Source organism: Chitinophaga oryziterrae (assembly GCF_009758125.1).
GTDB classification, from domain to species: Bacteria; Bacteroidota; Bacteroidia; order Chitinophagales; family Chitinophagaceae; genus Chitinophaga; species Chitinophaga oryziterrae.
The window spans coordinates 1-230,686 of the sequence record NZ_WRXO01000011.1 but is presented as its reverse complement, the minus strand read 5'-3'; the positions used below and the strand labels follow the sequence as shown (position 1 = coordinate 230,686).

Below are 230,686 nucleotides of genomic sequence, written 5' to 3'. Positions count from 1 at the left end.
TTCTTATACACATATCACGGAAGTAGGCAAGCCTATAGGGCTGTTCTATGGCTATAAAGTACTGGGTGTATATAAAGATCAGGCCGACTTTGACAAATCGCCCAGGAATGTAACATCAGTAGTGGGTTCTATCAAGTATAAGGATGTTGATGGAAATGGTGTAATAGAACCAGTGAACGATTTCGAGATCATCGGTGATCCTACTCCTAAATTCATCTGGGGATTAACCAACCATTTTAATTATAAGAGTTTTGATCTGGGAGTAGTGCTGGTTGGTTCACAGGGCGGACAGATCATGAAAACATCCAAACAATACTTACAGAACATAGACGGCATCTTTAACGTAGACCGTAGTGTCTTAAACCGCTGGCGCTCTCCTGAGCATCCGGGAGACGGACAAACGCCTACTACAAATGGTGCCAGGGTGATATACCGCGATGTGAATTCCTCCTGGATAGAGAGTGGCTCTTTCATGCGGATACAGAATATTGCACTGGGGTATAACTTCGCCAAACGCCTGCTGGAGCATACTAAATTTATCAGTACTGCCCGCTTGTATGCGAGTGTACAGAACCTGGCTACGTTCACAAAGTACAGTGGCGCCAATCCTGAAGTAAGTCGTAAATCTCCTTCAGGAAATGCGTCCAATGTAGGATTGACACCGGGAGAGGACTTTACCAACTATCCGCTGGCACGTACATATACACTGGGCATTAATCTGTCATTCTAAAATTTAAGACTCATGAAAATCAAATATATTCTTATTCCCGTACTGGCAGGTTTGCTTGCCGGCGGTTGTAAAAAAAGTTTCCTGGACCTGAACCCGGAAACCAGCATTAACGGAAGTACTTTTTATAAAACAGAAACAGAGATACAACAGGCGGTGAATGGCGCTTACAGCATACTGCAACCACTGGCTAATGAAAGCTACTGGATCTTCGGAGAGATGCGGTCTGATAATACCTGGTTCCAGTATAATACTGCAGACAGGGGGCGAGAGCAGTGGGAATTCGTAGATGAGTTCCTGGTGCCTGCTACTGCTGAATGTATCAGTAATTTCTGGAAGAACAGTTATATCGGCATCTCCCGCAGTAATGATGTGCTGGATAATATTCCCAATGTAACCGGATGGACAGATGCTGCGCGTGATCAGTACAAGGGAGAAGCGGAATTCTTACGCGCTTTTCATTACTTTAATCTGGTAAGACAGTTTGGTGGTGTACCATTAAGGCTCACATCCACCCAGTCTCCTGATGCTGCATTATCTAAAGGTCGGGCAACAGTGGATGAGGTGTATGCTGCTATTATTGCCGACCTCAAAGATGCGGCGGACAAACTGCCTGCTTCTTATTCCGGGACGAATGTAGGCAGGGCTACCAAAGGGGCTGCCAGCACTTTACTGGCTAAAGTGTATATGACACAAAAGAATTTTACGGATGCACTTACAGCGTTGCGTAAGGTACAGGGACTGGGTTATTCCCTGTTACCAAATTATGCAGATATTTTTGATCCAAATAAGAAAAATGGTGCAGAATCTATCTTCGAGATTCAGTATCTTGGTTCTCAGACAGGTCTCTATAGTACTTTCATGTACATCTTCGCGCCCTATACATCGGGCAGTTATGTTACAGGTGATAGTAAAACATCTATTCACGGAAGTGGCTCCGGCTGGAATATTCCTACGCAGGATATGATTGATTCCTATGAAGCAGGGGACAAGCGTAAAGATATTTCTATGGGTACAGGGTATAAAGATGCTGATAGCAATTTCGTGGCCATACCCTACGTCAAAAAGTATAACCACGGCTTTACAGATGTAGGACGTACCAATGATAACTTCCCGGTAATGCGTTATGCAGATGTAATGCTGATGATTGCAGAATGCCTCAATGAGCAGGCTTTTGCAGCTGGTGGCGAAGCCTTCACCTTGCTGAATGACGTAAGGGCAAGAGCCGGACTGGGACCTAAAACAGGAGTTACCAGTCAGGATGCTTTCCGCGACGCCATATTCCAGGAAAGGAAAGTGGAGCTGGCGTTTGAAAGCCATCGCTGGTACGATCTTGTAAGGTCAGGTAAAGCGGTAGAGGTAATGAATGCACATGGAGTAAAGCAAAAGGCTTTAAGTACACTGATCCCTGCCAACGGATACCAGATAACGCCTAATAAGTTGCTGCTGCCCATTCCACAAACCGATGTAAACCTTGATAATCTGACTCAGAACCCGCAATAAAATCCAATATCATGATTAAACGAATTATTCTCTTTTCCTTGTCGGTGGCATTACTCAGTGCCTGTACGCAAACCGGAAGGAATTCTCTCAGTAATTTGAAATGCGAATACCGCACGGATCCGATGGGTATTGATGTACCTGCAACCAGACTTAGCTGGGAAATTGAAAGTAACAGCAGAGGCGTTATACAACAAGCCTACCAGATCATCGCTTCTTCTTCAGAAGAAAAACTGGGGAAAGATGAAGGCGATTTATGGAGCACTGGAAAAGTAAGTTCTGATAAATCCATTGATGTGAAGTATGGCGGTACGCCATTGGCAAGTGGCGCAACCTGTTACTGGAAAGTAAAAGTATGGACCAGCGATGGTAAGGAAACCAAGTGGAGTGCTCCTGCCAAATGGAGCGCAGGATTGTTACAGAAAAGCGACTGGCAGGCTAAATGGATAGGATTTGATTCTGCTTTTGCATGGGAGAAAGCAAAAGCAACAGATACGTTCACCAGTCTTTCTGCACGCTATTTACGCAAGGATTTCAGTGTGGTTAAGAAGATCAAAAAAGCGACTGCTTATATCAGTGGATTAGGATTGTATGAGTTGTACATTAACGGTGAGAAAGTAGGCAATGATGTACTGGCTCCTGGTCCTTCGGAATATAACAAACGGGTGTTTTATAATACGTTTGACGTTACGTCCCAACTGAAAGAAGGTGCAAATACAGTAGGTGTGATACTGGGTAATGGCCGTTATTTTTATATGCGCGGTAATGCTCCCGGATTATCACAGTATACGCATTATGGATATCCGAAGTTAATCAGTCAGATCAATATTACTTATGAGGATGGTACTGAAGATAAAGTGGTTTCAGATGGCAGCTGGAAGTTGACCGGAGACGGGCCTATTGTTGCCAACAGCGAATATGACGGAGAGGATTATGATGCCCGTAAAGAGCTGACAGGATGGAATAAACCCGGTTATGACGCCGGTAAATGGATACCCGCACAACTGGTGACGCAAACCTCGCAACTGGTGACACAGCCTGACAATGGTATTAAAGTGATGGATACCGTAAAGGCGATGCATATTACGGAGATCAAGCCTGGTGTGTTTATTTATGATATGGGGCAGAACTTTGTAGGATGGGTACATCTGAAAGTAAAGGGTACTAAGGGCAATAAAGTATCGATGCGTTTTGCGGAACGCCTGAAGGATGACAGTACCTTGTATATCGCTAATCTGCGTAGCGCCAGAGTAACGGATAACTATATACTGAAAGGTGAAGGAGAAGAGAACTGGGAGCCACGTTTTACCTATCATGGTTTCCGTTATGTAGAAGTAACAGGTTACCCTGGTAAGCCATCTCTGGCTGATATTGAGGGCCGTGTAGTGTATGATGATATGGAAACCAGCGGTCAATTCGAAAGCTCTAATGCTGTGCTGAACCAGATTTACAGGAATGCATACTGGGGCATCCGTAGTAATTACCGGGGTATGCCCACTGACTGTCCTCAGCGTGATGAACGTATGGGATGGCTGGGAGACCGTGCAGCAGGAGCAAGAGGGGAGAGCTTCATCTTCAACAACCATAGCATGTATGCCAAGTGGTTGCAGGATATTGAGGATGCACAATCACCGGAAGGAAGTATACCCGACGTAGCACCTACTTACTGGAAAATATACTCCGATAATATGACCTGGCCAGCGGCCTATCTCACCATTGCCAATTTACTGTATGAGCAGTATGGGGATGATCAGCCTATCCGTCAGCATTATGCTTCTATGCAGAAATGGATGAACTATATGAAAGGGAAGTATATGAAGGATGATATCCTGACCAAGGATACTTATGGCGACTGGTGCGTACCTCCTGAATCTCCTGAGCTGATCCACTCAAAGGACTCTACGAGAAGAACTGCCGGAGATTTTCTGGGTACTGCATTTTATTACCATATGCTGACGCTGATGGACCGTTTTGCGACTATCGTAGGAGATAATACGGCTGATTATAAAGCACAGGAAGAGCGTATCAGAACGGCGTTCAATAACAAGTTCCTGCATGACGGATATTATGCGAATAATACGCCTACGGCGAATATCTTTTCTTTAGCGTATAAACTGGCGCCTGCCGAAGTAAAGGATTCCGTGTTCCAGCATATTGTACGTAAGACACTTGGCGTTTATAACGGGCATATCAGCACTGGCCTTGTAGGCGCTGAATGGCTGATGCGAACCTTGTCTGATAATGGAAGAGGGGATATTGCTTACCAGCTGGCGACCAATACCACCTATCCAAGCTGGGGTTATATGGCGCAACATGGCGCTACTACTATCTGGGAATTATGGAACGGGAATACGGCAGATCCGTCAATGAATTCCGGTAATCACGTGATGCTGCTGGGGGACCTTGTGGTATGGTATTATGAGTATCTGGGCGGGATTAAACCGGATGCGCCGGCGTATAAGAAGATTATCATGAAGCCTTTGGTAGTGGGTGATTTAACGAAGGTGGATGCAGCGTATCATTCTCCTTATGGATGGATCAACAGTGATTGGAAAGTAGAGGGAAAAACGTTTACGTGGAAGATCAGTATTCCTGTGAATACGCAGGCAGAAGTGTATATTCCTGCTACTTCTGATAAGCAGGTGAAAGAAGGTAATCGTGCTATCAGTGGAGATGATGGTGTAAAGCTACTGAAGACTGAAGGTGGTTTTGCCGTGTATACGGTAGGATCAGGAGATTATGTTTTCTCTTCCCAACAGTAATTAATATTCTCTTTTTGAAAAGGGCTGTCTGTATAAGACGGCCCTTTTCCATTTAACAAATTCTGCTGGCACAAACGATCTTCATTTATTACATTCATGTAGTCTTTTCACGTTTAAAGAAATACCCATGAAAAATGCATGTCTCGTCTCAATTTTCTTATTGTTTTTCAGCACCGTTTTTGCCTCGCCGCCACCAGACAGCATATTGCCTGTAAGAGGGTTCTGTATCGGCGCTCCGCATGCTGCCAGTCTGGATGAATTTATCAAATTCATCAAAGAAGAACTCGCTCCCCGGCAGGTGAATACGCTGATACTGAGAATAGATTATAATTATCAGTATGCCAGTCATCCCGAACTCAGTGAGCAAGGTGCATTATCCAAACAGGATGTTAAGAAGCTGGTGCAGGTTTGTAAGCAGTTTCATATCAACCTGATTCCGCAGGTGAATTTGTTAGGGCATCAGTCCTGGGCATTTCAGACAAATAAATTGTTATCTGTATATCCTCAGTTTGATGAAACTCCCTGGGTAAAGATGCAGGATACGGGAAAATATGTATGGCCTAACGCAGATGGATTGTATTGCAAAAGTTATTGCCCTTTACATCCTGAAGTACATAAAGTGGTATTTGATCTCATAGACGAGATCTGTGATGTGTTTGAGTCAAAAGCGTTTCATGCAGGGATGGATGAAGTGTTTTATATAGGAGAGGATAAATGCCCGCGTTGCGGCGGCCGTGACAAGGCGGAATTGTTTGCCGGAGAGCTGACCCTCCTGCGTAATCATCTGGCTGATAAAGGGCGTAATTTGTGGATCTGGGGAGATAGATTGCTGGATGGTAAATCTACCGGCCTGGGTAGGTGGGAAGCCAGCTTTAATAACACTTACCGGGCTATTGACCTGATACCTAAAGATGTGGTGGTGTGCGACTGGCACTATGATCGTCCTGATAAGACGCCTGTGTATTTTGCTATGAAGGGATTACAGGTGATTACCTGTCCGTGGCGCAAGCCATTGTTTGCACAGCAGCAGCTGAAGGATATGATTTCATTCAGGGAAACGGCTACTCCGGAGATGAAAGACAGGTATCTGGGGATGATGCAAACGGTGTGGTCTGGTCCGGAAGCATTCCTGGATGAGTACTATGGCAGGAAGAAACCGGTAAAGGATACGCTGGAGACTTCTACCAGGTGTTTTAAGGCGTTGTTTGATGATATTAATAAGCTGTAAGTAACTAAAAAGGGCGGTCTCATTCACTGAGACCGCCCTTTTTAAATAAGTTTGATGGCTTAAGCAGATACCGCCAGGGAAGCTGGTTTAGATTCCGGTTTTCTACCTAACTGACGCATGAAGCGGAAGTGAGATCTTACAGCTGCCTGCATAGTAGGCATGCTGTTGTACTGTACACCAAACTCCTTACATTTCGCAGCAACGATCTTGCTGAGAGCAGGGTAGTGTACGTGACTGATACGTGGGAACAGGTGATGTTCCACCTGGTAGTTCAGACCACCAACGAACCATGAAATCATCTTATTATCAGGTGCAAAGTTTGCAGTTGTGTTGATCTGGTGAATAGCCCATTCGTTTTCGATGATGACTGTTTCTTCACCAACTACTTCGAAAGTAGTTTCTTCAACTACGTGAGCCAGCTGGAACACGATCGCCAGGGTAAAGCCTAATACTACGTGCATAGCGGCAAAACCAATTGCCCATGCCTGCCAGCCTACTGCCATTACCGGAATAGCGATATAAAACAGTGCATACAACACTTTACTTGCCCAGAATACAAGATGATCACCTTTGCTCATTGTCTGTAAAGGTGTTCTGTAAATCTTACGGGTCAGGTATTTAGTGAAGTCCATGATGAATACCCATGCAAAAGAAGAGATGGCATATACCAGTACTACATAAATATGCTGAATACGGTGCATTGGCGTCCATGTCTGCGTACTGCACTGGCGCATTAAAGGGCTTTTTGCAATATCTTCGTCCATACCATCTACATTGGTGTAGGTATGGTGAATAACGTTATGTTTCTGTTTCCAGATGAAGGCATTACCACCTAACGCATTCAGTGATAATCCCAGCAGGTTGTTTACTTTGTTATTAGTGGAGTAACTACCATGGCAGGCATCATGCATGACGTTAAATCCGATGGACGCAAGCGTAAAACCCAGGAAAGCACTCAATCCGATACCCAGCAGCGGGGTCATCGGGAATACTAATAAAGCAACGTATGTCAGCGCAGCAGCAGGAAACAATATTAATGTTTTCGAATAGAGTTTCCAGTTACCTGTCTTTTTTATGTTATTTTTAACAAAATAGGACTCCACATCGGCCTTAAGAGATTGAAAGAATAAGGCTTTCTTGTTGTTGAAAATTACTTTCGCCATGATAGATTGAATTGAATTTAGAACGCGAAACAGTTGTTAGGTAGCATAAAAAGTGGCATTAGAAGCTTATTTGAAAGGACACTAGTTATTATACGAATCAAAAAAAATTGCATTCCACTTTGTTATATAGCACAATGTACGTATTACTGCTTATATATACAAATGTTATAAATGTGTTAATGTTAAATTAAATGACAATAACCATTAAAGATTATTTTTATTTGGCGCAGGAATATATAACCCTTACCTTTGACCTTTACAAATTTATAATTTTACACAAATGAACACAAAATTTCAAGGAACTGTAAAGTTCTTTAACGAGACAAAAGGATTTGGTTTTATCAAGCATGATGAATCCAATAAAGAAACTTTTGTACACGTAAACGGTCTTGTACACGAGATCCAGGCAGATGACAAAGTTGAGTTTGAACTGCAGGAAGGTAGGAAAGGTATGAATGCCGTTAACGTTAGACGTATCGACTAAGCTCGCTTTTTCATACACTTAATTAGAAAGGTCCCGGCAAATGCCGGGATCTTTTTTTTGCCTAAATTCGAGATACAAAAAATGGATTTATGGCGGCATTGTTTACTCCCTTACAGATAGGAGCAGTTACACTTAAAAACAGGATTGTTGTATCGCCGATGTGCGAATACAGCGCTGAGAACGGATTTGCCAATAACTGGCATATGGTACACCTGGGCAGCAGAGCGGTAGGTGGGGCCGGATTGATCATCACAGAAGCGGCGGCAGTATCTCCGGAAGGACGCATATCTCCTTCAGACCTTGGGATATGGGATGATGCGCATATCACCAATCTCCGCAACATCACACAATTTATAAAAGAACAGGGCTGCGCAGCAGGTATACAACTGGCACATGCCGGACGTAAATCGAGTACGACCGTACCCTGGAAAGGAAGTAAAGTAATTCCACCTGAAGAAGGCGGCTGGAAAGAAATCTATGCCCCCAGCGCTATTCCTTTCTCAGAACACTATGGTATGCCTGTCGCATTAACCACTGAAGGTATTCACCAGGTAGTGGCCGATTTTAAAGCAGCGGCGAAACGTTCTTTAGAAGCAGGTTTCCAGGTCATAGAGATCCATGCAGCGCATGGCTATCTCATTCATGAGTTTTTATCTCCCTTAAGTAATCATCGTACAGATGAATATGGCGGTAGTTTTGAGAACAGGATCAAAGTATTGCTATCTGTAGTAGCAGCTGTGCGTGAAGTCTGGCCGGCAGATCATCCTTTGTTCGTACGCATTTCAGCTACCGACTGGGCTGATGGCGGATGGAACCTGGAAGAATCTACCAAACTGGCTGCTATCCTGAAAGATAAGGGCGTAGATCTGATTGACTGCTCTTCCGGCGGACTGGCTATTCATCAGAAAATAACAGTAGGTCCTTTGTACCAGACGCCCTTTGCGGAACATATACGTAAGGAAACAGGTATTAAAACCGGTGCTGTAGGTTTGATCACTACTGCCGCAGAGGCCGAGTCTATTATCAGTGAAGGCAAAGCTGACCTGGTAATTATGGCAAGAGAAATGCTGAGGGACCCTTATTTCCCTATACATGCTGCACATGCATTGAAAGATGAGAGTCTAAAGTGGCCGATACAGTACGAAAGAGCTAAACCAAGACATTGATCTGACAGGGCTTCTTCATACCTGAAGCATGGATGAGGCATATTAACCGCGCACTTTTACTATAAGCTAATTGTAATTGTATAGAAAAAGGCTCCAATGGAGCCTTTTTCTATTATTAAAACCAGGTAGTGGTTTTCTCGTCTTCATCAGTAGCGGGAGCAGGATTATTATCTGCTTCGCTTTCAGGATCAAGGGGAATAATCGTTTCAGGATCAGCCACGTTTTTGCGGATGGCGCCTTCAATAACCGCTTCCTCTTCTACCTCAAGGATTAATGCCGTGATATCTCCTTTTATATAAGCTTTGTTACTGATCACAGCTTTATTACTTACAAAAATATCCCCGAACACTCTTCCATAGGCAATCAAATCTGTAGCGTGGATATTACCACGGATGTTCCCGGTTTTACCGATAATAAGCATACCAGTGGTATTTACATCACCGCGCACATTTCCGTCTACACGCCCGGGAAGGGGAGATTCAATAGTACCCTGTACTGATACCTGTTCTGGTATCAGGAACATGCCTTTGCGGAAGGCCTTTCTAAATATTTCAATTATAGCAGACACGTCATAGATTTGGGCCAACAGATGGGGTTCCTTCTTCAAAAACAGAGATAATAGAGGAGGCATTGCCTAGATCAAGCCCTACACTGCGCAGGTGCTTATCATCAGAAATCCTGAGCGAGTTATACAGGTAACCTGCACTCACCAGGTTTTCCGGTTCCGGCGCCACTTCTACGGGGATAAAGTCCCTGAATTCTTCGATGAAACAATCTGTAAGTTCCTTATAATGAGCGCCACCACCCATCAGGTAGATTTTGCTGCAATTTTCATAATCCTGATCACTGAAATAATTGCGCATCAATGGAGACACTACTTCTTTATAGTAATGCGTTAATAAAGCCTTACGTATATCCTTGAGGTCTATCCGCTTACGGTTCGTGAATATAGATCCTTTCATGAAGGCTTCATCCAGCTGATGTTCATTCTTCATATCCAGGTAATACTGTTTGTTCAGTTCACGCGCCAGGTTATTAATCGCATACTTGATACCATGAGAGCTGAAGCAGGTACGGTTAATTAACCCGTCTGCCGTAGCCATACCACCTTCGATGGTACCAAAACCAAAGCTCACAGCGATGAAATTCTCCAGTTTAGGATCATTGACTGTTTTCTTTAAGCCAATAATACCACCTACTATTTCAGGGATTACTTCAAAACGTTCTATATCCAGCATCCCTTTTTTAACGGTGCCTTTATTATTAAAAGTATGAGTATCGTATTCTATGAGGAAGTGACGCTTGGTGAGGAATTGTTCTGCCGCGCTTTTGTAAATATTATAAGTGGAAAAAGGGAATCCCATAGTGATCGACAGTGGTTGCTGTACTTTGTCTAATACATTTACCAGGGCCGCTTTGAAGAGGATTTCATAATCGTCTTCCTGTGGGGTAGCATTCGTGATTCTTCCGGGATTTATACCACCTCTTCTGGCCAGGTTTCCAACAATATACCAGTTCTCATCTTTCTTTATTTTCAAACCATTCAGCAGGTCTTTGGCTGAATTCTCAGTGTTGCCATACGCCGTTTCAAAAACGCTGGGAAAGCTGATGGGTAATACTTTCATGATAGCAGGATTATATGATTAAAATTTATTCTTATTTATCAAGTTAACACTCCAAACCAATCTGATGCTACGAAGGGATCTCCAATCTAATGTCCGGGAGGGTTTCTGCTATTCCCGCACAACAATACCATTAAATATATAAAATAATTTTAAACATAACCAAGCAGAAAATTTATATATTTTTTAAATGTATTGATAATCAATTATATCCTGCATTAATAAATTATTACTAACGATTTCTTGACAACTTTAATTCTCACTACTACCGGCCGCTACAGCGGATTATGCCATGAAAAAAGGGACTGGCATCATTTGCCAGTCCCTCTAACTATATAATGTACTTACTTTAATTATTTAAACTCTTCATCACTAAGACCGCTATTCACTTTGAGGTCTGTCACTTTGAAGTTCAGTTCCTGACCGCTGATGAAGTTCTTAAGAGAATAAGGGAATTTGATACCCGCTACATCTCTGTAATCGCTTGATTCCACAACAGAAGCAACCTGGTCGCCTACATGGGTTTCAGTTTTTACACGGTAACCGGTTTTTACATCATAATACAATACAATGGTTTGTCCGTCGGGAGCTGTAACAGTTACCACGTAACTATCATTACCCGTATCATCTGTAGCAATATCAGGAGATAATGTAAAAGTAGAACCATCAGTCAGGTAGCTGAGTTCAGGTACTATCTGCTGGTTAGCTTTCATTTTCTGCCTTGTCGCAGCGTCTACCGGTACAGCGTTGCCCATCTGAATCATTTTCACGCTATCGCCGCTGATGAGTATTTTGCTGGCATGTGTATCCATCGCAGGGATGAAAACGTCCAGCAGGTATTTATCCGGTGCTTTGAATTTCCTTGTCATCTGGATATCTGTACCCTGTACACTACCGGTAGCAGACATGGACATATCTTTTATCGCTTTCAACTTATCCGCACCGCCAATAGCATTGAGGTAATTGTTGATGACATCTTTAGCAGTCAGGCCCGCTGGTGCTTTCTTGGATTCTCCTGCCCAGGTGTTGTTGGAAGGATCTGCATCGGGGAAAGCTTTCTCAGGGTCTATTACTACTTTAGTGAGCCTGGATGTAGAGTTATGTCTGAAAGTCCAGGTACCGCCACGCTGCCAGATTTCTGCCGGCAGTTTCACTGTATCTGTATTCCCTTTGCTGTCTGTGATAGCCACTACAACAGGTAATGCCAGTTGTTCCAGGTTTTCAATAGTGATCAGAGCACCTTTAGATGCGTCATTGTCTACGTATTTCACCCCTTTCACCGCCTGGTCCAGTTTCCAGTTGTTGAGGAACCAGCCACGCCAGAACCAGCTGAGGTCTTCACCACCTACGTTTTCCATAGTACGGAAGAAGTCCCACGGAGTAGGGTGTTTGAATGCCCAGCGTTTGATATAAGTGCGGAAAGCCAGTTCAAAACGTTCTTTACCAAGGATTTGATCGCGCAGGATCTCCAGCCCCATAGCAGGTTTGTAGTAGGCTGCGATACCAAGGTAGCTGCTCTGGATGACATCCGGAGTAGACATGATCGGGTCTGTACCATAAACAGCGCGGCCCATGTTCTGGTTGATCATCTTCTGGTTAAACTCTCCTTTATTGAAGACTTTACCAGAGCCATGGTTGATGAAAGTATTGAAACCTTCATCCATCCAGGCATATTTCCTTTCGTTGGAACCCACTATCATCGGGAACCAGTTATGACCAAATTCGTGGTCGGTCACGTTCCATAAACCGCCACCTGTGCTTCTGTAAGAACAGAATACGATGCCGGGATATTCCATACCGCCTACGATACCACCTACGTTGGTAGCAACCGGATAGGTATATTCAAACCATTGGTTAGAGTAGATTTCGATACAACCTTTTACGAATTCGGTAGAACGCTGCCAGCCATTGGAAGACATCATGCTTTCTACAGGATATACAGACTGTGCCAGGGCTTTTTTACCACTTGGCAGGTTGATGCGTGCAGCGTCCCAGATGAATGCTTTGGAAGCAGCCCAGGAAACGTCGCGGGCATTCTTACAGGCAAAGTGCCAGGTAAGGTTCCCCTTTTGTTTGGTACCCAGTGCAGCTTCGCTGCTATCGCGGATGTTCACGGTAGTTTCGCTTGTACGCGCTTTCGCCAGGCTTTGTAATTGTTTAGGCGTCAGTACCTGTGCTTCATTCTGCAGCAGGCCGGAACCTACTACGATCAGACCGGCAGGAGCGGTAATGGTGTAGTCAAAGTCGCCATATTCAAGGTAGAACTCTGCAGCGCCCTGGTAAGGGATAGAGTTCCAGCCCAGGATATCGTCGTATACTTCCATACGGGGATACCATTGCGCCACTTCATATACCCAGCCATTGCGGGTCAGCAGGCGGCCCATACGGTCGGTACCTTCCTGCGGAATACTGAAAGCGTATTCTATTTTGATATCCAATGCACCGCCATTAGCTTTTAAAGCCTGTGGCAACTGAATCTGCATACGGGTATCGTTGATGATGTATTTAACTGTTAATGGTTTTCCGTTGCTGATAACACTTACGGACCTGATTTCACTGCCATCAGTGAATTTGCTGGTAGCAAAACGGCCACCATTCACAAAGGAAGTAGCGGTACCGCGGGAATCAGATTTGTATATGTTCTGATCCAGTTGCAGCCAGAGAAAAGGAAGCTCGTCGGGGCTGTTGTTTTTATATTTTATCAAAGCGGAACCGCTTACACGATGTTTAGCGGTATCCAGGGTAACGTTCAGTACGTAATCGGCGTGGTTCTGCCAGTATTTATTTCCTGGCGCTCCGCCGGCACTGCGATATTCGTTACCGTTGGTGGGATAAAAAAGGGGGGCAAATGCTTCATGCTGGTCATATTTTGAGGTAGTTTGCGCTACACCCGCTCCGATGCAGCAGACCCAGAATAAGCAGGATAAAAAGACAATTTTGTTAATATTCATTGCACGTTTGTTTGGAAATGGCCATAAATATAAGAAAAGGCTTAAAACCAAAAAGGAAAAAGGGACGAGAGGGGTGTAAATGAGGCCCAATTGCACACATTTTGAAAAATATTTATACATTTGCGGCCTGAATGACAAGAATCCCTATGAAATACTTCTGTCTGTTTGTTTTGCTGATTTCCACCCACTTATTTGCCCAGGTACCTAAAGTACAGCTTAGTCAGCCGTTTCCCGAGCCAGGAGAAGGCTTCGAAAAGATAGTTTTACTGGATAACGGAAACACCTGCTATCTGCATTTCGACAAGAAACTGGGGATACAGGTAACGATGTATAATCAAAAGCGCGAAGTATCCGCTACTGAAACGGTGACTGGTACCTTATGGGATGCCGGTAATATCAACGATACCGAAGTAGACGGGATTTATGCAATTAACGGGCAGGTGGTGATCTTCCTGCAGCAACTGGTGAAATACAAACCATGTATGTTCAGACTGGTGCTGGATGGGACGAACGGTAAGTTGCTCAGGGAAGATAAACTCGGAGAACTCTCTACTGTATTACACAGGGACGTCTTTATACAGAATAACTTTGCTTCTCACGATTTCTATACCGCCAAAGACCCTCATAGCGGGTATTATGCGGTAGCCATGTTTGGAGGGGGAGAATTACAGCGGAATGAAAATGGCCATGAGAGAATACAGATCTCTCTTTTCTCACCTGATCATCAACTTGTTCAGCAGGCGGCTTATTACCTGCCGGAGTTTCCTTACTACTCCTTTCTGGACATGACGGTACAGGGCGGAGAACGGGTGTTCATCACCACGGCAGCCTTACGTAAAAACAACAGGGATACTGCCAGTTGTGTAGTGGTCTCTTCTCTGAAAACCGGTGACAGCACCTTTACGCATCAGCTGTTACCTTATACGGCTAACTTCTCCGATGTACATGCATCTTTACAATACGTACCAGCTATAAAACGCCTGCAGCTATTGCTGATCAGCAGTAATAAGAATGGTAGATCAACCTTTATGAATTCCCTGGATGCAGGGACTTTACAAGTGTTACATACACAGCCAATGCTGACGCCTGGTCAGCCGCAGTTGTTACTGCCGGCCAGGGATGGCAGCGCCACTTTATTGCTGGAAAGTATGACTGAATTTTCTCAGGGGAATAACCCGAATGCATGGAACAGGATGCATACGAACATGAATGATATCGGCGTGCGTCATATAGATACCGCAGGAGTGGATCAATCCGGTTATTCGCTGGTAAAAATGCAGATAGCTAATGGTGTGTACGAACCTATGTATCTGCAACGCAAACTGAAAGGACAGTGGATATTCCGCAACCGCATCCAGGCATTGAATACTACGCCATATTTATCGTATGAATATTTACCAACCGCTCATGGTACTTATATTCTTTTCAATGATTATCTGCAATATCTTGATCCCGGTGGTTCTTACACAGATAAGAAACCAATGAGGTATCTGACAGAAGCAAATATTGTATGTTACCGTTGTACGGATACAACACAGGAAAGGCTTTTCCTGTTTGGTAATCCTGAAACCTTCAAGGGTTATTATTGCATGCTGGGAGCCTCTGATTATCAGAATGATAAATCCATTTATACAACCATTATGATTACACGGAAAGGGGAGGAGAAAAAGGCATGTATCGCATGGGTAGAGTTTTGATTTTTCCTGTTTAAAGATGTATATTCAGCAAGTCTGATGAAATGCAATGAGTAATGATATCCCGGTGAAATCCTATTCTGAGATTTACCACTTCCCTCTATTTCATTACCTCAAAATCATAATGCATGTACACTCAGCAATTGCCTGGCTTGTATAGCCCGTTTCCGTCCACTATTAATCCATTTGTAGAAAAAGCAGACAAACACACTTCGCTTTGGGTGAATAAACATCAGTTAGTACCCTCCGAAGCTGCCTGGGACCATTATCACCAACAGAAATTCACCTGGATGGTAGCGAGAATGTTCCCTAATGCAGATCTGAATGCATTGAGTATTGCAGCAGATCTCAACACCTTATTATTTATACTGGATGATCAGTTTGATGAGCATGATGAAGCCTCCTCGATGATTAAACAACGCGACCAGTTTGAACAACTCGTGACTGCCCTGATCGGCATCATGAAACACAACAAACAGATTTCTTTAGAGAAAGGAGGCCCTGTACTGAGCGCTGTAAGCGATTTCTGGAAGAGAATCCGGAAGCTGGGCACACTGGGATGGCAGGTACGGTTTATTGAAAGTTTGCAGGAAGCATTTGCTGCTAACCTATGGAGGATCGAACATGTTAATCATTTACATCTGCCTTCACTGGAAGAGTACATGAAATGGCGGCCCATTTTCAGCGGGGCGAGTTTCTTTGCTTACTTACTGGAAGCTATTGAGGGTTTCAGGTTACCTGATTACGTATTCCTGGACGCTACGGTGCAGCAACTCATACAACTGTGCAGCAATACTATCTGCTGGGCAAACGATCTCTTCTCTTTCAATAAAGAGTTAGAACAGGGAGATGAAATGAATATTGTGATGCTGATTAAAAACAAGAGGGACTGCAGCTTTGCAGAAGCGATACAGGAAGCGGTAAATATCCATGATAAACAGGTAAGGCAGTTCCGGGAACTGGCAAAACGCCTACCTTCTTTTGGCCCGGAATTGCAACGGTACGTTCATTCGTTATCGGTGATGATGCGGGGGAATATTGACTGGAGTACCAAAGATACGGCAAGATACCATTTTACATTACTTGAAGAAATTGTGTAAGAAATGGTCGCTCACCCCTGGTCCTCAGGGGTGAGTAATTCGTTGTTTTATATATTTGGTGAGTGTGGAATGCAATGCTTTGAATTCTATTGGTTTGATCATATATTCATTAGCACCGGCTTTTAACAGTTCATCACTAGCCTCTTTAAACGGATCTCCGCTGGCAACGATTACAGGGATATCCTTCAACAGGGCATCTTCACGAATGCAGGCAAGGGTTTCTTTTCCACTCATGCCCGGAATGTGGGAATCCAGTATAATGACATCCGGTCTGGAGGCTTTAGCCAGTAATAATCCTTCCAATCCGTCTTCTGCCAGCATTACCTTGCTTCCCAGTCCGCAGAGGAACCTGGACAATACCAACTGGCTCATCTTATCATCTTCTATAATTAATATGGTTGTATCACAGAGATTGACAAATTGTTCCGCCCTGATATCAGGATCGCTTTCTGTTGATTTGCCTGCTTTAATTAATGGAAGGATGACGGTGAATGTGCTGCCTTTTCCGATGATGCTGGATACTTCAATTTGGCCCTGTAAAGATTCTACCAGTTTCTGAGTGATATGTAGTCCCAGGCCGGTACCTTCCAGGAAGATATTTCTTTCTGTTACGAATGCATCGAAAATGGTACGGAGTTTATCTTCGGGGATACCTGCTCCCTGGTCTGTGACCTGTATATACCATTTTTTATTGCTGGAGAAAATCCTTAAAGTAACATGGCTGTCCTGTGTAGTAAATTTTATTGCATTAGAGAGTAAATTATTGAGTGTTTTGGAGAGTAGTACTTTATCGGCATTCAGTTGTTCAGGCATCTCATCATCAACAGAGAATTTTATTCTTACATTTTTTACGATAGCAACATACTGGTGCATGTTGACGGTTTCTTCTATCCAGTCCCTTATATTAAAAACAGATGGTTGTGGTTTATCCTGTTTTCCTGCTTCTATTTTTGAAAATTCCAGGATATTATTGATAATTTCTTTTGTGTTATAGCTGGCAGCGTATAAATGATCTGCGAGAAAACGGATAGAGGCGAGGGACTTATTTTGTTCCACCTTTAGTTGCAGTAACTGACTGATACCAAAGATTGCGTTCAAGGGAGTGCGGATTTCATGACTGGTTTCACGAACGAAAATGCTTTTGGCATCTGTTGCTTTTTCCAGTTGTGCTGTGAGGTTTAATAGTTCTGTGTTATATTCTTTTGCCAGGCGTAATTTATTCTCTACGTGTTCCAGCTCGTTTTTCCTTAGCCTGTCAATGTTTTTTACATAGTAATAAATAACCATCAGGTCCAGGCCAAGAATGCTTGGAATGGTGACCCATCTTATTACAAACTGTGCAGTTGAATGATCGTCCGCAGATACGAGCAGGCGGGGCACATAACCGTTGTAAATGTTTATTTCGCCAGCCAGGAAACAGGCAACAGTAATACCGATGCTGATAATCCTAAGGCGTTTATTATCAAAGATCAGCATAGATAATCCGACAAGGAATATGAACAGCAGATGCACTTCTGTTACTCTTCCCAGGACGGCGCTATAATACTGAATGGTGAGATTATTGATTAAGATAGTGCCGATACTGGCAGCGGAAAACCAACCTTCTTTATTAACATAGATCATCGACAACAACAGAATGGCCTCTACAATTGCCGGTAAATAAATCAATACTCCTCCCATCAGAAAATAGCAACCCAGGCCAAATGCAATTGACATAAGCGCAGTAGTGAGGCAGACTAGGTTCACTGTGCGTATCGTACGCTGTTTGTTCTCATCCAACACATTACTGCAGCCAGAAGTAATGATAAGTTGTAGTAGGTTCATGCCCGGATAATTTACATATATGGAACATATAATCAGAGCAAGTTCCCAGTTTGCCAAGTATAGTTCCTTTTGTGTTCCCTTATTTCAGATAATGCTATGCAAGCAACGCTTCCTGGATCAGATGATGGGGTCTTGATTATACTTGCAATTTAAAATATTGTATAGTTCTGTATTAATTAAGCTCGTTTCTTATCAAATGTAATGTACATATCCTGAAATCCTGCCACAATTGTGCTAACATTCGGAACAGGAGGCATACCAGCGCTAAACCTGATATTTTCCATGTGTCCGAAGATGACCTCAAAAGCGATCCTTGCTTCTGTTCTGGCCAGCATTGCTCCAATACAATAGTGCGCACCGTGTCCGAAGCTAAGGGCCCTGCCACTATCCCGTTTCATGTTGAACATTTCCGGATCTCTGAATATTTCCGGGTCTCTGTTGGCTGCGGACAGCCATACATTTACCATATCACCTTTCTTAATGTGTTGTCCTCCCAGTTCTACATCTTTACGTACGATACGGCACATGGTCTTTACGGGTGGCTGAAAGCGCAGTACTTCATTCAATGCATCCGGGATATCGTTTATATTACTGTTTAAATGCGATTGAACGTCAGGCATACCTGCGAAGGTATACATGGCGTTGGCAAGGAAACCATTTGTTGTTTCATTTCCGGCAATCAGCAGTGCGATGCAAAATGCAAGGGTATCTTCAGTACTGAGTCTTTCCCCGTCAATTTCAGCTTGTAACAGGTGTGTAATGAGGTCGTCCTGAGGCGTCTGCCTTCTTTCTTCCAGCAATGTCATAAAAAGTCGCCCCATTTCCTGTTGTGCCTGAAAAAATGCATCCATTTCTATTTCTGCCGGATCGCTGGCGATAGCATTGATCCATGCGTTTACCTGGTCGTGGTCCTGGTTAGGCACACCCAGTAAATGAGCGGTGACTTTGCCAGGAAGCGGTATGGAAAAGTCCTTTACAAAATTCATTTCTCCGGCATCTAGCCAGGGATCTATCAGTTCATAACAAAGCCTGTAGATCCAGGCTTCGAGCCTGGCCACCATGGAAGGGGCGAAGGCTTTTGTCACCAAAGCGCGTAATTGTTTATGGCGTGGCGGATCCGTTTGATTTAAATTACTTCCCAGCAGGTTGTCTGCTGATTTTGGCATGTACTCGTTGGAAAATACTTCATAGTCACTCAGTACACGTTGTGCATCTCTATAACGAAATATCTGCCAGGCTCCCTTCGCTCCAAAATAAAATCTGAAATCAGGATCATAATGTACAGGGTTGTCCATTTGCAATTTCTGATACCAGGTTGAGGGTGATAATAACGTAGAAGGAATCATAAACAGTTGTATAGTTATCTTGCATCTTAGTAATAACACACGCTGATGCAAAATAGTTCAATCGGCGAAGGATTTTGTTAATACCCGGTTAATGATTAAATTTTCTCTATTTGAAAAATAGTTAATAGATTGGTCGTGATAAAAACACGGTATGCAATTCCAATTAGTCGCCTTTTCGTTATTCCTTGCCAGTCTGTATGCATGTAACAGTTCTGCACATCATAATAAAGATCCTTATTCATTAGAGGACACTGTTAACTATAAACTCACCCAGACACAGCAGGGGGGAGGCGGTGTTTTCTTTAAAACGGAAACATATGTGAACACAGATGATACCGCATATTCATATGTTAAGGTATATAGTTATACGAAAAAAGTTGCTGCTGTACAGTTTTATAAAGGCGGGAAAAAACATGGGCCGACGATTACCTATAATGAAAACGGAACTCCGCAACTGGGGACTTACTACAGGAATGACACGGTGATTGATATGCATCCTTTTAAGTAAGGCTTTTTCTATAGGCAGAAGGACTGGTACCTTTATATTTTTTAAAGATCCGGTTTAAATGGCTTTCGTCTGTAAATCCCAGTTCTGAAGCAATTTCACCTATACGTAATTCACTGTATTGCAAACGGGCTTCTACCAGCTTCAGTTTGTAATTGGTGATGTATTGCTGTAATCCTTCTCCATTATTTCTTTTAAAATATTCACTCAGATAATTGGGCGCGATGTTGAAATGAGCAGCGATTTGCTCTGCTCTTATCATATCGGGGGCATAAATATTCTCATGGATATAGTGCAGGATACTCATGTCATTTTTGACAGGTAATCCTGTTTGTGTAAGGATGTTCCTGGCCACTACTGTAATAATGGTATTTACGATCTGTTGTACCAGTTCTTTGTTATATACCTGCTGGTTTACCTGCTCTCTGATAATTGCTTCTACCAAAGATTTTACAAGGGGTTTATCGTTCTTATTTTTTAATATACAACCGGGCAGGTGGTTATTATGCTGAAAAATAAACTCCATTTTCTTTATCCATTCTTTGCTTTGGTTTTTCAGATAGATATTATTAAACCGGATAAAGAAAAATTTCGTGACTGTTTTTACTTCAAAGGAGTGGCAGTCCTGCGGCATTAGCAGGAAAAGTTTTTCTGCAGCATAAGGCAGCTTGTTATCATTTACACATTGTATTCCGTCTCCTTCAATAATGTACACCATCTCGAAGAAGTTGTGCTTATGTGGCTCTATAGGGCACTCTGTTAGCTCTCTGTATTCTACCTCAAAAGGCTGGTATAAGTTCTCCAGTAACATCCCGTAAATGTACTGAATAATCCAAAGATTGTACAAGAACCGGCAGGCTAAAAAGTCTGAAATTTGATGCATTATGATAAACAACATTACAACATTTCTGATACTGCGCCTGGCTATTGGCGCCAGCATGTTTGGTCATGGCCTGGTACGTTTACCTAAGCTGGCTAAGTTCAGCGCCTGGATGACCGGAAGCTTTGAGAAGTCTATGATCCCAACGGCGCTGGTGGAGCCCTTTAGTTATGCATTGCCCGTGGCGGAGTTCCTGATAGGCCTGCTGCTTATTCTGGGTTTGTTTACCCGCGTTTCTCTTATTGGAGGAGGCGTGGTGATGATCCTTCTGATCTTTGGAACGGCTATGATCGAGAATTGGGATGCGATCCCTTCCCAACTGATTCACGCCGCATTTTTTGCGGTATTACTTAACTATGTGGGTACTTATAATGGGTATTCACTTGATAAACTGATTGGTAAATGACAACAAGAAAAGAGTTTCTTAAAACGGCGGGATTACTGGGAATGGCAGGGATCGTAAGCCCCGTGATTGCAGGAACGGTTAAAGAGCGTCCATCTGCTGCGTCTACTTCATGGGCAGATGGATCCAGGCTGGTGGTCAGCGTTTCTATGCAGTTTGAAGCCGGAGGACAGCCACAGAATGCAGAGAGCCCTTTCCCTCAGAATATGGTGAAAGGGTTTAAAGATTTTCCGGCAGAAACCTGGTATCAATACGGGTATAAGGAAGGTATTCCACGTATGCTTGATAACTGGGATAAACTGGGAATTAAAGTGACTTCCCATATGGTGGGTTCTGCGGTCCTTAAAAATCCTGCGCTGGCGAAAGAGATTGTTCAACGGGGGCATGAGGCAGCGGCGCATGGGAGAGACTGGGCCACCCAGTATACGATGAGTTATGAGGAGGAGAGAAAGTTTATTAAAGATGGGGTAGATGCCGTGAAAGATATAACCGGGGTTACGCCGGTCGGTTTTAACGCCAACTGGTTGAGACGTGGTGAGAATACACTAAAGATTTTACAGGAGCTGGGGTTTATTTATCATATTGATGACCTTAGCAGGGATGAGCCGTTTATCATACAGGTGAATGAAAAAGATTTTGCCGTAGTACCATATACGTTACGATGTAATGATATTCAACTGGTGGCCGGGCAATGGTTTTCTACAGATCAGTTCCTGAACCAGGTGAAGATGGAGTTTGATCAGTTGTATGAGGAGTCTGCGCATAAGCGCAGAATGATGTCTGTGAGTTTCCATGATCGTATTGGAGGTTCACCTCAGATGGTAAAGGCGACCAATGAATTGTTCCGTTATATCAAACAACATCCCGGAGTTGTGTTTAGAAGGAAAGATGAAATTGCAAGGATGGCGTTAAGTGATAAAAATACTATCCGGGAATAATTTAAAAGCATCTGATACATCTTCGATATGTTTGCGGTAAAACATAACAGGCTTCATCAGGCCCCCGTGTTTGTAGCAACAATCTATCTTCTACATAACAGACTCCGTCAGGAGTCTCCTGAAATTACTAATGTCAGGGGACTCCGGACGGAGTCTGTTAGCATATACTAATATTTTTGACAACCTGCCTGAATCATACAGACAGTTTCCTATAGCCAAACCATCCGCCGGCCAGCAGCAGCAGGAATGGCCACAGCTGAAGGATGAATAGTAAAACGTTTTTAAAGATATCTACACCGTTACGCAGGGCGGTGAGTAATTCTGTACCAAATCCGGCACGGATGGCACGGTCAGGGTTTACGATTACCTGTACGTCTGCTAATTGCGACTGGAATAATTGTACGGAGAATGTAGCGTAATTCACGTCATCCAGGATAGCCATGTTAACGATCTTACGGTCGATTATATTCTCTTTTTTCCTGTCTTCATAAGCGATAATGTCCAGTGGTTTTTTCTTGGTAACAACCGGTGGTGTGGTTTCTTCCACATTTCCCTGCTCGTTGTTCTTTAATGCATTTGAGAGATAGTCCAGGGTTTTATCCTGGCTTTTTAGCGTACGGTAGTCTATGAATGAAGCCATAGCAGTGAGGGATTCCACGACGGAATCCAGTTTGGCCGCAGGTACGCGTAAGGTAAGGTTGGCGGTGGGTGAGTAGAGCTGAATACGTTTTAAGGAATCTGCGGAGTAAGGGATTTCTTTGCTTACGCCAAAATCGTTTTGCATAGTACTCTCTACTATAACGCCGTCTATGCTGGTTACGATGTGTTCCAGGGTCGATGCAGCGCGGAACACGTTGTTCACACGGCAACGTACGTCCGCAGTTCGTACGCGTTTCCTGGAGGGGGAATTCAGCGTGGTGATTTCATTTGAAAATGTAGTGGAATCAGCTGTTGCCGTTTGTTCATGAAAGGTGGATGATGGTGAACAGGCAAAGAGAGTCAGGGCCGGTATTATTACCAGCAAACATGGTGAAGGGCGCATTGTGTGTTGTTTATATTTTATACTGGGAATATGGGAAAGGTAACCCGGTAGTGAATGTTAAAAAAAATACAACGAGGGAGTGTGGTCATATTAAAAAGGATCTTAGTTATTGGTTAGTTATTCCCCGAATATCCTATCTAACATAAGGTCATCGAAGTGGTAAGGTTGTGCTAAAGGAGTACTTGGTTATTGGGTAGTTAACGTAAAGATATTCCCCGAATACTCTATCTAACATAAGGTCATCGAAGTGGTAAGGTTGTGCTAAAGGAGTACTTGGTTATTGGGTAGTTAATTGGGTAGTTAATTGGGTAGTTAATGCAAGGATATTCCCCGAATATTCTATTTAACATAATATAAATTATAAGAAGAAAAGGAAAGGGGAAAGACAGGCTGGTGGAAGGTTTAGATTAGGAGTATTTGAAGCTGCGTGGGTTTATACCTTTGATCTTTAAGGTACGAATATGTGATTGAAATGACACAGCAGTTAGTCAATTTTCTATACAGTATAAACCCGGGCTCCTATAAAATCTTTAGTGTAATTCTCACCACGTTTCAACCAGTTGGCGTTAAAACCGAAAGGCATTCTGTCCTGCAATCAAAATGAATAAAATGAACAGCACATTATTAGGTATAAAAAAATAATTTGGCGGTGTTTAAGAAAAAAAAATTGTTCTCTATTTGAGAACTCAAAAAGTTAACCTATCTTTGTATGAGAATTCATTTGGTAAAAAAACAGAGCATAGAATTGTTTGTAAATTTACACCCGGGCAGCCGTAGTTCTTTCACAGAATGGCTGGAGAAAATTAAATTCGCAAACTGGGAAAATACGACAGACATCAGGCATACATTCAGAAGCGCCGATTTATTAGGGAATGGCTCAAACAGAGTAATTTTTGATGTGGGCGGTAATCATTACAGGATGATATGTAAATATGCGTTTGGAGAAACAGAGGTCCATTTATTTGTGTGCTGGATTGGTACGCATGCAGCGTACGATGAATTATGTAAGAGTAAACGACAATATTCTATAAGTATTTATTAATGGCAAAAAATAATTTATTGGTTATGGAAGGCTTAAAATATAAGGTTATCAAAAGTAAAAGTCAGTATAAATTATACTGCAAAGTTCTCGAAGAGCTTGTGGATACTACGCCTAAAAGCAGTGGCATAAAAGATGAAATTGATCTGCTCACTTTACTCATAGAAAAATGGGATGAGGAACATAATACTTTTATGGAGCTTGATCCTATAGAACTCCTGCAATCCTTAATGCACGAACATGGTTTAAATGCTACGGCGGTGGCGGGTATTCTCGACGTCAGCAAGGGTTATCTTTCTGATATCCTTCACTACAAAAAAGGATTATCCAAAGATGTGATCCGTGTATTGGCCGGTCATTTCAAAGTTTCCCAGGAAGCTTTTAACCGGCCGTACGAGTTGGATCAACCGGTTGCTGCCAATAAAAAAAAAGTAAATAATCTGGCGGCATGATCAAACATATACTGGCAATTTCAGGAAGCCTCAGGAATACGTCTTCTAATACCAATATTTTAAAAGCCTGTGCAGCGCTGGCGCCGGATGGTGTGAAAATTACGCTGTATGAAGGCTTGGACAAACTGCCGTATTTTAGTCCCGAGCTGGATGGTGAAGGCGCTGTACCTGTAGTGGCAGTGCAGGATCTCAGGGAGCAATTGAAGAAAGCGGATGCCGTTATTTTTTGCACGCCGGAATATGCTTTTGGGGTGCCGGGCGTTTTGAAGAATGCACTGGATTGGATTGTTTCTTCAGGGGAGTTTTATGATAAGCCAACGGCCGTTATCAGCGCCTCTCCCCTTGCGACTGGCGGTGATAAAGCGAATGCCTCGCTTGTGCAAACACTGACTGTCATGTCTGCCATTATTAAAGAAGAAAATAAACTGCCGATTCCTGTTGTTCGTACGAAGATGGATGCAGCAGGGAATATCATTGATAAAGAACTGGAAACTGCCCTGGTACAGGTGATCCGTTCATTAGTATAAAATTGATATACACATAACAGGCTCCGTCAGCCTCGTGTTTGTAGCAAACAGATAGAACAACAAAACACGGACTCCGTCAGGAGTCCCCCTATAGCTGCTAATATCAGGGGACTTCTGACGGAGTCTATTATGTAGAAGATAAATTGTTGCTACAAAAACGGGGCTCCTGACGGAGCTTATTATGTTTTGCTGCAAACATATCAAAAATGTATTAGCTATTTTTGAGACAGTCTTTTCTTACGCGCAGCGATATTAAAAGTGCCAGCGTAAACCTGCGTTTGCTCCTAAACCACCAATATTGATATAAGATTTAAGATCGTTGGATGGCTGATCGTCGTGTTTGTAGGTAACTTTCGCACCGGTTTGACTAACAGGTGTATTGGAACTCTGATCCAAAGTGGTTACGTATTTCGTGTGGCTTTCAGCAGTGGAAAGATCTCCCAGGCCACGGTGTTGCGTAGCAACTACAGCGCCTGTAGAAGGATTGATCACTTTGGTGTTTTCATCGTAAGCCTTTACTTCTTTTTCCTTACTCTTTACAGGAATGTTACGGTACTCTGCTTCAACAAAAATGTCAAGCTTATGAGAGACCGGGAAAGCTACGCCCACGGCACCCTGAAATCCAATTGTAATGTTTGGTTTCACCTGTTCTTCACGATGGATGGTTGTTTGAGTAAGCAGTGTTTGTCCGCCTAAAACAGTAGAACCACTCTGGCTGGCGTCTGTTTCGATGTTCAGCCGGCCCCATAATGGAACAACTAAACCAATGCGTACATACGGGTTTACTTTTTCAAAGCCGGGAGAAATAATGAAACCTGGTGCAAAGTCTACAGCATTTACGTAACCATGAGATTCGATTTTTCCCAGTACTGTGCTGCTGCCAGCCAATGTAGTCACTTCCCTTGTCATCAGGTTTTTCTTACTGTGATAGTAGTTGAAAGTAGCTTCTACGGCCATGTACTTGTTGAGATTCCATCCAAAGGAGAGTCCTCCCCTGCCGCCGGCCCCATAAGAACCTGTGAGTACTTTCTCGGAAATTACAGTAGTGGTACCGTCTGTCGAACTGTATTGTTTTTGTTCGTCATGCGGTTCGTAAGGGCCTACTTTGGGAAACTGACCAGGAAATACACTGAAGTAATATCCGCCCGCTACTTTGAGATAAAATTTAGAGTTTTTTTTCTGGGCTGTAGCAGTGTGTATAGCCACTGCGAAAAACAACGTACATAAGAGGGTTATGCGTTTCATACTTGGAATTTATCGGGTTAAAACTAAGCTGTGATTGAAGTTAACAAATACTGACGATACGGTCAAAAAGATTAAAATGCCTCAGCAAGCGATAGATAAAGCCCTGATTGTCTTTGTTCTCCGGCTCGTTTTTCACCCCAGCCATAGTCTATACGAATAGTCAGCCGGGCACTTTCATCGTAGAACCAGCGGATACCCAAACCATAATCCGGTTTAAAGTGGGATAAGCCGATATCGTGGTTGTTGAATACAGCTCCGGTGCCACCAAATGCAGCCAGTGCAAATTTGGGTTGCATGTGAACGAACCAGATATTGATGGGGATATGAGGATCAAGGAAATAGCGGTATTCTGCCTGTAAAGCCAGGTAATTCTGATCGCGGTAACGACCTGTGTAATAGCCACGCATCATCAGATCGTTGCCCATTTCGGGTAAAAGGTAGAAAGGTAATGTTTTGCCCTGCAGGGAGTTAAAAACTCCGTTTAAGCCCAGGGTGCTGTTGCGGGATAAGGGGATGAAATGCCGCGCCTGTGCATCCAGCTTCCAGAGTTGCTGTTTGCTGAGGAATGAAGGAGCATACGCGATATTTAAACGCATCCAGGTGCCACGGGTAGTGTAATTCTGATTATCCCTGTTATCGAAGATACCGGTGGCTCCTATGAAGGTTACATAGCCGCCGTCCTTATCGGTGAGTGGTAATCCGGGGTAAATACCCTTGATCTCTCTGGCCCTGTAGTCGTCTTTTTGGTACTGAAGCAGCAGTCCGGCGTAGAAGTGACCGTCAATACGGTGCTCCGCCTCCAGTTGTACTTTGTAGCGGATATTATCGACTAATGTTCCATTCGATTTATGTGTAGTATCTCCGATTCCGTAAAAATAGATCGGGAAATCGTGGTAACGCAGGTTGCTTTTGAAGTGCCAGTTGTTACCGTCTGTCCAGATATCAGTTTTAAGATCGATCTTATACTGGTTTTTTGTGGTGATACTGGGTATAAGATTGATCGTAGAGTTGCGTAATTCAGAATTTTTGCCTGTGTAGAAAGAATAGAGCATAGCTGCACCCACTTCCAGTCCTTTCTCCTGAGAATAGCCTAATACCGGTAACGGGAAAAAACTGCGCTTATGTATGGGCGTATCTATTGTTACCGGAATCCCTTTAACAGTACAAATAAACATTGCAGGAAATATATCTGTGTCGGCGTTCTGAAAGACAACTGTCTTTTCCGGGGATGAATAGCCCGCTGTTTTTAGTGTTTGCACCGGTCCTTTAGGAAAGGCGATAGTCGTATCCTGGGCTTTCAGCCCAGAGCTAATGATTACTAATATAACCGTAACAGATATAATTCTTTGCATTCTCATCGGGATGCAAAGAAACAACTTTTATGCCTTTAAAATTATTTTCTGTCAGAATGTCCCAGGCTTTTCCCAGGATTTACTTTGTCCCTTACCAGCTGTTTCAATTCCTTTATCTCCGGAAAATGACCGGCATCTTTGCGGTTAAACAGGATTTCTCCGTCTACATAAATAATATAACTCCCTCCAATTTCACTTGGTTGTAAAGATACACTCCGGATATCATCTGCAAAAGTTGTCAGTAGCTCCTGTGCCATCCATGCTGCGCGCATCAGCCAACCGCATTTGGGGCAATATTCTATGGTAACTGTAGGTTTCATAATGTAATAGTACAAAATTTTGGAAGACCAGCTTATTTTAAGGCTTAACACACAAGAATGTTTTCTCTATGTAACTTACTGTGGTACAATGTTTGAATAGATATGTTCAAATTTCAAAAAATTGCATCTGTTTTTTTCATATTTTTATCGCTGCATTCAGGTAGCCCTAAATGAACGCTTCGTCAACAACTTGACTTTCTATGCAGATAGTCCGATTTAGAGTACACCCCTTTTTTTACATGGTCATCCTGTGTGGATTACCATCCATGCTCCTTGCGCAGTCAGGTAGCACGGATAGTTTGCTGCATGCCATAGACAGGCATCCGCAAAGAGATACAGACCTTGTAATACTGCTGAACAAGGTGGGGAGACTGTATTTTACAAAGGACCCTGTGCTCACAGAAAAGTATGGGAGAGAAGCCATTCATATCAGCGATAGCCTCGGATATACATCCGGTGCTATGTGGGGTAAACGCAATATGGCACTAGCAGAAAACAGTCGCGGTAACCTGGACAAACAGATGGATTTTACCACCGATGCACTGAAACTGGCAGAACAACTAAATGATATTCACGCAACTAGTGTGCTGAACGCAGACATTGGCAATATATTCATAGAACAGAGCAAGCCCGAACTCGCACTACCTTATCAGAAAAAAGCATTATACCTTAAACAATCTCTACGCGATCAGGCGGAAGTGGCCCGCTCATTGAACAGTATCGGCTCTTGTTACCTGCTGCTGCATAAACCGGATTCTGCCTTGTTTTTCCTGTATGAATCTGAAAAAATAAAGCTATCGCTCAATGATCATAAAGGACTGGCCTTTACTTATGAGAATATTGGTCATATTTTATATGACAAGGGACAATACCGGGAAGCACTCCGGTATTATGAAATTTCTGAGAAATATTACCGGGAATCTGATAATCTGCCAGGGCTTACCAAAGCGTACCTGAATCTGGGCAGGGTAAATACCGCCTTAAGAAAATATACGGATGCTGCCCGGAATCTCAGCGATGCTGCCAAACTGAATGAGCATTTACAGAATGCCAAGAACACCATGATCTATTATAAATACCAGGCGTCCTTAGACTCTGCGCGAGGTAATTATATTGCGGCCATGTCCAGCTACAAAGAGTTCTCCAGGCTGAGTGAGCAGTATTTTAATGTGGAGAAGACGAAGTTCATCGCCAGTACAAAAGAGAAGTATGAATCTGAGAAGAAACAACGTGAAAATGAGATGTTAAAGAAAGAACAGCTTTTACATCTTTCTACCATCAAAATACAGCAGAAGTTTGTGATCTTCAGTATCATGTTATTCTTTGTACTGTCTGTGATTACAAGTATTCTTTTTCGTATGTACAGACGTCAGCAGGACTTATATCTTCAGTTAAATAACCGTAATAAAAGAGTACAGCAGCAGAACCTGATTATCCTGGAACAGAATGTAGCACTGGAAAGTGCGAGTCAGGTGAAGGATAAAATATTTTCTGTTATTTCACATGATCTCCGTTCCCCGCTGGCGATATTGGAAGGCATGTTGTTTTTACTGAGAGATGATAAAATGTCTTCTCAGCAATTCAGGTTCTTCGTAGATGAATTATGGAGGGACATGAAGAATACTTCGTCCATGATGGATAACCTGTTACAATGGGCCAGCAGTCAGATGAAAGGCATGAGGGTGAATGCAGATGATTTTGATATTACCGCTGTTTTAAACAGGGAATTTGAACTGTTGTTATCACTGGCAAAACAAAAGAACATTTCACTTACGCATCAGCTGTCTCATGCTATTATGGTGTATGGAGATCCTGATATGATAAGGCTTGTATTGCGTAATCTGATCAGTAATGCTATCAAGTTTACACCAGCTCTTGGTAATATCAATATCCGTTACCTGATGTTATCTGAAAAGATAGAACTGATCGTAGAAGATAATGGCATAGGCATTGCAGAAGCGGACCAACCTAAAGTATTATCTAACATTTATTATTCTACAGGAGGGACACAGAATGAGAAGGGTTGCGGATTAGGACTGCCTTTATCCAAAGATTTCATAGAGCGGAATGAAGGTGAGATCTGGTTCGATAGCCAGGTAGGCAAAGGAACGAGTTTCCATTTTACCTTACCATTATCCGAAGAAGAAAATAATACGAGAAGAGGATATATGTTTACAATTACGACTGATCAACTTAAAAATATAACGCAGGAATCTGTGGTAAATGAAAAAAGCTGACCCGAATGAGTCAGCTTTTTTTTATTCATAATTCTGATGAGTTGAATGTATCTCCGTCTTTAATATCTCCACTTTCAAATCCTTTCTTGAACCAGTGCATACGTTGTGCAGAAGTTCCATGTGTAAAGGCATCCGGTACAACATATCCCTGGGCAGCTTTCTGCAGTTTATCGTCCCCTACTGCACTGGCAGCGTTTAGTGCTTCTTCGATATCTCCCTCTTCCAGGATGTTCTGCATTTTTTGTGCGTGATGTGCCCACACTCCTGCCAGAAAATCGGCCTGTAATTCCAGTTTCACGGACAGCTTGTTATATTCTTCTTCGCTCAGACGCGAACGCATGGCATCCATCTTTTTGGTAATGCCCAGGAGGTTCTGCACATGATGCCCCACTTCGTGAGCGATTACATATGCCATCGCAAAATCGCCTACCACCTGGAACCGTTGTTCCATTTCGTTAAAGAAGGAAAGATCAAGGTATATTTTTTCGTCTGCAGGGCAATAGAATGGTCCCATTGCTGCCTGGGCAGAGCCACAACCGGATTGGTCCACATCGCTGTAGATCACCATCCCGGGGTCCTGATAATGCTTATGCATGTCGTTAAAGAGCTTTGTCCAGACATCTTCTGTATCGGCGAGTACTGTGGAAGCAAAACGCGCATTTTCATCACTACTGGCTGTTACTTTCTCAGATTGGGTAGTGCCGCCACTCCCCTGCTGTACCTGTTGCAGTACCTGCTGGGGATTCCGGTTAAACAACAGGGCCAGTACGACGATGATAATACCGCCTATACCTCCCCCCACACCTAAAGTTCGCATACCACCGCCACCACGGCGGTCTTCTACATTATCGCTTAATCTACGGTCATTCCAGCGCATATATGAGGTTTTTTATTTGTGCCTAATGTACTGAAAATTTGATGCCATTCTTTACGTAACTTTAACTATGCTAAATCCGGCCATTTCCTACACACGTATAACAAGAGTACAGGATACACTTGTTACTGATACAGAAGATGCCCTTGCCGCGGAAGAACCGCTGGAAATCAGACTGGTACATGGGGGGCAGCAACAAAGCATTACTGTGACCATGCGTACTCCCGGACAGGATCAGGAACTGGCTGCCGGGTTCCTTTTTACAGAAGGAGTTATTTCGTCTGTGGATGATATTGCGGAGATCAATTATGCGGATAATATTGCAACAGTTACGCTACAGAAAAACGTAATGCCTGTTCTACAGCCTGCCCAACGGAATTTCTTTGCGAATTCAGGTTGCGGGGTGTGCGGGAAAACGGAGATCACAGCTATTTATGCACCAGTACAGGTAGCGGCAACAACTATACAGTGCCGGGCATCCTTGCTGGTGAAGTTACCCGGGCTCCTGCGCAAGCAACAGGCCGTGTTTGAAGATACCGGCGGATTACATGCGTCTGCCCTGTTTGATAATGAGGGGAATTTATTGATTATGCGCGAAGATATTGGCAGGCATAATGCGGTGGATAAATTAGTGGGAACTGCCATGCAGGAAAAACTTTTCCCATTGCATAACTATATATTATTACTGAGTGGCCGTGCAGGATTTGAGCTGATACAAAAGGCTGCTATGGCCGGGATAAAAATAATTGCAGCGGTGGGCGCACCATCCAGTATGGCGGTGAAAATGGCCCATGAATGGGATATTACACTGATAGGATTTTTACGCCTGCAACGATTTAATATTTATACAGGAGAAGAAAGAATAACCGTTTAATCATGGCAACTGCATCAATTGTTCCCAACGCGGAGAACCCGGAAAAATTTACAGGAGATGTAAAGATCGGAAAACCTAAAACTACGGCTGCCGGGATACCGGCAGTGATATTCAGTGCCAGACATATCCTGGAAGAAATGAACGCTGCGCGTGGATTAAAGGCACTCCTTAAACTAAATCAAAAAGACGGATTTGATTGCCCGGGTTGTGCATGGCCTGATCCTGACGATGAACGCTCTTCTATTGCGGAATACTGTGAGAACGGCGCCAAGGCGGTGGCCGAAGAGGCTACCAGTAAAAAGCTGACGGCTTCTTTCTTTGCGGAAAATAGTGTGGCTGATCTGGCCGGATTAACAGATTATGAAATAGGGAAAAAAGGAAGAGTGGCAGAACCGGTTTATCTGCCGGAAGGCGCTACTCATTATCAGCCTATCAGTTGGGATAAAGCTTTTAAAAAGATCGCGCGTCATCTGAATGCATTGTCTTCTCCTAATGAAGCTATTTTCTATACTTCGGGAAGGACCAGCAACGAGGCTGCTTATCTGTACCAGTTGTTTGTACGGGAATATGGTACGAATAACATGCCCGATTGCTCCAATATGTGCCATGAATCCAGTGGTGTGGCCCTGGGAGAATCCCTGGGGATCGGGAAAGGTTCCGTGACGCTAGACGATTTTTATATGGCAGAGGTGATCATTATCCTGGGACAAAACCCCGGTACCAATCACCCCCGTATGCTGACCGCCTTACAGAAAGCAAAAGCTAAAGGCGCTACTATCATTGCGGTTAATCCATTACATGAAACGGGATTGCTCAATTTCCTGAACCCGCAAACAGTAAAAGGATTCCTCAATATTAAAACTCATCTTACCGATATTTTCCTGCAGGTAAAGATCAATGGTGATCTTGCACTGATAAAGGCGTTGACGTTACTGTTGTTACAGGAAGAAGATAAACATCCCGGGACTGTCTTCGATGCGGAATTTATCGCTGCTGATACATTGGGGTATGCTGAATATATTACGCATTTAAGACAACAGGACCTTTCACAATTAGCCATTGATTGTGGTGTTCCGCTGGAACAAATAGAACTGGCGGCAAAGGCCATCATACATAAAAAGAAGATCATTGCCTGCTGGGCGATGGGCCTTACCCAGCATAAAAATGCAGTGGACACTATTAAAGAAGTGGTGAACCTGCTGCTGCTGAAAGGCAGTATCGGTAAACCCGGAGCAGGTACCTGCCCGGTACGCGGGCATAGTAATGTACAGGGCGACCGTACCGTGGGGATCTTCGAGAAGCCTTCCGAACAATTATTGAATGCTATTCAGAAAGTATATGGATTTGATCCGCCAAGGGAGCATGGGTTTGATACAGTATCTGCAATCAAAGCTATGCGGGATGGAAAGGGTAAAGTGTTCTTTGCGATGGGCGGAAATTTCCTTTCTGCCACTCCGGATACGGAAGTGACCGCACAGGCCCTGCGTAACTGTGATCTGACGATACATGTGTCTACTAAACTGAACCGCAGTCATTTAGTGCATGGTAAAGAGGCGATTATCCTGCCCTGTTTCGGGCGTAGTGATGAGGATATAATTAATGGAGAAAAACAGTTTGTTACCTGCGAGAATTCCATGGGTGTGATACAGATGTCCAGGGGTAATCTGAAACCGGTGTCCGGACACTTGTTAAGTGAGCCAACCATTGTATGCAGGCTGGCGCAGGCAACTCTGGGAAGTAAATCCCGCGTGAACTGGGAAAGGTATAGTCAGCATTATGATCATATCCGGGAAGATATAGAAAAGGTGATTCCGGGATTTAACAATTATAACGAAAGAGTAAGGCGTCCAGGTGGTTTTTACCTGCCGAATGGCGCCAGGGAAGGACGCTTTGAGACCCAAACCAGGAAGGCACATTTTAATGTGGCGGATGTAACAACACAACAACTGGCCCCAGATGAGTGTATGATGATGACGATCAGAAGCCATGATCAGTTTAATACCACTATCTATGGGCTGGATGACCGTTACCGGGGGATTTACCAGGAAAGAAGGGTTATCCTCATGAATATAAAAGATATTCTTGCTGCTGGTTTACAACCGGGTGATATCGTGGATTTGTACAATGAGTTTGGCGGAACCGAACGGGTAGTCCATAAATTCATCGTGGTGGAATATAATATCCCTGAAAAATGTACGGCTACCTATTTCCCGGAAACAAATGCACTGGTGCCTTTGAATAGTGTAGCAGATAAAAGTAATACGCCCACGTCCAAACTTGTGATCCTGAAGATTAAGAAATCTACCTGAAATTGAGGAACGCGGGAGCTCTTAAGGCGTAGATATCAAAACGGAAATCGACTATGGTAGTGATTTCCAGGAAGAACGGTTTCATCGGAACGGGTGGGTTCGGGTAATAGTTACCGGAAACCTTGATGGTATTAATGGCCAGGTTCTCATTCTTTACCCTGAAACCAAACCCGATACCGGTATAGATCGGGTTCTTTAAGATATTATTACTCTTGGAGGTGAGCTGAGAAGCCTGCACCGAAGTAAAGAAGTTGAATTTAAAGCCCAGTATTTTCAGCGGACTGTAGTACACTGTTTCTGATCTCACGTTCAGGCGTTGGTAACCGTTCATCAGGGTCCCGCGGTATCCCCATACACCATTTTCATTATTCGCATCCAGTGGACGATAGAGGTATGGATTGACGTTGCCCAGATAATCTATAGAGGTAAACTGGCGGAACATATTTTTCCTGATCCTGAACAGGCGGCTGTAATATTCCACTTTTGCATGGATCACAGGGTCTTCTGCCACATTATCCAGCCAGAAAGTACCTACGCCAACACTCCCATTGATGATCCCCTGTAAGCGGGTAGTCCAGAATTTTTGCGCTTCAATACCAGTATAAGCCCTTCGCCGGTGGTTCCAGGCCTGCCATCCCGCTGAAATGGACGCGGAATACCCCAACGGAATATCCTCTGTTCTGCCAAAACCAAAGAAATGATGTGTTTTGAAGAAGTCCTGTTTGAAAACGATGGCTTCCGCCAGGTAAAAACGACGGTCGTTGTACACCGGGTTTAACTTAAACATTTCCTGTTTCGGTGGTTCGGTAAAGAACAGGTTATTATGCCGGACAAGGAATGCGAGGTTTGGCCTGCGGGAACCATTCCTGTCATCCTGTTTCAGGAAGTTATAACCACCCCATACATCGATGACCTGGTAGCGGTAATCGCGGTAAAAGGTATCCGTTCTGCCGAAGTTATTGATGGAATAATGCTGGGATAAATCTATTCCCCCAACCCAGTTGGCTTCAGTCCTGTATAAAGGACGGTTCAGGCTGATGTAATAGGCCCCCTCATATACACCGGAGTCCAGAGGGTTATAATTATTAAGGGCCGTATACCCTGCGCTGAAATCTATAAAGGTCCCAAGTGCATTGTATTTTGTATACCTGATCTCTGTTCCCCAGGGAGGGTTGTAGGAATCATGCCAGGCGGCCCCTATCCTTAGCCCCTGCCCCGCACCGAACAGGTTATTATTGGTAACGGATGTCCTTAAGGCTGTAGGTGTTGCCTCTGAAAGGTCAAAACCGTATTCGAATATATCCTTGGTCACCACCAGCAGGTCTACCGAATCCGGAGAAACGGCAGCATTGATGATATACAAACGGGCATCTGACAGGAAAGGCCGGTTACGCAGGTAACGCTCGTTATCCGACATTTCAAAAGGATTGATGGTGTCGTTCTGCCGGAAGAACAGGGATTGCCGGATTACCCACTCTTCCGAGTTGTAATGCAGGCGATTGGCGAAATGCACCAGTTTCATGGTGGTGGTAAAGGTGGTATCGCGGATGTTATCCGGACCGAACACATTTACTTTGCGGTAATATATATCACGGATCACCCTTCCGGAGAAAGGTGTAAAGTATTTTTCACTTTTATTGATGACGCTGTCGCTGAGTTCCGGTTCGGGAACGTTCTGACGGGTTACTTTACGGATAACAGAATCGCGGTATTGCTTGTTCCGCATGGAGTTGCGATATTCTCCCATACGTTTTAACCAGCTTTTTGAAACTTGTTTAGAGGGCACACTATCAGGGTATTGTATATCCTGCCGGAAACAGCTGTATATAGACAAACCTTCCCCCATTGCAGTATGGGACAGCATTATCAGGCAACAGTAAACTACAAAACCAGGTAATATTTTAAAACACGTTCCCACTCTTTCCGGTAGCTAATAAGATGGCTGTATGCTTACATACGTAAAGCATACATAACAGTTGTAACAGTTCGTATGTAATCTAAAAAAAATTAATGAATCATCACTGGCAATTTCCCCTCTATAATGTTAAACAACTCATAAAACAGTTTAATTATTGTGCTACAATTACGGTTTCCCATCCATCATAACGTGCGTTCATTTCACGGGCCAGCTCCCACAAGTACATGACTGTTATATCGATACTATCTTCGTCTGTTTTATCATTCCTCGAAATCTGCAATCCGAAGGGCAGTTCACTATCCTTTTCCAGCGGCCAGCCTTCTACTGTAAATCTCTGGGACCGGATCGTTTTCCAATACTGCTCCCTGTCGGCTTCTGTGCTGAAGAAGATCCAGTGATCGATATGCCGTTCTTTTTCAGGGATATCCCCGTGTTGTTTCAGCGTACGCAACACTTTACGGTTCTGTATGCGCTGGAATTCCTGGATATCCGGAAAGAGGAAGTCGAAGTACAGTTCCCAGTTTTTATCTTCTTTTACGCCATAATCATATTTATACCCCGGAAAGCGGGTCATGGCATCCGTGATAAATTTATCGTGGAGTAAGGGATCGGCGGTATAAAAGTAGAAATCGCGTACACCGGCGGAGATGGTCCGGCCGGCAAAGTGGGCGTGTAAGGTTAATTCCAGCTGTTGTACCAGGTGGTCCTCTATCTCCCCTAATATTTCAAACTCTGTTCCTTTGGGAAAACCGTCAGGCCGCGGATCATTCAGGTATACAGAAATGTGTACCGCAAATGGCTTATTATTCAGAGGAGCGAAACGCCGTAAGTCAAGATCCAGCCCAATAATAGCCGGGTTGTCCTCTATGTGACAGGTATAAATGTCCCAGTCCGGTCGGTAGTCGTTTGGCATAAAGCATTGATTCGGAAAATAACAGAGCTTGCAAAGATACAGAACCCGTGCCGCCATTCATCCAAAAGTCGTGTTTTCTTTTTCCAATTACTATTACTTTTAATACCGTTACAGGCTCACTTTAGAAAAGTATTTTGAATCATGCAGAAAGTTGTCACTTTATGTTTGGGAATGACATTATCATTCTTTTTTCACTCCTATGCCCAGCAATCAGGGTCTAAACCGGCGGAGACCGGCGTCCTATACGGAAAACTGGTGGATGCACAAACCAATACTCCGGTAGAATATGCGTCCGTATCTATATTACGTTCCGCTGACTCAACTACACTTACAGGGATGTTATCTAAAACAAACGGGGATTTTAACTTCCCTGAGATCGCCTTTGGAAAGTACCTGGTGAAAGTAAACTTCATAGGATATGAAACCGTTTATAAAACAGTTAGCCTCAATGCTAAAGCGAACAGTATTGATGTTGGTAATATCAAACTGAAGGCAAATGTAAGGTCGCTGGCCGGAGTGGAAATTGTGGGAGAGAAACCTGCTTATACCATGGCTATTGACAAACGTGTCTTTAATGTAGAGAAGAGCCTGTCGAGTATTGGCGGTACTGCTACTGATGTACTGAAACAGGTGCCATCTGTGAGTGTGGACATAGACGGGAATGTGAGTGTACGGAATGGTACACCTACTATATTTGTAGATGGCCGTCCTACCACGCTTACACTGGATCAGATCCCTGCAGATGCTATTGCCAATATAGAGGTGGTGACCAATCCTTCTGCGAAATATGATGCGGAAGGTGTGAGCGGTATCCTTAATATCGTACTGAAAAAGAACAGGAAAGCGGGGATTAACGGACAGGTAACTGCAGGTGTTTCTACCCTGGGTGGAGTAAATGGCGGTCTGGACCTGAACGTTCGTCGCGAGAAATATGCCGTTTCCCTGAGCTGGAATATGAGGAACCGCAAGGGCGCTACCAATTCACATTTGTTCCGTAAGAATATTGGTACGGATACGACCACCTACCTGGACCAGTATAATAATGGAGATAATACGAGGAAGTTCCAGTTTGGACGTGTGGGGTTTGACTGGTTTGCTGACAACCGGAATACCATCAGTATTTCCCAGGGGATCATGGGCGGAGATTTTAATGATTACAGTGATCTCACCTTATATAATTTAAACGAGCAACAGCAGCAGGTACGTTTTGGTACGGGTATAGATAATGGTACACATAGCTGGCGCAACTATACTACCCAGATGGGTTACAAACATACTTTTGCCAAACAGGGGCATGAGCTGACCGCTGATTTCACTTATAACTATGCTACCAGTAAAGATGGTTCTAACTATGATCTTCAGTATTATACGATGGACCATGTGGCCATTGATACACCTAATCAACCGGAGAACCGTTATGGTGCTGGTAAGGGAAATACGACTTACCTGACCGGCCAGATTGATTATGTGAACCCTCTTTCAGAGACGTCTAAACTGGAAGCGGGCTTACGTACTACCAGCCGTATTTTCAATAATAAGCTGAATACGATGGGGAAAGATTTCTCTTCCGGTAATTATGTTTTAGACTCCTCTCTTTCCAATGATTATCATTATCGTGAAACGATCAATGCAGCTTATGTAAGTTATACCGGTAGTGCGGGTAGCTTTGGGTACATGGCGGGTTTACGTGCGGAACAGTCTAACTATAACGGAGAGATGAAAAGTATCGGTAAAAACAATTACGAAATAAAATACCCTATCAGCTTGTTTCCCAGCTTATTCCTTTCTCAGAAGTTTAAAGGAGATCATGAGGTGCAGTTGAATTATAGCCGTCGTGTAAGACGTCCGTGGTTCAGAGATCTGCTGCCAGATCTGCAATATAGTGCGCAGAGCGCGAGCCGTGGTAATCCGGCACTTCGTCCGGAGTATACAAACTCTTTTGAGATGAGTTATCTGAAGGATTTTAATAAGAAGCATAATGTTTTAGTATCTCTTTATTACAGGAATACGAATAATGCGATTACTGATTTCTCTACGGATACAGTACTGACGATTAATGGGCAGTCTCAGAAAGTGGTGCTGACTTACCCTGTAAATGCGGATACACGGAATGCTTATGGGGCCGAGTTTACCGTGCGTGATCAGATCACAAGTTACTGGGATGTAACGACTAACCTCAACCTGTTTCAAACTAAGATCAATGCGGGAAATTTACAGACTAATTTATCTAACCAGGGATTTGCCTGGTTTGGTAAGATCAACAGTAATACTAAACTGCCGTATAATTTAAGTTTGCAGGTGACAGGGAATTATGAATCGAAGCAGATATTGCCACAGGGAGAAAGAGCTTCCAAGTATACGGTGGATATGGCGGTGAGGAAGGAATTTTTAAAGAAACGTACGTTGGCTGTATCCCTGGGATTGAATGATATATTTAATACAGACAGGACCCTTTCTTATACCACTACGGATTTGTCTGATCAGGAGTATTACAGGAAAAGAGCGAGTCGTGAGCTGAGATTGAATATGTCATGGAGGTTCGGGAAGATGGATGCAGCGAAGAAGAATAAGAAGAAAGAGGATCAGCCAGAGAATAACAATGATATCTAGGGATATTACGGGAAATAAAAAAACACTATATAATAAATGCAAGTTATTAACTTGCATTTATTATTTTAGGACTGATGATAGATACAACCACCAACACCGTTACGCTGCGTTTTCTGGCAGAACCATCTGATGTAAACTTTGGAGGCAAAGTGCATGGAGGAGCTGTAATGAAATGGATCGACCAGGCGGGTTATGCCTGTGCCGCCAACTGGAGCGGGCAATATTGCGTGACCGTTTATGTCGGGGGTATCCGTTTCTTTAAACCGATCGCTATCGGGGATATCGTAGAGATTACAGCTACTATCATCCTTACAGGGAATAGCAGTATGCATATTGCTATCAATGTACAGGCAGGTAATCCGCGTCATCAGACGAGGATTAAGACTACGCACTGTGTAATGGTATTTGCCGCAGTGGACGATCAGGGTAAAACGGTCCCTGTACCAAAGTGGACCCCGCAAACACCTGCTGCCAGGGAAATGGAAGCCTATGCAAGAAAGTTAATGCACCTGAGACAAAATATTGAGGATGAGATGAAACCGTATATGTAGAGCCCATGCGCTATAGGTACCGGTATCATGAGTACTTAATGAGTGAATTGCATTTCGCTTAAATTTTTATAGAGTCCCCCTTCCATACGCACCAGTTCCTGGTGGGAACCTTGCTCTACAATGTGCCCTTTATCCAGTACGATAATTTTATCTGCCTGACGGACAGTGCTCAGGCGATGAGCAATGACAATAGAGGTTCGTCCTTCCATCAGTTTTTCCAGTGCGTCCTGCACCAGTCTTTCCGATTCAGCATCCAAAGCAGAAGTAGCTTCATCCAGTATCAGGATACGTGGATTTTTCAGTACGGCCCTGGCAATAGCGATTCGCTGACGCTGGCCACCGGAAAGTTGTACACCCCGTTCACCGACAATGGTATCCAGTCCGTCCGGGAAGCGTTGTATGAATTCCCAGGCATTGGCCTTTTCAGCAGCCGCTATTAATTCTTCGACAGGAGCATCCGGGCGTCCATAAGCAATGTTTTCACGGATAGTACCGCCAAAAAGGAATACGTCCTGTGGTACGATGGCCATCTGACTGCGGATAGCAGATAAGGGGAATGAGCTGATATCTTTCCCATTGAATAATATATTTCCTGCAACAGGATCATACAGGCGTAACAGTAAGGAAACGATGGTACTCTTACCAGCGCCACTTGGTCCCACTAATGCAATCTGCTGATCTGCAGCAATATCAAAAGAGATATCTTCCAATACCTGTAAATCATCTCTTGAAGGGTAACGGAACGTGAGGCGATTGAAAGAGATCTGGCCGGTGAGCTGATGTTCAGGAGCGATTTTAGCGCTGTCTGTAATAGGTTCTGCCGGTTCATCGAGGATCTCCAGTAAGTTTTCCGTAGCGCCGATGCTTTTTTGAATGCTGGCGTATACTTCTGCCAGACCCGCGACAGAGGCTCCTATGAAACTTGAATAGAGAATGAAGGAAAAGAGCATTCCGGCAGCCAGTTTACCTGCAGCGATCATCAATGCACCCTGCCAGATAACGGCTATCATAGCGCCGAAAATACCGAGGATCATACTGGCTGCGAACACCCCTCTGAAGGTACCGGCCTTGATACCTGTATGGGCTACTTCGGTCGTTTTCTTCTTATAGCGTTTCATCTCGAAGAACTCATTGGCAAAGGCTTTTACGTTGAGGATCCCCTGTAAGGTTTCCTCCACAATCGTATTAGCTTCAGCGACTTGCGTCTGAGCCTTTTTCGAATAACGGCGAAAAATACGTCCAAAAAAAAAGGCGATGACCATGATGACGGGAAGAGAAGACAGCATCAGCAGGGTCAGATACAGGGAAGTATTCAGCAACAGGATGATCCCTCCTACAATGATGATCAACTGACGGATGAATTCCGCGACGGTGGTCGTAAATGTTTCCTGTAACAGGGAGATATCTGAAGAAATACGGCTACCCAGTTCTCCCACTCTCCTGCCGGAAAAGAAACGCATCGGTAACTGTATCAGGTGGTTGTAAATGTGTTGTCGTAATGAGGCAAGTGATTTCTCGGTCACATTTACGAAGAGAATGATCCGCAGGTAACCGAAAATACCCTGCGCTACCAGTATCCCTACCAGCAGCAGACCGGTATGATTGATGGCTTCTGCCATTTTCTTACCGGTACCGGCATCAACCAGTTGCCCCAACAGCTTTGGGAAGGCCAGGTTAGCGATGCTTGACAGGAAAAGGAATAGTAAGCCCAGGCTAAACGCTGGCCAGTAAGGCTTTACGTATTTGTATAAGCGAAACGTTTTCTTAAATGAACTGATTTTAACCTTAGTATTTTGTTCCATTAGCTGTTATTAGGGATAACTTCTCAAAAGAGTACTACAGGTTATGACGGGCTGGAAAGGTAAATATTTTAACCTTTACAAAAAAAGAAAGGAAGCCATATAGGCTTCCTTTCTTTTTCCTTTCTCTACATATAGTGTGCACCGCACACAAATTATCTTAATGTCTGCGTCTTTTAGAAGTATCGTCAGCACCTGTACCATAGCGGGCGGAATCCTCGCCCGGGTTTACGGCACCTGCGGGCATCTCTGCACCAGGTACGGTATCACTTAAGGAAGTATCAGGTATTGCTGCGGAAGAATCCATTGTGCTGACGGATGTTGAATCGGTGCTGCTCTTGTTACCACTACCGCAGGCGGCTAAACTGGTTGTACCTGCTATAATCAGCGCCAATAAAATATTTGTCCCTTTCATAGAAAATATTTTTTACAGTTAACAAAGCCTTGTGGACATCAACAAATTGATGACATTAAATTCCACAATTAGTAGAAGTTAGCGCACAATTAATGAATAGGCGTGGAATCCGGTTTCATGCCTGTTGTGTCCGAATGCATAGTCGCAGTATCTACCGGCGCAATGGATGATGTATCACTTTGCATGGAAGCAGTCGTATCGGAATTACCTGCGCTGTTATTCGCGCTGCCACAGGCGAAAAGGAATATGCTGATAATGATTGCCAGACAGGCCGTGATACCTACTTTATATAAAGCGAGACGTATTGTTATTGATTTGCTGCCGAGATCCTTGGTTTGCATTTTCATGAGTTCTTATTATCAGGTTAAACAATAAATTCAATGATTCCCCCCAATGATGGAAAGAATTGTGCCAATGCGTATTTTTGTAACCTATGTCACGTGCTTACGCAGATCTCCCCCTTCATTATGGTCATGTTCCCCTCTGGCTGGCAAAACGAATGAGCCTGTTGGGTGGCGCCATTGTGGAAACCATTCTCGCGGATTATGGTAAGGCGGAGGTATTGCGCCGCCTGAGTGATCCCTGCTGGTTCCAGGCGCTGGGTTGTGTGATGGGAATGGACTGGCACTCTTCCGGGATTACAACGAGTGTAATGGGTGCATTGAAGAAAGCCGTGAACCCGCATGCGAAGGAGTTCGGGATTTACATTTGTGGTGGCAAAGGGAAACATTCCAAACAAACGCCGGAAGAACTGCTGGTGGTGGCTGAAAAAACGGGGTTGAATGCGCAGATGCTGGTGCGTAGCAGCAAACTGGCGGCTAAAGTAGATAATACGGCGGTACAGGATGGTTTTCAGTTGTATCTCCACTCCTTTATTGTTTCTGATGAAGGCGACTGGTCCGTGGTACAACAGGGAATGAATGATGCCAGCGGTATGGCCAGGCGGTATCACTGGCATTCTGCTGCTTTTCAGCACTTTACGGAGGCGCCACATACGTTTATATATGGACAGAACCAGGGGCTGATCCTTAACCTGACGGATAAGGATGCAATGTCTACCAAAGCGGGATTACTGCAACTGGTGAAGGAGGATCCCCGGAAACTGCTGCCTGAAATACGGAGTATCGTGATGCCCTCACATCATGATGTACGGGCGAAAGATGTGGACCTGAAGAGACTGGGGAGTGTGCTGGCGCTGGCGCATGAGAGAGAACTGCTTGATTTTGAGTCTTTGTTGTTGTTAGAGGGGCTGGGCCCCCGCACTTTACAGTCGTTGACGCTGGTGAGTGAGGTGATTCATGGTACGCCTTCCCGGTTTACAGATCCTGCAAGGTTTTCCTTTGCACATGGCGGGAAGGACGGGCATCCTTTCCCGGTCCCCGTGAATGTCTATGATGAAACGATTAATACATTGCGGGATGCGGTGAACAAGGCGAAGATTGGCCAGACTGATAAACAGGACGCTATCCGGAAATTATCTGTTTTGTCACAGCAACTGGAAAAGGACTTTATTCCGAATGAGAATTTTGACCAGGTGATAGCCAGGGAAAGGAATGATTCCTGGCGGCATGGCGGCAGGACGGTGATGGGAAAATCCAAACCCCCAGACCCGCAACTGAGTTTATTTGATTGATCCTTCTGCCAGGTATTTCCAGTATCTTCTGGGCATATGCTGCATCTGCAAGCGCTGGTTGTTACTGTTACCAACGGGCAGGTCCCGGTCACATGCTTTCCATATCTGCTGATAAAACACTTCTTCCGGACCCCATATGTTACCTGAATGATGATAACGGGCATCGAAGTTCTCATTGAACTGTAATCTCACCGTTTCTACATTTTGTAAGTTATAATAGATGCCAAAGCGGCGGCGCTTATCATAAATCAGCCAGTACTGGTCGGTGTAATGTTCTTTAAAATGCCTTGCGATCAGGGGTAATACATTATAATCCGGAGAGATAATGTCATAATAGATGTTGTCTTTGGTCAGCTGAAAGCTCACAAGGCTTTCCATACGGTGTTTTTCCCGGTATACCTTTTTAGATAGCTGGGCCATATGCGTGCTATGTAAGTTACTTTCATCTGATAGTACAACATCTTTATTACCAAGTACATAACGGATATACCCTACCATGTTATCTTCTTCAGCAGGCAGCTCTGAGAGGTAACAGCAGAAGAACTGCTGCAGGTTATCCGGGGATACTTTTTTATTTAAACCGGCCCATACACGCTCTGCATTTGCGATAATGGTAGGCATAAAAATCACATCTTCATAAGCGCCACGGATATGTTCCTGTTCCTTGCGGATACGGATATCCATTCTCCGCTGCCAGTACATATCAAATACACAAGATAGGAAACCGTCAAAGGTGCCATCGTACAGCCACGTAGTCATTGTTACAGGTATTAAATTAATCTAATAAATTAATAGACAATCTTTTGTGCGAATTAATGGATATTGAAGTTTATTATCAGGTTGCTGTTAAATAAGGGGTTGGTTTTTCAATAAAGCGTATTAACGTTGCACTGCGAAAATACTAATTATTTTAGTATTACTAATTAATTTAGTAAATAAGTTATTCACAGGAAGCAGATGATCAGGATATGAAGAGCTTCTGATAAGCATTAAAACAGGTCTGTCTTACGCTTATCCTACGTTTTTCAACGTAAGATAAACGTAAGACAGACCTGTTTTGAACCTGTTCAGGTGCTTATCGCACATAGACTTCAATAGTAGCATTGGTTGGACGACGGGGAGCCAGGAAGGTATCTATCCTGTGATAATTATCCCTCAGCTCCTGCTGAATCGCAAAAGGGTAAAAGTTATTATTGGCGGGAGCATATTCGTATAATACGATATCGTAATGATGTGCCCTGATCTTTTGCGCATAAGTATGTAACTGCTGGTTGAACATTCCCACACCCAGATGATACCATAAAGGGATATCTGAGCCTGTTTCCAGCTGGTAAGGCATGGCTTTAGCCAATGGTGTTAATTCGGTCATATTCAGCATCTTAAGACTATCCTTCTTTTCCTTTACAATAGGTAAGGCCATTATCCTTTCCATACCATGTACCGTAGATGCCGGCATATAGATTTTCTTAAAAGGCTCCAGGTTTGAGAAGATCCATTCGGAAACAGGCACGTCATTCGGATCTCCTTCATTCATATAGTTATTCCGGGAAACCACGTTTTCACCTGTTTTGCTTACCTGGGGATTATACTTTGCATATGTGGTATCAGCATCCGCATTTTCCTTTACCTGGACTTTTGGAGGTAATACGCGGGACACTACTTTATCCAGGTATTTCCAGAAAGTGCCTGACCACCAGAACATCACCAACAGCGTCATTATAGCAAAGGGTTTCCAGGAAGAAAGGTTGATTTTCAATTGTTCCTGTAAACGGGAAGCGATGAATGCAAAGGCAAAGGCATGAAAGAAGATGTTATTATCAGGAGGCGTATAACTCGTTACCTGGAAAATGGACGCTTCTGCCAGGATGCCCAGGGTAAGCAGTGCAAATAACACTTCTTTCTTATTACTCCAGAAAGATTTCCATTCACGGAACGCCGGAATGAGGCATAATACCACCAGCAATACATATAATTTGATCCACTGGGACTGGGCCAGTATTTCGGATATAATATCGTATAAAGACAAACGGGAATTATGTGGCGGCTGTCCGTGGTTGAACCAGTAGCCGAAACCATAAGGGACTAAAGGCAGAATAATGGTAGCCGCCACTAATCCGTAGAAAGCCAGGAACATAGGGATGTCCCACCATCTCTTTTCCTGGAGGCTGTTACAGGCCAGTAAAGCAAGAGACAGCAGGAGTGCGAGTCCACCCCCGTCCTGTTTCGTAAAGAAAGACAGGAAGGTGAAAAATGCGGAGAGGAATAAAAAGAGGAACTGTATACGGCCTTTGGGACCTGTAAGGAAACGGAACAGGAATGCCAGTCCGATAAGTTCATACACGATCACCGTTTGGTTGTACCAGGGCCAGAAGTTGAAGAAGGAGTAAGATAATACGAAGAGTAATACTGAAACGATACGCAATACGGGCTTAACATCCAGGCTTTTAAGAATAGACCGGAAAGCTAATCCGGCCAGAATGTTCATCAGCACCTGGGCTTTTACCAGTGAAATGAGCTGTGCGCCAAAGAGTTTGAAGAATAAGGCCGGCATTAACCAAAAGCCATATCCTAATGGTAATCCGAAATCCTTGTAGGGAACCTGTCCCTGAGAAAGCCGGTAAGCACCTTCCCAGGATAGAAAAATGTTTACGCGATAAGGGAATGTAACAAAAAGGGGAACAAGCGCCAATCCTATAATGATGATCAGTTCAGTGATGAAAGCGCTTTTTTTACTGAATGGAGTATAAACTGACGACATAACCAAAGGGGGGAATATTGATGAATAATTTATCAGAATGGGCTCAAAAATAGTAGAATTAACGGAAGTTTGATGTTTTTAGTTGCCATTTGTTCCATAATCCATCGTATCTTGGCGCCAAGATATAAAGATTAATCCCCGTGCAATATTTTAAATTACTTAGACCTTCCCATTGGGTAAAGAACCTTTTCCTGTATATACCGCTGTTCTTTGCCGGAGAAATCTTCGATCTGTCAAAAATAGTCGGGATACTGATCGGGTTTTTCGCATTTAGTCTGGTTGCAAGCAGCATCTACATTATAAATGATTACAAGGATATAGAGGCCGACCGAAACCATCCTGTTAAATGTAAACGTCCGCTGGCATCAGGGGCGGTATCAAAACCTGCGGCTTTGGTGGTCTTTGTGTTATGCCTGGTGATAGGTGGAGCGCTGGCCTGGTATGTGAAACCAAAATTCGCATTCGTTGTAGGTATTTATTTCATCATCAATGTGTTATATACTTTTGGACTGAAGAATATTTCCATCCTGGATATACTTATTTTATCAACTGGTTTTGTGCTGAGGATCAAAGCAGGTGGTGTGGCTGCGAATGTTGCCGTGTCTGAATGGCTGATGATCATGGTCTTTCTGCTGGCGTTGTTTATGGCGATTGCCAAACGCCGGGATGATGTGCTGATCAAGACCCAGTTGGGAAAAGATATGCGGAAAGCGTCCAAGGGGTATAATATGGATTTCATGAATGTGATGCTGGCCCTGGTATCTGCTGTGATCATTGTAGCCTACCTCATGTATACCATGGCCCCTGAGACCATGGAGCGTTTCCATACCTATCGCCTTTACTATACCTGCCTTTTTGTAATTGGCGGATTATTACGATATTTGCAAATAACATACGTAGAGAACAATACAGGTTCTCCTACCAAAATCCTATATAAAGATCGTTTTATTCAATTAACCATACTCCTGTGGGTGCTTAGCTTTTATGTACTTATTTATTTACCCACTAACAAAAGTTTTTTTGAGTAATGGAAAAACGGTTGGCAAACTGGGGCAACTACCCAGCTCTCTCCTGCGATGAATCAACATTTTCGCAGGATGAACAGATACAGGATTTTATATCCTCCCACAATTCAATAATAGCGCGTGGCAATGGCCGCTGCTATGGAGATGCTTCACTGGCAACTTTCAGCGTATCTACCCTCAAGTACGATAAGGTGCTGGCTTTTGATACCGTTAATGGTATTTTTGAGTGCCAGTCCGGTATTACTTTAGACCAGATCCTGGAGATTATCGTTCCTGAAGGCTGGTTCCTCCCTGTTACCCCCGGTACAAAATTCATTACGGTAGGTGGCGCGGTCGCCTCTGATGTACATGGTAAAAACCATCATGTGGATGGCTCTTTTTCCAATCATATCATCAGCATGGACGTAATTACCGGTAACAAGGATACCATTACCTGTTCTGCGCTGGTGGAACCAGACCTGTTCTGGGCTACCTGTGGCGGTATGGGATTGACCGGTATCATTACCAGGGTGAGGTTTTATTTAAAGAAGATCGAAACTGCCTATATCAAACAAAAGCAGATCAAGGCCCGTAATCTGGAAGACCTGATCCGTTTATTTGAAGAATATAACAAGTACACTTACTCCATGGCCTGGATTGATTGCCTGAAGAAAGGCGATTCTTTTGGCCGGGGTATCCTGATAGTAGGCGAACATGCTACTGCAGATCAATTGAGCGACAGCCAGCGGAAAGACATTTTAAAAGTTCCGGGTAAGGGCAAGCTCACCGTTCCATTTAATCTCCCCTCCTTTATACTTAATACGTTTACCGTTAAGGCATTCAACTGGTTATATTATAACAAGAACACCAAACGTGAGATCAACAATGTAGTGTCGTACGAACCATTCTTCTATCCGCTGGACGCGATCCTGCACTGGAACCGTGGTTATGGTAAAGCAGGCTTTGTACAATACCAGTTTGTATTACCACTGGAAAAGAAAGACGGTCTGGTTAAGATCCTGCAAAGGATCAGTGACAAAGGCCTGGGATCTTTTCTGGCTGTACTAAAGGTATTCGGTAAACAGGAAAGCCTGATCTCATTCCCGATGGAGGGTTATACCCTTGCCCTGGATTTCCCGGTGCGGAAAGGTCTGTTTGAGTTCCTGGATGAACTGGATGCCATTGTACTGCAATATGGTGGCCGGTTATATCTCTCAAAAGATGCGCGAATGAAACAGGAAGTGTTCTGGAACAGTTACCCCAACGCACAGAAATTCGCTGCTATTGTTAAAACGTATAATGGGGATCAGGTATTCCGCTCCGTACAATCTGACAGGCTGTTATTAACCGAAAAATAGCCTGATTTTAAACTTTTTATATGCCTACTGTTCTTATTTTAGGAGCTGGCTCCGATATGGCCATAGCTATCGCCCGTCAGTTTGCCGGTGAAAAATACGATATACAATTAGCTGCCCGCAATGCAGGTTCGCTGAATGCCCTGCAACAGGACCTTCAGATCCGTTGTCATGTGAAGGCAAGTGTTTTTAGCTTTGACGCGACTGACTTTAACAGTCATGCTGCTTTTTATGCGGGTCTGCCGGTGAAGCCGGATATCACCGTCTGTGTGTTCGGATACCTCGGCGACCAGGAAAAGGCACAATCCGACTGGACCGAGGCTGCCCGCATTATCAATACTAATTATACAGGCGCAGTTTCCATACTCAATATCGTGGCTGATGATTATGCAGCCCGTGGTACCGGTACTATTATCGGCATCAGTTCTGTAGCCGGTGAGCGTGGACGACAGAGTAATTACATATATGGAAGCGCCAAAGCAGGTTTTACCGCTTATCTCAGTGGCTTGCGTAACCGCCTGTTTCACAAAGGCGTGCATGTGCTGAGTGTACAACCAGGTTTCGTATATACCCGTATGACGGAAAATCTCACCTTACCTCCGTTATTAACAGCACAGCCACAGCAGGTAGCTACAGCTGTGTACAAAGCGGCGAAGGCAAAAAAGAATACGGTGTATACCAAATGGTTCTGGCGTTATATCATGCTCATTATCAAATCTATACCCGAAAGTATTTTCAAAAAATTAAAGCTCTGATATGAAACCATCTATTGCTTTTTTTGATTTTGATGGTACTATTACGCGGAAGGATACATTGTTCGAGATCATCCGCTATCATAAAGGTGAAGCGTCTCTTTATATGGGGCTGCTGGTCCTTTCCCCTGCGCTGATATTATTTAAGATGAAGCTGGTTTCCAACCAGGCTATCAAGCAGTTAGTGCTGCAATACTTTTTCCGGAATATGCCGGAAGATGTTTTTCGTGAGCGCTGTGCGGAGTTTTGCCGCGATCGTTTGCCTTCTCTCGTACGGGACAGCGCGTTGAATGCGATCAGGCAACATCTGGCCAAAGGTCACCAGGTGAGTGTGGTGACAGCTTCCGGTCAGGAGTGGGTAGCGCCCTGGTGTGAGAGTTTGGGGATCGGGTGTATCGGCACCCGGTTGGAGATCAGGAATGCAAAGATTACCGGCAGGATACATGGTGTGAATTGTAACGGAGAAGAAAAGGTGAACCGCATCCGGCAGCAGTTTGATCTCTCCGGTTACGATGATATTTACGCTTACGGAGATACTGTTGGAGATAAGCCGATGTTGCAGATGGCAACTTATGGGTACTTCAGGAGATTTTAAAAGTATACGGTTAATACGGGTGAAACCAATAGGCCCCATGCCTGTAATAAACGTCAAAAACAACATAAAACGCTATATAACCGTAAACAGATTGGTATATAACAGGTATATAAGCCCTATCTATATAAGTACGGCTTATATACCTGTTATATACGGGTTATATAGGGCTTATATACGGGTTATATATGCTAATGCACAGATTCTCAGCATATTATCAGTATACACTAATATTTCAATGCTTTTTTACTACTGATTATCAATAGATTAAAATATATAATAAAAAAGAAAGGCTCCGTTCTTATGAACGGAGCCTTTCTTTTTTATCTTTAGAAGCATCAGGCAGCTGCCTTCATCTTCACTACTTTCACTTTTGCAGTTTTCAGTTTAATGATACCTATGAAGTTGAACACCTTCATTACCTGATAGCTTGGATCGAACTCAAACCATTTCTTTGCGAAGTTAGGACTGTCTTTGAATTTGTGGTGGTTGTTCTGGAACAGTTCACCCATTAACAGGATACCCCAGGGACTGGTGTTTTTAGACTGATCATGGTTATCAAAGCTGCTATAACCGTATTTGTGACCGCACCAGTTTACTACTGCACCCTGGATTGGGCCCATCAGGAAGTGGATTGGCAACAGCAGGAACCAGATCCAGCTTGGAGCAAATACGATATAGAAACCGATATATATTGCTGCCCATACGATACGGGTAGCGAAGTGATCACCAAATTTGTCCATTGCGTCCCATTCTGGTAATGGGTCTTCAGTGAATTTAGGATCGGGTGTGTTTTTACGTGTAACAAAGTCGTTGTACATAGCGCGTGTCTGCACCATCATATGCCACACATCTTTGAAGAAGTGCGGAGAATGCGGGTCTTTTTCAGTATCACTGTACTCGTGGTGCATACGGTGCATTACAGCATAAGCGCGTGGCACTAAATAAGAGGTACCCTGGAAAAACCATGTACTAAAATAAAACACTCTCTCCCAACCTTTAGTTGCTGTATACATCTGGTGTGATCCATACCTGTGCAGGAAAAAGGTGTGAAAAAACAAGGACATGAACCAGTGTACAAAAAAGAATATTAAAATCGCAGTCATTTCAAATTTATAAAATGTAAATAATTAGGCGCAAAGGTAGCCCAAAAATGATTGTAAATCATATTGATAATTGCGTATCAGGGATAGATATGGTTTATATAATACCCCAAATAGCCGCAGTAGCCATGTTGGTAAAATGTTAAATTTAGCGGGAGATGTAAACCTTTCTTAACTCTAATGAGTTGAGTCCGTTATTACCCAATCCATGTACATTGGGCTGGATGAGGTGGATGACCTCGTCGTAAAACAGCGGTACAACGGGAGCATCGGCCACTATGATGCGGTCCATCTGCTGGTAGAGGCTGTAGCGGATGGAGTCATTATTCTCCTGAAGCGACTGTTCATATAGCTGGTCAAAAGCCGGATTTGCATAGCGGGTATAGTTGGGTGGAGCCGGGTTTTTACTATAGAATACGGCCAGGTAGTTCTCCGCATCTGCATAATCTCCCATCCAGCTGCCCCGGAAGCAAAGGGCTTCTGATTTAGCGGTCTGCTCCATTAACAATGCCTTTTGCATTACTTCTACCTGTATTCTAATGCCTAGCTGCTGTAACTGGTTGGCCACGTAATTGGCAAAGTCTTCGTAGATGGGGATGGATAACAGTTTTATTACGGGCAAACCTTTGCCTTCCGGATAACCAGCTTCCTTTAAGAGACGCGCCGAAAGTGCGGGATTATAGGTATAGCCTTTTACTTTCACGGTGTCGAAGGAAGGTAAGCCTGCCGGGACAAAGCCGGCATTGGCAGGTATGCCGATCCCGTTACGGAGATAGGTGATCATTTTTACACGGTCTATGCCGTAGTTAATGGCCAGTCGTATCTTTTTCAGGCGTGTGGGTGACCCTTTTACCACCTCCTTCGTACTATCCAGCAGGAAGCCGAAGTACTCCACATTTAAGTAAGGCCCTTTCTCCAGTACCATTTTACCTACCCATTCCTTTTTCAATAATCCTCTTTTTGTGAAGACTTCATCCTTGAAGGAAGCGTCTATATCATTCATGAAGTCCAGCTGTCCCTGGCGGAACAAGAGGAACTCTGTAGCCTTATTATCCAGGAAACCCACCTTCACCGCATCCAGATAAGGCAGGCGATTACCAGCACTGTCCTTTTCGAAGTAGCGGGGGTATTTATGCAGGATGAGGCTTTGTCCTTCTTCCCATTGGTGGAATTGGAAAGGTCCGGTACCGCAGGGATGTTTACGGAAGTCTTTACCATACTTTTCAACTACTTCATGCGGTATGATGGAGCAATATTGCATACTGAGAATTCCCAGGATGGGATGAAAAGGTTGTAGCAGGGTGAGCTGGAAAGTTGAATCATTGATAGCGGTAAATCCTTTACCGATATCTACTTTTCCATTGAAAATCCAGGCGCCGGGTGAGGCAGTAGCCGGGTCCATGATGCGTTTTAAGCTGTATACCACGTCATGAGCGTTCATTTTACGCCCCTTCCCTCCTATAAACGATTCATTATCATGAAAATAGACATCTGTTCTTAAATGAAATACAAAGGTTTTATGGTCTGCCGCCACTTCCCAGCCCTTCGCCAGGCATGGACGGATATTTAACTGATTATCAGGCTCTACGAGGGTGTTATATACTTGCTTTACTGCCCATATAACGGATTGACTTTTAGCAAAAGCAGGGTCCATAGTAGCGATCCCTTCCGTTACATTGTACCTGAACACTTGTTTATCAGTATGTTGCGTGTGTTTGCAGGCAACTAAAGTGCTAATTAATATGATAATGAGTGTTCTTACCTGCATATTCTGTTTAGCTTCATGTAAAATGTGAAGTACGGCTTAAATCTAATATTTAGCATTATGTTGTGCATTTATTATTAACCGTTTAGCATTCAAATGAAAATTAATTATCTTTCCGTTATAAAATACCATTTTTTATGCGTGGCATTCCTATGCTTTTTATGGTTTTGATGATAGCGCTGACAGCTAATGCCCAGCAGGAAACATTCACCCATGCGGATACGTTAAGAGGCAGTATCACACCGGCACGTGCCTGGTGGGACGTACAGAATTACGACCTGCATGTAAATGTATTTACCGGGGACAGTACCATTACCGGTTACAACATAATTACCTACAAGATATTAAAAACCGACAGCATCATGCAGATTGATCTGCAGCCGCCCATGGAAGTTGACAGTATCACCCAGGACGGTCAAAAGCTGGCTTACGAACGGGAAGGCAGCGCCATCTTTGTACGTACCCTGGCCAAACAACTGAAAGCTACTTCTAAAAAGATTGGTATTTACTACCGGGGCAAACCTAAAATTGCGGTGAACCCTCCCTGGGACGGTGGTTTTATGTGGAGAAAGGACGAACAGAACAGGCCATGGATCTCGACTGCCTGTCAGGGTTTAGGCGCCAGTGCCTGGTGGCCTAATAAAGACCATCAGAGTGATGAACCGGATGATATGACCATCTCCATCACGGTACCGCCTTTAATGACGGCAGTGTCTAATGGCCGGTTAAAGAAGCAATTTGATAATAAAGACTATACTACCACTTTCGTCTGGTACGTGAGTAACCCGATCAATAATTATGACGTGGCGCTGAATGTAGGCAGTTATGTAGAGATCAAAGATTCTTACCAGGGAGAAGGCGGTAATCTCGATCTTTCTTATTGGGTAATAGATTATAACAAGGATACGGCCATCAAACACTTTGCTGTGGTAAAACCGATGCTTCGCTGTTTTGAGTACTGGTTCGGGAAGTACCCTTTTTACCAGGATAGTTATAAACTCGTGGAAGCGCCTTACCTGGGTATGGAGCATCAGAGCGCAGTTGCATACGGCAATAAGTTCCAGATGGGGTATTCCGGAAGAGACCTTTCGGCCAGTGGCTGGGGATTAAAATGGGATTTCATCATCATACATGAAAGCGGTCATGAGTGGTTCGGGAACAACATTACCAGTAAAGACATCGCCGATATGTGGATCCATGAGAGCTTTACCAACTATTCGGAAACACTGTTTACGGAATGTGAGTATGGCCCTAAAGCAGCTTTTGAATACGTAACGGGGATCCGTAAGAATATCAAGAATGATATCCCGATCGTAGGACCTTATGATGTGAACAGGGAAGGCAGCGGGGATATGTATTATAAGGGGTCTAACATGATACATACCATCCGGCAGATCGTCAACAATGACAATGTTTTCCGGGATATTTTACGGGGAATGAACCAGACATTCTACCATCAGACGGTGACTGCCAGGCAGATAACGGATTACTTTAACCAGATGACGGGTATGAACTTCGACAAGGTATTTGAGCAATACCTGTTGCATACGACTATCCCTACACTGGAATATCACTTTAACGGAACGCAGTTACAGTTCCGCTGGGTGACGGATGTCATTGACTTTAATATGCCGGTGAAGGTGACGCTGAGTGATGATGGTTACCGGTTCATTTATCCCGGAAAGAAATGGCAGACAACGACTTTCACAATGACTGATAAAAAGCAGTTTAAGGTAGATCCTAATTTTTATATCAATATAAAAGAGAGATAGTCGTCACTTTAAGACGAGCTTAAAGGCGTGCGTCCAGGTGCCTGTTCTGAAGCCGTAGGCATACCAGAGGATACTAAGCGGTTCAATGTTCCGGCTCATTTCAATGCTGCCCATGTCTACTACATCATGCCAGCCCATCTCGGCCAGTAGTGTGGTAACGGTTGTTTTAGCAGCGCGTTTGTTTCCACAGATGAACATCGTAGGTGCGTTCTGTTCTTCCTTTGGACGGAACATGGATTCATGACCAATGCAACTGAGCGCCTTTACGACATAGGCATCAGGAGGTAACCAGGCCTGTAGCTGTTCGCCGGCAGAATTAGTATGCCCTATCGAAAATGACAATCGCCCCTGTTGATCAGGGCCTTTACCATCGAGGGGATTGGTAACATCTACAATGACTTTATTCTTGAAATTCCATAAACCGGCAGCTTCAATTGCTTTTTGGGTACCTGCCCAACTGGTGCAGATGACAAGTAGTTCTCCCTGGGCAGCAGCTTCACGGAAAGTGGTGATCGTTACCTTTGGCCCCAATTTCTTTACCCACTGCTGTAATGAATCTTTAGAGGGATTGCGGGTTCCCAGCACAACTTCATGACCTGCCATTACAAGACCTTCACCTAACGTAAGTCCTACCGGACCACTGCCGAGGATGCCAATTTTCATTTGTCAGGTATTTGAGTGAACAGAAAGGACGTCTAATATAAATAAAAAAGCTGAATGTATATCAGAGTATACATTCAGCTTTTTCAGTTCTTTTTCTTCTATCGTAAAAAACTCAGGAACTTCTGCATACCCTGTCTTTTGGCGGGGGTAAGCGGGAAACTGATGTTTTGAGTATAGTAAGTACTAAGGTCGTACACATCGTAAGGGTTTTCTGCTACCACAGCGGGTATATTGTTGATACCTATAGCGTTCGCATTACTGAACTGCTGAATGAATTCAACAGGCAGGGCCTTGTTGCTGATCCAGGCAGCGAAGACAAAGGGAAGGCTGGTAAAGCGCATCCAGTGTTCTGCAAGGTCATAGATGTATGGGGAGATGTGGCGTTGGGCCAGTGCGCGGTCGCCGATAACCAATCCGGCGTCGGTGCCTTTGATCCTGTCTTCATAACCGCCGGTTGTTTCTACCAGTTCCACCTGTAACTTCCAGTGGTCGCGGACCAGCACCTTTAGTAATGCCACTGAAGAGCGGCTTTGATAATCGAGGTAGATACGTTTGATATCATGCAGGGGTACTTCGCTGAAAAGGCAAACAGATGCTACTGGTCCCTCTGCTCCTATGCAATAATCAGAAATAATATGATACTCTTTTAATTTTGGAATAATTGCCACCGGTACAAGCGCTACATCTACCTCTCCGTCAATCAGTTGCTGCGCTATCTTTGCCGGGTAATCCATGCTTAAATCGATCATTTTCATCACCTGGTGATCCCTGAATCCGTATAATAATGGCTTGGTATTCAAATAACTTACTGCCGCTACTTTTACTTTCCGTTCCAATTTCAGTAATTTTGCGGGCTAAATTAGGCAAATTTTAGCTACCGGTGGTTAGTCTCCCTGAAAGAGATCATCCCGCAGGTTGGAAATTAATAGATAAAATAACATTATGCAATTACAATCTTTAACTGCTATTTCCCCACTGGACGGGCGTTACCGTAAACAACTGGAAGAACTGGCCCCTTATTTTTCAGAATTTGCACTCATCCGTTACCGTGTGCTGGTAGAAGTTGAATACTTCATTGCATTGTCTGAACAGAAGCTGTTCACACTTCCCAAACCACAGGCAGCGGCGTTGCGCAGGATCTACCAGGAGTTTACCATTGAGAATGCCCAGCAGATCAAGGACAGGGAAAAGGTCACTAATCATGATGTGAAGGCAGTTGAATACTTTGTAAAAGATGAACTTACAAAACTGGGACTGGAAGACAAACTGGAATGGGTGCATTTCGGGCTTACTTCCCAGGATATCAATAATACAGCTACGCCTTTATTCTGGAAAGAAGCAGTGGAGCATGTGTATATGCCGGCTATTTCCAACCTGGTACTGGCATTGAAGAAGATGGGAAAATCGTGGATGAAGGTGCCTATGCTGGCGCGTACGCATGGCCAGCCTGCGTCTCCTACCATACTTGGCAAGGAAATACTGGTGTTCGTGGAAAGACTGGAAGGACAGATACAATTGTTTGGGGCGATCCCATTTGCAGCGAAGTTTGGCGGAGCTACCGGTAACTTCAATGCGCACTATGTAGCTTTCCCTAAGACGAACTGGGAACGTTTCGGTGATAAGTTCGTGAATAACACACTGGGATTACAGCGTATGAAATTCACCACACAGATAGAACATTATGATAACCTGGCAGCGCAGTTTGATACGTTGAAACGTATCAATACCATCCTGTTGGATTTTTGCCGCGATATCTGGCAATATATCTCTATGGATTATTTCAAGCAGAAGATTAAGGCCAATGAAGTAGGTTCTTCTGCGATGCCGCATAAAGTGAACCCTATTGATTTTGAAAATGCAGAAGGTAATCTTGGACTGGCGAATGCCCTGTTTGAGCACCTGAGCGCTAAGTTACCTGTTTCCCGTTTACAGCGCGATCTTACCGATTCCACCGTACTGAGGAATGTGGGGGTGCCATTCGGGCATACAGTGCTGGCGATGAAGTCTGTACAGAAAGGGATGGATAAGCTGATCCTGAATGAAGCGAAGCTGCATGATGACCTGGAAAATAACTGGGCGGTAGTAGCAGAAGCTATCCAAACGGTGTTGCGCAGGGAGAATTACCCGCAGCCTTACGAAGCGTTGAAAGCGCTGACACGTGGCGGAGAGCAGATCACACAGAAGACGATGCATAAATTTATAGAGGGATTGAAGATCAGTGCAACGTTGAAGAAAGAATTAAAGGCGATTACGCCACATAATTATACAGGCATCTGGTAAAATCAACTAAAAAGCATCTTCCATATGTAACAACTCATGGGTCCCATCCGGCTGGAATGTGATGGCTATTACATCAAAACGGATGGCGGGTGGTGGCTGAGGCATACGCTCAATATAAGCTTCAGCTGCCGCCTGTAAATAACGCCTTTTACCCGCATTCACTTTTTGTTCAGGCCAGCCGTACAGGTTATTTGACAGGGTCTTGACTTCTATGAATACCAGGCAGCCAGGCTGACTGGCTATAATATCGATCTCCCGGCGGCCATGCCGCCAGTTGATGTCTAATAAATGGTAATGCTGCTGAAGAAGATAATCCTGTGCCAGGAGCTCTCCTTTTTTGCCTAAATCGAGGTGGGATGCCATTTAAATTTGACTAATTTTGAGCCGCTGTGGTTAACAATCATCGAAATTACAAACAATATTATATGAGTGAGAAGAAATTATTCAGACTGGAAGGTAAGGTTCAACATTATGCCTGGGGTGGCTTTCATTACATTCCCGCCCTGCTGGGAATTCCTGAGACTAAAGAGCCAAGCGCTGAATACTGGATGGGCGCACACCAGAGCGCTCCCTCCGTTGTACGTGCTAACGGTGATACGACCACGCTTGATAAACAGGTGAGAGCAAATCCGGAGAAAGTACTGGGCGCTAAAGTATGGGAACGTTTCGGCGAACTGCCTTACCTGCTGAAGATCCTGGATGTAAAGGATATGTTATCCATACAGGTGCATCCTACCAAGGTGGAAGCTGAGAAGGGCTTTGCCCGTGAAAATGCAGCAGGTATCGCGCTCAATGCGGCTAACCGTAATTATAAAGATGATAATCATAAACCGGAGATCATGGTGGCGCTCAGCGAGTTCTGGCTGTTGCATGGTTTTTTACCGGAAGATAAACTGAAGCAGGTTTTACAGACTATATCCGAGTTTTCTTTCCTGTTACCTGTGTTTGAAAAAGAGGGTTATTACGGCTTGTACAAAGTGGTGATGGAAATGCCACAGGATGAAGTAAACAAGCTGTTACGTCCATTAGCAGAAAGGGTACTGCCAGCCTATCAGGCGGGTAAGTTAGCGAAATCAGATCCGGCATTCTGGACAGGCAGGGCAATTGCCAATGATCCAAAGGGACTGGACAATCTGGACAGAGGTATCTTCTCTATCTACTTCTTCAATATTATGGAAGTACATCCGGGGGATGCTGTTTTCCAGGATGCAGGTATTCCTCATGCTTATCTGGAAGGTCAGAATGTGGAGTTGATGGCTAATTCTGATAACGTATTACGTGGAGGTTTAACACCTAAGCATATTGATGTTCCTGAGTTGCTGAAACACACGCGTTTCGAAGCGGTACATCCTGCGATCCTTCAGGGCGATACGGTGAAAGGCGGACTGGAAATCATCTACAACTCTCCTGCTCCTGATTTTGTGGTAAGTAAGATTACGCTTAATCCAGGACAGCAATATGAGCATACCAGTGAAGCCACTGAGATTATGCTGGTACTGGAAGGCGATGCGGTGATTACCGGAGATGATGGTGAAGCGATTGACCTGAAGAAAGGACAATCAGTTGTTACTTATTATAATGCCGGGTATAAGATTCAGAGTCAGGCAGGTACCATTATTTATAAGGCGAGTGTACCTGTGAAATAAGTATATTTGTTCAAATAATCAACACCATGAAGAAAGATTCCATACAGGAAAACCTGGTTATCGCCTCGTTAATATTCCTGGCAATTATCTGCCGGCTTGCTACTAACAAACTGGAATTGTGGAACTTTAACGCTATAGGGGCCAGTGCATTATTTGGCGGGATCGTTATCAAAAACAAACGTCTTGCTTATTTACTGCCTTTACTGACGCTGTTTATTACAGACGTATTCTTTCAGCTGTTCACCAATATTCAAGGATTTTATGGTGGCCAGATGTTCTTTGTATATGGCGCGTTCCTGCTGATCACTTTTATTGGTACCCATATCAAAAAGGCGAATACGGTGAATGTATTCCTGGCAGCTATTGGTACTGGAGTATTGTTCTTCCTCATTTCCAACCTGGGAGTATGGATATTGTCTACACTGTACCCTCATACAGTGCAGGGATTAGTCGCCTGTTATGCAGCAGCTATTCCTTTCTACAGAAATGACCTGTTTGGAAGTTTTGCCCTGAACACGGTTTTAGGCAATGTATTTTTCACAGGCGTTTTGTTTGGAGCATGGGCTTTGATCAAACAAACTACTCTTCAGTCAAATAAACAACTGGCTTAGCATAAGTCATTGATAGATAATTAATAAGGGGCCAGCTTAAAGTAATACTTTAAGCCGGCTTTTTTGTATTAAGTTGTGACAGTAGATTCCCGGATGTTGTTGATAAATACACTGGATCTGACCGTTTAGTTCTCTGATTTAGCTTTGGAATATGGGTTCAGGATGTGTTTTCAATTCAACTTCCCCTAATATTCAACCCTATCTCTCTAATACTAAAAAGGGAGCGCTTATTACAAGCGCTCCCTTTTACTTTATCCAAATTTGATGTAAGACATTAATCATCCAGTTTCAGTACTGCCAGGAACGCTTCCTGTGGTACTTCCACATTACCTATCTGACGCATACGTTTTTTACCTTCTTTCTGTTTTTCCAGCAATTTACGTTTACGGGAGATATCACCACCATAACACTTGGCCGTCACATCTTTACGCATTGCGCTGATGTTTTCACGGGCAAGGATCTTAGCACCTACCGCTGCCTGTATGGCAATCAGGAACTGCTGGCGGGGTAATAGTTCTTTCAGTTTTTCGCAGAGCTTACGGCCAAATTCAGCCGCACGACCGCGGTGAATCAACGCACTCAAAGCATCCACTTTCTCCTGATTCAGGAGTATATCCATTTTTACGATGTCACTGTCGCGGTAACCGATAGGCGCATAGTCGAACGATGCATAACCACGGGTCTGGCTTTTCAGTTTATCATAGAAATCAAATACTATCTCAGTTAATGGTATTTCAAAGATCAGCTCTACACGGGAAGGTGTGAGATAGCTCTGATTGAGGAGATTTCCTCTTTTACCTAAACAGAGGGTCATGATATTACCGATATAATCAGGTTTGGTAATGATCTGAGCCCTGATGAAGGGTTCTTCGATACGTTCCAGGTTGGTAGGTTCCGGCATTTCAGAAGGGTTGTTCACTGTGAAAGTCTCCTTCCGGGTAGTATGCGCAATGAAGCTAACGTTTGGAACGGTAGTGATTACGGTCTGGTTAAACTCTCTTTCCAGGCGTTCCTGTACGATTTCCATGTGCAGCATGCCCAGGAATCCGCAACGGAACCCGAAACCGAGTGCCTGGGATGTTTCCAGTTCAAATGTAAGGGAAGCATCGTTCAGCTGGAGTTTCTCCATACAGTCGCGCAGTTCCTCGAAATCCTCTGTATTAACCGGGTAGATACCGGCGAATACCATTGGTTTTACCTCTTCAAAACCATTAATGGCATCAATACTGGCGTTGTTGGCGAGGGTGATGGTATCACCCACTTTCACTTCCTTCGCATTTTTGATACCGGTAATAATATAACCCACATCACCGGCTTTCACTTCCTTTTGTGGCATGAGACCCATTTTCAGGGTTCCCACCTCATCAGCAAAGTAATCCTGTCCTGTATTGATAAAACGGATCTTATCCCCTTTTTTGATAACCCCGTTAAAAATGCGGTAATAAGCGATGATCCCACGGAAGGAGTTGAATACGCTATCGAAGATCAGTGCCTGTAATGGTGCTTCGTAATCTCCTTTTGGAGCAGGGATACGTTCGATGATGGCTTCCAGGATGGCTTCGATACCGATACCCGTTTTACCGGATGCCAGCAGGATATCTTCCACTTTACAGCCTATGAGTTCTATGATCTGGTCCTGCACTTCAGGGATCATAGCACCGTCCATATCTATTTTATTGATAACCGGGATGATTTCCAGGTCATTTTCCAGCGCGAGGTACAGGTTAGAGATTGTCTGGGCCTGTATACCCTGGGCAGCATCTACCAGCAGCAGGGCTCCTTCACAGGCAGCCAGGGCGCGGGATACTTCGTATGAAAAGTCTACGTGGCCGGGAGTATCGATCAGGTTAAATACATATTGCTGACCTTTCACGATATAGTTCATCTGGATGGCATGACTCTTAATCGTAATACCTTTCTCACGTTCCAGGTCCATATCGTCCAGTACCTGAGCCTGCATATCTCTGTCGGATATAGTCTTTGTATGCTCTAACAGCCTGTCAGCCAATGTACTTTTACCATGGTCAATGTGCGCAATGATGCAAAAATTCCGGATATTCTTCATATATGCTTTTAAAACCAGGCGTTTAAGCGCCTTACGTCAGGGCGCAAAGGTATTCAAATTTTTGCGATTCCAGTACACGTGAACTTAGGGTATTTAGGAGTATTTCCCCTACATTAGTATAAAAAATATCATGGATCTCCGGCAAGAATTTGAAGCCGCAGCAGCGGCCAGTAAAACCCTCCCCTCAAAACCCGATAACGAAACACTGCTCCAACTGTATTCCCTCTACAAACAAGGCAATGAAGGTGACGTAAACGGAGAAGCGCCTTCCAATCCTTTCGACTTTGTAGCCAAAGCAAAATACAATGCCTGGGAAGAACTGAAAGGAAAATCCAAAGAGGCAGCTATGCAGGAATATATTCAGCTGGTGAATAAATTACAGGGTAAATAACAATTGACTAACTTTGGGGGGTATGTTACACACATTTAAGATCAGTGAGAAAACGCAGCACTACCTTGACCTCGAAGAGCGGTATGGTGCGCATAATTATCATCCGCTGCCAGTAGTACTGGACCGTGGAGAAGGTGTATTCCTCTATGATGTGGATGGGAAACGTTATTACGATTTCCTTTCCGGTTATTCTGCCGTAAACCAGGGGCATTGCCATCCTGCTATTATTAAAGCGCTGGTAGAACAGGCGCAGAAGCTGACGCTGACTTCCCGGGCTTTTCACAATGACCTGCTGGGAGAATATGCCGCCTTCATTACTACCTATTTCGGTTATGATAAGGTATTACCCATGAATACCGGTGTGGAAGCGGTGGAAACGGCGCTGAAGCTATGTCGTCGCTGGGGCTATGTGGTAAAGGGGATTCCTGAGAATAAAGCTAAGATCGTCGTATGCGCCAATAACTTCCACGGCCGCACGCTGAACGTAATATCCTTTAGTACTGATCCTTCTTCCCGTACGGACTTTGGTCCGTTTATGCCGGGATATGAAGTGATTCCTTATAACGACCTGCCGGCGCTGGAAAAAGTGTTACAGGACAAAAATGTAGCGGGATTCCTGGTAGAACCTATACAGGGGGAAGCCGGTGTGGTAGTACCTGATGATGGTTATCTGAAAAAGGCCCGTCAGTATTGTGAAGATGCACAGGTGCTGTTCATCGCTGATGAAATTCAGACAGGACTGGCCCGCACAGGTAAGATGCTGTGCTGTGATCATGAAAAAGTACATCCTGATATACTGATACTGGGTAAAGCTCTTTCCGGTGGTGTTTTACCGGTGGCCGCCGTATTGGCGAACGATGAGATTATGCTCACCATTAAGCCGGGAGAACATGGCAGTACCTATGGAGGTAATCCACTGGCCTGTAAGGTGGCGATTGCGGCGCTGACCGTGCTGAAGGAAGAAAAGATGAGCGAAAACGCCGAAGCCATGGGGATTTTACTGCGGGGAGAACTGGCTAAGTTATCCTCTCCTTCTATTAAAACCATCAGGGGCCGGGGTTTATTGAATGCGATCGTTATTCAGCATAATAATCCGGAAGCTGCCTGGGACCTTTGCCTTGAATTAAAAGATAATGGTCTGCTGGCCAAACCTACCCATGGTGATAAAATAAGATTTGCACCTCCACTGATCATCACTGCCACCCAGGTGAAAGAATGTGTGGAGATCATTGCCAAAAGTCTTGAAATATTATAGATGTCCAAGGAGTACAAAGCTATCCGTAGTAGTGGATGGATCACCGATTTCCTGATTGGATTTCCGGAAGGTTTATTGCTGCTGTTTTTTACTACGTTCCTTTCTCATACCCTTAATATTACTGTACAGCGGTTTTATACAGTGAATACCTGTATATGGCTGATAGGCAGTATAGTGGTGATGTTCACCGCTTACCAGGCTAATAAAGGGGATTCCCAGCATGATGAAAGTACCTTGTCCCCGAAAGAAAGACAGAAGCTGGAAAACCTGGATATCAGTGAGAATATGATTGCCGATATTGCAGAAGAAATGGCTAAGGATGCGAGCGAATGGGAGCATACTTTGCAGGAGGAAAATGTGCAGGTAAGCTATTATCATTTAGGCCGGGCGTTGCTCAATGCGCTGATTACAGGGGTGTTCTTTTTATTAGGTGGGTTGCTGCCTTTCTGGCCTTATTTATCAAATGAGAATTTTCCTGAGGCTGGTAATAAGAGCGTATTACTGGCTTTTGGCGTGATGGTGTTGTTTAGTTTTGTAAAGTCTAAAATGACAAATCAGGCGGCAATACCTTTGATACTAAGAAATGTAGCTTATACGGGAGCTGTTTGGTCAGGCGCATTTATTTTACAGTTAATATTCAGATAATTACAAAGGCTACTTACTAAAACATAATAGGCTTCCTAGCCTTTCGAAGTAGATTATTTACTGAACAATATCTGAAGGTTTTTGCAAGGCGAAACCCTGCAAAAACCAAAAATTTTAATCCTTCTTTTCTCCGCTGCAGAATAATACGCAGATGAAAGCTGCGATGGCTGCTATTAAAGATAAATACAGACCTATCCCTCTGTCCGGGCACTCTCCCATCTCACAACGGCTGAATAATAAGAAGTTACGGAAAGCCCATACCGCCATGAAGGCGGCAGTGAAGAGGTTGAACCTTGGCGCTACTTTACCTGGTACCAGGAATAAGATACCTGTTAATATTGCCATTATAATATTCAGTTTACCGGGCTCTCCGAAACGCGAACCGGCAGTACTGAGCCCCGTAAACATAACATGCTTGCTTTCTACTGTTAACCAGGGAAGAAAAGCGCTGATGATAACTATCACTACGGATACTAATCCGAAAATCCTTGCTTTTGACATAGCTGTTTTATCTGGCTCCCGGAGGGCAATGTTGTTTTAAATAAGTAGTGTATAAAGTAGAGAGATGTCTGAAAGTACCTTCTCCTTCACGGATACTGTGCGTACGGTTAGGGTAAGACATAAACTGGAATTGCTTGTTATAGCGTACCAGCTCATTCACCAGCATTTCCGCATTCTGGTAATGTACATTATCATCACCGGTACCATGAATATACAGAAGATTCCCCTGTAAGTTCTTTGCGTAAGTGATGGGAGACCCCGCTACAAAATCCGCCCTGTTTTCCTGTGGTAATCCCATATAACGTTCCTGGTAGATGTTATCGTAAGTAAGCTGATTGCCTACTGCCGCAATAGCAATACCTGTCTTATAGATGGCAGGATACTGGAACATCAGGTTCAGCGTCATGGAACCTCCGCCGCTCCAGCCCCATACGGCTACGCGGGAAGTATCTATGTATTTATGGCGGTTAAACAGCGCCTGAGCGCCCTGTGCCTGATCACGTGCATTGATGATACCAACTTTGCGGTAGATGCATTTACGCCACTCACGGCCCTTAGGAACAGGTGTGCCGCGGTTATCCATCGTCACATAGATGTATCCGTCCTCTGCCATGTTACCATCGTAAAGGAAGTTACGGCCTGCCCCATATTGATCTGTTGCAGTAGCACCGGCAGGTTCACCGTATACATAAAATACAATCGGGTATTTTTTAGTAGAATCGAAGTTGTTGGGCCTGGCCATCCAGCCATCCATGGTAACACCATCAGCCGTTGTTACCTGGAAGAATTCCTGCTGCTGTGCATAACGGGCGGATAGCAGGTTCCTGAAAACAGGATTGCCTTCCCCGCTTTTATGCGTTGGCAGGTATACTATTTCGCTTTGTGGCGGGAAGAAATGATTGGAGAATTTATGCAATGCATACTGGGCATCCGGAGAGATCTCGTATTCATGCGTACCTTCTTCTGTTATGGGAGAAACTCGCTCCGGTGCACTTTTACCATCCAGGGTCACTTTGTACAGGAACTGCTGGGTCGCATTATCCGGAGAGGCCAGGATATATGCCTGGTTATGTGTTTCGTCTATACTAAGCAGGTTGATCACATCATATTTACCAGGTGTGAGCAGCGTTTCTTTACCATTCATATCGATACGGTAGAGGTGACGCCATCCATCCTTTTCACTTACCCATACAAAAGAGTTTGCTTCTTTATTCCAGTCCCAGCCGGCGATATCATGTTCATTCCAGCGGGATTTTACATCCAGCCAGGCAGGGTCACTTTCGGTATACAGCTTCTTTGCCTTTCCGGTAACTGCATTACATATATATAAGATGCTTTCGTTCTGTTTACGGTTTAACTGCTGAATGATCAGGTCGTTTTTACCGGGTTGCCATTCCATACGGGGAATGTAGTGCTGTTGTGCATCGCCCGGCACCTGTAACCAGGTGGTTTTAGCGGTAGCAAGGTCCACTACCCCAACACGGCAGGCAGAAGGACTTTCACCTGCTTTGGGGTATTCTACCGGTACGGTAAAAGAGTAGATGGAATCTGTGTTATCTATCATCAGAAAATCCCTGATCTTATTGGCATTTATCTGCCAGTAAGCAATGGATTTACTATCCGGGCTCCAGCGGAAACCATCACGGCAACTGAACTCTTCTTCATAGGCCCAGTCGAAAGTACCATTGATCAGATGGCTGGTGCCATCCTGTGTTAAAGCCTTTCTTTTATTAGTAGCGAGATCTTCCACATAGATATTATGCCCGCTTACATACGCCACCTGTAAGCCATCCGGAGATAACTTAGCGAACATCATAGAAGAGGCTGGTAAGCCTTTTCCCAGCTGCTTCAGGCTATTGGTAGCCAGGTCCAGTATCCAGTAATCGCCACGGGTATCATAGCGCCAAACCTTCTTAGCATTGGTATATATCAATAGTTTCTTTTCATCAGCAGAAAAAGCGAAATCTCTGACATCCAGCGGACTTCCACCGGCGGGGGTTAACTGGGCAGCAGTGATTTTATCAGTCTTTTTGCTGTCTTTTAGCTGGTAGGCTACAATGGCAGCCCCATTTTGCATATACATGGCTTGTCCATCACGGCTCCACTTGGTGGACTCGCCCGGTTGAGCCTGTGCGTAACCTGCCAGCAAACAAAGAATAAGGGAAATAAATCCCCTCAAATAACGAAGTGATCCCATTTGACGAATTTGAAGCGGCAATATAAATCATTTTAATAAGCCATGGGTAAGCCTGACCTGTGGAAAACCCATTGTGGAAAAGTTTTATACGAGTGAATAACAACAAGTTATTAATATAATTTATATATTTATACCGGCAAAACAAATTAGCACAGTAATTGTACTTTAATCTGTGTGAAGAGCCGGGACATATACATAGCCATATTTGATCAATTCAATTAATTACTAATATCCTTTGAAAATCGTTTAACATGATTCAAGTAACTTATTCCTACAAGAACCGAGAATTTTTTCAGTTGGAAGACTCTTTTATGAATCAACTTGCACAGATGGGTGTAAGACAGATGCATGCATTACTGGAGCCTTTATCCGACTCTTTATTAAATGAAAACGGGAAGATCAGGATCAACCTGGACCAGCATCCTAAGATTGAACTGGAAGGATTCAGCAGCCAGATCAAGAATGAAATTGAGAGTATTATGCGGGGGGAGTAATCAGATTATTCCACATCAGCCAGTTCGTAAAAGGTAGCTTTCCGTAACGGTTGCATTGGCCGCTTCTTGTATTCGCTCCACGTTTTTGTAAAAGCAGCCCCATAGTAAAATATGATAGCGCTGTAAAAGATGAAGAGCATTAACAGTACGGCCGAAGCAGAAGCTCCGTAAAGCAATCCAAGGTTGCCCCCAGATAACAACCTTCTCAGGAGTAATTTCCCTATATTAAATAATACACCGGTTAAAAGTGCGCCTGCAAACGCCACTTTCCAGTCGGGCCGTGCATCTGGTAAATAACGGAACAGTACCGCGAACCAGGCTGTAACAATGATGAGTGATACCAATTGGGTAAACACACCGTTGAATACAAAGGCTACACCCGGATAGAGGTCCTGTATATAGTTGCCTAAGAACGCGTGTGCGCTCTCTGCCATTAGTCCTGCCAGGAACAGGATACCGGCGGCCCCTATCACTATCAGTGAACGGAGCCTGCCCAGGATGGATTGCAGAAAGTTTTCCTTTTCGGTAATGCGGATCATCCAGAGCTGGTTGAGGGAGCTTTTTATGACTTTAAGTAAGGTAGTGGAAACGAATAAGAGGAATATAAACAGGACAATGGCTACGGGCCATGTCTGGGCTAATCCTCTGAAACCTCTTAGGGTAATGATTACCTGTTGGGCACTCTCCTTCCCTACAATATCTCCCAGTCGCAGGAATAGTTGTTTACCGATGCTTTTACGGTCGAAGAGCAATCCCATTACCTGGATGAGGATCAGTAATATGGGGGGTAACGCGAAACTCGCAAAAAAAGCAGTGGCTCCTGCCAAACGCAGGGGATCATTGATCTGCAGCAGTCGAAAGGCTGCCTTTAATGTGTATACTATTCCTTTCAGATATGTGCCGGACATATAATTCTACATGGTCGTCCTTATAACAATAAAAAACCATGCCTTGTTATTTCGATAATGTGAAAAAATCCTGTTTCACCTGAATCTTATCAGGTATGGCGGTATTATCGAAGATCAATGTGTTAAAAAGGAAAGCCGAATCTGAAAAAGCCGTGATTTCACAAAGTGTGGAATCCAGGTTGAAATAAGATTGGGTGATGGGTTCGTACTTCATGGAGTCCAGGCTGTAGTTGATATACATCAGTGCATACTTAGACTGGAAGTTAATCCAGGCAGCACCTGCCCCATAATCCGTTACTTCGTTCTTTGTATAAATAGTATCTCCGTTCTCCAGTGTATATTCCTTGCTGATGGATTGAGAGATATTCCATTTGCCTGTATAGTTGTACTGTTGTACAGTATTGTTATCTTTTTTACAGGAAATGAAAGTCAGCAGAGATAAAGCCAGTATTTTCCTCATGGATGTAATTCGTTGAAAGGCTGCAAAATTAGATCATTTCTGTCAAATGATTGATAAACAATCATTAAACGCCGTTTCTCCGAAAATGTTACTTTAGTTCTTTATCTTTTTCTTCTGCCGGATTGCCTTTCCCTCCCAGCTTGATCTTCACCTTCCCATTACTATCATCAGTAGCATGCAGGTGCAATATAATACCCCTACGGCTACGTTTTTTCCTTTCTTTCACATCTGTGATGCCTTCATCCTTACTGGGGTTACGTAGCGGAACATCTATATATAAATCAGTACCGGCGGGCATTCCATACACTCCGCTTACATTCATGTACAGCGCACTTGAATTGATCTGCATGGGGGGAATCAGGATCTTGTTTCCCTGTAGTGTCAATGTATTTTTAAGATTATCGAACGTAATATTTCCCAGGTTGCGTTTGCGGAACACGACGTCGCCTATGTCTTCAATGGGCGTAAAATGAATCAATGCGCCCTGACGGAGATCGAAGCTGAGTGTGCCATACATCGATTGTGGCGCCATCTGACCGTTGTCTCTTACATTGCCGCTGAGATCCGCTTTGGCGGAGATGATACCCTGCAGGTTTTTAGCACTCAGGGACTTCATCCCAAAATTATCAAATGCATAAAACAACTGGTCTATGTGTACATTACTGATATCAGTATTGATTTTAAAACGGTTATTGGTGCCATCCTGTTTTACATTACCTGTTAACTGGATACTGCCGCCTGCATGTGATAAAGCAATTTTCCTCAACAGGACCTCTGTCTGTGAAAGCGCTATATCAGCGGTTACTTTCTGGGCGATGAAATGACTATAGGTGAGTTTATCTACCAGGACTTTCAAATTCACATTACAGGAATTGAGCATTACGTTCAACTGGCTGGCTACCCGGTTGACTTTCCTTCTGTTGGCCGCTTTGGAGACAGCCACACCGGATTTACGTTTACCCAGGAATGAGCGGAATTCATCCAGACTGATAGCAGGACTGCGAACGTTCCAGTCGAGTTGCAGTTTTTCCGGCGCGGTGAAATACAGGTTGGCGATATTACGTACACTTCCGTCCATCAGCAGGCTGCTGTTCTGTGTCTGAATGCTGATATCTTTCAGGTAGAGGTCCTGCCCGGTGAAATCCAGCGTAGCATTACAGTTTTTGAATTGCAGATTACGTGGAGTGTATTCCAGTACGCCTTGCTTTATCTGTACAGTTCCCTTCAGATAAGGAGTGATGGTATCGCCGGTGGCAATCCCGCCTTTATAATACAGGGCGGCTTTAGCAGTGCCGGAAGTGAAGCTGAACACCGCATCGCCATTAGTCGCATTATTCAGATCGGTAAGCGGGAATTCAGACCTGAAATAACCGGTGAGCACCGGATGCCGCAGGTTGGTGATATGTACGGTATCAGCCATTACGGGAATACCATAACAACGGGCTTTCAGGCTGTATAAACTGATGGTTGAATTATCATCAGTGCGGGGTTGTCCTTTAACCCATTCATTGGTAAATCCTCCGCCAAAGCTGCATTCACTCAGTTCCAGGCCTTTGGTGACAGCGACGTTGTCCGTTGTTTTCCATGTCACATTCACCAGCGGTAAATCGTGTGGCACCATATGTCCGGTAAGAGCAAACTCTGCATCCAGTGGTTTTTGCAGGTCAATGCTGTCCAGTCTTTCCGATATTTTAGGTGTGAGCCAGGAGGATGCCTGACTGAGCAATACTTTCTCTGCTACAATATGTATGTTGAACTGGCGTACGCTATCTCCAAAAGAGAAATTTGCTCCTGCTGAGATAGGTTGTCCATCTATTTCAAATCCCTGCTGAGGAATAAAAAGTATTTTCTTTTTCCTGTTGAACTGAACATCCAGTGATGTTTCCACGCGTTTGTTCTTAATAAAACTACCGCGGACTGTATTGAATGAGAAGCTTTTTACCAGTACGGACGTACTCATGGAGAATACCCAGCCGGTATCATTATTCTTTAGTGTACCCTTCAGTTTATCAATATCAAAATCAAACAGTTTTTTCTTTTCCTGGTTATCCATCACAAAGCGCATGTCTATGAGCTGCAGCCTGGTAATATCCGGCCCCATACTACGGCCACCTGCCGTAGCGCTGTCTCCCTGCGCTTTACGTTTTAACACACTGGTATTGGAGTAACCGGTACTGTCTGTATACAAATAGATAGTACCCCTTTCCAGGGTTACCTGTTTTATGTCCAGTTTCTTATGTAACAGTGCAAGGGTGTTTACTTTTATGAAAACGCGGGAGACTTCCAGCAGGTTATGATGATGTTGTGCCCACAGGCTGTCTTTCACGGAGAGGTTTTGCAGAGAAACGGAGATATCAGGAAAACTGCGCACCAGCGAGGGTTCTATGTCTCTGATCATCAGCTGGCCACCATGCAGGCGGTCGTTGAGAATATCACTGATCTGATGTAAAAGTTCTGCTTTATGTTGTCGTATGTACCACGCCAATCCCAGCCAAAGGATTATCAGCACTCCCAGGAAGCTACCAAAAACAATGAAGGCTATACGAATCCATTTCCGCATATTGAAATTTACGAAAAAAGAAGCATTTGATTTATAAGATGTTAAAACAATTGAAAACAAAGTTAGTTGGAATGGCTTTTGCGTAAAGATTGAACGATTGCAGCGGACAAATGTATTAAACGGAACTACTCAGTTATGGAAAGACATACCTATCAGACGGGTCTCATTGGGAATTGTGCCTACCTGGCGCACGTTAATATGAATACGAATATCGACTGGCTTTGCTGGCCCCGCATGGATAGCAGCTTTGTTTTCGGCGGTATGCTGGATAAGAACAAGGGCGGGGAATTTTCCATACTGCCGGCGGATACGTATACATCGAAACAGTATTACCTGGAAAATACGAATGTATTGTGTACGGAGATCACCAGTACGACTGGTAAATACAGGATCATAGATTATGCACCACGCTTTTATCAGTATGAGCGCTATTTTAAGCCTTTGATGCTGATCCGTAAGATAGAGATGCTGGAAGGCACTCCCCGTGTAAGAGTGAAGTGTGAACCGGTATGTGACTATGGAGGCCGTAAGCTGAGGGCACAACGGGGCAGCAATCATATAGAATTCCTGGGCTGTGAGGAAAATATCCGGCTTACTACCAACATCCCCATGAGTTATCTTTTTGAAGGAGAATACTTTGTACTCAATGAGGATAAGTACCTGTTGTTAAGTTATGGGAATCCCCTGGAAGCCCCGTTAAACAGTACCGCAGAGACTTTTCTGCGGGAAACTACCCAATACTGGCGTACCTGGATCAAACACTCCAATATTGCCAACTTTTACCAGCCGGCCGTGATCCGTTCAGCCCTGGCGCTGAAGATCCACCAGTACGAAGATACCGGGGCCATTATTGCAGCCAGTACTACCAGTCTGCCGGAATCTCCGGGCAGCGGCCGTAACTGGGATTACCGTTATTGCTGGTTGCGGGATACTTACTATGTAATTATGGCGTTGAACCATATTGGTCATTTTGAAGAAATGGAGAAGTATTTTAGCTATGTAGCGGATATTTCTTTTTCAGGAGATAACAGGTATCAGCCCCTTTATGGTATAACAGGCCAAAAGAACCTCACAGAGCAGATTTTACCTCATCTGGATGGATATATGGGCAACCAGCCTGTAAGGGTCGGAAATCAGGCTTATGAGCATATACAAAACGACATTTACGGGCAGGTGTTAATTTCCATGCTGCCATTGTATACAGATCACCGTTTTATATTCTCCGAAAGGAAGGATTCTACCTGGTGGATAGAATATCTGTTGAATAAGATCGAGAATACTATAGATGAAAAAGATGCGGGCATATGGGAGTTCCGCAATTTTGCCAATATTCATTGTTACAGTAACCTGTTCCAGTGGGCCGGTTGTTCTGCCGCGGAGAAAATGGCCCATACTATCGGCAATAAAGAACTGGAAGAAAGGGCTGTTTCGTTGAAAAACCGTGCGGCAGCGCATATAGAAAGCTGTTATGATCCTGTACGTAAAGTGTATACCAACGCAACTGGCAGTCAGCATCTGGATGCCAGTACTTTACAGCTGATCATGATGAATTACCTGGACCCAACTTCAGAAAGAGCAAAAGATCATCTGATTGCGCTGGAGCAGGAGCTGAAAACGCCGAATGGATTGTTTTACAGATATCTTCATTCTGATGATTTCGGAAAGCCAAAAACAACGTTCCTCGTATGTGCGTTCTGGTATGTGGAAGCGCTGGCTTGTGTCGGGCGTTTGGATGATGCGGTGAAAGAGTTTGAGAACCTGATGAAATATTCCAATCACCTGTTATTATTCAGTGAAGATGTGGATGAGGAGAATGGCAGTCAGTGGGGGAATTTCCCGCAGGCGTACAGTCATGTGGGATTGATGAATGCAGCTTACAGGATCGCCATGAAACTGGACCTCCCGATATTTACGTTGAACAGGAAGTAAGAAGAAGCCCCCGGGATTCCGGGGGCTTCTTCTGTTAAGCGATCAGCGATCTCAAAAATGATCTCACTTCCAGGTAATTCCTTAAATAATATTTAGCAGCAGATACCTGGCTGCCTACTTTAATAGTAACGGCATCCTGCGGTAATGCTTTAAAGATATCTTCATCCGTATAATCATCACCGATAGCCAGTTTAAATCCAAACTCCCTGTCCTGGATCCAGGACAGGGTTGCTTTCCCTTTGTTGATCTCTACGTTCTTTATCTCTATTACTTTATCTCCGGGTAGTAATTGTAATCCGATATCACTGGTGAAGTAGCGTAATGTATTCATTAATTCATTGGCACGTAATTCACCTAATCCGGATTCTACTTTACGATAATGCCATACCAGAGAGAAACTCTTTTCTTCTATGAAAGAACCAGGAGTACGGTCTGTAAATGTTTCGAGTATAGGTAGTATATCCTGTTTCCATTGGTCTGTGAGTCCGGGTAACTTCTGCCATTCTTCACCCTGTTTCTTTTGCCAGGCACCATGTTCAGCAATCAGGTCCAGATTCAGATGTCCCATCCATTGCTCCAGTGTTTCATGGTTACGTCCGCTGATCATGACCACCTGATTGGCCGGATCATCGGACAGATCTTTTAATAACTGGTATAGATCCTTATCCGGCGAGGCCGCATCCATATCTGCATTGAAGCCCACCAATGTGCCATCGTAATCCAGGAAAATAGCACGTTTGCCACCTGCTTTATAATCTCTCGATACATGTTTCTGCATGTCGAGGCTCATACGGCGGGCCAGCATGGACTGCTGCATGAGTTTTACTTCCTGCAGGCGGGCCATGAACAGTTTTACCCAGTGAGCGATGTTGAATTTGGAGACTACCTGCCGCATGGGCTTCATACGACGGGCCTGTTCTTCTTCCGGCATGTTCAGCGCTTCGTACAATGCGCGTGCGATGGCCCCGATGTTGTTGGGGTTCACTATTAATGCATCTATGAGTTCTTTGGAAGCGCCTGCCATTTCACTGAGGATCAACACACCTGTATTATTGATACGACTGGCAATATATTCCTTACTGACGAGGTTCATACCATCGCGCATAGGTGTTACCAGTCCTACATCGGCAAAGTTGTATAATGCAGATAATGTTTCTACCGGGAATGAACGGTAGAAATAATTTATCGGGTGCCAGTTCATGGTACGGAAACGCGCATTGATACCACCAACGATCCTGTCTATTGTTTCCTTTAGTTCTTTATATTTTGGAACAGTGTCCCTGGAAGGAACAACGATCATATACAATACTACTTTCTCAATATATTCCGGGTATAATTGCAGGAACAATTCGAATGCGTCCAGGCGTTGAATGATACCTTTGCTGTAATCCAGCCGGTCTATCGACAGCACCATATGTGTATGCTGGAAATTTTCGCGTAAGCTTTCCAATTGTTTTAATACTTCAGGATCGCTGGACAGTAATTCAAATTTATTATTGTCTATCCCCATCGGGAATGTTTCAGCTACTACTGCCCTGTCGTTTACGAGTACCACGTTAGACGAAGCATTCACCGGTAACAAACGGGTAACTGCATTCAGGAAATGGTGACTGTCATCAAAGGTATGAAAGCCCAATAAATCGGCGCCTAACATACCTTCCAGTATTTCTGCACGCCAGGGTATTAAGCGGAATAATTCAAAAGAAGGGAACGGGATATGCTGGAAATAACCGATCGCTACATCGGGTAAAGAAGTACGGACCATACCCGGTAACAGTAATAACTGGTAGTCGTGAATCCAGATCACATCTCCTGGTTCTGCCACCTCCAGTATTGCGTCTCTGAACTTGCTGTTTACCTGGTAATAAAAATCCCAGTAAACCTGGTCATATCGGGCATAAACGGCCATATAGTGGAAAACAGGCCACAATACCTCATTAGAAAATCCCTCATAATAGTTATTGATTTCTTCCTGTGTCAGATAAACCGGCATCAGGTTCATCTCTCCTAACTGTTCTCTGATACCGGGTTGAGCATCTTCGTGAACTTCTATTCCGGGCCATCCTATCCAGATATTGTACCCCTGCCTGTAAATGGAGCCCAGCCCCGTGGCCAAACCACCCTCACTCGGATTTAACAGGTACTCACCCTCTTTTTCTGTAATCTTTACTGGCAGCCTGTTAGATACAATAATGGTTTTACTCATAATACAGTTGTCTTTAAATCAAAAAATCAAAGCTATCAGCGATGCCTGTTCTATATAATAGAATGCACTTACAAAAAACGCTCCTTAAATTAGTACGGGAAAGAATACTGCCCCCGGGTTATGCTGGTACAGATAATAGGGATGTGATAGGAGCCACAAAGTTACGGTATTTTTTTTACGTCATATCTGGTATCCCTTTTGCGGCAATAAAGCAATTAAATCATTTATAATGGAACAAAGACAGTTAGGTAAATCTCAATTAAAGGTAGCTCCATTGGCATTTGGCGGGAATGTTTTTGGATGGACAGCAGATGAAGCAACATCATTTAAATTATTAGATGCATTTGTGGCAGCAGGTTTTAATCTGATAGATACGGCAGACGTGTATTCCAGATGGGTACCGGGTAATAAGGGTGGAGAATCTGAAACGATCATTGGTAAATGGCTGAAGAAAAGCGGGCAACGGGATAAGGTGGTGATTGCATCTAAAGTGGGTGCTGAAATGGCGCCTGATAAAAAAGGATTATCTCCGCAATATATTGAGAAAGCGATCGAGGATTCTTTGCGTCGTTTACAGACCGATTATATAGATCTTTATCAGACACATTATGATGATCTTTCTACTCCTGTTGAAGTTACGCTGGAGGCATATTCGAAGCTGATCAAAGCGGGGAAGGTCCGCGTTATCGGCACTTCCAATATGAGCCCTGAAAGGCTATTGTTATCACTGGATGCCAGCGAGCAGCATGGATATCCAAGGTATGAGACATTACAGCCTGAATATAATCTCTACAAGCGTCAGAAATTTGAGAAAGAGTATGAGCCTATTACACAACAATACGGATTGGGGGTGATCAGTTATTATTCGCTGGCCAGTGGTTTTCTGAGTGGGAAATACCGGAATAAAGAAGATGCGGCCAAGAGTCCGCGCGGACAACATGCGCTGAGCTATTTAGATGAACGCGGGCAGAATATTTTAGATACCCTGGATGAGGTAGCGAAGAGTTATCATACAACACCGGCCAGTGTGGCCATTGCATGGTTAGTGCAGCGGGCAGGGATTACAGCGCCTATTGTAAGCGCGACTAAAACAGAACAGCTGGATGAGTTGATGAAAGCAACGCAGTTGAATTTAGATGCAGGAGCATTGGAGAAATTGAATATAGCAAGTGATTATACGGAAGATTGAATCATAAAATAAAGCGGGTGTATGATACACCCGCTTTATTTTTAATTGATTTTTATCACTGTTTTCCCTTTGCCTTTTGCCTGACGGCTCAACGCAATTGCCGCCGGTACTTCATCCAGGCTAATTACCTGTTCTACCGGCACATGTAGCAGGCCACTATCCACAGCATCTGTTAAAGCGTCCAGGGAAGCAACAGTACCTTTCATTTCAAAGTTACCGCCGGTAAGACCTTTTTCTTTCAGGTCATTATCATCAGCCACAAAAGTAGTGGTTAATGCAACACCGCCTTTTTTCACTAAGCCGCTCATGGTTTTAAATGCATCAGGGTTACTGGCCACATCTATCAATCCATCTACTCCATCAGGATATTTTGTTTTTATCTGTTGTTCTACTGATAATTTTTTGTAATTGATAGTTTCTTTTGCACCCAGTTTAGTCACCCGTTCAACATCTTTTTCATCGCCTACAGTAGCAATGACATAAATGCCCTGCATGGTTGCCAGTTGCGTTACAAAAGAACCTACTCCACCGGTAGCACCTATCAGTAAAAGGATCTGTTCATGTTTCAATCCTGATTTTTCTATCAGTTGCTGCGCCGTCATACCAGCAGTAGGTATTGCAGCAGCTTCCAGCATGGATGCTTTTTCAGGGGTACCTGAGATCAATGCCTTTTCCGGTACGATGGCATATTCTGCATAGGCACCTTCACCAATAGGAGAATGGATAAACTGACCATAGACATTATCACCTGCTTTGAAACGGGTTACTCCCTCTCCCACTGCTTCCACAGTACCGGCGGCATCATTGCCCATAATAAGCGGGAACTGGTGCTTCATATGTCCATCCATGATACCGTCAATCAATTTCCAGTCGTACGGATTGATACCTGCTGCGGCTACACGTATTAACAGTGTACCTGGTCTCAGTGTGGGGGTAGGCAGCTCCATTACTTCAGGAGCATCTTTAAATTTAGAAACTGCAATAGCTTTCATGAGTTTTAACAAATTAATATGAAGATGAAATTATTTCTTTGAAACTTCTATGCGCTGTGCACTGTAAATACCTGCATGTCCGCTGAAATAGTAAGCCGTAAAACAGGCAACGGCAAAATACAGTGCATGCTCCGTGCCAAAAAGTTCTACTCCCATTAATGTACAGGCTATAGGCGTATTAGTGGCCCCTGCAAATACTGCAATAAAACCAAGGCCGGCGAACAGGTCTGTGGGAGCGCCCAGTACTACCGCCAATGTATATCCCAAAGTGGCACCGATGAAGAACAGGGGCGTTACCTCTCCTCCTTTAAATCCCATCCCCAGTGTGACAGCCGTGAAAAGTAATTTCCAAAACCATGCCCAGGCGGGGATATATCCGCCTTTAAAAGTATTGATAATACTGATACCGGCAGGATCGGCAGAAGTGACACCTAATCCTGTGTAATCATATGTTCCCAGTATCCGGCAGAGTACAATGATAATAACACCTCCTGCAACAGGAATGAGCCAGGCGGGCCGGATATACTGTTTAGCATATTTTTTAATATTATGTATGCAGGTGGAGAAGGCGAAACTGGCCAGTCCGAAAGCCACACCACAGATGATCACCTTTGCCAGTAACAAGGGGTCAAAATGTTGGGGATCGCGAAATAAGATCTGGTAATGGGTATGATGGATGCCCCAGGCGCTGCATACATAATCGGCGAAGACGGCAGCGATCAGGCAGGGAATAAGGGCATCGTAGCGGATAACGCCAATAGCCAGCACTTCCAGGGCAAATACCGCCCCTGTAAGCGGGGTACCGAATACAGCCCCGAAACCCGCGGCTATCCCGGTCATGAGCAGGATGCGTACATCGGCGGGCTTTAAGCGCATCCAGCGGGCCAGGAGCTGGGCCATACTGCCGCCTATCTGTACAGCAGTACCTTCCCGGCCGGCAGAGCCCCCGAAAAGATGGGTAACGACAGTGGTAAGCAATACTAAAGGCGCCATACGGGCAGGTACTCCTCCTCCCGGTTGATGGATTTCATCCATGATGAGGTTATTACCCGCTTCGGAGTTTTTACCGAATAGCTTGTAAATGAGATAGATACCTATACCGGCTATGGGCAGGATATATAATAACCACAGATGATGATAGCGGTATTGGGTCACGAATTCCAGTAGCCAGAGGAAAAGGGCTACCAGTGAACCTACAATAATTGATACGGGGATGATGATGATGGTCCAGCGGATAAGCTGATAAGCGATCGTGAATTGTTCTAATGACTGTCTGATTGATCTCATAACCTACAAATAAAAAATATGATGCTCCTTTACAGCAGCATCCGTTACTATTTGTAGGCGCCATCAGACCGGCTTTTGAGCGCCCGGACGGTTCTTGTGCAGGAAGACACCATTTCCTGGTATAGGGACAAATATAGCATGTTAGTGCTAAAGATTAACATTTTCTTATGTGTATCTTCAGAAAGTCTTTAGAATGTTATTGCAATTTTGCCTTTAATCAAGCTGTACTAAATGAAAATACTATCATATACACTTTGCTTACAACTGTTTATACTGAATTCCGCCATTGCCTCATCCCTACCTGCAGATACCACATTACCACCTACAATTGATACCAGTTATATTCATGCAGGGCCGGTTATTGACACGAACCTTTTTCGTACAAGACCTGCGGCAGTGAAAGATTATCGCCCTACAGTGGCGGGTATGACCGTACCCATTCTGTTTATCAGTTATGGATTCTGGGCGCTGAAGAACCCTACCCTTCAGTCACTGAACCATAGTACCAAAGCAGAGCTAAGGGAAGATCATCCGAATTTCTCTACTCATATAGACAATTACCTGGAGTATGCTCCGGCTCTGGGTGTATATGCATTGAACCTGGCTGGTATTCATGGAGAACATAATTTCCGCGACCGTACCATGATCCTGGGTATTTCTACCCTGCTGATGTCCGGCACAGTAGGAATTCTGAAGAACAGTACACACGTTTTAAGGCCTGATGGCAGTTCCTATAATTCCTTCCCTTCCGGCCATACTGCCACTGCCTTTATGGGAGCGGAATTTATGCGGATGGAATATAAAGATGTAAGTCCGTGGTATGGTGTTGCCGGTTATGCGGCAGCCGCTACTACCGGTGCATTGCGCATGTATAATAACCGTCACTGGCTGAGTGATGTGGTAACAGGTGCCGGTATTGGTATCCTTAGCACCAAAGCAGCTTATTTCCTTTATCCTAAACTGCAAAAGGTATTTGCCCCTAAATCATCTATGAATGTAATGGTGATGCCTAATTATAATGCTGAGTGGAAAACATTCGGTCTGGGGCTGGTATTACTTCCTAAGAAATAAGGGTTATCCCTTTTTCCTTTTTGCATCAGCTTTATCCTTACTATCATATTCATTTTCATCATACCCTTCCAGGGTATTGTTATTGTCGTCATTAAACTCCTTTTTGGGAGCAGCTTTGGCGGCAGGAACATTAGCCGCATTTTCACGCTTTACAGCTTTGATAGTACGTTTTGCACCTGTTGTTTTCTTCATGATCATGTTTTAAACAACAGGTGCAAAAATACTGCCTATTCTATACTGACCCCATCCTTGATCTCATCTGTCCCCTGTAAGATCACCTTGTCACCAGGTACTAAATTACCGAACACTTCTGTGGAATCCGTATGTCTGTTCCCTTCCTGTACATCTACCCAATGTGTATGGCCATTCCTTACGGCTATCACGTATTTCTTTTCGGTAGAAGTGACGATAGCACTGCCTGGAACCACCAACGCCTGTACAGAACCGGTTACCGGAATGATCACTTCCGCATACATGCCCGGTTTAAGCCGGTGTTGTGGATTTTGTACATCAACTTCCACAGCTTCGGAACGGAAGCGGTCGCTCAGAGATCCTGCCTGGCGACTGATACCTCCTTTAAAATTTTCTCCCGGTAGTGCATTTACATGAAAATCTACCTGCCTGCTATCAGATAACTGTGCGCTGTACATTTCCGGGACCTGCATAACGAGACGCAGTCTGTCTTCCTGTTCCAGCATCAGCATAGGCCCTCCGCTTACACTGGTAGAAGGGCCCACCAATGCACCCGGGTGTATATTACGTTCAGTGATCACACCATCAAATGGGGCAGTCACCGTTAAGTAACTACGGGTAGCTTCCAGCGCACGGAAATTGGCTAGTTCACTGTTCATAATGGCGCTGTCTGCCAGCATGCGCGCACTGGCGACTTCTACATCATGCGGAGAAATAGTACCCGGTGTTTCACTCACGGCAACGGTACGTTCGTAATTATCTTTGGAACCCGCATAGATAGCTTTAGCCTGTAAATATTTAGACTGAGCTGCATAATATTGCTGAATTATTTCAGGTGCATCGAGTTCCAGTAGTAATTGTCCTTTCTTTACAATACTTCCTCTATCTACCATTACCGATCTCACGAAACCATTTACCCGCGGGTAGATGCTTACTTTCTGATAAGCTTCCAGTACGGCAGGTAATTGTAAACTGGAAGAAAGCGGTTCTTTCACTACTTCTGTAAGTGTGTATTTTCCGGCAGCACTTTTTCTCTCTTTTATCTTTTTCGAAGAAGCGGAATTACAGGCGGCCAGTATTACCACTGTGCTACCTATTATCAGGATCATTTTATACATGAGTAATGGATATTTTATTGTCTGCAATGTTGTTTTCTGGCATTAATGATGGAGAGTTGTAGGTCGTTTTGCGCTGGATTGCGGCATACACCAATGGTAGTATAAACAAAGCCGCCAGCGTTGATGCGATCAGTCCTCCTATTACAGCACGGCCCAGGGGAGCTGTCTGGTCCCCCGATTCACCCATACCGGAAGCCATTGGTACCATACCCGCGATCATGGCAAGGCTGGTCATGAGAATAGGCCGTAAACGGATACCCGCACTAACAATACCTGCTTTGTAAGCATCGCGGTATTCCAGCCGCAGTTTCTCAGCATTCGTCACAATAAGGATCGCATTGGCCACCGACACGCCCGTGGACATGATCATTCCCATATAGGATTGCAGGTTAAGTGTAGACCCCGTGAGCAATAACATGATCAGTGACCCTGCTATTACGGCCGGAATGGTAACGAGTACTACAAAACTCAGTTTGAAAGATTCATAATTAGCCGCTAATAAAAGGAAGATCACAACTATTGCCAGCATCAGCCCGTTTTGCAATCCGCCCAGCGTTTCCAGCAACAGACTGGAGCTGCCTTTTACTTCTGTTTTTAAACCTCTGGGAGGTGGGCCCAGTTCATCAATTTCCTTTTGTACCGCTGTAGTAGCAGTACCCAGATCTTTACCATTAATGTTCGCACTTACCGTCAGGAAACGGCGGGGACCGGCACGGTCGTATTCTCCCGGCATCTCGCTGTCGGAGAATGTGGCTACATCTCCCAGCACAGGCCTTGGCTGCCCTTTCACCAGGGGGATTTCTTTCAGATCATTTACGGTTTGCATGCTATATTCCGGGATCTGTACCTGCACCTGGTAAGTGTAGGCGCCTTTCTCATCCAGCCACTGGTTCTTTTCGGAGAAACGGCTGGAGGATGTAGAAGCAGTAACAGAACGGGCCACCTGGTAAATATTCAACCCCATCTGTGCTATTTTAAAGCGGTCTACATTGATATTGATAACCGGGTAATGTAAAGGCTGCGCGATCTGTACATCTCTCAGGAAATCGATCTGTTTTAATCTGTCTACCAATTGCGTAGCATACTTTTCGATTTGCTGCATGTCTTTACCGGCTACACGTACTTCTATGGGAGTGGCAGCACCCTGGCTCATGATCTTTTCAGTCATATCTATTGGCTCAAAAGAGACACGTAATTCAGGGTAATGCGCAGCGATCGTATTCCTCAGTTTATCTTTTAATTCATCGATGTTCACCTTGTAATGTTCGTCGAGATTTACCTGTAATACCGCTTCATGTGTACCTGCATTGAACACGTACAGATTACTGGAACCAAAGCTGCTGGGGATCAATCCCACGTAAGCAGAACTGATAGCAACATTTCCATCGGTGGTACTGTCTATCAGTTGTAATACCTGGTGTACTTTTTCTTCTGTACGTTCCAGTCTTGTACCATCCGGTTCACGCAGGCGTAGCTGGAATTGTCCGGTATTGATGTGCGGCATCAGGTCTTTACCTATCACTATGTAACAGGTAGCTGCTGCGCCGAATGCAACGATCACGTACATTGTAATGACTAAAGCAGAACGTTTGCCTAACATTTCCAGTGTGCGGATGAACCATGATTTGAAGCGTTCGAAACCACTGTTTTTTTCAGGGTGTTGCTGCTGATCTTTCAAATGAGTATTTACCTCGTCGATTTCTTCCTGGTCAAGGGCAAGGCCTGCATGTGCATGCGGCTGTCCGTGGTGGTACTGGAATTTCTCTTCTTTCAGCCACCAGTTGGCAATTACCGGCACCAGTGTTTGTGCAGCAAAGAAGGAAGCGATCATCGCAAACCCTATCGAAAGAGACAAGGGTAAGAACATTGCTTTCGGCACGCCCGTCATAATGATCGAAGGGGCAAACACCGCCAGGATACAAAGCAGGATAAGTAACAGCGGGAAAGAGATCTCTTCGCAGGCATCATAGATTGCCTGTCGTTTGGATTTACCCATTTCCAGGTGCTGATGGATATTTTCTATCGTTACTGTAGCCTGATCAACTAATACCCCTATGGCTAAAGCAAGACCGCTCAGGGTCATAAGGTTGATGGTTTGTCCGGCGAGTTGTAACCCAAGTACAGCGCATAATATAGCGATCGGTATAGTAATTACGACCACCAGGCAACTCCTTAAATCGCCCAGAAAAAGCAACACCATGAGACCCGTTAAAATAGCGCCCAGTATACCTTCTGTCATCAGTCCTTTCACGGCATTCATCACCGCTACGGACTGGTCAAACTCGTAAGTGATCTTTGTGTCTTCGGGCAGCAGGCTTTGCATTTCCGGCAGTTTCGCCTTCAATTGTTTCACTACTTCCCAGGTAGATGCATCTGCTGTTTTCACAACAGGCATATACACAGAGCGTTTCCCGTTAACCAGCGCATAATCCACTGTCACATCAGCAGCATCAGCCACATTCGCCACATCCTTTACGAATACGGTAGAATTGCCATCCGTCGTGATCGGAATATCCCCGAAATCCTTCACTTCCTTTTCCAGTGAATTGATGGTAGTGAGATACATTTTATTGTTGATGCGGATATTGCCGGAGGGTGTCATCGCATTATTCTTTGCGATAGCTTCCACTACCTGGTCTGCACTCAGATTATAACTACGGAGACGGTCCGGAGTGATGTTCACCACCACAGAACGGGCATTGGCGCCAAATGCAGGAGGCGCTGAAAGGCCGGGCACAGATGCGAACATAGGCCGGATACGCGTATTAGCCAGGTCATAAATGTCTTTCAGCGATCGTGAAGGAGAACTGAATACCAGTTGTCCGACGGGCAGTGAAGAGGCATCAAAACGTACTACCTGCGGCGGTGCGGCCCCTGGAGGAAAGAAGTTCATTGCACGGCTTACCTGTAGGGCTACCTGAGCAGAAGCTTCAGCCATATTGGTACTTTCATAGAAAGTAAGCTTGATCATGGTGAGGCCCTGGATATTTTTACTGCTGATATTTTTGATACCATTTACATACAGGAACTGATCCTGTAAGCGGGTAGCAAAAAAGCCTTCCATTTGCTGGGGAGACATCCCCCCGTAAGGTTCTATCACGTAGATGGTCGGCAGGTTAAGTTTTGGGAAAATATCTATGGGTATACTGATAACTGCCAGTATTGAAAAAAGGAACAGGCCCAGGGTCAGTACGACCACGGACAAGGGCTTTTTCAGAGCAGTAGATACTAATGACATAATTTACTTTTTAGCGGATTCTAAGTTTTGTACTAACTGCTGAATATGATTGCTGGCAAATGCCTGCATGAAAAGCGCCTGCCAGGCTGCGTTGTGTGTCTGTACCAGGTCTGTCTCTGCACGGTTCAGTACATAGAGGGCGTTGGTCACTTCTATGATGTTGGTAAGCCCACCCTTGTACAGCGCCATTTTCTGCATCGCAGCAGCCCTGGCAGCGTTCAGTTGCGCAGGCATTTCCAGCAGCTTATCCATAGAAGTACGGATATCTATCTGTGCCTGCATCAGTTGGTTGTCCAGCAGGGTATGCGACGCTTCCAGCTGATTTTCCGCCGCCTGTGTACGGATGCGTTGCTCCCTCATTTTATCGCGGGTATGACCGATATCGGTGAAGTTGTAAGCAACGCTTACACCTGCGAGGTAGTTGTAACGGCTGTAGCCGATACCGCTTAAGAAAGGCTTATTGATATCATTGTATTGCGTACTGGAACCCCGCATCCATCCGGCGGCCATTAATGAGACTTTCGGCAGGGCATCCTTACGGATCACGTCCTCATGTTTCTTCTGCTGATTGAATAGTGCATTATAGTATTGCAGGGCCGGATGTTCCGGCTGTACGGCCGCCGTATCAGAAGCGCTTTCTAATAGTTGCAGCAAGCCTCTGTTATAAAGGGTGTCCGGTTGTATCGCGGTACTGTCCAACCCGGTCAGAACACCCAGGTGCATACGTACCTGGTTGTACCCGTTCTGCATATCCAGGTAATTCAATCTTGCTTTAGATAATTCAGCGGCGGCGATGGAACTGTCTACGCCGGGTTTAAGACCATGTAATACGATTACGGTAACCGCCTGCTGTACTGATTTTGTACGGGCAATATTATCGGCCTGTATACGCATCAGCGCATAGTATTGCAGCATTCTTATATAATCCTGGATAACGGAAACCGTGAGGTCATTAGCGGTAATATCTGCATCCGCGCTATATACCTTTTGTTGTTGCAGCGCTTCTTCGCGTTTACTCCGGTAAGCCCCGAAATTGTATACTTCCCATTGCATCTGTGCCAGGGCGATATTGCCACTCATTACCGCTGAACGGTTGTCCTCTCTTATACCACCAGAGGTGGAAGGAATGGTACTCATGGGAAAATAAGACCCGTATATACCGTTATCCGTACCGGCATTCACTTCATCTAAAACTTTCATAGAAGGCCACCACTGGTGCTTTACATCTGTGGTATGCGCCCCTGCCGCTTCAGACAATGACTTTTTAACTTTTAAAGATGGATAGTGTTGCAGCGTAAGCGTGATAGCCTGCTGCAACGGTAATTGTGCAAAAGAACAGGGGACAAAACCTATGACAAGGCATAGCAATATCACCCACGTTCCTGCAGTAATGTTACATCGCATACTGACGGAATATGTTTAAGAAAATAAAATTGATAAAGAGATATGAGATCAGGCTGTGGGTGGCCCTCTCCAGTGATTGAGAGATACGGCTACGCTGATATAGGACTGGGTGTAGCCTTTATAATGAGAACGGATAAATACGTAATGGGACCTGATCCTGATACTTGAAACAAAGAAGCATTGTTCGTGGAAGTCATTCAGGGCTTTTGTGCGGTAAAAGAACCGTTGCTGTTTCTCGCCGAAAGAAAGGTCTTTTATACCGGGATAAGTACTTTTAACAAGACGCTCCTGTGCTGAAGAAACAGTACCATGTTTCTCCCCCTGCACTATCTGCAGCAGGAATAAACAAGAAATTAACAGTACTAGCCGCTTAAGCTGTTTCAATTGAGACCTTTTTTAGAAGTTGCAAGATATTTATTATGTGTTACATTTTATAGTGGGAACAATCTTTTTAAGCAAATTATAATCTGCCGGTACCGCAATCTTAGGGACGATGTTTCGTTATATTTGCACGTATGAACTGCCTGATTGTTGATGACAATAAAATGGCCCGCACTGCAATGAAGCAACTGGCCAGCCACGTAGAACAGCTGCATGTACTGGGCGAATGTGCCAGTGCTATAGAAGCCTACAACCTGTTACAGAAAGAAAAGATAGACCTCCTCCTGCTGGACATTGAAATGCCGGGCATGAGTGGCATAGAGCTGACCCGCAACCTGGGTAAAAAAGCACCTGTCATTATCTTCACTACTGTAAAAAAAGACTATGCAGTAGAAGCCTTCGAGCTGAACGTGGCAGATTACCTGATAAAGCCGGTAAGTCCGGCCCGCTTCATCCAGGCTATTCAAAGGGCCAGGGAAATCTGTGAGGGGCAGTCGCAGGACCTGCAGGTATCCGACAATGAATTTGTCTTTATACGGGATAACGGGGTGCTGAAACGTGTTAAAATAGACGAGATCCTGTTCCTGGAAGCTATGGGCGACTATGTAAAGCTCCATACTCCGCAAAAATATTATGCTATTCATACCACTCTTAAAGCGGTGGAAGAGAAACTGCCTCCCGGCCGTTTTATGCGTGTTCACCGTTCCTACATAGTGGCACTGGACAAAATAGAGGCCATTGAGGATGGTACTATAGTGATCCTGAAAAACGCAGTTCCGGTTGCAGATGCTTACAGATCAGTGCTTAACAGCAGGTTAAACCTGTTATGATCGTCCCAAAACGACAGTTTTTCCTTTTCTAACGATCGCTAATGCCTTTTAAACAACTTGTGACTGTTTCAGGTGTTATGTAGATGTACCTTTAGGTCATCATACTAATCAATCACAAAACAAAAAAAAACTACAATGAAAAAGTTAGGAATAATGATGGCTGCTGCCATGCTGTTAGTTGGTACCGCTACTTTCGCTTCTGCTGCTAAACCAGTTGCTAAAGCTAAACAGGCTACTAAAACTGAACAAACTGCAAAACCTAAGGCGCATCACAAACATCACCACAAAGGTCACAAGAAAGCAGCAACTACAGCTCCGAAAGCTAAATAAGGTTTAATTACCTCTGCGAATGATCAATCGCGAATTACCCTGGGGATATAACCCATCGTAATCCGCTATTGATCATTCGTTATTATCTTAACCTGCTTTCCAGCGAACCATTATCGAATCTCTATGCAGCCTAAACAGATTAAATATTACTTGTTAGGCCTGTTCATAACAGGCATGGTATTATTTATTGTGCTGCAGTTTAACTCCTCCCAGAATATACGTAAACTGATCACCGGTAATGAACAGTTACTGAATGAGCTGAACGTAAAGAACGAACTTCAGAAGCTGCAAACCAGCATCGCTAAAACAGACAGTAAAGTAAGAGGTACTGTCATCTCCCAGGATACTCTTAACATCACCGGCATTGAAGCCGAAGTTGCCGTTATCAAGGCCGATCTTAAAGAGATCAATAAACTTATTCTCAACGATAGTACGGAGAAGCTGCTCACTCAGCTGAACTACCTGGTAGAAGAGAAAAACCGGTTCAATATTGCCGTGCTTGACTCTTTTTACAGCCATGGAAAATGGTCTGCAGAAAGACTGATCAATGCGCAAAAAGGTAAACGATTGGGGGAAGCCATTAACGGCATCCTTCACCAGCTCGACACTACCCGGCAAACCGAAGTAAACCGTACTACCCATCTTATAGACACCAGCGGTCAGAAAGCGCAGAACTGGGGCACCATCATGATGGTGTTTGCCTGCATTTCAAGCATACTGGCCTTCCTGTATATTATCGGCAGGATCCATAAACAGGAACAACTGATAGATGCACTGGACCAGTCGCAGCAACAGGAGAAAAAACTGACTGCCATCAAAGACCAGTTCCTGGCTAATATGAGTCATGAGATACGTACGCCCATGAATGCAGTGCTGGGCTTTACCAACCTGCTGCAACAACAACCCATGAACGAGAAATCGAGGGAGTACGTAACTGCTATTCATAGTGCCAGCGAGAACCTGCTGGACATCATCAATGATATACTTGATATTTCTAAAATAGAATCAGGCATGATGCGGCTGGAACCTGTATCATTCAGCCTGCGGGGTATGTTACATTCCCTCCAAACGATGTTCCAGCCCAAGGCGACAGAGAAACAGCTGTCTTTGAGCGTGGAGATTGAAGATACAGTACCGGATATTCTTTTCGGAGATGTCATGCGTCTGACGCAGGTGCTGGTGAACCTTACCAATAATGCTATCAAATTCACCCACCAGGGGAAAGTGAGTATAGCGGTAAGCAAACTGGGAGCAATAGATCAGACAGTGCGGCTGTTGTTTACAGTCACCGATACCGGTATAGGTATTGCGGCCAATAAACTCTCTGCTATCTTCGATCGCTTTAACCAGGCGGAAGCTGATACTACCCGTAAATATGGTGGTACCGGGCTTGGACTTACCATCGTAAAACAGCTGGTAGAACTACAGCACGGGGCTTTGATCGTTGAAAGCGAACCTGGTAAAGGCAGTTGTTTTAAAGTAGAATTACCTTATACATTAGGGGAAATGTTACCTGAAAACGGTGACGGCTATTCGCAGGAGAATTTTATCCTGCCGCAACAACCGGATATACGCCTGCTGGTAGCAGAAGATAACAAGATGAACCAGGACCTGCTACGTCATTTACTGGGTAACAGGCAACTGCATTATCAACTGGTAACGAACGGGCAGGATGCCATTAATGCGCTCTCTAAAAATCATTTCGACCTTGTGCTGATGGATATACAGATGCCGGAAATGGATGGTTATACTGCTGCCAGGAAGATCCGTAGTGAACTCCACTCCAATATTCCTATCATCGCCATGACGGCACATGCCATGGCCGGTGAAAGGGAGAAATGCCTGCAGGCAGGCATGAATGAATATCTGGCTAAACCCATACGGGAAGATGAATTATACAGGATGATACAGGTATTTACCGGTAAAAACAGTTCACCCGAGTTATATATTTACCATAACGGGCATCATGCTGACGGGGATAGTAATATTTTACAGTTACAATATTTACAACAGTTGTCTAAAGGTGATAAAGATTTTGAGAACGGGATGTTGCAACAGTTTATTACACAGCTTCCGGAAGATCTTGCGCTATTGAAAAAAGCTATTTCGGAAGAGAATATTGCTGATATCCGTAGTGCTGCTCATAACCTGAAAACAACGATCTCTTTTATTGGTCTGGAATCAAGATTATACCCTTTACTGGAGCCTATGGAAACATTGGACGCAGCCAGCTATAATGTGGCAGATATTGCTGATAAATTCAACACACTCAAGCAGTTGTGTATGCAGGCTATGCAGGAAACACTCAACATCCTGTTATAATATAGCTTTAATTATCTATTCATAATTTCTCATTAATCAAGCCCTGACTTTGCTTTTTCCTTTTTCAACGACAGTTATTCCCTGTTCACCGAAACCGGTTCAAAAACAGTAATCAGCAGACGTACATTTACATCAGAAATTATAAACAAAATAATAACTCTTAAAATTTACAATCATGAACATCAAGAAAAGTCTTATTGCAGCAACTTTATTATTGAGTGTTAGCGCTTTCACTTTTGCTCAGACTCCAGCAGCTCCTGCTAAGCCAGCAAAGAAAGCTAAAATGGAAAAACCAGCTTCTGACACTGCTAAGCCAGCTAAGAAAGCTCACCACACTCCAAAGAAAGCTGCTTAATCAGCAATGCTTCAACGGTAATAGAAAAGGCAGACCATGCGGTCTGCCTTTTTGTTTTTTATGCATGTCTTTGCTACAAATACGGGATTGCGGGGCCAATTATGTTTGTACAAACGAAATATCACAGGGGCATTTGTTTTTAGCTCCGTAGGAGCTACGTGTTTGTAGAGAATAAGATTTAATAAGAATCTTTTAATACAAAGTCTTATCCCCTTTCTTCTGCCAGTCTTTAAACACGTCTATCGCTTCTTTCACCGGCAATGCTATTAACGGGATCTTCTTATCCGCATGTGGAACCTGTAACTCCTCATAAATAAAAGAGTCATCAAAGTCAATGGCCGCTGCATCGTCCTTTGTATTGGCAAAATAGACCCGTTGCGGCCTTGCCCAGTAGATAGCACCCAGGCACATCGGACAAGGTTCACAGGACGTATATATCTCGCAATCCGCCAGCTGAAAAGTACCCAGATGGGTACAGGCTTCCCGTATAGCCATCACCTCTGCATGGGCAGTAGGATCATTATTACTTAATACCTGGTTCCAGCCCCTGCCTACAATCTCATCACCCCGTACCACAATAGCTCCGAAAGGACCTCCGTCACCGCTTTCCATCCCTTTACGGGACAGTTCCACGGCTATTCGCATAAAGTGATTTTCTCTTTCGCCCACCATATCTTTTTTTGTTTCAAATGTAAGGAATTAAGATGCGACAACAGCATACATAAAAAAACCCGGACAAAGAATTGTCCGGGTATTCTGTAACTGTATATCGTCGTATTTAAAACTATTTCAATTGCATTAAGCGGCATGATTATTCCTGATCACCACTACTCCGTCAAATACATCTATCAATACCGGTTTAGACTTATCAATATCGCCCGCCAGTATCTTTTTACTTAACAGGTTTACTATTTCTTTCTGTATGAGACGTTTCAGCGGTCTTGCTCCAAAGGAAGGATCATACCCCTGTATCGCCAGGTACTCTAATGCATAATCTGAGAAATCCAATATTATGCCATTTTGTGCGAGCAGGTTTTTCAATTGTTGTAATTGAATGTTAATTATTCCCTTAATCTCGTCGCGTAATAATGGCTGGAACATAATCACTTCATCCACACGGTTCAGGAACTCCGGTCTGATGGTCTTTCTCAGTAATTCCATTATCTCGGCCTTGGTGGCATCAACTATCTTTTCGCGGTTCTCTTCGTCTATCTTCTCAAAATTATCCTGGATAATCTGGCTACCCAGGTTGCTGGTCATAATGATAATGGTGTTCTTGAAGTTCACCACACGGCCTTTGTTATCAGTCAGGCGACCATCATCCAGTACCTGTAACAGGATGTTGAAGACGTCCGGATGCGCTTTTTCGATCTCATCCAGCAGTACTACGGAGTAAGGTTTACGCCTTACGGCTTCTGTGAGCTGCCCGCCTTCATCATAACCCACATATCCCGGAGGAGCACCCACCAGGCGGCTTACCGCATGCTTTTCCTGGTACTCACTCATATCTATACGGGTCATCATACCGTCATCGTCGAACAGGTATTCTGCCAGGGCTTTTGCCAGCTCCGTTTTACCTACACCGGTCGTACCCAGGAAGATAAATGAACCGATGGGCTTTTTAGGGTCCTGCAAGCCTGCACGGCTGCGCCGGATAGCATCAGAAACGGCTATAATAGCCTCTTCCTGCCCTACTACACGCTTGTGCAGCTCATCTTCCAGTCTTAACAGTTTATCCCTTTCACTCTGCATCATACGGTGCACCGGTATACCGGTAGCCTTGGCCACATTTTCTGCTATATCTTCTGCATCTACCTCTTCTTTTAAGAGGCGTTTATGGTCTGTTGAGATCTCAGCCAGTTCGGCGGTGTATTTCACCACCAGTTCTTCCTGTTCTTTCACTTTACCATAGCGTATTTCCGCTACCCTGCCATAGTCTCCGTTACGTTCTGCCTGTTCAGCTTCCTGTTTCAGGTTTTCTATAGCAGCCTTTGCATTCTGTAATTTGTCTACAATCTCTTTTTCTGCCTGCCATTTTGCTTTAAAGGTGTTGCGTTGTTCTCCCAGCCTGGCTATTTCTTCATTCAGCTCACGCAGTTTCACTTCATCATTCTCACGTTTGATGGCTTCCCTTTCAATTTCCAATTGACGGATCCTGCGTTCCAGTTCATCCAGTTCTTCCGGCATAGAGTTCATTTCCAGGCGGAGTTTAGCCGCACTTTCATCAATCAGGTCTATGGCCTTATCGGGCAGGAAACGGTCTGTAATATAGCGGTGAGATAATTCTACCGCGGCAATGATCGCATCATCTTTTATCAGTACATGGTGGTGACTTTCATAACGCTCTTTCAATCCGCGAAGGATAGAAATCGCATCTTCCACACTGGGTTCATCTACCATCACCTTCTGGAAACGGCGTTCCAGGGCCTTGTCTTTTTCAAAGTATTTCTGGTATTCGTTCAGGGTGGTAGCACCGATAGCTCTTAACTCTCCGCGTGCCAGCGCCGGCTTCAGGATGTTTGCGGCATCCATAGCGCCTTCCATTGCTCCTGCACCTATCAGTGTATGGATTTCATCAATGAACATAATGATCTGTCCATCACTTTCAGTGACTTCTTTAATCACGGCTTTCAGTCTTTCTTCGAACTCACCGCGGTATTTGGCGCCTGCCATCAATGACCCCATATCCAGGGCATAGATGATCTTGGTCCGCAGGTTCTCCGGAACGTCACCGTTAATAATACGGTGTGCCAGTCCTTCTACGATAGCAGTCTTACCCACCCCTGGTTCTCCCACGAGTATAGGATTGTTCTTGGAACGGCGGGAAAGAATGTGTAAAGTCCGGCGGATCTCTTCATCACGACCAATTACCGGATCAAGTTTACCCTCGCGGGCCAGTTCATTGAGGTTCTTGGCGTATTTCTGTAAGGAGTTGTACTGGTTTTCCGCAGTCTGGGAGTTAACGGTACTGCCTTTACGTAATTCCTTAATGGCAGCTTTCAGTCCCTTTTCGGTAAGCCCTACGTCCTTCAGCAGTTTGGCGGTATCATCACTGCCTTCTAGTAAGCCTAACAGTAAATGTTCTACGCTTACAAATTCGTCTTTAAATTCTTTTATACTGGCGCCAGCTCTCAGCATCGCTGTGTTGGCATCGCGACTCAGTACCTGTCCTCCTTCTCCACTTACACGGGCATATTTGCCTATTTGATCATCCAGCCTGGATGACAGAAAATTTACGTTTACGTTGTTCTTTTTAAGCAGGTAATCAATAGAGCTGTCCTGATCATTCAGTAGACTCCTGAGCAGGTGCCCTGTTTCTATAGCCTGATGCTGACTGTTAAATGCCAGCTGTTGTGCCTGTTGCAGGATCTCCTGCGATTTAATGGTGAAATTATTAAGATTCATAAGTGTTTATTTTGTTTCACGTTAATGAACACGCTTAATAACAACAAAACATGCTCCAAGGTTATCCATGAAGCAAATTTGGCAGAAAATAAAATAACCGACTGCTTTTTTAACAGATTTAGCGCGGTGTACCTGCAATTATTTCAGGTTAGTTCCTGACCAACACCAGCTTTGCCCTGTCAGCTTTATACATAGCACCATAAAATGAAGCCAGTTCGGGAAAAGAAGTTGCAGGATACAGTCCCTCTTTAATCGATACGTTACGGATATAGGTGATGACGTTACCTGTTACAGTAGCCTGACAGGAATAATTACCGAAAGTGCTTTTCAAACTTACTGACTGAGGAACAGATTCCGGCATGTATCCCTCTGGTACGGTGATCAGAACGGTGTCTGCATCCCGGTAAGAGGAACGCAACAGGATGTCGGATAACCGGGGAACATCTGCGTCCGGACGGATAGTTGTTTTATTCAGCAGGTTAGGCACTATGAACATACGCTTACCTGAAATACTTGCATAATTGTGGGCAGAGATTTCCAGTTGCTCGTCTATAGCCGGCAATTGTTCTGCCAGTTCTTTGCATTCATATTTATTTACATCATAGCTGGGCAGGGATAAATCCTTCTTCAGTATCTCCAGTTGTTTTTCCCTGGATAACTGATGCAACCTTCCCTGGAGATCATCCTGCTGCATGCCTGTATAGTGGGTAACGGCATTCAGCAGCATATCTCCATTATCATTTATATTGGCAGTAATACGTCTTAACTGCAGGTTTTGCTCCATGCTGTAAGCAGGCGTATGCACCAGTTTACTTCCCTTTTCACTGGCTATCAGTACCGGCCTGTTAGCAGTAAAACTACTCAGGTAACCTGCGGGCAAAGTAGTACTGGTACATTCAAGCCAGGTAGTATCCTTTGTACCTGGTACACATGCAATTACATGATTGAACTGATTTGAAGGGAAGCCTTCTTCAAATGTAATCTCATTATCTCCTCCGTACACGAGTACACAAAATGCAGGTAAGCCCGCTTCTTTCAGCAGGGAACACATATAATTAGACAATGCTTTGCAATCACCATATCCGTTAGCAGCAACATAATTGGCATCAAAGGTCTGCCATCCTCCTATTCCCAGCTGTACACTCACATAACGTGTATGCTGCTGTAAATAATGATAGAGCTTTGTGATCTTTTCCTCCCGGCTAAGGCCATCGGTTAACTGGTGTACCGTTTGTTTTACGGCCTCGGGTAACTGGTCCCGTCCCTGATTAAGCGTATACATAAAGCGGCTCATTTCTTCCCAGGTATTCATACTTCCTTTGTAACGCTGTATCTCAAAATCTGCAGGTGCCAGTAATACAGCAGCGGTGCGTCTGTGCCAGTCAGTAACAAATCTTTCATCAGGTAATACCGTGAGATCTTTGACCTCCCAGCTATAGGTACGTGTATCCTTATCTGTTGTAATGACAGGTTCTCCTTTATAATGAAAACTTTGGTAACGCAGCGTAAAGTCCAGCGGCACATTCACAACCAGTTTACTTTTTTCTACGCTGAATGGTTCATCCTCTTGCGGAATCCATTCGGGAAATGTAAAGGTATTATTCTCCTTTACCTCTATCTCATATTCTACGGTATAAGGATACACAGTATAATAAAAGGAATGCCTTTTAATACGGTCGTCCGACATCAGGGAGCTACCTACACCACTGAGGTCTTCAACATCACTTTGTTTCAATCGCTTTAACTGTTTCCCGGCAGCATCGTATAATGTACCACTGATAGAACGGATGCTTCTCAGTTTATCATAGTAATCAATAACCTTTGCATATTTGTCTCCACTTGCATCCAGGACTGTTATAGCATAACGGTGTACTATTTTTTTCTCTGAAAGAGACGAGACATTTACGACCAGTTCCTCCATACGTTTTATGGCATGTGCTTTTTCTTTTAAAGCAGCAGGAATAGCAGCGACTGAATAATCAGGATCACCGGCAAAAGCAGGTTGCAAATAAAGGATGCAGATAAGGATACCTGACAGCTTGTTATTAAAGAGGGACATTATTTAGTTTTTTTCAGTACTATTTGTTCAGCCTGTTTTTTCACGACCATATCAAAGAAATCGCGTAGCAAATTGTACTCGGCAGGAGCAAAAGTTGCCCTTTCCAGTTTTACCCTGGAGCGTAACTGAATCTGGTTTTCATTTTTCTGGATCAGGTATTGGAATACGCCATCCGTTTCATTTAATTTTACAATGGCCGGTTTAGGCAGTTCTTCCACTTCATATCCTTCCGGTATAGTCAGACTCATGGTATACACATCATCTACCGTAAAAGGCATTTCTACCGGGTACAAACGTTCCTGCGACTTGAAAGGATTCTCTCGCCGGGCTTCTGAAAACATAGGGTTGATATACAACATTCCGTCAGCCTCCGGCTTCATCTCAAAATCATACTTTACTTTCACCGGCACTTCATAATCATCCAGATCTTCTATAGCCGTATTACTGATAACTGTTTCTGAAGTGAAATCCCTGGAGATGGACTTGAAATATTCCTCTTTACCCTTATCTTTTATCTGAGCACGCATCTTGCATGATTCAAAATATGTGGGCATTTGCTGAAAGCTACCCTTAATTGCACCATTTTCTCCCATCAGCATTACATAGGTAGATTTTTTTTCTACCAGTGAATCAGGCTCAAAGCTGATAGCGGGAATTTCAGGGGTCATTATACGCGCATGTCCGTTATAACAACTGCCATCCAGGCGGCCGAAACCGAGGTAAAAATACGAAGCATCCATAAAATAGGTCCCGGTAGTAGTATTCACGCTTGCAATCGTATAATTAAACCTGTTGACGAGCGGGTACATTTCAAGGGTAACACCGTGCTGACGGGTACTTAATATAACCGGCGCTGCATCCAGTTTAGCCCTGCGCAACATAGCGACCAACAGCAGATTTATATCTGTTTCATTACCGTTATGCGATGAAAAAACGGTCTTCAGCGACTTCGTAAGGTAAAGACCGGAATGGCTTGTACAGGCGAAATTCTGTCTTACATAATTGTAAATACGCCTGGCCTTTGCGGTATCAGAAGTAAGACCGGCTGTTAACCCGTCTACCACATCCCCCAGATAACCATTGTTTTTATCCAGCGTCAGGCCGAAGTCTTCGTCTTTGTCCAGCTCTTCGAATAACTTTGGCCAGGTGCTCAATACGGGTTTAAGAGGCGAATCAGGATATCTGATCGTAGCAAGCTGGAACTCGATCTTTGAGATGTGATTACGCAGTGTAGTCGTGAATTCCTGCTCTTTCAGGGCAGGGACATCTTTAGTGATCCAATGAGAAGTAGTGACACTGGCTGATGCACTGCCATGTTCTGTAGGACCAGCGCCACCATTATTTGTATAACTGATATTATATGTTTTTCTGTCGTAAGACTTCTCTCCGTTCATTGTAAACTGCTGATAGCCCTGACGCAGGAAAATAAAATCAAAGTACTCCGGTATAGTTACGGAATATTCACTCCATAAACACGGATATTCTCCCTGAAAAGCCCATGGTTGCAGGTTAAAATAGAAGGGGGAACTAACCAGGTAGCTATACTCTATGATGGTTCCTTCTTTTACCGCTGGTAGTGTAAATTTCTTCTCGAGATAATCCTTTTTTAACTGATCTGTAAATACGCTTTTGCTTTCCATTCTGGTTTCCACTACTTTCCCGTTTTCCAGGTTGTAGGAAGATGCTTTGAGGTTAAGCAGCCTTTCTTCCGACTGTCCGCTTTTAAACAGTGGAATTTCCACAGTAGCAGCATCATAACCGTTTTTATCAACGATCTTCACCCGGCAGGTGCGTTTGAAACGGATCTCAAAATGGTCTCTCTCCATTTCAAATTCTGAGGTCCCGACGTCTGCAATGACCACAGCATGTGCACTGGTGTCTAATTCAAACTTTGTCTTTTCAAAATCTTTAGGGTCTATTCTTCCAAATTTCACTTTATCCTTGTCCTGAGAAAAAGCCGTAAAAGTTATAAGGCACCCAAATAGAAGGTGCATGGGGAACGCTACAGATTTGATGTGGTGCATATAGGTAAATAGTATAAGGTATATGTTGTGTATATGAAGATATGTAAAAAGTTAGAATCCGGGTATTTCATTTTAGTAACTTTACACCCGCATGAACATAACGGCAAATTATACGGCATTCATTAAGAAACAGGCGGCTGATCTGGGATTTGACCAGTGTGGCATTGCCCGTGCCGTACAGCTGGATGATGATGCCCGCAGGCTGGAAACCTGGCTGAATAAGGGAATGCATGGCACGATGCACTATATGGAGAATAACTTTGATAAGCGTATTGATCCCCGCAAACTCGTGGACAATGCGCAATCGGTGATTACACTGTTATTAAATTATTACCCTGAAGAGCAACAAAATCCTGAGGCTCCGAAAATCTCCAAGTATGCTTATGGGAATGATTACCATGAGGTAATAAAAGCCAAGTTAAAGGTCCTGTTGCTGAGAATGCAGGAAACATTCGGGGAAGTGAACGGGCGTGGTTTTGTTGACTCTGCGCCTGTGCTGGAAAGAAGCTGGGCACAGCGAAGTGGCCTGGGATGGCTGGGTAAAAACGGAAATCTTATCCATAAGCAGTCCGGTTCATTCTTTTTTATTGCCACGCTTATTACAGATCTGGCCCTGGAATATGATAGTCCGGTCGGGGATCATTGCGGTACCTGTACCCGCTGCCTGGATGCCTGTCCTACGGATGCCCTGGTAGAACCTGGCGTAGTAGATGGCAGCCGTTGTATTTCCTATTTCACGATAGAACTGAAAGAATTGCTGATTCCTGAAAACATGCAGGACCGTTTTGAGAACTGGATGTTCGGATGTGATATTTGTCAGGATGTATGTCCCTGGAACAAGTTTTCCAGGCCTAATAAAACAATTGAATTTACCCCCATACCTGCTATACTTAATTTCAGTACGAAAGACTGGGAAGCGCTGACAGAAGAGGAGTTCAAAAAGATCTTCCGCCACTCCCCCCTTAAGCGGTCCAAATACGACGGGATCCGAAGGAATCTACGTTTGAAGGGCATATAACGTTTGTGTCATTTTTATTTCTTTTCTTTTTTGCGTAAATTTAGATAAGCCAACTATCTCCGATAAAAGTATGCCTTAAAGTTTTTCTTCTTATGGAAATTAATGTTCTGACCGCTCCCGGCCTATATGGTTCCGGGCCGCAACACTGGCAAAGTGTATGGGAAAAGATGCCAGGTTACAAACGTATCGAGCAACAAAACTGGAATGAACCGGTGATGAGTGACTGGGTACACACAATTGAAACAGCAGTGGCTGAAGCCGGGCCCGATGTAGTAATCGTTGCCCATAGCTTAGGTTGTATCGCGCTGGCCCAATGGGCACAACAAACGAAACTAAAGATTAGAGGGGCCTTACTGGTGGCTCCTGCCGACACAGAGAAACAGACTTTTCCAAAAGCAGCCTCGGGTTTTGCGCCTATTCCGCTGGCTCCGCTGCCTTTTAAAAGCATTGTTGTTTCCAGTACCAACGACGAATTTGCCAGCCCGCAAAGGGCGATCGACTTTGCCAACGCATGGGGCAGCCGTTTTGTAAATGCAGGGAACAAGGGTCATATTAATGCAGATTCCAATCTGGGAGAATGGTCTGCCGGGCAATCCCTGGTAGATGAACTGGTGCGGAACTGGCACACATTATAAGTAAAAAGGCCGGAATCATTCCGGCCTTTTTTATTATTTCAATCCTTTTAACAGGTAAAAAGCTTCATTCCAGCGCAGCTCATTGCGGAACTGATATAACTCAGTGTCCTTAGCGATCCGCACGTATTCAATGCCTGCCATGTCAGCGAAGTCCTGCATATGCGCAGTAGATAAATTCTGACTGTAACAGGTATGATGTGCACCACCTGCCTGTATCCAGGCTGCACAACCGGTACGCATGTCAGGCATAGGTTTCCATAACACACGTGCTACGGGTAACTTAGGCAATTCATGTTCAGGCTCTACAGCTTCTACTTCATTTACCAGTAAACGGAAGCGGTTACCCATATCAATTACAGAGGCATTTATAGCCGGTCCTGCGGCCACGTTGAACACCAGGCGCACAGGGTCTGCTTTTCCCCCTATACCCAGCGGATGGATCTCGCAGGTAGGTTTACCGGCAGCGATGGAAGAACAGATCTCCAGCATATGCGCCCCCAATACTAAACGGTTGGAAGGATCGAAGTGATAGGTGTAGTCTTCCATGAAGGAGTTACCACCTGGTAAACCGCTGCCCATCACTTTCATGGCCCGCACCAGCGCCGCTGTTTTCCAGTCGCCTTCTCCACCGAAGCCGTACCCGTCTGCCATCAGGCGTTGCACCGCAATACCCGGCAGTTGTTCCAGGCCGTGCAGGTCTTCAAAGGTATCCGTAAACCCTTTGAAACTACCTGCTTCCAGGAATGCACGCAGCCCCAGTTCTATACGGGCAGCTTCTCTTAATGAAGCATGTTGTGCAGCCCCTTTACGAAGCGATGCCCCTACGGAATAACTTTGTTCATATTCCTGTACCAGTGTGCCTACGGAGGCATCACTTACTTCTTTGATGTATTTTACGAGGTCGCCTATGCCGTAACCATTTACAGAATAGCCGAACTGCAATTCTGCTTCTACCTTATCACCTTCAGTAACGGCTACCTGACGCATATTATCTCCCAGGCGGGCGAATTTACCACCTTGCCAGTCGTGCCAGCCACAGGCCGCACGCAGCCAGGTGTTCAGTTCACTCACTACATCGGGGTCCTGCCAGTGACCTGCCACCACTTTCCTGTTCATGCGCATCCGCGACATCATAAAACCGAATTCACGGTCGCCATGGGCCGACTGGTTCAGGTTCATGAAGTCCATATCAATCTCGCCCCATGGAATATCCCGGTTAAACTGTGTGTGCAGGTGAAGCAGCGGGCGCTGTAATACTTTCAGTCCGCCGATCCACATTTTGGCAGGAGAAAAAGTATGCATCCATGCAATGATCCCAATACAATCAGGAGCGTTATTAGCCTCCTGACAAATGCGGTAGATCTCGTCCGGTGTTTTCACAACAGGCTTGAATACGATGCGCACGGGAATATCCGGAGATGCATCCAGCCATTTGGCTATAGCCGCTGAATGTGCATCCACCTGCTGTAAAGTTTCTTCTCCGTAAAGATGCTGGCTACCTGTAACGAACCAGGCTTCGAATTGCTTCAACTGTATCATGCTATTGAATTTTTCAGATTACTGGCCGTAATAGGAATCAGGGCCATGTTTGCGTTCAAAATGTTTGCGTATCAGAGAGTCTTTCAACCGGGGACAATCCGCCCGGATGCTTTCCGTGAGGTAGGCCATCCTTGCCACTTCTTCCACTACGGCTGCATTATACACTGCTTTATCGGCTGTTTTACCCCAGGTAAAAGGTGCATGGTTGCCAACGAGGATCATTTCAACGTCCTCGTATGACAATGATCTTTCTTTCAGGCAGTTCATGATCTGAAATCCTGTTTCATGCTCATAATTCCCTTTGATCATTTCATCGTTCATGGGAGCTGCACAGGGCACATCTACGGTGAGATGGTCTGCATGTGTAGTGCCATAGATGGGAATGTCGCGCTGGGCCTGTGCCCAGGCCGTAGCATAGGTAGAGTGCGTATGCACGATACCCCCGATATGTTCCCAGTGCTTGTATAACACTGCATGTGTTTTGGTATCTGAAGAAGGGCGTAAAGCACCTTCCACTGTCTGTCCGTCGAAATCAACGATCACCATTTTATCCGGTGATAGTTGCGTGTAGGGCACGCCGCTTGGTTTGATGGCAAATACGCCTGCCTGGCGGTCTACCACGCTGACATTGCCAAAAGTGAACAATACCAGCCCCAGTGCAGGCAACTGCATATTGGCTTCGTACGCTGCTTCTTTTATGGATTGATAGCTCATGCGTTAAATTTTTCTGTGAAGGCGCCCAGTTCCTGGAATTTACGGTAGCGTTCTGCGTAGTAAGGAACGTGTTGCGCTCTTGGTTCCCATACGGTTTCAAAGCCGGAAGACATGGCTTCCTGCGCGGCACCAATGGTTGGGTATAATCCGGCGGCAACCGCAGCAAACATGGCAGCACCGAGTGCGCAGGCGTTTTCGCTGTTCACTATCTTAATAGGACGGTTCATTACATCTGCCAGCACCTGCATCGCATAACCTGATTTCTTGGCTACGCCGCCCAGTGCGATCACTTCATGGATAGGTACTCCTTCCTGTACAAAACGTTCCGCGATGCTTTGCGCACCGAAAGCGGTGGCTTCAACCAGCGCTTTGAACAACTGGGCAGCATCTACGCCCAGGTGTAAGCCTGTGACAGTGCTTTTCAGGGTATGGTTTGCATCGGGTGTACGGCGACCGTTAAACCAGTCCAGGGCCAGTGGATCATCTTTCTTTAAAGGCAGTTGCTGTGCCTGTTCAGATAAATGGGTCAGCAGTCTGCTCTCCATTTTCTGTGCATCTGCTTCATTTAATAATGCGTAAACAGGGCCCATGATGAGGCGGCGTAACCAGGCGAATACATCGCCATAAGCGGATTGTCCGGCTTCCATACCCAGCGTATCGGGTACCACGGAACCATCTACCTGTCCGCAGATACCTTTCACCAGCAGGTGTCCGGCTTCTTCCATTGGCGCAATCAGGATATCGCAGGTACTGGTACCTATCACCTTGCACAAGGAGTAAGGTTTGATACCACCGCCAACGGCTCCCATATGTGCGTCGAAAGCGCCTGTGCCTATCACTACATCAGTTGGGAGGCCCAGTTTCCCGGCCCATTCTGCGGTGATAACACCAGCAGGAACGGTAGCATCTACGGTGTCTGTGTACATATTAACGTACCGGGACAGAAAAGGATGCAACTGTTGTAAAAATTCTGCGGGAGGAAGTCCGCCCCAGGAAGCATGCCACATGGCTTTATGTCCTGCAGCGCAGCGGCTGCGCAATAATGTATTCAAGCTGTTGTTGCCGGTGAGGACAGCCGGTATCCAGTCGCAATGTTCTACCCAGGCAGCAGCTTTAGCCCTTACGGATGCATCTTCTTTGATCACATGCAGTATCTTGGCCCAGAACCATTCACTGCTGTAAATACCTCCGCAATACTGGGTGTAGTCTGTGCCTTTACTATGGGCTATTTCATTGATGAGTGCAGCTTCTTCGTTTGCGGTATGGTCTTTCCACAATACGAACATGGCATTGGGATTATGCTCAAATTCGGGCAATAATGCCAATGGCATCCCTTCTTCATTTACGGGGCCGGGTGTAGAGCCGGTCGTATCTACCGAAATCCCTTTTACCCTGTCGGTCGTTCCTGCGGGGCATTGTTTCAAAGCCTCGCGGATACTGTGTTCCAGGCCTTCCAGATAATCCAGGGGATGTTGCCTGTATTGCTGTGAAGATGGATCGCAATACTTTCCTTTCTGCCAGCGCGGGTAGTAATGTACTGCGCTACCAACTTCTTCTCCTGTAGTCACATTCACTACCAGCGAGCGTACTGAATCGGTGCCAAAGTCGACACCTAATACAAATGAATTCTCCATAACGTACGACCTCTTTGCAGACTTCCTGCCAGGCGGCAGGGATCATCTCAAAGGTATTTAGTGGTTAATAATTACATGTCAAATCGACAATTATAAAAGCCGGGTAAAAAAAACGTCCGGTAAAGGACGTTTCTGATCTAACACTTTTTGTAATATCAGAATATTTTAAATTCCCGAATCAGCAACAAAGTATGAAACTTTCTTTTATCCGGCTCTATAAAATCAGAATATTTTAAATTCCCGGATCAAAATTCTTATCCGGCTTACAGACTATCTCAAATTCCCCGGATCAGAAACAAAGTTCAGGAAAGCATGAAACTTCGCGCTGTACTTTCTTTTATCCAGTTTATAATAAAATGCTCCTCTTTTAGAAGACGCTCTTTCTTTCTCTTTCTGTTTCACCAGTAAACCGGTAGATAATACCTTTCTGCTGAAATTCCGTTTATCAAATCCTGCATCATATACTGCTTCGAACAGGATCTGTAACTGGGGAATCGTAAACTTGGGTGGTAACAGCTCGAACAGCAGCGGGTGAATAGCTGCCTTATAACGTAACCGCGCCTGCGCTTCATGTACCATATCAGCATGATCAAATATCAGCTTAGGGATATCTCTCAGGGAGAACCATTCCGCTTTGTATTCGTCTGTCAGTTGCTGTTTGTACAAATTGATATCTATCAGTGCAAAGTAAGCTACGGATAAGGTCCTTTCCATCGGGTCGCGCTGAGGGGTGCCAAAGGCAGCTAACTGCTCCATATATACCCCGTCCAGCCCTGTCAGCTTATTCAGTGTACGGACAGCAGCTGCATCCAGTGCTTCTTCCGGCTGAACAAAACCGCCCATCAGGCTCCATTTACCTTTTTCAGGATCAAAGCCACGCTTTATCAATAATAACTTAAGATCCTGTCCGTCGAAACCGAAAATAATACAGTCTACAGCTACCAGCATCCGGGTTTGCCGGGAATAACGTGTCATACTTTCCTGGTGTTTAATTCTGCTAATATAAAACTCCCCGGTGATATTGCCAGTATTTACCCGGACTGTTTATTTCCACACAATATAGAAAAATAAATGTCGCTACAACAATTATGTACAAAAATGGTAATATCCGGTGGGCAGTGGCTAAAATCTGCTATCGGAATAACTGCCCAGGGGTGATGGCCGTGTAATCAGCAATAAAAGCGATGATATTATCATACCCCGCAAACTCCTCACGGGTATGCATGGTAGTGAGGACGACCACTTTCATGCCTGCATTGGCAGCCGCTTCCACGCCTTTGGGCGCATCTTCGAACACGATACAATCCGCAGGAACAGCTCCCAGTTCGGCAGCAGCTTTGAGGAATACTTCAGGGTCCGGCTTGCTGGTCACCACATCATCAGCAGTAATGATAGTCTGGAAATAATCCCGCACATGCAGGTTATCCAGTGCAAAATCCACATTGAAAGGTATAGCGGCAGTGCCTATGCCCATCGCGATCCCCTGCTCTGCGGCCATATCCAGGAACTCTTTCAGTCCGGCTATCAGCTCCAGGTGCGGACGGTAAGCCTCCTGGTAACGCCTTTCCTTTTCCAGTGCCAGGGTATCCATTTCTTTATCTGTAAACCTGTCCTTTCCAAAGATCCTTACCAATACTTCCTGGTTCTTGCCATACATCTCCTTTTTCACCGCTTCCCGGCTCAGTCCGGCCTTCAGATCGTCGTTCAGGATGTTGTACCAGCCATGTACATGATATTCCATATCATCTATCATGGTGCCGTTCATATCGAAAATAAAAGCCTTTTTCATATACTGCAAAGCTAATATGGAATTTCGGGAATTTCTGCATCCTGCTACAAAACCTATCATATGGAAACATACATTCACATTCCTACCCCCTGTCATGAAAACTGGAATAACATGTTACCGGCAGACCAGGGACGCCATTGCCTTACATGCTGTAAAACGGTGGTAGACTTTACAGACTGGGATACCCCGGCTATTGCGGCTTATTTATATGCAAATGCAACACAGAAAGTATGCGGGCGTTTTAATGCCAGTCAACTGGACGTGCCCGTAGAAGATACAATTTTACAGGTGTTTTATTCCAACCTGCCCCTGTTTAAAAAGATAGCAGCAGTGATTGTGATCGTATTCGGAATGGCATCCTGCAATCCGAAATCAACACCTCAGCAATCACCACCAATGTTGGGTAAGATAGCGCTGGTAGATACGACACCTGTTGTTCAAATACCAGAAAAAATCGTCGTTGCCGGACAAGTACAAATGAAGAAGGTCGAATGAATTCGACCTCCGCTGATTTATAGTTCACGTTATTGAATTAGCCACATGCGGCAAAAATTACCAGGATTGCATGCAGCCATACAAAAAGTTATAAAAATGTTAAGATGATTTTATTCATGTAAGTGGAATAATCGATCCGCAATACGATTGCGCTGTTTCTCATAACGTTACGACAAATATAGCCTTTCCTGTTGCTCGCAATATAATGATAAATGTCAATTCTACAATTAAATTACAGGTAAAAAAAATGGTCAGACGGAGGAATTCCGTCTGACCATTACAATGAGGTACTACTCTCCTATCTGGAAACAGCGCATACTGATGCTGCCATTCTGTATTTCCTCGTATGTGAAATTGATCTGCTCATCTTTTTCTGCTAATCCCAGACTATAAAAAAGCGGCAGGTAATGATCGTTCGTTGGTACAGCCATCATCGCTGCCTTTCCCAATTGCTGGTAATGCATCAGGTCTTCGAACTTGCGCTGCTCTATTTTTGTTTTTACCGTTTCATCAAATTCTACGGCCCAGTCGAACGGTTTTGCCGTATCCGAGAAACTAATATTGCGCAGGTTATGCACGATATTGCCGCTCCCTAAAATCAATACCCCTTTCTTACGCAATGCTTTTAACTCCCGGGCCAGGTTATAGTGATATTCAGGCGGTTTGCTGTAATCAATACTCAGCTGGTATACCGGTATGTTTGCTTCCGGATACATATGGCGTAACACAGACCATGTACCATGGTCCAATCCCCACTGATCATCTTCAGCCACATGGGTACTGGTTATCAGTCTGGCCGTTTCCCTGGCAATATCCGGTGCACCCGGTGCAGGGTATTGTACATCATGCAATGCCTGCGGAAAACCGCCAAAGTCATGTATGGTCACCGGTTTGGATGACACCAGTACATGCGTCCCCTTAGTAAGCCAGTGTGCCGACACGGCCAATATAGCGCGTGGCTGCTCTTTCACGGATTTCCCCATGGCTGTCAACCGGCGGGTAAATGCGTTGTCCGCTAATGCATTCATAGGGTTACCATGCCCTATGAACATAGCCGGCATGGTAGCCGTACTTTTAAAATCACGGGTAATATTCCCCAGTTCTTGTAGTTGCATAACTTTTCCTCCTACAGGTAAAATGGCCAATGCAGCCAGAAAATCTTTCCTGTTCATGATACAAATATACTATTACATGGTGCAACAAGTAAATGGACAGATATAGGTATCACGTGTACTTTTTCATGTATATTACAGTATAATGCGAACACTATTTAAAAACTACAGCGGCATACTGCTTTTATTAGGTGGTATTACAACCGGAAGCATACTGGGACTGATATTCGGGAAAAGCATTGAGGTGATCAAGCCCATAGGAGATATCTTCCTGAACATCCTTTTTACGGCAATTATCCCCCTGGTATTCTTTAGTATTGCCTCGGCTATCGCCAATGTAGATCCCGGGCAGAAACTGGGAAAGATACTCTCGGTAATGGGAGCTGTTTTCCTGGGTACAGTACTCATCTCCTCCTTTTTAACGATTGTCACTATCCGCATCTTTCCCTTACAGGCTGTGACCACAGATGCGGCTAACTTTATTGCGGATACAAACACAGGGAATTTCGGGGACCAGGTAACCAAACTGCTTACTACAGGGGAATTCTTCGAGTTATTATCCAGGAAGAACATGCTGCCCTTTATCATATTCTCTACCCTGATAGGTTTTGCGACTTTAAAAGCCGGTAACACAGGCGAGCCATTCCGCCGTTTCCTGATGTCGGGGAACGAAGTGATGAAACACCTGCTGATACTTATTATGTACCTGGCCCCCATCGGGTTAGGCGCCTATTTTGCTTACCAGGTTGGCACACTGGGGCCACAGCTCTTTGGCACCTACGCCAGTTCCATGGCTGTTTATTATGGTTTTGGGATCTTCTATTTTATAGTGATGTTCAGCGTATATGCCTTTGTGGCGGGCGGTGTAAAAGGCATTAAGACCTATTGGAAATATAACGTGATACCCACTTTTACAGCGCTGGGTTCCTGTAGCAGCATTGCTACTATTCCTGCTAACCTGGATGCTGCGGCCAAAATGGGTGTCCCCGATCATATCAACAGCGTAGTAGTGCCGCTGGGGGCCACTTTACATAAAGACGGTTCCAGCATTTCTTCTGTTGTTAAAATAGGGGTCGTATTCGCCATGTTCGGACGTGATTTCAGCGGCATAGATACTATCCTGCTGGCCATGGGCATTACAGTATTAGTGAGTATAGTGGAAGGAGGTATTCCCAATGGCGGTTATATTGGAGAATTACTGGTGATATCTGTATATGGTTTTCCGGTAGCTGCCTTACCGGCAGTGATGATCATAGGCACCCTGGTAGACCCGCTGGCTACTATATTAAACGCTACCGGTGATACCGTGGCGGCGATGCTGGTGACAAAATTTACAGGTGCCAGACTTAAGGATCCAGCGGCTCTTCAGGATTCTGCTGCCACGCTTTAGGCGACGGGACAAAAGCATTCTCAGTAGCGCTCACCCTTTCCAGGCTCTGGTAAGGAATGTATCCCAGCTCATTCATAAAACGGATAGCCATCTTTTCTATAGCAAGCGACTGAAAAGCATCCGATATTATGAGCCCCGGTTTCGTTGCCGGCATATTGAACAAATACATCAGTCTTTCTGCATTCCTGATATTGGTAGTGGTATGTCTGGCATGTGGTTCTATAATCACCGCACTATCGGGTAATCCCAGTTTGCCGGTGATGTACTTCTTCATTTCTATCGCCTCACAGAAGGGTGTTTTATAAGGATGTACATGCCCGCCGGAAACAATAATAAAAGGAGCTACCCCCTTTTTGTAAGCATCCACTGCCAGCCTGCAACGATACATACCCACACTGTCTATAGAACGCCCATCCACACCCGGACCAGCACCCGGTACCAGTATCGTACTGTAACGAAAAGCATTCCAGTTCACTCTTCTCGATTTGGCGAAAGGAGCTGCATTTTTATCTTTATATAAAGGTTCATAACGGGTAGCCTCATCACGTCCGTTAATCGTCAGTGCTTTTAATGCTGCGGCCAAAGGCTGTTTGTAAAAAGCATTCCCCTTGCCTGCTGTTACTACCGTCTTTAAATTGGTTTTTACCAACTGAAAAAAAGCAGGATCTGAAGGACGGAAAGAGATGGAATCTATCCTTGGATAACGGGGTGGTACACCCTTTAAATAGACGCTGCAAATAAGATTGATACCCTCCGTAACATCCTGCCATGCTTTTCTGATAAAAGCCGTATCAGCGTCACCGCTATATACAGGATAACGGTCCTCTGCTTTCAAGCGTTCTATCAAAGCTTTGAAATCTCTGTCGGATACAGATAAGCGTTGAAATTCCGCACTTGTTCCTTTTATTTCTTCAGGCGTCCATAATAAAGCTTCTGTTAAACAGGATACATTAGAACATGTGCTGTAAGCCTTACTGATCCTGGCCTGCCGTTCACGGGCCACATTATTGAAAACTGTATTTTTTACTACGATATTATGTACATCACTTTTTCTTTCCAGCACATACAGCAGGTAAAAGGATTTCCTGATCTGTACCTGTTCATCAGGCGTAAAAGATTGCGCCTGCAAAGAAGCAGTGCATAGCAGCAGGCATAGCGTCAATAGGTTTCTAATCATTTTGCTCAACTTTTTTCCCGTTTTTCCAAATTTCTACGATCGTCCTTGTATTATTAATATCCTGGGAAGGATCTCCTTCCAGGATCATAAAATCTGCTTTTTTACCTGCTGTTAAAGTACCCACCTGTTTATTAATTCCCAGTAATTCAGCACCATTCTGCGTTGCGCAACTAATCACTTTCAAAGGACTCAAACCTGCTTCTACCATCAGTTGCAGCTCCAGGTGCTCAGAGAATCCCTGCGCTCTTACTGGCTGGGCACCGGCATCTGTACCCATGGCAATTTTCACACCGGCACTATCCAGTTTACGCAGGTTCACTACGGCTGTCATGAAGGCACGCATTTTCTTTTCCCGGGTTTTATCCTGCTGCTGTTGCTGGCGGTAGGCATCACTGGTAAGCATCTCCAGTACACCCGGTTCCAATGAACGGATAAAGAAAGGATCATTCATCCATTCAGGTTGCCCTGCATAGATAAAACCATATTCATCCAATGATAATGTGGGAATATAAAATGTGCCCTTTTCTTTCATTGCTGTGATCAGCGACGCATCCACTTCTTTATCACGGATGCTGTGCGCCAGCAGGTCTACGCCTGCATTCACCAGCCTTCGGGCATCTTCGAGGTAATAGACATGTGCCGCAACTTTCAATCCCTGCCGATGTGCTTCTTTTATCAGCGCTTCATAAACAGCGGGTTCTATTTCAGGCATGGTACCTCCGCCATCGTCCACCCATAACTTCAGGAAGTCCGGTTTTAATAAAGCCAGTTTGCGTACATCCGCTATTGCTTCTGCGGGAGTGGCCGGGCGTTGCACCTGCGTACCAAAAGCTGCCGGTGGCAGCCCGTTCTTCGCGCCAAAACCATAACCGGCTGTGAGCAAAGTGGCTCCCGGTATCAGCCCCAGACGGGAAGAATCGCGCAGGGGAAATACCAATGGCTGATCCGTACCCAGACTCAACACTGTACCTACCCCGTAGTTAAGGTAACGCTGCAACTGACGGACTACATTCTCCCGTGTATAGTTGCCGGCAGAAGCCGTATTGCCTTTCAGTAATCCCAGGTGTTCATGCCCGCTTATCAGCAGTGGCATCACCGTTTTACCGGTCATGCTGATCACTTTTGTATGTGGCGGGATCTGGGTAGTACCGATAGATACAATGCTGTCTCCTGCGATCAGCAGGTTAGCATGCAGCTGTACAGCATCCCCGCTGCCATCTATGAGTGTGACGTCTCTTATAAGTGTTTGAGCAAAAGTTTGATAACAGGTAACGGAAATGATTATACTAAGTAATAACCGTCTATACATAGTTAACAATTTATAGTTATGGCATGCAGTTCCCTGAAACTGCAAACTACGAACTATAAACCAGAAACTGCGGGCTGTAATTGATCTATTTTGTTAAATGTTTGTTGCAGGTCTTCCAGGAGATCGGCCGGTTCTTCCAGCCCTACAGACAGGCGTATCAGGCTGTCTGCCACCCCTGCGGCCCTGCGTTTCTCATCAGGAATGGATTTGTGGGTCATGCTGGCAGGATGGCAAAGCAGGCTTTTAATACCACCCAGACTTTCAGCCAGCTTAAAATAGCGTGTATTGGTTACGAAGGATTTAGCTGCTTCTTCTGTATCGTCCTTAAGGGTAAAGGAAACAATGCCGCCAAAACCTTTAGCCTGTTGCCCGGCCAGTAAATGATTGGGGTGGGATGAAAGACCGGGATAATATACTTTATCTACAAGCGGATGGTTTTCAAGATATTCTGCAACCTGCTGTGCATTGGCACAATGCTGCCTCACGCGCAGGTGTAATGTTTCAATACCACGTATCAGCAGGAAGCTGTCGAACGGCGACAGGATAGCCCCGCAGGCATTCTGGTAAAAGCGGACCTCGGCCCCCAGTTCTGCTGTTTTGGTCACTACTACACCGGCAATCAGATCACTATGACCGCCCAGGTATTTGGTAGCGCTGTGAACAACGATATCTGCGCCCAGTTTCAGTGGTTGTTGTAACACCGGAGAAGCAAAAGTATTGTCTACACAAAACAGGCATTTACCTGCCTTCGCTATTTTAGCTATCGCAGCAATATCTGAGATCTTCAAAGTAGGATTGGTAGGTGTTTCCAGCCATATCAAACGGGTAGCCGGTGTGATAGCATTAAACACTGCCTGTGTATCCGAAGTATCTACATATGTTACTTTGATACCAAACTTTTCATACACCTTCGTGAACAAGCGAAATGCCCCTCCGTAGATATCATCCACAGCCACTATTTCATCCCCTGATTTCAGGAGTTTTAATACCGCATCAATAGCTGCCAGCCCACTTGAAAAAGCAATACCAGTCGCTCCTTCTTCCAGTTGTGCCACTATCTTTTCCAGTATTTCACGTGTGGGATTATTAGTGCGTGCGTAGTCGTAACCTTTGTTAACACCGGGGGCTTCCTGCACGAAAGTAGAGGTCTGATAAATAGGAACTGCTATAGCGCCTGTCTGTTCGTCTACCGGAATGGAATGGATTAATTGCGTAATTGTACTCATCTCTTTTTTGTTTTTTAGTTTGATGAAGGATTGTTGTTAAACAGCTTATCAGAGAGACTAAGAGAGAGAGAGAGATGATTTGTCTATAAAACAAAAAAACTCACCTGGGAGCCAGGTGAGTTTTCGTATATCGGAAATAATATAGATCAAACTAACTGACTTATCTTTCCCGGATTTTATACCGGGTGGATGTAGCACCTTTCCTGTTTGTTAAAGCAGGATGGTTGCTAAGACTTCGCAGGGCCATTTCCCTCCGTCTTTCTTGATAAGAATCTTAAAGAACTGGTGCAAATATAAAACAGGAATATTTATACTTCCAAATATTTTTTATTATTTCCCGATGGTTTGCCTCAATCCATCTTCATAAGATGTTGGTTTAAAATTGAAATGCTTTTCAAATTTTGTACTGTCAAAAATATAAGGATGATTACTCTGGTAAAGCATTTCGTGCAGTTCACCGATAGTGGTATCGAAAAGACCCGCAAGGCGGACCATCCATCCTGTCAGTCGCATATAACGGGGTTTTACATTTAATATCCCTGCCACCATTTCTATATACTCCTTCCCGTTAGGCGCCGGATTGGTTGTTGGCAAATGCCATATCTGGTTAAAAGTACTGTTGTCCTGAGACAGTAAATACAATGCCTTCCCCGCATCCGGCGTGAAGGTATAACTATGCGTATACTGATCACTACCCAGCCAGTTAGCCATTTTGCCTTTTGAGAGGTTACCAATCACCAGCAGGTTCATAATACCGGTAGTATCAGCTCCGGGGCCGTAAAAATCGGCTGCACGCGCAATGGTGGCCGTCAGGCGGCCTTCTTTTACCCTGTCCATGATTTTATTAGCAATCATTGCCCGGATCTCCCCTTTCTTACTACAAGGGTTATAAGGAGTTTCTTCTGTCATAGGGCCGTCTACCAGCCCATACATATACACATTATCAAAGAAAATGAGGGGAACGCCCGCCTCACTGCAGGCATGAATGACATTCTGTATGATCTTAGGCCAGGCCACTTCCCATATTTTATGATTGTATGCCAGTCCTGCACACAGGAATACCATAGAAGAACCGCTTACCGCCCTGCGGGTTTGTAACGGGTCAGTAATATCCGCGGCCATGGTTTCAGCTTCGCCAATGGCCTTGGGCTGACGGCTCACTAATCTTACTTTCTTTCCGTTTGCCTGTAATTCTTTAGTTAACTCGTTCGCTATCACTCCTCCTGCTCCTAATATTGTATATAACTCCATAGGGTGTTTTTTTTATGTTGACGTAAAAATAGAAAATATATTTTAAATTATGAACACCGTTCAGTAAGTTTGCATTGTAAATAAAATAACAATGGGCATCACTGATAGAAAAGAACGCGAAAAACTTGAGATGCGCCGTCTGATTATGGACGCTGCCATGGATATGTTTGTGAAAGATGGTTATGAAAAAACTTCCATCCGTAATATAGCTGATAAAATAGAATATAGCCCTGCTACCATTTATCTATATTATAAAGATAAAGATGAATTATTATGGGGATTACAGACAGAAGCTTTTGAGAAATTGGCCAATGTATTCAGAGAAGGTATCACTGCTATCGAACCAATACAGCAATTAAGGCAAATGGCTAAATTATATGTTGAATTTGGGATGGGTAATCCGGATCTGTATGATCTCATGTTCATCATCCGTTCTCCTATGAATGCAGAGAAAAATGAAGAATGGAAAAGCGGCTCCAGTGCTTTCCAGTTCCTGATGAATATAATCCAGGCCGCAATAGATAAGCTGAAATATGAGAATGTAATGATAGGCGCTTTATCCTGCTGGTCAATGGTACATGGCCTGGTTTCTTTAAATGTACGGGGACGCTGCAAAGTACTGGAAGTCCCAGAGGATAAAGTACAGGATATGCTGCAGATAGCTGTAGATCAATATATCGATAACATAACGCGATAAACGATTGATACTGTTGATAGTAACCCCAATTAGTTGACGCTATCAACAGTATCATCATACTTAATTGACTTCATCAACTATACATTTAAACAACTGACACTCAATGTGTCTTTTTTTTAACGCTATTAATAAACAGTGTTCATTATGTCAACAAACATCATCAACAAATTATCGTTCATAATGCTACTGCTAATTAGCTCTGCCATAGGGGCTTTTGGGCAGGAAAATGTACTCGACAGGTACATAAAAGAAGCTTTTGAACACAATCAGGGCTTACAACAGCGCAACTTTCAGCTGGATAAGTCACTTTTAGCGCTGAAGGAAGCAAAGGCGCTCTTTTATCCGCAGGTGGGTGTGACAGGGTCCTATACCAAAGCCGGCGGTGGCCGTACGATCGATATCCCTGTCGGGGACATGCTGAACCCGGTGTACAATACGTTGAACACGCTTACTAACAGTCAGAAGTTCCCTCAGTTGCCCAACCAGTCGGTGCTACTGAACCCTGATAACTATTACGATCTGCATGTACGCACGTCCCTGCCGCTGATCAACACGGAAATATGGTATGCACAGAAGATCCGTAAAGAAAGTATTACCCTGCAACAGGCTACCGTCAATGTTTACAAACGCGCTCTTGTAAAGGATATTAAAACTGCATATTATCAGTATTACCAGGCAGTTAAAGCGGTGGAGATTTACAATACCGCACTGGCTCAGGTACAGGAAAATATCAGGGTGAATAAGAGTTTCCTTGATAACGGTGTCCGTAACAATACCTCTCTGACACGTGCACAGGCAGAACAGCAAAAGATAGAAACCTCTATTACTGAGGCTCAGAACAAACAGCAGAATGCACAGGCCTATTTTAATTTCCTGCTCAACCAGCCTTTTACTACTCCCATTACCCTGGATAGTACTGTTTTTACACCGGCATTGACCAGTATCCCGGAAGCCAGCGGCTCCCGGGAAGAACTGATTCAGCTGGACCAGCAGAAAAAGATCGCTGATCTGCAATACAAATTATCCTCTTCCTATCTCATCCCTAAACTCAGCACATTCTTAGACCTGGGCTCCCAGGCATACAACTGGAATGTTGATAATAAATCGCGCTATTACATGTGGGGTGTAAACCTGCAATGGGACCTCTTCGCCGGCGGACAACGCAAATACAAGGCACAACAGGCGGCATCAGATATACAGGTGATACAGGCGTCCTACAATGAAACCAACAACGCATTACAACTGGAAGTCAATACTGCACAGAACAATTATCATACGGCTGTTGCCAGTTTCTCCAACGCACAAACGCAGTTACAGTTCTCCGAAAAATATTACAACGACCAACTGAAAGTATATAAAGCAGGACAACTCCTCTACATCGAATTACTCGATGCACAGAACCAGCTGACCAGCGCCAGATTACAGCTCTCCGTTGCTTTTGCACAGGTGCAGACTGCCCTGGCAGAAATTGAAAGAACACAGGCTACCTATAAACTATAACTCTTTAAAATACTGAAACATGAAAACACTACATGTTATTGCCTTACTGGCGCTCCTCTCCTCTTTTGCAGTTTCATGCGGAGAAAAAACATCAGCAGAACAGAAAAAAGAAACAGATAAAATACCGGTAAAACTATTGCCGCTGAATGGCCAGATAGCTGCTATCAACCTGATCAATGTATCCGGACAATTTACTACTGATGATGAAGTGATGCTTTCTTTTAAAACCGGGGGTATCATACAAAGCCTGCTTGTAAAAGAAGGTGATGCCATTAAACAGGGACAGCTGCTGGCGACCCTCAATCCTACAGAAATTGATGCACAGGTACAACAGGCACAGCTTTCCTACGATAAATCAGTACGCGACCATCAGCGTATACAGAACCTTTACAAAGACAGTGTTGCTACACTGGAACAGTTACAGAACACACAAACAGCGGTAGATATTGCACAGGAACAATTGAAAAGCGCACAGTTCAACCGCAGTCATTCTCAGATCAGGGCACAGGCAAATGGTTTCGTGTTACGCAAACTGGCCAGCGAAGGACAAATGGTACAACCCGGCACTGCCGTGTTTGAAACCAATGGTGCACAATCCGGCGACTGGTTACTGCGTGTACCCGTGAGTAATAAAGAATGGGCGGCCATCAGGATACAGGATAAGGCACAGGTAGAAGTAGAATCTATTCCCGGTAAAACATTCAATGGCGTTATCTCCCGCAAATCAGAAGGTATCAATGCCGCTAACAACTCCTTCACAGCAGATATTAAACTGATGGGCGAAAAGCCTGCTGCTATTGCCTTTGGCATGTTCGGCAAGGCAAAGATCACTCCTGTCGTTCCTGCTGCTACAGAAGGTGACGGCCCATGGGATATTCCCTATGATGCCCTGCTGGAAGGAGACGGCAACACAGGATATGTATTCGTTACCAGTGATAATAAAACAGCGCATAAGGTAACGGTTACTATCGCTGGTATGGAAAAAGATCACGTGATCATCAGCAAAGGATTGCAGAATGCAGGTTCACTGATCATCTCCGGCAGCGCTTATTTAACAGAGGGAAGTCCCATCACTATTACGAATAATTAATATCCTGGAACATGAAAATATCTTCATACGCAGTAAAGAACTACCAGTTCACGCTGGTGATCTTTATTATGATCGTTGTGTTGGGCATCACCACCATCCTTAATATGCCCCGTTCGGAAGATCCGGAAATGCATGCTCCTACCTATTCTGTAGCCATCGTATACCCCGGTACCAGTCCTAAAGACATGGAGAACCTTATCGTTGATCCGCTGGAAAAAGAATTCTCTGCACAGGAGAATATCAAACGTGTACGCACGAACATTGGGGACGGTCTTGCCGTGATAAGAATAGAATACAAATACGGCAGTAATGTTGATGACAAATACCAGGAAGTACTGCGCGTCATGAACGGCAAACGCAGTGAATTACCGGAGAACATCAATGTAACAGTGATGCGTTTTCAGCCCAGTGATGTAAATATTCTACAGATAGCACTGGTATCTGAAAATGCACCTCGCGACAAGCTACAGTACTATGCAGAGAAACTACAGGATGAACTGGAACGTATCCGGTCGTTAAAAAATGTAGAGATCCACGGATTACCCAACAGACAGGTGCGCATAGAACTGGCAACAGATAAAATAGCACAGATGGGCATCACTACGGATAATGTGACAACCAGTCTGCAGAACGAAATGGTGAATACACCGGGTGGTAGTTTGGATGCCGGCAACCGTACCTTCAACATCAAAAGCAGTGGCAGTTATCAGCAACTGGACCAGATAAAGAATACCGTTGTATACAACAGCGCAGGAAAGAATGTTTTCCTGAAAGATATTGCCAATGTGTACTATGGTTATGACGATGCAACATATGAAACCCGTCTTAACGGACACCGTAGTGTATTTGTTGTTGCGGCGCAGAAAGAGGGAGAGAACATCAGCCAAACCCAAAAGCAATATCAACCTGTTATCGCTCAGTTTAAAAAGACCTTGCCTTCAAATATAGACCTGGTACAGAGTTTTGACCAGGCAGAAAATGTGAACCACCGCCTGGGCGGATTAGGCGAAGACTTCCTCATCGCCATCCTGCTGGTAGCCGTTACACTGCTTCCTTTAGGATTCCGCCCTGCATTGATCGTAATGATCTCTATCCCATTATCTTTAGCTATCGGCGTTATCCTGCTACAATTATTCGGATATAACCTCAACCAGTTAAGTATCGTAGGATTAGTAGTAGCATTGGGATTACTGGTGGATGACAGCATTGTAGTAGTAGAGAATATAGAAAGATGGATACTGGAAGGACATACCCGTATGGAGGCTACCTTAAAAGCTACGGGGCAGATAGGTAAAGCGGTAATAGGTTGTACGGCAGCACTGATGATTGCCTTTATGCCACTGGTATTCCTGCCGGAAGGCGCCGGGGATTTTATCCGTGGATTACCGCTGGCGGTGATCATGAGCGTATTTGCCTCTATGCTGGTTTCCTTAACGATCATCCCTTTCCTTTCCAGTAAATTATTATCCGAACATACCGGACATCCCGATGGTAATATCTTCATGCGTGCCCTTAAACGCCTCATTCACGGCAGTTATTCCAAACTGCTGGACAAAGCACTGAACAGGCCCGTATTGACCATCCTGGCTACCCTGGTGATCTTTGGTACCTCTCTGATCCTTTTCAAGGTGGTTGGCTTCAGTCTCTTCCCGGCTTCTGAGAAACCCCAGTTCCTGATCAATATCACCGCCCCCCCTCAATCCAGCCTGGCGTATACCAACAGTATTACAAAAGACATTGAGAAGGTATTGAAGAATGAACATGGTATTAAATACTATTCTTCCAATATCGGCAAGGGCAATCCGCGGATCTATTACAACATTGTACCGGAGCATGAAAGGACCGACTATGCACAGATCTTTGTGCAACTCAATGAACATACCTCTCCGGACGTAAAGCTGGCGCTCATTGAAAAACTGCGTAAGTTATGGACACCTTATCCCGGCGCTAAAGTAGAAGTAACCAACTTCGAACAGGGACCTGCCGTTCCTGCCCCTGTAGAGATCCGCCTGTTCGGTGACAACCTGGATACCCTGCGTAACCTGGCAGCCCGTGCGGAAGTGCTTTTACAGCATACACAGGGCGCTATCTATGTCAACAACCCGGTGTATCTCCTGAAAAGCGATGTGCGTGTGGCGATTAATAATGAAAAGGCACAGCTGCTCGATGTTTCCAGTGTGTCGATAGACCGTACGGTAAGACTGGCGGTAACCGGGCTGAACCTTGGTCATTATTCTGATAACAATGACAACGACTACGATATCCTGCTTACCCGCAATAAGGAAGGACATCCCACATTGGACGTGTTCAATAACCTGTATGTGAACAGTCGTAGCGGTAAAGCCTACCCTCTTAATCAGGTGGCAGACCTGCGGCTGGAAACCTCTCCGCTCAGTATTCATCACCAGGAAAAAAGACGTGTGGTATCTGTTACGGCTTTTGTACAGAAAGGTTTCCTGGTAGACCGTGTGATCAATGATGTGGTCCGGAAGATGGATGGGATGAAATTGCCTGCGGGATATAGCTATGAGATGGGTGGAGAAGTGGAATCAAGACAGGATTCTTTTGGTGGATTTATGAGCATTATCATCGTTACCATCTTCCTGTTTATCGCTGTACTGGTACTGGAGTTTGGTACTTTTAAAAGTACACTGATCGTATTATCTGTCATTCCCCTGGGTATTGTAGGCGCAGCCATTGCATTATGGGCCACGGGGAATTCACTGTCTTTCATTGCTATTGTGGGGATGATTGCCCTGGCAGGTATTGAAGTAAAGAATACGATCCTGCTGGTAGACTTTACCAACCAGTTGAGGGAACAGGGTAAACCGCTGGAAACGGCTATCCGGGAAGCCGGCGAAGTACGTTTCTTACCGATTGTACTGACCTCCCTCACGGCGATTGGTGGATTATTCCCTATTGCCATCTCTACCAATCCATTAATAGCACCGCTTGCTATTGTCCTGATCGGCGGGTTGATCAGTTCTACATTGTTGTCCAGAATAGTGACACCGGTAGTCTATAAACTGATGCCTCCGAAGGTAAAGACTGAATCCTTGTAAAAGAGGAATAAAACAAGAATAAAACGGCTCTTGAAGAGGTTCATCCTACGTTTATCCTACGTTAAAAGACGTAGGATAAACGTAGGATGAACCTGTTTTGTTCCTGTTCAATTCCTGTTTTAGACATTATATAATACTGGAAAGGCACCGTTAAGGAGCCTTTCCAGTATCGTTTATTTCTTTACGGTCTCTAACCAGGAAGCAGCCATTAACTCCGCCCCTGCCAGACTTGGATGTACGCCATCTCCTGTCCAGTAAGAACCCGGCGCCACTTTCTGCGCCTTGTCAAAAATTGACTGGTAAGGTATATATGCCGCCCCGTATTTATCTGCTATTTCTTTCGCCGCAGCGCGGTAGTCGTTAAAAGCAGGATACCACTTTTCATCTACGGCTCTTATACCAATCACGGCAAAGGGTTCCCCTATCACCAGCTGTATGGCAGGTAGTTTCTGTTTGGTACGGTCCAGCAATGCGGTTAAATCATCAGTATAAGTTTTTATAGTGCCTTTGTAACCACTGGTCAGTGTATGCCAGAAGTCATTCACCCCTATCAGGATACTCAGCACATCAGGCTGCAATTGCAGGCAGTCTTCTTCCCAGCGTTCTGCCAGCTGGTATACTTTGTTACCGCTTATGCCTTTATTAAAGATTTTCAGGTTCTTACCGGGGAACTCTTTCAGCAGCTGTGCAGCTGCCAGGAAAGCATATCCATCCCCCAGGGCACCCGGATTATTGGCCTCGCTTTTATCCCTTTTACGACCTGCATCTGTAATGGAATCTCCCTGAAAGAGGACTACCGCATCCTTTTTCAATGTTATTTTTTTGGTCTGACTTTCTTTGGCATTGCCGGAGACCAGGGATGGAAGGCTTATTGCGGCCAGGCTTCCAAGGGATACGTTCCGGATGAAATTCCTCCGGTTGGAATGAGTTTTCTGTTGCATGGAATTATAGGATTAAGTGTATACATTGCGGTTATAAAGACCTGCATGAAGAACTAAAACTAATACATTTAACTAATAAAATAAAGATGCCGCCCAGGATTAGGCGGCAATTTAGTTATCTATCCTATGAAAACCTGTGTATAAATCACTTTAAGGAAGCTAGTCCCAAATCTTTCGCAGTTGCCTGGTACACATTCACTTATGCATACCAGGCTTAACGAGAGTTTGGCTTTATTATGGATATGGCTCTCCAAATATTGTTCCCAGACAACTTTCTGATTATCCCATATATAAGAACAAATGCTTATTGGTATAATTCTTTATGATGAATATGCCTGGTGATAAATGCTTTATACATTTTCTACTGTAAAGATGTAAAATAGATGCGTTAGATTTTGTAAATTTCATCTACCCTTTTGGAAAATGAGTAAGGACACACATATTCCTAGGTGCTAACACTTATTTTAAGCGTAGCCGAAAGCCAAACATTCTGAAACCGCCGTTATTTAACGCATATTTACGTGTACACAGAGCACCTTTAGACATACCCCATATCTTCTCTTGAAAGACTTCACAATAAATTATCCTTAAAAAGTTAGTTACTATAATAAGGGATGGAAGTAATTACCTATCATTAAAAAACATACTTTGAAAATTCTTATACTCATGCTTCATTTTGCTATAACCGCTATCTGCACAGAGAAAAGCTATTCAGGAAATTATCCCACATCTTTCTATTGACAATCAAATGTTCGTATTCACAGTAATTTCTATGCGGATGAAAAATTATACCACATCCAGTTGTTATGCGTTCTATAAAAGTAATAATAAGAAAATCCGTTCTTCCTATGCGATCGGGCAATGTATAACAGGTACGTATAAACTACCTCAAATCTATTAACAAATGAAAGATCCTATCTACAAAATATTATTGCTCGAAGAAGATATCACTTTGATAAAAAAGATTCAGCAGTTACTGACCTTACACAACTACGACATCATCACCTGCACTTCTGCAGAAGAAGGGATTTTCATGAGCCGGCAATACAGACCCGACCTGATAGTATCTGGCGTAAGACTGCGTGGTGGCAGTGGTTTTCACTTCCTCATGGAGTTGCGTAATGACCCTACGCTTCAGCACATTCCTTTCATTTTCATCAGTGGGAAAGAGGGTAAAGAAGATATGCGCATGGGCATGAACCTGGGCGCGGACGACTTCCTGACCAAGCCATTTAAAAGCAAAGAATTGATTATGAGCATTAAATCAAGGCTCATCCGGTTCACTATTTTTAACATTCAGAACAGGGATAGAAAACATACAACGATCGTGTCAATGCCGGTCATTGCTCCTGAAATCCATAATAAACTTAGTAAGACAGAATTCAGGATCATGCAGATGATTGCAGAAGGTCTGAGTACAAAAGAGATTGCCCAGACATTAAACATCAGTATCAAAACGGTAGAGAATCACCGGCATAATATTTCCAAAAAGCTGAACCTCACCGGTCATAATTCCCTGATTAAATATGCTATTAAAAACCTTACCCAGCAATACCGGATTTTATCATAATATGTAAAGTGAGATAATCCAAAGCCCGGTTAATACAAATTCAAAGCTCCTTCAGGAGCTTTGAATTTGCTACAGATACAGAATCGGGTTAAACAGTTTTTGTCCCCCGTTCTATTAATGGTATCCGTTATTTTGTTGTAATGTATTGGTCCCGCCATTGGTGGTAAGGTCGATCTGCCGTTGTGGGATCGCAAAATATTCATTGGTGCCCTTCGTAAAGTCCGCACCCTGTACATCCAGCGTGAGATTCCCTTCAAAAGCAAAATAGGCATTCAGCGTTTCACTCGCTATTCCCCAGCGCACCAGGTCAAAGAAGCGGTGTCCTTCCATGGCCAGCTCCAGTTTACGTTCGAAATAGATGGCTTTCAGCGCAAAGTCTTTGCCTTTGGTGCTGAAGGTACCTGCGGGATAGCGGGCTATGTTATAATTTGCTGCCGGTACATCCTGGAATCCACCCATAGGGGCCGAATCATCCTTATACAGGTATACTTCGCTTTCCGGTCTGGCGGCTCTGCCACGCACGCTATCTACTAATGCCTGCGCCTTATCGGGGTTGTCCAGTTGGGCGGCACATTCTGCGGCCAGTAACAGGATATCGGCATAGCGGATCAGGTTGTAGTTGATGGCGTTACCTGGCGCCCATCCTCTGGGATCATAATATTTGTCCTGGGTAGCCTGCCAGTATACATTCTTCTTGGGAGAATAATGGCCAGCTGTGGAGGCTTCCCTGATCCAGGCATCGCCGGGATGCACGCCCCAGTCGAGGTAAGGAATGCCCTGCCGTCCTACCGTCCAGTCCAGGCGAGGGTCCAGTGTCTCAGTAGTAATGCTGTGGTTATTGTAATCGTCCAGGTAAGGTAACCCCTGGGCATCTGTAATATAAGAGTTTACAAGGTCCTGTGTGGGCTGGAAAAAGCCGCAACAGCTAAAAGGCCCGTTGTAGGGATAGTTCAGCATTTCGCCCTGGTTGGCGTTGGCAGAGGTCCCGGAATTATCATTGGCATCGAATTGTATGGCAAAAACGCATTCCGATGTATTCTCTGTGGCAGCATCAAAGTTATCTTCAAAACGGTTCCTTAACTGGTAATGCTCTCCTTTTGAAGTTACACCGGAGACCAGGATCTGGTCGAACAGCGCCTCGGCCTCAGGGTATTTATGCTCGTACATGTATGTTTTTGCCAGGTAACAGGCGGCTGCCCATTTATTAGGACGGCCAACTTCCGACTGTGTAAGCGGTAATTTTTCCCAGGCAAACTGAAAATCAGCTTCTATATTGGGCCATATATCCTTGTTATTGGGTGTTTTCATGTCCGTGGTCGTTTCATCGATCCATGGCACCATGTTAAACATCTTTTTCAGATCGCTGTAGTAATGAGCACGCAGGAAATGCGTTTCTGCCTCTACCTCCGTTTTCTCTTCATCAGTCATATCTGTTACCTGGGGCAACAGGCGGAGGACCGTATTACAACGGGTCACGCCTTCGTAGTCTACTCTCCATTTATCATTGAGAAAACTATTGGTAGCGCCTGCGGTATAACGGGCAAGGTCCAGTATAGGCGGCGCATCAAAATGATCACTACCCTTATGGGCATCTCCTCCACATACACTGCCATAGATCCAGTTATCCGGAGATACCGCAAAACCTGCTCCACCGGAGAGGTTGGTCATGTCCCCATCTGTAAAATCCTGTCCGTCCAGTGCACCATACACACCTATCAGCAGGGCATTGATCCCCTTCTTATTGGCAACAAGGTTTTCTTTTAAGGAAGATGGCGGCACACGGTCCAGGAAGTTTTTACAGGCAGGGCTGCAAAGTCCTATTCCTGCCAGGATTGCTATACTTATATTTTTATTGAGTTTCATGGTTGTAAGATTTAACATCAGAACGTAAGATTTAAACCTGCCAGGAACTGGCGCTGACTGGGATAAGTACCTTCATCAATCCCAAAACTCCTTACATCACTTCCCCCTATTTCAGGATCTATCCCGCTGTATTTGGTAATAGTGAAAAGGTTGGCCGCCTGTACATAAATTCTCAGTCTTTCTATATGTATCCTGTTGCCAAACTGCTGAGGGAAAGTATATCCCAACTGCACATTCTTACAACGCAGGTAAGCACCGCTTTCTACATAATAAGAGTTGGGTACGCTGTTGGTACTGAAAGAACCTTCTCCTTCCTGTATGGGCGCTTTAGCGTTGGTACGGTCCGGCAGCCAGGAATCATAGAGCGCTGTTTTGCTTTTAGCTCCGTCGAAAGAAGAGGCGAAGTCTGTCCACCATCTTACCTGGTTCCAGATCTGGTTACCATGTACCCCAAAAAGGAACATGCTGAAGTCGAATTGTTTGTAGGTAAGTCCCAGGTTGATACCATAAGATACCTTGGGATTTGGATTACCCAGGAAGGTACGGTCGTCTGAATTGATAACACCATCATGGTTCAGGTCTGCGTATCTGAAACGCCCCGGAGCGGCAGCTTCCTGGAAGGTAGCACCGGGATCATTGGTTTTCGTCTGAGCTTCCTGGTCTGCTTTGTCCACTTCATCCTGGCTATTCCAGAAACCGGTGATCTTATAACCGTAAAAGCTGGAAATAGGCTGTCCGACAGCATTACGGATAATACTTTCACTGAAGTTACGTGCCTGGCTATCGAAATAATCCACTCCTTTTGCTATTTTAACGATCCTGTTTTTGAAGGTGGTGAGTGTTACCGTTGCATCAAATTTCAGGTCTTTGGTGATGTCTGTATGCGAGGTAATGGTAAGGTCAACACCCTGGTTCTTCATGTTAGCCACATTGGAATAAGGCGCGGGCGCTGTACCATAGGTGCCGGGTAATTCACTGTTATATAACAGGTCTTTGATGTTCTTCTGGAAATAATCCGCAGATACTTCCAGTTTACCACCAAACAGGGTTGCGTCCACACCAATGTTGGTATTGATATCGCTCTCCCATTTAGCATCAGGATTACCGATCTGTACCTGCTGGAAGCCCAGTAAAACGCTGTTATTGGTGCCCTGTAAATCATAATAGGAAGTATTCTTATTACCGCCATATAATGTGAAGGCGTTACCCGGAGTAAGGCTCAACTGGTTCCCCATGATGCCCCAGCCTCCACGGATTTTCAAGTCTGTCAGCCAGCGTACATCTTTCAGGAATGCTTCCTGTGAAATACGCCATCCTGCGCTTGCTGCGGGGAATAATCCATAACGGTTATTAGCGCCGAACTTGGATGAACCATCGCGGCGTAGTGTACCACTGATCAGGTATTTATCATTAAAGCTGTAATCTACTCTTGCTATCAGGGATAACAGACCGGCAGAATAACGTGTAGACCTGATCGTTTGTCCGCCTGCACCTGTGCCGTTATCTACGTAATCAGGATCGAAGGAGAAAAAATCCTGGGTAGTACCTATCTGTTCACGGGTACGTTCATCATACGCTTCTGTTCCTACCAGCACATTCAGGTTATGTACTTTACTAAAGGTATTATGATAATTCAGGGTATTGGTCCATGTCCAGTTGTGCGCAAAATCGGTCGTCTCTGTATAAGAGTTTACGCCGGCATTTTCTTTATTCTCGTATTGAGGATAGGTGAAATTATGCCGCCAGCCTGAGTTTACTTCACCACCAAAACTGGAATGCAGGGTAAAGTGTTCCAGCAGGTCTACATCCGCATAGATATTACCGAATACGCGGTTTACCTGTCCCCTGTCATTACGGGTACGGTACTGCATAGCCACCGGGTTCATTGCATCTCCCAGTCCTATCCCGTTTGAACCACCAAAGTTGCCTTTGATATCATATACGGGGATAATGGGTTGTTCTCTGATAGCCATACCCACCGCCCCGCTGGCGGTGAGTAAGTCTACCACTGGGTTATCTGTAACAGAGAAAGACAGGTTCTCGCCTACTCTAATGTTCTTAGAGAGATTGAACTGACTGTTAGAGCGGATAATATATCTTTTCAGATAGGTATTCGTTAAAGTTCCCTGCTGGTTGTAATAGTTCAGAGAGAAGAGATAATTGCCCCTGTCACTACCGCCACTTACAGACAGGTTATGACTGGTCATGTTCGCAGGCTTAAAGATTTCATGGAACCAGTCGGTCCCTGTCTTATTAGCCCTGGTGATATAATAAAAACTGTTATAATCGTTCTGGTCTGTATAATTCGGATTTACATAATAGAGATCGGGATTCACGCGGGGATCACCTTCCATCAACCCTACAGGTTGCAGGTAATCCGGTAATCTTGGTGTAGCGCCATTGCCATACAGGGTATCGCTCAATGGAGTACCGGTGTTTTTATAAGACAGCCAGCGCAGGTTCGCCATTTCCTGGGAGTTCAATGTATGAAAGGCATTGCCGCCTTTAGGATACTGACGGCCATAAAATGCATCGTATTTTACTTTTACTTTGCCGGTCCCTCTTTTGGTGGTGATGATGATCACCCCGTTGGAAGCGCGGGAACCATATATAGACGCCGCGCCGGCATCTTTCAATACCTGCATGGACGCCACATCATTCGGGTTCAGGTCGTTGATACTCTGGGTAGGTACGCCGTCCACTACGTACAGGGGTGTATTATTATCAAAGGTATTTACACCGCGGATACGTACTACTGGTTCCTGTCCGGGCTGACCGGAGCCTATAACGGTAACGCCTGATGCCTGTCCCTGTAACTGGCTGGTTACTTGTCCGGATGGCTGTTTCACCATTTCCCCTATGTCGATGACAGTTACTGCACCAGTGAGGTCTTTTTTGCGCTGAGTGGTGTAACCGGTAACGATCACTTCATTCAGAGTACTGGTATTCTCTGTCAGTGTGATATTTATTTCAGACTGACTACCGACTGTTACCGACTTGGTTTCATATCCTACAAAGGAGATTTCCAGCACATCATTACCAGTACCCGGGATGTTGAGTGTATAGGTACCGTCCGGCGCTGTAACAGCGCCTGTAGCAGTACCTTTTACACGAACCGTAACACCTGGCAGGGCAGCGCCTTTAGCGTCTGTCACCTTCCCGTGTACAGGCCGTTGTACAGCGTCTGAAGCGGAAGTATGTGTGACTTCTTTTGCGATGATGAGATAAAAATGTTCCCGCACTTTCTGATAAGAAAGGTTGAAGGGGGCTAATACTTTATCCAGCACTTCTTCCGGTGATTTACAGGCAGCAAGATCTACTTTTGCCTTCTGGTCTTTCACCAGTTCACTTTTATATGCAATAGAAACACCGAATTTCACTTCCGTTTGCCGGAATAACTGTTTTAATAATACTTCTTCCTGCTGTTCCTGTGGATGTAGTACAGATGCAGGTATAGCAATAGCACAAGGCGACAGGCCACTTAATGCAATAGCATGCAACAGCAGCACACGTAAATGTTTATTCATGTGCAATTCAGATTTTGGTTAATAAAAATTTAGGGTATCCGTTTCCCTACGTGGTTCAGATTAATGTTTATAAAAATGCACGCCAAAGGCCTTTTCAAACTGGATCAGCATGGTATCTGCATTATATACGATGGGCATTGAACCGGAAACCCGGTAGCGCAGCATCTTGGTATCTTTTACAGACACCTGTTTATCAAACACCTGTTGCATAAATTGAATGGCATCGGCTACAGTATATTCGTCCATCATCAGTTGCCCGTGTGTCCATGCTACTATTTTCGTTACGTCTGTTCTGCTTTTAGTATATTCTCCATCCTGTTTATTATAGCGGAGCATTTCACCGGGTTGCAGGTATAGTTGTGTTTCATGCTGGCTTTGCTGTTCTGTAATATGTAGTCTGATACTTCCCTGCTGCAGTGTCACAGCTATTTTATTTCCAAAGTTGCTGACATTGAATTGTGTGCCCAATACTTCCACAGATAGCCGGTCGTACGTATGTACAATGAATTTTGTATTTCCTTTCGTATGATGGACATGGAACCAGGCTTCACCGTCCAGCCATACTTCTCTTAGCAGTGCATTTTTTTGTGCGTATACCAGTCTCGACCCTGCATTCAGAACGACCTCTGAACTATCTGGCAGCAGCAGTCTTTTCGTTTCTCCGGGAGCTGCCGAGGTGCTTAGTGTAAGCGCCTGGAATTGCTTGTTTTCGTGCGTTATCCAGAGCGTTCCCAGTAATATGGCCAGTAATGCTGCCGCAGCGTATTTCCACGAAAACAGCCTGTGTAAACGGCTTTTCTGAGGCATAGTCTGTACAGGCAGTTCATCTGTAGCGATATCATCCCAGATGGCATCCCAGAGCTGGTCTTTTTGCTCACCAGATAGCTGGTAATCTCTGAATCTGACGGATTTCACCAGTATGATGGCATCATCCACCACTTTTTGTTTCTCAGGATGTTGTTTGAGCCAGGTTTCCCATTGGTAGTTGTTCTTTACATCCGGTTTAAGTACCCATTGCTGGAAGTCTTCATCCAGTGCAAAATCGCGTGCTGTATATATATGGTACTGCTGCAAACTGTCTCTTTTATATAAAGAGACCGGAAATAAGGAAATCTCATCGTTTTTTTGAAAAATTATTTTCCGGGACTGAAAAGCAGTAATAATACGGTGACAGGGAGCATCTTTTTAAGAACACCAATGGCTTTGGAGATAATATTATATACGGAGTCTACTTTCATGGACATCAGGTCGGCTACTTCCTGGTAAGAGAGTTCATGGAAGAACCTCAGATAGATAGCTTCTCTCTGGCGGCGGGGTAATGCGGCCAGGGCGGCATAGAGTTGCTGTTGTTGTTCCTGTTGTTTTTCGTCCTGTATGATGAAATGTTCCCTGGGGGGGATCAGTTCAAAGTCGAAGGGTATTTCGGAAGTCTGAGCGCGGTGGCGGCGGTCTTTCTCCAGGGCACGGAGTAAGCGCCTTCTAAGGCTGCTAAGCAGGTAATAACGGATATTCTGGAGCTGGTCTGCCAGGTGTTCCCGGGTCTGCCACAGATCGTGGAAAAGTTCCTGTAAGCAGTCTCTTACCTGTTCTCCATCTCCACAGAAATGCACACCATAATGGTACAGGTCATCTACATGCTCCTGATAGATCATGGCAAATGCGTCCCGGTTTCCATTCCGGAAGTTATTCCATAGCTCTTCCTGTGGTGGTGCTTTATATAAAGCAGTCATTGATGGCTTTACTGCTTCCATATTTCCTTTTTGGTTGATGTGAACCCTCCTGTTGTTATAAAAATAATCGTTTTCGGGAATTATTTCTCAAAAATAAAAGCCCCGGTGTCTTCCCGGCCCAAAAACCTAATGGTATAGTATTTGATTTGAGTTAAGAGATAATGCGGATAACTTCAGATAATCACCTGCCAGATTGCATGCTAAAAATCATATTCACACTTTTATTATTGTTCCCATGCATATTGTTTGCGCAGGATGCGTCTAACTTAATCCCCAAAAAGGATATAATACCGGATACATCAGGGCAAAAAGACCTGGTAGACGTTGCTAAAAGCCTCTTTAAAATCAAACCAGCAAAAAAAAGAAGACTGGAAGATAAAAGAGTGTATTTCTCTATCCTGCCTATCAGCGGTAGTGTACCAGGTGGAAGCGGATATGCATTAGTCACCAGTACTACTGCAGGTATCTACTTAGGTCCACACAACACTACTAATATTTCCAGCGTTACATTTACGCCTTACCTCAATTTTAAAGGACGATTTGGCCTGCCATTGCGAACAAGCATATGGATGCCTGACAATTCATGGATCATACAGGGAGACACAAGGCTGCTGGTATATCCGCAATATACCTGGGGACTGGGTACCAGTCATGATTACAACGACCGGACCTTAGTAGATTACAGGTATATGCGTCTATACCAGAGCGCCCTTAAACGTATCAGGTCCTACCTGTATGCCGGTGGTGGTTATAACATGGATTACTACTCCAATGTAAAAAGTATCGATACTGCCGTGAATCTGAAAGCCTTCACAAATTATCCTTATGGAACAGACGGAAGATCTTTTTCATCCGGCTTAACCATCAACCTATTATACGATACCCGTAATAATTCCATCAATCCATTACCTGGCGCTTATGCTAACGTTGTGTACCGTTTTAACCCCAGGTTCCTTGGAAGCAACAGTAACTGGCAGTCATTATACCTCGATGCCAGGAAATATGTCTCTTTAGATGCCATAAGGACAAGCAGGCAGAATAGTTTGGCATTCTGGGGTTACTACTGGACCTCATTACGCAGCAATGCACCTTATCTTAATTTACCAAGTATAGGCTGGGACCCGGGTAACAGATCGGGAAGGGGGATAGATCAGAACCGTTACCGTGGCACAAGATTACTTTACCTGGAAAGTGAATACAGGAAAGACATTACGGATAACGGACTATTCGGTTTTGTTTTGTTTGCAAATATAAATACGGTAAGTGGCTCAGGATCTATGTTCACAACATGGAATCCTGCTATTGGAACGGGTCTTAGGATTAAATTTAATAAAGGGTCGAATACCAATATCTGTATTGATTATGGCATGAGTAAGGGGTATAGTGCGATAAAGCTCAACCTGGGAGAAGCGTTCTAATGAAAAAGGCTCCTTATGGAGCCTTCAGAACTATTTAAAATGCAATACGCCTTGTTTATCATAAGAATGCTGCACATTTCCCACTATCTGTAATGTTTCCAGGAAGTAATCAAGATTCTGCAGTTTCTCTAATCCACCGGTGAATTTCTTACCTGCGATTTCCGGATTATCAAACACTACTTTCACACCATACCAGCGACCTATCACTCCACCTATATCCTGCAGGGAAGTATTATGGAAGATATAGATCCCACGCATCCAGGCCAGTACTTCGTCCTCATCAAACTTACGCACATCAAACTTTTCGCCTGCCAGTACAGCTTCCTCTCCCGGTTTTAAAATAACTTCTGTTTTGCCGGTCTTTGAAACCACCGCTCCGCTTACCAGCGAAGTGCTCATCACAGCATCTTTATAGGCACTAACGTTAAAGGTTGTACCGAGTACCTGTATATCCGATTTCTCTGTGTGTACGATGAATGTCTGAGTAGCATTTTTAGCTACTGTAAAGAAGGCTTCTCCTTCCAGGTATACTTCTCTCTTGTCTCCACTGAAAGTAAAGGGGAAACGGAGCCTGGAAGTAGCGTTCAGCCATACTTCAGTTCCGTCGGACAACACTAGTTTATAATCCATCTTTGGCGGGACTACCAACGTATTAAATCCTTCTCCTGTTCCTGTGTATTGTAATTTCTTAGATCCTGCGCTCAATTTTACATTTCCGGCAGAAAGTTGCTGATTAGTCTGATTATAAGGCAGCATGACCGTTTGCCCGTTTGCCAGTTTCAATTGTAATCCTGGTTTCTCTGTTGTTTCCGCTACTGCCAGTTCTTTTGGCCGTGGGTTCTCCGTATGAATTGCCTGCCATACAAAGATAAGTCCTGTGCCAACAACACCAGTCACAAGGGCCGCTATTAACCACCCGCCGGACCACCACATCCTTCTGGGGCGTGGCTGCAGCTTCTCCTCTACCAGTTGCCAGGCAGCGTCCGTATTCATCTCATGCCAGAACCTTTCTTCACCCTGGATAGATGGACTGTGTTTAATCGCTTTCCACATCAGTTCTATATCTTCATGAACATTAATAAGCCCGGTAACATATTCATCGTCTGGTCCACTGATAGTTCCGTTGCGCTTTTGTAATAACAACTGGTAAATACGCTCGTGATTCATTTTATTGCTGAATTTTGGAGGTTTCCGTTTTCCATATAACAGGATAACGTTGGAATCTCTGCAATCTATTGCATGAAGCTACATACATCCGTTCATTCAAACTGTTAATTACCAGTTAATGATTCTGCTAACAATTTGTTATTTATATTATTATTTTGCAATAACTAATATTAATTACACGCAATATAATACTATTTTATCATACCCAAACAGGGCGCGAGGCTTACTCGTTTTAGCAATTGTTTGAATTTCATAATTCTATGGTTGAATTTTGCAACATAAAGCCGATAGAGGAATTGTATTTTTGCACCCGAAAATAAATTTAGAATCTGATCAAAAATAAAAAGTGTCCTAAAGACCTTTATAAAAAACCCGGGGGGCAGGATTGCTGTAATTTCTTTATCTTACTACTTCTGGCCTTATTAATCAAAATCTTGCATGCTCGCTATCTTTATTCAATACATCATACTCATCATTATCATTTTGTTCCTGGTAATGGTAGCTGATAAACTTAAAATTGCATACCCTATTGTACTTGTAGTTGGTGGATTGGTACTAAGCATTACCCATGCAATACCTGCCATTAATATCAACCCGGAAATGATCCTTGTGATGTTCCTGCCACCCCTTCTTTATGAAGCGGCATGGTACACCTCGTGGAAAGAGTTCTGGAAGTGGCGGCGGGTCATCTCCAGTTTCGCCTTTCTGATTGTGATCCTCACTTCTTTTGTAATTGCTTTTATATCCAGCAGGATCATTCCCGGTTTTACACTGGCCCTGGGCTTTTTACTGGGGGCTATCGTTTCTCCTCCTGATGCAGTATCCGCTACTTCTATCCTGAAATATGTGAAAGTACCCAGAAGGCTCTCTGCTATCATTGAAGGAGAAAGCCTGTTAAATGATGCATCCAGTTTAATCGTCTTTCGTTTCGCGCTGATAGCGGTAAGTACCGGTCAGTTCATTTTCCACGAAGCAGCTATTAGTTTTGTAGAGGTGATTGTGATGGGTATTGGGACCGGCCTCATTGTAGGGCTGATTTATTATGCAGTACTGCGCTGGTTACCTACCAGTCCTAATATGGATATCGTATTAACCCTTACCGCTCCTTACGTGATGTATATTGCGGCAGAAAACTTCCATTTCTCCGGTGTACTGTCTGTTGTAAGCGGGGCATTGTTCCTTTCCAGCCGCAGTCAGACCATCTTCAATTTCCGTAGCCGTCTGCGGGGATCGAATGTATGGTCTATGATAGGCTTTGTGCTGAACGGACTGGTATTTATGCTGATAGGGTTGCAGTTGCCTATGATTGTTGATCAGTTAGGGCCTGTGAGCTTACAGAAAGCGATTGGTTATGGTTTGTTTATCACATTTGTGCTGATCGTTACCAGGATACTCTGCACACTCGGCGCCTCTGTATTCACGGTATTTATCAGCCGTTACATTACTACGGCCGACAGCAGACCGGGATGGAAAGGTCCGCTTATACTCGGATGGGCTGGCATGCGGGGAGTGGTATCCCTGGCCGCAGCCTTGTCTATACCTGACTTTATAAGCAATGGAACGGCATTCCCGCAGCGTAATCTCATCCTCTTCATCACTTTCATGGTCATCCTCCTTACCCTGCTGGTGCAGGGGCTTACTTTGCCCTGGGTGATCAAATGGATTAATATGGAAGACCTGGACCAATATACACCTGCCGATGAACAGTATTTACTTGTAAAAAAGAAACTGGCCAAGCATAGCCTGGCATATCTGCGGGAACAATATCATGATAAATTACTGACCAACCCTTCCCTGCAAATGCTGCAAACCCGTTTTGAAAGGGAGATGTCTATACTGGACCCTGAGGTAAAATCTGATCAGGATGATTTTTCAGAGATCTATTTAACGCTGCTTGAACATCAGCGTACATTTTTGAGTGAACTGAATAAAAAAGAAGGAACAGATGAAGATGTGATAAGAAGATATGAAGAACTGCTGGACCTGGAAGAAGAAAAGATCAGGCATAAATCTGAGAACTGATAAATAAAGGATGTTTTTATCTTTTATTTATTATCTTTGTGTCGTAAGGCCCTGGTAACAGGGTTTTCTTTTGAAATAATAGAAGATAAAAAGGTCTTAATATAATATTATTACAATGAAAGACATAGAAGGGATAGAAGATATCAAATGGATGGTAGATACATTTTACGGTAAAGTCCGTGAAGATAATCTGCTGGGACCTATCTTCCTTTCGCAACTGGGAGACGACTGGGCCCACCACCTCGGCAACATGTACAGCTTCTGGAACATGGCCATTTTCGGTGTACGTGAATATACAGGGCAACCTTTACCCAAACATCTTCCCCTGCCTATTGACTCGCTCCATTTCAATGCCTGGTTACGCCACTTTAATGATACGTTGAATGAACGTTTTGAAGGCCCTGTAACGGAACAAACAAAGAAGAGAGCAGAAACCATTGCTGCTACATTCTTACACAAAATAACCGCGTTCAGATCATGAGAAAAGCGCTATGCATCGCCATCCGATGGAACGTTCCGTTCACACCGGGCAGGTATGCTGTGAAATAAACAAATTCCTTCTGCTGGCAAAAGCCGGCATCTCTCTTTCGAAATCCTGCATACAATCATTGAATATTTTTAACTGAACTACATGACACCGAGAAAACTTTGGATCAGCCTTGCTATTGTAATGATAGCATCCTTTGCTGTATTGCTATTTTATGGAAATGATATTTACCATAACCTTCCTCCTATACCGGAAAAGGTAGTCTCCGATAAAGGAGAAGTACTTTTTACCGGGCAGGATATTAAAGACGGACAAAATGTATGGCAGTCTATCGGCGGACAAACAGTTGGCAGTATCTGGGGCCATGGCAGCTACATTGCGCCCGACTGGACAGCCGATTACCTGCATAGGGAAGCGAACATCATGCTCTCTGAACTGGCGGCTATGGACGGAAAAACATACAGCCAGCTTCCCGCAGACCAACAGGCTATGTATGGAGAACGTCTGAAAACCTCCATCCGGACAAACACCTTTGACACATTGCGAAACCAGATTGTCTTTTCCGCACCACGTGTCAAAGCATTCCAACAGCTTTCTGTTTATTACGAAGGTCTGTTTATGACAGATACCGCATTCAATACATTACGTAATCAGTACGCTATTCCTTTTAACACTGTAAAAGATACAGAGCGTATGCGTAAAATGAATGCATTCCTGGCATGGACCACCTGGGTATGTATCACAGAACGTCCGGGCAGTAAAGCCACTTACACCAACAACTGGCCGGGAGATGCAATAGTAGGTAACATCCCTCCTGCTGCCCTGCACTTATGGTCTGGCTTCAGCATATTATTGTTGCTTGCTTGCGTAGGCTTACTTATCCTGCACCATGCACATAACAAAGATGAAGTACCGGTAGTATTACCATTGGAAGATCCTTTGCGCAACGAAAAAGCGACTCCATCCATGAAGGCTACACTGAAATACTTCTGGATCGTGAGCGCGCTTATTATCGTACAGATGCTGGCAGGCGTCATTACCGCACACTATGGTGTGGAAGGCAATGCCTTTTACGGATTCCCGCTGGATAAATTCCTGCCAGCATCCGTTTCACGCAGCTGGCATGTACAACTGGCCATCTTCTGGATTGCCACGTCATGGCTGGCTACGGGATTATATATTGCGCCCGCAGTTTCCGGTTACGAACCTAAGTTTCAGAAAGCAGGTGTGAATATATTATTCATTGCACTGGTGATAGTGGTAGTTGGTTCGTTGATAGGGCAATGGTTAGGGGTGATGCAGAAATTAGGATTAGTAGATAATTTCCTGTGGGGGCATCAGGGTTATGAATATATAGAATTAGGCAGGGTATGGCAGATATTGTTACTTGCCGGATTAGTGATATGGCTGATACTGATGTTACGCGCCTTACTACCGGCATTGCGTAAACGCGATGAAAGCCGTCACCTGCTCACCTTGTTTGTGATAGCATCTATTGCCATTGCCGTATTCTATGCTGCGGGGTTGATGTATGGCAGACAGACACACCTGGTAATTGCAGAATACTGGCGCTGGTGGGTAGTGCATCTGTGGGTAGAAGGGTTCTTTGAAGTATTTGCGACCGTAGTAGCTGCTTTCCTGTTCTGCCGCCTGGGATTGCTGCATATCCGTCATGCAACAGTAGCGGTATTGTTCTCTACTATCATATTCCTGGCAGGGGGTATTTTAGGTACCTTCCATCATATCTATTTCAGCGCTACGCCTATTGCCGTACTGGCCCTGGGCGCCACCTTCAGCGCACTTGAAATTGTACCGCTGGTACTGATAGGGTACGAAGCTTACCATAACTATACTCTCAGCAGATCTACGCTGTGGATCAAAGCATATAAATGGCCTATCTATTGTTTCATTGCCATGTGTTTCTGGAATTTCTTAGGCGCAGGTATCTTTGGATTTGCTATCAATCCGCCTATTGCGCTGTATTATATACAGGGATTAAATACAACGGCGGTACACGGCCATACGGCTTTATTCGGGGTATATGGTATCCTGGGCATAGGACTGATGTTGTTTGTATTACACGGATTATATCCGGAAAGACACTGGAACGACAAACTGATAGGTACTGCTTTCTGGCTAATTAATATAGGGCTGCTGGTAATGGTCACTATCAGTATGTTACCGATGGGAATTTTACAGGCGATTGCCTCTATACAACATGGCTACTGGTATGCAAGGTCTGCAGAATTCATGCATACAGACACTATGCAGACACTACGCTGGCTGCGTGTTCCGGGAGATATCATACTGGCAACCGGAGAGTTTCTGCTTGTGGTGTTTATAATAGGATTGAAAACCGGGTGGTCGCTGAAAGAGAAGAGATAATGTGATCAATGAAAAAAAGCCGGTTCCTTCAATTGGGACCGGCTTTTTTATACCGTACTATTATCACTCTAAACTTATATGCTATCGTTTGAGAAACACAAGCGACGCTTCCAGTTGCTCGTTAAACTCTCCCAGTTTAGTAGATTCAAGCATTACAGAAATGCTGTTCCTTATTTTCAGAAATTCGTGATGTAATGGGCAGGGCATGGATTCGGAACATTGTTTCAATCCAAGTCCGCAGCCTGTAAAGATCTTATCTCCATCTACCACTTTTACCACATCTGCCAGTGAAAAATTAAGTGATCTTTTATCAAGATAAAACCCACCTGATGGGCCTTTTTGAGATAATACCAGTCCTTCACGACCCAGGTCCTGCAGGATCTTGGCAATAAAGTGTTCCGGCGAATCTATTCCTTTCGCTATTTCCTTTATTCCCACCCTGGCCCCGTCCCTTGATTTCTGAGCAATGAAGATGACTGCCCTGATGGCATATTCGCAGGTTTTTGAGAACATGAAATATAATATTTGAAGACAAAGGTAAAGCATAAATAAATAAATAAAAGAGTTTTCCATCTTTATTTATCCGGATACTTATGATCAATGCTTTAACTATGAATTAAGGCGGTTAACTGCTCTATAAAATCAACCTGGCGCTCATTGATCTTTTGCCGGGCTACAGGCAGTTCAAACCAGGAAGCCCTGTCTACCTCAGGAAATGATTTCATTTTACCGGAACGTATAGGCCATTCCATTTCAAAAGTGTTACTAACAATCGCTGAGGCATCCAGGTCCCCTTCCACAGCCCAGCACTGTACGATCTTCCCTCCTTTCTGTTTAACGGCATTGAGGGGGATAAAATCTCCCGCAGGCTTATACCCTGTTTCTTCTTCAAACTCCCTGACAGCAGCCTGCAAAGGGTCTTCATTTTCCATTAATTCCCCTTTGGGGATCGTCCAGCTGCCTTCATCCTTACGGGCAAAGAATGGTCCGCCGGGATGTACTAAAAGTACTTCCAATGCTGATTGCTTTTTCCTGTATAATAGAATACCACTGCTGATCCTTGCCATAGTTCAGGATTTTGGAAATAAAAAAAAAGGGGCCGAAGCCCCTCTTTAATATCAGTATTTTGAATCCGGTCTGTTCTCTGTCAGTTTACCAAAGTTATGATTGGGTGTGCTACCCATCGTCAATCTCAGTACGCCGCCTTTCAGTATATCTTCATGTTTGATATAACTGTAGTTATAAGGTTTGCCATTGAGCGTAACACTCTGGATATAGATGTTACTGGCGCTGTTGCTGACTGTTTCCACGGTGAATGTTTTACCACCCTGTACTTTCATACTGGCTTTATCAAACAGCGGACTACCAAATACATAAATGCCTTTGGCAGGATTCACCGGATAAAAGCCCAGAGAAGAGAATACAAACCAGGAAGACATAGCGCCACAGTCTTCATTACCAGCCAGTCCTTCCGGTGTAGCAGTATAGAACTCCTTCATGACCTGTCTTACTTTTTCAGCCGTTTTCCACTGGTTACCGGAGTAAGCGTACATATAAGTAACGTGATGACTTGGTTCATTACCATGTGCATACATACCTATCAGACCAGAGATATCATTAGATGCCTGTGCACCCATGCTACCTGTAGCCACAAAGAGGCTGTCCAGCTTTTTGGTGAAAGCATCATCCCCGCCCATCAGGTTGATCAGTCCTTCTACGTCCTGTGGCACCAGCCAGGTGTATTGCCATCCATTACCTTCTGTAAAGTCACCTTTCTCGTGAATAGAGTTGAAAGGATCATAAGGTATTTTCCAGCTACCATCATCTAATTTCGGACGAACAAATTTGATGTTGCTGTCGAAATAGTTCTTGTAGTAACCGGCGCGTTTTGAGAAATACTTAAAGTCTTCGTTACGGCCCAGTTTCTTTGCCATAGCAGCAATGCACCAGTCGTCCACCGCATATTCCATTGCTTTGGAAACGGATTCGTATTCTTTATCAGCAGGAATGTATCCTTTCGCTTTAATGTCTTTCATGCCCAGATCATCGCGCATGGCAGAAGTCTTCATGGCCTCAAAAGCAGCATTGGCGTTGAATCCTTTAAAGCCTTTCAGGTAAGCATCCGCAATTACAGGAGCTGCGCTGTAGCCCACCATACAGTTGGTTTCGCTGCCCATTAACGGCCATATAGGCAGTTTGCCCTGTTGTTTGAAGATGGTCACCATAGAGTTTACAAAACTGTTTACTCTTTCGGGCTGTGTAAGTGTATATAAAGGAGCATCGGAACGATAGATATCCCATAAAGAGAATACGGAGTAGTTATCGAAGCTGGGGTTTGGATATACTTTTTTGTCTGTGCCGCGGTAAGCGCCGTTATGATCATTAAATAGTACAGGCGCTATCATTGTGTGGTAAAAAGCGGAGTAGAAGATCTTCTTCGTGTTCTCGTCTTTTGTTTCCACTTTTATTTTAGATAACTCTGTATTCCATTTATTAGCAGCAGTAGCAGCAGTAGCGGCAAAATCCCATCCCGGTATTTCCGCATTGATGTTAGCCAGTGCATTTTCACTGCTTACCGGAGAGATACCTACCTTCAGTAATACCTGTGCAGGGGCTTTATCAAAGGAGATCACTCCTTTTACTTTTACGCCTTTTAATTCTTTACCCTGTTGCCGGGCGTCGCCTTCAAATACTGCAAATTCCTTCAGGGGAACATTGCTTTTGATAGCGAACCACAGGCGCTGGTCAACTGCCCATCCTTTGGAATAGCGATAGCCTACCAGTGTAAACGCATCTTTTTTAGTGATATAGGTTTCCACCGGAGCATCCCAGCCGATACCTTCTTTCAGGTCGATGATGATATGCCCTTCCTGACCTTGTGGGAAAGTGTATTTATGGAATCCAACACGCTCAGAAGCAGTGAGTTCCACTTTAATCTTATAATCATCCAGCATGACGGAGTAATAACCTGGAGCAGCCTTCTCATGTGCATGGGAATAGTGTGAACCATAACCGGAGGTAGGATCTTCCTGGGTACCGTGGTTAGTCCTGATCTTACCTGTGTAAGGCATGATCAATACATCCCCCAGGTCGCCGATACCGGTACCACTCAGGTGAGTTTGAGGGAAGCCGATCACTACGCTGTCCGAGTAGTGGTAACCGGAACACCAGTCCCATCCCTTCACAATGTTGACAGGCCCTGCCTGTACGGCGCCAAAAGGGACACTGGCTCCTACAAAGACGTGTCCGTGTCCACCTGATCCTATATAAGGATCTACATATTCTACTGGTTTGTGTTCCGCAGTTATTTTCTTCTGCGAATCTAGTGCAGCTATTTTCTTCTGCTGTGCGTGTACATGATAACCCGTGCAAAGCAGTGCTAATGCCAGCAAACGGTATTGCTTAAGACCCAATTGCATATCTCTGAAACCTTTAGGCTGGCAATATACGGCATGGAAGGCAGAAAGGAAAGTAATCGAAGCATACTAATGAAAACAGGGATGCAATTGTCATAGTTTTGTAAATATCAACAAGTTTCCATGATAACGTAAAAGAAAGTAAGAAAGCAACATTTAAAGTTCAAAAAAAGTTCGTTATCAATCACAATGAGAGGCGCTGATACACTCTGATAACCAGTTCATAGGTCGGTTTGAACTGACATTTTAAATTATTATATATCGTAACAAAATGAGGTTCACTACCCTGCATAACTAAGACATTTTATCATACTACGTATGTGTGAGGTCTGCAAATAAGACATTAAACAAGTTTAGAATAGAATTAAATTCTTATCTTTACTATATTTATAATATAAGATATAATATAATTTTATATTATACAATCACAAAATATCCTATGAGATGAAAGTTATTCTACTCATTTTAATTGTTCCCCTGCTAATGTGTTGGAGCGGTAGTGCTAAAGCTCAGCAAACCGGACTGCAGGGTATTAACTATCAGGCAATAGCCAGAGATGGAAAAGGTCTGGCAATGGCCTTACAACCCCTTCAGGTTAAGCTCAGTATTCTGGACGGTTCTGAAACAGGGTCTCCCGTTTATATTGAACTTCACAGTAAAACAACAACAGCTCAAGGCCTGTTTACGCTGGTAATTGGTCAGGGAACTCCCCAGTTTGGTTCTTTCTCAAGTATCCCATGGAGCAAAGGTAATCAGTATCTCCAGGTAGATATAGATGTAAATGGGACGGGCACCTTCACAACTATAGGTGTAATGCCTTTCATGAGCGTTCCTTATGCGCTGTATGCGGCTAATGGCGGTTCCGGTGGTTCCGGTGGCAGTAATGCCGTTTCCATCACCTGGCTCGGTACCTATACAGCTCCTCCTGCTGCGCCGCTTCAAAACCAGGCATATTACAACAGTACAGACAGGAAATCATATATATATGACAGCACAGGTACCTGGACGATCATCACAGAAGATGGTAATCCCGGTGTATCTGTTTATTGGTTAGGCGCTTTTGCCACTGAACCTGTAGGACCAACACTTAACCAGGCTTATTACAGTACTACCGATAAAAAAGCGTACATATATGATGGCACTGCCTGGCAGATTTTAAGTCAGGATGGTGTTCCGGGTGTCTCTCTCAGTTGGTTAGGCGCTTTTGCCACCGCTCCCGCTACTCCTTCTTTAAATCAGGGTTATTATAATACTACAGACAGGGCTTCTTATATATATGATGGTACCGCCTGGCAGTTACTGGCCGAAGGCGGTAGTGGGTTTGTAATCAAAAAGATCTATTATCAGCCTACCGGAGAAACCGTGCTGACTACCTCGCTGGGAGACAGTGTGGTTACTGATGGCAGGTCATGGTTAGTAGGTGGGAATAAAGGTACTGATGGTGGGAATGCGGACTTTATAGGTACGCTGGATGCACAGTCTTTCATTATTAAAACAAATGGTAACGGTACGTCCAATGAGAGGATTCGCTTCACAAGCGGACCGGGTGTTATTGTGAATGGCACTACGGATACGTCTGCGGTAAATGGTCTGGCGATGTTCACCGTCTTCTCCGGGAATACAGATCAGGGTATTAACGCGGACGCAACATTAAAGAACGGTATTAATGCATATGCTGCAGGTAACTCGGCCGCTATCCAGGGCCGTAATGCCAGTACAGGATATGGTTTGAAAGGGGTTTCGTCTGCAGGTATAGGCGTATATGGATACGCCTCTAACAGGGCCAGTGTGCCCATCAAAGGAGAAACCTCTTCTCTGAACGGTGGTTATGGAATTATAGGCGCTACCGGTTCTCCGGGAGTGTTCAACAATACGTCCAACTATGGAAGCGGTGTACTGGGACTTGGAGGGAATGCGGATGGTATAGGTGTACTGGGTATAGGTAACAACATAGACTATAAAACATCTATCCCGTTATCATCCGGTCTGGCATCATATCCTATGGGTGCAGGATTAGCGGGTATTGGTAATCCGTTCGGGACTTATAGCGTAGGTATGTCTACAGTGGGTGTAGGTGTGCTGGGTGGCGGTACTTCTACAAAACCAATTGTACCAGCTGGTGGTGCGGGTGTATCAGGAAGCAGTTTAAATGTAGGTGTGGCCGGATTCGCGGTAGCCTCTACTCTCGCCAATCCTGAACTCAGCCGCTGGGGTGGTTATTTCGAATATAAAAGCTCTAACTCATTTGCTGCTACTACACTGGTGTACAGTTACCTGGCAGGACGTTTATTCGACAGCGGTTCCGGTTCCAATATTTATGTAGGTATCGCATCATCAGGTGTTAAATCTACCATCGTAAAAGATGATGAAGGTAAGCGCCGCCTGTTGTTCTGTACAGAAGCACCGGAAGTTTTATTCCAGGATTTCGGAGCAGGACAATTGAAAGGTGGTACTACACATATTGACCTTGAAAAATTATTGACAAGAAGTATCCGTGTGGATGAAAAACATCCCCTGAAAGTATTTATACAACTGGAAGGTGAATGTAATGGTGTATTTGTCACCAATAAATCAGCCAAAGGATTTGATGTAAAGGAATTACAGGGTGGTAAATCCGATGTGCCTTTCACCTGGCAGATCGTAGCTTCCCGTGCCGATGAAACAGATGCAAACGGTTCAACGATCAGTTATTCAGACGCCCGTTTTGCAGTGGCGCCGGATCCTATGAAAACGATCATGCCTGATACTGCTGCCACTGCTCCTGTAAAGGCTGTATTGAAAACAGAAGAAGCCGCAGTAGTGAGCAAAGCATTCTCTAACCTGCAATTCTCTACAGGTAAAGCAGTAATCGCCGGTTCTTCCTTCTCTTCACTGGATACAATGGCAACACTGTTAAAGTCGCACCCTGAATGGACACTCAAACTGAGCGGTCATACAGATAACGAAGGAACACCAGCCTTTAACCAGACATTATCGGAGAAAAGAAGTGAGGCCGTAAAACAATATCTCGAAACGAAAGGCGTAGATGCGAAACGTATTACGACTATCGGTTACGGACAAACAAAACCACTGACAACGAATCAGACAAAAGCAGAAAGAGAAAAGAACAGGCGTGTGGAAATGGAGATCTTTACTGAACAACAATAACAATGGAATTATTCTTCCGATCTAAAAAATTCATCACGGTATGTCTGCTGCTATTGGCAGCAGCAAAGGTGATGGCACAATCAAAGCCTTCGTTTGACAGAGATGTAAAGTCCAGTACCGGGTTTAGTCAGGTTTTGCCGGGAATACAACTGGATTTTACTATCGGTGAAGCGGTGGTTGTTCCCCTGGTTTATACAGACCTCGCACTTACCCAGGGCTTCCAGCAACCACCCGCCGGGCCTGTTGTTAAACCACCGGGCGCAGATGACCTGGTACTTTATCCCAACCCGGCAGAAGATCAGGCGTCCATCAAATTTTCGCTGGATACTGGTACGACTAAAGTGGATATCCGTGTACTGAACAGGATAGGACAACTGATCTTTACAGACACCGTGCTTCCTGAAGGGAATTACGCCTTACTGTATACCCTTAATACGTCTGCATGGATACCTGGCATTTATGTAGTGAATATTAAAATGGATACTGGTTTATCAGTAGCAAAATTGTTAGTAAAGATGTAGTATATTGGAATCATGAAAACACTGATTCCACTATGTCTGGCTTTGATAGGCTTTGCCATGCCATCATCAGCCCAAAAGAAAGGCCCGATCCTCAATCACATTGCCGTTTATGTGTTTAACCTGGAAAAAAGTACCGCTTTTTACAGGGATATTGTTCAGATCGATACCATCCCCGAACCCTTTCACGATGGCCGTCATACCTGGTTTAAGATAGGTACCCACAGCCAGCTGCACCTGATACAGGGCGCAAAGGAAATTACCACACACGATAAGAATTCACACCTCTGCTTCAGCGTTACATCTATGGATGAGTTTATCGCCCGGCTGAATGCGCATCACATTCCTTTTGAGAACTGGGCCGGTAAAGCCGGTACGCCAACCAAACGGGTAGATGGCGTACAACAGATCTATTTTACGGATCCTGAAGGATACTGGATAGAAGTGAACGACGACAAATATTAAAGTAGCTGGTCTGAAGGCTTCTTATCAAACTCCGCTCTTGTTTTAGGCAGACAGTACGGGTGTTTTTCCTGTATAAACAGCATCATTTTTTCCCGCAGGAAACAACGCAGGTCAAATGCCTTACCGGAGCTTCTGGCGCTGATGAGAAGCCTGATTTCCATCACACTGTCGGTAATGTTCGTTACATGCACCACTTTCACTCTTTTATCCCATAAGGGATGATCTTCCAGTAAGCGTTCGAACTCAGTGCGTATAGCATCTACAGGAGCGTTATAATCCAGGTAAAGGAATGCGGTGCCCAGTATATTGGAGCCGGTGCGTGTCCAGTTCTGGAAAGGCTTTTCGATGAAATAATTGATGGGCAGTATCAGCTTACGTTCGTCCCAAATGGCCAGTACCACATAAGTGAGGGTAATCTCTTCCACCCTGCCCCATTCTCCTTCCACCACCAGCACATCATCTATTCTTATTGGCTGAGTGAAAGCGATTTGCATGCCTGCGAGGAAATTAGACAGGGAGCGTTGTGCCGCGAAACCGACTATGATCCCACCGACTCCCACACCTGTGAGCAGCCCTGCCCCTATTTTACGCAGGTTGTCGAAACTGAGCAGTACAGCACAAAAAGTTAATACCATGATCATGCTGATGGCAAGTTTACGGACAAACTGCAATTGCGTGCGCAGCTTACGTTCTCTTAAATTATCTTCTTTTTTAAGGTCGTAGGTGTGGTATACATAATCTTCAAAGACCTTTACCAATCCTGTTAACATAAAACCAAAAGAGATGATCAGGCAGATCTCGACGATCTTGCTGAGGACTGCTGATGGGTTGGGAGCCAGCTCCATAAAAGGCATAACCATATTGAACACCAGTATGGGCAGAAAATAGTTTATAGGTTTTCCCAGCCGGTTGAGGACAGATCTTACGAGGGAATAATCGGTGATGTTCCTGGCGGTGTACTTCAGGAATACGGTCAGGAGCAGTTTGATAATGAATCCGGTAAGTACCGCAGCACATCCCAGCATTATGTTCCATAGAAAGGGAGGAAAATGTAAACTTTTTTGTAAGTCTTCCAGCATAATGAGTCATATTTATGGTAATCATGCTCTTATCCGCAAAGAACATACCGTGTCCAGTCATTTCAATTACGTATCTTTAGACTATATTCAATTATTTAAAACATATACTTATTTTGTATTTTGATGAATTTGACCTGGATGACCGGGTACTGGATGGCATAGACGCCATGGGCTATACAACAGCTACACCTGTTCAGCAAGAAGTAATACCCCCTATTATAGCAGGTAGAGATATCTTAGCCTGCGCCCAGACAGGCACTGGTAAAACAGCGGCCTTCCTGTTGCCAATTATACACCGGTTAATTACTGAGCCTCATGAAGCGCATAAGATCAACTCACTGATTATTGTGCCTACCCGTGAACTGGCAGTACAGATAGCGCAAACGCTTGAAGGAATGTCTTATTTCACGAACGTGAGTTCTATTGCCGTTTACGGTGGTAGCAACGGCGCTCTTTTCTCCGCAGAAAAGAAAGCCCTCTCTTCTGGTGTAGACATGGTTATTTGTACGCCTGGCCGTATGATAGCCCATCTCAACATGGGATACGTAAAGCTGGATTCCGTAAAGTACCTGGTACTGGATGAGGCAGACCGTATGCTGGATATGGGTTTCAACGATGATATCATAAAGATCACTTCCTTTTTGCCCAAGCAAAGGCAAAACCTGCTGTTCTCTGCTACCATGCCGAATAAGATCCGCGCATTGGCAATGAAGATCCTGCATAACCCGGAAGAGATCAATATCGCTATTTCCAAGCCGCCCGAGAAGATTGTACAGGAAGCCTTTGTTGTGTTCGAAGAACAGAAGATCCCCCTGATCAAACATATCCTGCAGCAAAAGGAATTTGGCAGTATTATCGTTTTCTGCTCCCGTAAGCAGAATGTGAAGCAACTGGCCCATGAACTGCAGCGTGCAAAGTTTTCTGTAGAAGAGATCCATTCTGATCTTGAGCAGGAAAAGCGCGAACAGGTGCTGATGGACTTTAAGAACAAGAAACTGAAAATGCTGGTGGCGACGGATATCCTGAGCCGTGGTATAGATATAGAAGATATAGACCTGGTGATCAACTACGATGTACCGAATGATGCGGAAGATTATATTCACCGTATCGGGCGTACAGCGAGAGCGGCTACAGATGGTACTGCTTATACTATCATCAGCGAGAAGGAACAGCGCAAATTTGCCCGCATTGAAGAGGTACTGGGACAACCGGTTACCAAAGCAGTAGTACCGGCACAATTAGGCCCTGTACCGGAATATACGCCTAAGTCCCAGCGTGGTGGTGGTGGTGGCGGTGGTGGAAACCGTGGAGGATATGGCAAGAAACGTCCTTCCGGTGGACAAGGACATGGCGGCGGTAACCGGAATGGCGGTGGTGGAAACCGGAATAGCAGCCCCAGAAGAAGCGGGAAGCCCCAGCAATAATTATAACTTACATCGTATTATATCATAGTAAGCCGGAGGATAACCGATCTCTTCCGGCATCGTTTTTTATATACATCCCGTAACCGGTCTCTTCCTGTCTTATTTTCCTCTACTAAATCGTATTACCACCCTAATCCTTTCCATTTTCTGGAATTATTTCCTGAATATAGACCCTTTTCCAACTATGCCAAAACAGAAACCCTTTACCAGCAAGGGTTTAACGCGTTCCCACAATGTGGCACTTAAATGGATTCTATACTATCAAACCGCAGCATATGGCTAACAAGTTTGAAAGCAAAGTATACGTGGTGGATGATGATCCATTTTGCCTGGCAACATACGACAAGCACCTGAGAGCGCAGGGATATAATAACATCACCAGCTTTTCATCAGGACAGGATTTTCTACAAAAGCTTTCAGACGAACCGGACATTGTACTGCTGGACCACGACCTGGGAGATATGACGGGATTGGAACTATTAACAGAGATAAAGAATTTCAACAGCAACATATTTGTCATTTTCGCCAGCGCAAGGCAACAGCATGATATTGCAGCCGCATCCCTCAAAAACGGAGCCTTTGACTATATCATAAAAGATGATAATGTTTTAGAACACATAACGCTCACATTAAACAAATTATTTGTGGTACAAGATTATCTAAAGAAGAAAAAACGTAATAACCGCTTCTTCTTTTTCTTTAGCCTGGCGGTAGCGGTTTCCATGATTATCAGTTTCTTTTACGAGACATTCCGAAAGTAATAACGGCTTTACTAATACCTACAACGATCAGTTAGTTCTATTTATCCCTGTACCTGTTTTACTTTAAATACGCATTTTATGAAGATCATTGCCATTCATTTACATAACGACAGGAGCGGCAGTACCATGGTATTCCGCCAGTCACTGGAAGCATTATCTGATAAAAGTATTAAGATCCACCTTATCACTAACAATACGAAAGATAATACACAGGGGTTTCTTACAGATATACCCGGAGTAGAATATCATTATATAAATTACACAGAACGGGGGGACAAATGGCGCACACTCTTCAGTTTCCTGCTGGCACAGCTGCTGATTTTTGTTAAGATCGTGAAGCTGTATGAACCGGAAGACAAGGTGTATATCAATACACTGCAGCCTTTTGGAGCAGCACTTGCCGGCAGGCTGAAGCAGGCGCCGATTATTTATCACATTCACGAAACAGCTGTACAACCAGCGATGTTACGTGGATTCATGACCAAAACCGCACAGCGGTATGCCACACACGTAGTATTTGCATCGCGCTTTGTACAGTCGCAGTTTGCATTCCCGATGTCGGAAAAACATGTAGTACATAGTTGTCTTCCGGAATCGTTTTTACATGACGCCATAATCAATGCCAACAGAGGAGTACGTAAGACAGCTTTAATGGTCGCAGACCTGGACAAAGAGAACGGTGTTCCCGAATTGCTGGAGCTGGCAGCAACAATGCCCAGGATGAAGTTTGAACTGGTGCTGAATGCGACCAACACGGAGATAAAACGGTACATGAGTCCGTTCTATATTCCGGACAACGTAACAGTGTTTGATGCACAGATTGATATGCATCCTTTTTACCAGCGTGCCGTAGTAGTATTAAATCTTTCACAGAGTCATTTAGAACAGGAAACTTTCGACATCAGCATCTTACAGGCCATGAGCTACGGCAGGCCGGTAATAGTACCGCTGGCTGGCGGCGCCAATGAACTGGTAGCACACGGATGGAATGGTTACCGCATCAGCGGGCATTACATAGAACAGGTACGCAAACATGTAGAACAGTTATTAAGCAACAAACCTTTATATGCAGATATGAGTTGTGCTGCCCAGCTTGTTGCTTCTCAATTCAAACCACAACTTTTCAGACAGCAGGTAGAAGATATTTTTCTGGAAGGCACCTTATTCACCGCCACTAAGAGACCGGAATTTCATTCTGAGGTATTATTATACCCCGCTGCCCTGCAGGAATATATTAACAGTGCAATGAACTAAGATATTAATGTGATTGTCCAACTCGTGAGTGCATCATCCCGGCCCCTGGTGAAATTGAAAGAAACGTTTGAACAGGGGTCCGGTGATGAAAAATTAAAAAGATTGTCTATTCAACTTATTGTGGATTAAGAGAGCATCATCCCGGCCCCCGGTGAAATTGAGGGAGACACTTTGGAAGGGGGTTCGGTGATGTATGGAACAGTGAACAAATGAAATTATTAAGTCAACCGAGGAGCTATCAACCCACCCCCTGTGACGCAGTAAATGAAGATATTGGATAGGGGGTCAGGGTATGATTGGAAAATTTCCTAATTTAACGGAAAATTCCATGAATGCTCGATTTTAAGATATTCATTGTTGAAGACGATAAATGGTACGGAGGATTACTTCATCACTACCTCAGCCAGAATCCTGATTACGAAGTAACACTTATAGAATCGGGTAAGGAATGCCTCGCACAACTCCATCGCAAACCAGACTTAGTCACTATAGATTTCGGACTGCCAGACATGAACGGCGAAGAGCTGTTTAAGAAAATCAGGCAGGCGCTGCCCAATATCCCGGTTATTATTATCAGTGCCCAGGAAAAAATCACCACTGCCGTAGACCTTCTCAAAATGGGCGTGGAAGATTACCTTGTAAAAGCTGAAAACACACAGCAGCTACTCTGGAATGCCATTATCAGGCTCCGCGAGAAGCAATCCCTCAAAAATGAGATCTCCGAATTAAAAGCTGAACTTAAAACCAAATACGACTATTCCAGGTCTATTATTGGGAATAGTCCTGCATTACAGGCTGTTTTCAGGCTGATAGACAAAGCAGCTGGTTCCCTTATCAATGTATCTGTTTCCGGAGAAACAGGCACAGGAAAGGAACTGGTAGCCAAGGCGGTTCATTATAATTCCAATCGTAGCAGTCAGCCTTTCGTTGCCGTGAATATGGCCGCTATACCAAAGGAACTGGTGGAAAGTGAATTGTTCGGTTACGAGAAAGGCGCCTTTACCGGTGCACAGAACCGTAAATCAGGAAGGTTTGAGGAAGCGAACGGCGGGACACTGTTTCTGGATGAGATCGGAGAAATGGACCTTAATATTCAGAGTAAATTGTTGCGTGTACTCCAGGAAAAGGAATTAACCAGACTGGGCGGCACCAGTAAAATAAAACTCGATTTCCGTTTAGTAGTAGCTACGCATAAAAACATGGCGGAAGAGGTGAAAAAGGGCAACTTCCGGGAAGACCTTTACTATCGTATCGTTGGTTTACCGATCACACTTCCTCCATTACGGGAACGTAAAGAAGATATTCTCCTGCTTACACAGCATTTCCTGGCAGGCTATTCCAAAGAGAACGGGGTAGCGGAAATTAAGATCTCTCCTGCTTCCAGGGAAAAGCTGCTGAGCTATTCATATCCGGGTAATATACGCGAGTTGAAATCTGTGGTAGAGCTGGCAGCTGTGATGTCTGAAAATAACCTGATCGAACCTGATGATATTACTTTCCTCTCCGGAAATACCAATGACGTAAACGCGGTACTCAATTCTGAATTAACCTTGCGCGAATATACCCGGCTGATAATCCGTAATTACCTGAAACGTTATGATGATAACGTGTTGTTAGTAGCAGAGAAACTGGATATAGGCAAATCTACTATTTACAAAATGTTACAGACCGGTGAGATTGAAGGCGCTTAACATATGATAACTGATGAAGCAACAGCATAACTTATATTCATATCAGTACCTCTTCAAAATATCGAGTACAAGCCCCGTGTTCATTAAAAAAATGATCACATTATTTCTGAATTCACTGGCTGAATATATCAGTGATCTTGAAAGATTAACTACTACAAAAGAGATTACTGATCTGCAGAAGATCATTCATAAATTAAAGCCAAGTGTATTAAGTCTGGAAATACAGGGTGCGAAAGAAGTTATAGCATTGATCGATGATACAAAGAAATGGGATGATGCTGTGCAGGCGGGAGTGGAAAGATTGCTCCATACTTTTAAGCGGATACAACCTATGATGCAGCACGATCTGGAGTTTTTCGGGGAAGAATAAAAATAATGCGGTCGGGTAACTTAATAGTTATCCGACCGCAAGCAAAGATTGAATATTTCAATCCAGGGTTATTTTGTTGCATCACGCAAAGCCTTCACTTTATCATGTGAACGCTTCAAAGATTGTTGTTGTTCAGATACCATTTCATGCAGGTATGCCGGCAAATCTTCATCAGCTAATGCTTCCCTGTAAGCTTTCTGGGTAGCATCTTCACCTGCTTCGCAATTGGCTAAAAGAGTGTGACGGTCATGACCCGTAAATATTGCTTTCACATCCATCCAGGCACGATAAATTTTACCACTGGTAGTTGTAGAACTATCCATTTCACCACCTAATGCATTTACTTCTGTCCCCAGCGTCATCCGAATTTCGTGACTTTCATTGATCATAGATGAAAAGAGCGCTTTCAGATCTGCATCTTCAGCTTTGGTTTCATGAAGTGCCTTTTCATAACCTTCAATACGATCATTATTGATCTGTATCAGATCATTCAGAATTTCGATTGTTTCAATTGTTGCTTGCATAAAAATCGTTTTTGTTTGGTTAACAGATTAAGTATTTAAAACTCACCGTTATCCAATACACCGGAAAAACTATGCCACAACACATTATCACGCCGGTAAGGAACTATTTAGATCTGTAACGTAGAAATGCAGGTAGTGGAATCATCACTATGGGTAAATATGAATACGTGCTCAGGCGCTATTTAGCAGGTGCAGGAGGCGTAACATGTACTGCCTGTCTGGCCAGTAATTTCCACATATTCCCTTCTTTTACCCATACGGTCAGCACATGCAAATGCACTTCCGCAGGTTTCCCATTATCATTAGTAGCAGCATTTAAGTTATGCCTTACAATAGCAGTGTTCCCTGTAACGGCTACTGTCTGATCTGCCAGTTCTATTGTTACAAAATCAGATCTTCCGCTGACGATATTATCAACAAAGGTTTCTTTGTTTTCTATTTTACCGCCGGAATGTCCGTAACTAAGTTTCGTATCGGCCAGTTTTTCCAGGGTAGCTTTATCAGCATCTACCATTGCCTTACGCAATGATTCTACGGAAGCAATAACAGCTTTTTCATCTTTTGATTGGGCAAAGGAAATTGTTGACATGGTGCAAAATGCAATGAGTAGCAGATAAAGTTTCATAACGGATTAAGTTGTGTTTTAAAGATAATAAAAAAAATCCGGCTCTGCCAATAGACTGAGCCGGATTAAAGAAGAGTTGAAGAATATATCTTAGTTCAATGAATTTTCATTATTCCGCATGAACGCAGAGAATGCCTCGCGTGTCCATTGATTATAATCTTCAAAATTGATTCCCAGGCGTTCATCACGCTCTATTTCCTTACTTTCACGACTATCCCAGTAACCTTTCGCAAGGGATTCTACATTTGTTTCTGTTTCAACCGTAGCAACACCGTAATCCACCGGATAACTTCTGTAATTGCCCATGGCCAGTTCCTGTATTGATTGCTTCACACTTTCTATGTTATTCTTAGACATGGTTTAATTGTTTGGTTCAACGGTATAAAGACAACAATTGTTCCTTTATGCCATCACCCAAACAATTTTAACTTATCTTTTGGATTTCTTCTCGTCCACATAACCACTGAAAGAAATAGGCTGGCGATTGTTGCCAATCACCTGCAGTGAAGCGAATCCCGTCTCTGAGACAGTTAATACCATCTGGGAGGCATCCTGGGTATCCTGTGGTTTAATCAGTATATCCCATCCCCCCTTTTTACGTTTTGTTTCTTTATACTCAAATTTGGTAGATGTGAACTGAATGCCACCTTTTGTGGGATCCATAGGTGCAACATAAGCCCGCCCGAAATAAGGCAGATAGCTAACTATGGTATCCGGTGAGACACGCAGATCATAGCCGTAATTCAACTGCCGGTTGGGAACAGCGCCGCTGGGCATTACGGTTTCTGCTTTAAAAACATAATTACGGGCAGTAATCGCTTTTTCTATAATCTCTTTTTTTAAATCGTCCTTTTTTTGTGCGTGTAATGCATTAGAAAACAACACTATTAATAGTGAGAGCCCAACACTTATATTTTTCATAAAAGTATTTTAGATAAAACTGCTAATATCATTCCACAATTTGTAGAATAAGAAAGAAAAATGAACCTATCTTTGGCGCGGGACAATATATATAAAGAAATATAGGCATAGTTACATAATCTTGTATGTATCACATATTTGTGTTATAAATTTTTCTCTAATAAACGGGGAACTTTGCCTAACTTAAGATCAGCAACTAATAAAGACCAAATTTGCATAGGGTTCTGCGTATACTTACCAATTACTGGGAAAGTCTTGTTGGCGATCCAGCGACATTTTCACTGGAGCACAGGGCATTTAATTCCATCAGTGTCATCACCATGGCATTGCTTGCTATATTACTACCCTTCAATATAATACTGGGGCTTACAATGGTTTCTATCATTGTGGCTGCATTAATGGTGTTACAGCTGTTTTTCTTTTATCTTTCCCGGCACAGACATATTTATGGCATCAGCATGCTCGTTTATGTGATAGTGAGTTATGTTACACTGATAGCTACTTATTACCTCAACTCCGGCAGTCATGGCCCTGCCCTCTTATTGTTCTTCCTTACTTTTAACCTGTTGATCGCATTTAGTCCGAGGAACCGGCACTGGATATGGGCCTGTTTACACGTACTGCTGCCTATGATACTGCTCACCAGGGAGTACCTGCATCCATCATGGATAAAGGACAATTACATGAGCGCGGAGAACAGGTATATAGACATCTTGTCCAGTTACGTGATCACCTTAGTATGTACCTATCTCATTACTAACTATCTACGCAATAATTATGACAGGGAAAAGCGCAATGCAGAAGAAAGGGCGGATAAAATTGATAAACAGAACGTCAACCTGGAACAACTGAACCAGAAAAAGGATAAGCTGTTCTCGATTATTGCCCATGATCTGCAAAGCCCTCTCAACTCTATTATTACCACCCTGCACCTGATTGCGGAATATGATCTGAAAGAAGACGAAAAGAAAATGCTGGGGGATGAACTGCTCACCCTTACCAAGAATACTTCCAATATGCTTACCAATCTCCTTACCTGGTCCAAAATGCAGATGGATGGCAGAGGAGTACGCTTATCTGATGTACATGTGTATGATGTGGTAGAAAGGGTATTGTCTATTCAAAAGATACTGGCGGATAAGAAGTCTGTCAGCCTTATTTCAAGGGTAGATCCCTCTGTGTATGTGACAGCAGACAATAATATGCTGGAACTGATCATCCGTAACCTGGTGAATAATGCAATTAAGTTTACGCCTACCGGCGGACAGGTAAGTATCAGCCTTGAGCTTACAGATACCCATTGCCAGGTGATGGTGACAGATAATGGGATTGGGATCGACCCGGGACAGAAAGAGGAGATTTTCTCTTTGAGAACGCAATCTACTTATGGTACTAATAATGAGAAAGGCATAGGCCTGGGGCTGGTGTTGTGCAGGGAACTGCTGGCCTTGCAGGATGGAGAGCTTTGGTATGAGAGTACTCCGGGCCAGGGTACGACGTTTTATGCGAGTATACCCATTACAGAAACAGCAGCCAATAACGGACGGTTATCAGCCTAAGTACGCGGTTAATATGCTTCAGATATGAAGGAGATATGAAGCCGACTCTTACGAGCCGGCTTTATATTTGTTATTTATCCCACCATAATTTATCGGCCAGCGAACCTATTACGGGTACATTCTCTCCATTACGACTGGTCTCAGAAGTAGGATACCCTGATCTTCTGATAAATGTATTCAACAATGCATGCTGTGGCAATGCGAAGTCTTTGTATTGATAATCAAAGCGTCTTGCATCTGTCCACGTCTCTGGCTGCAGGAACGTAGCCACGTATTTCTCCTTGAATAACAATGCCTTTGTAAAATTTGCAACACCTGCTGCTACTACCGGATTGGTCAGATACGCATCCCTGTCGGCAGCAGGTATCCCCATCTTATTCATGTTGGCGGCGATACCATCCAGGTATGCCTGATAGGAAGCTGCCTTATCTGTACTGAAATAAGCCTCAGATTCGATGAATTTCAGCTCTGCATAGGTAACCAATAACAAAGGGGCTCCGGGGGCAGAATAGTACCCTTTAAGCGATAAATAACATTGCCCTGTATCCGTACCTGATCCTACCCTGCCGGCCCCATTCACTGTACCCCGGTAATCACCGTATTTCGTGGTATCGGTAATATGTGGTAAACGAGGGTCAAAGACCCCGTAAGTGGTGCCATTCAGTGCATTTACAAAAGTAGCACTCAGCCAGCCGTCCAGGTTAGCGCTGGCATTCCTGGCCGCTACGCTATCCCAGGGACTTAAATTTTCAAAGCGGGTCACCTGGGCATCATTTGCATTAGACGTATAGGCATGACTTAATGCTTCCAGTACGGCACCGGGGTTATAATCCGGTTGCTTGCTTACCCTGTTCAGCAACCTGGCTTTCAATGCATAAGCCGTAGCAATCCATGCTGCTTTGTTACCGGCATGGATCAGGTCATTACCGGCATCCAGTTTTACCTGCGGATCTGCCTGGTTAAAAGCTGCGATACCCGCATCCAGTAAAGTAAGACACGTATCATACACATTCCTTGCACTGTCATACTCAGGCTTAAAAATGGTTTTATTCCATGCCTGGGAATAAGGCACATCTCCAAAGATATCTATCAGCATACTGACATTAAATGCTTCCAGCACTTTAGCCACTCCTATATGCTCATATGCCTTTTTCTCTATTGCCAGCGCTTCCATCTGACGGATATCTTCCACTGCCAGGTAAAGTGTTCTCCAGGTACCGCTCCTGTCCACATCATCATAAATATCAGAACCACTGGCTACATTAGGTGAAGCCAGCTGTTGTACGTAATAAGATGCAATATATCCTGTGTAAAAAACATTCTTACCCGTTTCGTAAGTGGTAGCGGCCAGTAAACCATTAATAGGCGGTTTATCCGTGAGATTGGGATTGCTTTGGTTTACATCCAGGTATCCTTTTTTACAGGCTGGAATTAAAAACAATAATATGATCAGATATATATTTCTCATGAGCTTAGAATTGAAGGTTTACACTAAATAAATAGCTTTTGGTAGCCGGATAGGTAAACCCGGAAAAACTGTCTGAAGCGTTACTGCCGGCAGATGTGGAGCTGGTCTCGGGATCAAAGCCGGTATATTTGGTATGCAGCCACAGGTTATTACCGGTGAAGGATACAGAAGCGCCACTGATGACCTTCGTGGGATTCAGCCAGGCAACGGGCAATGCATAAGACAATGACAAAGAACGGAGTCTTACCCAGGACGCATTCTCTACAAAGTTCTCACTGGCCCCGCGGTAATAATTCCTGTAAAAGCCTACCCCGTAATCTACGCCATCGGGCCCTTTGCCCTGCCCCAGGTAAACGGCTTTGGTATTAGGTGTACCATCTGCCAGTACTCCTTTGAATACGATTGTCTGGTCCCTGTTTTCTGTAATCTTTGATTTTCCGAAAGCAGCCAGAAAATTCGATAGCTGGTTGTATTTATACTGTCCCTGGCGCACATCTATCAGCACGGATAAGGACAGCTGTTTATAACGGAAAGTCTGTAAAGTACTGCCTATCCATTTGGGCAGTGTACTGCCCAGGTATCTTTGTACGGAAGCGCTTTCCAGTACAGGGAAACCATTAGCGCCTATCACTACCGGCAGATCCCTTCTCAGCGTTACCTTATCATCATCTGCACTGTTGGCGTAATAACGCAGGTAGTTACGGCCAAACAAAGAACCATAAGCCCTGCCCGGAACCAGCTTACTGGTAACACTGGAGCTGAGATACCCTGATTGTGTGGAGATCGCTATTTCTCCCAGGTCCTGGTTCAGGCGGATGACTTTGTTTTTGTTAGTTGAAAAGTTCATCCTGAAATCCCAGCTGAAATCTTTTGAACGTACAGGCGTAGCTGATAAGGTAACTTCCAGTCCTTTGTTTTCCATTTCCCCTGCGTTTACATATGCTCTGTCAAAACCGGTGGTATTGGATACAGCAACAGGAATGATCAGGTCTTTACTCTTTTGTTTGTAGGCAGCGAGTTCCAGTCCTACCCTGTTATCCAGGAATCTTAATTCTGTACCTATTTCTGTTGTCTGGGTAAATTCTGGTCTTAATACCGGGTTACCCAGGGTCCTGCTTTGATAGAATGGAATAGAGGAGCCGATGGAATTACCTGCTGAGTAACCGTTCGTAATAGCATAAGGATCTCCGTCCTTACCTATCTTCGCATAGGAGAATTTGAACTTACCATATGTCCACCAGGAAGGTAATTTAAACTGGTCGCTGAAGATGTAGCTTACACTTACGGAAGGGTAAAAATAACTGCGGTTATCTGTGGATAAGGTGGACGTGAGATCGTTCCTGCCGGTGAGTTCCAGGAAGAGGTAGTTGTTCAATCCTAAGGTAAGGTCTGCGAAATATCCGTAGTTCCTGTAGTCGTAAATGTAAGACTCTCCTCTTATGCGTTTTGCATTACCCAGCAGGAAAAGATCAGGTACTACCAGCGTATCTCCTTCTACGCTGTTGCGACGTAGTTTCTGATCACGCAGGTCGTGGCCCAGTTTCAGGTCTATGCTGAATCTATCTTTGATAGTATGGGTGATGTTGGCCATAAATGTAGAGGTGATAATACGACTGCGGAGATTGTATTCATCTACGAAACCATACCCGTTATCATCCAGGTTCACGGCCTCTCCTACTAATCCCAATGGCCCGGGCGCATGATGCGTTCTGCCATCTGTATAAAAGTCATTACCGAAGCGATAAGAGAAATTCAGCCATTTGGCGGGTGCATATCTGATAAAGGCGCTGGCGATAGTACGGTTCACGTTATCCCTGAATTTATTTGAATACAGTGTGTACATAGGGTTATTGGTGCCACTGCTGTAAGTTTGTTGTGTATTGTCAGCTTTCAGGTAGTCCTTCATATCCCATCTGGGCGACCAGTATATAATCTGCTCTCCATATCGGTCTGCATTAATCCTGTTACCTCCTGAGTTGATGTAATTTAAAGAAGCCCCCGCGCTGATCTTTTCGCTGATCTTAAACTGGGCATTCACACGGGCGTTATAACTGGTATATGTACTGAAAGGGATCACTCCCTGCTGATCTGCATACGAAAAAGAACCTATTACCTGCGCCTTTTCTGTTCCACCGCTTACATTGACGGTGTGCCGGGTTTGCGTACCTGTCTTAAATGCCCGTTTATAGTTGTTGTACAGCTCTGCCGGGTGAGTAGCATCCAGCGCCTTTGCTTCTGCCACGGTGGGCCCCCAGGATGGCCAGAAGCTGGCAGGATCATATACGCCCAGGTATCCCTGGGAGAATCGGTCTTGTACATCGGGTATTTTATTTACTTTGTCGAAGCCATACATCCCGCTGTAACTAACCTGTAGCTTGCCCGCCTTCGCGGTCTTCGTAGTAACGATGATTGCCCCATTGGCGGCTCTGATACCATATAATGCGGTAGCGGCGCCTCCTCTCAGTACAGACACACTTTCAATATCATCCGGATTGATATCAGCAGCGCGATTGCTCATCCCTCTTGTTTCGGAGCCACCGGTAGTGTAAGTGCTGTTATCGATCTCTACCCCATCTACAATAAACAGCGGCTGATTATTTCTGTCGGCCAGTGAATTGATCCCTCTTATAATAATCCTTGATCCCTGACCCGGACCTCCACCGGCACTGGATATCTGCACACCCGCCACCTTTCCCTGTAATGCATTCACTACATTCGACTGATGATTAATGTTGAGGTCTTTACTATCTACCTGTTGTACCGTATATCCCAGTGAGCGTTTCTCTTTTTTAACACCAAATGCGGTGACCACCACTTCATTCAGATCTCTCAGAGGCATTACTACATTCAATGTAGTCTGATCTCCTACGGGCAGTTGTTGTGTGGTGTAACTTACAAAAGAAAATACGAGAGTAGCGTTATCTCCGCTCAGGGTAATTTCGTAATTACCCGAAGCATCGGTAAATGCATGATTCTGGGTTCCTTTCTCAATAATGACAACTCTTTCCAGTGGTTGTTTGTTATCCGCACCTGACACCGTTCCGCGTATCACTCTATTCTTCTGAGCATATACGGATGAGCAGGTAACTAACAATAACATGACCACCAGCCATGTAGAAATTTTCATAAGCTGCTTAGTTTAATTTATAAAAAATGAGATGTACCTATTGCCACATGAGCAGGAGGATTTTGGTCGTTTAGCAAAAATGGTCCCTTGATAATTATAGAATAAATGCACAGGTTATTATGCATCGAATACAGATAAAAATAACAAATGATTAATTGTTACGCAAGTAAATGTTATATCTGTTTAATTTTAATCTAATAACTCATACTTAATCCGCACTATGGAAGATTATTATTTCGACACGCCGGTTCTTTTTTCGACCCGCTGGCGTACGGTTATCCGCTACCGGTAAGGTTTCCCCGGCACCTGTGATTTGCCGGATATCGTTACCTAATCCTGATTGCTCCATGTAGGCAGCTACAGCTTTTGCACGTTTTAAAGAAAGCGTGTAGTTATAATTGTCATCCCCTTCACTGTCAGTATATCCTGTTACCTGTAACTGTACACTACCGTCACGGGGAATTTTTCTGATAAGACTATCCAGTGCACCATATAATGCTGTATTTAGTTCACTGCTGTTAAAACGGAAGAGAATATCAGGGATAATGAGTGTATCTGGTCTGGGAATAATTTTAGGTTTGATGATGGTGTCTTTCGGATGACAAAGAATCATTTCTATACGGTTATTATCGCCATTGGTAGTGTCATAACGAGGTTGCATTTTACCCATTCCTTTGATATCAAAATCTTCAAAGCTGTAGCCTTCATTATATACCAGGTAACTGGCCAACGCCTTTGCTTTATCATAAGAAATGATCTTGTTATATTCTTCCGATGCAGCCTGCCAGGAATGCCCTATCAATTGAATATGACCTTTGCGGTTGTTCTTCAATACATCTTCTATCTGCTTACTGTAGATTTTATTGATCGTAGTACGGTCCGGAGAAAAAAGGTCGTCTTTTAAAATGACAGTATCACAGTCGCCCTTTAGCTGATGCAGAATTTGTTTACCGGAGGGCGTAACATATGTTTCCGGGATGGTATGCCGGTGATGTTCTGCATAAAGAAAGCGATGGATGCTGTCGGCCTCTTTGCAGAGTGTTGCGGTTTCTTCTAAAGGTGTGATACTGATACTGTCTATGAACAACTGCGCATTGCTGTATAATGCATATCCTTCTTTTTTCTGCGGTGCTTTAAAATTACCGATAATGATATGCGTTGTCCTTTGTGTAGCTACATAGGTTTTTTCCAGTATGTACCAGGGATGATTCAAACGCCATAACTTCTTCTGCTGATCCACTTCGTTTAATTCCAGACTGGCAGGCACTGATAAACAACCTGCATTCTCTGTGAAGATAAATGCGGTATCGAAACGGATAGCGGCCCGCAATGGGTAGTTGTCCGTATTAATATACATACGTACACGGTAAGTCGTGCCCTTTTCCATAGGGCATAATAAACGGGTCTGGATATACACCCTGCTATCGGGGTTATCACGGCCCTCCAGTAACAGGGAAACGTGATGCTGCCCCTGCAGGGCAGTACCATTACACAGGTATTTCATCTTTATCACCTCCGGCGCCACCGCCACCCAGGCACTTGGTGCACAGGGAGCAACATACTCCGTACAGATGTTCACGTCCTCAAAAGAGGGATTAGGTACCAGGTTCTGCGCCGGTAAATGTAGTGTACAGCAACAAAGCAGCATCAGCACGATGCTTTTAATAACATAGGTAAACATGTACGTGGAATTATTTAATATCTTCGCCCTCTATCGAATACCGAACCCGATACTAAATTTACTACATATGTTGCTCTTAATTAAATTTCTGATAGGATTCTGCGCTTTGGAACACTTATATATCCTCTGGCTGGAAATGTTTGCCTGGACTACCAGGGCTCCCAGGGTATTCAAACAGCTGCCAGCACACCTGTTCCCCCCTACTAAAACCCTTGCCGCTAACCAGGGATTGTATAATGGCTTCCTCTCCGCCGGGTTGATATGGTCTTTTTTTATCCATGACCAGGACTGGGCCTTCAACATAGCCACATTTTTCCTGGCCTGTATAGCTGTAGCAGGCATTTATGGTGCCTTTACCGCTGGTAAAAGGATCTTTTTCGTACAGGCAGCACCGGCTATTATTACCCTGTTACTCATCTACCTCTATTGATAATAAACTGCTGAAAAGAATGTGATTTATTTTGATCAAAGAGTAATTTTTGGTGTTTTGCGGGGGGCGCCCTGCACCCAAAAATCAAACTGAGTCACTCCCAAAAAAACACTTTGAAATTGCTGATTAATTACTATCTTATATTTCCTTCGGGATACCATTGTAGATAACCATTTAAATTGTTAATCGTTGTGAGTAAACCATTCCCTATTTACAGACAGTTGGACCAAATGGATTGCGGCCCCACCTGTTTAAGGATGATCGCTAAATATTATGGGAAGCACTATTCGTTACAAACCTTACGTGAAAGCTCATATATCACCAGAGAAGGGGTAAACCTGAAAGGAATCAGTGAAGCTGCCGGTAAAATAGGGTTCCGTACACTCGGTGTCAGGCTTACCTTCGAACAATTGGATGAAGAAGCCACACTCCCCTGTATCCTGCACTGGAAACAGAATCACTTTGTAGTACTGGTCCCGCAGAATTACGACAGGAATAAAAAGAATGGTAAGATCTTAATTGCGGACCCTGCCCACGGCATGGTAAAAGTGAGTAAGGAAACATTCCTTAAGTTATGGATCAGTACCGAGGATAAATGTGGTATCGCCCTTTTTATGGAGCCGGCTCCTATCTTCTATGATACGGAAGATGAGAAAAAAGATAAAAAAGGATTCTCCTTCCTCTTCCGCTACTTAAAACCTTACAAAAAATACATCTCGCAGTTATTCCTCGGAATGTTTGTAGGAAGTATCCTTTCTCTCATAGCGCCCTTCTTAACCCAAAGCCTGGTAGACTATGGGATCAACCGGCAGAACATGGGATTCATTACCCTGATGCTGGTATCACAACTGGCATTATTCTTTGGCACTACAGCCATAGAAATGATCAGGGGCTGGCTGTTACTGCACATGAGTACACGGATCAACATCTCCATTATCTCGGACTTCCTCATCAAGCTGATGAAATTACCCATCCGCTTTTTCGATACAAAAATGCTGGGAGATATTACACAGCGTATCTCTGACCATACACGTATAGAACAATTCCTTACCAGTACTTCCCTGAATACATTATTCTCTTTGGTAAACCTGGTGGTTTTTTCTGTTGTACTTGGTATCTACAGTGGACCAATACTGGCTGTATTCATTATGGGTTCCGGACTTTCGATAGGATGGATATTGTTTTTTCTGAAGAAAAGAAGAGAACTTAATTATGCCCGTTTTCAGCAGATGAGTGACAACCAGAACAGCCTTTTTGAGATCATCACCGGCATGCAGGACATTAAGATGAGCGGCAGTGAAACGACCTACCGCTGGGGATGGGAAAGAATCCAGGCTAAACTGTTCAAGATAAGTGTGAAGAGCCTGAGCCTGGCACAATATCAAAGCATAGGTTCTACCTTCTTTACACAACTGAAGAACATACTGGCCTCTTACATTGCTGCCAGAGAAGTATTGAATGGACAGATCACCTTAGGTATGATGCTGAGTGTATCGTATATCATCGGGCAAATGAATTCCCCTATTGAACAACTGCTTACGTTTTTCCAGAGTGCGCAGGATGCTAAAATAAGCCTGGAACGGCTGAGTGAAATACATTTAAGGGATGATGAAGAAAAAGAGAATGAGTTAACTCCTGATGAAGAACTGGAATTAGCGGAAGATAAAGGACTGGTACTGGAAAATGTTTCTTTTCAGTATGCAGGCCCCACCTCTCCTATGGTTTTGAATAATATCAATCTCACGATCCCCTTTGGGAAAGTAACAGCTATTGTAGGTGCAAGTGGCAGTGGTAAAACAACGCTGATGAAGTTGCTGCTCAAATTTTACGAGCCGGTAAACGGGAAGATCTATTTAGGATCTACGCCTCTTGGTATTGTTTCCGCCAGATGGTGGAGACAACATTGCGGTGTGGTAATGGCAGATGGGTATATCTTCTCCAATACCATTGCGCAGAATATTTCCGTACAGGAAGAAACAGACCGGCAAAAACTGCTCTCTGCTGTAAAGATGGCAAATATAGAATCCTTCATTAATGAAATGCCATTAGGATTTTCGACGAAGATCGGTAATACCGGCAACGGAATCAGCTCCGGGCAACGGCAGCGTATATTGATCGCACGTGCCATCTACAAAGAACCAAAATTTATCTTTTTAGATGAGGCCACCAGTACCCTGGATGCTAATAATGAAAAAGTAATTATACAAAACCTGGAACAGTTCTTCAACGATCGTACTGTAGTTGTCATTGCACATCGCCTGAGTACCGTAAAACATGCGGACCAGATAGTAGTAATGGAAAATGGGAAGATAGTAGAGTTAGGTGATCATAAGAGCCTTACTGCCTTAAAAGGGAAATATTACGAGCTGGTGAAAAACCAGTTGGAACTAGGAAATTAATATTTATGCCACAGTTCATTGATCATCATAGCGGAGAAATACAAGACATCATCGGACGTATCCCTTCCTGGGTGGCCCGTAGAGGCACTACCGTGATTGCCTGCCTGGTATTATTATTATTACTGGGCGCCTGGCTGATCCGCTATCCGGATGTGGTACGCCTGCCATTAACACTATCTCCTTCCGTGAATATCATTGCACAGAGCAATGGCAGGGTTACAGCAATAAAGAATAATCAACTTGTAAAGGAGCAGGAGATAGTTGGAATAATTGATAATCCGGCTAAAACAGCCGATATACAGTATTTACAACAACTCGTTACACGTATTGATACATCTACTTATCTACCTCAGATAAATTGCCCGGATAATCTGCAGGCAGGTATGTTACAGGGGGATTATAAGGGGTTATTAAGAGCGATACACGATTCCAGAAATGTTATTGAAGCTGCCCAAAAGTTAAAATCCGGGATAGCAGTCTGGGAGAAACAATATGTGCTGAAAGCACCGGTAAGTGGTAAGCTTCTGTATGTGAAATCATCTCCGGTTGTTACTGCCGGAGAACCGGTCTTTGTAATATTGCCGGAAATACAGACCGATGAGATCACATTAAAACTACCCTTACAAAATGCAGACAGGGTAAAAGTAGGACAGTCTGTCATTATCAAATTACGACAGTACCCATTTATGGAATATGGTATGTTACAGGCCAATGTAGAAAACATCAGCAGTTTTGCATTGGACAGCAATTACATTGTTCAGCTGAAACTGAAGAACGGATTCGTAAGTACAAAGAATAAAATACTGGAACAGCGTCCCGGCTCAACCGGTACAGCAGATATCATTACATCTGATAAAAGCATCCTGCAAAGGATCTTCAACGGTATTTATGGGCCACTTGAAAGATAAATTTAAAAAGAACCAGGGAAAGGAATCTTAATATCTCCTGAAGGGAAACTATTGTTGCTGATATTTTTTCTCAGGTTATCATAAATATTCAGCTTCTCATCCAGGTGATATTTTATCTTATCCAGCAATTCCTGTTTATCCCTGTAATTACTGTTCTCTATCAACTCATTTAAATCCTTAAACAGGGAAATCTTTAAAACATCGTACAACTGGCTCATAGGCTCTTTCATAAATGCGATGAATGCTTCCAGGAACTCATCATAGGCATCTGCCTGGTAGACTGTTTTAAGATAGATCCAGTTATATATGATCAGCCTGTCCGGATTGTCTACTTTAAAAGTGAGATCACCAAACATGTGAGGGAACAGATTAACTTTCCCGGAGAACTGTGATTCAAATTTAACCATATGAGATACCATCCCTCTGAAACATTCATAGGCATACCCTTCTCTTACGTAGGGTACCGTATCCCAATATGCTTCGTCTTTAAAAACACTTCCGTACAAAGTACCGGCTTCTCCATTCAGCAGGTAGTTGAGTAAATCTTTAGCCAGCAGGGAGCCATTCATCCAGTCGCCGCTACGGAACAATACCCTGGAAAGGTTCCTGTTCTGTTCAGCACTCCGGAAAAGCAGGGTATGTACCCCTTCCCTGATCAGGTAATCATTGAGGGCGATACATTCTATGCTGAAATCGAATGCCTTATCGAAGTTATTGATCTTATAATAGTACAATGCTTTTACAGAAAGTCCCCACTGTTTGGCGTAGATATATAAATTCCGTGAAAGTTCCTGTTCTATTATGTGTTCTACTTCTATATATTCCTGTAATGCACTTTCCGATTTATCGCGTGCCACATTACCGGCGATGATACCATATTTCCTTGTAAGCTTGTATACATTTTCCAGGTCTTCAGCCGTGCAGTTAAAACGGGAAATAACTTCTTTTTCCTGTAGAATGACCATAAGTTTATTATGATCATACAACATAGTGGACTCAGTTGTAGAGGCAGGGAACTTACTGAACTCATGTGATAATTTCTCTAAAAGAGTATGGGGGGATTCGATAACATTTTTCATAATCAGATTTAAAAAGGTGAGAACTCAGGCACATAGTATTAATGCATCTATAGGGGGTAAACTTCGATCTTTATATATCATGAGGGAAATGCCGATACCGATAATTCCCCATCCGAAAGAAACGTTCCATACGGGGCCGACATCCAGCAAACGGGTTTTGTACCCCGCAAACTCATTTTCATGAACAGCATAGGCCGGTATCTGTTCATACCAGTAATCAGCTGCTTCATCAAAACGGCTATCTCCTGATAAGCGGTACAGTTTTTCGTAAGTAGCTGCAAGTCCTGCTGCACCATAGATAATGCTGGCATCCAGGGTGAGTTTGTCCTTGCCGCTTCTCAGCAGGCAATCATCAAGTATTTCAGTTACAGCGGCAGACAGTGCTTCATCGTCAAGCACACCGGCGGCACGGAATAGGGCGTAACCAACGCCAAGGTCCCCATAACAAAGGGAGAACTGTTTTGGCTCTATGGGATCTCCAATGAAATTGGGGAACAATCCTTTGGAATTATTATACCAGCGTTGCTTTAATACAAAGTTCACGGCTTTCCGCAAAATCTCTTTGCAGGCTTCCTGCTCTATATTTTGTTCACAGGCATTTGCTAAAAATGAGATCACCAGGCAGGAACCATGAGAGATACCCAGGTACACCCGTTGGAATAAGGAAGGAGACGACCAGTAATAATCGCCATCTTCATCCTTTATTGCCTGTTCTTTAATGCCATGCACGAGTATGGATAGCTGCTCACTTACGCTGGGTTCATTTTTAAGACGGCTGAGATAGTAGAAGCCGGCAGCCATAGCCCCGCTGTTGATATCAAAATCCCCTATGGAAATCTTGCTTTGCATCAGTCCGGAAAGTGTTTTATCGAGGTCCTGCAGGTATTCCTGTGTATCCATATCCAGGAAGTTCTGCAGCTTGCTGAATTCCAGGAACCGACCAATATGTGCCAGGTGGCTATCCAGCGAATCAGAAGCATACAGACGTTTGAAATTGGGGAGGTCCAAAGCGGACAGTCCTTTTACCAGGTACTCTTCCGCTTTACCATAATACCTTTCATCTCCCGTATATTTTGCATAATAACAGTAATACAGGGACAATCCCAGTAAACCGATCTCATAGGAAGCGCTGTGGATAAACTCTTCCTTATCTTCCAGGGCTGCAGTGATGTTACTGATCTGGGTTTCAATGGTGGATGCTATTGTTACGTCACTCATAGCGTTATTTTATTTTCTGTTTGCGTGGCGGCGTGTTTTTGCCGTGCTATCTGGGATTCATAATATTTATTCAGATAATGGTAAATCACCAGTTCATGATTTCTCTGACGGGAAATGAACAGGCGGTTCATGGTCATATGTATGTAACTGGGCAGAAGATTATTAAATACAGTTCCGGGGTTTGTTAATTTATGCTTCATCCTGGCTGTTTCAGCCTGGTTAAATACACTGCGTCTTTTGAAACAATCGAGTGCTTCAGCGATATCTGTCAGCTCATCTCCTTTAGTCAGGATTTCATTAATCTTTGCATAATGGCGTCTGTATTTATCATTTAACGAACGTTCCAGCCGGGTAGCATCTGTCTTATCATTATTACTGAACTCTTTGAAAAAGGAAGTACTGATGTCTTTTAATAAACGTTGTTTTTCGGACAAATTATATCCAAAGTCTTCCAGTAGCAGATCTATATTGTACAATCCTATCTGCCATCTCAGTTGTTCTCCTTCATCGCCGGAAATAAGATCGAGGAAGTCGGATATCGCTACGCTATCAGCAAAAAACAGCGCTTCGCTGTTGAGCATTGTTTCTTCCCCATACCGTTCTATTTCCCGTACATAAGTATCAACGAGGATTTTTGCTGCCTGCCCGCTTTCTATGAAAGGATTTATTTGGGGGGATAACAGTTCCAGCAGCCGCAGCCACAACGTTTCATTTTCCGAACGGTGGAACCTTACACGCAGATGCGCTTCGGGATCATTAAAGCGTATGAAGAACCACTGGTCGATGGCCTTTTCTTCTATCATCCTGGCCGCAAAGGGTTTTATGATTTCAACCAGAATGGCTTCCAGTGTTTTATTTCCACCGTAAATCTTTATGTATAACCACTCGCTGCCGGGAATAAAATGACGTGGCAGGTCTTTTGAAATAGATGGCATCGTAAAAGAGCGTCTGCCAAAGATGGGTTGCCGGGTCCCCATTGGAATAATGATTTCATTCTGATAACTTCCTGCTTCATCTTTGATAAAACAGTTTTCCGGCATGTGCAGGAATTCGTAGAGCATGATGTCTGATTTCCTGAGTTCATGCAATAAGTGAGATCTGCAAAACTCTGTCTCGAAATCTATGTACAGTTCATTATCCCCCTGGGCCAACACCACGAAACGGGGTATTCTCAGTTGCACTCTCTGTTCCTGTACGTATTTTTCTGTATCGGTATCGGCTGGTGCTTTTTTAAGCACCCACCTTGCGCGTTTCAGGATACAGTTGTTGTATTCCACACGGGGAGTATAAGCTTCTTCTCCATAAGGTCCCCAGCGCCAGAAGAATCCTCCTTTTGTGTGTTGCAGTTGTAAGTCAGATAAAAAGCGGTATACCGGTTGTCCCTGCCGGGTGTTATGCGCATTGGTCAGGTAAGGGATGATCTCCTTATTCAGCCTCGCTGAGCGCAATATCAGCCGTCCTTCTCTCATTGATACCATCAGATCATTGATATTGATCTGTTTATCCCCGTCTGCGCTGGATGAGCACAGGTAAGGAATTTCGTAATCCCTTAGCATGGGTCTCAATACAAGATTGGCATGATGCCCTTCCGGTACATGTACTATTTCTGCCAGGATCTTATCCGGATTTGCATTTTTCTCATCCAGGGTCGTTTGTGCCAGATACTCCCGGAGATCATCATCTCCATAAGCAAATCTCGTCATCAGTTTTGCAGCAAATGGCGCATGCAACTGAGTCGGAAAGAATTTATAGTTCAATTCGTCCAGCGCCTGTTCAGAAGAAGCGAGGATACTGCCAAAGATATATGTACTGGTGGACTGGAATGCGGAAGTTTTCTTTTCTTCCAGCAATGCCTGCATTTCATGCTCATGTATGTATACCACCTGTGCCCTGGTCTCTATCGCTTCTTTCATTTTCTCAATGGCCAGCTTTCCCCATCCATCCTCTTTCACGGCTTTCCCTTCCGGCACAGGTGTACGGATGGCAATACCATCCAGCAACGGCATATTTTCAACATTACCATTCTTTGCCAATCCGTATCCAATACCGGCACCCGGGTCCAGTGCCTGCATCAGTGGCACTTCCCGTTCCTCATACCTTGCAGCAAACCTTGTTCTGAAGTCCTCCAGGTCTGTTGGTGTAAAGGGCTGTGTAGCTGACATCAGTTTATAGGATGTATTGACGATATCTTCTATCACTTTACGATTCACATTCCTCGACTTCATATTGAAGAAGAGGTCTGTCTGGATAATCTCCAGCCCTTTCCCGGAAACGAGTTTACCTGCAATCGCTGTTGCCTGTTCCAATACGTCCAGACTCGCGTTTTTATCCTGTATCATATTATACGCAGTCTCCAGACTTTCTATCGTATGTGTAATACCGGTAGTCCCTTTCAGTCGCTCCAATAATCCGGCAGCAAAATCATCTCCGGTAACTGCCGGCTGAAATTCGCTCACCAGTACCTGGGCACTGATCAATCCTCTTACAAATGCCAGGATAGCTTCAGGAGCTACTCCATCCAGCAACACAGCAGCCGCCAGCTCATTGATCGTAGCGCCAGACTGCGCGCGTTCCAGTACGCTATCTATATAGGGAGAAACGGATAAAGCACTTAACGTGTAGTTCCTGCTGCCATTCACCAGTTTGTATTCTACATAGAGGTATTTCCCACCTAACTTATACAACGAGTTGTTAACAAAAAATTTGATTTGTGACTGCAGGGCTGGTATCTCTGAGAGGTTCTTTGCCAGCTCTATCACAAAACTCATATCAAAGCGGGAATGTTTCCTTACTTTATTATCTGCAAAACGGATATCCGTTTTATCGTTGTTTACAGTAGCGGACGTCACACCTGCGAATAAGCCATAAGGTGTACTACGTGTACACATCCTGGAATAGTACTTATGCAGGGAACGGAGCAGTTTATCGGTTTTTTTTGCGTTATCATTCTCCAGCCAGTCCTTTAGTGCGGCGTACAGATCTTTTGATGCTATGTAGATAGCCTGCTGAAATAGCGTATTGGAAAACATTTCCTTTAACGCTGCGCCCTTTTGTTCTGTTTCATTCAGTATGCTGTTCAGTTGCAGCAATGATTCTACTGGCAATACGGGGGTCCTTAAAAGACAATAGTCATATAGAAAATACTCTTTCATAATACAACTCGTTTATAACTGTTGGGGGTATTAAAAGTTTGCTCTTTTCTTTTCGTCACTGTTACTTTGCTTCGCGGGTTGTTTATTTTTCGTATTCTTACCAAATTTGTAATTCAGCGATACTCTTACTGCCCTGTTATCAAAATAATTATCATAACTGGTTTTGATATTATTCGTTATACCATAAAATTTCGTTTTACTGGTCCTGAAAATATCTGTCGCAGTGAGTCCAATGGTCAATTTCTTTTTCATCGTCAGCCATCTGAATCCCATGTCCACACTGTAATAAGCACTGAATTTATTGATTCCTGACAGTTGAGGGAAGGTATAGGCGAAATCCAGTCCTGCTGAAAATGTTTTAGGCTTGTTCAGGTAGAAAACATTGCTGGAAGAAACATCACCTCCCCACCCTTCTTTATCTTTGGTATAATCTACCATAGATTTTGTACGGATGTAATAAACAGAGACAGTGTTGTAACTCTCCATCCAGGGAATACTGCTAATGTTTACAGACTCGCTAAGACCGAAGTTCCGCTGTGAGTAGTAGTTCATACGGGTTAAGCGGTTAATCCTGGTAACGGAGTCAGCAAACATGATCTGATCAAATATATTATTCTGAATAGAAACAAAAGCCTTTGTGATAAAGATGCTTTTATGACTATAAGTAAGTTCAAAGTTATTGGCATAAGATGGTTGCAGGAAAGGATTGCCTTCATAATAGAAATAAGGACTTACGAACTGCCTGAAAGGATTCAGATACCAATAGTTAGGGCGGTTAATCCTTTTGCCAAAAGAAAAGACAAAATTATTATCTGCATCCTTTTTATAGATGATAAATACAGTAGGAAAAAGTTTCAGATAATCCCTTTTAGTGGTTTGATTATAGGTAGCCGAGTAACCGGTCGTTTGCGTGTACTCTGCTCTTAAACCCAATTGCATCCCCCACTTGCCTAACTCCTTATCTGCATTAACATATGCAGCTTCTACATTCTCTTTATAATTAAAAACATTACTCAGGGAAGAGTCATAATAAAATATGTCTTCATGCTGCCTGTAATAGGTAGAAGAACTTTCAGTTTTAATAATTGCCACTTTAGCACCTGCTGCAAAGTTCATAAACTTACCGGGTAAAGTAAGATCGGTTTGCAGGGTGTAAGCTTTCAGATTTTGAGGAGCAGCACTTTTTAAAATGGATTCGCTTAACAAAGTGTTATCTGTCAGATAGCTGCTACTGTTAGATAACTGGTTGAGTTTATTATCAAGTGTGAAATATCCTGCATCTACAGACAGCTTCCTGCCAATGCTATCAAACCTGTTTTCATAATGCAGGTTTAGGTCATGACTTTGTGTTTTTCTTTCAATATCATTAGGCACTCTTATCAGGGAATCTATTTTATTCCCGGCGGAAAATATTCTCGTCTGAGAATATTCGTGCTGCTCCAGCCGTTTATTATTATAAGCATAACTGACTCCCAACAGCTGACGTTTGCTGATCTGGTAGTCTATTCCTATCCTTGGAGAGATTGCTTTCGTTATATTTTTCGATGTTCTGTTCTGGCGCCATATCTGGGAAGGGTAATCTGTAGTAGGGTTAGTAAGTTCATAATAGATATTATCTATGCCATTAATAGCGGCATCGATATTCCATTTGCGGGAGTTGAAATTTAACGTTCCGCCTCCATTCATTGATCCATATACAGCCTGTGAGTAAGCACCATATATATTGCCGCTTAAACCCCTGTTTCTCCTCTTCCTGGTAACGATATTGATCAATCCAAAATTACCGGCAGCATCATACTTAGCGGGAGGATTAGGGATTACCTCTATGCGTACAATTTCAGCAGCTGGCATCGATCTGAGCATATTAATAAGATCATCTCCGGAGAGACGGATTAAGCGATCATCCAGTAATACGTTTACCTGTCCTTTACCTAAGAGGGCGATTCCATTACCACCTATCACTCTCACACCAGGCAGTTTACCAATAGCATCCAATGCAGTAGCACCAGCCAGGGATACCTGGTTTTCCACATTATATACGGTTCTGTCTATTTTCTGTTCTATCAGGGGCTTTTTGCTTTGTACGACCACACCATTGAGGTTAATGATGCCCGGGGATAAAACTATTTTATCAATAATAATATCAGTATCAGCAATTGTTATATCGGATATATTATCAGCATAAGAAGGGTGCATGATCCTTATTGTATATTTACCGGTATCGATCATACCTATAGTAAATATTCCTTTGGACGAAGAAGAAGTTTCTTTTAATACAGTTGCGGTTGGAAAAGATAGTAATAAAACCTTTGCTTCATATACAGGTTTACCCGTTTTGTCAACAATTGTACCTGAAATACCGTGTTGCTGTGCTTTCAGGGATGTAAATAAAATCGTATAAGTTATCAGAAAAATGCCTTGCTTGAGTAGTCTCTTCATAGTGTACTGTAAAAAAAGCTCCGGGAAAATGTGATCATTCTTCCCGGAACTTTCACATAAATAAATTAAATAGAATTACAGTTATTCTGCTGCTTCCTCGATAACGCAGGTACTGCCACCACTTCCACAGCCGGTAGAATTACCGCCGGTGCCGCATCCACTGCCACCGCTGCCACAGCCTGTAGATGTTGCCAGTAAATAATCATTAGTTACTCCCCCAACAATTTCCTGTAATTGTCTTTCATCTAATTTAGCAACAGTTTCTTTGTCAAGTGCCAATGGATTTAAAACTATTTTTTTCATACAAAATGTTGATTAAAGTTTATCTCTACTCTGTCAAGGGCTTTTCGAGGACCGCCCGTTGTTGCGCAACAATATCTTTTATATCGCTTCAGCATATACGATTTTATTAATCTTCTGTAAGCACGATGCACGTGCTATGTCCACTACCGCATCCGGTAGAAGTACCACCAACACCACATTCACTGCCTCCAAGAGGACAACCATTTGAAGTAGCTGCATAGTCAGATACTACTCCGCCACTGATTTCGTTTAATTGTTTTGCATCGAGTCGGGCAATGGTTTCCTTATCCAGTGCCAATGGGTTAAACTTGATCTTTTTCATGAAATGAATACTTTATAAGTTGAAGAGACTTGGGTTACTTTAAGGGAAAGAGTCAGGGCTGGCACTTACGTACCACCCCTGATCTCTTATTGAATACAATTGAATAGTTTCGATAGTATCTGTAAATACTATGCTTCCTCAACAGCGCAGGTGCTGCTGCCTGATCCGCAACCAGTAGAGGTAGCAGCCAGTTCAACGTTAACGCCACCTACGATTTCCTGCAATTGTTTTTCGTCCAGCTTAGCAATTGTTTCTTTGTCTAAAGCCAGGGGGTTCAAAACTGTTTTTTTCATAAAGTTTTCATTAAAATAAGTGATCTCTACTCTATTGGGGGCTTTTCGAGAACGGCCCATTGTTGCGCAACAAATTCTTTATGGTATTGGATTGAAGACATAAAAATGGAGTAATGGGTTATTTATGTTTATTTGAGTATTAAATCGGGTTTTGATTTAATAATTATTTGAGATTTGCGTGTGTTATACGTAACTAACTTGACGATTAGATGTTGTTGAACTTACAGGTATAAATTTAAATTGCCTTCCAAATTATTATATGTTAGTAGCACACTAAACAAATTTAAATAAACAATTCAATATTCCAAATTTCATTATGCTTTTTTTTGAAACACTTTGATGAAGAAAAAAAAGGGATTATGTTATAACGTTCACCATCGCAGTGATGAGGTATACTAACAATTTATCTTACTACGCTTATATACTTTTTTATGTGTACTGTCATTGCACAGCAGTGTAATTGTCTATTACGATAAACACCGGGTAGATTTATCCGGTGTTTACCGGTGACTATTCTGCAGATAACACTATCGCTTGGCCAGAACTCTGTGAAATAAGGTAATGCGCCGTAGTCTACACGACCGCCACCACCGGAGCAAAGCATGATGGGAAGGTGCGGATATTTTGCACGTAATCTTTTAAGCACCTGGTATAAGCTACGGGTATATTCAATGTATAAAGCAGACTGGTTATCTTTCAGGTAAGGAGAATACCCGTTTGTGATCATCCGGTTGCAATCCCATTTAATATAGGCGATACCCGGGTTGGCGGTAAGCATATTATCCAATACGCCCAGGTAACTCTGGAGGAGTTTACTTTTTCCGTTTACAGAGAGTAGTAATTGCAGGCGGCTGCCTCTATGGAAATCTGTTTTTGCGCCCTGGCGTGTATGCATAACAGTATGAAAAAAAACAATAGCAAGTTGTTTAAGCATAATCGTGGTCCTTTTATGGATTGCTTAACTATTAATTTTTTCGGGGAAAGTTGCATTTTTTTTGCGGAGGTGAAGTTTGGTTTGTTTTTTTTTCTCTACCTTCATTTCTTCATAACTCCCGGTGGTACTGAGCAATTCAGCTACCGGGTTCTGTGTTTTTTATAACCTGCATAATTTTTTTTTCATTTTTAAAACACAATTATCATTATGGGATTAATCTATGCAGATGTAGAATTATTTAACGCGTTTGATCTTGATAGGGCATATCAAAATCATATAAGTAACGATGAGGTAAGGACATTGCGGGTTGAGAATATACTCGTTGACACAGGAGCTGTTATGCTGACTATTAACGAACCTATGCAGGCGCATTTACAATGTCGTGTTCTGGGAAAACGCATAGTAGAACTGGCAGATGGAGAACAGCAAGAATGCAGTATCGTTGGGCCTATTGAATTGCGATTCAAAAACAGAAGTAGTGTATGCAGGGCTATTGTATTGCCTGGCGATTGTGAGCCGTTGCTGGGAGCTCTTCCTCTGGAGGAAATGGATGTACTGATAGATCCATTAAAACAAAGGCTAATAGTACATCCTCTTCGTCCGAATCAAGCACTTATAAGAATACCTAGTGTAAGGTTCCCGTCACTACCGGCAGACGCTGCAGGTCCCTCCGTTCTTTGAGCAATTTTCACAACCGCTGCAATTCTTACAGGCAGTACATTTACCTTTAGGGTTGCAGGTCCCGTATGCTACATGAACAGGTGTTTTATGCAGTAATGCATATCCGCCAAAACCAGCAACAATTAACAAAGCGGTAATAATCAGTTTTTTCATAAAAGGGAGTTATCAGGCTGTAAAGAAACAGCTTAATAACTCCCTTTTCAGTTAATAAGCAGTTAATGTTTAAATATTAAATCCTCCATCGATTGTAATGGCGGTACCGGTGATAAAACCACTCTCCTGACCTGCCAGATAGGCTACCAGACCGGCAATGTCTGCTACATTTCCGTAATGCCCTAATGCCATATGCCCTTTTGCGAAGGCGGCGTGACCTCCGCTGGCAGGGTTCATGTCCGTGTCTACAGGGCCCGGCTGCACGAGGTTAACCGTGATGCTTTTAGGGCCCAGTTCCCTTGCCAGTCCTTTGGTAAGGCCAATCAGCGCCGATTTACTCATCGCATATAGTGTAGCTCCGGGCCCCACTACCCTATCCGCCATATTACTGCCTATGCTGATAATCCTGCTGCCGGAAGGCATATGAGGGATCGCCGCCAGAGATGCCATGAAAACCGCTTTCACGTTAACGTCCATCATCTGGTCGTAATCCGCGGCAGTATGTTCCGATAAAGGCTTTTGAAGATAAACCCCGGCATTATTCACCAGTATGTCTATACGTCCAAAGGTTTTTGCCACCTGTTCTACCGCAGCGGTAACGGCAGTATGCGAAGCATTATCCGCCTGAATGGCTATCACATTAGCGCCCAGGGTTGCGACCAGTTCCTGCGCTTTAGCCGCAGATTTCACATAGGTAAACGCCACTGTAGCCCCTTCCGCTACCAGTCGTTTTACGATAGCGGCACCCATGCCCCTGCTGCCTCCTGTTACTAATGCTACTTTGTTTTCAAGATGTTTCATAATAATATTTTTTGTTAATTGTTTGTAAAAGTAAACCGGTAGTGTTAATTTTACCAGTACTGATAATTTTATCCAGTACTGACAAAAATGTAAGTAATGAGAAAAGAAAGCTCAACTAATACATTGAACAGAGAAAAGATACAGGGGGATTGTGGCATGGCTTATACACTCGACCTGATAGGCGGAAGATGGAAACCAACCATTTTATGGCGGCTGCTGCAAGGCAAACAGCGTTATAGTGAACTGAAAAAAAGCATTCCTTCTGTTTCTGAACGCATACTTGTATTACAGCTGAGAGAGCTGGAAAAAGATGGACTGATCAATCGCCTCGTATATGCCGAAGTACCTCCACGTGTGGAATATGAACTTACCAGTTCCGGAGAATCGCTCAAACCAATGTTACAGGTTATATCTGACTGGGGAAATGTACACCGCCCCAGGAATACGCCTGATTGAATATCAAAAAATATAGTTGCACCAAATTAAGACACCTGATGACCTTCGATATAATATTTACCATCTTCCTAATACTGCTGAACGGTTTTTTCGTGGCAGCAGAATTTGCGATCGTTAAAGTCCGATCGTCGCAGATAGAAGTAAATTCCGGGCGTAGTAAAACCGTTTCACTGGTTGCCAAAAGTATTCTCAATAACCTCGATGGTTACCTTGCTGCTACACAGCTGGGTATTACGCTGGCCTCCCTGGGTCTCGGATGGGTTGGCGAAAGAGTTATGACAACGCTTATTTTGCAGCTTTTTGATAATCTGAATATTGCGCTGTCTGCCGAAACTGCGCATAAAGTAGCGCTGCCCGTTGCCTTCATGACCATTACCATCCTGCATATCGTATTCGGAGAACTCGCGCCTAAATCTCTCGCCATCCGTAAACCGGTGCCTACTACTTTTACAATTGCACTTCCTCTCAAATTATTTTATGTTGTTTTCCGTCCTTTTATCTGGGTACTGAACAGTCTTGCTAATGTGATCCTGAGTATTATAGGTATTAAACCGATGAATGAACATGAAGATATTCATACAGAAGAAGAATTACGTGTAATCATTGCCGAAAGCCATCAAGGCGGAGTGATCGAGGAAACGGAAAAAGCGCTGATCCAGAATGTTTTTAATCTGGGCGACAGACAGGTATCTGCGTTGATGACTCCCCGTAATGAAGTAATATGGCTGGACGTAACGGATAGTCCGGAGATCAATAAAGAAAAGATCCTTACACAAAAACATACGGTATATCCCCTTGCAAAAGGAGATCTTGATAATACCACCGGCTTTGTTTATTCAAAAGACCTGCTGAGTGAGAATTTCAACGGTGTTGTGAATGACCTGACGGCCATCAGCAGGAAACTGCTGGTAGTAACTGTACACAACCGCGCTTACCAGTTACTGGAACTCTTTAAAAAAGAAAGGATCTACCAGGCGATGGTAGTAGATGAATTCGGGTCCATCAAAGGTCTTGTGACCATCAACGACATCGTGGATGCGCTGGTGGGAGACATTTCAGAAACGAATGAGTTTGAATATGAGGTGATCAAAAATGATGATGGCAGTATGCTGGTAGACGGGCAATTGCCATTCGTGGAATTCCTGGAACTAATGGGTATAGATGCAGATCCGCAAAAGACGAATTATACCTCTTATGTCACACTGGGCGGATTCATCCTGGATAAACTGGGTAAGATCCCGGAAAGCGGTGATAGCCTGAAATGGCGCGGCCTGAAACTGGAAGTGATGCAGATGGACCAGCACCGTATTGCCAAAATACACGTTTCAATGATTAAAAAGTCGCAGGAAGATTAATACATCACACCCTATGAAAAACAACTGGCTCAAATCATTATTGCCACATGCAATCGCTGTGCTGGCATTACTCATACTGGCTACTCTCTACTGTAAGCCGGTGCTGGACGGAAAGATATTAAGTCAGAGTGATAATGTGCAATGGCAGGCAATGGCAAAAGAATCCATAGACTACAAACAGATACATGGTATTACTCCACTATGGACTACCAGCATGTTTGGCGGGATGCCTACCTATCAGATCTCTATGGAATCTCCGTATAACTATGGTAGTTATATTCCCGCTATCTTATCTCTGGGATTACCCAAGCCGATAAATGTGCTGTTCCTGGCTGCATTCTGTTTTTATATTCTTTGCGTGGTACTGGGCGCCAATCCCTGGGTGGGATTTGCAGGCGCCGTCGCCTATACGTATGCCAGCTACTCTCCGATTATTATTGCCACCGGTCATGATACCAAGATGCTGGCAATGGCATATCTGCCTGCGGTTATAGCCGGACTGATACTCATTACCCGTAAAAAATACCTGCTGGGAAGCGGTGTCATGTCGCTCTTCCTTACTTACCTGGTTGCAGCGAATCACCTGCAAATCACGTATTACTTCTTTTTAATACTGGCGGTAATAGGTATTACTTTTGCCGTGTATTGTATACAGCAAAAGGAATACAGGCACCTTATCACAGGTACTTTACTGGTAGTGCTTTCCGTAGGGTTATCACTGGGTTCCAATGCGGTAAGTTTATGGAGTACGTTTGAGTATTCCAAAGCGAGTACCCGCGGTGGTAAATCAGAATTAACGGCATTATCCTCTCAAAAAAATATGGACCATGGTCTTGATAAAGACTATGTATTCCAATGGAGCTATGGTAAATTTGAAACGTTTACCCTGATTGCACCTGATATCTATGGTGGCAGTTCCACAGGCTCATTAAGTACGAATTCTGCTACCTATAAACAACTGGAAACATTGGGTGTACCAGCAGAGCAGGCAGAAAAAATGATCAGCAGATGGGACCTGTACTGGGGAGATCAGTCGTTGCTGGGTACTTCAGGTCCTGTTTATCTCGGCGCTGTTGTATGCTTACTTGTGATACTGGGCTTATTCATTATTAAGTCATGGCATAAATGGTGGCTGATAGCTATCACTGTACTAGGCATCTTCCTGGCATGGGGCAGCAATCTGCAGGCCTTTAACTATTTCATGTTCGATCATTTCCCTTTATATAATAAGTTCAGAGCCCCCTCACAGGCACTGATCATCCCACAGTTATCCTTTGCGATACTGGTAGTGATGACACTCAATGAACTGGTTAAAGGGCAGATTCCTAAAGAGGAATTGCTGAAGAAACTGAAATGGACAGGGTTGATTACCGGTGGGATATTAGTGATGTTGCTGATTGCTTCATCCAGTATGTCATACACCAATGCAACGGGTAATATGCAGAACCCGGGCAGTGATGACCAGTTCCATGCGCAGCTTTTGCAGATGACACAAAACAACCCTGGCATAGCTGATCAGCTGATGCAGGCGCTCAGAGAAGACAGGGCCAGTCTTTACCGCAATGATGTATTGCGTTCGCTGTTATTCGTAGCACTGGCATTCGGAATGGTATGGTTCTTTATCAAAGGAAAACTTAAAGCACAGTGGTTCACAACAGGTATTGTTCTTTTGATATTAGTTGATTTGCTGCAGGTAGACAGACGTTATCTGAATACGGATAGTTTTATGGATGAACTGAGTTACAGTAATCCATTTCATCCATCTCCTGCGGATCAACAGATATTACAGGATAAAGACCCTTATTACCGGGTATTTAACCTTACTGCCAACCCTTTCCAGGACGCCATGACCTCTTACTTCCATAAGAGCATAGGTGGTTATCATGCCGCTAAATTACAGCTCTATGAAGATCTGATTGAAAGGCAGATAAGTCGTAATAACCTGCAGGTATTAAACATGCTGAATGCGAAGTATATTATTGTTCCCGGTGAAGGTGGCGCACCGGTTGCGCAATTAAACCCCGAAGCATTAGGGAATGCCTGGTTTGTAAAAGCGATTAAGTGGGTACCCAATGCGGATGCAGAAATGAATGAGCTGAATACCCTGCATACGAAAGATACAGTGGTAATAGACCAGCGTTATCAGCCGGATGTAAAAGGTAGCCCTCAGTTTGATTCATCTGCTACTATAAAACTGATTGCCAATAACCTGAACGACATTTCTTATACCTCTTCAGCAGCAGCGCCTCAGTTTGCGGTGTTCTCTGAAGTACATTATGAAAAGGGATGGAAAGCTTTTATTGATGATCAGCCGGCTCCTTATTGCCGTGTTAATTATGCGTTGAGAGGAATGATGGTACCAGCGGGTAAACATACGATCACTTTTAAATTTGAACCTGCCGTATATTATAGTGGTATTAAGATATCCTTATTCAGCTATTTTATAATGATAGCCTTATTAGCAGCCGGATTTGTAATGAACTGGCGAAGTAAGGAATAAAAAACAAGCTGTCAAAAGTATTTGTAAACACTAAAAAAGGCTCCGTTAGGAGCCCCGTGTTTGTAGCAACAATCTATCCTCTACATAATAGACTCAGTTGGGAGTCCCCTGGAACTGCTAATATCAGGGGCCTCCTAACGGAGTCTGTGTTTTGTTGTCTATTTGTTTGCTACAAACATGGGGCTCCTAACGGAGCCTTTTATGTTTTGCCGCAAACATATCGAAGATGTATTAGTTACTTTTGAGACAGACTGTGTATTGTTTAATAATTATTGTATTACTATCGTACCTGTTCTGGTATCACTCCCATTGCTCCATGTTACTTTATAATAACCCGATTTCAGATCGCTGATATCCAGTTGTGTTTGTGCAGATGTAGGATCTACTGTCACCAGTTTCACCAGATTCCCCATCATATCTATCATCCTTATCTTACTGTTCGCTGATACAGGATGTTTTACCCATGAAGTACCGGAAGAAGGGTTAGGATAAGATGTGATTGTTTTAGCAACAACGGCAGAATCTGTATTAATGTAATTGAAGATCAGAGAAGAGAATGCACTGTCTACAGATATAACACCCGTGCTGCCTTTCCCTACTGTTGCAGTTATAAGAGAATCAGCAGTAATTATAAACGAAGCAGCAGGTGTGCCACCAAAACTAACACTGCTGATATTTGTAAAAGTAGTACCCGAGATATACACTGTAGTGCCTTCTCCACCAGTACCCGGACTGAATGAATAAATTTCAGGCTTAGGCATTTCATACACAAACTCCGATCCATATGTAGTTCCGTAAGCATTAGTAACACCCAGTAACCCCGTACTTCCGTCTCCTACTACTCCAATAGCCACAGAATCAGAATAAGCAGTATAGAAAGAAGCTCTTGTACCGCCAAAGGTTACATTTTCAAGGGGTGCCAGATTATGTCCATAGATCGTTACTACTGTTCCTCCTACACCTGACTTCGGATAAAAATCAGTGATTTGAGGTAACCCTGGATCGCTTATTTCTCCATAAGTAAATGTATTGCCAGTAGTATATGCTCCATAAGGTGAACGGATACCCACCAGACCGGAACTACCGTCTCCTACCGTTGCAGTAATAACAGAATCAGAAACAACTGTAAAAGCACCTGCCAGTGTACCTCCTATGGTTACGGTATCAACATTTGTGAAGTTCCCTCCGTTGATGGTCATTACAGTTCCGCGCCCACCTGATGACGGATAGAAATCATTGATATAGGGATAGTTTGCTGGTTTTTCAAAAGTAAATCCATAAGCAGAAGCATTGCCAGCTGTCCCATTGATGTACACGAAAGTCGTAACACCAGGAGTGCCACCGCCTATTGTTGCGAAAATAACAGAATCAGACACCACTGTAAAATCCACATATGCATTACCAAAAATAACACTGGAAGTACCAGTGAAATGATTTCCGGTAATCGTTATTACTGTACCAACTGTTCCTGTCTTAGGAGAGAAATCGTAAATTTCCGGTACCTGAACAGGCCTTTCCAGGAAAGTAAATCCATAGGCAATCGCAGGATAGCCATGCTTTAGCATAACAAATACCTCACCTGAATAAGCATCTCCTACTACGGCAACTATGCTGGTATCCGATGTAATGGTAAAAGATGCCAGTATGCCACCAAAACTGACGCCGGAAGTATGGGAGAAATTATGTCCGGTGATATATACAGTATCACCTTTTCCGGCAGACCTTGGAAGGAAATCACTGATTGTAGGCTCTGGTGTATAGGTAAATCCTTCCTTAGAAGCGAAACCCACCTGAGCGTAAACAGATACAGATCCGGTACCACCATGGTCTATTACTGCAGTAATAACTGAATCTGATTCTATTGTAAAATAATTTGCCGACCAACTTCCGAAACTAACGCTGTTTACACCCGTAAAGTGGCGTCCGATAATCGTTACCCGTACTTCTGGTGCGCCTTCCTTAGGGTAGAAATCATAAATTTCCGGTGCCGGTAATGTAGATGTTGTCTCAAAATTAAAACCAGGTAAGTACGAAACTTCACCAAGCAATCCCTTAAGGGTTACATTACCGGTATTACCATTATATAATATTGCAAAAAGGGTGGTATCTGATGTAACGACATATTGTGCCGCCGGTATATTACCAAAGCTGACTATTGAAATACTATAGAAATTTTGTCCGCGTATTTGCACAGTATCTCCCTGTCCGGCAGACTTTGGAAAGAAATCAGTGATAACAGGACTAACAGGTTTATCCAGATATGTGAATCCATTTAAAGTGTCGGCACCATTTAATGTCTGAACAATTATCAGCGAACCTGTACTACCAGGTAATACCCTAGCAGAAATGAGAGAATCAGATATTATTCTTAAATCAGTGGCATTCAGATTTCCGATCACTACATTCTTTAATCCGGAGAGATTGTGCCCCTTGATCATAATGGCCTGCCCCCCGGAAGCTGCTTTTGGATAAAAATCAGTTAGTTCAGGACCAGGAGGTGGTGGTGGCGTAGGATATATATATTGAAAGCCTGCCATCCCATCACCCCGGCCATTTACTTCTGTAACCCGTACAGACCCGCTTGAACCAGCACCTAATTTTGCAGTAATCACAGAATCATTCACTATTGTAAAACTAGCCGCAGCACTATCTCCAAATGTCACTCCTGTGGCTTTGGTAAATTGTATTCCCTTGATAGTAATTATGCTGTCACGCTTACCACTATCAGGAGAAAAACTATAGACAACGGGAGGCGGGAAAAAATATATAAGGTTTCGTCCGTAAGCCGTTCCATCTGGCGTAATTACTGTTAAGCGCCCCGTACAGCCTTCTCCCATTGTAGCATTAATAAGTGTATCATTAATCACCGTGAAAGATGCAGCCGGCTCGCAACCAAACATCACCGCAGTTGTACCCGAGAGATGCCTGCCGAAAATATCTATAGAAGTACCCACAGAAAACATGTAGGTAGTACCGATTAAACTACTATCGATTTGCGGCGTTGGCCCCACTCCCAGTGAATCAAACGAAACAGATACCGGGCTTTTGTTCCCAACCGACTGATTAACAATAAAAAGAGAAAATAAAAAGGTAATAAAAAGGAATTTTACACCTGATGGGTAAAAATATTTCATATAGGGACAAATTAACCACCCACAAGTTACATATTTTAATCATATTACAAGTTATAACATACTAAATACATCGTTTATACGTTACCGCAAATAAAAAAGGTGCCTCACATACATGAGACACCTCTTAAAAATTAACCAGTAATTTTATTTACCCCACACTGCACTGAAGTGTTGGTTATCATCATAGTTCTGCACTTTTAACAGACGTAATCCCTGACCTGAAAACTGGGTAAACTTAGCCTGGTAGTCAGTAGAAGTCATACCGAAATAAGCGGCATAATTATTCTGTTTAGGGCGCCATACGCCACCTACCTTGCCATCATTCACACATATGCTTTTCAGCTCCCATTTGCCGTACAGTTCCTTGAACTTGTTGTTGAAATCAGCTGCATTCATGCCATAAAAAAGATAGAAGCCATTATCAGCAGGTTTATTTACAAACACCGCCGCATGATATCTCTTGCCATTCACGGTGTAATCCACATGTTCCTGTACATGCCATTTCTTAGCCACTACATAATCTTTCCAGACAGCATCAAAAGCAGCATCATCTGCATTGTGCACGGAATGAGCCGATTCTCCTGCCGGGTTCTTTTCCCATATTACAGAGAACCGTGGATTACCGTTACCATCTTTAGTGACTGATAACTGACGTGGACGGAAGCCCTGTCCATTATAAGTATTGAACTTAGTCTGGTAGGTATCGCCGGTCATATAAAAATGTGCATACCATGCACCAGGTAATCCCCACTGGAATGAACCGGCTGCATACAGGTCACTGCCTTTCCTGTCCACACTTATTGTTTGTAATGCCATACCCATGCCGGTATAATAAGACCAGAACTTATTAACGATATCCAGCGGAACGTTATGGAAGCTGGGGTAAAAAGGAGCAAACAAACGTGCGTACGGCGTATTTGATTCCAGGTCGTAACAATCTACACTACTGCTGTTATAGGTACCGTACGGATCTACGAGTACCCATTCTCCGCTATGACCGCTGCGGGTATCCAGTACTCTTGTTTCATAATGCAGGTGTACATTAAAGGAACGTGTATCCGGATTCTTCATTGTACCATCATCATTCAGGATCACCCCAATTCCACCCGAACCGGTATTACCGGAGTTCGCGATAAAATCACCTTCTTTCACGATATCGCCCACCTTTACAGCGATCACCTGACTATTGGTCCCCCAGCATAAATTACTGGTTGTACCATTATTGGCAAACTTCATGTATTTGGCTGAAGGGGATTTCCTGGCCAACGCACGGTCATGATCATAACCATTACGCAGGTGAAGGTATGTACTGCGGTATTTATATCCATCCGGAGCAGTATGCTCAATGGTGACGTTGTTGCCACCACCATCTGACCACTGCACAGAGATCACCTTTCCGGGAGCTATCGCATACACACCAAAAGAAGGATCTTCATTTGCTGCAATACTACCTTTCCCATAGTCGATGGCACGGTGAGCATCATTCTTACCATCATTGTCGTTATCCCAGCTGTAATAAAATCCCTGCCAGATACCAACAACACTGTTACGGTAGGGAAGATATAAAGGCATATGTGCCTTTACAGAGCTGTATACCGGTTCCAGCGCGTCTTCTACTACAGGTGCAGCACAGACATTCGCGCTGTACACTTTTGCCAGGGCTAGTACTCCCGGTGCATCTGCTTCTGTAAATATCAGTTGCTGCCGGGGCATTGTTCTGATAGCCGGCCGGGCAGATAATACCTTTAAACTGCTTAAGACCGGTTTGCTCGTGGCTGCATCCCCGTCTGGTCCTTTGGGGATATCGATCGTGGGCTTTTTAACATTTCTGTACAATAATTCGGAAGATCTCTCTTCCTGAATGGGTTGTGGTCGTTGTGCGCATACATGTAAACAGAATAACATTGCTGCCGAAAAAGTTGCGATTTTCATACTACTTGGGGGTTTAAATTATATCAGGCTGCAAAGTACGTGTATTGGATACGGTTTGAAAATGATAAATTAATATCTGGTATAAAACGACTGATAAATGGTTCCCTGCATAAAATATTAGGTTTATTATTTCTTTCAGCCGATTTACTTTACCATTTCATCTATACATTTCTCCTGTCTGTGGTTAAGCCGCAATACCATCTTAAAATATCACGTTAAGGTACAGAGTTTAATGATACGACTCAGTAAGATCGCGTGAAGAAATCCCTTAGAAGACGTATAAGAATGCACTATCCTACCTTTGCTATTGTAGGGATAGTTTTGTTTTTCATGATAGACACAGCAGCGCGGGACCTTCACGGAATTGTTACTGTTGCAGCAGATACGGTTGTTATACCTGTGAAGGATACACTAAAATATCCTTTACAGGACCGCCATGGGGTAAAACTGATAGACCCTGCGGAGAATACTATGGATTTAAAGGATCCGAAAAGTATTCAGCAGGATGTAGATTATGATCCGGTTACAAGAGATTATATTATCTCTGAAAAGATAGGTGATCAATACTACAGAAAGCCTACCCTCATGAGTTTCCAGGACTTCTACAACATGCAATCCCGGAAAAGTGAGAACGACTATTTCATGAAAAGGGCTTCTACCCTGGGCAATCTTAACAGGACCAGCGAAGCGCCCAAACTCTTTAAAAGCAATAGTATTTTCGACCGCATCTTTGGCGGTAATAAAGTAGATATAAAACCTCAGGGGTCTCTGGAAATATCCATGGGATATGATGGACAATACATTAATAATCCCGTGCTGACAGAACGTGCGCGTAAGAGCGGTGGTTTTGATATGAACATGAACATCAACCTGAATGTAACAGGTAAGATCGGAGACAAACTGAAACTTATCACCAGTTATAATACACAGTCTACTTTTGATTTTGAGAACCAGGTTAAACTGGAGTATACCGGTTATGATGATGAGATCATTAAAAAGATAGAAGCAGGTAATGTGAGCTTTCCATTGAACAGTTCACTGATCAGTGGTATGCAATCATTGTTTGGGATAAAGACGCAATTGCAGTTCGGGCGACTAACAGTAACGAGTGTACTATCCAGCCAGAAATCGCAGAAACAAACGCTTACACTGAAAGGTGGCAGCCAGTCGCAGTCCTATACCATCAAAGGGAATGCCTATGATGAAAATAAGAACTTCCTGATGGCACAGTTCTTCCGCGATACCTTTAATTATGCGATGGGCAATCTGCCATCTGTGCGCTCTCTGTCCAATATCACAAGAATAGAAGTATGGGTCACTAATAAAACAGGAACCACTACCAATACAAGAAACGTAATAGGATTGATGGACCTTGCGGAATACAATCCTTATAATACAACTGCTGTTCACGTCATTTCCGGTGGCAAGCTGCCCTATAACGGTATTAACGATTTATATGGTAATCTGGCCGGAGATGATGCCAGCAGGAATCCCAGTACGGTAGTGAGCCAGTTGCAGGCAGCCGGACTAACACCCGTACAAGACTATGAAAAAACATATGCCCGTAAGCTGGACAGTACAGAGTATACCGTGAACAGGAAACTGGGATTTATTACACTGAACAGCCAGCTGGCATCAGACCAGGTATTGGCAGTAGCGTATGAATACAGTTACAACGGCCGCACTTATAAAGTGGGGGATTTTGCACAGGATGTCCCACCTGATGAAAGCAATGCGGCAAACAGCCGGGTGCTGTTCCTGAAAATGCTGAAAGCAACTGCTGTACGTACAAAGCTGCCCATCTGGAACCTGATGATGAAGAACATCTACTCTACCGGCGCTTACCAGTTGAGCAGTACGGATTTCACCATGGACGTGTATTATAATGATCCCGGTACAGATACCCGTGCTGCCAGTCAGCGACGTTATCTCCCGGATGCCGTGAATGAATACAATGGCGCTCCTATCATTTCCATTCTCAACCTGGATAATCTCAATAATAATAATGATCCGCAACCGGATGGTGTGTTCGATTTCGTAAGCGGGTATACAGTAGACGTATCCAATGGCCGTATCATATTCCCGGTACTGGAACCCTTCGGGAAAGACCTTGCCAAAGCATTCGGGGGCAATGCTGCGCTGGAGAAACAATACCTGTACCCACAACTGTACGACTCTACCAAAACAGCTGCGGAACAATATTCTGCACTAAACCGCTATGTCATCAAAGGTAGTTACAAAGCAGGCAGCTCGTCTGAAGTATCGCTGAACGCATTTAATATCCCTGCGGGATCTGTTACTGTTACTGCGGGTGGTAAAACATTGACAGAAAATGTTGATTATACAGTGGATTATAACCTGGGCAGGGTAAAGATCATCAATGACGGGATCCTCAGTTCAGGGTCAGCTATCAATATCGCCTTTGAGAACAGCGGCGCGTATGGCGAGCAGGTGAGGAATTACATGGGGACAAGACTGGATTATGTAGTGAATGATAAGTTATCCCTGGGCTCTACCATTGTACATATGAGTGAACGCCCCTACACCACGAAAGTAAACTACGGGGAAGACCCTATCAATAATACCGTTGTAGGACTGGATGGCAATTATAATTCCGCCTCCAAAGCGCTGACACGTTTACTGAACAAACTACCCAATTATGAAAGTACTACACCTTCCCAGATAAGCCTGACAGGAGAAGTAGCCCGATTATTCCCGGGGCATAGTAAACTGATCAACTCTTTCGGCAGCAGTGAAGGGCAGGTATACATAGATGACTTTGAAGGAACAGAAAGCAACTACGACCTCAAAACACCTTCCTCCAGCTGGGCCCTGGCATCCACACCGGTTGGCGCTACTGATACCTCCGGTATGGAAATGTTCCCGGAAGGAGCATTGATAGACTCCCTGGATTATGGCAAAAACAGGGCATTGCTATCCTGGTACATCATAGAACCTACTTTGCAGGTAACCACCAACACCGGCCTCCCGGCCGGCGTTACAAAAGATGATCAGTCGGACCCTAGGGTGCGTATCGTATACGAAAAGGAAATATTCCCCAATGTATCTACCGAGTATACACAGGCCCAGCTCACGACCCTCGATCTTGCCTATTTTCCTGACCAGCGCGGGCCTTATAACTTTGAGGCCGGCAAGGCACAGGTAAATGCAGATGGTACGCTTAAATCGCCTAAAAAACGCTGGGCAGGTATTATGCGCGCGCTGGACAACACCGATTTTGAATCATCAAACATACAGTACATAGAATTCTGGGTACAGGACCCTTTCATTAAAAACCCTTCCAGTACAGGGGGAGATCTCTATTTTAACCTGGGAAGTATCTCTGAAGATATCCTCAAAGACTCACACAAAGCCTTTGAAAACGGGATGAAAGCCCCGGGAAGTACTACATACGATTCTACCACCTGGGGAAGAATGCCTACCTATGAACAACAGTTAACGAAAGCATTCGATAACGATGCCAACATCCGGCAGTACCAGGACGTGGGGTACGATGGACTCACCACTGCCGATGAAGCCTATTACCGCAGCAGTTACCTGCAACAGTTACGTAATAATTTTGGTACCGGCTCTGCGGTATATCAGGCAGCGCTGGCAGATCCTTCCAATGATAACTACCACTATTACCGCGGAGATGATTATGATGCCAGGAAATTATCCATACTGGAACGTTACAAGCGGTTCAGCATGCCGGAAGGGAACTCCCCGGCTACCAGCAGTAATGCATCATATTCTTCTGCCGCTACCAATATACCGGAATCGGAAGACCTGAACTTTGATAATACCATGAATGAAACAGAGTCTTATTTCCAGTACAGGGTACATATGAAACCCAATATGGATATCGGCTCCAATTATATTGTAGATAAAATAAATGCTACGGTATCACTGGCAAACGGTTCTACCAGTACTGAAACATGGTATCAGTTCAAGATACCCGTAGAACAATATAATGCGGCCGTTGGTGGTATCGCAGATTTCAAGTCGATCCGTTTTATGCGCATGTATCTCACCAACTTTGAGGATTCCGTAGTAATGCGCTTTGGTAAGCTGCAACTGGTGCGCAATCAATGGCGGCAGTATGGTTACGAATTACAGGCCGGCGCGGGGGATATGGTAACGGCATCTGCTGCTACTACTTTTAACAATACGGCCGTTAATATTGAAGAGAATGCGTCCCGTATACCAATAGCGTATGTACTGCCTCCCGGGTTACAACGGCAAAGCAGTCTGAGTACCAGCAACACTACTTTATTACTCAATGAACAATCACTGTCCCTGCAAATCTGTAACCTGCAGGATGGTAAGTCAAGGGGCGTATACAAAACGCTGGGCATGGATTTCCGCCGGTATAAAAAGTTACAGTTATTCATTCATGCGGAAGCTGTGAATGATGTCAATACACTAAAGGATAAAGACCTGGAAGCAGTGATCCGTATAGGCAGTGACTATACAGAGAATTTTTATGAATACCGTATCCCATTAACCACAACGAATTTTGGCGCGACGGCGCAAACCGCAGTATGGCCTGCGGCTAATGATCTTGATCTTACCCTGACAGATCTCAGCAGCCTAAAACAGACACGTAATAATGCCGGAGCCTCTACCACTACATTATATGAGAAGAAACTGCCCAATGGCAATACCATTGCTGTGATAGGCAATCCTAACCTGGGAGATGTGGAAGGAATGATGATGGCGGTATACAACCCGGCAAATGATGGTTTGTCCAAATGCGCAGAAGTATGGTTTGATGAACTGCGTTTAACCGGACTGGATGAGAAAGGTGGTTACGCTGCTACCGGCAGAATGACTGCACAACTGGCCGATCTGGGTACACTGGCCATCAGCAGCAGTATGCATACGGCAGGTTATGGTGCGGTGAACCAGAGCCTCAATGAACGTTTCCAGGATAATCTCCTGCAATACGATGCTTCATTAAATCTTGATATGGGCAAACTATTACCTAAGAAAGCACGCCTGTCTATCCCGGTATATGCCGGTAAATCACAGTCGTCCAGCATGCCGGAATATGACCCCTTCGATATCGATATCAAACTAAAGGAAAAATTAAATCTTGCGGCCAATAAACACGAACGGGATTCTATTAAACAACAGGCACAGGATGTGACCACTATCACCAGTCTTAACGTCACCAACCTGCGTAAGATCAGTGATGGCAAAAAGAAGATCAAACCCTGGAGCATTGAGAACTTTGACTTAACGTACGCTTATACAGGTACGCAGCAACATAGCCCTTCTACTGAAAGTTATGAGTTAATCAAAAACCGGGGGGTGTTGGGTTATAACTTCAGCACACAGGATAAATTCAAAGAGCCTTTTAAGAATTTAATCAGGAGTAAATCTCCCTGGCTGGGATTGCTGAAAAGTTTTAACTACAACCTCTTACCTTCCAACATAAACTTCCGGGCAGACATTACCAGGCAGTTCAGCGCTTCCAGGTTACGTAATGTAGGTAGTGATTATAAACTGAAAGAGACCTTTAGTAAATACTTTAATTTCGATAGATATTACGGTCTTAAATGGGACCTTACCCGTAACCTCAATTTTGATCTGACAGCAGTCAACAATGCCAGGATAGATGAACCGGATGGACGTATCAATACCAAAGCAAAGAAAGACAGTATATGGCATAACCTGAAGAACCTGGGCCGTAATACCAATTACTTCCAGACCTTCAACGCTAACTATACTTTACCGCTGGCGAAATTTCCTCTCTTAAGCTGGACGAACGTAGCGCTGAATTATTCGGCTCAATACCGCTGGACAGCCGCCTCTCTGGCCAACAGGATACAGGGAAATACGATCGAGAATACACAAACAACCGCTATCATTGCAGAATTTAAATTCACTGAATTATATAGCAAGTCTACATTCCTGAAAGGTGTACTGGGCATTAAAACGAAAACACCACCGGGAAAAGCACCCGTTAAAACACCTGATACAGAAGTATCTCCCCTGTTAAAAGGATTACTGAAACCATTACTGGCTATCAAAAGAATTAATATCAATTATTCCGAGAACAACTATACCCGCTTGCCAGGTTATATGGACAGTACACAACTAATGGGGATGAACTGGCGAAGCAAACAACCCGGGCTCGCATTTATCTTCGGTTACCAGCCTGATTCAAAATGGCTGGATGACAAAGCCAGAAAAGGATTGATCAGTAAAGACACGCTCTTTAATTCGCAGTTCCAGCAACAGTTCACCCAGGCGCTGAATGTGCAGGCGCAACTGGAACCCGTTACCAGTTTACGTATAGACCTTACATTGACCAAATCATTTTCCAAGAACCATTCGGAACTGTTCAAAGACCGGTATGGACAAGGTGAATACGAACATCTGGACCCTTATGAAACAGGTGGGTTTGAAGTAACGAATATCATGCTTAAAACCCTGTTCCTGAAGAACGGACTTTCACAGAGCTTCACTAATTTCAGGAATTACCGTGCAATACTTTCCAGTCGTTACTGGGCCGCCAATCCTTATGCGCAGGACCCTTCCCTGCCGGTGGCTGATACCGGTGATGCGGCGTATAAATACGGGTATGGAAAGTATGAACAGAATGTACTGATCTCCTCTTTCCTGGCGGCGTATACAGGAAAAGACCCAAAAAAGATCGGGCTGATAGCTACGTCCGGACTGGATAAGATCCGCAGCAATCCTTTCAGAAGTATGATCCCGTTACCTAACTGGCGTATTACTTATGATGGCTTAAGCAAGCTGCAGCCATTCAGTGATTATGTACAGAGTTTAATCCTTACACATACATATATCAGCAGTCTGAGCATGAATTCCTTTAACACCTCTTCCAGTTATATGGATGAAAGATCGCTGGGCTTCCCCAGTTTCAGGGATTCTGTTTCAGGTAATTATGTTCCTTATTATTCAGTGCCTAACGTAACGATGTCTGAACAACTGAATCCATTGTTAGGCATAGATGTTACATTGAAAAATAATTTAAACATGCGCATGGAATATAAGAAGTCCCGTGCGCTCAGTCTTAGTTTAACAGACTACCAGCTAACAGAAGCGCGTACCAGTGAGATTACCATAGGCGGTGGTTATCGTGTAAAAGGGTTAATACTGCCCTTTGCTGTAGGGAAAAGCGGTTCACATAAGCTGGACAATGATCTTAATTTCAGGATGGATGTTAGTTACAGGGATGAGAAATCAGTGAATAATCAACTGGATGGCGGGGTGTCGGTCGCTACTTCCGGACAAAAAGTAGTGAGCCTCGCTCCTTCCATAGATTATGTAGTTAATAAAAAGGTGAATCTCAAATTCTATTATACACGTAAACAGACGATCCCGGTGTTATCTACTTCAAGTCCTACAGTAACCACTACCGGCGGACTCACGCTACGATTTGTATTAGGGCCATAAAAGACCCGCATATTTTATTATTTTTATGCGGGATGCCAGAAAAGTCACTTTTACAATTAGTAGCAGAAGGGGATGAAAATGCATATCGTAGTTTCTTCTACGAATGGCAGGGAAGGCTATTTCATTATATCCGTACTATTATCAAATCTCCACAGGTAGCAGAGGAAGTAGTGATGGACGTACTGACCAAGTGCTGGGTTGGCAGGGAACTGTTGCCACGTGTCGATAACCTGGAAGGGTTCATGTTCCGCATTGCCTATCACAGGGCCATAGATTTCCTCCGGGCAGCCAGTCGTGATCCCAAACTGGTAGACCTGCTGATGGAACAGATAGAAACAGCAGATGCTACTGCAGCAGATAACCGGGTTATTTCCAAAGAATATGATGAGAAATTAAGGGAAGCGATTGGTTTGTTAAGTCCTCAAAGGCAGAAAGTATACCTCCTTAGCAGGGAAAAAGGATTATCTCATAAAGAGATCGCATCGGAATTAGGCCTGTCCAAAAACACTGTAAATAATCATATCACTGAATCTCAACGTTTTATCCAGCAATATCTTACAGAACACCTCAACCTGGTGCTGGTTTTCATATTTTTTTATAAATAGATTAGTTGTTCCCTGTTTTTCCAGCGTCTTGCTAATATGGATAACAGGTTAACAATACTCTGGCAGCGTTATCTCTCCAATACATGCACCCGTGAGGAGCTGGAAGAATTACTGGCTGCTATGGATGATGAGCAATTGCATCAGCAACTGTGGCTGGACAGTAAGGATGCTCCGGGGATGCCCGATGCGGAAGCCAAACTGGAAGCTATGCTGGCTGCTACCAGACCTCCGCGTAAAATACGCTGGTGGCCTTATGCCGCTGCTGCAATAACAATAGGCATGATTGTCTGGCTGTATCCCAAGCCGCTATCCAGGCAACCTGCCAGCCTGGCAACCAGAAGTATGCACAAAACGGATATACAGGCTGGAAGTAATAAGGCCACGCTTACCCTGGCAGATGGTTCTACCATTGCACTGGATAGTGTCGGCATATTACAGCAGGGCGCTACCACTATCCGCCGTAAACCGGGTATACTGCAATATGCAACTCAGGGCAAACAGGAAACGGTAAGTTTTAACACGCTTTCCACGCCCCGTGGCGGGCAATACCAGGTAATGCTGCCTGATGGTTCAAAAGTATGGCTAAACGCCGCATCGAGGCTTAAATACCCTACTGCGTTCATTGGAAAAGAAAGAATAGTGGAACTGGAAGGCCAGGCTTATTTCGAAATAGCAAAAAATGCACATCAGCCATTTAAAGTTCATGTGAATGGTTCAGATATACAGGTGTTAGGTACCAGCTTTGACGTAATGGCCTACCGCGATGAAAAAACAACCAATACCACCCTGCTGGAAGGCGCTGTAAAAGTAGCCGATAAAATATTGAGACCTGGTCAGCAGGCAGCTGTATCCGGTTCGGACGTCCATATCCGGGAAGTGAATACGGAGGATGTAATTGCCTGGAAGAACGGGTACTTCTCCTTCCGGGATGCAGACCTGCCAACCATTATGCGCCAGTTATCCCGCTGGTACGATGTTACCATCAGCTATCAGGGCGCTATTCCGCAGGGTACTTTTTCGGGGGAAATAGGCAGAACATTATCACTTGAACAGGCATTACAGATTCTGGAACAAACAAGAGTACATTTTAAAATAGAAGGCAGGCAGATAATCATCCTGCCCTGATAATTTCCACGGGTTTAATTTTTCCATGTTATGAAACTGACAGCACTGCTACTGACATTCGTCTTGCTGAAAGCAAGCGCCCAACCAGTAACCTTTACCGGGACCAACGTTCCCCTGGAAAAGGTTTTCACCGCCATTAAAAAACAAACGGGCTATGTATTTTTTCATCGTAACGAGGATCTGCTGGCGGCCCACCCCGTATCCGTATCCCTGGATAAAACACCACTGGAAACAGCGCTGCGCGATGTGCTGAAAGACCAGCCACTGGCATATGCCATCCATGGGAATACGATCGTTATCAGCCGGAAAGCTGTTACAGCACCATCTCCCCCGCAAACAGATAAATTGCAGGGTAAGGTCGTGAATGAAAAAGGGGAACCTATTCCCGGTGCTACCATACAGATCAAAGGCACACAACGGGGTACTGCTACTAACGAGGCAGGCATTTTCACCCTCACAAACGTGCCTGATGATGCGGTACTGATAGTCTCGGCATTAGGGCTCAAAACGAAAAACGTCCCGCTTGCAAAGGGCCAGTCTTCCATTACCATCACCCTGGAAAGCGGTACAGAAGCCCTGGGTGAAGTAATCGTAGTAGGTTACGGGCAGGTAAAGAAAACAGACCTTACCGGCTCTGTGACCACCGTCTCCGTCAATGAAATAAAGAAAGTAGCCGTTACGTCCCTGGACCAGGCCCTGCAGGGCCGTGCTGCCGGGGTACAGGTTACGCAAAACTCAGGCGCTCCGGGAGGTACTACTACTATCCGTATCAGGGGTGGCAATTCCATTCAGGGAGACAATGAGCCGCTGTACGTAATAGATGGTATCCCGTTTAAGAATGATGGTGCAGCAAGTGGTTCCAGCTTCAATGTATTAAGCACGCTCAATCCTTCGGATATCGAATCCATGAGCATCTTAAAAGATGCTTCTTCCACCGCTATTTATGGTTCACGAGGCTCCAACGGAGTTGTAATTATCACTACCAAACGGGGCAAAGCCGGGAAATCCGTGATCAACTTCGATACTTATTACGGTATACAACAGGTACGCCGGAAATATCCGGTATTAAATGCCGGTGAATATGCGCGTTTTGTGAATGAGGCCAATACCAACGATGGACTGGCACCCGTATACACAGATGCACAGATAGCTGCTTTCGGAAAAGGGACCGACTGGCAGGATGAGATCTTCCGACAGGCCCCTACGGCCAACTACCAGTTATCTATCAGTGGTGGTGACGAGAAAACACAATACGCGATCTCCGGAGGATATTTCACACAGAAAGGAATCGTAGAGAATTCTGATTTCAACCGCTATTCTTTCAGAATAAACCTCGACAGAAAACTAACCAGTAAGATCAAGATAGGTAATAGCCTCTCAGTAAACCGTACACTTAGTAACCAGTCGCGCACAAATGGTGATCTGGGTAGTGCGGGGCTGGTTACAATGGCTGCCTTACAATTCCCGCCATTACTCCCTGTATACAACAAAGACGGTACTTATCTCATTACTGATCCGGCCTTGAATTTCACCGCGGATAACCCGGCTGCACTGGCAAAAGAAAGTAAGAACACCAATACCGCTTACCGCATTTTCGGGAATATATTCGCGGAATACCAGATCATAGATGGTTTAAGTTTTAAAGTATTATTCGGGGTGGACGGTATCCTCCAGAAGCAGGACAGCTATCTGCCAAGGAGTGTGTCCAGCGGACTGGCTCAGGGAGGCGCCGGTTCTATCTATAATGCACAATCTATTACCTGGCTGAACGAAAATCTCCTTACCTATACTAAAACATTTAATAAAATTCACACCCTGAGTTTCCTGGCAGGATATACACAGCAAGCCAATCGTACAGAGAATAGTACGGCTGCTGCGAGAAGCTTTGTGAATGATAACTTAGGCACCGGTAACTTAGGTGCGGGTGCTGTAGCTGTTACTCCCGGTTCGGGCATTGGTACCTGGGGACTGGAATCTTATCTCGGCAGGATCAATTATGGTTACCGGGATAAATATTTACTGACTACCTCTTTCAGGGCTGATGGTTCTTCCCGTTTTGGCGCTAATAAACGCTTTGGATATTTCCCTTCTGCGGCTTTGGCCTGGCGGGTAACCGAAGAACCATTTATGAAACCGGTTAAGGTGATCAATGATCTTAAAGTGAGGATTACCTATGGTTCTACCGGTAACCAGGATGGCATTGGTAATTATCCTGCTTATTCCCTTTTGGCTACACAAAATTATGTACTGGGCAATACCGTTACTACCGGTATTGGTCCGGGCCAGATAGCGAATCCCGATTTATCATGGGAAACAACTACACAATCCGATCTTGGTCTCGATTTGTCTCTTTTTAACAGCAGGATCAACATCACCACGGATGTTTATTTAAAGAGAACAAGAGATCTGTTGTTAAATGTAACCATCCCTTCTTCGTCCGGTTTTTCCAGCGCTATCAAAAACCTGGGAAAGGTAGAGAACAGAGGGATAGAACTGAGTATCTCTACTAAGAATATTGAAGGTGCTTTTCAATGGAGTACCGATTTCAATTTCTTGTCCAACCGGAATAAAGTACTGGATATAGGAGGCGCGCCACAGATCTTCGCAGGAGAGGTAGCCAATATTGCACAAAATGTAAATTCCGGTATTATACGCGTAGGCGAGCCACTGGGCTCCTTTTACGGATATATAACCGATGGGGTATATCAGTCGGCAGCAGAGTTGACAGCTCTCCCGGATGCCAGTGCGAAAAAGGTAGGTGACCGTAAGTACAAAGATCTTAACAATGATAAAAAGATCAATGATAACGACCGTACTATTATAGGAAGAGCACAGCCCAATTTCCTGGGTGGTATCAGTAATACCTTCTCTTATAAAGGTGTTGACCTGACCATCTTCGTACAGGGAGTATCCGGTAATAAAATATTAAATGCCAACCGTTTTGAACTGGAGTATCTGAATGGTACCACCAACCAGGACCGGGACATGCTGAACAGATGGACACCTACCCATACCAATACAGATATTCCGCGTGCCGCCACTACCCGTCCGGCTAACCGTATTTCCACCAGGCAGATAGAAGATGGTTCTTACCTGCGTCTGAAGAATATACAACTGGCCTATACCTTACATTTCAAGAGTGTACAGTCTGTTCGTGTATACGTTACGGCACAGAATTTTGTTACCTGGACCAAATACAGTGGTTATGATCCGGAAGTAAACCGGTTTGGTCAGGATAGCCGCAGTCAGGGCTTTGATTATGCCAGTTATCCTGCTGCTAAAACTTTACTCTTTGGACTCAATGTAAATTTCTAATTATGAAAAAGTATCTATCTCTTATATTGATCACATTATGTTCCTGTAATCTGCTTGATAAGACTTCTGAATCCAGTTTTACACCGGATAATTTCTATAAAAATGCAGATGATGCCAATGCTGCTGTAAATGCGGTATATGATGCGATGAAAGGCCAGAATATGTATGACCAGGTCATGTGGGTATTGCAGGACCAGGCAACTGACGATGCTGAATGGGGCGGCGGCCGTTCTACTGCCAATCAGGCGAAGAATGACCTGGATAAATATACATTCACTCCCGCTACCAGTACATTTCAATCGGTATGGTCCGCTGCCTATCAGGGCATTAACAGGGCGAATACCGTACTGGCCCGCGTCCCCGCTGTACCAATGGATACTGCATTAAAAAGCCGGTTGCTGGCAGAAGCAAAATTCATGCGTGGCTTTTACTATTTTACTTTAGTAAGATTATTTGGAGGTGTACCATTGATATTGCAGGAGACTACTTCACTGAATGACCTTGCAGTGGCAAGAGCTACAGCAGATGAAGTATATACACAGGTAATAGCGGATTTTTCTGCAGCAGAGATGGTGTTACCGCTTACCTATACCGGCGCAAATGCAGGCAGGGCTACACGTGGTGCAGCCAAGGCATTCCTGGCAAAAGTATATCTGACCCGTGCAGACTGGCCTGCTGCTGCAGCTAAATCAAAAGAAGTAATGGATCTGGGTGTATATGGGTTGTGGGATAACTTTGCAGATGCTTTTGCATTGTCCAATAAGAACGGGAAAGAAGCGGTATTTGAAGTACAGGCTGTTGGTGGAGGATTAGGAGAAGGCAGCTATATGCAGGGATATATGCGGCCCAATTTTGACCGTGTAAATGGGATTGCCGGTTTTGGAGATGATCCCGCTTCCGCCAATCTTTATAATACTTATCGTGCACAGGATAAAAGAAGAGAGGTGACGATAAAGCTGTACTCTCCTACCGGTACACCTCCTGCACCCGCCAGTATTACTTTTCCGGGGTACGTGCACAAATATCTTGATCCTTCTGCTACAGCAAATGGAGAAGGCAGTAATAACTTTCCCATTATCCGTTATGCGGACGTGTTGCTGATGTATGCGGAAGCATTGAATGAGCAGGCTGCGGGTAATGTGGATGCCTATGATGCGGTGAACAGTATCAGGAAGAGGGCCGGACTGGAAGATTTCCCTGTTACATTAAGTCAGGACCAGTTCCGGGACAGTGTGCTGCTGGAAAGAAGGCTGGAACTGGCATTTGAAGGGCATCGCTGGTATGATCTTGTAAGAACCAGGAGGCTGATCAGTGCAATGCAGGCACAGAACCCATCTATTACGGTGGCTGAGAGAAATTATTTATATCCTATTCCTCAGACTGAACGGGATGTAAATAAGAACCTCACACAAAACCCTCTTTACTGATATGCACAGGCGGAGTTTTTTACAGACGGGCTTACTGACAACTTCACTCGTTGTACAGGAAAAATATTTTCCTTTTAAAAGGAATTTCCCCCCTTCTTCAGAAAGTATTGTTATCAATGCTGGTATAGGTGGAAATAATACAGAAGATCTGTTGCAAAGAATAGATAAAGATTGCCTGGCCCATCATCCGGACCTTACCATTCTCATGATAGGCACAAACGATATGAACAGCAGGAAATATATTGCTTTGCCGGCTTATGAAAAGAACTTAAGGGAGATCGTTTCGAGGATAAAAGGGAAGATATTACTGATGAGCATACTCCCGGCTTATGAGCCTTATTTATACACCCGTCATCCCCAAAGTTTCTATGCGCCTGAAGGGCATAGCGGCAGGAAACAACAGGTGAATGAGGTGATAAAAAAAGTAGCGGCAGATAATAAACAATCCTTCCTGGACATGGACCATATCTTTCAGCGGATCGGTAATATAGGTCTGGATGCAGATAGTTTAATACAGAATGAGGCCAACAGTAAAAAGACGGATGGTATCCATCCTACACCTGAAGGATATCGTACAATGGCTGTGGCTATATTTGAGTATATTGTACAACAACAGTTACCCACCGGTCGTATCGTTTGTTTTGGAGATAGTATCACCTTCGGTGATGGTGGTACAGAAGGCAAAAGTTACCCGGCTTATTTAAAAAGATTATTATGAAGAAACTATTCATTGTCATAACACTATCGCTTTCTATTACTACCTATGCTCAAAAAGCGGACGTCATCATCTACGGTGGTACTGCTGCGGCTGTTACTGCTGCGGTGCAGGTAAGTAAAATGGGCAAATCAGTCATTATCGTCTCTCCCGACACCCATCTTGGCGGTCTGTCTTCCAATGGGCTTGGTTTTACGGACACCGGAAATAAATCCGTTATCGGCGGACAGGCACGCGAATTTTACCACAGGGTATATCTGCATTATCAGCAACCCGGTGCATGGCAATGGCAGAAACAATCCGAGTATGGGAATAAAGGGCAAGGCACCCCTGCCATGGATGGCACGGAACGTACGATGTGGATCTTTGAACCTCATGTAGCGGAACAGGTATTCGAAGATTTCATCAAAGAACATCATATCAAAGTATACAGGAATGAATGGCTGAACCGTAAAACGGTGCAAAAGAAGTCCGGAAAGATTATAGCTATATCTACCCTTAGCAATAAGACCTTCTCAGGAAAAGTATTCATAGATGCCACCTATGAAGGAGATCTGATGGCTGCCGCAGGTGTACGTTATCATGTAGGCAGGGAAGCCAACAGCGTGTATGGAGAACAATGGAATGGCATACAAACGGGCATCCTGCATCATGGTCATTACTTCAAGACGGATATCAGTCCGTATAAAATCCCCGGAGATGCCAGCAGTGGTTTACTCCCACGTGTATCAGATAAAAACCCTGGTAAGAAAGGGGAAGGTGATAATAAAATACAGGCTTACTGTTTTCGTATGTGCTTATCTGATAATCCTGACAACAGGATACCTTTTACAAAACCTCCTGGTTATGATTCCACACAATATGAATTGCTGGTAAGAGTGTTCAACAGCGGATGGCGGGAAACATTTAACAAGTTTGACCCTATCCCCAATCATAAAACAGATGTAAATAATCACGGGCCTTTTAGTACGGATGATATAGGGATGAATTATGATTATCCCGAAGCATCTTACGAAAGAAGAAAAGAGATTTTCAAAGAACATGAGTTGTATCAGAAAGGATTGATGTACTTCCTGGCGAATGATTCCCGTGTTCCTGCGGAGGTCCGTACCACGATGAGTAAATGGGGATTAGCCAAAGATGAGTTTACAGATAATGGTAACTGGCCTCACCAGTTATATGTAAGGGAAGCAAGGAGAATGACAGGGGTTGATGTAATCACAGAGAATGAGGTAACGGGTAAAAAGCCGGTATCCGAACCTGTTGGGATGGGATCTTATACACTGGATGCGCATAATGCCCAACGTTATGTAAAAGAAGATGGATTTGTACAGAATGAAGGTGATATAGGGGTTGATATCAAACAACCTTATAAGATCTCTTACGGAGCAATTATTCCCAGGAAAGAAGAGTGTCAGAACCTGCTGGTACCGGTATGTGTATCCAGTTCGCATATTGCCTATGGGTCTATCCGTATGGAACCGGTATTTATGATTTTAGGGCAGAGTGCCGCCACAGCGGCTGTACTGGCAATAGAAGGGAAAACGGCCGTACAGGATGTGAACTATGAGAAACTGAAAGAACAGTTATTGAAAGATAAACAACGATTAGAATAAAATTATGCTATCCTGACAAACTTCAATTAAGCAAAATATCCGGCCCTGTAGGAGCCGGATATTTTATTCTTTATTTCTTCAGCAGATTACTTGTCACGTAATCATAACTTTTCTTAATACTTACAAAAGGATCTATTGAAATCTGGTCCTGTTCTACAAAAGCATATTTCACGCCTGCTATACTGGCATTCGCAAAAATGGTTTTGAAATCAACGGCGCCACTGCCTACTTCTGCAAACTTCACCAATGGTAATATCTCCATGGAAGTTTTATGGTCTGCGTCCCCACCTGCGATCTTCTCAGTAGCAGATTTATCGATATCCTTTACATGCCACATTGCGAAACGGCCCGGATGTTTCTTAAACAATGCAACAGGATCACTACCTGCTTTAATTGCCCAGAAAAGGTCCAGTTCAAAACTTACCAGGGAAGCTTCTGTTTCTTTTAACATGATCTCATAACCGGAGGTCTTTACATCTGCCAGTTGTCTGAATTCCCAGAAGTGATTATGATATCCCACCTTCAAACCGGATTTCTTCGCCACCTCACCCGCTTTATTCAGCTGGGCAGCCATGAATTTAAAATCATCTGAAGTCAGTTTATCCCATAATGCATGGGGAGGTACCGGTACTACCAGGTATTCCTGTCCCAGTTCTGCTGCTATGTCAAGCTGCACTTTCAGCGCTTCATCCTTTCCGTTACCACGGGTTAAGAACTCATCCAGCTGGTAGTGGCCACTATACGTAACCAGTTTATTTGCCTTTAACAGGGAAGAAAGCCCTTTAGGATCTAATCCCCAGAACTGGTCCGCCTGTTTAGGCCCTTTATAACCATAGTAGGTTTCTACATGCGCAAACCCTGTCTTCGCCACCTTTTCAATGGTACCTTTCACATCTTTTGCAAGCTGGTCGCGAAGGGTATATAACTGAATGCCTATTTTTCTGATTGTATTAGCATTACCTCTGCTAAAGATATCAGATGGGTTAATCATTAATCCGGCAGCGATCAGGCCTGCCTGTTGCATAAAAAGTCTCCTGGAGTTCATGTTTTTTAATTTTGAACGTGGCATATAATTAATGGAAAGTACAAAAAAAACAAGAATTCGGCCAAATTTTGGACAAATGGTAAGGGCTGCTCCTCGGAGCAGCCCTTTTCGTAGGCATAGGGATATAGGATAGACTGTTTCTTGGTTCTTACGGAATGGCACTGTTCCTTCCCTGTTTTTTATGGAATGGTAACAGTTACTCCAAATCGGAGTGTATTGGATAGTGGACTTTTTGTAATACCGCTGCCCGAAGGCACTACATAAGCGATATTAAACATGGCAGTTTGATATTTGTAACCGACTCCTGTAGTGAGGTAGTTACGGCCGCCATGATATTTATCTTCATAGAAATAACCTGCTCTTATAAAAAATTCATTATTATAACTGTATTCTGTTCCCAATGAAAACTGGAAAGCCTTCAGGCCACCATTGTCTCCGCCGAAAGACTTGAAATAGCTGGACACTACACTGCCTTTATAATATTCAGCAATACCAGCAGAATCTGTGGGAGGCACTGGTGTCAGCAGCTTGTTGATGTCCAGCGCAAACTGGAACTTGCTTTTCTGATCATCCAGCGGCATCATATAAGATGCTCCCAACCCTAAATTAGCAGGAAGGAATTCTTTGGACGTAGTGTTACTGCTGTAATTTACCCTGGATCCCAGGTTGGTAAGCGTAGCGCCGAATGCATATCCTTTCCCGGTTTCATCCAGATCGGTATAAAATGCAGAGATATCCACACCGAAAGCATTACCTGCTTTATAGGTCGTTAATGAGTTATTTGCAGCTCCGCTGGCTAACTTGGAATTAATAAAACGGGCTGCCAGGGCTATGCTGAATTTATCACTCAGTTTACGTGAATATCCTCCTTCGAATGAAAACTCCCTGGGATGAGAACTCCCAAGCATATTGCCCGAAGCATCGGAAAACTGCAGGTTACCCAGACTAAAATACCGTAATGAAGCGCTGACAGCCTGCATATCGTCCAGTTTGTGATAACCGGATATAGTAGCCAGGTAAATATTACTGCTGATACTTCTTAACCAGGGTGTGTAACTTGCCGCTACTGCATTGGGAGCCGTATTAAATACAACTTTGGAAAGATTATAAAAAGAGGCATTCGCATCGGGAGAGGTAGCAATGCCTGCTTCCCCCATCCCTCCTGCCCGTGCATCCGGAGAAATCCGCAGAAAAGGTGCTGCTGATGAAGCAACATTCAGGATTTTGCTAAAATCCTGTGCCTGGATCATTGCCGGCACCCACATCACAAATAAAATGGCCAGGAAAGAAAATTGTCTCATCTGATAAATTTGTTTTCTTTAAAAGTCCCGGCAATATTCATTGCCGGGACAACTCTCTTTATCTCGCTATAACAACTGTCATATTATAAGTTGCATCCTTCACAGTCACCAGTAATACATAAGTACCACCCGGTAATCTTTGTACATTCAGTCCTACTACACCATTCTTGATAGTGACCGGCTGGTTCATTAAAACCTGTCCCGCCATATTCGTCAGGCTCACCAATCCTTTCGCATTGTAGATCCCAGAGAAACGTACATTCATCACTTCTGTAGCAGGCATTGGATATACCTGTGCAATACCCTCCGTTGGCTTCATATTGATAGATAAGATATCTGACGCAACGTTGCCGTTACCGATAATATCAACTGCCGCAGCGGTAGGGACTTCTATTGTTACGATGCCATTCTCCGCAGAGGTAACCAGTATCTGGTAAATACCCGAAGATACCTGTGTGAAGCCGGTTACTTTACCGTTCGTCACCACCACATCATCCCAACTGAATCCACTCACTGCATCGGAGAAGGTGACAGTTACCGTTAAGGTGCTGTTCACAATAGCCCCTGCACTGGCATTGGAGGTAAGGACAACAGTAGGCCCTTTCAGCGTAACAGTTAATATAACCGTTTCACTATGTCCGCTTTCATAAGTACCATCAGCTTTTGATGCCGTTACATAGATGTTATGCGCAGATTCTGATAATGGCGGATTGTACTTGTAAGTCCAGTTTCCATTTGCATCTACCATCGCAGTACCACTCTTCGTACCATCTGTGTAGATGGTGATCAGTGTACCAGGTTCACCCTGACCGGTAATATTTGGTGTCGTTGTGTTTGTTTTACCATTAACACCTGGCAGTCTTGGAGGCAGCGGAATATCCGGAGTATGTGCATCAATGGTGAAGTTTAATGCAGGGCTGGTGGCGCTGACATTACCCGCAGCATCTGTTGCCGTTACAGTAACCGCATGCGCCGCATTGGAGAGCGGTGTCTCAAATGTATAAGTCCATTTACCGGTGCTGTCTGCTTTGGTAGTACCCACTGCTACCCCATTGTCGTAGATAGTCACCGTCGTATTCGGATCTACCGTACCTGTTACAGTTGGCTTACCATTAGGGACTACACCATTCACCACAGCATCTACCAGTACAGGTGTGTACGGAGTTGCCGGTGGTTTGGTATCTATTACAATATTCAATGCAGGACTGGCTGATTCACTACTGTTACCTGCCTGGTCCGTAGCCCTTGCAGTGATCGCATGTGCCCCATCAGTCAATGCCGCCGGGAAAGTGAAAGTATAATTACCGTTGGCATCCACCTGGGCAGTACCAGCAGCCACACCATCAGCATAAATTGTAACGATACTGTTTGGTTCAGCTTTACCGGTAACCGTTGGTTTAGCGTTATTGGTAAGATAATCGCTGGTACCTGCTAATACCGGTGCTGTTGGCGTACCCGGTGCATGTGTATCTAAGGAGAAGTTCAGTGCAGGACTGGCAGGACTTACATTACCTGCGTCATCCGTAGCCGTTACCGTTACCACATGAGAACCGTCTTCCAGTGCAGTAGTAAAAGTATAGGTATAATTTCCACTGGCATCCACGATAGCAGTACCCACTACAACACCGTCATTATAGATAGTCACGGTACTGTTTGCTTCTGCTTTACCCGCGATATCCGGAGTGGCATCATTGGTAATATTATTCGATCCGCTCATTAATACCGGCGCTGTTGGTTTGCCCGGGGCATGTGCATCTATCACAATGCTCAATGCAGGACTGGCAGGACTTACATTACCTGCACCATCGGTGGCTGTTACTGTAATACTGCGGGTACCATCCAGCAGATCATTTACAAATGTAAAGGTGTAATTACCGCTGGCATCTGTAGTAGCAGTACCTGCTTTTACGTTATCACTGTAAATGGTGATGGTGCTGTTGGCAGCTGCGGTTCCCCTGATATCAGGAGTAGGGTCCGTTGTTTTGTTATTGCTGCCACTTACCAATACAGGAGCTGGCGGTGTAGCCGGAGCAGAGGCATCAACGGTGATGTTCAATGCAGGACTGAAACCACTTACGTTACCACCGGCATCAGTTGCCGTTACCGTGATAGCATGAGCGCCATCCGCCAGGGCTGCTGTAAATGTATACGTATAATTACCGCTGGCATCTGCGGTAGCAGTACCCACTTTCACCCCATCCAGGTAAATGCTTACGGTGCTGTTAGCTTCTGCCTTACCGGTAATATCCGGTGTAGCGTCGTTGGTTACACCATTATTACCACCCACCAGTACAGGAGCGGCCGGTGTAACCGGTGTGGTAGTATCTACTGTAAAGCTCAGGGCAGGGCTCATTCCGCTGGTATTACCTGCGGCATCCTTCGCCTTCACGGTAACACTGTAAGTACCATCCGCCAGGGCTGTTACGAATGTGTAAGTATAATTACCGCTTGCATCGGCCGTCACAGAATCCAGTACGGTACCACCTTTATAGATGATGACAGTAGCATTTGCTTCTGCTGTTCCTTTGATCGTTGGCTTACTGGTAATAACAATACCATTTGTTCCACCTACCAGTAGCGGAGCTGCTGGTGTGGATGGTTTCTGTGTATCTACCTTAATATTTAATGCAGGACTGAATGCGCTTACATTCCCTGCTGCATCTGTAGCAGTAACAGTAATGGCATGTGCACCGTCTGCCAGTGTAGTGATAAATGTATAGGCATAATTACCGCTGGCATCTGTAGTAGTAAGACCTACCCATATACCATCGCTATAGATATTGATCGTGTTGTTAACACTTGCTGCTCCTGTAATATCCGGAGTAGCATCGGTCGTTATACCGTTAATACCACTTACCAGTACCGGTGCGGCCGGTGTAACCGGTTTAACAGTATCTATGGTAATATTCAATGCAGCACTCGCAGCACTTACATTACCCGCTGCATCTGTAGCTGTAACAGTGATCGCGTGCGCACCATCTGTTAAGTTAGCCGGGAATGTATAAGTATAATTACCGCTGGCATCTGCTGTTGTAGTACCAACCGCTACCCCATCGCTATAAATCGTTACTGTGCTGTTTGCTTCTGCTACTCCTTTAATATCCGGTGTAGCATCATTGATCAAACCATTGTTACCGCCTACCAATGTTGGTGCAGCTGGTGCAGATGGTTTGGTCGTATCTACTGTGATGCTCAACGCAGGACTTGCTGCACTTACATTACCAGTTGCATCTTTAGCTTTTACAGTAATGCTGTAAGTACCATCAGGTAAAGCCGTTACAAATGTGTAGGTGTAATTACCACTGGCATCTGCAGTTACGGAATCAATAGCGGTTCCACCTTTAAAGATGATGACAGTCGCATTCGCTTCTGCTACACCCTTAATCGTCGGTTTATTTGTATTGATCACACCATTGTTACCACCTACCAGTACAGGGGTCGCTGGTGTAGATGGTTTAGTTGTGTCTACCAGTACATTCAATGCAGGGCTGGCAGTACTTACGTTACCTGTTGCATCGGTGGCTGTTACGGTAATCGCATGTGTACCATCTGTCAGTGAAGTAGTGAAAGTATAAGTATAATTACCGGAAGCATCTGCAGTAGTAGTTCCTACTGACACTCCATCACTATAGATCGTTACGGTGCTGTTTGCTTCTGCTACGCCTGTGATAACTGGTTTATCATTACCACTTACTTTAACCGGTGCGGCCGGTGTAACTGGTTTAGTTGTATCAACTATTACAGTTAATGCTGCACTAACATCACTCACGTTACCTGTTGCATCGGTAGCAGTTACAGTAATGGCATGTGTACCATCTGTCAGTGAAGTAGTAAATGTATAAGTATAATTACCGGAAGCATCTGCCGTAGCTGTGCCTACAGATACACCATCACTATAAATAGTTACCGTGCTGTTTGCTTCGGCCACGCCTGAGATAACTGGTTTATCATTACCACTTACTTTCACAGGTGCGGCTGGTGTAGTTGGTTTAGTTGTATCAACTGTTACATTCAATGCAGGGCTGGCAGTACTTACGTTACCTGTTGCATCGGTAGCAGTTACGGTAATCGCATGTGTACCATCTGTCAGTGAAGTGGTGAAAGTATAAGTATAATTACCGGAAGCATCTGCAGTAGTAGTTCCTACTGACACTCCATCACTATAGATCGTTACGGTGCTGTTTGCTTCTGCTACGCCTGTGATAACTGGTTTATCATTACCACTTACTTTAACCGGTGCGGCCGGTGTAACTGGTTTAGTTGTATCAACTATTACAGTTAATGCTGCACTAACATCACTCACGTTACCTGTTGCATCGGTAGCAGTTACAGTAATGGCATGTGTACCATCTGTCAGTGAAGTAGTAAATGTATAAGTATAATTACCGGAAGCATCTGCCGTAGCTGTGCCTACAGATACACCATCACTATAAATAGTTACCGTGCTGTTTGCTTCGGCTACCCCTGAGATAACTGGTTTATCATTACCACTTACTTTAACCGGTGCAGATGGTGTAGCTGGTTTAGTTGTATCAACTGTTACAGTTAATGCTGCACTAGCATCACTTACGTTACCTGTTGCATCGGTAGCAGTTACGGTAATCGCATGTGTACCATCTGTCAGTGAAGTGGTGAAGGTATAAGTATAATTACCGGAAGCATCTGCGGTAGTAGTTCCTACTGATACACCATCACTGTAAATAGTTACCGTGCTGTTTGCTTCGGCTACCCCTGTGATAACGGGTTTATCATTACCACTTACTTTAACCGGTGCGGCTGGTGTAGTTGGCTTAGTTGTATCAACTGTCACATTCAATGCAGGGCTGGCAGTACTTACGTTACCTGCTGCATCGGTAGCAGTTACAGTAATAGCATGTGTACCATCTGTCAGTGAAGTAGTGAAGGTATAAGTATAGTTACCGGAAGCATCTGCAGTAGTTGTGCCTACTGATACACCATCACTATAGATAGTTACCGTGCTGTTAGCTTCTGCTACCCCTGTGATAACTGGTTTATCATTACCACTTACTTTAACAGGTGCGGCCGGTGTAACTGGTTTAGTTGTATCGACTATTACAGTTAATGCTGCACTAGCATCACTCACGTTACCTGTTGCATCGGTAGCCGTTACGGTAATCGCATGTGTACCATCTGTCAGTGAAGTAGTAAATGTATAAGTATAATTACCGGAAGCATCTGCCGTAGCTGTGCCTACAGATACACCATCACTATAAATAGTTACGGTGCTGTTTGCTTCGGCTACCCCTGTGATAACTGGTTTATCATTACCACTTACTTTCACAGGTGCGGCCGGTGTAACTGGTTTAGTTGTATCTACTGTTACAGTTAATGCTGCACTAGCATCACTTACGTTACCTGTTGCATCGGTAGCAGTTACGGTAATCGCATGTGTACCATCTGTCAGTGAAGTGGTGAAGGTATAAGTATAATTACCGGAAGCATCTGCAGTAGTTGTGCCTACTGATACACCATCACTATAAATAGTTACGGTGCTGTTTGCTTCGGCCACGCCTGAGATAACTGGTTTATCATTACCACTTACTTTAATAGGAGCTGTCGGCGTAGTGGGTTTAGTTGTATCAACTGTTACGTTCAATGCAGGGCTGGCAGTACTTACGTTACCCGCTGCATCGGTGGCAGTTACGGTAATCGCATGTGTACCATCTGTCAGTGAAGTAGTGAAGGTATAAGTATAGTTACCGGAAGCATCTGCGGTTGTAGCGCCTATTGACACACCATCACTATAAATAGTTACGGTGCTGTTTGCTTCGGCCACACCTGAGATAACTGGTTTATCATTACCACTTACTTTAACCGGTGCTGCTGGTGTAGTTGGCTTAGTTGTATCTACCAGTACATTCAATGCAGGGCTGGCAGTACTCACGTTACCCGCTGCATCGGTGGCAGTTACGGTAATCGCATGTGTACCATCTGTCAGTGAAGTAGTAAATGTATAAGTATAATTACCGGAAGCATTTGCGGTTGTAGTGCCTATAGACACACCATCACTATAAATAGTTACGGTGCTGTTTGCTTCTGCTACTCCTGAGATAACTGGTTTATCATTACCACTTACTTTAACCGGTACAGATGGTGTAGCTGGTTTAGTTGTATCAACTTTAATACTTAATACCGGACTAAATGCACTCACATTTCCTGCTGCATCTTTATCCTTCACCGCAATACTGTATGTAGCATCAGGCAATGGTACTAAGAATGTATAAGTATAATTGCCACTGGCATCTGCGATTACAGAATCGAGAACTGTACCATTTTTATAAATGTATACTTTGGAATTAGCTTCTGCCGCACCAGTAATAGTAGGTGTGCTGGTACCAATATAACCATTGTTACCACCCACCAGCACAGGTACTGTTGGTGTAATAGGTATACCGGTATCAATGGTGATCGTCAATGCAGGACTTGCGCCGCTCACATTGCCAACTGCATCCTTCGCCTTTACTGTAACGGTGTAAGTACCATCCGGTGCAGCTGCCGGAGGTGTATAAGTATAATTACCACTTGCATCTGCAAGAACAGAATCAACTGCCACACCATTATTAAATATGATGACTGTAGTATTTGGATCTGCAGTCCCCTTGATAGTTGGCTTGTTGTTATTCGTCACGCCATTATTACCACCTACCAGTATGGGTACAGCAGGAGTAGCAGGCGGAGTGATGTCAACTTTTATACTTAATGCAGCACTTGCAGCGCTTAAGTTACTGGCAGCATCCCTTGCTTTTACGGTAATGCTGTAAGTAGCTTCTGGCAAAGGGGTAACAAATGTATACGTGTAATTCCCGGTAGCATCGGCAGCAACAGAATCTATCAACGTACCATCCTTAATGATGAGTACCATGCTGTTTGCTTCCGCAGTACCTTTAATAGTTGGAGTTGCACTACCGATTACACCAGCAACACCGCCTACCAATGTTGGAGCCGGAGGAGTAGCCGGTGCCGTCAGATCTACCTTTAATACAAAGGCATCGCTGGAAACACTTATGTTCCCTGCAACATCGGTTGCGGTAACTGTAATAGAATGTGTGGCTACCGTTAAAGCGGGAGAAGTAAAAGTCCATTTACCGGTGGCATCTGTTGTTACAGTACCTTTCGATACACCATCTACATATATAGTTACCACAGATCCTGGTTCAGCAGAACCTGTTAATGCAGGTGTTGTTGTATTAGTAGCAGCAGCAGAACCGGATGCCAATGCTGGTGTACCAGGTTTAGCAGGAGCAGTACGGTCTACAGTTACCTGGAATACCGCACTCATAGCGCTTACTACAGAAGAAACCGTACTGGTTGCAGTAAAGTTATAAGTCCCATCTTTCAGGATAGTGCCGGTATAATCAAAGGTCCATGCGCCGCCGCCGTTAGCGGTTGTGGTGCCTATCACACCAATATCCTCAATATATACTGTAATGAGTGCATTTCCAGGACCGGTACCTTTTATAATCAGGGTAGAATCACTGGTAATCTTATCAGTGGTACTTGAACCATTGTCATTAGTAATAGTAGTAAACACTGGTCCTGCCGGAGCATTTCTCACCACTCTGCTGTAATCAATATTCATTACGGAATCACTTGGATATCCGCCATATTCAATTACGTACCCCAGCGTAGAACTGAGGGGAAGGTCGTTCCATAACAGGGTGTTCAGCTGAACATACTGTTCATTGGTTCCCTGATAATTATTTGGTTCACCGCTGTTCCAGTTCATGTAAGCGCCCGCTACTGCAACCGGGTTGTTAAGACCGTTGGAAATGGCCGTTCCTTTTTCAGGACCGGTTACCCAAAAGTAATGACCATCTGCCGCTGCCTGGTTAGCATATAAAGTACTGCCTTTGGCAGCATTCACTTCCAGGTAATTATCTGTTGCACCTATCCAGCCGGTAGAGGCCAGTTTTGCTCTTATGTAATCATTTTCTGCCTGGGAAGTAACTGTTGCCAGGTACCCCTGCATACCATAGAGTGTTTTGGCGGCAGCGGCTGTTTTTGCGTTGGCCCAGTTTACAGCAGTTGTAACTGCTTCATAATAATGTGGTTTGGAACCTACAGTTAACGTAACGACACTGCCCAGTACAAAGCGGATCACCCTGTCTGAAAGATTACCACTGGTTGTTCTGAAGGTCACTGTTCTGTAGAAAGCCTGCCATTGGGCAGGGGTAGCTGTTCCCGTGAAAGTTGCGATACCGGTAGCCGTACTGTATGCCCCTGTTACACCAGTAGGTAAAGTACCCCATCCTATTACATCATTGGCAACAAAGCCGGTATCAATATATACACGTCCGTTAGTAATGGTCGCACTTCCTTTTACCAGGATCTGGTTATCTATTACAGTAGCTGTTGTAAAAGCAGAAAGCTGCACTTTACCCTCATTGGAAGAAGTAACTGAAGCAGCGGTAGCACCTGGCGCTGAGGTAGCCAGCGTAAAGTAATCCCCTTTTGTAAGACTTACACCAGAGATACATACCCTGTCTCCAAATACACTCACGCCTGAACTTACAATACTGGCATCGCTAAAGTTGCCATCTTTATCTATTAGTAAAGCAAAATTGGCAGAATTCGATTCATCGATCCCTAACCCTTCCAGGTTAAAACAGATATCTACTGTACCTACAATACCTGTAAGGTCCGCCCTCCATATTTGTGTGAGGCGGGAATTATAAGCAGGGGGTGTTTCCAAAGAAACACCATAGCCTGCACCGTCATTGGCAAATGTAAGTACCGCACCTGCAGAAACTGAAGACGGGTTGCTTACAATAGCGATACCACTGCTGGCACTTGTAATGGTAGGGTTACCGGAACATGCGGATGCTGGTTTACCTATACCATTGATATTGTTATTGATAGGAGCGCCTAATGAATAATAAGAGCCGATATTACTAAAATCGATCCCATATTTATCGGCCAGGTACCTGTTCACTGTTTCCAGCTCACAATCAGTGAGTTTGCGGTTATAGACCACAATTTCACTTATATCCCCGTTGAAATAGTTATCATCCCCGTCCAGGCCTATCTTAAAAACAGATTGACCGCTGGAGGCAGCAGTCATATCGGTAAATGCAGACAATTTCTTTCCATTGATATATACAGCGGAAGCATTACTGGCACCTGTATTGACCCCGGCCGTGACCAGGCCACTATACACCCCGGTAACCAGCCTCGTTTCCCCAACGGTGGAAGCCCCGGTTATGACCGATGCGGTCCCCCCCGTCGATAAGCTACCGTCTGTGGTCCCTGTACTCCATTTGGAATTAAAGAAACGTTGCTGACTTCCATTATCATTACCCCAAACAGCCTGGTTATTACCGTCATTGGTTCCCTGGCGGTATACAGCAAAGATTGTTACTTCCGGAGAAGTAACCGCCCTGATATCCAGTCCATTCACGGTAAAACCTGTACCCGAACCAGAAGAAGTTCTGTTAAAATGTATAACCGGTAAACTATTGGCGCCCCCACTTGTATATATTGCAGTATTGGTACCCGTTGATGTAGCATTATGCGCGCTGCCCGATTTGTCCAGCCAGGTAGAAACAGTATTCCCAATAGTTGGTGCTGTTCCACCTGCGTTTACATCGGAAGCGTCCAGCCACAAAACGGCTCCGCTATTTACACCGGCAGGGCCTGTTTGAGCTGATAAAAAAATGCTGTATAGGCAAAACAGTATGGTAATGCCTAAACATTTAGGTAGAAATAATCTCATTTTTACATTTAATTGATTAGCAGATGCTTATATTACGTTTAACGCAGACATAAGTCTTGTACCATATTTTTATCAAGGCCTGATTTTTATGCGGACGCTCACGACACTGTACTTCATATGGCACAAAAATACATAATATAAATTTCTATTTTATTAGAATTTATTTCGATATATTGTAGTAATATTACTACAAATAGTAAGTTGTCATAACATGTTCGTGCGGCCCTTTTCCATTTTATTACTTATATCTGTTTGATTATATCATGTTGTCACGTATTTTTACACAATAACTATACTATGCCTAACATATTAGTTGTAGATGATCAGGAAGTAGTCCGGTATGGAACTACCCTTATCCTGCAAAAAGCAATTGAAGACGTCCAAGTTAGTAACGCCAGTAGTTTTGATGACTCCCTGAAAATGCTTTCCTCAAAGCAATTCGACCTGGTCATTCTGGACATAGATATGCCCGGGGGAAATAACCACCAGATGCTGGACGTAATAAGACTTAGACACCCCGAAATCAAGATTCTCATCTTTTCCAGTTATGATGAACAGATCTTCGGGTGGAGATACCTGGAAGCAGGTGCAGATGGCTTTCTTTCCAAGAAAACGGGAATAGAGGAGATAAAGAATGCCGTAAAAAGTCTGTTGAGAGATGAAAAATACCTGAGCCCCCTGTTAAAACAGACACTGCTCAATAACGTCAGCAATAAGAAATCAAATACTTCCAATCCTTTAGATCGCCTGTCTAACCGGGAAAGTAATATCATGCAGCTACTTATAAAAGGTGCAAGCGTAGCTGAAATTGCACAAAAGCTTAGTTTACAGATCTCTACCGTAAGTACTTATAAGAAAAGGATCTGTGAGAAATTACAGGTATCCAATATCGTAGAGATGATTGAAAAAGTGCAGCTATACAGTTAGAGACCCGGACGTTAACTGTTTTTCTATATTCGTTACCCCTCGCCTTCGCTGTACGCATCACTATATTATTTACTTCCTTATATAACCGGCTTCAGCCGAAAATACTGACTATTCCCTTGAAAAGAAGATTCCGGGAAACGGAAAGGCTTTGATAAGCAATAAAGCGGCGCTCTTCATCTGCCTTTCAGGTACTTATTTAAAGTGAATCCTTTTAATGATTTAATCCCTTCCACTACTTCCGCGGCATTTAATTTAGCCCCTGCTTCAACAGTATGTGTATGATCTAATGTTCCAAAATAGGTGCTGGCTACCTTCGTCTCTCCTTCTTTATCATAAACGTCTGAAATAAGCCCATTTAGCTCTATAAACAGCGCCCCTTCCTTCCCGGCCACCTGTTTAGCCCAAAGTCCGTAATCTTCTGTAGAACGGGCTACTTTGCCCTCTTTCCATACATTACGGGGAATAGGGGAACAAACCACCGGAATAGCGCCCTTAGCCTTTGCTTCTTTAATCACTTTGCTGAGGTACCAGCCATAGGTATGTACCACTTCCTGCTGTTTGGTAATAGGATTAAAGATTTCCTTACTTTCTTCTCCTGTTCCTTTAATAGTACCACGGGCACGGGCAGTATCATCCAGTGGCCCCCCGTCATTATGCCCGAATTGCATGATCACATAATCTCCCGGTTTTAATTTAGCCAGCACACTGTCCCATAAGCCTTTAGTCTGGTAAGAGCGGCTGCTGGTCCCACCCAGTGCCCGGTTACTGATACTTATACGGGTAGTATCGAAGTAATCTCCGATAAAATGGCCCCAGCCCCATTGGCCATTATCTCCTTTATCTTTTCCATTTTTAACGGTAGAATCTCCAATCAGGAATAAAGTGGGTTTACTTTGCTGGTTTCCAATAAACAATAATACAATCAAAAGCAGTTTGTTCATAACGATAGCATATTACAATTTATAAATTCTCAGTCGACAGCAGGGTAAAGAATACACCCGGTAATAATTTCATCGTTATGCATTTTTATCTCCGGTATAATCAGCGCCAGTAGTCTGCTTCATCTATAAAAACTCTTTCCAGGTGATAAGCCGGGATATTTAGTCTATTAATACTGTAGACATAAATATATTAATTTTTTCAGCAGCAGGCAGAACTTTACGTTTTTCAAATGTCTGATTCACTAATTCAATAAACATTTTGGCGGTAGGTCGATAAAATTCCTGATTTCATCTATAATTGGACAAAGTTTTCCCTTGTAATTGTAATTTGTCTATGCGAACTACAAAAACTATCCTTCCGTTCAACCTGTAATTTTAACCTGCAGCATATTCAACCAGTAAATTGATATGCGATGATAATACAACTATGCGGACTCTCCGGAGCAGGAAAGACAACAATTGCGACGAACGTTAAGCGAAAAGCAATTGCTTATCACACTCCCATTGAAATCATCGATGGTGATACATATAGAGAATTCCTCTGCAAAGATCTTGGCTTCTCCAAAGAAGACCGCTGTGAGAATATCAGGCGCTTAGGCTTCGTTGCCAGCAGGCTCTCCGATCATGGTATCGTATGTATTATCAGTGCTATTAACCCTTATGATGAAATCCGTCATGAGCTGGCTGCTACTTACGAACATGTAAAGACAGTATATATAGATTGTCCGGTGAATGAACTTATTACCCGAGATACAAAAGGCCTCTACAAGCGGGCTTTACTGCCGGACGGGCATCCTGATAAAGTATCTAATCTAACAGGTATCAATGATCCTTTTGAAGCGCCGGCAAATCCTGATTTACATCTGCGCACAAATGAAAAGTCGATCAATGCCTGCACCAGTGAACTGTTCGCTTTTATCAGGAATACTATTTCTTCACAACTGTTACCCGTACACGCTCAAATAAGAAACTAATGACAGACAGCAAAGTTTTAGTGATTACCGGTATGCACCGGTCAGGTACCTCATTGCTTACACAGTGGCTGTACAAATGCGGTATGCATGTGGGAGATCACTTCATGGGCGCAGGTATAGGCAATGAAGACGGGCATTTTGAAGATCTTGATTTCTATCAGTACCATAAAAACGTCCTAAAAGATTATCATTTACCGGAAGATGGAATGATAGATGAACCACTCGTAACCCTCTCAGACGGGCAACTGCATGAGATGAGGAAACTGGTAAACCAGAAGAATGCCACTCAACAGCAATGGGCATGGAAAGAACCGCGTACCTGCCTGTTCCTTGACCATTATCGTCAACTACTTCCCGAGGCCCGTTATCTCGTTATTTTGCGGGATTACCGCAGCGTGGTCAGTTCTCTTATCAGCAGGATATACAGCAGGACCTCGTATAAATATTCTCAGAAAAAAGGATTCCCTAAATTCTTCTGGGAATATTTTAAAAAGCCATTCCGGAAAAGACTATTACTCAATAAACACAGCGAACATTTTTTGCGGGTATGGATTGCCTATAATGAGGCAATCCTTCATCACCTGCAGCAGCTCAATCCGGCACAATACCTGGTGGTAGACCATACCGCACTTTCCGATAACAATAAACAGGTATTTGAACACCTGTCCGATACCTGGGATTTCAAACTGGAATATTATAATTACAAGAACGTGTATAAAGAGAATCTGCTGAGTAAGATACTTGACATAGGACATTATGTTAAAGACAAATCTCTATTAGTAAAAGCGAATGATTTGCAAGAGCAGTTAAAAGTAATGGTATAACAAACAATGGTAAATTCTCAATGCCTTATCAGTATCATTCCGGGGATATTGGCGGCATTCCTTCACCCGTATAAACATATTTGGAGAAATCTGAAGTATCAACAGGTTTAAAGAGCAACTGGGAAAACATATATAAACCATTCTTCCAGACCTTAAAATCATGCACCCCTGGTTCTATGTAATATATATGCGGAACGCCCTTTTCTTTCAGGTAATCATGTGTGCGTTTGCTATATGTTATAAGCCGGTCACTTGCTCCGCAGGAAATCCAAAGCAATCTGAGCTCCTTTTTAGCGGCTTCCGGATCGGGAACCAATTCTTCGGGCATTTTGGTATTGGGAGCCGAAGAAAACCCTCCCACCCAGGCAAATTTATCCAGGTTACCCAGCCCAAAATTAAGGGACTGTCCGCCTCCCATCGACAGGCCCGCTATAGCCCTGTGTTCCCTGTCACTTAAAACCGGGTATTGCTTTTCAATGAATGGTATCAGATCATTTAACAGATCTTTTTCAAATGTTGCGAAAGCCTGTACCTTGTCGGGCGCCATAATATTACCGATGGCGCGGTCGTCCTCCATGGCTCTGCCATTTGGTAACACGACAATCATGGGCTCTATTTTGTGTTCTGCATACAAATTGTCCAGGATCAGTTGCGGCTTACCGCCGTTCAGCCATTCCTTTTCATCACCACCAATGCCGTGAAGGAGATATAAAACCGCATATTTCTTCTTTTTGGAAAATCCTGGAGGTGTGTATATTAATGCTCTTCGCTGTGTTCCAACCGTTTTAGAGGTATAGCTGATAGTGTCGATCTTACCATGGAGGATATCCGCACGCAGGCTGTCGAAACCGGCTGGCGCCTGTTTAACAATGTTTTGCGAAAAAGCGGGGACAGCCAGTAGCAAAAGAAAAGATAAAGCAAAAAGCAATTGTTTCATACGTGGTATTTTTATGTAGCAATATTAAGAAGATAAACAACGCTAAATATCCAAAGTATCCCTGCTTCTATTTAGCGTTGTTTATAGTAAGCTATAATTTTAACTGTTTCATTGATCAGGAAATAACCATCAGTTAGAAACCAGGGTGGTTATGCTGGATGCAGGCAGGTTGATCCCAAAAGCATTATTTGAAATGCCCAGGGAGCTTGAATCCATGTTGGACGAACTGGTAGTTACATAACGATTGAAACTGTTAACCGTTATCCCGCTGATAGTAAATGGCTGATAGGTGACCGCAGCATTCGTATTAATGGCAACGATCACAATTTTTGAACCGCTCTTGTAAGCTGAAGTATATACACCTGTGGTCGGATTCCCCGGGCAGGCAATTTTAGTGTATCCCGGACGAACGTACCTTGCAAAGTGCGCCATAACATAGCCTACCTTGGTGATATTGCTGTTCTCATCTATCGGCCCGTACGAACGGCGGATGTACCACCACACATAAGCAGCCCATCCTGCCGTCATACAGTCATGAATCTCTTTTGCCGCATTCATGGCGTTGGGCCAGTCGTTACCACTGATGGAAGAATTGGTATAATGCTCGGTCATCCATACCGACTTCCCGATGTTGCCTAAATTATAGGGCGTTTTTCCATAAATATGTCCGCTTACAAAAAGCGTTTTTGATTTTGCCGTAGCATTGCTCAGGTACGTATTAATGAAAGTCTGGTCCATATTAAATGGCTCCGGACACATAATGGGAGCACCGCAATTGTTGCCCTGGGCAGCAACGAAATCAGCTATCTCTGTAGCTGATGCGTGCATCCAGCCTGAGGCCATATAGTTAGGTTCATTCCATGGGGATAATGCATAAACGCCACCTACGGCCTGAGTATAGGCACTTAAGTGAGCGGCATAATCACCCCATGCACTGGCTCTCAGATAAAGTCCGTCCATCATGGAAGAAGGAGCGTTCCAGGCGGTGGCAATTACTTTCGCGCCATAACTTTTGGCCGCATCGATAGTAGGTTTTTCTGCGGCAAACTGGCTGCTGGTGGTAGGGACCATCACACGCAAAATGCTCATCCCGATGCCACTGCCGGCAGAAAAGGCTTTTGTTCTCTGGTCTGCTGTTAAGTCTCCGATCCAGATTGGAACGCTCATACCTCCAAAACCCTGGATTGTTTGTTGTACAGTGTTGGCATCAATTGTAGCAGTTGCCATTATAGCAACATCGGCCGCACCTTCTGCAGCATTCCCTTTTTTATCAGGTACAATTTCTTTTGAATTTTGCTGCTTCACGCAAGAGGAAATAATTAAACTGAGGGAAAGAAATGACATTCCCAGGGTTCTGAGAAAAAGGGTTGTTTTCATAGTTAATTCTGTTAAGTAATTCAATAGTTTTTACAAAACGGCAGATGACTCCGCATCAGTAATGCGGGCTGCTAAATCGGAGGTTTTTTTCTCATGGTTTTCATTTTGAGGGTTGTAATTCTAAACGTGGACATTCAATATAAACCAGCATTCAAACTATTTTTCTGATCAGTTCCCATACCACGGGTTTTGAGGAAATGCGGGCCCTTCAGTCACCAGGTCTATCTGCTGCTGAGGTATAGGCCTCAACATATGTTGCGGCAGGATATTGGCTGCTGCCTCATCATTGTATTGTTTAACTCTCGCAACAAGTGTTTTTGTCCGTGAAAGATCGTACCACCTGTTACACTCACCATACAGTTCCCTTGTGCGTTCGTCCAGAATAAAATCAAGTGTTACCTCCGTAGGGCTAATAGTTTGTGCAGCCACCGCAGCAGCATACTGATCGGGAGTTTGCCCTGGTTTCAGCGCAGCCCTTATTCTCAGCACATTCAGCATATCGGCCGCCTGCTGTAGTGTTCCGCCTCCTTTCAGCGCCGCTTCAGCTGCGATCAGGTAAACTTCTGAAAAACGGAACAGGATATAAGGTCTGTCAGAATAATCGTTCATATCAGCTCTTGTGGAATCATCCCATTTCCGCAGAGAAGGATAAAGCAGGCTGGTATAAGGTACGGTTGCACCAGGCAGATAATCAGGCTCAAAAATAATTCCCCTGAAAGCGGCTCTTTCAGCCGGTGTCACCACCCTGTCTGCCATCCAGATGGCGGTATCAATGCCATTGACAAGCGTGCCCCGTGGAGTAGCCGCACCCGAAGTACCTTTCACTGAACCGGGTACACTGTTGGATAACCAGATCGTCTGAAAGGTGCCGTCATACCGCGAGTCAGTAGTCCTGTTCGCAAAAGCCACATTCAGTACGTAGCGCATATTAGGCCTTATCCTTTGCCAGGGACGGCCATTCTGCACATCTCTCACACAAATGTAAGCTCCACCTGCATCAGGATAGTTGGCATTTACGGTAGGATAATTCGGACGGAAAAAGAAGTTGGATTTATTTTCTTTCAGATTACCAGCGCCTGTGCCGGTCTGGGAATTCTCACCAAATTTCAGGTCTTTGTTATGGTCAATGACCATGATGGTCTCCCTTCCATATTCATTACCTTCCAGGAACCCCTGTGCAAAAACGGGCCAGAGGTCAAGGCCGTACGTACTTTTATTGTCGATGATACTTTTAGCTGTATTAAATGCGTCGGTGAAGTCACTTCCTTTGGCCGCGGCAGACCATCCGCGCCATAAATAGGTCTTTGCCAGCAGGTAGAGGGCCGTCGCTTTATAGGCCGGTTTACCCAATCCGGACGCCGGCTGGTTGGGCAGCTCCGCAGCGGCATCCTGCAAATCTTTAATGATCGCATCATATACTCCGGCGATCGGCGTCCTGCTATCGGCAGCCACCGCTTCTGTATTGTAAGTAAGGTGCAGGGGAACATCGCCAAAGGTTGTCACCAGCTGGAAATAACAAAATGCGCGAAGGAACTTAGCCTGAGCCAGCAGTTGCGATTTTTTGTCTTCATCCATCTGGGCATCAGGGCCGAACTGAAGGACCCCGTTAATTGTATTAATGTCTATGTACATAGAATTCCATAGGCCGCTGTAGTCATTTGTGTTGCTCTTCATCAGGGATGAATAGGTAAAGTTGTGCTGAACGTCCGCAGCGCCGCCCCTGATCATCTCGTCTGTCCCGCCGTTAAATAACTGCGTAAAGATTTGTGTACCCCAATGACTGCGGAAAGAGGAGTATATTCCTGTTATTCCACCCTCTAAACCCTCGGGTGTCCTGAAATAATCAGGATCAATTGTTGCGCGGGGCTGTTCTACCAACACCTTCTTACAACCTTCCCCGGCTATCAGCAATGCCACCATCAGCAGCCATGATATTTTTATATTCAGTTTCATTTTAAACTAAGTTTCAGGATTAGAATTTAACGTTTACACCAAACATATACTGGCGTGTGGGAGGTACGCCCATGCCTACCGTAATAGCCCTGCCCGTTACAGGTGTTCCTCCCGCTGTAGAACCTACTGCGTTGCCGTTGCCATTACCTTCCGGATCAATACCAAGTCCGTCACGCACAAGGGGGGCCCAGAGGATAAACGGGTTCTGAGCGGCCAGGTATAACCGAAGCGAACTAAGGCCCATTTTATTTGTAATCTTTGAAGGAAGATTGTATCCCAGGTTGACAGACCTTATCTTTATAAAAGAGCCGTCGCGGTAAGACAAAGTGGACGTATACTGTAAAGCATCCCTGCTTGCATCAGGCTGGGGGAAATCATTGGTGGGATTATCCGGTGTCCAGTAATTCACTTTATGTTGGTTGACACGGCTGTTCATAAAAAAAGGATAACCGGCTGCACCACCATCAGCAGTGAGATAGGTAACAACCACCGTTTGTCCGATACGCCCAAACGTTACAATATTCAGATCGAAGTTTTTATAGGCGAAACGATTAGTGAACCCAAATACAAAGTCTGGCTGAAAATTGCCGATCACCTGGCGGTCTTCAGCACCAATTGTTCCATTACCGTCAACATCCTGTATCTTGATATCCCCTGGAGCTGCTCCATACTTTCCGGCATTGTCTTTTTCGCCAAGTTGCCATATCCCGGTTTTTTTTACGTCATAAATTACGGTCAGCGGTTGTCCCACATACCAGCCATTGCCGATGTCCTGTGTCAATCCGGGTTGCAGGGCTACGATCTTCTCCCTTGCCATGGAGAAATTCAGATCCGTATTCCATGTAAACCCGGCGCGACTTTTTACATTCAGGCTGCTGAGCGTTAATTCCAGGCCATGACCGGCTGTTTTCCCCTGGTTGACAAGTACTGAGTTAGCTCCTACGCTTCGTGGCAATTCCTTGCTCAGCAGAATGTCTCTCGTATTGACATTATAATATTCGATGGCTCCGCTCAAACGATTATTAAAGAATCCAAAGTCCAAACCTATATTGTATCCCCTGGTAGATTCCCATGTGAGATGAGGATTGGGCAATGTGTTGATCAGGTAACCTGACACGAGGTTCACATTGGAAGAAGTGCCGGAACCATAGTTGTAGAAATTGGAAGACAGGCTTCCTATAGTTGTATAAGGTGCAATCGTTTGATTTGAGCTCACGCCCCATCCGGCCCTTAATTTAAGATTGTCTACCCAGTGCACGTTGTGCATAAAACGTTCGTTACTCAGATTCCACCCCACAGATAGTGCAGGATATGTAAACCATTGATTGCCGGGAGCCAGTACGGAAGCGCCATCGGTCCTTACTGTGGCTGTTAACATATACCGGTCGTCATAAGAATAGAACACGCGCCCCATATAAGATAGCAGCCCCCGATCGCTGTAGCCGGACGAATTTGCCGTCAACGAGTTCACCAATTGATAATTATAGTCCTGTATATAGTCCGCCGGTACGCCCTGTCCGTTGAACTGTTGGCTCTGATTAAAGTTTTTTACCACTTCGTGCAACGCTGTTGCCTGTATCTTATGTTTCTCTGCGAAGGTCTTTTCATAGGTAAGCGAGTTGTCGACAGTATAGCTCCATGTTTCATCGTTCGACTGGCTTAGTGTGGCCCCGGCAGTGGTAAGGTTCGTATTAAACACGGTACCCGGGCCAGTATAGTTATTGTTCATGGTCTGTATCCAGTCGAGCCCCAGGCTGGTCCTGAACTTCAGTCCCTCTATGATTTCAAGCTCTCCATACACATTTGTCAATGTTCTGAACCTGCGTGTTCGGGCTTTGATCTTATCATTATTGCCGATGGAAGTAAGTGGGCTTATCTGGTTGGCATCATTGGACTGCTGTATGGCGGGCTGGAGGTTAATACTACCGTCAGCGTTATAAGGAAGATACAGTGGGCTTAGCCTGGTTGCCGAGCCAAAGGCGTTCGTATTAATACGGTTGGCCCAACTCATTATATTGGTGGTTGTCAATCCTACCTTTATGCGTTTGCTCATCTTGTGATCAATCGCGATACGAATTGATCCGCGGTCAAAGCGCTGGTCCGGTATAATACCTGTTTCACGAAAGACACCGAACCCGAAACTGTACAAGGTTGTCTCATTACCACCGGCAACACTGATATTATGATCTGTCCGGATAGCTGTGGTCAGTAAAAGTTTCTGCCAGTCCGTATTAACACCATTGGCCAGGTTTTCCTTTTCAATTGGGGTAAGTGCATTTGGGTGGGGATTGTTTGGATTCGGCTGACCTTGTTTTGCGGCTTCTTTGAAAGCCGCATATTCCTGGCCGTTAAAAAGGTCGTAGGTACCCATCGCCTGCGAAATCCCTACATAGCCGTCATAACTGGTAACAGGCTTACCGGCCCTGCCTCTTTTTGTAGTAATGATAATAACCCCTCCTGATCCCCGCGACCCGTATATGGCCGTCGCGGATGCATCTTTCAGTATATCAATATTTGCAATATCACTGGGATTGATATCATTAATACTGCCACCTGAAAGAGGTATGCCATCTACCACCAGTAAAGGGCCGTTCTGGGCATTATTACTGCTGGAACCCGATGCAAGGGAACGGTTGCCCCTGATCCTGATCTCCCCGCCAGTACCTATACTTGAACTATTGCTTACAATATCAATGCCCGCAGCTCTTCCCTGTAGCTGGTTGTAAACATTGGGCGCACCTATTTCCCTTAATGTTTCTCCCTTAACAGAGACCGTCGCCCCTGTCACATCCTTTTTCTTTGCTGTACCATATCCTATAACCACCACCTGTTCCAGATCACTGACTGTAGATTTTAGTGTCACGTTAACAGTCGTTTGGTGGTTGATGGCTATTTCCCGCGGCACAAATCCTACCGAAGAAATCACCAGTGTTCCCGTAGCCGGCGCTGCGAGTTTGAAAAAGCCTTCATTATCACTCAGAACACCCGTTCCGGCGCCCTTTACCCGGACGCTTGCGCCTGGAATACCTGTTCCGTTGTCGCTGATAATGCGCCCGGCAACATTTATATTCTGTGCTTTTGCATAGGGTGTCAGTAAAACAATAAATAAAAAAGGCAGCATCGTTTTCCCCAATAGGAATGTAAAGGAGGTTGACGCTTTTTGGAAGCTGTGCGTAACCGAAAAGTTCATAATCGTGGTTTTATTTCAATTTGTAAAATGCAAGCACCTAAAATGCATTCTTTGCACACATGGCATCAACGTGGTCAACTAAGGGTCAAACCAAATACTTTCCTGTCGCTTTAATGTCAATATGACAATTAGTGGAATTTATATTATTAAATCAGTCAGGCGAATGTAGCCTGACTCCTGCAAGAGCCATGGCTCATTTGTAAAAATGAATAGCACAAATGTTTAAACGGGTAGATTTTTTACAGGTAGGGAAGTCCTTGTAAATGCGTGCAGGTGTGAATAGTCAACTTAGCTCTGTTTAATTGACAGTCCGTTTTTTTAAAAGTTGGTATTCCGAAGGCAAAATGTTGAATTTAGCTTTGAAAGCCCGGGCAAAATAATTGGGAGTGGAAAATCCGACAGCATAGCCGATCTGTGCAATTTTCATATCGCTGTTTTCCAAAAAGTCGGCAGCCTTATTCAGTTTAATGGACCGGATAAATTCTACAGGGGTTTCACCGGTCAATTGTACCATCTTATTGTACAATGACGCACGGCTCATAAAAAGGTGTTTACTTAATTCTTCCACTGTCAGATTACTGCTGTTAATGTTGGCCTCAATATATTGTGTAATCTTCAGCAGGAATTTTTCGTCTTCCGATTCCACTTCAGCAGCAGGCATCACTACCTTTAATTGACGGGTGTAGGTGTCCTTCAAACTTTGATTCAGCAATAACAGGTTCCTGATCCTGACATTTAATATATCAAAATTAAAGGGTTTGGTGAGGTAGTCGCTGGCGCCTGTTTCGAGACCTTTTAGCTGGGAAGCGTCGCCAGTCAGCGCTGTTAACAGAATAACCGGGATATGGTTTGTCCTTTTGTCTGCTTTAATTTTCTGGCTTAGCTGTATGCCGTCCATATATGGCATATTAATATCGCTCACAATCACGTGAGGATGAACAGAAAGTACCTTTTGCCATCCTTCTTTCCCGTCTGCCGCCTCTGCGATTTTGTAAAATGGTTTTAAATTATCTTTCAGATAGTATCTAAAATCGTCATTGTCCTCGATCAGCAGCACGGTCAGTCTTTCAGTAGCCTGTTGTTCCAATCCGGGACCAGCTCCGGGCTGGCCGCTGGTCTCAACGTGTTCACCTGTGCTCATCGCCGGTTGATCTATATTATCAGGTTGTTCCTGTACCGGCTCCAAAGGTAGTTGAACAGTGAAAATGCTTCCTTTTCCGGGTATGCTTTCAACATTTACTACACCGCCGTGCATTTTCACGAACTCCAGGGTAATGGAGAGACCAATACCGCTACCCTGGTTCAGTATGGCGGGATTATTGTCGCCCTGGAAAAACCGGGTAAAGATCTTCTCCTGCACTTCCGGAGTCATGCCGATACCGGTATCGGCAACCACGATTTTGAGACCCGAAACCGGATCGTGGTCAATGCTGAGCGATATCCGGCCACCTTTCGCTGTGAATTTAAAGGCATTGGACAAAAGATTAAACAGTATCCGCTCAATTTTATCTTTATCAAAGACCGTGTAAAAACGGCTTAGGGTACTTGTAAACGAGAAATTGATCTGCCTGCGTTCAGAAATATCTTTAAATGATTCCAGTACTTCTCCAATAAAGGATACGATCTCGCCTTCCGTAAGATTAATTTTTTGTTCCTGTTCTTCGAGCCTGCGGAAGTCCAGCAGTTGATTTACCAGGTTTAAAAGCCGCCTGGCATTGCGTTTCATGAGGTTAAGCTGCCCCAGTTTTTCCTCGCATTGTTCCTGCTGGATCAGCTTTTCAACAGGAGCTATGATCAGAGACACCGGTGTCCGGAATTCGTGGCTTAAATTGGTGAGATATTTGATCTTGACCTGCTCAAATTCACGCAACCGTTCAGCCTCTCTCCTCTCCAGTTCCATGTCCTGCCTGATCTGAAGACGTTCCTGTTCAAGTGCAAACTTATTTTTCAGTTTTCGAATACCGCGGTAGCGCAACCCCCATAAGATAAGTCCCGCTGTAAGCACATAGAAAACATATGCATATACAGTAAGCCAGAAAGGAGGCCTTACATAAATATCCATAGTCGCTTCCCCGGTATTCCATGAACCGTCATCACTACTTGCTTTTACCCGGAAGACATATTTCCCGGGTTGCAAATTAGAAAATGTTGCCGTCCGGGACGTGCCTATGTCATTCCAGGTTTTATCAAAGCCCTGCAACATATATGAGTACCTGCTTTCCTGCGGTGCCGTATAGTTCAACGTTGTAAAGTCTATTGAAAAATTCTGCCTGTAGTCCAGCCTTATCTCATCAGCCACTGAAATATGCTCTCTGATCGCAGCTTTGTCGCCAGGTATCACTGAACTATTGGCGATCCTCAGGTCGGTAAGCACTATCTTAGGTATGTTCCTATTATAATTTAATAGTTTGGGATTGAAATAGTTAAATCCATCCAACCCACCAAAAAACAGTTCTCCTTTGCTTGTTTTGAGTCCTGCCCCCAGGCAGAATGTACTTCGCTGTATGCCGTTATAATGAAAATAGTTTTTGAATCTTCCGGTTAGCGGGTCAAAACTGCTGATACCCTTATTAGTGCTAACCCACATTTTGGCAGCATCGTCTTCCAGTATTTTATAAATGACAGCATTGGGTGCTCCCTCCTGTTCAGAGTAACGGATAAATTTCTGAGTATGGGTGTCGAACAGGCATAATCCTCCTCCGTGTGTGCCAGCCCAGATCCGGCCGTTATCACCCGCATAAATGGTCTGTACTTCGTTGGCCGGCAGGCTGCTGTTCATATGGTTAAACACCCTGATTTTTTCAAGGGAAGGATCAAGCATCACTATACCAGCCCCCATCGTACCGATCCAGATATTGCCGGCTTTATCCTCTTCGGTTGTCCGGATAAAACCGCGGGTCAACACTTTAATATCATCGGGATACTTGCGGTCCTGATCAAAGCGGCGAAATTCTCCTGATACGGGATCATAGATGTTCACACCGTTTCCGTTAGTGCCAATCCAGATATTTCCTTTGTGGTCCTTTTTAAGACAAAAAATATCATTACCGGAAAGATCTTGCGGACCGTCACCTTTCATGTAATGTCTTACCCTGCCTGTTTGGATATTAAGCACGTATATGCCCTGCATAAACGTCCCGATCCAAAGCTCACCATCTGCCCGTTCCAGTGCGAGAACTGCCGGAGGTTTACCTTGTCCATAGAACAATGGATGATCGAACAAACCGGTACCTCTGTGATACAAATTGATACCACCACCATCCGTTCCTACATAGATATCTCCATTCTTATCTTCAGAAAAAGAAGTTACGATCGGAGCTGTTAATCCCTTTGGGTCAAAGGGATCGCTCTTCCGAAGGTTAAAAAAAGTGAGGTTCTTATCATATTTGCTAACGCCGCCCTGATACGTCCCGACCCAGTAAATACCCTTCTCATCTATATAGATACTTCGGATGGACTTGCCGTGTAAACTATACCTGTTCCTGGCATCATGCTCCACCCTGCGCGATGTCTTTTTCTGCAGATCGAAGATGTTCAGTCCTTCTTCTGTGCCTACCCATAAGCTGTTTGGATTCTCTGCTGCGATTGCCCAAACCCAGTTGCTGCTCAGTGTTTGCTTATCTGTTTTGCTATGCCTGTAACTACGGAACCCTTTTCCATCGGGCCGTAACATACTTAAACCACCATCGTCGCTGCCAATCCACAAATTACCGTTAAGATCTTCTGTTATTGCCTTTATCGAATTATCCGGAATCGACAGCGAGTCTGCCGGATTATGCGAAAAATGTTTAAAATCATTCGTACTTCTTTGATAAAGGTACAATCCTGCGTTTCCGCCTACCCATAACCGGTGCCTGCTGTCTTCAAATATGCAGGTAATGATATTTGACACAAGCTGCCCGGGCCTGCCGGCGTTAGCGATATACCGGGTCGTTTTCCCGGTCCGGGGATCGAGCATAAACAGGCCAATATAACTTCCCACCCATAGATTGCCTAAATGATCACTGAACAGGGTACGTGCTGTATTATTTAAAGTGAACTGATAATTAATAAAGCAGTCCTTTTTACGGTTATAAAGAGATAACGTCGTATTTGTTCCGATCCAAAGGTTGCCCAACCGGTCTTCGTGCATTGCAAGTACTGAATTGGCGCCAATGCTGGTCGTATCGCTTTCTTTGTGCCTGTAAACCGAGAAATTAACTCCGTCGAATTTGTTAAGACCATCGTCTGTCCCAAACCACATATACCCATATCTATCCTTCACTATAGCCGTAACAGTATTGGACGACAGGCCATCTTCACTGCTGAAATTCACGAAGTTAAGGTCACTTTGCTGCGAAATAGCTACATGGGGCAACAAAATCAAACAAGGTATGAAAAGAATATATTTCATAATAGCAGGTAAATTAATGGATCTATTATTATAAACGCAAGATCACCCAAATCATGAAAATAATTTCGCTCTTCGCCATAGCAATGAATGATAACAGTTACTATCTGAGGTGGACGCTATTCTAACTGCAAAGAGGGAGAACAAACAGTATGTCTACAGTGTGAGACATCGGGGAGACTCTATATGTAGAACATACGTTGGAGATAGTTTGAACATACTTTGGCCATTTCCGAACCGACCAAAGTATGTTCAAGCTATCTCCGACGTATGTTCAAAGTATGTTCTACATATAGAGACTTCCCGAACACTCTCCGCACACTCCCTAATGTTTTTGACTAATGAATGATCCGGTAGAGGAATTATTACCCGCCAGGCGGCTCCTTTAATAACTGACGCCACCTGATCAGCAATTCCTGGATATTGTCTCCACTGAAGATGATCTCTTTTCCATATGCCGCATGGAATGCTATTTCATCTTCCGGGTTTACCCCTATGATATTTAACTCTTCTTTGTTTGTTTTAAGCAGATAGTGTTTCATTATTGTTTGGACTTATTTTGTTAACAATCAACAGATTAACTGGATATTTTTCCTGTAAAGAGCTAATCTTATTTTAGTTCGTAATGACAGCGTTTGCTATAGTTGCTACTTAGTGTTTATGATCCCCACGCCCTGTTATCTTTTTAATGACCAGTTTACCGTGCCCTACCCTAACCTCTATAGGATCTCCTACCTTAAAACCAAGCTTTTCCATCCATAAACCTCCCATTCGCAACCACGGTACTGCACGATAACCGGAGCGGTCATCACCATAAATATTCTGTACTTCCTGGCTACGACCATGCACTTTAGCCAGCCTGATTCGCTTCTTTTCCATATAAAAAATTTTGTTTCCAATTTCTCTACTAAAAAAACGATTGTTAGTCTATCTTTATAAACCATGACTTTAGATTGTCTAGAACGGAGGCCATTGGGCCATCGATTTCGGTGATACTGGGCCACCCGTTTCGGGAATCATTGGGCCAAAATTAAACGATCTATTTCGGAGGTCATTGGGCCAAATTGCACAACCGTAAAAC

The 230,686-nt window shown here is 44.1% G+C and carries 169 protein-coding genes and 2 riboswitches (1 of these 171 cut by a window edge); of the genes, 77 read left to right on the top strand and 92 right to left on the bottom strand.

Annotated features, from left to right (window positions below; translation table 11 throughout):
• From GO495_RS28205 to GO495_RS28190, 4 genes are all read left to right on the top strand, one after another.
• A protein-coding gene (locus GO495_RS28205) for a SusC/RagA family TonB-linked outer membrane protein (RefSeq protein WP_157303297.1) crosses the window boundary here: on the top strand, positions 1-730 show its end. The gene continues 2,402 nt to the left of window position 1, outside the view; only the last 730 of its 3,132 coding nucleotides appear in the window; the start codon falls outside the window, past its left edge; the stop codon is at positions 728-730.
• A 12-nt stretch (positions 731-742) separates the two neighbouring features.
• The gene (locus GO495_RS28200) at positions 743-2,230 is read left to right on the top strand and encodes a RagB/SusD family nutrient uptake outer membrane protein (RefSeq protein WP_157303296.1); all 1,488 of its coding nucleotides are present in this window, start codon (positions 743-745) and stop codon (positions 2,228-2,230) included.
• Positions 2,231-2,241: 11 nt separating this feature from the next.
• Positions 2,242-4,989 (top strand): glycoside hydrolase family 78 protein, encoded by a 2,748-nt coding sequence (locus GO495_RS28195; RefSeq protein WP_157303295.1) that lies wholly within the window; start codon positions 2,242-2,244, stop codon positions 4,987-4,989.
• A gap of 127 nt (positions 4,990-5,116) precedes the next feature.
• Positions 5,117-6,217, top strand: coding sequence for a family 20 glycosylhydrolase (locus GO495_RS28190; RefSeq protein WP_157303294.1), 1,101 nt, complete (start codon positions 5,117-5,119; stop codon positions 6,215-6,217).
• 59 nt (positions 6,218-6,276) lie between these two features.
• On the opposite strand, the gene GO495_RS28185 is transcribed toward GO495_RS28190, so the two are convergent.
• A complete protein-coding gene (locus GO495_RS28185) occupies positions 6,277-7,380 on the bottom strand; it encodes a fatty acid desaturase family protein (protein WP_157303293.1) in 1,104 nt (367 codons plus the stop codon).
• A 280-nt stretch (positions 7,381-7,660) separates the two neighbouring features.
• On the opposite strand from GO495_RS28185, the gene GO495_RS28180 reads away from it, so the two are divergent.
• Together GO495_RS28180 and namA are read left to right on the top strand one after the other, a co-directional pair.
• A complete protein-coding gene (locus GO495_RS28180) occupies positions 7,661-7,864 on the top strand; it encodes a cold-shock protein (RefSeq protein WP_089787941.1) in 204 nt (67 codons plus the stop codon).
• Between the two features lie 89 nt (positions 7,865-7,953).
• The gene (gene namA, locus GO495_RS28175) at positions 7,954-9,030 is read left to right on the top strand and encodes an NADPH dehydrogenase NamA (RefSeq protein ID WP_157303292.1); all 1,077 of its coding nucleotides are present in this window, start codon (positions 7,954-7,956) and stop codon (positions 9,028-9,030) included.
• Between the two features lie 115 nt (positions 9,031-9,145).
• On the opposite strand, the gene GO495_RS28170 is transcribed toward namA, so the two are convergent.
• From GO495_RS28170 to GO495_RS28160, 3 genes are all read right to left on the bottom strand, one after another.
• Positions 9,146-9,598 carry a polymer-forming cytoskeletal protein gene (locus GO495_RS28170; protein ID WP_157303291.1) on the bottom strand — a complete coding sequence of 151 codons (453 nt, stop codon included), beginning with the start codon at positions 9,596-9,598 and terminating at the stop codon, positions 9,146-9,148.
• 1 nt (position 9,599) lies between these two features.
• Positions 9,600-10,655: a ParM/StbA family protein gene (locus tag GO495_RS28165; RefSeq protein WP_157303290.1), complete on the bottom strand. Its 1,056-nt coding sequence runs from the start codon at positions 10,653-10,655 to the stop codon at positions 9,600-9,602.
• Positions 10,656-11,005: 350 nt separating this feature from the next.
• Complete coding sequence (locus tag GO495_RS28160; protein WP_170302735.1) at positions 11,006-13,603, bottom strand: M1 family metallopeptidase; 2,598 nt, start codon at positions 13,601-13,603, stop codon at positions 11,006-11,008.
• 146 nt (positions 13,604-13,749) lie between these two features.
• Between GO495_RS28160 and GO495_RS28155 the strand changes: the two genes are divergently transcribed.
• Together GO495_RS28155 and GO495_RS28150 are read left to right on the top strand one after the other, a co-directional pair.
• Positions 13,750-15,300: a hypothetical protein gene (locus GO495_RS28155; protein ID WP_157303289.1), complete on the top strand. Its 1,551-nt coding sequence runs from the start codon at positions 13,750-13,752 to the stop codon at positions 15,298-15,300.
• Positions 15,301-15,425: 125 nt separating this feature from the next.
• Complete coding sequence (locus tag GO495_RS28150; RefSeq protein ID WP_157303288.1) at positions 15,426-16,397, top strand: terpene synthase family protein; 972 nt, start codon at positions 15,426-15,428, stop codon at positions 16,395-16,397.
• Positions 16,398-16,421: 24 nt separating this feature from the next.
• Here GO495_RS28150 and GO495_RS28145 read toward each other — a convergent pair whose 3' ends face one another.
• Positions 16,422-18,221 (bottom strand): ATP-binding protein, encoded by a 1,800-nt coding sequence (locus GO495_RS28145; RefSeq protein WP_157303287.1) that lies wholly within the window; start codon positions 18,219-18,221, stop codon positions 16,422-16,424.
• A gap of 176 nt (positions 18,222-18,397) precedes the next feature.
• Entirely contained in the window at positions 18,398-19,567 is a 1,170-nt protein-coding gene (locus tag GO495_RS28140) for a cytochrome P450 (RefSeq protein ID WP_157303286.1), read from the bottom strand.
• A gap of 151 nt (positions 19,568-19,718) precedes the next feature.
• Here GO495_RS28140 and GO495_RS28135 point away from each other — a divergent pair, with 151 nt between their 5' ends.
• Positions 19,719-20,075 (top strand): toxin-antitoxin system YwqK family antitoxin, encoded by a 357-nt coding sequence (locus GO495_RS28135; RefSeq protein WP_157303285.1) that lies wholly within the window; start codon positions 19,719-19,721, stop codon positions 20,073-20,075.
• On the opposite strand, the gene GO495_RS28130 is transcribed toward GO495_RS28135, so the two are convergent.
• Entirely contained in the window at positions 20,068-20,883 is an 816-nt protein-coding gene (locus GO495_RS28130; RefSeq protein ID WP_157303284.1) for an AraC family transcriptional regulator, read from the bottom strand. The two genes, GO495_RS28135 and GO495_RS28130, sit on opposite strands and share 8 nt — an antisense overlap.
• 73 nt (positions 20,884-20,956) lie before the next feature.
• Between GO495_RS28130 and GO495_RS28125 the strand changes: the two genes are divergently transcribed.
• Positions 20,957-21,358, top strand: a complete 402-nt coding sequence (locus GO495_RS28125; RefSeq protein ID WP_157303283.1) for a DoxX family membrane protein — start codon at positions 20,957-20,959, stop codon at positions 21,356-21,358.
• Positions 21,355-22,293: a polysaccharide deacetylase family protein gene (locus GO495_RS28120; RefSeq protein ID WP_157303282.1), complete on the top strand. Its 939-nt coding sequence runs from the start codon at positions 21,355-21,357 to the stop codon at positions 22,291-22,293. Before GO495_RS28125 ends, GO495_RS28120 begins: the two co-directional genes overlap by 4 nt.
• Before the next feature lie 193 nt (positions 22,294-22,486).
• Here GO495_RS28120 and GO495_RS28115 read toward each other — a convergent pair whose 3' ends face one another.
• A complete protein-coding gene (locus tag GO495_RS28115) occupies positions 22,487-23,335 on the bottom strand; it encodes a DUF4349 domain-containing protein (RefSeq protein WP_157303281.1) in 849 nt (282 codons plus the stop codon).
• 709 nt (positions 23,336-24,044) lie between these two features.
• Here GO495_RS28115 and GO495_RS28110 point away from each other — a divergent pair.
• From GO495_RS28110 to GO495_RS28100, 3 genes are read left to right on the top strand one after another with little or no spacing between them, the layout of a single operon-like run.
• Positions 24,045-24,377 carry a type II toxin-antitoxin system HigB family toxin gene (locus GO495_RS28110; protein WP_157303280.1) on the top strand — a complete coding sequence of 111 codons (333 nt, stop codon included), beginning with the start codon at positions 24,045-24,047 and terminating at the stop codon, positions 24,375-24,377.
• A 23-nt stretch (positions 24,378-24,400) separates the two neighbouring features.
• Positions 24,401-24,826, top strand: a complete 426-nt coding sequence (locus GO495_RS28105) for a helix-turn-helix domain-containing protein (protein ID WP_157303279.1) — start codon at positions 24,401-24,403, stop codon at positions 24,824-24,826.
• The gene (locus GO495_RS28100) at positions 24,823-25,353 is read left to right on the top strand and encodes an NADPH-dependent FMN reductase (RefSeq protein WP_157303278.1); all 531 of its coding nucleotides are present in this window, start codon (positions 24,823-24,825) and stop codon (positions 25,351-25,353) included. The genes GO495_RS28105 and GO495_RS28100 overlap by 4 nt, the downstream gene beginning before the upstream one ends.
• Positions 25,354-25,605: 252 nt before the next feature.
• Here the strand turns inward: GO495_RS28100 and GO495_RS28095 are convergent, their stop codons facing one another.
• The 3 genes from GO495_RS28095 to GO495_RS28085 all read right to left on the bottom strand — a co-directional run bounded on the left by GO495_RS28095 (position 25,606) and on the right by GO495_RS28085 (position 28,270).
• The gene (locus tag GO495_RS28095; protein ID WP_157303277.1) at positions 25,606-26,598 is read right to left on the bottom strand and encodes an outer membrane beta-barrel protein; all 993 of its coding nucleotides are present in this window, start codon (positions 26,596-26,598) and stop codon (positions 25,606-25,608) included.
• Between the two features lie 71 nt (positions 26,599-26,669).
• Complete coding sequence (locus GO495_RS28090; protein WP_157303276.1) at positions 26,670-27,950, bottom strand: BamA/TamA family outer membrane protein; 1,281 nt, start codon at positions 27,948-27,950, stop codon at positions 26,670-26,672.
• A gap of 41 nt (positions 27,951-27,991) precedes the next feature.
• Entirely contained in the window at positions 27,992-28,270 is a 279-nt protein-coding gene (locus GO495_RS28085; protein ID WP_157303275.1) for an Rdx family protein, read from the bottom strand.
• A 200-nt stretch (positions 28,271-28,470) separates the two neighbouring features.
• Between GO495_RS28085 and GO495_RS28080 the strand changes: the two genes are divergently transcribed.
• Positions 28,471-30,507, top strand: a complete 2,037-nt coding sequence (locus GO495_RS28080; RefSeq protein WP_157303274.1) for an ATP-binding protein — start codon at positions 28,471-28,473, stop codon at positions 30,505-30,507.
• Between the two features lie 25 nt (positions 30,508-30,532).
• On the opposite strand, the gene ypfJ is transcribed toward GO495_RS28080, so the two are convergent.
• Positions 30,533-31,384, bottom strand: a complete 852-nt coding sequence (ypfJ, locus tag GO495_RS28075; RefSeq protein WP_157303273.1) for a KPN_02809 family neutral zinc metallopeptidase — start codon at positions 31,382-31,384, stop codon at positions 30,533-30,535.
• Positions 31,385-31,451: 67 nt separating this feature from the next.
• On the opposite strand from ypfJ, the gene fdhD reads away from it, so the two are divergent.
• Together fdhD and GO495_RS28065 are read left to right on the top strand one after the other, a co-directional pair.
• Positions 31,452-32,255: a formate dehydrogenase accessory sulfurtransferase FdhD gene (gene fdhD / locus GO495_RS28070; protein WP_157303272.1), complete on the top strand. Its 804-nt coding sequence runs from the start codon at positions 31,452-31,454 to the stop codon at positions 32,253-32,255.
• A gap of 2 nt (positions 32,256-32,257) precedes the next feature.
• Positions 32,258-34,564 (top strand): FdhF/YdeP family oxidoreductase, encoded by a 2,307-nt coding sequence (locus GO495_RS28065; protein WP_157303271.1) that lies wholly within the window; start codon positions 32,258-32,260, stop codon positions 34,562-34,564.
• On the opposite strand, the gene GO495_RS28060 is transcribed toward GO495_RS28065, so the two are convergent.
• Together GO495_RS28060 and GO495_RS28055 are read right to left on the bottom strand one after the other, a co-directional pair.
• A complete protein-coding gene (locus tag GO495_RS28060; RefSeq protein ID WP_157303270.1) occupies positions 34,557-36,428 on the bottom strand; it encodes a BamA/TamA family outer membrane protein in 1,872 nt (623 codons plus the stop codon). The genes GO495_RS28065 and GO495_RS28060 overlap by 8 nt on opposite strands.
• A gap of 205 nt (positions 36,429-36,633) precedes the next feature.
• The gene (locus GO495_RS28055; RefSeq protein ID WP_170302734.1) at positions 36,634-37,395 is read right to left on the bottom strand and encodes a DUF695 domain-containing protein; all 762 of its coding nucleotides are present in this window, start codon (positions 37,393-37,395) and stop codon (positions 36,634-36,636) included.
• A 141-nt stretch (positions 37,396-37,536) separates the two neighbouring features.
• Here GO495_RS28055 and GO495_RS28050 point away from each other — a divergent pair, with 141 nt between their 5' ends.
• The gene (locus GO495_RS28050; protein WP_157303268.1) at positions 37,537-40,005 is read left to right on the top strand and encodes a TonB-dependent receptor; all 2,469 of its coding nucleotides are present in this window, start codon (positions 37,537-37,539) and stop codon (positions 40,003-40,005) included.
• A 74-nt stretch (positions 40,006-40,079) separates the two neighbouring features.
• Positions 40,080-40,556, top strand: a complete 477-nt coding sequence (locus tag GO495_RS28045; RefSeq protein WP_157303267.1) for an acyl-CoA thioesterase — start codon at positions 40,080-40,082, stop codon at positions 40,554-40,556.
• Positions 40,557-40,591: 35 nt separating this feature from the next.
• Here GO495_RS28045 and GO495_RS28040 read toward each other — a convergent pair whose 3' ends face one another.
• The 3 genes from GO495_RS28040 to GO495_RS28030 all read right to left on the bottom strand — a co-directional run bounded on the left by GO495_RS28040 (position 40,592) and on the right by GO495_RS28030 (position 43,117).
• On the bottom strand, positions 40,592-42,358 hold the full coding sequence (locus GO495_RS28040) for an ABC transporter ATP-binding protein (protein ID WP_157303266.1): 1,767 nt from the start codon (positions 42,356-42,358) through the stop codon (positions 40,592-40,594).
• 157 nt (positions 42,359-42,515) lie between these two features.
• Positions 42,516-42,770: a hypothetical protein gene (locus GO495_RS28035; protein WP_157303265.1), complete on the bottom strand. Its 255-nt coding sequence runs from the start codon at positions 42,768-42,770 to the stop codon at positions 42,516-42,518.
• Positions 42,771-42,859: 89 nt separating this feature from the next.
• Complete coding sequence (locus GO495_RS28030; protein WP_157303264.1) at positions 42,860-43,117, bottom strand: hypothetical protein; 258 nt, start codon at positions 43,115-43,117, stop codon at positions 42,860-42,862.
• An 86-nt stretch (positions 43,118-43,203) separates the two neighbouring features.
• Between GO495_RS28030 and GO495_RS28025 the strand changes: the two genes are divergently transcribed.
• Positions 43,204-44,403, top strand: coding sequence for a DUF763 domain-containing protein (locus tag GO495_RS28025; protein WP_157303263.1), 1,200 nt, complete (start codon positions 43,204-43,206; stop codon positions 44,401-44,403).
• On the opposite strand, the gene GO495_RS28020 is transcribed toward GO495_RS28025, so the two are convergent.
• Both GO495_RS28020 and GO495_RS28015 read right to left on the bottom strand, forming a co-directional pair.
• The gene (locus GO495_RS28020) at positions 44,392-45,162 is read right to left on the bottom strand and encodes a TIGR03915 family putative DNA repair protein (RefSeq protein WP_157303262.1); all 771 of its coding nucleotides are present in this window, start codon (positions 45,160-45,162) and stop codon (positions 44,392-44,394) included. The genes GO495_RS28025 and GO495_RS28020 overlap by 12 nt on opposite strands.
• A gap of 316 nt (positions 45,163-45,478) precedes the next feature.
• The gene (locus GO495_RS28015; RefSeq protein WP_157303261.1) at positions 45,479-47,161 is read right to left on the bottom strand and encodes a hypothetical protein; all 1,683 of its coding nucleotides are present in this window, start codon (positions 47,159-47,161) and stop codon (positions 45,479-45,481) included.
• Between the two features lie 140 nt (positions 47,162-47,301).
• Here GO495_RS28015 and GO495_RS28010 point away from each other — a divergent pair, with 140 nt between their 5' ends.
• From GO495_RS28010 to GO495_RS27995, 4 genes are read left to right on the top strand one after another with little or no spacing between them, the layout of a single operon-like run.
• Positions 47,302-48,189 carry a decaprenyl-phosphate phosphoribosyltransferase gene (locus tag GO495_RS28010; RefSeq protein WP_338075479.1) on the top strand — a complete coding sequence of 296 codons (888 nt, stop codon included), beginning with the start codon at positions 47,302-47,304 and terminating at the stop codon, positions 48,187-48,189.
• Entirely contained in the window at positions 48,189-49,523 is a 1,335-nt protein-coding gene (locus GO495_RS28005; RefSeq protein WP_157303260.1) for an FAD-binding oxidoreductase, read from the top strand. The genes GO495_RS28010 and GO495_RS28005 overlap by 1 nt, the downstream gene beginning before the upstream one ends.
• 20 nt (positions 49,524-49,543) lie before the next feature.
• Positions 49,544-50,275, top strand: coding sequence for an SDR family oxidoreductase (locus tag GO495_RS28000; protein WP_157303259.1), 732 nt, complete (start codon positions 49,544-49,546; stop codon positions 50,273-50,275).
• Between the two features lies 1 nt (position 50,276).
• Complete coding sequence (locus GO495_RS27995) at positions 50,277-50,867, top strand: HAD family hydrolase (RefSeq protein WP_157303258.1); 591 nt, start codon at positions 50,277-50,279, stop codon at positions 50,865-50,867.
• Positions 50,868-51,202: 335 nt separating this feature from the next.
• Here GO495_RS27995 and GO495_RS27990 read toward each other — a convergent pair whose 3' ends face one another.
• Together GO495_RS27990 and GO495_RS27985 are read right to left on the bottom strand one after the other, a co-directional pair.
• Complete coding sequence (locus GO495_RS27990) at positions 51,203-51,970, bottom strand: acyl-CoA desaturase (protein ID WP_157303257.1); 768 nt, start codon at positions 51,968-51,970, stop codon at positions 51,203-51,205.
• Between the two features lie 145 nt (positions 51,971-52,115).
• The gene (locus GO495_RS27985; RefSeq protein ID WP_157303256.1) at positions 52,116-53,735 is read right to left on the bottom strand and encodes an ABC transporter substrate-binding protein; all 1,620 of its coding nucleotides are present in this window, start codon (positions 53,733-53,735) and stop codon (positions 52,116-52,118) included.
• Between the two features lie 134 nt (positions 53,736-53,869).
• Here GO495_RS27985 and GO495_RS27980 point away from each other — a divergent pair, with 134 nt between their 5' ends.
• Positions 53,870-55,504 (top strand): M1 family metallopeptidase, encoded by a 1,635-nt coding sequence (locus GO495_RS27980; protein WP_157303255.1) that lies wholly within the window; start codon positions 53,870-53,872, stop codon positions 55,502-55,504.
• 3 nt (positions 55,505-55,507) lie between these two features.
• Here the strand turns inward: GO495_RS27980 and GO495_RS27975 are convergent, their stop codons facing one another.
• Positions 55,508-56,167 carry an NADPH-dependent F420 reductase gene (locus GO495_RS27975; RefSeq protein ID WP_157303254.1) on the bottom strand — a complete coding sequence of 220 codons (660 nt, stop codon included), beginning with the start codon at positions 56,165-56,167 and terminating at the stop codon, positions 55,508-55,510.
• A 98-nt stretch (positions 56,168-56,265) separates the two neighbouring features.
• Positions 56,266-57,003, bottom strand: a complete 738-nt coding sequence (locus GO495_RS27970) for a menaquinone biosynthetic enzyme MqnA/MqnD family protein (protein ID WP_157303253.1) — start codon at positions 57,001-57,003, stop codon at positions 56,266-56,268.
• Positions 57,004-57,109: 106 nt separating this feature from the next.
• Here GO495_RS27970 and purB point away from each other — a divergent pair, with 106 nt between their 5' ends.
• Positions 57,110-58,447, top strand: a complete 1,338-nt coding sequence (gene purB, locus GO495_RS27965; RefSeq protein WP_157303252.1) for an adenylosuccinate lyase — start codon at positions 57,110-57,112, stop codon at positions 58,445-58,447.
• 6 nt (positions 58,448-58,453) lie between these two features.
• Here the strand turns inward: purB and GO495_RS27960 are convergent, their stop codons facing one another.
• The gene (locus GO495_RS27960; protein ID WP_157303251.1) at positions 58,454-58,810 is read right to left on the bottom strand and encodes a YraN family protein; all 357 of its coding nucleotides are present in this window, start codon (positions 58,808-58,810) and stop codon (positions 58,454-58,456) included.
• A 62-nt stretch (positions 58,811-58,872) separates the two neighbouring features.
• Here GO495_RS27960 and manA point away from each other — a divergent pair, with 62 nt between their 5' ends.
• Together manA and GO495_RS27950 are read left to right on the top strand one after the other, a co-directional pair.
• Positions 58,873-60,093 carry a mannose-6-phosphate isomerase, class I gene (gene manA, locus GO495_RS27955; protein WP_157303250.1) on the top strand — a complete coding sequence of 407 codons (1,221 nt, stop codon included), beginning with the start codon at positions 58,873-58,875 and terminating at the stop codon, positions 60,091-60,093.
• Between the two features lie 26 nt (positions 60,094-60,119).
• Positions 60,120-60,704: a DUF6580 family putative transport protein gene (locus GO495_RS27950; RefSeq protein ID WP_157303249.1), complete on the top strand. Its 585-nt coding sequence runs from the start codon at positions 60,120-60,122 to the stop codon at positions 60,702-60,704.
• 274 nt (positions 60,705-60,978) lie between these two features.
• Here the strand turns inward: GO495_RS27950 and lepA are convergent, their stop codons facing one another.
• A complete protein-coding gene (gene lepA / locus GO495_RS27945) occupies positions 60,979-62,769 on the bottom strand; it encodes a translation elongation factor 4 (RefSeq protein WP_157303248.1) in 1,791 nt (596 codons plus the stop codon).
• A gap of 130 nt (positions 62,770-62,899) precedes the next feature.
• On the opposite strand from lepA, the gene GO495_RS27940 reads away from it, so the two are divergent.
• Genes GO495_RS27940 through GO495_RS27930 form a run of 3 tightly spaced genes read left to right on the top strand, consistent with a single transcriptional unit; the run spans position 62,900 to position 65,060 of the window.
• A complete protein-coding gene (locus GO495_RS27940) occupies positions 62,900-63,160 on the top strand; it encodes an acyl-CoA-binding protein (RefSeq protein WP_157303247.1) in 261 nt (86 codons plus the stop codon).
• A 22-nt stretch (positions 63,161-63,182) separates the two neighbouring features.
• A complete protein-coding gene (gene rocD, locus GO495_RS27935; protein ID WP_157303246.1) occupies positions 63,183-64,415 on the top strand; it encodes an ornithine--oxo-acid transaminase in 1,233 nt (410 codons plus the stop codon).
• Positions 64,416-65,060 carry a VIT1/CCC1 transporter family protein gene (locus GO495_RS27930; RefSeq protein WP_157303245.1) on the top strand — a complete coding sequence of 215 codons (645 nt, stop codon included), beginning with the start codon at positions 64,416-64,418 and terminating at the stop codon, positions 65,058-65,060. It begins immediately after the preceding gene.
• Between the two features lie 114 nt (positions 65,061-65,174).
• Here GO495_RS27930 and GO495_RS27925 read toward each other — a convergent pair whose 3' ends face one another.
• Together GO495_RS27925 and GO495_RS27920 are read right to left on the bottom strand one after the other, a co-directional pair.
• Positions 65,175-65,561 (bottom strand): hypothetical protein, encoded by a 387-nt coding sequence (locus GO495_RS27925; RefSeq protein WP_157303244.1) that lies wholly within the window; start codon positions 65,559-65,561, stop codon positions 65,175-65,177.
• A gap of 7 nt (positions 65,562-65,568) precedes the next feature.
• Positions 65,569-67,758, bottom strand: a complete 2,190-nt coding sequence (locus tag GO495_RS27920; RefSeq protein ID WP_157303243.1) for a S9 family peptidase — start codon at positions 67,756-67,758, stop codon at positions 65,569-65,571.
• A 251-nt stretch (positions 67,759-68,009) separates the two neighbouring features.
• Between GO495_RS27920 and GO495_RS27915 the strand changes: the two genes are divergently transcribed.
• Positions 68,010-68,252 (top strand): hypothetical protein, encoded by a 243-nt coding sequence (locus GO495_RS27915; protein WP_089787851.1) that lies wholly within the window; start codon positions 68,010-68,012, stop codon positions 68,250-68,252.
• A 5-nt stretch (positions 68,253-68,257) separates the two neighbouring features.
• Here GO495_RS27915 and GO495_RS27910 read toward each other — a convergent pair whose 3' ends face one another.
• From GO495_RS27910 to GO495_RS27900, 3 genes are all read right to left on the bottom strand, one after another.
• Positions 68,258-69,160 (bottom strand): YihY/virulence factor BrkB family protein, encoded by a 903-nt coding sequence (locus tag GO495_RS27910; RefSeq protein WP_157303242.1) that lies wholly within the window; start codon positions 69,158-69,160, stop codon positions 68,258-68,260.
• A 46-nt stretch (positions 69,161-69,206) separates the two neighbouring features.
• Complete coding sequence (locus GO495_RS27905; RefSeq protein ID WP_157303241.1) at positions 69,207-69,620, bottom strand: hypothetical protein; 414 nt, start codon at positions 69,618-69,620, stop codon at positions 69,207-69,209.
• 88 nt (positions 69,621-69,708) lie between these two features.
• Positions 69,709-72,180: an AsmA family protein gene (locus tag GO495_RS27900; protein WP_157303240.1), complete on the bottom strand. Its 2,472-nt coding sequence runs from the start codon at positions 72,178-72,180 to the stop codon at positions 69,709-69,711.
• Positions 72,181-72,315: 135 nt separating this feature from the next.
• On the opposite strand from GO495_RS27900, the gene GO495_RS27895 reads away from it, so the two are divergent.
• Positions 72,316-74,109 carry a glycoside hydrolase family 15 protein gene (locus GO495_RS27895; RefSeq protein WP_157303239.1) on the top strand — a complete coding sequence of 598 codons (1,794 nt, stop codon included), beginning with the start codon at positions 72,316-72,318 and terminating at the stop codon, positions 74,107-74,109.
• A 34-nt stretch (positions 74,110-74,143) separates the two neighbouring features.
• Here GO495_RS27895 and GO495_RS27890 read toward each other — a convergent pair whose 3' ends face one another.
• Positions 74,144-76,315, bottom strand: a complete 2,172-nt coding sequence (locus GO495_RS27890; RefSeq protein WP_157303238.1) for a bifunctional alpha,alpha-trehalose-phosphate synthase (UDP-forming)/trehalose-phosphatase — start codon at positions 76,313-76,315, stop codon at positions 74,144-74,146.
• A 229-nt stretch (positions 76,316-76,544) separates the two neighbouring features.
• Here GO495_RS27890 and GO495_RS27885 point away from each other — a divergent pair, with 229 nt between their 5' ends.
• Positions 76,545-77,504, top strand: a complete 960-nt coding sequence (locus GO495_RS27885) for an aldo/keto reductase (protein ID WP_157303237.1) — start codon at positions 76,545-76,547, stop codon at positions 77,502-77,504.
• 41 nt (positions 77,505-77,545) lie between these two features.
• Here the strand turns inward: GO495_RS27885 and GO495_RS27880 are convergent, their stop codons facing one another.
• Complete coding sequence (locus GO495_RS27880) at positions 77,546-78,496, bottom strand: NADP-dependent oxidoreductase (RefSeq protein ID WP_157303236.1); 951 nt, start codon at positions 78,494-78,496, stop codon at positions 77,546-77,548.
• A 30-nt stretch (positions 78,497-78,526) separates the two neighbouring features.
• Positions 78,527-79,783: a voltage-gated chloride channel family protein gene (locus GO495_RS27875; protein WP_157303235.1), complete on the bottom strand. Its 1,257-nt coding sequence runs from the start codon at positions 79,781-79,783 to the stop codon at positions 78,527-78,529.
• 47 nt (positions 79,784-79,830) lie between these two features.
• Positions 79,831-79,909, bottom strand: a riboswitch (Fluoride riboswitch).
• 105 nt (positions 79,910-80,014) lie between these two features.
• On the opposite strand from GO495_RS27875, the gene GO495_RS27870 reads away from it, so the two are divergent.
• The gene (locus GO495_RS27870; RefSeq protein ID WP_157303234.1) at positions 80,015-80,854 is read left to right on the top strand and encodes a phosphatase PAP2 family protein; all 840 of its coding nucleotides are present in this window, start codon (positions 80,015-80,017) and stop codon (positions 80,852-80,854) included.
• 3 nt (positions 80,855-80,857) lie between these two features.
• Here GO495_RS27870 and GO495_RS27865 read toward each other — a convergent pair whose 3' ends face one another.
• The 5 genes from GO495_RS27865 to GO495_RS27845 are packed head-to-tail and all read right to left on the bottom strand — an operon-like array spanning position 80,858 to position 87,190.
• Entirely contained in the window at positions 80,858-81,046 is a 189-nt protein-coding gene (locus GO495_RS27865) for a hypothetical protein (RefSeq protein ID WP_157303233.1), read from the bottom strand.
• 35 nt (positions 81,047-81,081) lie between these two features.
• Positions 81,082-82,164, bottom strand: a complete 1,083-nt coding sequence (locus tag GO495_RS27860; RefSeq protein WP_157303232.1) for an efflux RND transporter periplasmic adaptor subunit — start codon at positions 82,162-82,164, stop codon at positions 81,082-81,084.
• Entirely contained in the window at positions 82,157-85,402 is a 3,246-nt protein-coding gene (locus GO495_RS27855) for an efflux RND transporter permease subunit (protein WP_157303231.1), read from the bottom strand. Before GO495_RS27855 ends, GO495_RS27860 begins: the two co-directional genes overlap by 8 nt.
• A 3-nt stretch (positions 85,403-85,405) precedes the next feature.
• Positions 85,406-86,806: a TolC family protein gene (locus GO495_RS27850; protein ID WP_157303230.1), complete on the bottom strand. Its 1,401-nt coding sequence runs from the start codon at positions 86,804-86,806 to the stop codon at positions 85,406-85,408.
• A 48-nt stretch (positions 86,807-86,854) separates the two neighbouring features.
• On the bottom strand, positions 86,855-87,190 hold the full coding sequence (locus tag GO495_RS27845) for a hypothetical protein (RefSeq protein WP_157303229.1): 336 nt from the start codon (positions 87,188-87,190) through the stop codon (positions 86,855-86,857).
• 131 nt (positions 87,191-87,321) lie between these two features.
• Between GO495_RS27845 and GO495_RS27840 the strand changes: the two genes are divergently transcribed.
• From GO495_RS27840 to GO495_RS27825, 4 genes are all read left to right on the top strand, one after another.
• Complete coding sequence (locus tag GO495_RS27840) at positions 87,322-88,017, top strand: LytR/AlgR family response regulator transcription factor (RefSeq protein ID WP_157303228.1); 696 nt, start codon at positions 87,322-87,324, stop codon at positions 88,015-88,017.
• 135 nt (positions 88,018-88,152) lie between these two features.
• A complete protein-coding gene (locus GO495_RS27835; RefSeq protein WP_157303227.1) occupies positions 88,153-88,347 on the top strand; it encodes a hypothetical protein in 195 nt (64 codons plus the stop codon).
• Between the two features lie 123 nt (positions 88,348-88,470).
• Positions 88,471-90,669 carry a hybrid sensor histidine kinase/response regulator gene (locus GO495_RS27830; protein ID WP_157303226.1) on the top strand — a complete coding sequence of 733 codons (2,199 nt, stop codon included), beginning with the start codon at positions 88,471-88,473 and terminating at the stop codon, positions 90,667-90,669.
• A 175-nt stretch (positions 90,670-90,844) separates the two neighbouring features.
• Positions 90,845-91,024 (top strand): hypothetical protein, encoded by a 180-nt coding sequence (locus GO495_RS27825; protein WP_157303225.1) that lies wholly within the window; start codon positions 90,845-90,847, stop codon positions 91,022-91,024.
• 192 nt (positions 91,025-91,216) lie between these two features.
• Here the strand turns inward: GO495_RS27825 and GO495_RS27820 are convergent, their stop codons facing one another.
• From GO495_RS27820 to GO495_RS27805, 4 genes are all read right to left on the bottom strand, one after another.
• The gene (locus tag GO495_RS27820) at positions 91,217-91,669 is read right to left on the bottom strand and encodes a nucleoside deaminase (protein WP_240915355.1); all 453 of its coding nucleotides are present in this window, start codon (positions 91,667-91,669) and stop codon (positions 91,217-91,219) included.
• Between the two features lie 153 nt (positions 91,670-91,822).
• The gene (clpB, locus tag GO495_RS27815) at positions 91,823-94,429 is read right to left on the bottom strand and encodes an ATP-dependent chaperone ClpB (RefSeq protein ID WP_157303223.1); all 2,607 of its coding nucleotides are present in this window, start codon (positions 94,427-94,429) and stop codon (positions 91,823-91,825) included.
• 148 nt (positions 94,430-94,577) lie between these two features.
• On the bottom strand, positions 94,578-96,488 hold the full coding sequence (locus GO495_RS27810; RefSeq protein WP_157303222.1) for a DUF3857 domain-containing transglutaminase family protein: 1,911 nt from the start codon (positions 96,486-96,488) through the stop codon (positions 94,578-94,580).
• Entirely contained in the window at positions 96,488-98,512 is a 2,025-nt protein-coding gene (locus GO495_RS27805) for a transglutaminase domain-containing protein (RefSeq protein ID WP_157303221.1), read from the bottom strand. The genes GO495_RS27810 and GO495_RS27805 overlap by 1 nt, the downstream gene beginning before the upstream one ends.
• Positions 98,513-98,603: 91 nt before the next feature.
• Here GO495_RS27805 and queG point away from each other — a divergent pair, with 91 nt between their 5' ends.
• Positions 98,604-99,530 carry a tRNA epoxyqueuosine(34) reductase QueG gene (gene queG / locus GO495_RS27800; RefSeq protein ID WP_157303220.1) on the top strand — a complete coding sequence of 309 codons (927 nt, stop codon included), beginning with the start codon at positions 98,604-98,606 and terminating at the stop codon, positions 99,528-99,530.
• A gap of 92 nt (positions 99,531-99,622) precedes the next feature.
• A complete protein-coding gene (locus GO495_RS27795) occupies positions 99,623-100,165 on the top strand; it encodes an RBBP9/YdeN family alpha/beta hydrolase (protein ID WP_157303219.1) in 543 nt (180 codons plus the stop codon).
• Between the two features lie 33 nt (positions 100,166-100,198).
• Here GO495_RS27795 and araA read toward each other — a convergent pair whose 3' ends face one another.
• The 5 genes from araA to GO495_RS27770 all read right to left on the bottom strand — a co-directional run bounded on the left by araA (position 100,199) and on the right by GO495_RS27770 (position 105,841).
• Complete coding sequence (gene araA / locus GO495_RS27790) at positions 100,199-101,704, bottom strand: L-arabinose isomerase (RefSeq protein ID WP_157303218.1); 1,506 nt, start codon at positions 101,702-101,704, stop codon at positions 100,199-100,201.
• 18 nt (positions 101,705-101,722) lie between these two features.
• Positions 101,723-102,418, bottom strand: a complete 696-nt coding sequence (locus GO495_RS27785; protein ID WP_157303217.1) for an L-ribulose-5-phosphate 4-epimerase — start codon at positions 102,416-102,418, stop codon at positions 101,723-101,725.
• Positions 102,415-104,052, bottom strand: coding sequence for a ribulokinase (locus GO495_RS27780; protein ID WP_157303216.1), 1,638 nt, complete (start codon positions 104,050-104,052; stop codon positions 102,415-102,417). The genes GO495_RS27785 and GO495_RS27780 overlap by 4 nt, the downstream gene beginning before the upstream one ends.
• Before the next feature lie 270 nt (positions 104,053-104,322).
• A complete protein-coding gene (locus tag GO495_RS27775; protein ID WP_157303215.1) occupies positions 104,323-105,027 on the bottom strand; it encodes an NUDIX hydrolase in 705 nt (234 codons plus the stop codon).
• Positions 105,028-105,184: 157 nt separating this feature from the next.
• Entirely contained in the window at positions 105,185-105,841 is a 657-nt protein-coding gene (locus tag GO495_RS27770; protein ID WP_157303214.1) for an HAD family hydrolase, read from the bottom strand.
• 60 nt (positions 105,842-105,901) lie between these two features.
• Between GO495_RS27770 and GO495_RS27765 the strand changes: the two genes are divergently transcribed.
• On the top strand, positions 105,902-106,336 hold the full coding sequence (locus GO495_RS27765) for a hypothetical protein (protein ID WP_157303213.1): 435 nt from the start codon (positions 105,902-105,904) through the stop codon (positions 106,334-106,336).
• Between the two features lie 290 nt (positions 106,337-106,626).
• On the opposite strand, the gene ygiD is transcribed toward GO495_RS27765, so the two are convergent.
• Positions 106,627-107,508, bottom strand: a complete 882-nt coding sequence (ygiD, locus tag GO495_RS27760) for a 4,5-DOPA-extradiol-dioxygenase (RefSeq protein ID WP_157303212.1) — start codon at positions 107,506-107,508, stop codon at positions 106,627-106,629.
• Between the two features lie 85 nt (positions 107,509-107,593).
• On the opposite strand from ygiD, the gene GO495_RS27755 reads away from it, so the two are divergent.
• A complete protein-coding gene (locus GO495_RS27755; protein ID WP_157303211.1) occupies positions 107,594-108,838 on the top strand; it encodes a dicarboxylate/amino acid:cation symporter in 1,245 nt (414 codons plus the stop codon).
• On the opposite strand, the gene GO495_RS27750 is transcribed toward GO495_RS27755, so the two are convergent.
• The 4 genes from GO495_RS27750 to GO495_RS27735 form a co-directional block, all read right to left on the bottom strand.
• Positions 108,795-110,015, bottom strand: a complete 1,221-nt coding sequence (locus GO495_RS27750; protein WP_157303210.1) for a YdcF family protein — start codon at positions 110,013-110,015, stop codon at positions 108,795-108,797. The two genes, GO495_RS27755 and GO495_RS27750, sit on opposite strands and share 44 nt — an antisense overlap.
• Entirely contained in the window at positions 110,008-111,324 is a 1,317-nt protein-coding gene (locus tag GO495_RS27745) for an amidohydrolase family protein (protein WP_157303209.1), read from the bottom strand. Before GO495_RS27745 ends, GO495_RS27750 begins: the two co-directional genes overlap by 8 nt.
• Before the next feature lie 53 nt (positions 111,325-111,377).
• Positions 111,378-112,550, bottom strand: coding sequence for a trans-sulfuration enzyme family protein (locus GO495_RS27740; protein WP_157303208.1), 1,173 nt, complete (start codon positions 112,548-112,550; stop codon positions 111,378-111,380).
• Between the two features lie 157 nt (positions 112,551-112,707).
• Positions 112,708-112,822: riboswitch (SAM riboswitch) on the bottom strand.
• A gap of 58 nt (positions 112,823-112,880) precedes the next feature.
• The gene (locus GO495_RS27735; protein WP_157303207.1) at positions 112,881-113,801 is read right to left on the bottom strand and encodes an NAD-dependent epimerase/dehydratase family protein; all 921 of its coding nucleotides are present in this window, start codon (positions 113,799-113,801) and stop codon (positions 112,881-112,883) included.
• Positions 113,802-113,892: 91 nt separating this feature from the next.
• Between GO495_RS27735 and GO495_RS27730 the strand changes: the two genes are divergently transcribed.
• The 4 genes from GO495_RS27730 to GO495_RS27715 all read left to right on the top strand — a co-directional run bounded on the left by GO495_RS27730 (position 113,893) and on the right by GO495_RS27715 (position 120,150).
• Positions 113,893-114,498: a TetR/AcrR family transcriptional regulator gene (locus tag GO495_RS27730; protein WP_157303206.1), complete on the top strand. Its 606-nt coding sequence runs from the start codon at positions 113,893-113,895 to the stop codon at positions 114,496-114,498.
• Positions 114,499-114,678: 180 nt separating this feature from the next.
• Complete coding sequence (locus GO495_RS27725) at positions 114,679-115,998, top strand: TolC family protein (RefSeq protein ID WP_170302733.1); 1,320 nt, start codon at positions 114,679-114,681, stop codon at positions 115,996-115,998.
• A 19-nt stretch (positions 115,999-116,017) separates the two neighbouring features.
• On the top strand, positions 116,018-117,088 hold the full coding sequence (locus GO495_RS27720; RefSeq protein ID WP_157303204.1) for an efflux RND transporter periplasmic adaptor subunit: 1,071 nt from the start codon (positions 116,018-116,020) through the stop codon (positions 117,086-117,088).
• Between the two features lie 11 nt (positions 117,089-117,099).
• The gene (locus GO495_RS27715; RefSeq protein ID WP_157303203.1) at positions 117,100-120,150 is read left to right on the top strand and encodes an efflux RND transporter permease subunit; all 3,051 of its coding nucleotides are present in this window, start codon (positions 117,100-117,102) and stop codon (positions 120,148-120,150) included.
• 173 nt (positions 120,151-120,323) lie between these two features.
• Here GO495_RS27715 and GO495_RS27710 read toward each other — a convergent pair whose 3' ends face one another.
• A complete protein-coding gene (locus GO495_RS27710) occupies positions 120,324-121,091 on the bottom strand; it encodes an SGNH/GDSL hydrolase family protein (protein ID WP_157303202.1) in 768 nt (255 codons plus the stop codon).
• Between the two features lie 904 nt (positions 121,092-121,995).
• Here GO495_RS27710 and GO495_RS27705 point away from each other — a divergent pair.
• On the top strand, positions 121,996-122,661 hold the full coding sequence (locus GO495_RS27705; RefSeq protein ID WP_157303201.1) for a response regulator transcription factor: 666 nt from the start codon (positions 121,996-121,998) through the stop codon (positions 122,659-122,661).
• A 114-nt stretch (positions 122,662-122,775) separates the two neighbouring features.
• Here the strand turns inward: GO495_RS27705 and GO495_RS27700 are convergent, their stop codons facing one another.
• The 4 genes from GO495_RS27700 to GO495_RS27685 are packed head-to-tail and all read right to left on the bottom strand — an operon-like array spanning position 122,776 to position 129,802.
• Positions 122,776-124,524: a RagB/SusD family nutrient uptake outer membrane protein gene (locus tag GO495_RS27700; RefSeq protein ID WP_157303200.1), complete on the bottom strand. Its 1,749-nt coding sequence runs from the start codon at positions 124,522-124,524 to the stop codon at positions 122,776-122,778.
• Positions 124,525-124,541: 17 nt separating this feature from the next.
• The gene (locus tag GO495_RS27695; protein WP_157303199.1) at positions 124,542-128,051 is read right to left on the bottom strand and encodes a SusC/RagA family TonB-linked outer membrane protein; all 3,510 of its coding nucleotides are present in this window, start codon (positions 128,049-128,051) and stop codon (positions 124,542-124,544) included.
• 60 nt (positions 128,052-128,111) lie between these two features.
• Entirely contained in the window at positions 128,112-129,125 is a 1,014-nt protein-coding gene (locus tag GO495_RS27690) for a FecR family protein (RefSeq protein ID WP_157303198.1), read from the bottom strand.
• A gap of 59 nt (positions 129,126-129,184) precedes the next feature.
• Entirely contained in the window at positions 129,185-129,802 is a 618-nt protein-coding gene (locus GO495_RS27685) for an RNA polymerase sigma factor (protein WP_157303197.1), read from the bottom strand.
• Between the two features lie 176 nt (positions 129,803-129,978).
• On the opposite strand from GO495_RS27685, the gene GO495_RS27680 reads away from it, so the two are divergent.
• The gene (locus tag GO495_RS27680) at positions 129,979-131,199 is read left to right on the top strand and encodes a BamA/TamA family outer membrane protein (RefSeq protein ID WP_157303196.1); all 1,221 of its coding nucleotides are present in this window, start codon (positions 129,979-129,981) and stop codon (positions 131,197-131,199) included.
• A gap of 30 nt (positions 131,200-131,229) precedes the next feature.
• Here the strand turns inward: GO495_RS27680 and GO495_RS27675 are convergent, their stop codons facing one another.
• Positions 131,230-132,366, bottom strand: coding sequence for a FecR family protein (locus GO495_RS27675; RefSeq protein WP_157303195.1), 1,137 nt, complete (start codon positions 132,364-132,366; stop codon positions 131,230-131,232).
• 438 nt (positions 132,367-132,804) lie between these two features.
• Between GO495_RS27675 and GO495_RS27670 the strand changes: the two genes are divergently transcribed.
• From GO495_RS27670 to GO495_RS27660, 3 genes are all read left to right on the top strand, one after another.
• Positions 132,805-134,388 (top strand): Na+/H+ antiporter, encoded by a 1,584-nt coding sequence (locus tag GO495_RS27670; RefSeq protein ID WP_157303194.1) that lies wholly within the window; start codon positions 132,805-132,807, stop codon positions 134,386-134,388.
• A gap of 115 nt (positions 134,389-134,503) precedes the next feature.
• Entirely contained in the window at positions 134,504-134,869 is a 366-nt protein-coding gene (locus tag GO495_RS27665; protein WP_157303193.1) for a group III truncated hemoglobin, read from the top strand.
• A 150-nt stretch (positions 134,870-135,019) separates the two neighbouring features.
• The gene (locus tag GO495_RS27660; RefSeq protein WP_157303192.1) at positions 135,020-137,260 is read left to right on the top strand and encodes a nitric-oxide reductase large subunit; all 2,241 of its coding nucleotides are present in this window, start codon (positions 135,020-135,022) and stop codon (positions 137,258-137,260) included.
• Between the two features lie 81 nt (positions 137,261-137,341).
• On the opposite strand, the gene GO495_RS27655 is transcribed toward GO495_RS27660, so the two are convergent.
• The 3 genes from GO495_RS27655 to GO495_RS27645 form a co-directional block, all read right to left on the bottom strand.
• Positions 137,342-137,773 carry an RrF2 family transcriptional regulator gene (locus tag GO495_RS27655; protein WP_157303191.1) on the bottom strand — a complete coding sequence of 144 codons (432 nt, stop codon included), beginning with the start codon at positions 137,771-137,773 and terminating at the stop codon, positions 137,342-137,344.
• Between the two features lie 92 nt (positions 137,774-137,865).
• Positions 137,866-138,327 carry an NUDIX hydrolase gene (locus GO495_RS27650; RefSeq protein ID WP_157303190.1) on the bottom strand — a complete coding sequence of 154 codons (462 nt, stop codon included), beginning with the start codon at positions 138,325-138,327 and terminating at the stop codon, positions 137,866-137,868.
• Between the two features lie 51 nt (positions 138,328-138,378).
• Positions 138,379-140,679: a GH92 family glycosyl hydrolase gene (locus GO495_RS27645; RefSeq protein WP_157303189.1), complete on the bottom strand. Its 2,301-nt coding sequence runs from the start codon at positions 140,677-140,679 to the stop codon at positions 138,379-138,381.
• 441 nt (positions 140,680-141,120) lie between these two features.
• Between GO495_RS27645 and GO495_RS27640 the strand changes: the two genes are divergently transcribed.
• From GO495_RS27640 to GO495_RS27630, 3 genes are read left to right on the top strand one after another with little or no spacing between them, the layout of a single operon-like run.
• On the top strand, positions 141,121-143,823 hold the full coding sequence (locus GO495_RS27640; protein WP_157303188.1) for an OmpA family protein: 2,703 nt from the start codon (positions 141,121-141,123) through the stop codon (positions 143,821-143,823).
• 2 nt (positions 143,824-143,825) lie between these two features.
• The gene (locus tag GO495_RS27635) at positions 143,826-144,344 is read left to right on the top strand and encodes a T9SS type A sorting domain-containing protein (protein ID WP_157303187.1); all 519 of its coding nucleotides are present in this window, start codon (positions 143,826-143,828) and stop codon (positions 144,342-144,344) included.
• A 12-nt stretch (positions 144,345-144,356) separates the two neighbouring features.
• Entirely contained in the window at positions 144,357-144,806 is a 450-nt protein-coding gene (locus GO495_RS27630; RefSeq protein ID WP_205691336.1) for a VOC family protein, read from the top strand.
• Here GO495_RS27630 and GO495_RS27625 read toward each other — a convergent pair.
• On the bottom strand, positions 144,803-145,885 hold the full coding sequence (locus GO495_RS27625; RefSeq protein WP_157303186.1) for a mechanosensitive ion channel family protein: 1,083 nt from the start codon (positions 145,883-145,885) through the stop codon (positions 144,803-144,805). The two genes, GO495_RS27630 and GO495_RS27625, sit on opposite strands and share 4 nt — an antisense overlap.
• 113 nt (positions 145,886-145,998) lie before the next feature.
• On the opposite strand from GO495_RS27625, the gene GO495_RS27620 reads away from it, so the two are divergent.
• The 5 genes from GO495_RS27620 to GO495_RS27600 all read left to right on the top strand — a co-directional run bounded on the left by GO495_RS27620 (position 145,999) and on the right by GO495_RS27600 (position 151,385).
• On the top strand, positions 145,999-147,309 hold the full coding sequence (locus GO495_RS27620; RefSeq protein WP_157303185.1) for a DEAD/DEAH box helicase: 1,311 nt from the start codon (positions 145,999-146,001) through the stop codon (positions 147,307-147,309).
• A 275-nt stretch (positions 147,310-147,584) separates the two neighbouring features.
• The gene (locus tag GO495_RS27615; protein WP_157303184.1) at positions 147,585-148,070 is read left to right on the top strand and encodes a response regulator; all 486 of its coding nucleotides are present in this window, start codon (positions 147,585-147,587) and stop codon (positions 148,068-148,070) included.
• Between the two features lie 78 nt (positions 148,071-148,148).
• Positions 148,149-149,324: a glycosyltransferase family 4 protein gene (locus tag GO495_RS27610; RefSeq protein ID WP_157303183.1), complete on the top strand. Its 1,176-nt coding sequence runs from the start codon at positions 148,149-148,151 to the stop codon at positions 149,322-149,324.
• Positions 149,325-149,656: 332 nt separating this feature from the next.
• Entirely contained in the window at positions 149,657-151,015 is a 1,359-nt protein-coding gene (locus tag GO495_RS27605; RefSeq protein WP_157303182.1) for a sigma-54-dependent transcriptional regulator, read from the top strand.
• Positions 151,016-151,106: 91 nt separating this feature from the next.
• Complete coding sequence (locus GO495_RS27600; protein ID WP_157303181.1) at positions 151,107-151,385, top strand: hypothetical protein; 279 nt, start codon at positions 151,107-151,109, stop codon at positions 151,383-151,385.
• 68 nt (positions 151,386-151,453) lie between these two features.
• Here GO495_RS27600 and GO495_RS27595 read toward each other — a convergent pair whose 3' ends face one another.
• The 4 genes from GO495_RS27595 to GO495_RS27580 all read right to left on the bottom strand — a co-directional run bounded on the left by GO495_RS27595 (position 151,454) and on the right by GO495_RS27580 (position 153,455).
• Entirely contained in the window at positions 151,454-151,909 is a 456-nt protein-coding gene (locus GO495_RS27595) for a PA2169 family four-helix-bundle protein (protein WP_157303180.1), read from the bottom strand.
• A 178-nt stretch (positions 151,910-152,087) separates the two neighbouring features.
• The gene (locus tag GO495_RS27590) at positions 152,088-152,534 is read right to left on the bottom strand and encodes a nuclear transport factor 2 family protein (RefSeq protein WP_157303179.1); all 447 of its coding nucleotides are present in this window, start codon (positions 152,532-152,534) and stop codon (positions 152,088-152,090) included.
• A gap of 90 nt (positions 152,535-152,624) precedes the next feature.
• Complete coding sequence (locus tag GO495_RS27585) at positions 152,625-152,891, bottom strand: hypothetical protein (RefSeq protein WP_157303178.1); 267 nt, start codon at positions 152,889-152,891, stop codon at positions 152,625-152,627.
• A gap of 72 nt (positions 152,892-152,963) precedes the next feature.
• A complete protein-coding gene (locus tag GO495_RS27580; protein WP_157303177.1) occupies positions 152,964-153,455 on the bottom strand; it encodes a DUF4251 domain-containing protein in 492 nt (163 codons plus the stop codon).
• Positions 153,456-153,667: 212 nt separating this feature from the next.
• Here GO495_RS27580 and GO495_RS27575 point away from each other — a divergent pair, with 212 nt between their 5' ends.
• The gene (locus tag GO495_RS27575; RefSeq protein ID WP_157303176.1) at positions 153,668-155,014 is read left to right on the top strand and encodes a sensor histidine kinase; all 1,347 of its coding nucleotides are present in this window, start codon (positions 153,668-153,670) and stop codon (positions 155,012-155,014) included.
• A gap of 70 nt (positions 155,015-155,084) precedes the next feature.
• Here GO495_RS27575 and GO495_RS27570 read toward each other — a convergent pair whose 3' ends face one another.
• The 3 genes from GO495_RS27570 to GO495_RS27560 all read right to left on the bottom strand — a co-directional run bounded on the left by GO495_RS27570 (position 155,085) and on the right by GO495_RS27560 (position 161,290).
• Entirely contained in the window at positions 155,085-156,482 is a 1,398-nt protein-coding gene (locus GO495_RS27570; protein ID WP_157303175.1) for a SusD/RagB family nutrient-binding outer membrane lipoprotein, read from the bottom strand.
• Positions 156,483-156,486: 4 nt separating this feature from the next.
• Entirely contained in the window at positions 156,487-159,609 is a 3,123-nt protein-coding gene (locus GO495_RS27565; protein WP_157303174.1) for a SusC/RagA family TonB-linked outer membrane protein, read from the bottom strand.
• A gap of 208 nt (positions 159,610-159,817) precedes the next feature.
• Positions 159,818-161,290 (bottom strand): OmpA family protein, encoded by a 1,473-nt coding sequence (locus GO495_RS27560; protein ID WP_157303173.1) that lies wholly within the window; start codon positions 161,288-161,290, stop codon positions 159,818-159,820.
• 67 nt (positions 161,291-161,357) lie between these two features.
• Between GO495_RS27560 and GO495_RS27555 the strand changes: the two genes are divergently transcribed.
• The 3 genes from GO495_RS27555 to GO495_RS27545 all read left to right on the top strand — a co-directional run bounded on the left by GO495_RS27555 (position 161,358) and on the right by GO495_RS27545 (position 165,027).
• Positions 161,358-161,720 (top strand): DUF1304 domain-containing protein, encoded by a 363-nt coding sequence (locus tag GO495_RS27555; RefSeq protein WP_157303172.1) that lies wholly within the window; start codon positions 161,358-161,360, stop codon positions 161,718-161,720.
• 191 nt (positions 161,721-161,911) lie between these two features.
• Complete coding sequence (locus tag GO495_RS27550; protein WP_338075477.1) at positions 161,912-164,119, top strand: peptidase domain-containing ABC transporter; 2,208 nt, start codon at positions 161,912-161,914, stop codon at positions 164,117-164,119.
• Positions 164,120-164,124: 5 nt separating this feature from the next.
• The gene (locus GO495_RS27545) at positions 164,125-165,027 is read left to right on the top strand and encodes a putative HlyD family type I secretion protein (RefSeq protein WP_157303171.1); all 903 of its coding nucleotides are present in this window, start codon (positions 164,125-164,127) and stop codon (positions 165,025-165,027) included.
• Positions 165,028-165,029: 2 nt separating this feature from the next.
• Here the strand turns inward: GO495_RS27545 and GO495_RS27540 are convergent, their stop codons facing one another.
• From GO495_RS27540 to GO495_RS27495, 10 genes are all read right to left on the bottom strand, one after another.
• A complete protein-coding gene (locus tag GO495_RS27540; RefSeq protein WP_157303170.1) occupies positions 165,030-166,106 on the bottom strand; it encodes a hypothetical protein in 1,077 nt (358 codons plus the stop codon).
• 24 nt (positions 166,107-166,130) lie between these two features.
• On the bottom strand, positions 166,131-167,324 hold the full coding sequence (locus tag GO495_RS27535) for a lanthionine synthetase LanC family protein (RefSeq protein WP_157303169.1): 1,194 nt from the start codon (positions 167,322-167,324) through the stop codon (positions 166,131-166,133).
• On the bottom strand, positions 167,321-170,476 hold the full coding sequence (locus GO495_RS27530; RefSeq protein ID WP_157303168.1) for a lantibiotic dehydratase: 3,156 nt from the start codon (positions 170,474-170,476) through the stop codon (positions 167,321-167,323). Before GO495_RS27530 ends, GO495_RS27535 begins: the two co-directional genes overlap by 4 nt.
• A gap of 30 nt (positions 170,477-170,506) precedes the next feature.
• Positions 170,507-172,915, bottom strand: a complete 2,409-nt coding sequence (locus GO495_RS27525; RefSeq protein WP_157303167.1) for an outer membrane beta-barrel family protein — start codon at positions 172,913-172,915, stop codon at positions 170,507-170,509.
• 81 nt (positions 172,916-172,996) lie between these two features.
• Complete coding sequence (locus tag GO495_RS27520; RefSeq protein ID WP_157303166.1) at positions 172,997-173,218, bottom strand: class I lanthipeptide; 222 nt, start codon at positions 173,216-173,218, stop codon at positions 172,997-172,999.
• A 106-nt stretch (positions 173,219-173,324) separates the two neighbouring features.
• Positions 173,325-173,540 carry a class I lanthipeptide gene (locus tag GO495_RS27515; protein WP_157303165.1) on the bottom strand — a complete coding sequence of 72 codons (216 nt, stop codon included), beginning with the start codon at positions 173,538-173,540 and terminating at the stop codon, positions 173,325-173,327.
• Between the two features lie 128 nt (positions 173,541-173,668).
• Positions 173,669-173,833: a class I lanthipeptide gene (locus tag GO495_RS27510; RefSeq protein ID WP_157303164.1), complete on the bottom strand. Its 165-nt coding sequence runs from the start codon at positions 173,831-173,833 to the stop codon at positions 173,669-173,671.
• 403 nt (positions 173,834-174,236) lie between these two features.
• Positions 174,237-174,767 carry an alpha-galactosidase gene (locus GO495_RS27505; protein WP_157303163.1) on the bottom strand — a complete coding sequence of 177 codons (531 nt, stop codon included), beginning with the start codon at positions 174,765-174,767 and terminating at the stop codon, positions 174,237-174,239.
• Between the two features lie 645 nt (positions 174,768-175,412).
• Positions 175,413-175,601 carry a hypothetical protein gene (locus tag GO495_RS27500; RefSeq protein WP_157303162.1) on the bottom strand — a complete coding sequence of 63 codons (189 nt, stop codon included), beginning with the start codon at positions 175,599-175,601 and terminating at the stop codon, positions 175,413-175,415.
• Between the two features lie 69 nt (positions 175,602-175,670).
• Positions 175,671-176,402: an SDR family NAD(P)-dependent oxidoreductase gene (locus GO495_RS27495; protein WP_157303161.1), complete on the bottom strand. Its 732-nt coding sequence runs from the start codon at positions 176,400-176,402 to the stop codon at positions 175,671-175,673.
• 96 nt (positions 176,403-176,498) lie between these two features.
• Here GO495_RS27495 and GO495_RS27490 point away from each other — a divergent pair, with 96 nt between their 5' ends.
• The 3 genes from GO495_RS27490 to GO495_RS27480 are packed head-to-tail and all read left to right on the top strand — an operon-like array spanning position 176,499 to position 180,713.
• Positions 176,499-176,858 (top strand): winged helix-turn-helix transcriptional regulator, encoded by a 360-nt coding sequence (locus tag GO495_RS27490; protein ID WP_089787696.1) that lies wholly within the window; start codon positions 176,499-176,501, stop codon positions 176,856-176,858.
• Between the two features lie 38 nt (positions 176,859-176,896).
• Entirely contained in the window at positions 176,897-178,213 is a 1,317-nt protein-coding gene (locus GO495_RS27485; protein ID WP_157303160.1) for a hemolysin family protein, read from the top strand.
• Between the two features lie 13 nt (positions 178,214-178,226).
• Positions 178,227-180,713 (top strand): YfhO family protein, encoded by a 2,487-nt coding sequence (locus tag GO495_RS27480; RefSeq protein ID WP_157303159.1) that lies wholly within the window; start codon positions 178,227-178,229, stop codon positions 180,711-180,713.
• A 269-nt stretch (positions 180,714-180,982) separates the two neighbouring features.
• Here GO495_RS27480 and GO495_RS27475 read toward each other — a convergent pair whose 3' ends face one another.
• Both GO495_RS27475 and GO495_RS27470 read right to left on the bottom strand, forming a co-directional pair.
• Positions 180,983-183,847 (bottom strand): IPT/TIG domain-containing protein, encoded by a 2,865-nt coding sequence (locus GO495_RS27475; RefSeq protein WP_157303158.1) that lies wholly within the window; start codon positions 183,845-183,847, stop codon positions 180,983-180,985.
• 144 nt (positions 183,848-183,991) lie between these two features.
• On the bottom strand, positions 183,992-185,779 hold the full coding sequence (locus tag GO495_RS27470; protein ID WP_157303157.1) for a hypothetical protein: 1,788 nt from the start codon (positions 185,777-185,779) through the stop codon (positions 183,992-183,994).
• Positions 185,780-186,109: 330 nt separating this feature from the next.
• Here GO495_RS27470 and sov point away from each other — a divergent pair, with 330 nt between their 5' ends.
• The 7 genes from sov to GO495_RS27435 are packed head-to-tail and all read left to right on the top strand — an operon-like array spanning position 186,110 to position 202,013.
• The gene (gene sov / locus GO495_RS27465; protein WP_240915354.1) at positions 186,110-193,210 is read left to right on the top strand and encodes a T9SS outer membrane translocon Sov/SprA; all 7,101 of its coding nucleotides are present in this window, start codon (positions 186,110-186,112) and stop codon (positions 193,208-193,210) included.
• A 32-nt stretch (positions 193,211-193,242) separates the two neighbouring features.
• Positions 193,243-193,815: a sigma-70 family RNA polymerase sigma factor gene (locus tag GO495_RS27460; protein WP_157303155.1), complete on the top strand. Its 573-nt coding sequence runs from the start codon at positions 193,243-193,245 to the stop codon at positions 193,813-193,815.
• A 36-nt stretch (positions 193,816-193,851) separates the two neighbouring features.
• Entirely contained in the window at positions 193,852-194,940 is a 1,089-nt protein-coding gene (locus GO495_RS27455; RefSeq protein WP_157303154.1) for a FecR family protein, read from the top strand.
• 30 nt (positions 194,941-194,970) lie between these two features.
• Positions 194,971-198,255: a TonB-dependent receptor gene (locus GO495_RS27450; protein ID WP_157303153.1), complete on the top strand. Its 3,285-nt coding sequence runs from the start codon at positions 194,971-194,973 to the stop codon at positions 198,253-198,255.
• Between the two features lie 2 nt (positions 198,256-198,257).
• Positions 198,258-199,682 (top strand): RagB/SusD family nutrient uptake outer membrane protein, encoded by a 1,425-nt coding sequence (locus GO495_RS27445; RefSeq protein ID WP_157303152.1) that lies wholly within the window; start codon positions 198,258-198,260, stop codon positions 199,680-199,682.
• A 1-nt stretch (position 199,683) separates the two neighbouring features.
• Positions 199,684-200,400, top strand: coding sequence for an SGNH/GDSL hydrolase family protein (locus GO495_RS27440; protein WP_157303151.1), 717 nt, complete (start codon positions 199,684-199,686; stop codon positions 200,398-200,400).
• The gene (locus tag GO495_RS27435) at positions 200,397-202,013 is read left to right on the top strand and encodes an FAD-dependent oxidoreductase (protein WP_157303150.1); all 1,617 of its coding nucleotides are present in this window, start codon (positions 200,397-200,399) and stop codon (positions 202,011-202,013) included. The genes GO495_RS27440 and GO495_RS27435 overlap by 4 nt, the downstream gene beginning before the upstream one ends.
• 70 nt (positions 202,014-202,083) lie before the next feature.
• Here GO495_RS27435 and GO495_RS27430 read toward each other — a convergent pair whose 3' ends face one another.
• The 3 genes from GO495_RS27430 to GO495_RS27420 all read right to left on the bottom strand — a co-directional run bounded on the left by GO495_RS27430 (position 202,084) and on the right by GO495_RS27420 (position 214,092).
• Positions 202,084-203,058 carry a sugar phosphate isomerase/epimerase family protein gene (locus GO495_RS27430; protein WP_157303149.1) on the bottom strand — a complete coding sequence of 325 codons (975 nt, stop codon included), beginning with the start codon at positions 203,056-203,058 and terminating at the stop codon, positions 202,084-202,086.
• 179 nt (positions 203,059-203,237) lie between these two features.
• On the bottom strand, positions 203,238-204,359 hold the full coding sequence (gene porV / locus GO495_RS27425; RefSeq protein WP_157303148.1) for a type IX secretion system outer membrane channel protein PorV: 1,122 nt from the start codon (positions 204,357-204,359) through the stop codon (positions 203,238-203,240).
• 58 nt (positions 204,360-204,417) lie between these two features.
• On the bottom strand, positions 204,418-214,092 hold the full coding sequence (locus tag GO495_RS27420) for an Ig-like domain-containing protein (protein ID WP_157303147.1): 9,675 nt from the start codon (positions 214,090-214,092) through the stop codon (positions 204,418-204,420).
• 297 nt (positions 214,093-214,389) lie between these two features.
• On the opposite strand from GO495_RS27420, the gene GO495_RS27415 reads away from it, so the two are divergent.
• A complete protein-coding gene (locus GO495_RS27415; RefSeq protein WP_157303146.1) occupies positions 214,390-215,019 on the top strand; it encodes a response regulator in 630 nt (209 codons plus the stop codon).
• 173 nt (positions 215,020-215,192) lie between these two features.
• Here GO495_RS27415 and GO495_RS27410 read toward each other — a convergent pair whose 3' ends face one another.
• The gene (locus tag GO495_RS27410) at positions 215,193-215,960 is read right to left on the bottom strand and encodes a rhamnogalacturonan acetylesterase (RefSeq protein WP_157303145.1); all 768 of its coding nucleotides are present in this window, start codon (positions 215,958-215,960) and stop codon (positions 215,193-215,195) included.
• 413 nt (positions 215,961-216,373) lie between these two features.
• Between GO495_RS27410 and cysC the strand changes: the two genes are divergently transcribed.
• Together cysC and GO495_RS27400 are read left to right on the top strand one after the other, a co-directional pair.
• Positions 216,374-216,934, top strand: coding sequence for an adenylyl-sulfate kinase (cysC, locus tag GO495_RS27405; RefSeq protein WP_157303144.1), 561 nt, complete (start codon positions 216,374-216,376; stop codon positions 216,932-216,934).
• Positions 216,934-217,758, top strand: a complete 825-nt coding sequence (locus GO495_RS27400) for a sulfotransferase (protein ID WP_157303143.1) — start codon at positions 216,934-216,936, stop codon at positions 217,756-217,758. Before cysC ends, GO495_RS27400 begins: the two co-directional genes overlap by 1 nt.
• A 34-nt stretch (positions 217,759-217,792) precedes the next feature.
• Here GO495_RS27400 and GO495_RS27395 read toward each other — a convergent pair whose 3' ends face one another.
• The 7 genes from GO495_RS27395 to GO495_RS27365 all read right to left on the bottom strand — a co-directional run bounded on the left by GO495_RS27395 (position 217,793) and on the right by GO495_RS27365 (position 230,484).
• On the bottom strand, positions 217,793-218,695 hold the full coding sequence (locus tag GO495_RS27395; protein ID WP_240915353.1) for an alpha/beta hydrolase: 903 nt from the start codon (positions 218,693-218,695) through the stop codon (positions 217,793-217,795).
• Between the two features lie 129 nt (positions 218,696-218,824).
• Positions 218,825-220,072: a glycoside hydrolase gene (locus GO495_RS27390; RefSeq protein WP_157303142.1), complete on the bottom strand. Its 1,248-nt coding sequence runs from the start codon at positions 220,070-220,072 to the stop codon at positions 218,825-218,827.
• Positions 220,073-220,240: 168 nt separating this feature from the next.
• On the bottom strand, positions 220,241-222,025 hold the full coding sequence (locus GO495_RS27385) for a RagB/SusD family nutrient uptake outer membrane protein (RefSeq protein WP_157303141.1): 1,785 nt from the start codon (positions 222,023-222,025) through the stop codon (positions 220,241-220,243).
• A gap of 19 nt (positions 222,026-222,044) precedes the next feature.
• Entirely contained in the window at positions 222,045-225,215 is a 3,171-nt protein-coding gene (locus GO495_RS27380) for a SusC/RagA family TonB-linked outer membrane protein (protein WP_157303140.1), read from the bottom strand.
• Positions 225,216-225,513: 298 nt separating this feature from the next.
• Positions 225,514-229,608 (bottom strand): hybrid sensor histidine kinase/response regulator transcription factor, encoded by a 4,095-nt coding sequence (locus GO495_RS27375; RefSeq protein WP_157303139.1) that lies wholly within the window; start codon positions 229,606-229,608, stop codon positions 225,514-225,516.
• Positions 229,609-229,970: 362 nt separating this feature from the next.
• Positions 229,971-230,147, bottom strand: a complete 177-nt coding sequence (locus GO495_RS27370) for a hypothetical protein (RefSeq protein WP_157303138.1) — start codon at positions 230,145-230,147, stop codon at positions 229,971-229,973.
• 109 nt (positions 230,148-230,256) lie between these two features.
• The gene (locus GO495_RS27365) at positions 230,257-230,484 is read right to left on the bottom strand and encodes a SymE family type I addiction module toxin (protein WP_157303137.1); all 228 of its coding nucleotides are present in this window, start codon (positions 230,482-230,484) and stop codon (positions 230,257-230,259) included.
• Positions 230,485-230,686 lie beyond the last annotated feature (202 nt).

Coding starts and splice junctions, on each gene's coding strand:
- GO495_RS28200 (WP_157303296.1), top strand. CDS start 743: ATGAAAATCAAATATATTCTTATTCCCGTACTGGCAGGTTTGCTTGCC.
- GO495_RS28195 (WP_157303295.1), top strand. CDS start 2,242: ATGATTAAACGAATTATTCTCTTTTCCTTGTCGGTGGCATTACTCAGT.
- GO495_RS28190 (WP_157303294.1), top strand. CDS start 5,117: ATGAAAAATGCATGTCTCGTCTCAATTTTCTTATTGTTTTTCAGCACC.
- GO495_RS28185 (WP_157303293.1), bottom strand. CDS start 7,380: ATGGCGAAAGTAATTTTCAACAACAAGAAAGCCTTATTCTTTCAATCT.
- GO495_RS28180 (WP_089787941.1), top strand. CDS start 7,661: ATGAACACAAAATTTCAAGGAACTGTAAAGTTCTTTAACGAGACAAAA.
- namA (WP_157303292.1), top strand. CDS start 7,954: ATGGCGGCATTGTTTACTCCCTTACAGATAGGAGCAGTTACACTTAAA.
- GO495_RS28165 (WP_157303290.1), bottom strand. CDS start 10,655: ATGAAAGTATTACCCATCAGCTTTCCCAGCGTTTTTGAAACGGCGTAT.
- GO495_RS28160 (WP_170302735.1), bottom strand. CDS start 13,603: ATGAATATTAACAAAATTGTCTTTTTATCCTGCTTATTCTGGGTCTGC.
- GO495_RS28155 (WP_157303289.1), top strand. CDS start 13,750: ATGAAATACTTCTGTCTGTTTGTTTTGCTGATTTCCACCCACTTATTT.
- GO495_RS28150 (WP_157303288.1), top strand. CDS start 15,426: ATGTACACTCAGCAATTGCCTGGCTTGTATAGCCCGTTTCCGTCCACT.
- GO495_RS28145 (WP_157303287.1), bottom strand. CDS start 18,221: ATGAACCTACTACAACTTATCATTACTTCTGGCTGCAGTAATGTGTTG.
- GO495_RS28140 (WP_157303286.1), bottom strand. CDS start 19,567: ATGATTCCTTCTACGTTATTATCACCCTCAACCTGGTATCAGAAATTG.
- GO495_RS28135 (WP_157303285.1), top strand. CDS start 19,719: ATGCAATTCCAATTAGTCGCCTTTTCGTTATTCCTTGCCAGTCTGTAT.
- GO495_RS28130 (WP_157303284.1), bottom strand. CDS start 20,883: ATGTTACTGGAGAACTTATACCAGCCTTTTGAGGTAGAATACAGAGAG.
- GO495_RS28125 (WP_157303283.1), top strand. CDS start 20,957: ATGATAAACAACATTACAACATTTCTGATACTGCGCCTGGCTATTGGC.
- GO495_RS28120 (WP_157303282.1), top strand. CDS start 21,355: ATGACAACAAGAAAAGAGTTTCTTAAAACGGCGGGATTACTGGGAATG.
- GO495_RS28115 (WP_157303281.1), bottom strand. CDS start 23,335: ATGCGCCCTTCACCATGTTTGCTGGTAATAATACCGGCCCTGACTCTC.
- GO495_RS28110 (WP_157303280.1), top strand. CDS start 24,045: ATGAGAATTCATTTGGTAAAAAAACAGAGCATAGAATTGTTTGTAAAT.
- GO495_RS28105 (WP_157303279.1), top strand. CDS start 24,401: ATGGAAGGCTTAAAATATAAGGTTATCAAAAGTAAAAGTCAGTATAAA.
- GO495_RS28100 (WP_157303278.1), top strand. CDS start 24,823: ATGATCAAACATATACTGGCAATTTCAGGAAGCCTCAGGAATACGTCT.
- GO495_RS28095 (WP_157303277.1), bottom strand. CDS start 26,598: ATGAAACGCATAACCCTCTTATGTACGTTGTTTTTCGCAGTGGCTATA.
- GO495_RS28090 (WP_157303276.1), bottom strand. CDS start 27,950: ATGCAAAGAATTATATCTGTTACGGTTATATTAGTAATCATTAGCTCT.
- GO495_RS28085 (WP_157303275.1), bottom strand. CDS start 28,270: ATGAAACCTACAGTTACCATAGAATATTGCCCCAAATGCGGTTGGCTG.
- GO495_RS28080 (WP_157303274.1), top strand. CDS start 28,471: ATGCAGATAGTCCGATTTAGAGTACACCCCTTTTTTTACATGGTCATC.
- ypfJ (WP_157303273.1), bottom strand. CDS start 31,384: ATGCGCTGGAATGACCGTAGATTAAGCGATAATGTAGAAGACCGCCGT.
- fdhD (WP_157303272.1), top strand. CDS start 31,452: ATGCTAAATCCGGCCATTTCCTACACACGTATAACAAGAGTACAGGAT.
- GO495_RS28065 (WP_157303271.1), top strand. CDS start 32,258: ATGGCAACTGCATCAATTGTTCCCAACGCGGAGAACCCGGAAAAATTT.
- GO495_RS28060 (WP_157303270.1), bottom strand. CDS start 36,428: ATGCTGTCCCATACTGCAATGGGGGAAGGTTTGTCTATATACAGCTGT.
- GO495_RS28055 (WP_170302734.1), bottom strand. CDS start 37,395: ATGCCAAACGACTACCGACCGGACTGGGACATTTATACCTGTCACATA.
- GO495_RS28050 (WP_157303268.1), top strand. CDS start 37,537: ATGCAGAAAGTTGTCACTTTATGTTTGGGAATGACATTATCATTCTTT.
- GO495_RS28045 (WP_157303267.1), top strand. CDS start 40,080: ATGATAGATACAACCACCAACACCGTTACGCTGCGTTTTCTGGCAGAA.
- GO495_RS28040 (WP_157303266.1), bottom strand. CDS start 42,358: ATGGAACAAAATACTAAGGTTAAAATCAGTTCATTTAAGAAAACGTTT.
- GO495_RS28035 (WP_157303265.1), bottom strand. CDS start 42,770: ATGAAAGGGACAAATATTTTATTGGCGCTGATTATAGCAGGTACAACC.
- GO495_RS28030 (WP_157303264.1), bottom strand. CDS start 43,117: ATGAAAATGCAAACCAAGGATCTCGGCAGCAAATCAATAACAATACGT.
- GO495_RS28025 (WP_157303263.1), top strand. CDS start 43,204: ATGTCACGTGCTTACGCAGATCTCCCCCTTCATTATGGTCATGTTCCC.
- GO495_RS28020 (WP_157303262.1), bottom strand. CDS start 45,162: ATGACTACGTGGCTGTACGATGGCACCTTTGACGGTTTCCTATCTTGT.
- GO495_RS28015 (WP_157303261.1), bottom strand. CDS start 47,161: ATGTCGTCAGTTTATACTCCATTCAGTAAAAAAAGCGCTTTCATCACT.
- GO495_RS28005 (WP_157303260.1), top strand. CDS start 48,189: ATGGAAAAACGGTTGGCAAACTGGGGCAACTACCCAGCTCTCTCCTGC.
- GO495_RS28000 (WP_157303259.1), top strand. CDS start 49,544: ATGCCTACTGTTCTTATTTTAGGAGCTGGCTCCGATATGGCCATAGCT.
- GO495_RS27995 (WP_157303258.1), top strand. CDS start 50,277: ATGAAACCATCTATTGCTTTTTTTGATTTTGATGGTACTATTACGCGG.
- GO495_RS27990 (WP_157303257.1), bottom strand. CDS start 51,970: ATGACTGCGATTTTAATATTCTTTTTTGTACACTGGTTCATGTCCTTG.
- GO495_RS27985 (WP_157303256.1), bottom strand. CDS start 53,735: ATGCAGGTAAGAACACTCATTATCATATTAATTAGCACTTTAGTTGCC.
- GO495_RS27980 (WP_157303255.1), top strand. CDS start 53,870: ATGCGTGGCATTCCTATGCTTTTTATGGTTTTGATGATAGCGCTGACA.
- GO495_RS27975 (WP_157303254.1), bottom strand. CDS start 56,167: ATGAAAATTGGCATCCTCGGCAGTGGTCCGGTAGGACTTACGTTAGGT.
- purB (WP_157303252.1), top strand. CDS start 57,110: ATGCAATTACAATCTTTAACTGCTATTTCCCCACTGGACGGGCGTTAC.
- GO495_RS27960 (WP_157303251.1), bottom strand. CDS start 58,810: ATGGCATCCCACCTCGATTTAGGCAAAAAAGGAGAGCTCCTGGCACAG.
- manA (WP_157303250.1), top strand. CDS start 58,873: ATGAGTGAGAAGAAATTATTCAGACTGGAAGGTAAGGTTCAACATTAT.
- GO495_RS27950 (WP_157303249.1), top strand. CDS start 60,120: ATGAAGAAAGATTCCATACAGGAAAACCTGGTTATCGCCTCGTTAATA.
- lepA (WP_157303248.1), bottom strand. CDS start 62,769: ATGAAGAATATCCGGAATTTTTGCATCATTGCGCACATTGACCATGGT.
- GO495_RS27940 (WP_157303247.1), top strand. CDS start 62,900: ATGGATCTCCGGCAAGAATTTGAAGCCGCAGCAGCGGCCAGTAAAACC.
- rocD (WP_157303246.1), top strand. CDS start 63,183: ATGTTACACACATTTAAGATCAGTGAGAAAACGCAGCACTACCTTGAC.
- GO495_RS27930 (WP_157303245.1), top strand. CDS start 64,416: ATGTCCAAGGAGTACAAAGCTATCCGTAGTAGTGGATGGATCACCGAT.
- GO495_RS27925 (WP_157303244.1), bottom strand. CDS start 65,561: ATGTCAAAAGCAAGGATTTTCGGATTAGTATCCGTAGTGATAGTTATC.
- GO495_RS27920 (WP_157303243.1), bottom strand. CDS start 67,758: ATGGGATCACTTCGTTATTTGAGGGGATTTATTTCCCTTATTCTTTGT.
- GO495_RS27915 (WP_089787851.1), top strand. CDS start 68,010: ATGATTCAAGTAACTTATTCCTACAAGAACCGAGAATTTTTTCAGTTG.
- GO495_RS27910 (WP_157303242.1), bottom strand. CDS start 69,160: ATGTCCGGCACATATCTGAAAGGAATAGTATACACATTAAAGGCAGCC.
- GO495_RS27905 (WP_157303241.1), bottom strand. CDS start 69,620: ATGAGGAAAATACTGGCTTTATCTCTGCTGACTTTCATTTCCTGTAAA.
- GO495_RS27900 (WP_157303240.1), bottom strand. CDS start 72,180: ATGCGGAAATGGATTCGTATAGCCTTCATTGTTTTTGGTAGCTTCCTG.
- GO495_RS27895 (WP_157303239.1), top strand. CDS start 72,316: ATGGAAAGACATACCTATCAGACGGGTCTCATTGGGAATTGTGCCTAC.
- GO495_RS27890 (WP_157303238.1), bottom strand. CDS start 76,315: ATGAGTAAAACCATTATTGTATCTAACAGGCTGCCAGTAAAGATTACA.
- GO495_RS27885 (WP_157303237.1), top strand. CDS start 76,545: ATGGAACAAAGACAGTTAGGTAAATCTCAATTAAAGGTAGCTCCATTG.
- GO495_RS27880 (WP_157303236.1), bottom strand. CDS start 78,496: ATGAAAGCTATTGCAGTTTCTAAATTTAAAGATGCTCCTGAAGTAATG.
- GO495_RS27875 (WP_157303235.1), bottom strand. CDS start 79,783: ATGAGATCAATCAGACAGTCATTAGAACAATTCACGATCGCTTATCAG.
- GO495_RS27870 (WP_157303234.1), top strand. CDS start 80,015: ATGAAAATACTATCATATACACTTTGCTTACAACTGTTTATACTGAAT.
- GO495_RS27865 (WP_157303233.1), bottom strand. CDS start 81,046: ATGAAGAAAACAACAGGTGCAAAACGTACTATCAAAGCTGTAAAGCGT.
- GO495_RS27860 (WP_157303232.1), bottom strand. CDS start 82,164: ATGTATAAAATGATCCTGATAATAGGTAGCACAGTGGTAATACTGGCC.
- GO495_RS27855 (WP_157303231.1), bottom strand. CDS start 85,402: ATGTCATTAGTATCTACTGCTCTGAAAAAGCCCTTGTCCGTGGTCGTA.
- GO495_RS27850 (WP_157303230.1), bottom strand. CDS start 86,806: ATGCGATGTAACATTACTGCAGGAACGTGGGTGATATTGCTATGCCTT.
- GO495_RS27840 (WP_157303228.1), top strand. CDS start 87,322: ATGAACTGCCTGATTGTTGATGACAATAAAATGGCCCGCACTGCAATG.
- GO495_RS27835 (WP_157303227.1), top strand. CDS start 88,153: ATGAAAAAGTTAGGAATAATGATGGCTGCTGCCATGCTGTTAGTTGGT.
- GO495_RS27830 (WP_157303226.1), top strand. CDS start 88,471: ATGCAGCCTAAACAGATTAAATATTACTTGTTAGGCCTGTTCATAACA.
- GO495_RS27825 (WP_157303225.1), top strand. CDS start 90,845: ATGAACATCAAGAAAAGTCTTATTGCAGCAACTTTATTATTGAGTGTT.
- GO495_RS27820 (WP_240915355.1), bottom strand. CDS start 91,669: ATGCGAATAGCCGTGGAACTGTCCCGTAAAGGGATGGAAAGCGGTGAC.
- clpB (WP_157303223.1), bottom strand. CDS start 94,429: ATGAATCTTAATAATTTCACCATTAAATCGCAGGAGATCCTGCAACAG.
- GO495_RS27810 (WP_157303222.1), bottom strand. CDS start 96,488: ATGTCCCTCTTTAATAACAAGCTGTCAGGTATCCTTATCTGCATCCTT.
- GO495_RS27805 (WP_157303221.1), bottom strand. CDS start 98,512: ATGCACCACATCAAATCTGTAGCGTTCCCCATGCACCTTCTATTTGGG.
- queG (WP_157303220.1), top strand. CDS start 98,604: ATGAACATAACGGCAAATTATACGGCATTCATTAAGAAACAGGCGGCT.
- GO495_RS27795 (WP_157303219.1), top strand. CDS start 99,623: ATGGAAATTAATGTTCTGACCGCTCCCGGCCTATATGGTTCCGGGCCG.
- araA (WP_157303218.1), bottom strand. CDS start 101,704: ATGATACAGTTGAAGCAATTCGAAGCCTGGTTCGTTACAGGTAGCCAG.
- GO495_RS27785 (WP_157303217.1), bottom strand. CDS start 102,418: ATGAGCTATCAATCCATAAAAGAAGCAGCGTACGAAGCCAATATGCAG.
- GO495_RS27780 (WP_157303216.1), bottom strand. CDS start 104,052: ATGGAGAATTCATTTGTATTAGGTGTCGACTTTGGCACCGATTCAGTA.
- GO495_RS27775 (WP_157303215.1), bottom strand. CDS start 105,027: ATGACACGTTATTCCCGGCAAACCCGGATGCTGGTAGCTGTAGACTGT.
- GO495_RS27770 (WP_157303214.1), bottom strand. CDS start 105,841: ATGAAAAAGGCTTTTATTTTCGATATGAACGGCACCATGATAGATGAT.
- GO495_RS27765 (WP_157303213.1), top strand. CDS start 105,902: ATGGAAACATACATTCACATTCCTACCCCCTGTCATGAAAACTGGAAT.
- ygiD (WP_157303212.1), bottom strand. CDS start 107,508: ATGAACAGGAAAGATTTTCTGGCTGCATTGGCCATTTTACCTGTAGGA.
- GO495_RS27755 (WP_157303211.1), top strand. CDS start 107,594: ATGCGAACACTATTTAAAAACTACAGCGGCATACTGCTTTTATTAGGT.
- GO495_RS27750 (WP_157303210.1), bottom strand. CDS start 110,015: ATGATTAGAAACCTATTGACGCTATGCCTGCTGCTATGCACTGCTTCT.
- GO495_RS27745 (WP_157303209.1), bottom strand. CDS start 111,324: ATGTATAGACGGTTATTACTTAGTATAATCATTTCCGTTACCTGTTAT.
- GO495_RS27740 (WP_157303208.1), bottom strand. CDS start 112,550: ATGAGTACAATTACGCAATTAATCCATTCCATTCCGGTAGACGAACAG.
- GO495_RS27735 (WP_157303207.1), bottom strand. CDS start 113,801: ATGGAGTTATATACAATATTAGGAGCAGGAGGAGTGATAGCGAACGAG.
- GO495_RS27730 (WP_157303206.1), top strand. CDS start 113,893: ATGGGCATCACTGATAGAAAAGAACGCGAAAAACTTGAGATGCGCCGT.
- GO495_RS27725 (WP_170302733.1), top strand. CDS start 114,679: ATGCTACTGCTAATTAGCTCTGCCATAGGGGCTTTTGGGCAGGAAAAT.
- GO495_RS27720 (WP_157303204.1), top strand. CDS start 116,018: ATGAAAACACTACATGTTATTGCCTTACTGGCGCTCCTCTCCTCTTTT.
- GO495_RS27715 (WP_157303203.1), top strand. CDS start 117,100: ATGAAAATATCTTCATACGCAGTAAAGAACTACCAGTTCACGCTGGTG.
- GO495_RS27710 (WP_157303202.1), bottom strand. CDS start 121,091: ATGCAACAGAAAACTCATTCCAACCGGAGGAATTTCATCCGGAACGTA.
- GO495_RS27705 (WP_157303201.1), top strand. CDS start 121,996: ATGAAAGATCCTATCTACAAAATATTATTGCTCGAAGAAGATATCACT.
- GO495_RS27700 (WP_157303200.1), bottom strand. CDS start 124,524: ATGAAACTCAATAAAAATATAAGTATAGCAATCCTGGCAGGAATAGGA.
- GO495_RS27695 (WP_157303199.1), bottom strand. CDS start 128,051: ATGAATAAACATTTACGTGTGCTGCTGTTGCATGCTATTGCATTAAGT.
- GO495_RS27685 (WP_157303197.1), bottom strand. CDS start 129,802: ATGGAAGCAGTAAAGCCATCAATGACTGCTTTATATAAAGCACCACCA.
- GO495_RS27680 (WP_157303196.1), top strand. CDS start 129,979: ATGCTAAAAATCATATTCACACTTTTATTATTGTTCCCATGCATATTG.
- GO495_RS27675 (WP_157303195.1), bottom strand. CDS start 132,366: ATGAATCACGAGCGTATTTACCAGTTGTTATTACAAAAGCGCAACGGA.
- GO495_RS27670 (WP_157303194.1), top strand. CDS start 132,805: ATGCTCGCTATCTTTATTCAATACATCATACTCATCATTATCATTTTG.
- GO495_RS27665 (WP_157303193.1), top strand. CDS start 134,504: ATGAAAGACATAGAAGGGATAGAAGATATCAAATGGATGGTAGATACA.
- GO495_RS27660 (WP_157303192.1), top strand. CDS start 135,020: ATGACACCGAGAAAACTTTGGATCAGCCTTGCTATTGTAATGATAGCA.
- GO495_RS27655 (WP_157303191.1), bottom strand. CDS start 137,773: ATGTTCTCAAAAACCTGCGAATATGCCATCAGGGCAGTCATCTTCATT.
- GO495_RS27650 (WP_157303190.1), bottom strand. CDS start 138,327: ATGGCAAGGATCAGCAGTGGTATTCTATTATACAGGAAAAAGCAATCA.
- GO495_RS27645 (WP_157303189.1), bottom strand. CDS start 140,679: ATGCAATTGGGTCTTAAGCAATACCGTTTGCTGGCATTAGCACTGCTT.
- GO495_RS27640 (WP_157303188.1), top strand. CDS start 141,121: ATGAAAGTTATTCTACTCATTTTAATTGTTCCCCTGCTAATGTGTTGG.
- GO495_RS27635 (WP_157303187.1), top strand. CDS start 143,826: ATGGAATTATTCTTCCGATCTAAAAAATTCATCACGGTATGTCTGCTG.
- GO495_RS27630 (WP_205691336.1), top strand. CDS start 144,357: ATGAAAACACTGATTCCACTATGTCTGGCTTTGATAGGCTTTGCCATG.
- GO495_RS27625 (WP_157303186.1), bottom strand. CDS start 145,885: ATGCTGGAAGACTTACAAAAAAGTTTACATTTTCCTCCCTTTCTATGG.
- GO495_RS27615 (WP_157303184.1), top strand. CDS start 147,585: ATGGCTAACAAGTTTGAAAGCAAAGTATACGTGGTGGATGATGATCCA.
- GO495_RS27610 (WP_157303183.1), top strand. CDS start 148,149: ATGAAGATCATTGCCATTCATTTACATAACGACAGGAGCGGCAGTACC.
- GO495_RS27605 (WP_157303182.1), top strand. CDS start 149,657: ATGCTCGATTTTAAGATATTCATTGTTGAAGACGATAAATGGTACGGA.
- GO495_RS27600 (WP_157303181.1), top strand. CDS start 151,107: ATGATCACATTATTTCTGAATTCACTGGCTGAATATATCAGTGATCTT.
- GO495_RS27595 (WP_157303180.1), bottom strand. CDS start 151,909: ATGCAAGCAACAATTGAAACAATCGAAATTCTGAATGATCTGATACAG.
- GO495_RS27590 (WP_157303179.1), bottom strand. CDS start 152,534: ATGAAACTTTATCTGCTACTCATTGCATTTTGCACCATGTCAACAATT.
- GO495_RS27585 (WP_157303178.1), bottom strand. CDS start 152,891: ATGTCTAAGAATAACATAGAAAGTGTGAAGCAATCAATACAGGAACTG.
- GO495_RS27580 (WP_157303177.1), bottom strand. CDS start 153,455: ATGAAAAATATAAGTGTTGGGCTCTCACTATTAATAGTGTTGTTTTCT.
- GO495_RS27570 (WP_157303175.1), bottom strand. CDS start 156,482: ATGAGAAATATATATCTGATCATATTATTGTTTTTAATTCCAGCCTGT.
- GO495_RS27565 (WP_157303174.1), bottom strand. CDS start 159,609: ATGAAAATTTCTACATGGCTGGTGGTCATGTTATTGTTAGTTACCTGC.
- GO495_RS27560 (WP_157303173.1), bottom strand. CDS start 161,290: ATGTTTACCTATGTTATTAAAAGCATCGTGCTGATGCTGCTTTGTTGC.
- GO495_RS27555 (WP_157303172.1), top strand. CDS start 161,358: ATGTTGCTCTTAATTAAATTTCTGATAGGATTCTGCGCTTTGGAACAC.
- GO495_RS27545 (WP_157303171.1), top strand. CDS start 164,125: ATGCCACAGTTCATTGATCATCATAGCGGAGAAATACAAGACATCATC.
- GO495_RS27540 (WP_157303170.1), bottom strand. CDS start 166,106: ATGAAAAATGTTATCGAATCCCCCCATACTCTTTTAGAGAAATTATCA.
- GO495_RS27535 (WP_157303169.1), bottom strand. CDS start 167,324: ATGAGTGACGTAACAATAGCATCCACCATTGAAACCCAGATCAGTAAC.
- GO495_RS27530 (WP_157303168.1), bottom strand. CDS start 170,476: ATGAAAGAGTATTTTCTATATGACTATTGTCTTTTAAGGACCCCCGTA.
- GO495_RS27525 (WP_157303167.1), bottom strand. CDS start 172,915: ATGAAGAGACTACTCAAGCAAGGCATTTTTCTGATAACTTATACGATT.
- GO495_RS27520 (WP_157303166.1), bottom strand. CDS start 173,218: ATGAAAAAAATAGTTTTAAATCCATTGGCACTTGACAAAGAAACTGTT.
- GO495_RS27515 (WP_157303165.1), bottom strand. CDS start 173,540: ATGAAAAAGATCAAGTTTAACCCATTGGCACTGGATAAGGAAACCATT.
- GO495_RS27510 (WP_157303164.1), bottom strand. CDS start 173,833: ATGAAAAAAACAGTTTTGAACCCCCTGGCTTTAGACAAAGAAACAATT.
- GO495_RS27505 (WP_157303163.1), bottom strand. CDS start 174,767: ATGCTTAAACAACTTGCTATTGTTTTTTTTCATACTGTTATGCATACA.
- GO495_RS27500 (WP_157303162.1), bottom strand. CDS start 175,601: ATGAAAAAACTGATTATTACCGCTTTGTTAATTGTTGCTGGTTTTGGC.
- GO495_RS27495 (WP_157303161.1), bottom strand. CDS start 176,402: ATGAAACATCTTGAAAACAAAGTAGCATTAGTAACAGGAGGCAGCAGG.
- GO495_RS27490 (WP_089787696.1), top strand. CDS start 176,499: ATGAGAAAAGAAAGCTCAACTAATACATTGAACAGAGAAAAGATACAG.
- GO495_RS27485 (WP_157303160.1), top strand. CDS start 176,897: ATGACCTTCGATATAATATTTACCATCTTCCTAATACTGCTGAACGGT.
- GO495_RS27480 (WP_157303159.1), top strand. CDS start 178,227: ATGAAAAACAACTGGCTCAAATCATTATTGCCACATGCAATCGCTGTG.
- GO495_RS27475 (WP_157303158.1), bottom strand. CDS start 183,847: ATGAAATATTTTTACCCATCAGGTGTAAAATTCCTTTTTATTACCTTT.
- GO495_RS27470 (WP_157303157.1), bottom strand. CDS start 185,779: ATGAAAATCGCAACTTTTTCGGCAGCAATGTTATTCTGTTTACATGTA.
- sov (WP_240915354.1), top strand. CDS start 186,110: ATGATAGACACAGCAGCGCGGGACCTTCACGGAATTGTTACTGTTGCA.
- GO495_RS27460 (WP_157303155.1), top strand. CDS start 193,243: ATGCCAGAAAAGTCACTTTTACAATTAGTAGCAGAAGGGGATGAAAAT.
- GO495_RS27455 (WP_157303154.1), top strand. CDS start 193,852: ATGGATAACAGGTTAACAATACTCTGGCAGCGTTATCTCTCCAATACA.
- GO495_RS27450 (WP_157303153.1), top strand. CDS start 194,971: ATGAAACTGACAGCACTGCTACTGACATTCGTCTTGCTGAAAGCAAGC.
- GO495_RS27445 (WP_157303152.1), top strand. CDS start 198,258: ATGAAAAAGTATCTATCTCTTATATTGATCACATTATGTTCCTGTAAT.
- GO495_RS27440 (WP_157303151.1), top strand. CDS start 199,684: ATGCACAGGCGGAGTTTTTTACAGACGGGCTTACTGACAACTTCACTC.
- GO495_RS27435 (WP_157303150.1), top strand. CDS start 200,397: ATGAAGAAACTATTCATTGTCATAACACTATCGCTTTCTATTACTACC.
- GO495_RS27430 (WP_157303149.1), bottom strand. CDS start 203,058: ATGAACTCCAGGAGACTTTTTATGCAACAGGCAGGCCTGATCGCTGCC.
- porV (WP_157303148.1), bottom strand. CDS start 204,359: ATGAGACAATTTTCTTTCCTGGCCATTTTATTTGTGATGTGGGTGCCG.
- GO495_RS27420 (WP_157303147.1), bottom strand. CDS start 214,092: ATGAGATTATTTCTACCTAAATGTTTAGGCATTACCATACTGTTTTGC.
- GO495_RS27415 (WP_157303146.1), top strand. CDS start 214,390: ATGCCTAACATATTAGTTGTAGATGATCAGGAAGTAGTCCGGTATGGA.
- GO495_RS27410 (WP_157303145.1), bottom strand. CDS start 215,960: ATGAACAAACTGCTTTTGATTGTATTATTGTTTATTGGAAACCAGCAA.
- cysC (WP_157303144.1), top strand. CDS start 216,374: ATGATAATACAACTATGCGGACTCTCCGGAGCAGGAAAGACAACAATT.
- GO495_RS27400 (WP_157303143.1), top strand. CDS start 216,934: ATGACAGACAGCAAAGTTTTAGTGATTACCGGTATGCACCGGTCAGGT.
- GO495_RS27395 (WP_240915353.1), bottom strand. CDS start 218,695: ATGAAACAATTGCTTTTTGCTTTATCTTTTCTTTTGCTACTGGCTGTC.
- GO495_RS27390 (WP_157303142.1), bottom strand. CDS start 220,072: ATGAAAACAACCCTTTTTCTCAGAACCCTGGGAATGTCATTTCTTTCC.
- GO495_RS27385 (WP_157303141.1), bottom strand. CDS start 222,025: ATGAAACTGAATATAAAAATATCATGGCTGCTGATGGTGGCATTGCTG.
- GO495_RS27380 (WP_157303140.1), bottom strand. CDS start 225,215: ATGAACTTTTCGGTTACGCACAGCTTCCAAAAAGCGTCAACCTCCTTT.
- GO495_RS27375 (WP_157303139.1), bottom strand. CDS start 229,608: ATGAAATATATTCTTTTCATACCTTGTTTGATTTTGTTGCCCCATGTA.
- GO495_RS27370 (WP_157303138.1), bottom strand. CDS start 230,147: ATGAAACACTATCTGCTTAAAACAAACAAAGAAGAGTTAAATATCATA.
- GO495_RS27365 (WP_157303137.1), bottom strand. CDS start 230,484: ATGGAAAAGAAGCGAATCAGGCTGGCTAAAGTGCATGGTCGTAGCCAG.